This window comes from Rhodococcus sp. PvP016 (assembly GCF_017832185.1).
Taxonomy (GTDB): domain Bacteria; phylum Actinomycetota; class Actinomycetes; order Mycobacteriales; family Mycobacteriaceae; genus Rhodococcoides.
In genome coordinates this window covers 4,212,672-4,441,820 of the sequence record NZ_JAFIBH010000001.1, presented here as the reverse complement: position 1 = coordinate 4,441,820, position 229,149 = coordinate 4,212,672, and the positions used below count along the sequence as shown (strand labels likewise).

General features: G+C 66.7%; 223 protein-coding genes, 2 pseudogenes and 2 riboswitches (2 of these 227 running past the window's edge). Of the genes and pseudogenes, 124 read left to right on the top strand and 101 right to left on the bottom strand.

All coding sequences use genetic code 11. The features are described from left to right. The 5 genes from kynU to JOE30_RS20800 form a co-directional block, all read left to right on the top strand. Nucleotides 1-836, top strand: partial view of a kynureninase gene (gene kynU, locus JOE30_RS20820; protein ID WP_204868834.1) — the 3' portion only. 376 nt of this gene lie to the left of the window's left edge; 836 of the gene's 1,212 nt are visible here — the last part of the coding sequence; the start codon falls outside the window, past its left edge; it ends in the stop codon at nt 834-836. Nucleotides 837-923: 87 nt separating this feature from the next. Beyond that, entirely contained in the window at nt 924-1,556 is a 633-nt protein-coding gene (locus JOE30_RS20815) for a response regulator transcription factor (protein ID WP_204870621.1), read from the top strand. Continuing rightward, nucleotides 1,553-2,755 (top strand): ATP-binding protein, encoded by a 1,203-nt coding sequence (locus tag JOE30_RS21755; protein WP_204868833.1) that lies wholly within the window; start codon nt 1,553-1,555, stop codon nt 2,753-2,755. Before JOE30_RS20815 ends, JOE30_RS21755 begins: the two co-directional genes overlap by 4 nt. Further along, entirely contained in the window at nt 2,752-3,771 is a 1,020-nt protein-coding gene (locus JOE30_RS20805; protein WP_204868832.1) for a hypothetical protein, read from the top strand. The genes JOE30_RS21755 and JOE30_RS20805 overlap by 4 nt, the downstream gene beginning before the upstream one ends. A gap of 41 nt (nt 3,772-3,812) precedes the next feature. Continuing rightward, the gene (locus JOE30_RS20800; RefSeq protein WP_204868831.1) at nt 3,813-5,333 is read left to right on the top strand and encodes an alkaline phosphatase; all 1,521 of its coding nucleotides are present in this window, start codon (nt 3,813-3,815) and stop codon (nt 5,331-5,333) included. A gap of 8 nt (nt 5,334-5,341) precedes the next feature. Here the strand turns inward: JOE30_RS20800 and JOE30_RS20795 are convergent, their stop codons facing one another. The 3 genes from JOE30_RS20795 to JOE30_RS20785 are packed head-to-tail and all read right to left on the bottom strand — an operon-like array spanning nt 5,342 to nt 8,282. Then, entirely contained in the window at nt 5,342-5,641 is a 300-nt protein-coding gene (locus JOE30_RS20795) for a hypothetical protein (RefSeq protein ID WP_204868830.1), read from the bottom strand. Continuing rightward, on the bottom strand, nt 5,638-6,972 hold the full coding sequence (locus JOE30_RS20790; protein ID WP_307806275.1) for an acyclic terpene utilization AtuA family protein: 1,335 nt from the start codon (nt 6,970-6,972) through the stop codon (nt 5,638-5,640). The genes JOE30_RS20795 and JOE30_RS20790 overlap by 4 nt, the downstream gene beginning before the upstream one ends. After that, nucleotides 6,969-8,282 carry a CitMHS family transporter gene (locus JOE30_RS20785; RefSeq protein ID WP_204868829.1) on the bottom strand — a complete coding sequence of 438 codons (1,314 nt, stop codon included), beginning with the start codon at nt 8,280-8,282 and terminating at the stop codon, nt 6,969-6,971. Before JOE30_RS20785 ends, JOE30_RS20790 begins: the two co-directional genes overlap by 4 nt. Nucleotides 8,283-8,384: 102 nt before the next feature. On the opposite strand from JOE30_RS20785, the gene JOE30_RS20780 reads away from it, so the two are divergent. Then, the gene (locus JOE30_RS20780) at nt 8,385-9,266 is read left to right on the top strand and encodes a LysR family transcriptional regulator (RefSeq protein ID WP_307806274.1); all 882 of its coding nucleotides are present in this window, start codon (nt 8,385-8,387) and stop codon (nt 9,264-9,266) included. Here the strand turns inward: JOE30_RS20780 and JOE30_RS20775 are convergent, their stop codons facing one another. Further along, nucleotides 9,267-9,959, bottom strand: coding sequence for a tellurium resistance protein (locus JOE30_RS20775; protein WP_204868828.1), 693 nt, complete (start codon nt 9,957-9,959; stop codon nt 9,267-9,269). A gap of 241 nt (nt 9,960-10,200) precedes the next feature. On the opposite strand from JOE30_RS20775, the gene JOE30_RS20770 reads away from it, so the two are divergent. The 7 genes from JOE30_RS20770 to JOE30_RS20740 all read left to right on the top strand — a co-directional run bounded on the left by JOE30_RS20770 (nt 10,201) and on the right by JOE30_RS20740 (nt 15,985). Then, a complete protein-coding gene (locus tag JOE30_RS20770; protein ID WP_056442946.1) occupies nt 10,201-10,650 on the top strand; it encodes an Hsp20/alpha crystallin family protein in 450 nt (149 codons plus the stop codon). Between the two features lie 54 nt (nt 10,651-10,704). Beyond that, nucleotides 10,705-11,853, top strand: coding sequence for a sensor histidine kinase (locus JOE30_RS21750; RefSeq protein ID WP_204868827.1), 1,149 nt, complete (start codon nt 10,705-10,707; stop codon nt 11,851-11,853). Continuing rightward, nucleotides 11,850-12,506, top strand: a complete 657-nt coding sequence (locus JOE30_RS20760) for a response regulator transcription factor (protein WP_204868826.1) — start codon at nt 11,850-11,852, stop codon at nt 12,504-12,506. Before JOE30_RS21750 ends, JOE30_RS20760 begins: the two co-directional genes overlap by 4 nt. 112 nt (nt 12,507-12,618) lie before the next feature. Beyond that, nucleotides 12,619-13,521 (top strand): ABC transporter ATP-binding protein, encoded by a 903-nt coding sequence (locus JOE30_RS20755; protein ID WP_204868825.1) that lies wholly within the window; start codon nt 12,619-12,621, stop codon nt 13,519-13,521. After that, a complete protein-coding gene (locus JOE30_RS20750; protein WP_307806273.1) occupies nt 13,518-14,294 on the top strand; it encodes an ABC transporter permease in 777 nt (258 codons plus the stop codon). Before JOE30_RS20755 ends, JOE30_RS20750 begins: the two co-directional genes overlap by 4 nt. After that, nucleotides 14,291-15,064: an ABC transporter permease gene (locus tag JOE30_RS20745; protein ID WP_204868824.1), complete on the top strand. Its 774-nt coding sequence runs from the start codon at nt 14,291-14,293 to the stop codon at nt 15,062-15,064. Before JOE30_RS20750 ends, JOE30_RS20745 begins: the two co-directional genes overlap by 4 nt. Nucleotides 15,065-15,109: 45 nt before the next feature. Continuing rightward, nucleotides 15,110-15,985, top strand: a complete 876-nt coding sequence (locus tag JOE30_RS20740) for a hypothetical protein (RefSeq protein ID WP_204868823.1) — start codon at nt 15,110-15,112, stop codon at nt 15,983-15,985. Nucleotide 15,986: 1 nt separating this feature from the next. Here JOE30_RS20740 and JOE30_RS20735 read toward each other — a convergent pair whose 3' ends face one another. Continuing rightward, nucleotides 15,987-16,979 carry a sugar-binding transcriptional regulator gene (locus JOE30_RS20735; RefSeq protein ID WP_239532444.1) on the bottom strand — a complete coding sequence of 331 codons (993 nt, stop codon included), beginning with the start codon at nt 16,977-16,979 and terminating at the stop codon, nt 15,987-15,989. A gap of 191 nt (nt 16,980-17,170) precedes the next feature. Here JOE30_RS20735 and JOE30_RS20730 point away from each other — a divergent pair, with 191 nt between their 5' ends. The 5 genes from JOE30_RS20730 to JOE30_RS20710 all read left to right on the top strand — a co-directional run bounded on the left by JOE30_RS20730 (nt 17,171) and on the right by JOE30_RS20710 (nt 23,310). Next, the gene (locus tag JOE30_RS20730; protein WP_204870611.1) at nt 17,171-17,971 is read left to right on the top strand and encodes an MIP/aquaporin family protein; all 801 of its coding nucleotides are present in this window, start codon (nt 17,171-17,173) and stop codon (nt 17,969-17,971) included. Between the two features lie 31 nt (nt 17,972-18,002). Then, nucleotides 18,003-19,514, top strand: a complete 1,512-nt coding sequence (gene glpK / locus JOE30_RS20725) for a glycerol kinase GlpK (protein WP_027504786.1) — start codon at nt 18,003-18,005, stop codon at nt 19,512-19,514. Beyond that, a complete protein-coding gene (locus JOE30_RS20720; RefSeq protein ID WP_204868822.1) occupies nt 19,511-21,220 on the top strand; it encodes a glycerol-3-phosphate dehydrogenase/oxidase in 1,710 nt (569 codons plus the stop codon). The genes glpK and JOE30_RS20720 overlap by 4 nt, the downstream gene beginning before the upstream one ends. A gap of 73 nt (nt 21,221-21,293) precedes the next feature. After that, nucleotides 21,294-22,652, top strand: coding sequence for a TrkH family potassium uptake protein (locus JOE30_RS20715; RefSeq protein WP_204870610.1), 1,359 nt, complete (start codon nt 21,294-21,296; stop codon nt 22,650-22,652). Beyond that, on the top strand, nt 22,645-23,310 hold the full coding sequence (locus tag JOE30_RS20710; RefSeq protein WP_204868821.1) for a TrkA family potassium uptake protein: 666 nt from the start codon (nt 22,645-22,647) through the stop codon (nt 23,308-23,310). Before JOE30_RS20715 ends, JOE30_RS20710 begins: the two co-directional genes overlap by 8 nt. Nucleotides 23,311-23,314: 4 nt before the next feature. Here the strand turns inward: JOE30_RS20710 and JOE30_RS20705 are convergent, their stop codons facing one another. Continuing rightward, the gene (locus JOE30_RS20705; protein WP_204868820.1) at nt 23,315-24,118 is read right to left on the bottom strand and encodes a formate/nitrite transporter family protein; all 804 of its coding nucleotides are present in this window, start codon (nt 24,116-24,118) and stop codon (nt 23,315-23,317) included. A gap of 39 nt (nt 24,119-24,157) precedes the next feature. Then, nucleotides 24,158-24,301 (bottom strand): hypothetical protein, encoded by a 144-nt coding sequence (locus JOE30_RS20700; RefSeq protein ID WP_197027742.1) that lies wholly within the window; start codon nt 24,299-24,301, stop codon nt 24,158-24,160. 140 nt (nt 24,302-24,441) lie between these two features. Between JOE30_RS20700 and JOE30_RS20695 the strand changes: the two genes are divergently transcribed. From JOE30_RS20695 to fbaA, 13 genes are all read left to right on the top strand, one after another. Beyond that, nucleotides 24,442-24,726 (top strand): hypothetical protein, encoded by a 285-nt coding sequence (locus tag JOE30_RS20695; protein ID WP_204868819.1) that lies wholly within the window; start codon nt 24,442-24,444, stop codon nt 24,724-24,726. Further along, on the top strand, nt 24,713-25,666 hold the full coding sequence (locus JOE30_RS20690; RefSeq protein ID WP_204868818.1) for a hypothetical protein: 954 nt from the start codon (nt 24,713-24,715) through the stop codon (nt 25,664-25,666). Before JOE30_RS20695 ends, JOE30_RS20690 begins: the two co-directional genes overlap by 14 nt. Then, a complete protein-coding gene (locus JOE30_RS20685; protein WP_204868817.1) occupies nt 25,663-26,091 on the top strand; it encodes a hypothetical protein in 429 nt (142 codons plus the stop codon). The genes JOE30_RS20690 and JOE30_RS20685 overlap by 4 nt, the downstream gene beginning before the upstream one ends. 117 nt (nt 26,092-26,208) lie before the next feature. Continuing rightward, nucleotides 26,209-26,613: a hypothetical protein gene (locus tag JOE30_RS20680; RefSeq protein ID WP_204868816.1), complete on the top strand. Its 405-nt coding sequence runs from the start codon at nt 26,209-26,211 to the stop codon at nt 26,611-26,613. A gap of 128 nt (nt 26,614-26,741) precedes the next feature. Further along, nucleotides 26,742-27,071: a TfoX/Sxy family protein gene (locus JOE30_RS20675; protein ID WP_204868815.1), complete on the top strand. Its 330-nt coding sequence runs from the start codon at nt 26,742-26,744 to the stop codon at nt 27,069-27,071. Nucleotides 27,072-27,435: 364 nt separating this feature from the next. Continuing rightward, nucleotides 27,436-28,479 carry a glycerophosphodiester phosphodiesterase family protein gene (locus JOE30_RS20670; protein WP_371831689.1) on the top strand — a complete coding sequence of 348 codons (1,044 nt, stop codon included), beginning with the start codon at nt 27,436-27,438 and terminating at the stop codon, nt 28,477-28,479. 132 nt (nt 28,480-28,611) lie between these two features. After that, a complete protein-coding gene (locus tag JOE30_RS20665) occupies nt 28,612-29,610 on the top strand; it encodes a substrate-binding domain-containing protein (protein WP_027504793.1) in 999 nt (332 codons plus the stop codon). 8 nt (nt 29,611-29,618) lie between these two features. Continuing rightward, the gene (locus JOE30_RS20660) at nt 29,619-30,614 is read left to right on the top strand and encodes an ABC transporter permease (RefSeq protein WP_204868814.1); all 996 of its coding nucleotides are present in this window, start codon (nt 29,619-29,621) and stop codon (nt 30,612-30,614) included. After that, nucleotides 30,611-31,393 (top strand): ATP-binding cassette domain-containing protein, encoded by a 783-nt coding sequence (locus JOE30_RS20655; RefSeq protein WP_027504795.1) that lies wholly within the window; start codon nt 30,611-30,613, stop codon nt 31,391-31,393. The genes JOE30_RS20660 and JOE30_RS20655 overlap by 4 nt, the downstream gene beginning before the upstream one ends. Beyond that, nucleotides 31,393-32,289 (top strand): PfkB family carbohydrate kinase, encoded by an 897-nt coding sequence (locus JOE30_RS20650; protein ID WP_204868813.1) that lies wholly within the window; start codon nt 31,393-31,395, stop codon nt 32,287-32,289. Before JOE30_RS20655 ends, JOE30_RS20650 begins: the two co-directional genes overlap by 1 nt. Before the next feature lie 5 nt (nt 32,290-32,294). Next, a complete protein-coding gene (locus tag JOE30_RS20645; protein ID WP_204868812.1) occupies nt 32,295-32,942 on the top strand; it encodes a nucleoside/nucleotide kinase family protein in 648 nt (215 codons plus the stop codon). Nucleotides 32,943-32,969: 27 nt separating this feature from the next. Next, nucleotides 32,970-33,974 (top strand): LacI family DNA-binding transcriptional regulator, encoded by a 1,005-nt coding sequence (locus JOE30_RS20640; RefSeq protein WP_204868811.1) that lies wholly within the window; start codon nt 32,970-32,972, stop codon nt 33,972-33,974. Nucleotides 33,975-34,018: 44 nt separating this feature from the next. Next, a complete protein-coding gene (fbaA, locus tag JOE30_RS20635) occupies nt 34,019-35,041 on the top strand; it encodes a class II fructose-bisphosphate aldolase (protein ID WP_204868810.1) in 1,023 nt (340 codons plus the stop codon). Nucleotides 35,042-35,059: 18 nt separating this feature from the next. Here fbaA and JOE30_RS20630 read toward each other — a convergent pair whose 3' ends face one another. Beyond that, nucleotides 35,060-36,031 (bottom strand): alpha/beta hydrolase, encoded by a 972-nt coding sequence (locus JOE30_RS20630; RefSeq protein ID WP_204868809.1) that lies wholly within the window; start codon nt 36,029-36,031, stop codon nt 35,060-35,062. Between the two features lie 80 nt (nt 36,032-36,111). Then, nucleotides 36,112-36,795, bottom strand: coding sequence for a FadR/GntR family transcriptional regulator (locus tag JOE30_RS20625; RefSeq protein ID WP_204868808.1), 684 nt, complete (start codon nt 36,793-36,795; stop codon nt 36,112-36,114). A gap of 70 nt (nt 36,796-36,865) precedes the next feature. Here JOE30_RS20625 and JOE30_RS20620 point away from each other — a divergent pair, with 70 nt between their 5' ends. Genes JOE30_RS20620 through JOE30_RS20610 form a run of 3 tightly spaced genes read left to right on the top strand, consistent with a single transcriptional unit; the run spans nt 36,866 to nt 39,668 of the window. Next, nucleotides 36,866-37,606, top strand: coding sequence for a (Fe-S)-binding protein (locus JOE30_RS20620; protein WP_204868807.1), 741 nt, complete (start codon nt 36,866-36,868; stop codon nt 37,604-37,606). Further along, nucleotides 37,603-39,069 carry a LutB/LldF family L-lactate oxidation iron-sulfur protein gene (locus JOE30_RS20615; RefSeq protein ID WP_204868806.1) on the top strand — a complete coding sequence of 489 codons (1,467 nt, stop codon included), beginning with the start codon at nt 37,603-37,605 and terminating at the stop codon, nt 39,067-39,069. The genes JOE30_RS20620 and JOE30_RS20615 overlap by 4 nt, the downstream gene beginning before the upstream one ends. Further along, on the top strand, nt 39,066-39,668 hold the full coding sequence (locus JOE30_RS20610) for a lactate utilization protein C (RefSeq protein ID WP_204868805.1): 603 nt from the start codon (nt 39,066-39,068) through the stop codon (nt 39,666-39,668). The genes JOE30_RS20615 and JOE30_RS20610 overlap by 4 nt, the downstream gene beginning before the upstream one ends. Before the next feature lie 184 nt (nt 39,669-39,852). Here JOE30_RS20610 and JOE30_RS20605 read toward each other — a convergent pair whose 3' ends face one another. Together JOE30_RS20605 and JOE30_RS20600 are read right to left on the bottom strand one after the other, a co-directional pair. Continuing rightward, nucleotides 39,853-40,620 carry a DUF4352 domain-containing protein gene (locus JOE30_RS20605; RefSeq protein ID WP_204868804.1) on the bottom strand — a complete coding sequence of 256 codons (768 nt, stop codon included), beginning with the start codon at nt 40,618-40,620 and terminating at the stop codon, nt 39,853-39,855. Nucleotides 40,621-41,170: 550 nt separating this feature from the next. Further along, nucleotides 41,171-41,788, bottom strand: coding sequence for a DUF2510 domain-containing protein (locus tag JOE30_RS20600; protein WP_204868803.1), 618 nt, complete (start codon nt 41,786-41,788; stop codon nt 41,171-41,173). A 403-nt stretch (nt 41,789-42,191) separates the two neighbouring features. Here JOE30_RS20600 and JOE30_RS20595 point away from each other — a divergent pair, with 403 nt between their 5' ends. Next, nucleotides 42,192-42,626: a hypothetical protein gene (locus JOE30_RS20595; protein ID WP_204868802.1), complete on the top strand. Its 435-nt coding sequence runs from the start codon at nt 42,192-42,194 to the stop codon at nt 42,624-42,626. A 273-nt stretch (nt 42,627-42,899) separates the two neighbouring features. Continuing rightward, nucleotides 42,900-43,352: a hypothetical protein gene (locus JOE30_RS20590; protein ID WP_204868801.1), complete on the top strand. Its 453-nt coding sequence runs from the start codon at nt 42,900-42,902 to the stop codon at nt 43,350-43,352. Between the two features lie 159 nt (nt 43,353-43,511). Here the strand turns inward: JOE30_RS20590 and JOE30_RS20585 are convergent, their stop codons facing one another. The 5 genes from JOE30_RS20585 to JOE30_RS20565 all read right to left on the bottom strand — a co-directional run bounded on the left by JOE30_RS20585 (nt 43,512) and on the right by JOE30_RS20565 (nt 47,664). Beyond that, nucleotides 43,512-44,735, bottom strand: a complete 1,224-nt coding sequence (locus JOE30_RS20585; RefSeq protein ID WP_307806272.1) for a type II toxin-antitoxin system HipA family toxin — start codon at nt 44,733-44,735, stop codon at nt 43,512-43,514. Then, entirely contained in the window at nt 44,732-44,989 is a 258-nt protein-coding gene (locus tag JOE30_RS20580) for a helix-turn-helix domain-containing protein (RefSeq protein ID WP_204868800.1), read from the bottom strand. Before JOE30_RS20580 ends, JOE30_RS20585 begins: the two co-directional genes overlap by 4 nt. Nucleotides 44,990-45,137: 148 nt before the next feature. Next, nucleotides 45,138-45,785, bottom strand: a complete 648-nt coding sequence (locus tag JOE30_RS20575) for a hypothetical protein (RefSeq protein ID WP_204868799.1) — start codon at nt 45,783-45,785, stop codon at nt 45,138-45,140. Nucleotides 45,786-45,891: 106 nt separating this feature from the next. Next, nucleotides 45,892-47,045, bottom strand: a protein-coding gene (locus JOE30_RS20570; RefSeq protein ID WP_204868580.1) for an IS3 family transposase whose coding sequence is annotated in 2 segments (ribosomal slippage) — nt 45,892-46,757 and nt 46,757-47,045 — 1,155 coding nt in all. Because the reading frame shifts where the segments join, the coding sequence is not laid out codon by codon here. Nucleotides 47,046-47,091: 46 nt separating this feature from the next. Continuing rightward, nucleotides 47,092-47,664: a hypothetical protein gene (locus JOE30_RS20565; RefSeq protein WP_204868798.1), complete on the bottom strand. Its 573-nt coding sequence runs from the start codon at nt 47,662-47,664 to the stop codon at nt 47,092-47,094. 96 nt (nt 47,665-47,760) lie between these two features. Here JOE30_RS20565 and JOE30_RS20560 point away from each other — a divergent pair, with 96 nt between their 5' ends. The 5 genes from JOE30_RS20560 to JOE30_RS20545 are packed head-to-tail and all read left to right on the top strand — an operon-like array spanning nt 47,761 to nt 51,358. Further along, nucleotides 47,761-48,321, top strand: a complete 561-nt coding sequence (locus JOE30_RS20560) for an AMP-binding protein (RefSeq protein WP_204868797.1) — start codon at nt 47,761-47,763, stop codon at nt 48,319-48,321. Then, nucleotides 48,318-48,866: an enoyl-CoA hydratase-related protein gene (locus tag JOE30_RS21435; RefSeq protein WP_307806271.1), complete on the top strand. Its 549-nt coding sequence runs from the start codon at nt 48,318-48,320 to the stop codon at nt 48,864-48,866. Before JOE30_RS20560 ends, JOE30_RS21435 begins: the two co-directional genes overlap by 4 nt. After that, nucleotides 48,845-49,081 carry a hypothetical protein gene (locus tag JOE30_RS21745; protein ID WP_307806270.1) on the top strand — a complete coding sequence of 79 codons (237 nt, stop codon included), beginning with the start codon at nt 48,845-48,847 and terminating at the stop codon, nt 49,079-49,081. Before JOE30_RS21435 ends, JOE30_RS21745 begins: the two co-directional genes overlap by 22 nt. Then, nucleotides 49,078-50,289, top strand: a complete 1,212-nt coding sequence (locus tag JOE30_RS20550) for an acyl-CoA dehydrogenase family protein (protein ID WP_307806269.1) — start codon at nt 49,078-49,080, stop codon at nt 50,287-50,289. The genes JOE30_RS21745 and JOE30_RS20550 overlap by 4 nt, the downstream gene beginning before the upstream one ends. Nucleotides 50,290-50,296: 7 nt before the next feature. After that, entirely contained in the window at nt 50,297-51,358 is a 1,062-nt protein-coding gene (locus JOE30_RS20545; protein WP_204868796.1) for an acyl-CoA dehydrogenase family protein, read from the top strand. 38 nt (nt 51,359-51,396) lie between these two features. Here the strand turns inward: JOE30_RS20545 and JOE30_RS20540 are convergent, their stop codons facing one another. Continuing rightward, the gene (locus JOE30_RS20540; RefSeq protein WP_204868795.1) at nt 51,397-52,044 is read right to left on the bottom strand and encodes a response regulator transcription factor; all 648 of its coding nucleotides are present in this window, start codon (nt 52,042-52,044) and stop codon (nt 51,397-51,399) included. Between the two features lie 56 nt (nt 52,045-52,100). Beyond that, nucleotides 52,101-52,195: riboswitch (TPP riboswitch) on the top strand. Here JOE30_RS20540 and JOE30_RS20535 point away from each other — a divergent pair. The 4 genes from JOE30_RS20535 to JOE30_RS20515 all read left to right on the top strand — a co-directional run bounded on the left by JOE30_RS20535 (nt 52,186) and on the right by JOE30_RS20515 (nt 59,341). Continuing rightward, a complete protein-coding gene (locus tag JOE30_RS20535) occupies nt 52,186-52,959 on the top strand; it encodes a 3-oxoacyl-ACP reductase (protein WP_204868794.1) in 774 nt (257 codons plus the stop codon). Its footprint overlaps the riboswitch before it by 10 nt. 811 nt (nt 52,960-53,770) lie before the next feature. Further along, nucleotides 53,771-55,813, top strand: a complete 2,043-nt coding sequence (locus tag JOE30_RS20525; RefSeq protein WP_204868793.1) for a class I SAM-dependent DNA methyltransferase — start codon at nt 53,771-53,773, stop codon at nt 55,811-55,813. Beyond that, complete coding sequence (locus JOE30_RS20520; protein WP_204868792.1) at nt 55,810-56,898, top strand: hypothetical protein; 1,089 nt, start codon at nt 55,810-55,812, stop codon at nt 56,896-56,898. The genes JOE30_RS20525 and JOE30_RS20520 overlap by 4 nt, the downstream gene beginning before the upstream one ends. A 358-nt stretch (nt 56,899-57,256) precedes the next feature. Then, complete coding sequence (locus tag JOE30_RS20515) at nt 57,257-59,341, top strand: AIPR family protein (protein WP_204868791.1); 2,085 nt, start codon at nt 57,257-57,259, stop codon at nt 59,339-59,341. Between the two features lie 1,145 nt (nt 59,342-60,486). Here the strand turns inward: JOE30_RS20515 and JOE30_RS20510 are convergent. From JOE30_RS20510 to JOE30_RS20485, 6 genes are all read right to left on the bottom strand, one after another. Beyond that, a complete protein-coding gene (locus JOE30_RS20510) occupies nt 60,487-61,146 on the bottom strand; it encodes an ABC transporter ATP-binding protein (protein WP_204870605.1) in 660 nt (219 codons plus the stop codon). A 92-nt stretch (nt 61,147-61,238) separates the two neighbouring features. Further along, nucleotides 61,239-61,961 carry an excalibur calcium-binding domain-containing protein gene (locus JOE30_RS21740; protein ID WP_307806268.1) on the bottom strand — a complete coding sequence of 241 codons (723 nt, stop codon included), beginning with the start codon at nt 61,959-61,961 and terminating at the stop codon, nt 61,239-61,241. A gap of 188 nt (nt 61,962-62,149) precedes the next feature. After that, on the bottom strand, nt 62,150-63,235 hold the full coding sequence (locus JOE30_RS20500; RefSeq protein WP_239532440.1) for an ABC transporter ATP-binding protein: 1,086 nt from the start codon (nt 63,233-63,235) through the stop codon (nt 62,150-62,152). 8 nt (nt 63,236-63,243) lie between these two features. Continuing rightward, nucleotides 63,244-63,729 (bottom strand): ABC transporter substrate-binding protein, encoded by a 486-nt coding sequence (locus JOE30_RS20495; RefSeq protein ID WP_371831733.1) that lies wholly within the window; start codon nt 63,727-63,729, stop codon nt 63,244-63,246. A gap of 182 nt (nt 63,730-63,911) precedes the next feature. Further along, nucleotides 63,912-64,250, bottom strand: a complete 339-nt coding sequence (locus tag JOE30_RS20490) for a DUF2834 domain-containing protein (protein ID WP_204868790.1) — start codon at nt 64,248-64,250, stop codon at nt 63,912-63,914. 21 nt (nt 64,251-64,271) lie between these two features. Next, nucleotides 64,272-64,955, bottom strand: coding sequence for a TetR family transcriptional regulator (locus tag JOE30_RS20485; RefSeq protein ID WP_307806267.1), 684 nt, complete (start codon nt 64,953-64,955; stop codon nt 64,272-64,274). A 31-nt stretch (nt 64,956-64,986) separates the two neighbouring features. On the opposite strand from JOE30_RS20485, the gene JOE30_RS20480 reads away from it, so the two are divergent. Continuing rightward, nucleotides 64,987-66,576, top strand: a complete 1,590-nt coding sequence (locus tag JOE30_RS20480; RefSeq protein WP_307806266.1) for an MFS transporter — start codon at nt 64,987-64,989, stop codon at nt 66,574-66,576. Between the two features lie 81 nt (nt 66,577-66,657). Next, entirely contained in the window at nt 66,658-66,966 is a 309-nt protein-coding gene (locus JOE30_RS20475) for a hypothetical protein (RefSeq protein ID WP_204868787.1), read from the top strand. A 125-nt stretch (nt 66,967-67,091) separates the two neighbouring features. On the opposite strand, the gene JOE30_RS21735 is transcribed toward JOE30_RS20475, so the two are convergent. From JOE30_RS21735 to JOE30_RS20440, 7 genes are read right to left on the bottom strand one after another with little or no spacing between them, the layout of a single operon-like run. Further along, on the bottom strand, nt 67,092-67,778 hold the full coding sequence (locus JOE30_RS21735) for a hypothetical protein (RefSeq protein ID WP_307806265.1): 687 nt from the start codon (nt 67,776-67,778) through the stop codon (nt 67,092-67,094). A gap of 9 nt (nt 67,779-67,787) precedes the next feature. After that, complete coding sequence (locus JOE30_RS20465; RefSeq protein WP_204868786.1) at nt 67,788-69,068, bottom strand: competence/damage-inducible protein A; 1,281 nt, start codon at nt 69,066-69,068, stop codon at nt 67,788-67,790. A gap of 24 nt (nt 69,069-69,092) precedes the next feature. After that, nucleotides 69,093-70,385, bottom strand: a complete 1,293-nt coding sequence (locus tag JOE30_RS20460; RefSeq protein ID WP_204868785.1) for an MFS transporter — start codon at nt 70,383-70,385, stop codon at nt 69,093-69,095. Nucleotides 70,386-70,440: 55 nt separating this feature from the next. After that, on the bottom strand, nt 70,441-71,835 hold the full coding sequence (gene hydA / locus JOE30_RS20455) for a dihydropyrimidinase (RefSeq protein WP_204868784.1): 1,395 nt from the start codon (nt 71,833-71,835) through the stop codon (nt 70,441-70,443). Next, nucleotides 71,832-72,218 (bottom strand): gamma-glutamylcyclotransferase, encoded by a 387-nt coding sequence (locus tag JOE30_RS20450; RefSeq protein WP_204868783.1) that lies wholly within the window; start codon nt 72,216-72,218, stop codon nt 71,832-71,834. Before JOE30_RS20450 ends, hydA (JOE30_RS20455) begins: the two co-directional genes overlap by 4 nt. 6 nt (nt 72,219-72,224) lie before the next feature. After that, nucleotides 72,225-73,379, bottom strand: a complete 1,155-nt coding sequence (locus JOE30_RS20445; RefSeq protein ID WP_307806263.1) for an FAD-dependent oxidoreductase — start codon at nt 73,377-73,379, stop codon at nt 72,225-72,227. Continuing rightward, nucleotides 73,369-74,331, bottom strand: a complete 963-nt coding sequence (locus JOE30_RS20440; protein ID WP_204868782.1) for a dihydrodipicolinate synthase family protein — start codon at nt 74,329-74,331, stop codon at nt 73,369-73,371. Before JOE30_RS20440 ends, JOE30_RS20445 begins: the two co-directional genes overlap by 11 nt. 169 nt (nt 74,332-74,500) lie before the next feature. Between JOE30_RS20440 and JOE30_RS20435 the strand changes: the two genes are divergently transcribed. The 5 genes from JOE30_RS20435 (at nt 74,501) to JOE30_RS20415 (ending at nt 78,265) form a co-directional block, all read left to right on the top strand. Continuing rightward, nucleotides 74,501-75,514 carry a LacI family DNA-binding transcriptional regulator gene (locus JOE30_RS20435; protein ID WP_204868781.1) on the top strand — a complete coding sequence of 338 codons (1,014 nt, stop codon included), beginning with the start codon at nt 74,501-74,503 and terminating at the stop codon, nt 75,512-75,514. A gap of 169 nt (nt 75,515-75,683) precedes the next feature. Continuing rightward, the gene (locus JOE30_RS20430; RefSeq protein WP_204868780.1) at nt 75,684-76,544 is read left to right on the top strand and encodes an ABC transporter substrate-binding protein; all 861 of its coding nucleotides are present in this window, start codon (nt 75,684-75,686) and stop codon (nt 76,542-76,544) included. Nucleotides 76,545-76,555: 11 nt separating this feature from the next. Continuing rightward, nucleotides 76,556-77,296 (top strand): amino acid ABC transporter permease, encoded by a 741-nt coding sequence (locus JOE30_RS20425; protein WP_027504852.1) that lies wholly within the window; start codon nt 76,556-76,558, stop codon nt 77,294-77,296. A gap of 26 nt (nt 77,297-77,322) precedes the next feature. After that, nucleotides 77,323-78,072 (top strand): amino acid ABC transporter ATP-binding protein, encoded by a 750-nt coding sequence (locus JOE30_RS20420; RefSeq protein ID WP_204870600.1) that lies wholly within the window; start codon nt 77,323-77,325, stop codon nt 78,070-78,072. Nucleotides 78,073-78,133: 61 nt separating this feature from the next. Continuing rightward, entirely contained in the window at nt 78,134-78,265 is a 132-nt protein-coding gene (locus JOE30_RS20415) for a type II toxin-antitoxin system Phd/YefM family antitoxin (RefSeq protein WP_204868779.1), read from the top strand. Nucleotides 78,266-78,270: 5 nt separating this feature from the next. On the opposite strand, the gene JOE30_RS20410 is transcribed toward JOE30_RS20415, so the two are convergent. Next, a protein-coding gene (locus tag JOE30_RS20410) for an IS3 family transposase (RefSeq protein ID WP_204868580.1) occupies nt 78,271-79,424 on the bottom strand; the annotation gives its coding sequence in 2 pieces (ribosomal slippage) (nt 78,271-79,136 and nt 79,136-79,424; 1,155 coding nt in all). 197 nt (nt 79,425-79,621) lie between these two features. Here JOE30_RS20410 and JOE30_RS21425 point away from each other — a divergent pair. The 5 genes from JOE30_RS21425 to JOE30_RS20385 all read left to right on the top strand — a co-directional run bounded on the left by JOE30_RS21425 (nt 79,622) and on the right by JOE30_RS20385 (nt 84,881). After that, nucleotides 79,622-79,771, top strand: coding sequence for a hypothetical protein (locus tag JOE30_RS21425; protein ID WP_239532438.1), 150 nt, complete (start codon nt 79,622-79,624; stop codon nt 79,769-79,771). Nucleotides 79,772-80,034: 263 nt separating this feature from the next. Beyond that, the gene (locus JOE30_RS20400; protein ID WP_204868778.1) at nt 80,035-81,336 is read left to right on the top strand and encodes a plasmid pRiA4b ORF-3 family protein; all 1,302 of its coding nucleotides are present in this window, start codon (nt 80,035-80,037) and stop codon (nt 81,334-81,336) included. A 178-nt stretch (nt 81,337-81,514) separates the two neighbouring features. Further along, nucleotides 81,515-83,749 (top strand): NADP-dependent isocitrate dehydrogenase, encoded by a 2,235-nt coding sequence (locus JOE30_RS20395; RefSeq protein ID WP_204868777.1) that lies wholly within the window; start codon nt 81,515-81,517, stop codon nt 83,747-83,749. A gap of 205 nt (nt 83,750-83,954) precedes the next feature. Beyond that, nucleotides 83,955-84,281 carry a DUF4440 domain-containing protein gene (locus JOE30_RS20390; RefSeq protein WP_204868776.1) on the top strand — a complete coding sequence of 109 codons (327 nt, stop codon included), beginning with the start codon at nt 83,955-83,957 and terminating at the stop codon, nt 84,279-84,281. A gap of 93 nt (nt 84,282-84,374) precedes the next feature. Beyond that, on the top strand, nt 84,375-84,881 hold the full coding sequence (locus JOE30_RS20385) for a hypothetical protein (protein WP_239532436.1): 507 nt from the start codon (nt 84,375-84,377) through the stop codon (nt 84,879-84,881). Here JOE30_RS20385 and JOE30_RS20380 read toward each other — a convergent pair. The 5 genes from JOE30_RS20380 to JOE30_RS20360 form a co-directional block, all read right to left on the bottom strand. Beyond that, nucleotides 84,868-86,775, bottom strand: coding sequence for a DEAD/DEAH box helicase (locus JOE30_RS20380; protein WP_239532435.1), 1,908 nt, complete (start codon nt 86,773-86,775; stop codon nt 84,868-84,870). The two genes, JOE30_RS20385 and JOE30_RS20380, sit on opposite strands and share 14 nt — an antisense overlap. A gap of 198 nt (nt 86,776-86,973) precedes the next feature. Then, nucleotides 86,974-88,344, bottom strand: a complete 1,371-nt coding sequence (locus tag JOE30_RS20375; protein WP_204868775.1) for a PQQ-binding-like beta-propeller repeat protein — start codon at nt 88,342-88,344, stop codon at nt 86,974-86,976. Continuing rightward, nucleotides 88,344-89,555: a hypothetical protein gene (locus JOE30_RS20370; protein WP_204868774.1), complete on the bottom strand. Its 1,212-nt coding sequence runs from the start codon at nt 89,553-89,555 to the stop codon at nt 88,344-88,346. Before JOE30_RS20370 ends, JOE30_RS20375 begins: the two co-directional genes overlap by 1 nt. Before the next feature lie 88 nt (nt 89,556-89,643). Next, nucleotides 89,644-91,269 carry a long-chain fatty acid--CoA ligase gene (locus tag JOE30_RS20365; protein ID WP_204868773.1) on the bottom strand — a complete coding sequence of 542 codons (1,626 nt, stop codon included), beginning with the start codon at nt 91,267-91,269 and terminating at the stop codon, nt 89,644-89,646. A gap of 87 nt (nt 91,270-91,356) precedes the next feature. After that, a complete protein-coding gene (locus JOE30_RS20360; protein WP_204868772.1) occupies nt 91,357-92,163 on the bottom strand; it encodes an acyl-CoA thioesterase II in 807 nt (268 codons plus the stop codon). A 258-nt stretch (nt 92,164-92,421) separates the two neighbouring features. Between JOE30_RS20360 and chvE the strand changes: the two genes are divergently transcribed. From chvE to JOE30_RS20340, 4 genes are all read left to right on the top strand, one after another. Beyond that, on the top strand, nt 92,422-93,558 hold the full coding sequence (gene chvE, locus JOE30_RS20355; protein ID WP_204868771.1) for a multiple monosaccharide ABC transporter substrate-binding protein: 1,137 nt from the start codon (nt 92,422-92,424) through the stop codon (nt 93,556-93,558). Nucleotides 93,559-93,566: 8 nt separating this feature from the next. Continuing rightward, on the top strand, nt 93,567-95,105 hold the full coding sequence (mmsA, locus tag JOE30_RS20350) for a multiple monosaccharide ABC transporter ATP-binding protein (protein ID WP_204868770.1): 1,539 nt from the start codon (nt 93,567-93,569) through the stop codon (nt 95,103-95,105). Then, complete coding sequence (gene mmsB, locus JOE30_RS20345; RefSeq protein WP_204868769.1) at nt 95,102-96,436, top strand: multiple monosaccharide ABC transporter permease; 1,335 nt, start codon at nt 95,102-95,104, stop codon at nt 96,434-96,436. The genes mmsA and mmsB overlap by 4 nt, the downstream gene beginning before the upstream one ends. An 85-nt stretch (nt 96,437-96,521) precedes the next feature. Further along, nucleotides 96,522-97,508 (top strand): LacI family DNA-binding transcriptional regulator, encoded by a 987-nt coding sequence (locus JOE30_RS20340; RefSeq protein WP_239532434.1) that lies wholly within the window; start codon nt 96,522-96,524, stop codon nt 97,506-97,508. On the opposite strand, the gene JOE30_RS20335 is transcribed toward JOE30_RS20340, so the two are convergent. From JOE30_RS20335 to JOE30_RS20300, 8 genes are all read right to left on the bottom strand, one after another. Further along, nucleotides 97,474-97,914 carry a hypothetical protein gene (locus JOE30_RS20335; protein WP_204868767.1) on the bottom strand — a complete coding sequence of 147 codons (441 nt, stop codon included), beginning with the start codon at nt 97,912-97,914 and terminating at the stop codon, nt 97,474-97,476. The two genes, JOE30_RS20340 and JOE30_RS20335, sit on opposite strands and share 35 nt — an antisense overlap. A 19-nt stretch (nt 97,915-97,933) precedes the next feature. Further along, complete coding sequence (locus JOE30_RS20330; RefSeq protein ID WP_204870597.1) at nt 97,934-98,356, bottom strand: hypothetical protein; 423 nt, start codon at nt 98,354-98,356, stop codon at nt 97,934-97,936. 1,057 nt (nt 98,357-99,413) lie between these two features. After that, on the bottom strand, nt 99,414-100,229 hold the full coding sequence (locus JOE30_RS20325) for a CoA ester lyase (protein ID WP_204868766.1): 816 nt from the start codon (nt 100,227-100,229) through the stop codon (nt 99,414-99,416). Further along, nucleotides 100,226-101,389 carry an acyl-CoA dehydrogenase family protein gene (locus JOE30_RS20320; RefSeq protein ID WP_204868765.1) on the bottom strand — a complete coding sequence of 388 codons (1,164 nt, stop codon included), beginning with the start codon at nt 101,387-101,389 and terminating at the stop codon, nt 100,226-100,228. The genes JOE30_RS20325 and JOE30_RS20320 overlap by 4 nt, the downstream gene beginning before the upstream one ends. A 26-nt stretch (nt 101,390-101,415) precedes the next feature. Further along, nucleotides 101,416-102,786 (bottom strand): MmgE/PrpD family protein, encoded by a 1,371-nt coding sequence (locus tag JOE30_RS20315; protein WP_204868764.1) that lies wholly within the window; start codon nt 102,784-102,786, stop codon nt 101,416-101,418. Continuing rightward, nucleotides 102,783-103,997, bottom strand: coding sequence for a CaiB/BaiF CoA-transferase family protein (locus tag JOE30_RS20310; protein WP_204868763.1), 1,215 nt, complete (start codon nt 103,995-103,997; stop codon nt 102,783-102,785). Before JOE30_RS20310 ends, JOE30_RS20315 begins: the two co-directional genes overlap by 4 nt. Next, nucleotides 103,994-104,545, bottom strand: a complete 552-nt coding sequence (locus JOE30_RS20305; protein ID WP_027504875.1) for a MaoC family dehydratase — start codon at nt 104,543-104,545, stop codon at nt 103,994-103,996. The genes JOE30_RS20310 and JOE30_RS20305 overlap by 4 nt, the downstream gene beginning before the upstream one ends. Nucleotides 104,546-104,681: 136 nt before the next feature. Further along, complete coding sequence (locus tag JOE30_RS20300) at nt 104,682-105,416, bottom strand: FadR/GntR family transcriptional regulator (protein WP_027504876.1); 735 nt, start codon at nt 105,414-105,416, stop codon at nt 104,682-104,684. 369 nt (nt 105,417-105,785) lie between these two features. Here JOE30_RS20300 and JOE30_RS20295 point away from each other — a divergent pair, with 369 nt between their 5' ends. From JOE30_RS20295 to JOE30_RS20285, 3 genes are read left to right on the top strand one after another with little or no spacing between them, the layout of a single operon-like run. Further along, nucleotides 105,786-107,867 (top strand): hydantoinase/oxoprolinase family protein, encoded by a 2,082-nt coding sequence (locus JOE30_RS20295; protein ID WP_204868761.1) that lies wholly within the window; start codon nt 105,786-105,788, stop codon nt 107,865-107,867. Next, complete coding sequence (locus tag JOE30_RS20290; protein ID WP_204868760.1) at nt 107,864-109,681, top strand: hydantoinase B/oxoprolinase family protein; 1,818 nt, start codon at nt 107,864-107,866, stop codon at nt 109,679-109,681. Before JOE30_RS20295 ends, JOE30_RS20290 begins: the two co-directional genes overlap by 4 nt. Then, nucleotides 109,627-110,949 (top strand): amidase, encoded by a 1,323-nt coding sequence (locus tag JOE30_RS20285; RefSeq protein ID WP_307806262.1) that lies wholly within the window; start codon nt 109,627-109,629, stop codon nt 110,947-110,949. The genes JOE30_RS20290 and JOE30_RS20285 overlap by 55 nt, the downstream gene beginning before the upstream one ends. Nucleotides 110,950-111,001: 52 nt before the next feature. On the opposite strand, the gene JOE30_RS20280 is transcribed toward JOE30_RS20285, so the two are convergent. Further along, nucleotides 111,002-111,757: a helix-turn-helix domain-containing protein gene (locus JOE30_RS20280; RefSeq protein ID WP_307806261.1), complete on the bottom strand. Its 756-nt coding sequence runs from the start codon at nt 111,755-111,757 to the stop codon at nt 111,002-111,004. Between the two features lie 5 nt (nt 111,758-111,762). Next, nucleotides 111,763-113,253, bottom strand: a complete 1,491-nt coding sequence (locus tag JOE30_RS20275; RefSeq protein ID WP_204868759.1) for an APC family permease — start codon at nt 113,251-113,253, stop codon at nt 111,763-111,765. Nucleotides 113,254-113,569: 316 nt separating this feature from the next. On the opposite strand from JOE30_RS20275, the gene JOE30_RS20270 reads away from it, so the two are divergent. Genes JOE30_RS20270 through JOE30_RS20235 form a run of 8 tightly spaced genes read left to right on the top strand, consistent with a single transcriptional unit; the run spans nt 113,570 to nt 119,943 of the window. After that, on the top strand, nt 113,570-114,151 hold the full coding sequence (locus JOE30_RS20270; protein WP_204868758.1) for a MauE/DoxX family redox-associated membrane protein: 582 nt from the start codon (nt 113,570-113,572) through the stop codon (nt 114,149-114,151). 18 nt (nt 114,152-114,169) lie between these two features. After that, nucleotides 114,170-114,784: a redoxin domain-containing protein gene (locus JOE30_RS20265; RefSeq protein WP_204868757.1), complete on the top strand. Its 615-nt coding sequence runs from the start codon at nt 114,170-114,172 to the stop codon at nt 114,782-114,784. 32 nt (nt 114,785-114,816) lie between these two features. Continuing rightward, nucleotides 114,817-115,518, top strand: coding sequence for a methylamine dehydrogenase light chain (locus JOE30_RS20260; protein ID WP_204868756.1), 702 nt, complete (start codon nt 114,817-114,819; stop codon nt 115,516-115,518). Then, nucleotides 115,512-116,831 carry a hypothetical protein gene (locus tag JOE30_RS20255; RefSeq protein ID WP_371831732.1) on the top strand — a complete coding sequence of 440 codons (1,320 nt, stop codon included), beginning with the start codon at nt 115,512-115,514 and terminating at the stop codon, nt 116,829-116,831. The genes JOE30_RS20260 and JOE30_RS20255 overlap by 7 nt, the downstream gene beginning before the upstream one ends. Nucleotides 116,832-116,851: 20 nt before the next feature. After that, the gene (locus tag JOE30_RS20250; RefSeq protein WP_204870592.1) at nt 116,852-118,414 is read left to right on the top strand and encodes a multicopper oxidase family protein; all 1,563 of its coding nucleotides are present in this window, start codon (nt 116,852-116,854) and stop codon (nt 118,412-118,414) included. 11 nt (nt 118,415-118,425) lie between these two features. Continuing rightward, complete coding sequence (locus tag JOE30_RS20245) at nt 118,426-118,773, top strand: plastocyanin/azurin family copper-binding protein (protein ID WP_204868754.1); 348 nt, start codon at nt 118,426-118,428, stop codon at nt 118,771-118,773. Then, nucleotides 118,770-119,075 (top strand): biphenyl 2,3-dioxygenase, encoded by a 306-nt coding sequence (locus tag JOE30_RS20240; protein WP_204868753.1) that lies wholly within the window; start codon nt 118,770-118,772, stop codon nt 119,073-119,075. Before JOE30_RS20245 ends, JOE30_RS20240 begins: the two co-directional genes overlap by 4 nt. A 31-nt stretch (nt 119,076-119,106) precedes the next feature. Further along, on the top strand, nt 119,107-119,943 hold the full coding sequence (locus JOE30_RS20235) for a methylamine utilization protein (protein ID WP_204868752.1): 837 nt from the start codon (nt 119,107-119,109) through the stop codon (nt 119,941-119,943). A gap of 45 nt (nt 119,944-119,988) precedes the next feature. On the opposite strand, the gene JOE30_RS20230 is transcribed toward JOE30_RS20235, so the two are convergent. From JOE30_RS20230 to JOE30_RS20195, 8 genes are all read right to left on the bottom strand, one after another. Further along, nucleotides 119,989-120,453, bottom strand: a complete 465-nt coding sequence (locus tag JOE30_RS20230; RefSeq protein WP_204868751.1) for a hypothetical protein — start codon at nt 120,451-120,453, stop codon at nt 119,989-119,991. A gap of 119 nt (nt 120,454-120,572) precedes the next feature. Next, the gene (locus JOE30_RS20225; RefSeq protein WP_204868750.1) at nt 120,573-120,998 is read right to left on the bottom strand and encodes a DUF4262 domain-containing protein; all 426 of its coding nucleotides are present in this window, start codon (nt 120,996-120,998) and stop codon (nt 120,573-120,575) included. A 202-nt stretch (nt 120,999-121,200) separates the two neighbouring features. Next, nucleotides 121,201-121,962 carry an HpcH/HpaI aldolase/citrate lyase family protein gene (locus tag JOE30_RS20220; protein WP_204868749.1) on the bottom strand — a complete coding sequence of 254 codons (762 nt, stop codon included), beginning with the start codon at nt 121,960-121,962 and terminating at the stop codon, nt 121,201-121,203. A 10-nt stretch (nt 121,963-121,972) separates the two neighbouring features. Next, nucleotides 121,973-122,935 (bottom strand): aldo/keto reductase, encoded by a 963-nt coding sequence (locus JOE30_RS20215; protein ID WP_239532432.1) that lies wholly within the window; start codon nt 122,933-122,935, stop codon nt 121,973-121,975. Continuing rightward, nucleotides 122,932-123,765 (bottom strand): ATP-binding cassette domain-containing protein, encoded by an 834-nt coding sequence (locus tag JOE30_RS20210; RefSeq protein WP_204868748.1) that lies wholly within the window; start codon nt 123,763-123,765, stop codon nt 122,932-122,934. The genes JOE30_RS20215 and JOE30_RS20210 overlap by 4 nt, the downstream gene beginning before the upstream one ends. Next, nucleotides 123,762-124,589 carry an ABC transporter ATP-binding protein gene (locus JOE30_RS20205; RefSeq protein ID WP_204868747.1) on the bottom strand — a complete coding sequence of 276 codons (828 nt, stop codon included), beginning with the start codon at nt 124,587-124,589 and terminating at the stop codon, nt 123,762-123,764. The genes JOE30_RS20210 and JOE30_RS20205 overlap by 4 nt, the downstream gene beginning before the upstream one ends. 1 nt (nt 124,590) lies before the next feature. After that, nucleotides 124,591-125,532, bottom strand: a complete 942-nt coding sequence (locus JOE30_RS20200) for an ABC transporter permease (protein ID WP_204868746.1) — start codon at nt 125,530-125,532, stop codon at nt 124,591-124,593. After that, nucleotides 125,533-126,567 carry an ABC transporter permease gene (locus JOE30_RS20195; RefSeq protein ID WP_239532431.1) on the bottom strand — a complete coding sequence of 345 codons (1,035 nt, stop codon included), beginning with the start codon at nt 126,565-126,567 and terminating at the stop codon, nt 125,533-125,535. It abuts the gene before it with no gap. Nucleotides 126,568-126,809: 242 nt separating this feature from the next. Between JOE30_RS20195 and JOE30_RS20190 the strand changes: the two genes are divergently transcribed. The 5 genes from JOE30_RS20190 (at nt 126,810) to JOE30_RS20170 (ending at nt 133,273) form a co-directional block, all read left to right on the top strand. Continuing rightward, nucleotides 126,810-128,387, top strand: a complete 1,578-nt coding sequence (locus JOE30_RS20190; RefSeq protein ID WP_204868745.1) for an ABC transporter substrate-binding protein — start codon at nt 126,810-126,812, stop codon at nt 128,385-128,387. 14 nt (nt 128,388-128,401) lie between these two features. After that, complete coding sequence (locus JOE30_RS20185; protein WP_307806260.1) at nt 128,402-129,583, top strand: exo-alpha-sialidase; 1,182 nt, start codon at nt 128,402-128,404, stop codon at nt 129,581-129,583. Then, entirely contained in the window at nt 129,571-130,254 is a 684-nt protein-coding gene (locus JOE30_RS20180) for an SDR family NAD(P)-dependent oxidoreductase (RefSeq protein WP_204868743.1), read from the top strand. The genes JOE30_RS20185 and JOE30_RS20180 overlap by 13 nt, the downstream gene beginning before the upstream one ends. Before the next feature lie 76 nt (nt 130,255-130,330). Continuing rightward, on the top strand, nt 130,331-132,496 hold the full coding sequence (gene pdxA, locus JOE30_RS20175; RefSeq protein ID WP_204868742.1) for a 4-hydroxythreonine-4-phosphate dehydrogenase PdxA: 2,166 nt from the start codon (nt 130,331-130,333) through the stop codon (nt 132,494-132,496). A gap of 9 nt (nt 132,497-132,505) precedes the next feature. After that, a complete protein-coding gene (locus tag JOE30_RS20170; RefSeq protein WP_204868741.1) occupies nt 132,506-133,273 on the top strand; it encodes a DeoR/GlpR family DNA-binding transcription regulator in 768 nt (255 codons plus the stop codon). 83 nt (nt 133,274-133,356) lie between these two features. Here the strand turns inward: JOE30_RS20170 and JOE30_RS20165 are convergent, their stop codons facing one another. From JOE30_RS20165 to JOE30_RS20145, 5 genes are all read right to left on the bottom strand, one after another. Beyond that, nucleotides 133,357-133,605 (bottom strand): LuxR C-terminal-related transcriptional regulator, encoded by a 249-nt coding sequence (locus JOE30_RS20165; protein WP_239532430.1) that lies wholly within the window; start codon nt 133,603-133,605, stop codon nt 133,357-133,359. Between the two features lie 281 nt (nt 133,606-133,886). Then, on the bottom strand, nt 133,887-135,326 hold the full coding sequence (locus JOE30_RS20160; protein ID WP_204868739.1) for a GntP family permease: 1,440 nt from the start codon (nt 135,324-135,326) through the stop codon (nt 133,887-133,889). 28 nt (nt 135,327-135,354) lie between these two features. Further along, nucleotides 135,355-135,987, bottom strand: a complete 633-nt coding sequence (locus tag JOE30_RS20155) for a bifunctional 4-hydroxy-2-oxoglutarate aldolase/2-dehydro-3-deoxy-phosphogluconate aldolase (RefSeq protein WP_204868738.1) — start codon at nt 135,985-135,987, stop codon at nt 135,355-135,357. Beyond that, nucleotides 135,984-137,594 (bottom strand): amidohydrolase family protein, encoded by a 1,611-nt coding sequence (locus JOE30_RS20150; protein WP_204868737.1) that lies wholly within the window; start codon nt 137,592-137,594, stop codon nt 135,984-135,986. Before JOE30_RS20150 ends, JOE30_RS20155 begins: the two co-directional genes overlap by 4 nt. Before the next feature lie 2 nt (nt 137,595-137,596). Then, on the bottom strand, nt 137,597-138,868 hold the full coding sequence (locus JOE30_RS20145) for an alanine racemase (RefSeq protein WP_204868736.1): 1,272 nt from the start codon (nt 138,866-138,868) through the stop codon (nt 137,597-137,599). A gap of 127 nt (nt 138,869-138,995) precedes the next feature. Here JOE30_RS20145 and JOE30_RS20140 point away from each other — a divergent pair, with 127 nt between their 5' ends. The 5 genes from JOE30_RS20140 to JOE30_RS20120 are packed head-to-tail and all read left to right on the top strand — an operon-like array spanning nt 138,996 to nt 143,250. Then, nucleotides 138,996-140,012: a sugar kinase gene (locus JOE30_RS20140; RefSeq protein WP_307806259.1), complete on the top strand. Its 1,017-nt coding sequence runs from the start codon at nt 138,996-138,998 to the stop codon at nt 140,010-140,012. Continuing rightward, the gene (locus tag JOE30_RS20135; RefSeq protein ID WP_204868735.1) at nt 140,009-140,773 is read left to right on the top strand and encodes an IclR family transcriptional regulator; all 765 of its coding nucleotides are present in this window, start codon (nt 140,009-140,011) and stop codon (nt 140,771-140,773) included. Before JOE30_RS20140 ends, JOE30_RS20135 begins: the two co-directional genes overlap by 4 nt. After that, nucleotides 140,770-141,171, top strand: a complete 402-nt coding sequence (locus JOE30_RS20130; protein WP_027504901.1) for a RidA family protein — start codon at nt 140,770-140,772, stop codon at nt 141,169-141,171. Before JOE30_RS20135 ends, JOE30_RS20130 begins: the two co-directional genes overlap by 4 nt. 33 nt (nt 141,172-141,204) lie before the next feature. After that, on the top strand, nt 141,205-142,548 hold the full coding sequence (locus JOE30_RS20125) for a DUF2254 domain-containing protein (RefSeq protein WP_204868734.1): 1,344 nt from the start codon (nt 141,205-141,207) through the stop codon (nt 142,546-142,548). 21 nt (nt 142,549-142,569) lie between these two features. Then, the gene (locus JOE30_RS20120) at nt 142,570-143,250 is read left to right on the top strand and encodes a DUF998 domain-containing protein (RefSeq protein ID WP_204868733.1); all 681 of its coding nucleotides are present in this window, start codon (nt 142,570-142,572) and stop codon (nt 143,248-143,250) included. Here the strand turns inward: JOE30_RS20120 and JOE30_RS20115 are convergent. The 3 genes from JOE30_RS20115 to JOE30_RS20105 all read right to left on the bottom strand — a co-directional run bounded on the left by JOE30_RS20115 (nt 143,212) and on the right by JOE30_RS20105 (nt 146,441). Then, nucleotides 143,212-144,792, bottom strand: coding sequence for an alpha/beta hydrolase (locus tag JOE30_RS20115; protein WP_204870587.1), 1,581 nt, complete (start codon nt 144,790-144,792; stop codon nt 143,212-143,214). The two genes, JOE30_RS20120 and JOE30_RS20115, sit on opposite strands and share 39 nt — an antisense overlap. A gap of 117 nt (nt 144,793-144,909) precedes the next feature. Continuing rightward, a complete protein-coding gene (locus tag JOE30_RS20110) occupies nt 144,910-145,359 on the bottom strand; it encodes an SRPBCC family protein (protein ID WP_051613146.1) in 450 nt (149 codons plus the stop codon). 41 nt (nt 145,360-145,400) lie between these two features. After that, nucleotides 145,401-146,441, bottom strand: a complete 1,041-nt coding sequence (locus JOE30_RS20105) for a ferredoxin--NADP reductase (RefSeq protein ID WP_307806257.1) — start codon at nt 146,439-146,441, stop codon at nt 145,401-145,403. Between the two features lie 113 nt (nt 146,442-146,554). Here JOE30_RS20105 and JOE30_RS20100 point away from each other — a divergent pair, with 113 nt between their 5' ends. Genes JOE30_RS20100 through JOE30_RS20075 form a run of 6 tightly spaced genes read left to right on the top strand, consistent with a single transcriptional unit; the run spans nt 146,555 to nt 152,678 of the window. Continuing rightward, on the top strand, nt 146,555-147,517 hold the full coding sequence (locus tag JOE30_RS20100; protein ID WP_204868732.1) for an alpha/beta hydrolase: 963 nt from the start codon (nt 146,555-146,557) through the stop codon (nt 147,515-147,517). After that, on the top strand, nt 147,517-148,386 hold the full coding sequence (locus JOE30_RS20095) for an SDR family NAD(P)-dependent oxidoreductase (RefSeq protein WP_204868731.1): 870 nt from the start codon (nt 147,517-147,519) through the stop codon (nt 148,384-148,386). The genes JOE30_RS20100 and JOE30_RS20095 overlap by 1 nt, the downstream gene beginning before the upstream one ends. 2 nt (nt 148,387-148,388) lie before the next feature. Then, nucleotides 148,389-149,309: a ferritin-like domain-containing protein gene (locus tag JOE30_RS20090; protein WP_204868730.1), complete on the top strand. Its 921-nt coding sequence runs from the start codon at nt 148,389-148,391 to the stop codon at nt 149,307-149,309. Continuing rightward, nucleotides 149,306-150,799: an NAD(P)/FAD-dependent oxidoreductase gene (locus JOE30_RS20085; protein ID WP_204868729.1), complete on the top strand. Its 1,494-nt coding sequence runs from the start codon at nt 149,306-149,308 to the stop codon at nt 150,797-150,799. Before JOE30_RS20090 ends, JOE30_RS20085 begins: the two co-directional genes overlap by 4 nt. A gap of 44 nt (nt 150,800-150,843) precedes the next feature. After that, nucleotides 150,844-151,602: a MerR family transcriptional regulator gene (locus JOE30_RS20080; protein WP_204868728.1), complete on the top strand. Its 759-nt coding sequence runs from the start codon at nt 150,844-150,846 to the stop codon at nt 151,600-151,602. A gap of 35 nt (nt 151,603-151,637) precedes the next feature. Beyond that, nucleotides 151,638-152,678, top strand: a complete 1,041-nt coding sequence (locus JOE30_RS20075; protein ID WP_204868727.1) for an SMP-30/gluconolactonase/LRE family protein — start codon at nt 151,638-151,640, stop codon at nt 152,676-152,678. Nucleotides 152,679-152,762: 84 nt separating this feature from the next. Here JOE30_RS20075 and JOE30_RS20070 read toward each other — a convergent pair whose 3' ends face one another. Next, nucleotides 152,763-153,083 (bottom strand): hypothetical protein, encoded by a 321-nt coding sequence (locus JOE30_RS20070; RefSeq protein WP_204868726.1) that lies wholly within the window; start codon nt 153,081-153,083, stop codon nt 152,763-152,765. A gap of 26 nt (nt 153,084-153,109) precedes the next feature. Next, a complete protein-coding gene (locus JOE30_RS20065) occupies nt 153,110-153,562 on the bottom strand; it encodes a DUF3558 family protein (protein WP_204868725.1) in 453 nt (150 codons plus the stop codon). Between the two features lie 251 nt (nt 153,563-153,813). Between JOE30_RS20065 and JOE30_RS20060 the strand changes: the two genes are divergently transcribed. Then, the gene (locus tag JOE30_RS20060) at nt 153,814-154,248 is read left to right on the top strand and encodes a hypothetical protein (RefSeq protein ID WP_204868724.1); all 435 of its coding nucleotides are present in this window, start codon (nt 153,814-153,816) and stop codon (nt 154,246-154,248) included. Between the two features lies 1 nt (nt 154,249). Here JOE30_RS20060 and JOE30_RS20055 read toward each other — a convergent pair whose 3' ends face one another. Beyond that, the gene (locus JOE30_RS20055) at nt 154,250-154,903 is read right to left on the bottom strand and encodes an NUDIX domain-containing protein (protein ID WP_204868723.1); all 654 of its coding nucleotides are present in this window, start codon (nt 154,901-154,903) and stop codon (nt 154,250-154,252) included. A gap of 60 nt (nt 154,904-154,963) precedes the next feature. On the opposite strand from JOE30_RS20055, the gene JOE30_RS20050 reads away from it, so the two are divergent. Both JOE30_RS20050 and JOE30_RS20045 read left to right on the top strand, forming a co-directional pair. After that, nucleotides 154,964-155,887: an ADP-ribosylglycohydrolase family protein gene (locus JOE30_RS20050; protein WP_204868722.1), complete on the top strand. Its 924-nt coding sequence runs from the start codon at nt 154,964-154,966 to the stop codon at nt 155,885-155,887. Beyond that, nucleotides 155,884-156,393: an O-acetyl-ADP-ribose deacetylase gene (locus JOE30_RS20045; protein ID WP_056448287.1), complete on the top strand. Its 510-nt coding sequence runs from the start codon at nt 155,884-155,886 to the stop codon at nt 156,391-156,393. The genes JOE30_RS20050 and JOE30_RS20045 overlap by 4 nt, the downstream gene beginning before the upstream one ends. A 4-nt stretch (nt 156,394-156,397) precedes the next feature. On the opposite strand, the gene JOE30_RS20040 is transcribed toward JOE30_RS20045, so the two are convergent. The 4 genes from JOE30_RS20040 to gabT form a co-directional block, all read right to left on the bottom strand. Continuing rightward, nucleotides 156,398-156,823 carry a DoxX family membrane protein gene (locus JOE30_RS20040; protein ID WP_204868721.1) on the bottom strand — a complete coding sequence of 142 codons (426 nt, stop codon included), beginning with the start codon at nt 156,821-156,823 and terminating at the stop codon, nt 156,398-156,400. A 10-nt stretch (nt 156,824-156,833) separates the two neighbouring features. Further along, nucleotides 156,834-157,031 (bottom strand): hypothetical protein, encoded by a 198-nt coding sequence (locus tag JOE30_RS20035; protein ID WP_204868720.1) that lies wholly within the window; start codon nt 157,029-157,031, stop codon nt 156,834-156,836. 135 nt (nt 157,032-157,166) lie between these two features. Next, complete coding sequence (locus tag JOE30_RS20030) at nt 157,167-158,621, bottom strand: NAD-dependent succinate-semialdehyde dehydrogenase (protein WP_204868719.1); 1,455 nt, start codon at nt 158,619-158,621, stop codon at nt 157,167-157,169. Next, complete coding sequence (gabT, locus tag JOE30_RS20025; protein WP_204868718.1) at nt 158,618-159,964, bottom strand: 4-aminobutyrate--2-oxoglutarate transaminase; 1,347 nt, start codon at nt 159,962-159,964, stop codon at nt 158,618-158,620. The genes JOE30_RS20030 and gabT overlap by 4 nt, the downstream gene beginning before the upstream one ends. A gap of 372 nt (nt 159,965-160,336) precedes the next feature. Between gabT and JOE30_RS20020 the strand changes: the two genes are divergently transcribed. The 3 genes from JOE30_RS20020 (at nt 160,337) to JOE30_RS20010 (ending at nt 163,030) form a co-directional block, all read left to right on the top strand. Then, nucleotides 160,337-161,857 (top strand): PucR family transcriptional regulator, encoded by a 1,521-nt coding sequence (locus tag JOE30_RS20020; RefSeq protein ID WP_204868717.1) that lies wholly within the window; start codon nt 160,337-160,339, stop codon nt 161,855-161,857. A gap of 181 nt (nt 161,858-162,038) precedes the next feature. Then, the gene (locus tag JOE30_RS20015) at nt 162,039-162,512 is read left to right on the top strand and encodes an OsmC family protein (RefSeq protein ID WP_204868716.1); all 474 of its coding nucleotides are present in this window, start codon (nt 162,039-162,041) and stop codon (nt 162,510-162,512) included. A 134-nt stretch (nt 162,513-162,646) separates the two neighbouring features. After that, nucleotides 162,647-163,030 (top strand): SRPBCC family protein, encoded by a 384-nt coding sequence (locus tag JOE30_RS20010; RefSeq protein WP_204868715.1) that lies wholly within the window; start codon nt 162,647-162,649, stop codon nt 163,028-163,030. A 19-nt stretch (nt 163,031-163,049) separates the two neighbouring features. On the opposite strand, the gene JOE30_RS20005 is transcribed toward JOE30_RS20010, so the two are convergent. Continuing rightward, nucleotides 163,050-163,760: an alpha/beta fold hydrolase gene (locus JOE30_RS20005; protein ID WP_204868714.1), complete on the bottom strand. Its 711-nt coding sequence runs from the start codon at nt 163,758-163,760 to the stop codon at nt 163,050-163,052. A 161-nt stretch (nt 163,761-163,921) separates the two neighbouring features. On the opposite strand from JOE30_RS20005, the gene JOE30_RS20000 reads away from it, so the two are divergent. Next, nucleotides 163,922-164,128, top strand: coding sequence for a hypothetical protein (locus tag JOE30_RS20000; RefSeq protein WP_204868713.1), 207 nt, complete (start codon nt 163,922-163,924; stop codon nt 164,126-164,128). 122 nt (nt 164,129-164,250) lie between these two features. Here the strand turns inward: JOE30_RS20000 and JOE30_RS19995 are convergent, their stop codons facing one another. The 3 genes from JOE30_RS19995 to JOE30_RS19985 are packed head-to-tail and all read right to left on the bottom strand — an operon-like array spanning nt 164,251 to nt 168,247. Continuing rightward, nucleotides 164,251-164,901 (bottom strand): DedA family protein, encoded by a 651-nt coding sequence (locus JOE30_RS19995; protein WP_204868712.1) that lies wholly within the window; start codon nt 164,899-164,901, stop codon nt 164,251-164,253. Between the two features lie 20 nt (nt 164,902-164,921). Next, entirely contained in the window at nt 164,922-167,195 is a 2,274-nt protein-coding gene (locus JOE30_RS19990; RefSeq protein WP_204868711.1) for an excinuclease ABC subunit UvrA, read from the bottom strand. 32 nt (nt 167,196-167,227) lie between these two features. Beyond that, nucleotides 167,228-168,247 (bottom strand): GTP pyrophosphokinase family protein, encoded by a 1,020-nt coding sequence (locus tag JOE30_RS19985; protein WP_204868710.1) that lies wholly within the window; start codon nt 168,245-168,247, stop codon nt 167,228-167,230. An 87-nt stretch (nt 168,248-168,334) separates the two neighbouring features. Here JOE30_RS19985 and JOE30_RS19980 point away from each other — a divergent pair, with 87 nt between their 5' ends. Beyond that, on the top strand, nt 168,335-168,763 hold the full coding sequence (locus tag JOE30_RS19980; protein WP_204870585.1) for a hypothetical protein: 429 nt from the start codon (nt 168,335-168,337) through the stop codon (nt 168,761-168,763). On the opposite strand, the gene JOE30_RS19975 is transcribed toward JOE30_RS19980, so the two are convergent. From JOE30_RS19975 to JOE30_RS19965, 3 genes are all read right to left on the bottom strand, one after another. Further along, nucleotides 168,760-170,121, bottom strand: coding sequence for a dicarboxylate/amino acid:cation symporter (locus JOE30_RS19975; RefSeq protein ID WP_204868709.1), 1,362 nt, complete (start codon nt 170,119-170,121; stop codon nt 168,760-168,762). The two genes, JOE30_RS19980 and JOE30_RS19975, sit on opposite strands and share 4 nt — an antisense overlap. A 187-nt stretch (nt 170,122-170,308) precedes the next feature. Then, on the bottom strand, nt 170,309-170,620 hold the full coding sequence (locus JOE30_RS19970) for an AzlD domain-containing protein (RefSeq protein ID WP_204868708.1): 312 nt from the start codon (nt 170,618-170,620) through the stop codon (nt 170,309-170,311). Further along, a complete protein-coding gene (locus JOE30_RS19965; RefSeq protein WP_204868707.1) occupies nt 170,617-171,330 on the bottom strand; it encodes an AzlC family ABC transporter permease in 714 nt (237 codons plus the stop codon). Before JOE30_RS19965 ends, JOE30_RS19970 begins: the two co-directional genes overlap by 4 nt. Before the next feature lie 83 nt (nt 171,331-171,413). Between JOE30_RS19965 and JOE30_RS19960 the strand changes: the two genes are divergently transcribed. Then, entirely contained in the window at nt 171,414-171,968 is a 555-nt protein-coding gene (locus JOE30_RS19960) for a helix-turn-helix domain-containing protein (RefSeq protein WP_056448549.1), read from the top strand. Here the strand turns inward: JOE30_RS19960 and JOE30_RS19955 are convergent. From JOE30_RS19955 to JOE30_RS19945, 3 genes are read right to left on the bottom strand one after another with little or no spacing between them, the layout of a single operon-like run. Further along, nucleotides 171,952-172,902, bottom strand: a complete 951-nt coding sequence (locus JOE30_RS19955) for an asparaginase (RefSeq protein WP_204868706.1) — start codon at nt 172,900-172,902, stop codon at nt 171,952-171,954. The genes JOE30_RS19960 and JOE30_RS19955 overlap by 17 nt on opposite strands. Then, nucleotides 172,899-174,362: an amino acid permease gene (locus tag JOE30_RS19950; RefSeq protein WP_204868705.1), complete on the bottom strand. Its 1,464-nt coding sequence runs from the start codon at nt 174,360-174,362 to the stop codon at nt 172,899-172,901. Before JOE30_RS19950 ends, JOE30_RS19955 begins: the two co-directional genes overlap by 4 nt. Before the next feature lie 7 nt (nt 174,363-174,369). Beyond that, nucleotides 174,370-175,767, bottom strand: coding sequence for an aspartate ammonia-lyase (locus JOE30_RS19945; RefSeq protein ID WP_204868704.1), 1,398 nt, complete (start codon nt 175,765-175,767; stop codon nt 174,370-174,372). A gap of 156 nt (nt 175,768-175,923) precedes the next feature. Between JOE30_RS19945 and recC the strand changes: the two genes are divergently transcribed. The 5 genes from recC to JOE30_RS19920 all read left to right on the top strand — a co-directional run bounded on the left by recC (nt 175,924) and on the right by JOE30_RS19920 (nt 187,117). Further along, complete coding sequence (gene recC, locus JOE30_RS19940) at nt 175,924-179,259, top strand: exodeoxyribonuclease V subunit gamma (protein ID WP_204868703.1); 3,336 nt, start codon at nt 175,924-175,926, stop codon at nt 179,257-179,259. A 25-nt stretch (nt 179,260-179,284) separates the two neighbouring features. Next, nucleotides 179,285-182,599: a UvrD-helicase domain-containing protein gene (locus JOE30_RS19935; RefSeq protein ID WP_204868702.1), complete on the top strand. Its 3,315-nt coding sequence runs from the start codon at nt 179,285-179,287 to the stop codon at nt 182,597-182,599. Then, nucleotides 182,596-184,473, top strand: a complete 1,878-nt coding sequence (recD, locus tag JOE30_RS19930) for an exodeoxyribonuclease V subunit alpha (RefSeq protein WP_204868701.1) — start codon at nt 182,596-182,598, stop codon at nt 184,471-184,473. Before JOE30_RS19935 ends, recD begins: the two co-directional genes overlap by 4 nt. Before the next feature lie 200 nt (nt 184,474-184,673). Continuing rightward, nucleotides 184,674-186,122, top strand: coding sequence for a hypothetical protein (locus JOE30_RS19925; RefSeq protein ID WP_204868700.1), 1,449 nt, complete (start codon nt 184,674-184,676; stop codon nt 186,120-186,122). 59 nt (nt 186,123-186,181) lie between these two features. Further along, nucleotides 186,182-187,117, top strand: coding sequence for a hypothetical protein (locus tag JOE30_RS19920; RefSeq protein ID WP_204868699.1), 936 nt, complete (start codon nt 186,182-186,184; stop codon nt 187,115-187,117). Nucleotides 187,118-187,121: 4 nt separating this feature from the next. Here the strand turns inward: JOE30_RS19920 and JOE30_RS19915 are convergent, their stop codons facing one another. The 3 genes from JOE30_RS19915 to JOE30_RS19905 form a co-directional block, all read right to left on the bottom strand. Beyond that, entirely contained in the window at nt 187,122-188,579 is a 1,458-nt protein-coding gene (locus tag JOE30_RS19915) for a DUF2079 domain-containing protein (protein WP_307806256.1), read from the bottom strand. Between the two features lie 72 nt (nt 188,580-188,651). After that, the gene (locus JOE30_RS19910; protein ID WP_204868698.1) at nt 188,652-189,455 is read right to left on the bottom strand and encodes an ABC transporter permease; all 804 of its coding nucleotides are present in this window, start codon (nt 189,453-189,455) and stop codon (nt 188,652-188,654) included. Then, nucleotides 189,452-190,459, bottom strand: a complete 1,008-nt coding sequence (locus JOE30_RS19905) for an ATP-binding cassette domain-containing protein (RefSeq protein WP_204868697.1) — start codon at nt 190,457-190,459, stop codon at nt 189,452-189,454. Before JOE30_RS19905 ends, JOE30_RS19910 begins: the two co-directional genes overlap by 4 nt. Before the next feature lie 189 nt (nt 190,460-190,648). Here JOE30_RS19905 and JOE30_RS19900 point away from each other — a divergent pair, with 189 nt between their 5' ends. After that, entirely contained in the window at nt 190,649-191,830 is a 1,182-nt protein-coding gene (locus tag JOE30_RS19900; protein WP_307806255.1) for an FAD-dependent oxidoreductase, read from the top strand. A 41-nt stretch (nt 191,831-191,871) separates the two neighbouring features. Here JOE30_RS19900 and malQ read toward each other — a convergent pair whose 3' ends face one another. Next, the gene (gene malQ, locus JOE30_RS19895; protein ID WP_204868695.1) at nt 191,872-193,971 is read right to left on the bottom strand and encodes a 4-alpha-glucanotransferase; all 2,100 of its coding nucleotides are present in this window, start codon (nt 193,969-193,971) and stop codon (nt 191,872-191,874) included. 109 nt (nt 193,972-194,080) lie between these two features. Here malQ and JOE30_RS19890 point away from each other — a divergent pair, with 109 nt between their 5' ends. From JOE30_RS19890 to JOE30_RS19880, 4 genes are all read left to right on the top strand, one after another. Beyond that, nucleotides 194,081-195,181 (top strand): hypothetical protein, encoded by a 1,101-nt coding sequence (locus JOE30_RS19890; RefSeq protein ID WP_204868694.1) that lies wholly within the window; start codon nt 194,081-194,083, stop codon nt 195,179-195,181. 107 nt (nt 195,182-195,288) lie between these two features. After that, entirely contained in the window at nt 195,289-196,677 is a 1,389-nt protein-coding gene (locus JOE30_RS19885; protein ID WP_204868693.1) for an OFA family MFS transporter, read from the top strand. After that, entirely contained in the window at nt 196,674-196,799 is a 126-nt protein-coding gene (locus tag JOE30_RS21570) for a hypothetical protein (protein WP_261778144.1), read from the top strand. The genes JOE30_RS19885 and JOE30_RS21570 overlap by 4 nt, the downstream gene beginning before the upstream one ends. Before the next feature lie 52 nt (nt 196,800-196,851). Beyond that, entirely contained in the window at nt 196,852-197,556 is a 705-nt protein-coding gene (locus tag JOE30_RS19880; protein ID WP_204868692.1) for a YqjF family protein, read from the top strand. Here the strand turns inward: JOE30_RS19880 and JOE30_RS19875 are convergent. From JOE30_RS19875 to JOE30_RS19830, 10 genes are all read right to left on the bottom strand, one after another. After that, complete coding sequence (locus tag JOE30_RS19875; RefSeq protein ID WP_204868691.1) at nt 197,553-198,767, bottom strand: SfnB family sulfur acquisition oxidoreductase; 1,215 nt, start codon at nt 198,765-198,767, stop codon at nt 197,553-197,555. The two genes, JOE30_RS19880 and JOE30_RS19875, sit on opposite strands and share 4 nt — an antisense overlap. Next, entirely contained in the window at nt 198,764-199,945 is a 1,182-nt protein-coding gene (locus tag JOE30_RS19870; protein WP_307806254.1) for an LLM class flavin-dependent oxidoreductase, read from the bottom strand. The genes JOE30_RS19875 and JOE30_RS19870 overlap by 4 nt, the downstream gene beginning before the upstream one ends. 65 nt (nt 199,946-200,010) lie before the next feature. Further along, the gene (locus JOE30_RS19865) at nt 200,011-201,156 is read right to left on the bottom strand and encodes an alkaline phosphatase family protein (RefSeq protein ID WP_204868690.1); all 1,146 of its coding nucleotides are present in this window, start codon (nt 201,154-201,156) and stop codon (nt 200,011-200,013) included. Between the two features lie 31 nt (nt 201,157-201,187). After that, nucleotides 201,188-202,558 carry a hypothetical protein gene (locus JOE30_RS19860; RefSeq protein WP_204868689.1) on the bottom strand — a complete coding sequence of 457 codons (1,371 nt, stop codon included), beginning with the start codon at nt 202,556-202,558 and terminating at the stop codon, nt 201,188-201,190. A 47-nt stretch (nt 202,559-202,605) separates the two neighbouring features. Next, nucleotides 202,606-202,899 carry a GNAT family N-acetyltransferase gene (locus tag JOE30_RS19855; RefSeq protein ID WP_204868688.1) on the bottom strand — a complete coding sequence of 98 codons (294 nt, stop codon included), beginning with the start codon at nt 202,897-202,899 and terminating at the stop codon, nt 202,606-202,608. A gap of 9 nt (nt 202,900-202,908) precedes the next feature. Continuing rightward, nucleotides 202,909-203,655: an ABC transporter ATP-binding protein gene (locus tag JOE30_RS19850; protein ID WP_204868687.1), complete on the bottom strand. Its 747-nt coding sequence runs from the start codon at nt 203,653-203,655 to the stop codon at nt 202,909-202,911. Continuing rightward, the gene (locus JOE30_RS19845; protein ID WP_204868686.1) at nt 203,652-204,446 is read right to left on the bottom strand and encodes an ABC transporter permease; all 795 of its coding nucleotides are present in this window, start codon (nt 204,444-204,446) and stop codon (nt 203,652-203,654) included. The genes JOE30_RS19850 and JOE30_RS19845 overlap by 4 nt, the downstream gene beginning before the upstream one ends. Next, the gene (locus tag JOE30_RS19840) at nt 204,424-205,458 is read right to left on the bottom strand and encodes an ABC transporter substrate-binding protein (protein ID WP_204868685.1); all 1,035 of its coding nucleotides are present in this window, start codon (nt 205,456-205,458) and stop codon (nt 204,424-204,426) included. Before JOE30_RS19840 ends, JOE30_RS19845 begins: the two co-directional genes overlap by 23 nt. Next, nucleotides 205,455-206,207: a TenA family protein gene (locus JOE30_RS19835; RefSeq protein ID WP_204868684.1), complete on the bottom strand. Its 753-nt coding sequence runs from the start codon at nt 206,205-206,207 to the stop codon at nt 205,455-205,457. Before JOE30_RS19835 ends, JOE30_RS19840 begins: the two co-directional genes overlap by 4 nt. Then, a riboswitch (TPP riboswitch) is annotated at nt 206,201-206,296 on the bottom strand. It overlaps the preceding gene by 7 nt. 29 nt (nt 206,297-206,325) lie before the next feature. Further along, the gene (locus tag JOE30_RS19830) at nt 206,326-207,723 is read right to left on the bottom strand and encodes a sugar porter family MFS transporter (RefSeq protein WP_027504958.1); all 1,398 of its coding nucleotides are present in this window, start codon (nt 207,721-207,723) and stop codon (nt 206,326-206,328) included. Between the two features lie 162 nt (nt 207,724-207,885). Between JOE30_RS19830 and JOE30_RS19825 the strand changes: the two genes are divergently transcribed. After that, on the top strand, nt 207,886-208,275 hold the full coding sequence (locus JOE30_RS19825) for an SRPBCC family protein (RefSeq protein ID WP_204868677.1): 390 nt from the start codon (nt 207,886-207,888) through the stop codon (nt 208,273-208,275). 46 nt (nt 208,276-208,321) lie between these two features. After that, entirely contained in the window at nt 208,322-208,672 is a 351-nt protein-coding gene (locus JOE30_RS19820) for a hypothetical protein (protein ID WP_204868683.1), read from the top strand. Between the two features lie 155 nt (nt 208,673-208,827). Here JOE30_RS19820 and JOE30_RS19815 read toward each other — a convergent pair whose 3' ends face one another. The 3 genes and pseudogenes from JOE30_RS19815 to JOE30_RS21860 all read right to left on the bottom strand — a co-directional run. Further along, nucleotides 208,828-210,282 carry a hypothetical protein gene (locus tag JOE30_RS19815; RefSeq protein WP_204868682.1) on the bottom strand — a complete coding sequence of 485 codons (1,455 nt, stop codon included), beginning with the start codon at nt 210,280-210,282 and terminating at the stop codon, nt 208,828-208,830. 248 nt (nt 210,283-210,530) lie between these two features. Further along, the gene (locus JOE30_RS21420; RefSeq protein ID WP_239532429.1) at nt 210,531-211,097 is read right to left on the bottom strand and encodes a hypothetical protein; all 567 of its coding nucleotides are present in this window, start codon (nt 211,095-211,097) and stop codon (nt 210,531-210,533) included. Nucleotides 211,098-211,328: 231 nt separating this feature from the next. Continuing rightward, nucleotides 211,329-211,562: pseudogene (locus tag JOE30_RS21860) on the bottom strand (DUF2510 domain-containing protein); the annotation flags it as partial. A gap of 73 nt (nt 211,563-211,635) precedes the next feature. Between JOE30_RS21860 and JOE30_RS19805 the strand changes: the two are divergent. From JOE30_RS19805 to JOE30_RS19785, 5 genes are all read left to right on the top strand, one after another. Further along, nucleotides 211,636-212,115 (top strand): hypothetical protein, encoded by a 480-nt coding sequence (locus JOE30_RS19805; protein WP_204868680.1) that lies wholly within the window; start codon nt 211,636-211,638, stop codon nt 212,113-212,115. A 60-nt stretch (nt 212,116-212,175) separates the two neighbouring features. Further along, the gene (locus tag JOE30_RS19800; RefSeq protein ID WP_204868679.1) at nt 212,176-212,511 is read left to right on the top strand and encodes a hypothetical protein; all 336 of its coding nucleotides are present in this window, start codon (nt 212,176-212,178) and stop codon (nt 212,509-212,511) included. A gap of 13 nt (nt 212,512-212,524) precedes the next feature. Further along, nucleotides 212,525-213,142 (top strand): DUF6308 family protein, encoded by a 618-nt coding sequence (locus tag JOE30_RS19795; protein WP_204868678.1) that lies wholly within the window; start codon nt 212,525-212,527, stop codon nt 213,140-213,142. A 505-nt stretch (nt 213,143-213,647) separates the two neighbouring features. Beyond that, nucleotides 213,648-214,037 (top strand): SRPBCC family protein, encoded by a 390-nt coding sequence (locus JOE30_RS19790; protein WP_204868677.1) that lies wholly within the window; start codon nt 213,648-213,650, stop codon nt 214,035-214,037. 24 nt (nt 214,038-214,061) lie between these two features. Further along, nucleotides 214,062-215,609: a carboxylesterase/lipase family protein gene (locus JOE30_RS19785; RefSeq protein WP_204868676.1), complete on the top strand. Its 1,548-nt coding sequence runs from the start codon at nt 214,062-214,064 to the stop codon at nt 215,607-215,609. A 6-nt stretch (nt 215,610-215,615) separates the two neighbouring features. Here the strand turns inward: JOE30_RS19785 and JOE30_RS19780 are convergent, their stop codons facing one another. Beyond that, nucleotides 215,616-215,915, bottom strand: coding sequence for a DUF1540 domain-containing protein (locus JOE30_RS19780; RefSeq protein ID WP_027504961.1), 300 nt, complete (start codon nt 215,913-215,915; stop codon nt 215,616-215,618). A gap of 167 nt (nt 215,916-216,082) precedes the next feature. Between JOE30_RS19780 and JOE30_RS19775 the strand changes: the two genes are divergently transcribed. From JOE30_RS19775 to JOE30_RS19755, 5 genes are all read left to right on the top strand, one after another. Then, on the top strand, nt 216,083-217,057 hold the full coding sequence (locus JOE30_RS19775) for an LppP/LprE family lipoprotein (RefSeq protein WP_204868675.1): 975 nt from the start codon (nt 216,083-216,085) through the stop codon (nt 217,055-217,057). A gap of 74 nt (nt 217,058-217,131) precedes the next feature. Next, nucleotides 217,132-217,968, top strand: coding sequence for a nitrilase-related carbon-nitrogen hydrolase (locus tag JOE30_RS19770; RefSeq protein WP_204868674.1), 837 nt, complete (start codon nt 217,132-217,134; stop codon nt 217,966-217,968). After that, nucleotides 217,965-219,383 carry a dihydropyrimidinase gene (gene hydA / locus JOE30_RS19765; protein ID WP_204868673.1) on the top strand — a complete coding sequence of 473 codons (1,419 nt, stop codon included), beginning with the start codon at nt 217,965-217,967 and terminating at the stop codon, nt 219,381-219,383. The genes JOE30_RS19770 and hydA (JOE30_RS19765) overlap by 4 nt, the downstream gene beginning before the upstream one ends. 3 nt (nt 219,384-219,386) lie before the next feature. Further along, complete coding sequence (locus JOE30_RS19760) at nt 219,387-220,430, top strand: TIGR03842 family LLM class F420-dependent oxidoreductase (RefSeq protein ID WP_204868672.1); 1,044 nt, start codon at nt 219,387-219,389, stop codon at nt 220,428-220,430. 12 nt (nt 220,431-220,442) lie between these two features. Further along, nucleotides 220,443-221,753 carry an aspartate aminotransferase family protein gene (locus tag JOE30_RS19755; RefSeq protein WP_204868671.1) on the top strand — a complete coding sequence of 437 codons (1,311 nt, stop codon included), beginning with the start codon at nt 220,443-220,445 and terminating at the stop codon, nt 221,751-221,753. Here JOE30_RS19755 and JOE30_RS19750 read toward each other — a convergent pair. Next, nucleotides 221,750-223,123, bottom strand: coding sequence for an FAD-binding oxidoreductase (locus JOE30_RS19750; RefSeq protein WP_204868670.1), 1,374 nt, complete (start codon nt 223,121-223,123; stop codon nt 221,750-221,752). The two genes, JOE30_RS19755 and JOE30_RS19750, sit on opposite strands and share 4 nt — an antisense overlap. A 271-nt stretch (nt 223,124-223,394) precedes the next feature. Between JOE30_RS19750 and JOE30_RS19745 the strand changes: the two genes are divergently transcribed. Beyond that, a complete protein-coding gene (locus JOE30_RS19745; protein ID WP_239532428.1) occupies nt 223,395-223,775 on the top strand; it encodes a hypothetical protein in 381 nt (126 codons plus the stop codon). A gap of 3 nt (nt 223,776-223,778) precedes the next feature. Here JOE30_RS19745 and JOE30_RS19740 read toward each other — a convergent pair whose 3' ends face one another. Continuing rightward, the gene (locus tag JOE30_RS19740) at nt 223,779-224,414 is read right to left on the bottom strand and encodes a Type 1 glutamine amidotransferase-like domain-containing protein (protein ID WP_204868669.1); all 636 of its coding nucleotides are present in this window, start codon (nt 224,412-224,414) and stop codon (nt 223,779-223,781) included. Between the two features lie 60 nt (nt 224,415-224,474). On the opposite strand from JOE30_RS19740, the pseudogene dhaL reads away from it, so the two are divergent. After that, a pseudogene (dhaL, locus tag JOE30_RS21855) lies at nt 224,475-226,129 on the top strand (dihydroxyacetone kinase subunit DhaL). 16 nt (nt 226,130-226,145) lie between these two features. Here the strand turns inward: dhaL and JOE30_RS19730 are convergent. Next, complete coding sequence (locus JOE30_RS19730) at nt 226,146-226,565, bottom strand: HIT family protein (protein ID WP_204868668.1); 420 nt, start codon at nt 226,563-226,565, stop codon at nt 226,146-226,148. Next, nucleotides 226,562-227,356, bottom strand: a complete 795-nt coding sequence (locus JOE30_RS19725; RefSeq protein WP_204868667.1) for an NAD-dependent deacylase — start codon at nt 227,354-227,356, stop codon at nt 226,562-226,564. The genes JOE30_RS19730 and JOE30_RS19725 overlap by 4 nt, the downstream gene beginning before the upstream one ends. 246 nt (nt 227,357-227,602) lie before the next feature. On the opposite strand from JOE30_RS19725, the gene JOE30_RS19720 reads away from it, so the two are divergent. The 3 genes in view from JOE30_RS19720 to JOE30_RS19710 are tightly spaced (each overlapping or abutting the next) and all read left to right on the top strand, a layout consistent with a single transcriptional unit that may run on beyond the window. Further along, nucleotides 227,603-228,727 (top strand): NAD(P) transhydrogenase subunit alpha, encoded by a 1,125-nt coding sequence (locus tag JOE30_RS19720; protein WP_239533126.1) that lies wholly within the window; start codon nt 227,603-227,605, stop codon nt 228,725-228,727. Then, complete coding sequence (locus JOE30_RS19715; protein ID WP_056448442.1) at nt 228,727-229,068, top strand: NAD(P) transhydrogenase subunit alpha; 342 nt, start codon at nt 228,727-228,729, stop codon at nt 229,066-229,068. The genes JOE30_RS19720 and JOE30_RS19715 overlap by 1 nt, the downstream gene beginning before the upstream one ends. Next, nucleotides 229,068-229,149 carry the 5' portion of an NAD(P)(+) transhydrogenase (Re/Si-specific) subunit beta gene (locus tag JOE30_RS19710; RefSeq protein WP_204868665.1) on the top strand. The gene runs 1,361 nt beyond the window's last position, so only the first 82 of its 1,443 coding nucleotides appear in the window; the start codon lies at nt 229,068-229,070; its stop codon lies off the right edge, out of view. Before JOE30_RS19715 ends, JOE30_RS19710 begins: the two co-directional genes overlap by 1 nt.

Sequence of the window (229,149 nt, the reverse complement as noted above, 5' to 3'; positions counted from 1 at the left end):
CCGATCGCTACGTCCTCGAGTCCATCGCGTCCGAACTCGGCCTGACGTTGGTGTGGATCGACTCGGACCGGCGGTCGGGGGTACGTACTGCGGACATCGCCGACGTCGTCAGCGAGCGAACGGCTTTCGTGCTCGTCAGTCATGTCGCCTACCGCTCGGGCTTCCTCGCGGACGCACCCGCGGCCGCCCGCGTCGCGCACGATGTCGGCGCTCTGCTGGTGCTCGACCTGTCGCACTCGGTGGGATCCGTGCCGCTCCGTCTCGACGAGTGGGGCGTCGATCTCGCCGTCGGCTGCACCTACAAGTACCTGAACGGTGGTCCCGGCTCGCCCGCGTTCGCGTACGTCCGAGCGGAGCATCTGCCCGAGTTCCGGCAGCCCGTGTGGGGATGGATGGGCCGCGCCGACGCCTTCGCCATGGAGCAGGGATACGTGCCGGCCGAGGGCGTGCGACGCGTCATCAGCGGCACCCCGCCGGTGCTCGGCATGATCGCGATGCAGGACACGCTCGACATGATCGGCGAGGTCGGCATGGAGGCGATCCGCGCGAAGTCGGTCGCTCTCACCGAGTACGCGCTGGAGCTGGTGCGCTCGGACCTGGTGCCACTGGGTGTGGAGATCGCCTCGCCGGAGAACGCGGACGAGCGCGGGGGGCACGTGACGCTCGATCACCCCGATTTCCGCGAGGTGACGGCGCGGCTGTGGACGCGCGGCGTCATCCCCGACTTCCGGGCCCCGAGCGGCATCAGGCTCGGCCTGAGCCCGCTGAGCACCAGCTTCGAGGAGGTGCGCATCGGTGTTCTCGCGATCGCCGAGGAGTTGCGGGGCCGGACCTGACAGCGCAACGAGACCGTTCCTGTGGTTATGCTCTGACGCCGAGTAGCTGAGGGGGGTCAGGTGGCGGACGAGCGCGCGCGTATCGGAATGGTCGACGATCACGAGCTGACCATTCGGGGGTTGCGGGACTCCCTCGCCGATCATCCCGACCTCGACTTCGTCGCGAGCGCCCCCACGGTCGCCGAACTGTTCGACGCGACCACGGACCTCGATCTGGTCATCCTCGACCTGCGACTGCGCGATGGGTCGTCGCCGGTGGCCAACGTCGAAGCGATCCGAGCCCGCGGTCTCGACGTGCTGGTTCTCACCTCGGGCGAGGATCCGTTCTTGGTGCGCTCCGCGGCCCGTGCCGGTGTGCTCGGTGTGGTGCGCAAGTCCCAGCCGATCGACGCGGTGGTGGACGCCGTGCGAAGTGCAGCCCGGGGCGAGATGGTGCCCACCATCGACTGGGCGGCGGCCATCGACGGGGATCCCGACCTCGCCGCGGTGGATCTCAGTCCGCAGCATCGACGGCTCCTCACGCTCTACGCGGCCGGTGAGACCGCCACACGGGTCGCATCGACCATGGGTATCTCACCCGAGACGGTGAACGACTATCTCGGCCGGATCCGGCTCAAGTACGCCGACGCCGGCAGGCCCGCCCCGACCAAGACCGATCTGTACAAGCGGGCGCTGGAGGACGGGTGGTTGCCGTTTCCTCGTCGACGTAGGAAGTCGTGACGGCGGCGGCAGTGATCTCGGGGACTGCGCACCGCGACGAGAGCGCGGCGGACAAGATCGCGACCCTGTTCGGCAGATTCATCGGTACCGGGTACCTCTTCTATGCGGTGGTGTCGATACCGCTCATTCGGGACGTCGCCACGGTCACGGAAGCGTGGTGGACTCCGGTCGCCCTCGTGGCGTTCTTCGGGCCGGGTCTGGCTCTTCTCGTCGCCTCGTTCAGCACTGCCCAGCGGTACGTGCTGCCGATGGCCGCGGCCTGTGCCTTCTCGTATCTCCTGGGACTTGCGACGTGGCCCTTCGGATGGACGGGAGCCGAGCTTCCCGATGCCAAGTCGACATGGTTCGCAGCGTTCCCCGCGTTGTCCACACTCGGCGCGGCTGTCTCCATGCGTCCTCGGTGGGTGTTCGCCCAGTTGATCGTGGTCACACTGGCTGTCCAGACCATCAACTTCCATGTGCGAGAATCGCCGGACAGGAGTCCCTTTCTCGCTGACGTCGCGTTCGCGTTCAGTTTCAGTCTCACCTTCGTCGCGGCGTCCGTGATGGCGTCCCGGACCGGCCGTATCCTCGACGAGACTCGGCTGGCAACGTACGCACGCGCCGCCGGAGCGGCGGCGATGCTGGCGCGGACCGTCGAGCGCAGGCGGTTCGACGGGCTCATCCACGACAACGTGATGTCGACCCTGCTCTCGGCGTCGAGGGGCCCCATGAGTCGGGAACTCGTCGCCCAAGCGGTCGGCACACTGGCCGAACTCGATGCGCTCCGAGACAGCGATTCGGGTGTCACCGTCTTCGATGTCGATCAGGCGGTCGCGCATCTTCGCGCGGCGGCCGGCGCAGTGGACCCCTCCGCACGTCTCGAGGTGGTCGGAGAAGTCGCGAACGCGAGGGTGTTGTCGGCCGAGCCGATCCGCACCATGGGTGCGGCGCTGAGCGAGGCTCTGCGGAACAGCGTCCGGCACGCAGGCCCACACTCGTCTCGAGCGGTGACGGTCACGGTGTCGTCGACCGAGCTGACATCGATCGTCGCGGACGACGGGTCCGGGTTCGATCCTGACCACATTCCCGCCAACCGTCTCGGCGTCCGGGTCAGCATCCTCGATCGCATGCGGCGACTGCCCGGCGGTTCCGCAACCGTTCGGTCAGCAGCCGGGTCCGGCACCGTTGTCGAACTCCGATGGACGTTCGACGGATGACGACGGTCCGAGAAGACGACGGTGTCACCACGTTGCTGGGGTTTCGGAGCCCGGCAGCGTGGGTGGTGGTCGTCGTCAACGTGCTCGGCGTGATCGTCTCGACAGCCTGGACCCTCGACGGCATCAGGCAGCCCGCGGTGGTGGCAGTCGCGCTCGTTCTGCATGCGGCATCCGTCGTCCTGTTGGTGCGGGTGCCGGGTGATCCCCTGCCTTTCCGTACGACGGCCTTCATCACGCTGTACGGCCCGCTGGCCTCCGCGCTCGTGTTGTTCGTCTTGCCGGTCCCCATCGACAATCCGCTGCAGCCGTGGCCCACCACCGCCGCGGTCGGTGTCTACACGTTCCTCTGTGTCCGTGGTCGAACTCCGTGGGCGTGGGCGGGTCTGGTCGCGATCTTCGCTGTCACCATCACGTGGTCGACGCTCACCGGCCAGGGTCCGCTCACCGGTTTCCTCATCGTGTTGCCGAACGTCGCTCTGGTGCTCATGGGGAGTTTCTTCGCGTATGCGCTTCGCACCCCGGTGGCCGACATCTTTCGGTTGCGCCTCGCGGGCACACGGCAAGCGGCGGACCAGGCTGCCTCCCGAGCCGTTCTCGACGAGCGTGATGCGCAGCTGACCCGGCTCGACGTGCTCGCGCGACCTTTGCTGTCGCGCATCGCTTCGGGTGAACCGCTCAGCGACGAGGAGCGGATTCGGTGTCAGCTCCTGGAGCACCACTTGCGCGACAGCGTCCGAGCGAAAGGCCTCGACATCGACGAGGTGCACAGTGCCGCACGGGAGGCTCGGAGTCGGGGCGTCGACGTGCTTCTCTTCGACGACCGAGGCGAGACCGACACCACCGTCCACCGCGACATCGTCGCCGCAGTGATCGATGCTCTGCACGGCTCGGCGTCATCGGTGACCGTGCGGCTGCGACCGGGTGACCAGGACGTCGCCGCATCGATCGTCGTGACGACCGCGGACGGTGTGGAGCACTGGGAGTTCGACCGATCGGGCACCCGGCTGTCCTCCTGAGAGTCACGCCCCGTTCAAGTCCGTGCGGCACGGTGCGGAGCATGCAGATGTCGCGACGCTCCCTGTTTCGCTACGCCGCGCTCGGTGCCGCGGCCACCCCGTTGCTCGCCTGCAGTACCGGGCCCACCCTGGTGCGGGCGCGTCCGTCGCTGACCCACGGCGTCGCCAGCGGTGACGTCCGGGCCGACGGTGCGCTCGTCTGGGCCCGGTCGGACACGCCCGCGACGATGGTCGTCGACACGTCGGCCACCGACGCGTTCTCCTCCGTCACGACGACGCGGGGACCTCTCCTCACACCACAGTCCGACGGCACCGGCGTGCTGCGCCTCACGGGTCTGCCGGCGGGACAGCGAGTGCACTACCGCGTGACACTGGAGAGCGAGGACGGTGCCACGTCGGAGCCCGTCACCGGGGTGTTCTCCACGGCTCCCGACAGCCCGTCGAACATTCGCCTCCTGTGGGGCGGTGACACGGCGGGCCAGGGCTACGGGATCAATCCGGACATCGGCGGCATGACCATCTTCGGAGCGATGGCCGATCGGGAACCGGACCTGTTCCTGCACAGCGGCGACGTCATCTATGCCGACGGTCCGCTCGAGGAGAGTGTCACGTTGCCCGACGGCCGGGTGTGGCGGAACACGATGTCCGAGGCCAAGTCCAAGGTCGCGGAGACCCTCGACGAGTACCGCGGGCAGTACGCGTACAACCTCACCGACGACAACTACCGGCGCTTCAATTCCTCGGTCGCGCAGGTGGTGCAGTGGGACGATCACGAGACCGTCAACAACTGGTATCCCGGTGAGATTCTCGATCTGGAGCAGTACACCGTGAAAGATGTGAACCTGTTGTCGCAGCGGGCCTTGCAGGCATTTCACGAGTGGCTCCCCGTCGCTCCCGCCGAGGCCGTCGACGGGCGGGTGTACCGGAAGATCGCCTACGGTCCACTGCTCGACGTCTTCGTCCTGGACATGCGGAGCTACAAGGACGCGAACAGTGCCAACACCGCCCCGACCGGGGAGATTCTCGGAGATACGCAGCGACGGTGGCTGATCGACGAGCTGTCGCGCTCGACCGCCACGTGGAAGATCATCGCCAACGACCTTCCGCTGGGACTCGTGGTGCCGGACGGGAAGACGGCGCAGGAGGGTGTCGGCAACGGTGATCCCGGTGCCCCGCTCGGTCGGGAGACCGACATCGCGCAGGTACTCACCGCGATCGACCGGAACGACGTCACCGGCACCGTGTGGCTCACCGCGGACGTGCATTACACGGCGGCGCATCGGTATTCGCCCGAGCGCGCGGCCTATCAGGAGTTCCGCGAATTCTGGGAGTTCGTCAGCGGGCCTCTCAACGCGGGTGCCTTCGGGCCGAACGACCTCGACCCAACCTTCGGCCCGGAGGCGGTGTTCGTGCACGCGCCGCCGGAGCCGAACGCCTCACCGCTCGACGCTTTCCAGCACTTCGGGGAGGTGCTGATCGACAAGGACTCACGGTCGCTGACGGTGAACCTGTGCGACGGCACCGGGGCGGTTCTCTTCACGCAAGTGCTGCCCGCGCCCTGACCGCGCAGTCAGATCTCCAGGCCCAACAGGTGGTAGCTCAACGCCTTGCCGTGCCCGTCCAGCTCCGCCGATCCGGTGACCCCACCGCCCAGTTGGCCGGGCAGCTCGAAGACGAGGGCCGAGACGCTGTCCAGTGCCGTGCGCCGCGGCGCTCGGGTGGTGCGGTCGCCGTAGTGCGCGACCACCACCTCGAGGGTGAGCTCACGTTCGAGCGTCTCGAAGGCCTTTCGGCTCCGCGCGAAGACCGAGAGGATGAGGGTGTCGCCCTTGTCCCCGGTGCGAACATCGGCCAGGTCGTCGACGATCATCGGGTGCCCTCCATCAGGTGAACCTCGGTGTGCACCAGGTGCCGTGGAAGCGATGTCGATCGGATGCACAGGACTTCCGCATGAGACCGTCGTGCACCGCCCCCACCGGCAGGACCGTTGGTGTACAGACTCTCCACCTCCCACCCGACCACGTCGGCATCCTCCCGTGTCCCCGCCCGCCCGGTGACGCGGAGCCGCACCTCGGTCGGTGCGGTATCGGAGGCGAGGCCGCGGAAAGCCGCTCCGGCACCGATCAATTCGACGGTCACACCGTCGGGGTCGAGTCCGTGGACATCGGCGAGGCGCTGCGTGACGATGTCCGCGGCAAGTCGGGCGCGCTCGTACGCGCGAGGTCCCGCGTAGCTGATCTGACCCTCGCCGATCCACCCGTCGAGGAACCCGAGCGTCACCTTGAGCTCGTCCGGTCGGGAGCGACCGGTGGCGCCGGTGAGGGACACCCTGTCGGGGCCGACCTGCTCGAAGACCACCGCCCCGAAGTCGGCCGTGACGTCGGGTGTGAGGTACGCGGTGGGGTCGCCGACCTCGTACAGCAGCTGCTCGGTGGCCGTGCGCGTGGTGAGGGTCCCGCCCGTGCCGTCCACCTTGCCGAAGACGGCGTCCGCGTCGGCGGACACGTCCGCGTACGGGAAGCCGAGGTCGGCCATGCCGGGAACCGGTTTGGTGACGGGGTCGGCGTAGTAGCCGCCCGTGAGTTGACCGGCGCACTCGAGCAGGTGCCCCACTGCGGTCGCGGCACCGAGGGTGCGGGCGTCGTCGAGGTCCCAGCCGAACTCGTGGACGAGCGGCGCGACGTACAGCGACGGGTCGGCGAGTCTGCCCGTCACGACGATGTCGGCACCGGCGCTCAGTGCCGGAAGCACGGCGTCCGCTCCGATGTACGCGTTGGCGGACACCAACTTCTCGGGATGAGCGGAGAGGGCCTTGCCGGTCTCCCACACGAGGGGATCGAGAGTGCGAACGGCGTCGAGGACGTCGTCGCCCGTCACGGCGGCGACCCGAGCCCGCTCGCCGACGATTTCTGCGATGCGCCGCGCCGCTGCAAGGGGATGTGCTGCACCACCGTTGGTGATCACGGTGGTTCCGCGGCGAAGCGCGTGCGGCAAGACAGCTCTGATGCGGGCGAGCAGGAGGGGGTCGTACCCGGCGTCGGGATCGGCGAGCCGTCGCGCGTTGCCCGCGGCGACGGTGCGTTCCCCGAGGCACTCGAAGACGAGGTAGTCGAGGTCGCCGCGATCGGCGAGGGTCACGGCCGGGTCGATGCGATCGCCGGAGAAGCCGGAACCGGCGCCGAGGCGAATGGTTCGAGTCACAGCGAGATCGCTCCTGTCAGCAGGGCCATGGCGGTCATGACGAGGGTGGTGCCGAACGCCCACCCGAAGATGAAGCGCTGGTGCTTGCCCAGTTCCACCTTCGTCATGCCGATCAGCACGAACGTCGCTGCGGTCAGCGGACTGAGCGGGAAGCCGGTGGTCATCTGGCCGAGGATGGCGGCGCGGCCGGTCTCCATCGGGTCGCCGCCGAACGAGGCCGTGGTCTCGGCGAGAACCGGCAGCACACCGAAGTAGTAGGCGTCGGGCGTGAAGACCAGGCTCAGCGGCATCGACGTGATCGCGGTGATGACGGGGATGGAGGAACCGAAGGAGTCGGGGATCCAGGACACGAAGGTTTCCGCCATCGCGGTGATCATGCCGGTGCCGTTGAGGACTCCGGTGAGCACGCCCGCAGCGAGGATCATGACGACCACCATCGTGACATTGCCGCCGTGCTTGGCGAACAGTTCCTGCTGCGCCGACCACCTCGGCTTGTTGACCAGGACGGCCAGGGCGAAGGCGATGGCGAACGCCACCTGCAGCGGGGCCAGCTGGAACAGGAGGATGACCAGCAGCACCAGCGTCAGCACCACGTTGAAGGCCATGACGGCCGGGTGAACGGTGGTACGCACCGGCAGGTCGTCGACATGGGGTGTACCGGGACCGGCATTCACGGGCGTGACGGTCTCCGTCAGAGCGCCGATCCGCTTGCTCTCCATGCGGCCGATCATGAACGCCGAGAACAGCACCCACACGATACCCGCAGCCATGGCCGGGATGACGGGCGTGAAGATGTCGGCGCTCGTCGCGTCGAGGGCCGCCATGGCGCGCACCGTCGGGCCGCCCCACGGGATGATGTTCATGATGCCGGCGGACAGGGCGATGATGCCCGTGAGCGCGAGCGGACGCATGCCGATGCGCTGATAGATCGGCAGCATCGCGGAGACCATGATGAGGAAGGTCGAGGTGCCGTCGCCGTCGAGGGCGACCATGAGAGTGAGCACGGCGGTGCCGACGGCGATCTTGGTCGGGCTGCCTCCGGCCCACCGCACGACGCGACGGATGGCGGGGTCGAAGAGCCCCTGGTCGACCATCAGGCTGAAGTACAACACGGCGAACGCGATCATGATCGCGACCGGCGCGACCTTGATCAGTCCCTCCGCGATCATGTCGCCCAGGTCGGCGCCGAAGCCGCCGATCAGCGCGAAACCGATGGGCACCAGCACGAGTGCGACCAACACCGACACCCGGCGGGTGAATGTCAGGGCCAGAAACGTGATGATGGTGGCGAAGCCGAGCGCGGCAACCATGTGACCTCCTTCAAGGACTTCGTCACATGTTGCTCACATCACAATTGCAAGTCCAATATCAATTGCGGATGCATTGATGGCGGCCATGCATAGACTCGGCGGGTGAACCTCAATCTGGGGATGACGCACCTTCGCTGCATCGTCGCGATCGCCGATCACGAGAGCTTCACGGCGGCGGCCTCGGCGCTCGGCATGGTGCAGTCCTCGCTCAGCAGATCCGTCGCGGAGGCGGAGCGCCGACTGGACGTCACGCTGTTCGAGCGCACGACGCGCAGGGTCGTCGTGACACCCGACGGTGTCGCCGTCACGCAGTACGCCCGGAAGATGGTGCAGGACTTCGACGAGGGGCTCGCGCAGATCGGTCGTTTCGTCACCGGTGATCGCGGCACCGTGTCGGTCGCATGCCTGCCGTCGCTCGCCGCCACGTTCCTTCCGGCTTATGTGGTGCAGTTCCGCCGCGACTACCCGGACGTCCTGCTCGAGATCCGTGACGGGCTGCGCCAGGAAGCGCTGACGGACCTGCTGACCGGCACCGTGGACATGGCGCTCGTCTCGGCACCGACGACCGAACCCGGACTGGTCCACCGAACCCTCACCACGGACTCGTTCCACTGTGCCTTCGCCGCCGGCCACCCCTTCGACGGCCGGGAGCGCATCGAGTGGGCGGAACTGGCCGGCGAGCCGTTCATCGCGTTCGGGTCGCAGAGCAGTATCGCCGGACCCGTCGCCCGCGCGCTCGACGACGCCGACGTCCGCACGGGCCCGGTGATGCACGCGCAGAACGTCGGAGCGGTCGCCGGGCTGGTCGCGGCGGGTCTCGGTGTCACCGCCGTCCCGCAACTCGTTCTGCCGATGATGGAGTTCGCGGGGCTGCGTCACGCCCCGTTGTCGCCGACCGTCGAGCGGACCATCTCGCTCGTGCGGGTCGAGGGCCGACACGAGACGGCGAGCGTGAAGAATTTCGTGCGCTGCCTGACAGGCTGACTACTTGCGCCCGGCCGCCCAGCGCATGCCCCAGCCGTACTTCTTGTCCAGGTCCGCCTGGCTGCCCTGGATGTACTCGACCTCGCGCGTGACCGTGATGCCCTGACCGGTGTTCTGGATCAGCGCGATCGAGCAGATGCGGGCGGAGTTGTTGTCGGAGTCCAGACGTACCTCCACCTGCGGGCCACTGGTGGGGAACAGCGTGACGACGCCGTCGACCGCGGCCCAGTTCGGGGCGCCGTCGTAGATCATCGCGAAGATGAGGATCCGCTTGAAGGCGTCGGGCCGCGCGAGGTTGATGTGCATGTTCTCGCCGCCCGTGACGGATCCGGAGCGGTCGTCGCCGTCGAGCTGGATGAACGGTGCGCTCACGAGGGCACCGAAGCTCTTGCCCAGCGCCTGGATGACGCCCTTCGACCCGTCGGCCAGCTCGTACAGGCAGCCGAGATCGAGGTCGACCCCGCCGGTGCCGTACGACGCCGCGGCGAGCTTGGCGAGGAAGCCCTTCTTCTTCGGCTCGGGTGCGGCTGCGCCCTGCGACCAATTGAGATTGACGCGCATCGCGCCCTGGCTCTCGCCCTTCTTGGCCAGATTCACCGTCGGTGCGGCCTTCGACAGCGTCACCTTGCTCAGATTGACGCCGCCCGCTGCCGGGGCGGGGGTGGACGGCCTTTTGGTGTAGTCGATCGCCATGGATGAGAGGCCTTTCTTCCGGAAACGGCGGTGTCCGTTTCGCGCACTTCCCTCAGCGTAGTCGCCGTGAGCGACCCGCACCTACCGTCCACCAGTCCTGCACTGCGAGAGCGACTTCGGTCGAAAAAAATCTCGGAAAGTACTTGGCACTCTCGGATCGCGAGTGCTAAATTCGGTGTCACGCACAGAGGAGCCGAGCATGACGGGCTCGGTGTCCACGAGATACAGGAGGTGTGTTGCTGTGCTTCGCTTCGATCCTTTCCGTGACCTCGACGCCGTGACCTCGAGCTTGCTGGGAGCCGGGTCGGGCACCGACCGTTCGCCGCGGTTCATGCCGATGGATCTGTACAAGGTCGACGACCATTACGTCCTCGACGCGGACCTCCCCGGTGTGGATCCGGGCTCGATCGACCTCGACGTCGACCGTGGAACCCTCACGGTGACGGCCCACCGTTCGGCGCCGAGCGGCGACTCCCGGCAGTGGCTCACCTCGGAGCGCTTCACGGGCACCTACCGTCGCCAGCTCGCGCTGGGTGACGGCATCGACACCGAGCGCATCACCGCGTCGTACGACAACGGTGTTCTCTCCGTGCACATCCCGCTGTCGGAGCGTGCCGCCCCGCGCAAGATCAGCATCGCGCAGTCCGAGAACACCGGCGGACAGACGACACTGGAGGCCTCGGCGTCCTGAGCACTCGACGCTGACGAACGCCGTGCACCTCGGTAGGGGCGCACGGCGTTCGTCGTGAGTGCCCATGTCGTGGTGTCGAGACCGATGGCGACGGAGACGACATCCGGACGACGACGGCGCGCGACCGACATCGCGATCGCCGCGGCGGTGTTCGCCTACAACCTGCCGGTTCAGGGCACATCGAGTCCCCTCGAGCTGATCGTGCCGGTGGGGCTGTGTCTGCCGTTCGTGTGGCGTCGTCGCCATCCTGTCGGCTCTTTCGCCGTCGTGATCGCCGCAGCTCACCTGCAGGTACTCCTCGGCCTCGGGCCCCTGGTGGCGGACGTGATGGTGGTGTTCTCCCTGTTCGCCGTCGCGTCCGCTCGCGCCTGGCAGATCTCGCTACCGGCGGCAGTCGTCGCTGCCGGGTGGACTCTTCTCGTGACGCTGCCGGACCGAGAGGCGAACGACCTGTCGCCGGGAGACGTCGGACTGTTCGTCGCAACCATGGCCGTCGCGTGGCTCATCGGCACGTTGGCCCGAACCCGGCGCCTGTACGTGCAGTCTCTGGAGGAGCGTGCGGCGCAGGCCGAGCGCGAGCGCGAGACCGGCACCCGCATGGCCGTTCTGGGTGAGCGCACCCGCATCGCACGAGAACTGCACGACGTCGTCTCGCACAGTCTCAGTGCGATCGTGCTGCTGTCGGAGGGTGCGGCATCGATCGCCCACGCGGATCCGGACCGTGCGGCTGAGGCGATGCGCTCGGTGCGCGACACCAGCCGCGGTGCGATGAGTGAGATGCGGTCCATGCTGACCGTGCTGAGATCCGACGACGACCCCGTCGGCCCGCAACCGGGTCTCGATCGAATCGACGCGCTGCTCGACGAGTCACGCGCCGTGGGCATCCCGGTCGTACGGGTGGACGAGGGGACACCGCGCGAGCTCGGTGCGGGTGCCGCCGCGGCCGTCTACCGTGTGATCCAGGAAGCACTCACCAACGTCCGAAAGCACGCCGGCGAGGTGCACGAGGTTCGTGTGTCGCTGTGCTGGAACGACGACGGAGTCGACATTCGCGTGGTGGACGACGGGAAGAGCGGAACCGGAACCGGGGGACTCGGATTGATCGGGATGCGCGAACGAGTCGAGGCTCAGGGAGGGGACCTCGAGGTCGGACCCACGGACTCCGGGTTCGGCGTCCACGCGCGTCTGCCGGTGCCGAGGTGACCATGCGTGTCGTCCTCGTCGACGACCAGGCACTCGTCCGGACGGGCCTGCGCATGGTTCTGCAGTCCCGAGGAGTCGAGGTGGTCGGCGAGGCGTCGAACGGTCAGGAAGCCCTGGAGGTCGCACGCTCGGCGAACCCGGACGTCGTCCTGATGGACGTGCGCATGCCCGTCATGGACGGTGTCGCCGCCACGCGTGCACTCTGCCAGGATCCCCGGTCTCCGAAAGTGTTGATACTGAGCACGTTCGACCTCGACGAGTACGCCTTCGAGGCGCTGCGATGCGGTGCGACCGGCTTCCTGCTCAAGGACGGCCCGGTCGACGAACTCGTCGCCGCGCTCGGCCACGTCCGGGACGGCGACGCGGTCGTGGCACCGTCGACCACGCGGCGCCTGGTGGAACACGTGACTCGAGGGTCGGCGCCGTCGTTCACCAGGTCGGCCGATCTCGAGAAGTTGACCGCGCGGGAGACCGAGGTGCTCTACGCGATCGCCTCAGGGCTGTCCAACGCCGAGATCGGCGCGTCGCTCGAGGTTTCCGAGGTGACCGTCAAGGCACACGTGGGACGGATCCTCGCCAAACTCGGGTTGCGCGATCGGACGCAGGCGGTGATCGTCGCGTACGAGGCCGGCATGATGCAGCGCCCCCGCTGATGCCACGCCCTGGCCGATGCACTGTCCGGCCTGATCTCCTACTCAGGTATACCTCCGAATATCCGTCCCCGGACTGACGATTTTCGCGCCCACCGTCGGCAGAGTGTGGGTCATGGACATCGTCAACACACAGGGCCTCGGCAAGCGGTACGGATCGACCACCGTCGTCGACGACCTGAACCTGCGGATTCCCGAGGGTTGCGTCTACGGCTTCCTCGGGCCCAACGGTTCGGGTAAGTCGACGACGATGAAGATGTTGTTGTCGCTGGTGACGCCCTCGTCGGGTCAGATATCACTCTTCGGCCGCCCTCTCACGCGGGAGACGCGACGCGACCAGCTCGCGCAGGTCGGTTCGTTGATCGAGGCACCGCCGGGATACGGGCACCTGACGGGTGGGGAGAACCTGCGCGTCGTCCAGCGCAGTCTCGGACTGCGCGCGGACCAGATCGACCGGGCTGTCCGGACGGTGCGCTTGCAGGACCAGCTCGACAAGAAGGTCCGCAACTACTCCCTGGGCATGAAGCAACGCCTCGGTATCGCCATGGCGCTCGCACGCGAACCGCGCCTGCTGGTCCTCGACGAACCGACGAACGGACTGGACCCCGCAGGAATCGAGGAGATCCGTGAGCTCCTGCGTCATCTGGCGTCGCACGGAGTGACTGTCATGGTGTCGAGTCATCTACTCGGTGAGATCGACCGGACCGCCGACGTACTCGGGATTCTCAGTGGCGGGCGCATGATCTTCCAGGGATCGCGTTCCGATCTGACGAGCGCGGCCACACCGGACGTGCTGATCGACACCGTCGACCCGGATCGCGCCGGAGCGGTTCTGCGAGAGAAGCTTCCGGCCCGTGTCGACGGCCACACCGTTCGGGTGGCGGGTATCGACGATCGCACGACGGCGCGTGTCGTGGAGGATCTGGTCGGGGCGGGTGCCGGCGTGTACGGCGTGCGCCGTGACGAGCAGTCCCTCGAGGACGTCTTCATGAACCTGACGAGCGGGGGGCGGCTGTGACCACGACACTGTCACCGTCGACGTCGTCCGGCACGTCGTCCGTGCGCAACGAGTTGGCGAAGTACCGCCACCTGCGCCTGGGCGTCGTCGCCGCCGCGCTCGCGCTGGGAATCACCGCACTGACGATGGTGGGCATGCTGGGCGGCGCCCCGCAGGGTGAGGGGGAACCGCTGACATGGGGCCTTCCCCTCGCAGGCCTGTCGCTGGCACTACCCCTCGCGTCCCCCCTGCTCATCGCGGTGATCGCCAGCCGCGCAGTGGAGATCGAGCATCAGGGGAACGGGTGGTTGCTGGCGCGGACGTCGGGTGTGACGCCCGGGCGACTGTGCCGCGCCAAGTTCTGGTGCACGGCGGTGCACGTGGTCATCGCGACCTCCCTCGGAAGCATCGGCGCTCTCGCGCTCGGAGTTCTCGGCGGCATCTTGGACACACTGCCCGCCGGACTGTGGCTCGGTCAGACCGTGTGCGCTCTCGTCGTCGCGCTGGCGGTGCTGGCCCTGCAGGTGCTGGTCTCGGCGCGCTTCGACAATCAACTCGTCGCACTGGGGATCGGCATCGTCGGCACCGTCGTCGCGCTGTGCTCGTTCGGGCTGCCCGTGTGGGCGGCGCACCTGACCCCGTGGGGGTACTGGTCGCTCATCGCGTCCGCGGACTACCAGGGCGACGCGGTGGTCACGCTTACGCCGTCCTACGGCAGCGTCGCCGTCCTCGCGGTACTCGCATCGGTGGTGTTCACACTTGCCACTCGTCGGCTCGACCGGCAGGAGGGATGAAGATCATCCGCTATGCAGAGATTCTGGGGGCAGAAGTGCTCAAGCTCAAGCGTTCTCAGGTGTGGGCGGTGGTGGTCGTCCTCCCACTCGTCATGGCGGCACTCGGCGTCGTGAACACCGCGGCGTCCGGCGCCGGTCTCGAGGACGGCTGGAACACGTTGTGGCTCCGGACCACCGTCTTCTTCGGACTCTTCCCCCTCGCGCTCGGAGTCGCCGTGCTGGCATCGCTGGTGTGGCGACCGGAACACCGAGGTGGCAACTGGAACGCGCTGATGGCGAGTGCGACACCGACTGGACGCATCGTGGTGGCCAAGACCGTCGCGGTGGCAGCGCTCGGAATGGCGATGTTGGCAGTGGAACTGGTGGCCGTCGTGATTCTCGGCAAGCTGGTGTTCGGGCTGCCGGGCATGCTGCCGACGCAGTACGTCGCGGTCGGTGCACTGACCGCGATCGCCGTGATCCCACTCGCTGCACTGCAGTCGACGTTGTCGATGACGATGCGGTCCTTCGCCGCTCCCATCGCGGTGGCGATGGTGGGTGCAGGTGTCGCCGTCGTCGCGATGACGGCCGAGTGGCACGCTGCCGTGTTCGTGTTTCCCTACGCCGTGACCACGCGGGCGAGTCAGCTCGCGTCGGGTGCCTTCGGTGACCCCGGGGCGCTGACGACCGGCGCAGCCACCGCAGTGGTCACTGCCGCCGTTCTGCTCACGGGGGTCGTGGTGGCGGCCACGACCCGATTGCTCGATCGCCGCGACGTGCACACGCGATGAAGGAGGCGGTGTACCTCGCGGGCGAGTCATCAGTAGGTTCGACCCATGACCGACTCCACGGCAGCCGCCCATGCCCGCGCCGCGTACCGCACGTTCGAGCCCTTCCACATCTCGGCGTACTTCAATCCCGAACTCGGAGCGGCGGGCCGGGACACCGGTCTCGACGGACACGCCTGGTACGTGGGTTCGCGCGCAGAGCCGATGGGGCCGTGTGCCGCCGGGGTGGTCGCCGCCGCGTTCTACAGCTTCAACACCACGCTGATCGAGCGCTCCTGGCCCGCGGCGATCGCCGCCGGCCTCGACACCGTGGCTCGGCGCCGATGGGACGCGCTGGACACTGTCCTCGGGAATGCGCTGGGTGAGTCGGTGTCCGACCCGGGCCTCACGTCGCTCGCCGATCGACTGCACGGCATCGGCGACACGCTCACCTTCGCCGGCCGCCCGCTGTCTGCGGCGTGGCACCAGTCCTCTGCGCCGGACGTCCCGCACCTGCAGTTGTGGCACGCCATCGCGGTTCTGCGGGAATGGCGCGGCGACGGCCACCTCGCGGCTCTCCTCGACGCAGACCTCGATCCGACGGAGGCCGGTGTCTTCCACGAGGCCCAGCACCCCGAGCCCGGTGCTCGTCGGGTGCTCGGGCGCCGCATCACCCAGCTGACGCGCGAGTGGTCGGACGAGCAGTGGGACTCGGCGGCCGAGCGTCTCGTCGCGCGCGGTCTCGTCACGACGGCCGACGGCGTCGAGACCCTGACGGACGACGGTGTCGCACTCGACCGCCACATCGAGGACCGCACCGATGCGATGGCTGCCGCCGCGTGGCGCGGTGTCGACGATGCGGAGGAGCTCATCTCCTCCGCGCGCCCCTACGTCAAGGCCGTCATCTCCGCGGGCATCCTGCCGGGAACGAAGAAGAAGAGCTGACCTACGCCTGCAGCAGGGTCGCCGCGCTGAGGTCGTCGATCACGAGGTCGGTGACGATCTTTCCGGCGAGCGCCGCCCGCAGCGCGGTGAGCTTGTACTCGCCGGCAACGATGCACACGCGTCGCGGCACGGCTTTGAGTCGGTCGAGGCGTGGGCCGCTTGCACGTTCGTTCAGCGCGATGCGGTCGTAGCTGCCGTCGGAGCGGAGGAAGACGGTGGCGATGTCACCGACGACGCCGTCCCGGTCGAGTTCCTCGAGATCCGACTTCTCCAGGTAGCCCGCACTGTAGACGTGGCTCGGCACGGCGCCGCCGTGAACGCCGATGCTGAACACGGCGAGGTCCATGCGCTCCTGGAGATCCAGAACGCGCTTGATGCTGCGTTCGCGCCAGAGCATCTGCCGTGTCTCCGGGTAGTCGAAGAACGCGGGCACCGGAAAGCCCTGGGGCAGTGCGCCGTACGCGTCCGCGACGGTACGCACGATGTCCGTCGCGTAGGAGACCCCGGTGGTGCGTGTGTTGGCGGCGCCGTTGAGCTGCACGACGTGGGAGTTATGCGTGCGCTTCGGCGCGAGGTGCCGGCTGACGGCACTCACCGTCGTTCCCCACGCGACGCCCATGACCATGTCGGAGGCGAAGAACGTCGTCAGCAGACGGCCCGCGAACATGGCGACTCGGTCCAGGCGATCGACGTCGCTCACCGTTTCCGGAACAGGCACGACGTGGGCGCGGACGCCGTACCGATCGGCGAAGGCGCGCTCGAGCCCGGGCGCCTGGCCCAGGGCGGTGCTGATCTTGATCTCCACGAGGCCCGAGGTGCGGGCAAAGGTGATGAGCCGCGACACCGTGCTGCGGGAGACCCCCATCTCGCGGCCTATCGCGGCCATCGTCAGATCCTGGAAGTAGTAGAGCCGCGCCGCCTGCACCGCGTCGATCGTGCGCGGATCCGTCGCGTCGGGGAGTAGGTGTTCCCCGTACATCTGCAGCTCCGACATGAGCTAACGCTAAACCACATCGGCACCGCCGCGGTATCGCGATCCGGTCCGAGTTGCACATATGTGCACATGGTTTGCGACAACGTGCATGTCACCTAGCATGGCTTTCAGTTGCTCTGTATGGCCTGGATCACAAACATGAAGGAGATGGCGTGACGGACAAACGCGCGAAGTGGGGGCTGCCCGCAGAGATGGCGGCCGAGTTCGCGGGAACGATGATTCTGATTCTGTTCGGTGCCGGCGTCGTGGCGCAGGTGGTCTCCGGCGGTGAGTCCGGAAGCCTCGGTGACCACGACTCGATCGCCTGGGCCTGGGGCCTGGGCGTCATGTTCGGTGTCTTCGTCGCCGGCCGCGCTACCGGTGCGCACCTCAATCCGGCTGTGACGCTGTCGTTCGCGTTGTTCCGCGGCTTCTCGTGGTCGAAGGTCGCGCCCTACGTTCTCGCGCAGACCCTCGGTGCCTTCGTCGCCGCGCTGCTGGTGCGGTGGAACTACAACGACATGCTGAACGCGATCGATCCCGAGCACACCACCGCGACGCAGACGATCTTCTCGACGCTCCCCGGCAACGGCACGCTGCCCGTCAGCCTCGGTTCCGCGCTCATCGACCAGATCATCGGCACTGCGATTCTGCTGTTCCTCATCGTCGCCGTGACCGACACGCGGAACAGCCCGCCGCTGGCCAACATGGCGCCGCTGATCATCGGCCTCATCGTCGTGGCCATCGGCTTCGCGTGGGGCACCAATGCCGGCTACGCGATCAACCCGGCCCGTGACTTCGGACCCCGCCTGGCGTCGTTCATCACGGGATACGGTGGGGCATGGCGAGATCAGTACGGGAGCCTCTACTTCTGGGTGCCGATCGTCGGTCCCATCATCGGCGGTCCGATCGGCGTGCTGCTCTACGACAACCTGGTGGGCCGGTTCCTGCCGGCCGATCCCGACGGCGACGACGAGCAAGAGCCCAGCCGTCTGCCCGAGAAGTCCGCATGATCGTCCACTCCACTACCCAGGGGAACCACTGATGACCGAAACCCGTTACGTCGCAGCGATCGATCAGGGCACCACCTCGACCCGGTGCATGATCTTCGATCACAAGGGCACCGTGGTCGCCGCCGATCAGCGCGAGCACAAGCAGATCTTCCCGCAGGCCGGGTGGGTCGAGCACGACGCTGTGGAGATCTGGAACAACGTCCGTAGCGTCTCCGCCGGCGCCCTCGCCGCGGCCGACCTGACCCCGTCGGACATCGCGGCCGTGGGCATCACCAACCAGCGCGAGACCGCGCTGGTGTGGGAGCGCGCCACCGGCAAGCCCGTCTACAACGCCATCGTCTGGCAGGACACTCGCACCGACCGCATCGTCACCAAGCTCGGCGGCGGCGACGCCACCAAGTACACCGCGAAGACCGGTCTGCCGCTCGCGACCTACTTCTCGGGCCCCAAGGTCAAGTGGATCCTCGACAACGTCGAGGGCGCGCAGGAGAAGGCCGACGCCGGCGAGCTGTGCTTCGGCAACATGGACACCTGGGTCCTGTGGAACATGACGGGCGGTGTCGACGGCGGTCTGCACTACACCGATCCCACCAATGCCTCACGCACGCTGCTGATGGATCTCGACACCCTGTCCTGGGACGAGAGCATCTGTGCGGACATGGGCATCCCGATGTCCATGCTCCCTGAGATCCGCAGCTCCTCCGAGGTGTACGGCAACGTCCGCGAGCGCGGTTCGCTCAGCGGTGTTCCCATCGCCGGCATTCTCGGCGACCAACAGGCCGCCACATTCGGTCAGGCGTGCCTGTCGCCCGGTGAGGCGAAGAACACCTATGGCACAGGCAACTTCGTGCTGTTGAACACAGGCACCGACAAGGTGATGAGCAAGAACGGACTGCTCACCACGGTCTGCTACAAGATCGGCGATCAGCCGACGGTGTACGCCCTCGAGGGTTCCATCGCCGTCACCGGATCGCTCGTGCAGTGGCTGCGCGACAACCTCGGAATGATCTCCACCGCAGCGGATATCGAGACCGACGCCCGCTCCGTCGACGACAACGGCGGCGCCTACTTCGTGCCCGCGTTCTCCGGTCTGTTCGCCCCGCACTGGCGCTCGGATGCCCGCGGCGCCATCGTCGGACTCACTCGTTTCGTCAACAAGGGCCACCTGGCACGGGCCGTGCTCGAGGCCACCGCCTACCAGACGCGCGAGGTCATCGAGGCCATGAACGCCGATTCGGGCGTCGACCTCGAGGTGCTCAAGGTCGACGGCGGTATGGTGGTGAACGAGCTGCTGATGCAGTTCCAGTCCGACATTCTGAACGTGGATGTCGTCCGGCCGGTAGTCGCCGAGACCACCGCGCTGGGTGCGGCGTACGCAGCGGGCCTGGCCGTCGGTTTCTGGGCGAGCGAGGACGAGATCCGCGAGAACTGGGCCGAGGACAAGACGTGGACACCGTCCATGGATGACGCGGAGCGAGACAAGCTCTACGCCGGTTGGAAGAAAGCCGTCACACGAACACTCGATTGGGTCGATGCCGAATGAATTCCACCACAACAGCTCTCAGCCCCGAAGCGCGTAAGGAAGCACTCCGACGTCTCGCCACCGAGGAGATGGACGTCCTCGTCATCGGCGGCGGTGTCGTCGGAACGGGCGCCGCGTTGGACGCGGTCACCCGTGGTCTGAAGGTCGGCCTCGTCGAGGCGCGTGACTATGCCGCCGGGACGTCCAGCCGGTCCAGCAAGCTGTTCCACGGTGGCCTGCGCTACCTCGAGCAGTTCAACTTCGCGCTGGTCTTCGAGGCGCTCAAGGAGCGGTCCCTGGTCCTCAACGACCTGTGCCCGCACCTCGCACGCCCCGTGCCGTTCATCTACCCGCTCGAGAAGCTGATCGACCGGCCGTACGTCGGCCTCGGTATCGGTGTCTACGACGTGATGGGCGCAGGCCGCGGAGTGCCCTCGCACCACAAGCACCTGGGCAAGAAGAAGACGCTGGAGTCCTTCCCGTCGGGCAAGCGCTCCGCCATCCGCGGTGCCGTGCGCTTCTACGAGGGCCAGGTCGACGACGCCCGCCACACCATGATGATCGCCCGCACCGCGGCGGCCTACGGAGCGTTGTGCGCCAACAGCACTCGCGTCACGGGCTTCCTGCGTGAGGACGACCGTGTCATCGGCGTCGTCGCGACGGACCTCGAGTCGGGGGAGTCGTTCGAGATCCACGCCAAGCAGGTCATCAACGCTGCCGGTGTGTGGACCGACGAGATCCAGGAGATGGTCGGCGGCCGCGGGCAGTTCCAGGTTCGCGCGTCCAAGGGCGTGCACCTCGTGGTGCCCCGCAACCGCATCAACAGCTCGACGGGCATCATCACCCGCACCGAGAAGTCGCTGCTGTTCGTGATCCCGTGGGGGAGCCACTGGATCATCGGCACCACCGACACCGACTGGAAGCTCGACCTGGCGCATCCCGCGGCCAGCAAGAGCGACATCGACTACATCCTCGGGCACGTCAACAAGCTGCTGCAGGATCCGCTCGATCACAAGGACGTCGTCGGTGTCTATGCCGGTCTGCGTCCGTTGCTGTACGGCGAGTCCGACTCCACCAGCACGCTGTCACGCGAGCATGCCGTCTCCAGCCCCGTGCGTGGCCTCACCGTCATCGCCGGCGGCAAGTACACGACGTACCGGGTCATGGCGAAGGATGCGGTCGACTCCGCGGTGCACAACATGGAGCGCAAGGTTCCGGAGTGCGTCACCGAGAAGATCCCGCTCGTCGGTGCCGACGGCTACTTCGGCGCCTGGAACTCACGGCAGCTCGCGGCTGAGCGCGCCGGGATGCGTGTCGGTCGGATGGAGCACCTGCTCGGGCGCTACGGCACCCTGGTCGGTGAGATCCTCGAGCTGATCGATCAGAACCCGGAGCTCGGCAAGCCCCTGGAGAATGCACCGGACTACCTCAAGGCAGAGGCCGTCTACGCCGCGAGCCACGAGGGTGCGCAGCACCTCGACGACATCCTGACGCGGCGCATCCGCGTGTCGATCGAGTTGGCCGATCGCGGCGAAGCCGCCGCAGCAGAGGTCGCCGGACTGGTCGCACCCATCCTCGGGTGGGACGAGCAGCACGTGTCCGACGAGATCGAGCACTACCGCAAGCGCGTTGCGGCAGAGCGTGAATCGCAGGCGCAGCCGGACGACGAGACCGCCGATGCCGCACGGCTCGGCGCTCCCGACGTGCGCGTGGGAGTCGGCGGCTGAGAGCCGCCGCGCGCACCCGCTGCAGTCTGCAGCGGGTGCGCGCACCCGCTGCAGTAACGTGCCTCCGGTGACGATGAGCTCGAGCCCGGCACCTCGTCGGGCCGCGAAGGCCGTGCTGACCCCGCTGCGCCTGGTGGCGCTGGGTTTCGCCGCCGCCATCGCAGCGGGGACCCTTCTCCTGTTGCTGCCCGCGGCAACTCAGGTCGACAAGAGCACGGACGTGCTGGGCGCCCTGTTCACCGCCACATCGGCGATGTGTCTGACCGGATTGATCGTGGTGGACACTCCCACGCACTGGTCCGGCGCTGGTCAAGGCGTCATTCTCGCGCTCATCCAGATCGGTGGGTTCGGCATCATGACGATGGCCTCGCTGGTGGGTCTCGTCCTCGCCGATCGCATCGGTCTTCGCGGACGCCTCAATGCGGCGGCCGAGCTCCGCACCTCCGGACTCGGCGACGTGCGCAGCGTCGTGGTGGGTGTCGTGCGTACCAGCCTCCTCATCGAGACGGCGGTCGCGGCGTGTCTCGCGGGCCGTTTCGCCGTCGGTTACGACGAGCCGCTCGGACGGGCCGTGTGGCTCGGCATCTTCCACTCCGTGTCCGCGTTCAACAACGCCGGCTTCGCCTTGTTCAGCGACAACATGATCAGCTTCGCCACCGATCCGTGGATCTGTGTGCCGCTCCTGGTCGCCGTGGTCCTGGGCGGCATCGGCTTCCCGGTGCTCTTCGAAGTCGCCCGGCATGTTCGGGGACGCACTCGTCGACGATGGACGTTGCACACGCGGCTGACGGTCACGGTCACAGCGGCACTGCTCGTGCTCGGCCCGGCATTGGTACTCGTACTGGAATGGTCGAACACGCTCGCTGAGCGCGGAGTCGGCGGCAAGCTACTGGTGGCCGCGTTCCAGGGCATCATGCCGCGGACCGCCGGTTTCAACAGCATCGACTACGCGGACGCCGACAACGCGACTCTGCTCGTCACCGACGTGCTGATGTTCATCGGCGGCGGTAGTGGCGGTACCGCGGGCGGCATCAAGGTCACCACCTTCGCCATTCTGCTGTTCGTCATCATCGCCGAGGTGCGCGGCGACCGCTCGGTCACGGTCTTCGACCGACGCATCGACTCGAGGGTGCAGCGTCAGTCGTTGACCGTCGCCCTGGTCGGCGTCGCGCTGGTGATGGTGCCGGTCGTGGTGCTTCTCGCCGCGACCCCGTTCGACCTGGACGTGCTGTTGTTCGAGGTGGTGTCCGCCTTCGCTACCGTGGGACTCTCGACAGGCATCACCGCGCAGCTGCCGGGGTGGGGGCAACTGATACTCGTCGTCCTCATGTACCTGGGCCGCATCGGCTCCATCACGCTGGTGAGTGCGCTCGCGGCGCGCGAACGCGATCGGCGATACACCTTCCCCACAGAGAGGCCGTTCATTGGCTAAGAAGCCGTCATCCGACGTCGTCGTGGTCCTCGGCCTCGGGCGCTTCGGCAAGTCCCTGGCTCTCGAACTGATGGCGCAGGGTGCCGAGGTGCTCGGCATCGATTCGGACGAGGCCGTCGTGCAGCGAGTGTCCGATCGCCTCACCCATGCCGCAGTCGCGGACACCACCGACGAGGAGGCGCTGCGGCAATTGTCGGTGCACGAATACGATCGCGCGGTCGTGGGTATCGGATCCGATCTCGAGGCGAGCCTGCTCACTGCCTCTGCCCTGATCAACCTGTCGGTGGGCAACGTGTGGGCCAAGGCGATCAGCAATGCGCACGCGAAGATCCTGACGCAGATCGGTGTCAGCCATGTCGTGCGGCCGGAACACGACATGGGTAAGCGCGTCGCCCATCTGGTGCGTGGACGGATGATGGACTACATCGAGTTCGACGACGGATTCGCGATGGTCAAGACGACGCCCGCGCGGTTCCTCGTCGGCCATCGGCTCGGGGACACTGCTGTGCGGGCCAAGTACAAGGTCACCGTCGTGGCTGTGAAGAGGCCGGGCGAAGGATTCACCTATGCCACGGCCGACACCGTGATCGCGGAGGACGACATGGTGATCGTCTCCGGTCAGGTGCGCGACACCGAGCGCTTCAGCGAGCTCACCTGACGGTTCACGACCGGCGTTCCTCCTTCACCAACTCCTTCGTACGCACCAGCCGAAGAACCGTCACCAGCATCACGCCACCGATGATGTTGAAACCGACCGTGTAGCCGAACCACTCGATCCACTGCCGGTAGTCCACTTCGGCGCCGGCGTGGATTGCGCCGAAGATCAACAGCGAGTCCAAGATCGAGTGGAACAGCTGCAAACCCGCCAGCAGGAAGCCGGCCGCCATGGCCGCGATGATGCGGGCGACGTCCGACGTGGTTCCCTGCTGCATCCTGGTCAGCAGCGTCATGGTGCTGCCGCCGAGAATCGCCAGACAGATCGACTGCGTGTTCAGGGGTGCGTCGACGAAGTGATGTGCCGATTCGGACAACACCATGAGCCACTGCGGGAACGCTTGCGCAACAAGCCACATCACTCCCCATCCGCCGACGAGATTCGCGAGCAGCGTGCCGACCCAGAGTTTCGCGAGTTGGGCGGGGGTGCCGTCGCGGGACACCACGGCAGCGACCGGCATGAGGAAGTCCTCGGTGAAGAGCTCGCTGTGCGCGAGATAGATTGCGACGAGCCCGATCCCGAACGCCAGTCCGGCGAGGAGATGGCTGTCCGTCTCGTCGAGAACAGCAAGGTAGGCCATCACGCCGAGGGCCACTTCGAGACCGCCGAACAGGCCTGTGACGATCACGGCGCGGACGGTGCGGTGCAGACGCTCGGCACCCTCGGTGACGACCGCGTCGAAGCTCTCTTCCAGTTCCTCTTCGACGGGGCCGTCGTTGTCACCGTCGTTGCGGCGCGCTTCTTCGCTCATCTCTCGGTGTACCCCGCATGGCGAGTCGCTATCGGGTGGTCAGCGCTTCTTCTTGTTCACCGCTGCGGAGGCGTCGTCGGCAGCGATGTTTCCCGCGGCCTTCGTCTTCTTGTCCAGCCGCTTTTCCTTCAGCGACTTACCCGATTTCTGTGTCATCGAGTTGCGCGGAGACTTGTCAGCCATGGTGTCAGCCCCTTGATCAAGGGAACCAGATGGCTCCGATACGGCGAACACTACGCCTGATGCGGCGTGAACAGCGCAAACGTCGACAGTGGAACGGGTTGAGCGACTGACGCGTCTTTTCCGGCGAGGGGGTGGGAACGATGTTCGTCGTCGCTGATGTGGGGGCCATGCGGGCCGCGAGCCGAGCGGTTCTCGGCGAGGCGGAGCAGATCGGTGTGGTGCGGCGAGGTGTGAGCACGCTACCTGGTGCATCGACCGCAGCGGCACTTGCGCGTGCCGAAGAGCGAGCGGTCTCGGCACTGAACGATCTCGTCGCGGATTTCTCCGCGACAGCGCATTCGCTCGATGTCGCTGCCGTCGGGTACGCCGAGGCGGACTCGGTCAACGCCGCACGGTTCGAGGGGTTCTGGCATGGAGGTCGCTGAGCTCGCGCCGCGCCGCGAGGTGGTGGCGTCCTGGGATCCCGACGCCGTCCGGATCGACGCAGCGTGGATCGGTGACGGCGCCTCGGCCCTGGAATCTCGGGCGGCGGCCATCGACATCAGCCGTGTCGATCTGCGTGAGGCGTGGCAGGGTGCGGCCGGCGATGCTGCGGTAGGTCGTCTCGGACGCGATCTTGCTGCAGCGCAACGCCGATCGGTTCAGCTGCGAGTGCTGGAGCGTGCAGTTCGCGATGGTGCTTCTGCCATCGCCGTCGCTCGCGAAGCGCTTCTCGACGCTGTCGCCGTGGCCGAGGCGGACGGGTGCCTCGTCGCTCCGGACTGGTCGGTGGTCAGCAACGGTGTCTCCCACACGGGGGTCATCGCGGCGCATGTACGGGCGCTGATCGATGCGGACGAGTCGGCTGCCCGGTCCATCGACGACGCGTCCGCTGCACTTCTCCACGGCGAACCACGCCACCTCGTCCCCCTTGCCATCGGCCTGGCCTGGGCGGTGGAGGCGGCCGTGCACGCGATGATCGCGGCCGGTGTGCTGTCCGTCGGAGCGATGGCCTTCGCGCTGGTCGACCGGTTCGGCATGGATGCGTGGGATGCGATCCACGACGCGCTGCCGGACAGCTTCTTCCAGGATGCCGGGCCGGTCGATGCGGCGGGCGTGGACGAAGTGTTGAACGATCTGACGGAGCCGGGTCGGCGCGGTGTCAACCGACAAGTGGAGTCGGAAGAGGACGTACGAGCCGTATTCGACGAACTCACTGAGCAGGGTAGGGCGGTCGGAACAGGTGACAGTGTCAAAATTATCGAGCGATACGAATTGCCGGACGGTACGGGAATCCAGTTGCGAGTCGACAGCAAGTCTGGTGGATCGGTGGTCGACATCGTGAAGCCGGAAGGTACTCAAGTGATCAAGGTGCATGTGCGATGAATGTCGAAGAGGGCCTGGAGTTTCGACTGCTCGACGAACTCGATGACGACTGGATGCCGCTGTGGGGTTTTGTGGCCATGGTTTCCGGGTTCCGGGGATGGAACACCACGATCGACACCGTTGCCGGCGTCATTCGTTGGTTCGCCGAGTCCGGGTTGATGACGTTCGGAGCGCTGGCGAACAACGACGTCGGGTGGGAAGAGTGGAACGTAGACATCGACGAGTCGATGCGCCGGATCGCAGAGGGACACGGGACCAGTCAGGGCTACCTGCAAGCTACGAAACGTGAAGACCTGGTCTGGTGCGAAGTGTTTCGTGCGAACATCACAGAAAAAGGTGAGCGACGCCTTGCGGAGCTCGAGGCGCAGGGCATGACGTGGGACAACACGATCGGTCAGTTCGAGACCCGTAGCGGACTGCTGTGAGATCCGGTGCAGAAGTAGTCGCTGAGCGAACAGTTCTGCACCGCATCGGCAGTCGGTTGATCGCGGACGTTCGCCCCCGCATTGTGTGTGTGGACGAATGATCAAGGCGGATGTGCGATGAACGACGAACAACTCGAATTCAACCTCTTGGTCCAATTGGACGACGACTGGATCAAGTTCTGGGAGTTCATGTACTACACGATCCAGTCCAGGGGGCAGTCGACGACAGCCGAGCAGACAGCAACTGTCATCAGGTCGCTCGTCGAGTCGGGGTTGATGACACTCGGCGCCCTCGCATCGAACGACGTCGGGTGGGAGGAATGGGACGTCGCTCTGGACGAGGCCATGCGCCGCATCGCGGAGGGGCATGCAGGTGAGGTCGGCTACCTGTCTGCGCCGGATCGAACGGCACTGACGATTTCCGAGGTTGTTCGGGCGTGCATCACCGAGAAGGGCGAGTGGCGCCTCGCCGAACTCGAAGCGCGCGGGTTCACGTTCGAAGGTCCCAGCGGGCTCGTGTGAGATCCGGTGCAAAAATCGTCGCTAGGTGAACATTTCTGCACCGCATTCGTATCGACGGTGCGCTCACCCGCGCATTCCGCGGCTCCGCGCACCTTCCGGCGCGCCGGGACGCGCCGTAGAGTTCCCGCATGGCTCGTGACGCTGACCTCGAGGACCGGGTTCGTGCTGCGCTGTCCGCCAGGTCCACCGTGACCGAGAAGGCGATGTTCGGCGGCCTCGCGTTCATGGTCGACGGGAAGATGGTCGTGTCCGTCGGAAACGGCGGCGGCGCCTTGCTGGTCCGGGTACCGCGCGAACGCGACGACGACTACATCGGACGCCCGGGAGCTCGCCGCGCCCAGATGGGCGCGGGCAGGTCGATGGGACCGGGGTGGATCTCGGTGGACGCGGCAGCTCTGGAATCCGACGACGACCTGCAGGTCTGGCTCGATGCCGCAACCTCGGCCGGTACTCCCTGACTGGGGGAACCGACGTTCTACCGCGGCAAGTACTCGATGAACTCCCGCGCCACCCGGGTCGAATAGCCGCACAAATCGTGTGCAGTAATCCGCGGACAGCGCGGATCACTGCACACGATCACCGCGTCGGCAGGTAAACCGCCAACTCGAACGAGTCCCGCACCACCCGCCGCTCACCAATCCGGCCGCCCTGGCCTGCACCACCTCGATGCCGTCACGCTCGTACTGCCACAACGACTCCGGTACCAGTCACATACTCATGACGTTGCGGAGCAGTCGACACCCGCCCGGCAGCTCACCTTCGACCCGTCGTGGTGCACTCTGATCCATCGCGCGTTCACTTTCCCGTCCTAGCGTGGGCATCATGGCGATGCGACGAGTGCTGCTGACCGTCTCGATGTGCATGGCGTTGGCGGCCTGCTCCGCGCAGGAGACCGAGACCGCGCAGCCGCTCGACGGCTTCGACCTGCAGGCCCACCGCGGTGGCCTCGGGCTCGTCACCGAGAGCACGCTCGCCTCGTTCACCAACGCCCTCGAGCTCGGCGTCACCACCCTCGAGATGGACACCCAGATCACCGAGGACGGCATCGCCGTCGTCACGCACGATCGGAAGGTGCCGGACGCGAAGTGCCGCGACACCCGGCCCGCGACCGACGGTGATCCCGAGTTTCCCTACGTCGGGAAATATGTGAACACGCTGACGCTGGCGCAGGTGCGAACACTGAATTGCGGTGTGGCGCAACTCGACGGCTACCCCGATCAGCGGGTGGCGACCGATGCCGGCATCCCCACTCTCGACGAGGTACTCGCGTTGGTGAACTCGTACGAGTCCACGGTGCAGCTGAACATCGAGACCAAGGTGGAGGCGGCGGCGCCCACGGAGACGGCGCCTCGTGATCAGTTCGCCAACGTGGTGCTCGCCTCGGTGCGGGCAGCGGGACTGCTCGACCGGACCACCATCCAGAGTTTCGACTGGGGCGCTCTCCTCGCGGTGCAGAAGATCGACCCGTCGATGCGTCTGGTGGCGCTCACGGAGCCCGACTTCCTCGAGGTCGGTGAGCCGGGTGCCTCCCCGTGGTTGGGCGGCCTCGACATCGACGAGTTCGGCGGCGATCCGGTGGCGGCGGTGCAGTCGTTCGGCGCCCACGCCCTCTCGCCCGTGCAGGGCAGCCCGCAGAAGGGAACCGTGGGAGACGCGGACTTCGAGTTCTACGTGACGCCGCAGATGGTGGCGTCAGCGCATGCCGCCGGGATCCGCGTCGTGCCGTGGACGGTGGACGATCCCGCGACGATGGCGGCCCTGATGGACATGGGTGTCGACGGCATCATCACCGACTACCCCGACCGTCTGCGCGAGGTGATGGGGGAGCGAGGGATGGCGCTGCCGGAGCCCGCCGGGGTGCGTTGAGCCGGGTTTGTCCGGTTCGAGAATTGGTCGGGACGACTTTCGCGAAAACGCATGCGCAAGCGCTTTCCTTCCCCATAAGCTCCCGCCATCACGCGATGCGGTCGGCGTCGCAATGGGGACAAGGGAGTCCACATGTTCGAAAATCGCAGCAGAAGCACGCTCGCTCTCGGCACCTTCCTGATGGCCGGTTCGCTGGCTCTCGGCCTCACCGCGTGCGGCGGCTCCAGCTCCGACAGCGTCAAGGTCGGTCTGATCACGAAGACCGACTCCAACCCGTACTTCGTCAAGCTGCGCGAGGCGGCTCAGGCCCAGGCCGACAAGGACGGCGCCGAGCTCGTCGCTCTGGCCGGAGCCTTCGACGGCGACAACGAGGGCCAGGTCTCCGCGATCGAGAACATGGTCGGACAGGGCGTCAAGGGCATCCTGATCACCCCGAACAGCTCGACCGGCGTGCTCGACGCCATCCAGAACGCTCGCGACGCCGGCGTCGTGGTCATCGCACTCGACACCGCGACCGACCCCGAGGACGCGGTCGACGCCACCTTCGCGACCGACAACAAGGCGGCCGGCGTCAGCCAGGGCAAGTGGGTCAAGGCAGCGCTCGGCTCCACGGCGCCGCAGGTCGTCATGCTCGACGGCACTGCGGGCGGCACCGTCGATTCCTTCCGTCACGAGGGCTTTCTCGAGGGCATGGGCCTGACGGACAGTTCACCGGAGATCGTCGGCCAGGAGAACACCAACGGCGACCAGACCAAGGCGCAGACCGCGATGGAGAACCTCATCCAGCGCGCACCGCAGACCAACGCGCTCTACACCATCAACGAGCCGGCCGCCGCAGGCGCCTACCAGGCAATTCAGTCCGCGGGCAAGGCAGCACAGGTCACGATCGGATCCATCGACGGCAGCTGCACCGGTGTCGCCGACGTCAAGTCCGGCAAGATCGGCGCGACCGTGATGCAGTTCCCCGCCAAGATGGCCGAGCAGGGCGTGCAGGCAGTCGTGGCCTTCGCCAAGGACGGCACCAAGCCGAGCGGCTTCAACGACACCGGCTCGCAGCTCATCACCGACAAGCCCGTCGACGGCCTCGAGTCCCAGGACACCACCTGGGCCGAAGCGAACTGCTGGGGCTGAGTCACTCCATGAGCACTGCCGCACCCGCGACAGCGCCGCAGTCGGTACCGAGCCGGTTCACCGCGAGCAACATTCTGCGTGAACCGCTGCTCGGGCCGGTGGTGGCGTTGATCCTCGCGATCATCGTCTTCAGCGCGCTCTCGGACTCGTTCCTGAATCCGCAGAACGTGTCGCTGATCCTGCAACAGTCCGTCGTCGTCGGAATCCTCGCCGTCGGACAGACTCTCATCATCCTCACGTCGGGCATCGACCTCTCGATCGGCGCCGTCGCCGTGTTCGGCACCATCGTCATGGCGCAGAGCGCGGGGGCTAACGGTCCGGTCGTCGCACTCGGATCGACGCTGCTGGTGTGCGTGGCGTTCGGAGCGATCAACGGCGGCCTCGTGACCGTGCTGCGGTTGCCGCCGTTCATCGTCACGCTCGGCACGTTCACCGCGATCCAGGCAGCCACGCGGCTGCTCGCGGGTTCCGAGACGTACCGCGTCGAAGAGGGCCCGCTCACGTTCCTCGGAACATCCTTCAAGATAGGGACTTTCGCGACGACGTACGGTGTGGTCGCGATGCTGCTGGTCTACATCGTCATGTGGTACGCGTTGTCGCAGACGTCCTGGGGCAAGCACATCTACGCCGTCGGCGGTAACCCGCAGGCATCGGATCTGTCGGGTATCAAGTCCGGCCGGGTGCTGTTCTCCGTCTACATCGTCACGGGCGTCATCGCAGCCATCGCAGCGTGGGCAGCGCTGGGACGCATCCCGAACGCGGATCCGAATGCGTATCAGAACGCCAACCTCGAGACCATCACCGCAGTGGTCATCGGCGGCACGAGCCTCTTCGGTGGCCGCGGCGGCGTCGTCGGAACTCTGGTCGGCACGCTGATCGTGGGTGTGCTGCGCAACGGACTCACCCAGGCCGGTGTCGACAGTCTCTACCAGAACATCGCGACCGGCATCCTCGTGATCGTCGCGGTGGCTGTCGATCAGTTCGCACGCAGGAGGTCACAGTGAGTACCGCACCTGTTCTCGAAGCGCGTGGCCTGGTCAAGAGGTACGGCAACGTCACCGCCATCAACGGAGCGGACTTCGAGCTCCGGGCGGGCGAGGTGCTCGCGGTCATCGGCGACAACGGTGCCGGAAAGTCCAGTCTCATCAAGGCATTGGCCGGCGCGGTGGTCCCGGATTCGGGTGAGATCTTGATGAACGGTGAGGTCCAGTCGTTCCGTAACACGCGTGATGCGCGGGCTGCAGGTATCGAGACCGTCTATCAGGACCTCGCGGTGATCCCTGCGCTCGACATCGCGTCCAATCTGTACCTTGGTCGCGAGATCAAGCGGAAGGGCGTGATGGGCAGCCTCTTCCGACGCCTCGACATGCCGAGGATGCGGGAGGAGGCGTCGCAGCACCTCGCCGACCTGAAGATCGGCATCAAGTCCGTGAACCAGGCGGTGGAGACGTTGTCCGGTGGACAGCGTCAGGGTGTCGCCGTCGCCCGCGCCGCGGCATTCGGTCGCGGCGTCATCATCATGGACGAGCCCACTGCTGCACTGGGCGTGCGGGAATCGGGCATGGTGATCGACCTGATCCGGTCGATCCGTGATCGCGGCATTCCCGTGGTGCTCATCTCGCACGACATGCCGCACGTGTTCGAGGTGGCCGATCGCATTCACATCCACCGGTTGGGGCAGCGCGCCGGCGTCGTCGATCCGAAGCAACGGACGATGTCCGAGGTGGTGGCTCTGATGACCGGTGCGACCGAACCCACCGAGTCGGAACGCGCTGGGCTGTAATGACGTCGACCTCGCTCGGCGTCTTCGTGGGCCTGGCGACACTCGATGTGATTCACCGGATCCAGGCACCACCGGCGGTCAACGAGAAGATCACGTCGACGGATCAGTTCGTCGCGGCGGGGGGTCCGGCAGCGAATGCTGCCGTCACCTTCGCCGCGCTGGGCGGTCGCGCGATCCTGGTGACGGCGCTCGGCGACGATCCTGTCGCCGGGCTCGTGCGTGCGGATCTCGACCGGTACGGCGTCGAGGTGATCGATGCTGCGGCGGGCACGGCAAGGCCCGTACCCGTCTCGGCGGTGTCGGTCGTCGAGTCCACGGGTGATCGATCGGTGGTGTCGCTCGACGCGGTCGCGTCCGAGGTGGCGCCGCCGACCGATCTGGACGCGGTGATCGCCGAGGCCGACGTCGTCCTGATCGACGGCCATCACCCCCGGATGGCGCGCGCAGCGGCCGAGAGTGCCGCTGCCCACGGTATCCGGGCGGTGGTCGACGCCGGTCGGTGGAAGCCGGTCATGGCCGAACTCGCTCCGCTTGTCTCGGACATGGTGTGCTCGGCGGACTTCCGCATGCCCGGGACCGACGGCTCGGACGCCACCGCCGCGGCACTGGTCGCGGCCGGCGTTCCCACCGTCGTCACGACGCACGGGGGCGCGCCGATCACGTGGTGGAGCGGCGGGTCGTCCGGATCGGTGACCGTCCCGGCAGTGACGGCGGTTGATACATTGGGCGCCGGAGATGTGTTCCACGGGGCTTACTCGTATTTCACGACACGAGCCGAGAGCGGCATGAACGAACGCCTCGATCGATCGGCCCGGGTGGCCGCACTTCGCTGTTCCGTGGTGGGACCTCGGTCCTGGCTGCGTGAACTTCCTTCCGACCAGACCCGAAAGCGGTGACCGTCATGAGCGGCCAGAGTGTGCAGGATGCGTCCTTCGACGAGCTGGTCGAATGGGCCCGCGCACTGGCGGTTCCGGGGCAGCGCCGCATCCTCGGCCTCACCGGAGCTCCCGGAGCCGGCAAGTCGACCGTCGCCGCCGATCTGGTGGATGCACTCGGGCCGGATCTTGCTGTGCTGGCGCCGATGGACGGGTTCCACCTCGCGAACGAGGTGCTCATCGACCTCGGTCGTCTCGACCGCAAGGGGGCGCACGACACGTTCGACGACGACGGCTATGCCCGTCTGATCGAGGCCGTACGCGGGCAGGGACCGGACGGGCCCATCGTGTACGCGCCGCGGTTCCGCCGCGAGATCGAGGAGTCGATCGGCTCGGCCATCCCGGTGTTGCCGTCGGTACCCCTCGTGGTGACCGAAGGCAACTACCTGTTGATGGAGATCGACGCGTGGCCTCGTGCTCACGCGCAGATCGACGAGGTGTGGTTCCTGGCTCCCGACACGGACGTTCGGCACCACCGGTTGGTCCTGCGCCACGAGGCGTACGGGAAGACGCCGGAGGAGGCAGCGTTCTGGGCTCTCGGATCCGACGAACGCAACGCCGAGCTCATCACGTCGACAGCCGAGCGTGCCGATCGAGTGCTGCGTCTTCGATGATCACGTCCTCTCGGCGACCGGCCTGACATGGCGACCATGGACGACGTCGCTCGTCGGGCAGGCGTGTCGGTGTCGACGGTCTCGCACGTCCTCAACGGCACTCGGAAGGTGAACGAGTCGACGCGGGAGCGCGTCGAGACCGCGATCACCGAGATCGGCTACCGCCGCAACGTCGTCGCCCGATCCCTCGCGGCCGGTCGGACTCACACCGTCGGACTGTCGATCTCGGCGTTCACCAACCCCTACTTCGGCAGCCTCGTGCACACCATCGAGGCAATGCTGTCGGACGCGGGCCTGGTCATGTTCCTCGGTGACTCGCACGACGACGTCGCCTCGGAACGTCGGGTGGTCGATTCGCTGCTCGATCGCCAGGTCGACGGCATCATCGTCGCGCCGGCGGCAGGCGCCGAGCGGAACACCATTCCGGCGATCACCGCGACCGGCACCCCGCTCGTCCTCATCGACCGTGCGCTCGACGTGGCGTGTGACCAGGTGGGTCCCGAGAACGAGGAGTCCGCTCGACACTTGACCGAGCACCTACTCGAGCTCGGACACCGGCGTATCGCGGTGGTGCGCGGAATCGACGGCATCTCGTCGTCGGTCGAGCGCTACGCGGGATACGAACGGGCGCTGCGGGACCGCGGGCTGGAGATCGACCCGGATCTGGTTCTGGACGGCGCGTCCAGCGTCGACGTGGCGGAGCGCGAGGTGCTCGCCGTGATGTCTCGGTCGCCGCGACCCACCGCCATCGTCACCATGAACAACTCGATGACGATCGGTTCGCTGAAAGCGCTGCGAGGTCTGGGCCTGTCGATACCCGGCGACGTCGCGCTGGTCTGTTACGACGATTTCGAGTGGTCCGATCTCTTCGAACCCCGTCTCACCGCGTCCGCGCAGGACGTCGTGACGCTCGGCAGCACGGCGGTGGACATGTTGTTGGAGCGCATCGGCGGATACACCGGCGAACCGCGACGCATCCACGTCCCCACCACTTTTCACCATCGCAACTCGTGCGGCTGCACCCCGGCCTGAACGACCCGACAGCCTGATTCACCCTCACCAGGACAGGACCCACCATGCCGATCGCAACTCCCGACCAGTACGTGGCGATGCTCGACCGCGCCAAGGAGGGCGGGTTCGCCTACCCGTCGATCAACGTCACCAGTTCGCAGACACTCAACGCCGCCCTGCAGGGTTTCGCCGAGGCGGAGAGCGACGGCATCATCCAGGTGTCGGTGGGGACGGCACTGTACTTGTCGGGCAACAAGGTTCAGAACCGGTTCTCCGGGTCGAAGGCGCTGGCGCTGTACGCGCACGAGGTCGCACAGCATTATTCCGTCTCGATTGCTCTGCACACCGATCATTGCCCCGCGGAGAACCTGGACGACTGGGTCCGTCCGTTGCTGGCCGACTCGATCGAGCGTCGGAGCCGAGGATTGGATCCGCTGTACCAGTCGCACATGTGGGACGGATCGGCCGTTCCGCTCGACGAGAACCTCGCCATCGCCCGTCAGTTGTTGGACGAGTCGGTCAAAGCCAACACGCTCCTCGAGATCGAGGTCGGTGTGATCGGCGGCGAGGAGGACGGCGTCTCCGCCGAGATCGACGACAAGCTGTACTCGACGGTCGACGACGCCCGTGCCACCATTGCTGCCCTGGGCGCGGGGGAGCGCGGCCGCTACCTGACGGCGCTGACCTTCGGCAACGTCCACGGCGTCTACAACCCCGACTCCGTCCATCTGCGCCCCGAGATCCTCGAGGAGATACAGACCGTCCTCGGCGCCGAGTCGGGCAAGAACAAGCCGTTCGACCTGGTGTTCCACGGTGGGTCCGGATCGAGCGCCGAGGACATCGCGTCCGCCGTGCGCAGCGGTGTGGTCAAGATGAACATCGACACCGACACCCAGTACGCCTTCACGCGGTCTCTCGCCGGTCACATGATCAGCAAGTACGACCAGGTGCTCAAAGTCGACGGTGCGTACGGCAACAAGAAGGCCTACGACCCCCGCTCGTGGGGCAAGCCCGCCGAGAACGCCATGGCCGCACGGGTGGTCGAGGCGACGGAGATGCTGGGGTCGGCCGGCCGCGCGATGCGGTGACCGTACGTACCCGCCGAATCAGGATGTCGGCAGATGGGTGTGGAGGAACGCGATCTCGTCGACGATGAGCTCCGGGTAGGCCTGACCGCCGGGGTAGACGTCGAAGTGGCCGCCCGGGTAGTCCCGACCCGCTGCGCCCATGCGGGCAGCGAGTTCGCGTGCAGCCGCTGGGGGAGTGATGTTGTCCTGTCGGCCCGTGGCGATGAAGGTGGGCGCTCGCCCTGCCTGAGCGACGACGTTCGGAGAGTAGAACGGGATCTGGAGCGCGGTGCGGGCCGTGGCACGGTTGTCGAACGACTCACCGAGTACCGTCCGATAGCCCTGCAGTGCGCCAGGTTCCGGAAGCAGGCCCAGGGTTCCCGGCTCGGCAGCGATCGGGATGTAGATCGGTTCGCGGCCCACGACCGAGCCGGCGAGATCGCCGGTTCCCACGGCGGTCAGCTGTGCCAACGCCGGTACGGGAATGGTGGACACCGTGGCGATCCCGTTGACATGGGGCGCCTGAGCGACGACTGCACGCACGCCGGGAATGTTCTCTGATCCGATGGAGAGAACATGCCCACCGGACAGTGATGTCCCCCAGAGACCGATCTGGGTGCCGTCGACGCCGGGGAGTGAGCGAGCCGCCCCCACCGCGGCGCGCCAGTCTTCGAGCTGGGAGTCGATGTCGATCAGATTGCGCGGTTGCCCTGCGCTGCTTCCCCAGTAGCGGTAATCGAAGGTCACCACGTCGTAGCCCGCAGCGACGAACTCGGGGGCGACCTCGGGAAGGATCTTGTCCTGCGTGCTGCCCAGACCGAGAGCCATGACAAGCACAGGTCGCGGCGACGCGCTCGGCTCCGCGTACCGCGTGGCCGAGACGCTGGTCCCCTCGACCGGAAAGGTGAATGTCGTGACGGTGGGATCGGCGGTGGCTGCCGGGGCGCTCAGAACCGTCGAGGCGGCGAGCGACGCCAGAATGACCGATGTTCCGAGGAGACGAGTTCGCATGGCGAAAGTCAACAGGAGGCGGCCACGCCGATGAGCGCGATAGATGGATGTTGTGACGGCGCACAGCGCCGCGCTCTGACTCAGTCGAGGCTCATCAACCCGTAGAACCCCTCGATGTGCTCGCGCGCCAGGGTGGCGGCCTTCGCGCCGTGGCCTCGGCGCAACGCGTCGACGATGCCGCGGTGCTCGCACCGAAGGTTCACGGCGACGGCCGACCAGTCGTCGAGCATCGGCACCGCGTCCATGACGTAGCCGTGGATGGAGTCGCGGAGCGAGGTCATCATCGCCTCGATCAAGACATTGCCGGCCAGCCCTGCGAAACGAACATGGAGCTCGGCGTCGAGGCGGTGGAACTGATCGGGTTCCAGGCTCTGGTCGTCCATTCGGTCCAGTAGCTCGTCGATGGCGGTGAGGTCGGGGGTGCGCGCCGCTGCTTCCCGCAACGCCCACGACTCGAGCAGCACGCGCGTCTGCACCACGTCGGCGATGGGCAGGAACTGGGTGGCCATGTGCAGGCGCAGTGCCGAGCCGATGGACGTGGCCGGGTCCGCCACCACGATTGCTCCCGCGTCGGGGCCGGACCCGACCGACGTCTTCACGACGCCCATCGCCTCGAGGACGCGGATGGCCTCGCGAACCGAGCTGCGGCCGACGCCGAGTTCTTCGGCGAGTGCGCGCTCGGCCGGCAGCCGGTCGCCGACGCGGAGTCGGGCCGCCGCCAGGTCCTGTTCGATGCGGTGGAGAACCACCTCGTGTGCACGCATTGTCGGAGAATAGCTGGTGTGGTCCGACCACAGGGGTTACTGTGGTCAGACCACACGCTCTGGAGGCTCCATGCGGATCGCCCTGTTCGCCACCTGTCTGGCGGACGCACTCTTCCCCGAGTCAGCGAAAGCGACTGTCTCACTCCTCGAACGTCTCGGCCACACCGTCGTCTTCCCGTCGGATCAGACATGCTGCGGCCAGATGCACGTCAACACCGGCTACCTCAAGGAGGCTGCGCCACTGGTGCGTCACCACGTCGAGGTCTTCGAGCGCGCCACGTGGGACGTCGCGGTGGCACCCTCGGGTTCGTGCGTCGGATCGGTGCGGCACCAGCATGCGATGGTCGCCCGCCGCGCCGGTGACGAGGACCTGGCCACGCGCGCCGAGGACATCGCCGGACGCACCTACGAGCTGTCCGAACTTCTCGTCGACGTCCTCGGCGTCACCGACGTCGGCGCCTACTACCCGCACCGCGTCACCTACCACCCCACCTGCCATTCGCTGAGAATGCTGCGCGTCGGCGACAAGCCCCTCGAACTGCTGCGCAACGTACGCGGGATGACGTTGGTCGAGCTGCCCGGGGCCGAGTCGTGCTGCGGCTTCGGCGGCACGTTCGCGCTGAAAAATTCGGAGACCTCGACGGCAATGTTGTCGGACAAGATGGCCAACGTGCTGTCCACCGGGGCCGAGGTGTGCAGCGCCGGGGACTCGTCGTGCCTGATGCACATCGGCGGCGGACTGTCCCGACTGCGCACCGGCGTGAAGACCGTGCACCTGGCCGAGATCCTGGCATCGACGGAGGCAGCATGACCACGTTTCTAGGCTCGCCCGGTATCGGCAACATTCGAGGGGAGGAGAGCTTCCCGAAGGCTGCGAAGCGCGCATTGCAGGACACGCAGATGCGGCGCAACGTCGGTGCCGCCACCAAGACCATTCGGGAGAAACGGCTGAGTGCCGTTGCAGAGTGCGATGATTGGGAGGAACTGCGCCTTGCCGGTAGTGCCCTCAAGACCGACGTGATGTCGCGGCTGCCCGAGCTTCTCGAACAGCTCGAAGCCAATGTCACCGCCCGCGGCGGAGTGGTGCACTGGGCACGCGACGCCGACGAGGCCAACCGAATCATCACGGATCTGGTCAAGGCCACGGGCAGCGACGAGGTGGTCAAGGTGAAATCCATGGCCACCCAGGAGACCGGCCTCAACGAGTACCTCGAGGCGGAGGGGATCGCCGCGATCGAGACGGACCTCGCCGAGCTCATCGTCCAGCTGGGTGACGACAAGCCCAGCCACATCCTGGTTCCCGCAATCCACCGGAACCGCGCGGAGATTCGCGAGATCTTCCTCCGCCGCATGCCCGGTGTCGACGCTGCCATCACCGACGAGCCGCGCGAACTGGCCATGGCCGCGAGGGAACATCTGCGACGGAAATTCCTGTCGGCGAAGGTGGCGATCAGCGGCGCCAACTTCGGTGTCGCGGAAACGGGGACGCTCGCCGTCGTCGAGTCCGAGGGCAACGGGCGGATGTGTCTGACGCTGCCCGACACCCTCATCACGCTGATGGGCATCGAGAAGCTGGTACCGACCTTCGCGGACCTCGAAGTGTTCATGCAGCTGCTTCCTCGCTCGTCCACGGCCGAGCGGATGAACCCGTACACCTCGATGTGGACCGGAGTGCACGAAGGCGACGGTCCCCAGAACTTCCACCTGGTGCTCATCGACAACGGCAGAACCAACGTGCTCGCCGACGAGGTGGGTCGCGCAGCGCTGCACTGCATTCGGTGCAGCGCGTGCCTGAACGTCTGTCCTGTGTACGAGCGGACCGGCGGCCACGCATACGGCTCCGTGTACCCGGGGCCGATCGGTGCGATCCTGTCGCCGCAGCTCACGGGAACGGCGGGTCACGACGACCCCAATGCGTCACTGCCGTATGCGTCGTCGCTGTGCGGGGCGTGTTTCGATGCGTGCCCGGTGCGTATCAACATCCCGGAGATTCTGGTGCACCTTCGGGCGGAGCAGGTCGACTCCGAACGCGGCGGCATCCCCGGCGCGCAGGAGATCGCGATGCGGGCGGCAGGGTGGGCGATGAACTCGCCGAAGCGATTCGGGATGGCCGAGAAGGCTGCGGGAGTCGGACGCCTGCTGGCCGGGAAGAAGGGGCATATCGAGTCGCTCCCGTTCCCCGGGTCGTTGTGGACCACGAGCCGCGACATGCCGGCGCCACCGAAGGAGACGTTCCGCCAGTGGTGGGCTCGAACACATGAGGACGACGCATGAGTGCCAAGGCGGAAATTATGCGACGCATCCGATCGGCCACCGAGGGTGGTGCGACGGGTGTCGAGGTTCCGCGCGACTACGACCGGGCTGCGCTGGTGGGTGCCGGTGATGTGGAACGGTTCGCCGAGACGGTCGACGACTACCGGGCGCAGGTGTATCGGGTAGTGGAGTCGGAGATCGCTGTGACGATCCGTGGCCTGCTGGCCGACGATGCGCGCGCGGTGATCCCTGCGGACGTGCCGCCCGCGTGGGTCGAAGGAATTGCGACCGTGCCCGACGACGGCCTGTCGTTGGAGGAACTCGATGCCGTCGACGCTGTCATCACCGGCTGCAGGGTGGGCATCGCGGCGACGGGGACGATCGTGCTCGATGCGGGCGAAGCGCAGGGGCGACGAGCGTTGACGCTGGTGCCCGATCACCACATCTGCATCGTCAGGGCGGAGCAGGTGGTGGACACGGTGCCGCAGGCGTTCGCGGTGCTCGATGCGTCGCGGCCGCTGACGTTCATCAGTGGGCCCAGTGCGACCAGTGACATCGAGCTGAACAGGGTGGAGGGTGTCCACGGGCCTCGGCGGTTGGATGTGCTGATTGTTGGGTGACTACGTGCCGAATTGGTGTTCCACGCGAACACCAAGTGAGCGATCAGTGGAGTCGACGAAGCGCAAACGTCGAGTTGCTAGCCGACCTAGACGAAAGGGGCCGCGCACCAATTTGGGCGCGGTGGCGCGCCCGTTCGCCCGCCCTCATGGTCAGGACGGGCGAACGGTCACTGTTGTCTTCACATCATCGCTGATTGACCCAGCCAATGCGGTCTGAGGAGAACGAGAATGTCTTCTCGAACAGGACAACATACTGGCCGGCCGGGGCCCCAACGGGGACGTCGAAGCAGACATTTCCGGTCGCCGTACCACCTGGCGCGGTCTCCCCGGACTCAAGCAAGTTTATATCCGCAGCGTACGTCGAACTCTTGATGGTTCCCGCAGGATCTAGCAATGACCAGTCGAAAGTTCCGAAGCTCTGGTTCTCTCCCGTGTTGTTCACAATCGTGACCAGCGAACAGAGATTCTCGCCGAGAACTGACGACACTTCTTCCAACGGAGCAGCAGTGGTGACCACGCCATCTTGATCGACAGTCTCGCCTGCGTTCGCACCCAGGTCGTCGTCGGTCTTGCCCGGCCAGGTGATTCCGTTATCAGGTGGCGGTGCCGCCTCACTTTCCGGTGCTTCTTCACTTCCGGTCGCTGCTTCGGATCCGGTGCTCGCCGAGTCGTTCCCTCCGCTGGCTGAACCTGGATTATCGTCGCCTCCGCCGCCAAAAGCCGCGGCCAGGATCAGTAAAACGACGATTCCGAGGACAATCCACGGCCATTTGCGCTTCTTCTTTTGGGGCGGTCCATACCCTGCGCCCTGTTGGGGGTACTGGCCCTGTGGGTACTGGCCCTGTGGGTACTGGCCTTGCGGATGCTGCTGTCCAAAGTTTTGCGATCCCCCTTGCCCGTACTGATTCGGATCGCCGCCGGGCTGATTGTGTGGATATTGCTGGTCTGGCACGCTCGGCCCCTTGAGTCGAAGTACCAGCAGATTGTGCCCCCGACACCACGTCACCGCTGGAGATGTGATGGTCTGCCCATGATTCCGGACAGGTCTGTGAACATACCGGACGGTGGGGACGGGTATGAGAGAATCGAGACCAAGTGCTGGACGGCGAGGTCATCTCCGGCTCGGCACCCTTCGCTTCCCGCTTCCGCGTTGAGCACGCCATAGGGAGGCGTGGAAAATCCAGTCCCGGCCTGTCAACCGGATGAGTGCCGGGGTGTCCAAGGCCGTACCTTTGCGCAAATCCAGAAGCGTGTTGGCCACCTGCGAGTCGCTAGACGCTAGCCAAGGCTCGCGTATAAGGCCACCCAAAATGGTGTCCATCTCGATGTTCGGCATGCGTCGAGATGATTCGAACGGCCAGCTGCGTTCATTGCGAGCTGCATGTACGAATCTACTCATACGCGCCTACAGTCGCGCATCGCGCACGTGATTTCGCATCGACCCAGTTCTCCGGGCGAAACGATGAGGTTCAGGTACCGGACACCGAGGTGCGCTGTCGTTTCTATGGAGCACCAAGGCCGTAGGTGTACTCGCCCGAGGACCAGTTCATTGTCGCATTGTATTTGTACCCACTCATGGTTCCGTCACCGTTGTCCTCATTAGCGGCGAAACATTCGAATACTGTCGTTGTTTCGGTCAAGTCATCAGTGGACCCACCGCTGACGGGCGAGCAGGACACCGACAGGATAGGCCCGTCTAAAAGGCCTTTGTTGACGTGACCCTCGGCCATCTGCTTCACGCTGGTTTCGATACCGGAAACGGAAAGCGTTCGCGAAAGACGTTCGGCGGAATCCTTGCGCTCCTGCTCGGCTTGAATGTCGGAGATCCGCTTCGCTTCGCGTTGATCGGCTTCCTCACGGGCCTGCTGCGCTGCTTGCTCCTGCTGGCGGACGTTCGAGTCGTGATTGAATTTGGCTGCTGCACCGGCACCGACCAGAACAAGCACGACAACGGCGACGGCAAGTATCAGCTTCTTGCCCGGTTTACGATTCCGGTGGCCGACCGATGGCCTCGACGCCTCAGGGGCCGGGATGTTGAGCCACTGCTGGCCATCCCAGTACTGCTGCCCGCCGTCCGGGGTGGGATACCAGCCGGGCTGACCGCTGTGCGGTTCACTCATCGTTGCTGCCGTTCTCGTTGCAGGACCTACGGCGATCAATCGACGATGCCGAAGTACTCCGTCTGTGAACTCTCGGCCCGCCGCAGGAGGCCGGGTCTTCGATCGTAACGGACCAACTCGGCTGTTACGTGCGTCCGGTACAAATCGGGTTGCTTCGTTGTCGGGGTCATGCGATGTGGCAGCAACCGTTCATCTCCATCGGGGTGGAGGGCCCGAACCGGGCGATGGATGCGAGCACGACTGGCGACCTTTCTCGGCTCCATTGTTATGGGATGTTTACGAGTATCAGCAGTCATCGTTGTTACGGTCCGTGGGGACGCATACCCGAACGGAAGGTCGGTTCATGGCGACACCAGGGAGCAGTGCTTCACGGAGATGGGCGGCGCGAGGAGCGGTAGTTGCCATGGCCGCAGCGGTTGCCGTCGGAACGACGATGGGAACGGCGTCGGCAGACCATCAGGACTTCACGATGTTCCCCGGCCAGACGTTCACGCTCGGGGAGTTCAACGGCATCGAGTGTGCGGGGCAACTGACGTCGAATGCTCGCACTCCGCACGATCGACCTGGTACGGCCGTGGTGACGACAGCGTGGGTCGCGTACTTCAGCACCCCGTGTTCGGTAATCGCGCAGGTGAACTGGCACAACCTCGACACGAACGAGCGCGGTACGGTGTCCAGCCGGGTGACCACTACCGGCCGCGGGCCCCTTCCGCCCCCGATCACGACGGGCAATCAGATCGCAGTCGACACCAAGCCTGGCCGTGTCGTTCTCAGCGTCACGACCGAGTCGCTGCACTTCGTTGCCGGCCCGTCTGTCGAGGTGCGGGTTCCCGCGTGACCGTGTCCTGTTCGTGGAGCAGCAACGGTGAGAAAGGTGCTCATGTCGACTCGTTCTCTAGTGGCCGTTCTGATCGCGAGCGCAGCGATCCTGACTGTCGGTGGCTGCACCATCGGAAGTGACACGACTGCATCGGTGGGGACGTCCACCAGGGCCTCGTCGGCGGCGTCCACACCGTCGACGACTCCCGCAACAGAGCCGATGGGCGAGTCCACCTCGCAGCAGACCCCGCCCACCGGGGATGCAGAGCAGGCTGGGGGAGCCCAGCCAGGCATGACGCTCGGGCCCGACGGGAATCTGTATCCGGCGCGGCCTGGTTCAGACGAAGTCGCAGTCGATCCGGAACCGTTCGCCAACGTCGGCGCGGATGGGGACGGCTACTTCTTCACGTCGCCGACGGGGAATATCGCCTGCGCGATCTATCGCGCTCCGTCCTCGGCGGGGCCGGTGGGTTGTCAGGCGGTCACCAGCGTTGCGCCAGTGGACGGCCCGGTGTGCAGCAACGCGGACAACGACAAGTACGCCGTCCGCATCGAAGCGGCAGGCGCCGTTCACACCTGCACCACGCAGGGGATCTACACGGCCTCCGATGCTGCCGTGCTGCAGTACGGCGAGACCCTCACCGTCGGTGACGTAACGTGCGTCTCGCGAGAGGATGGGATCTCCTGTCTGCTGGCCGGGAGCAATGCAGTGCTCCTGTCGCGTGGTGCGAATCTGACGTACTGACCGAGCGGTCCAGCTTGCGCACATAGACGCACCCTGTGCCCTCCGTGTAGGAGCCGAGTGAAGGTCGACGCGCCGCGCCCTCGGGCCACTCGCCGCGACGGCGCGGATCGACCAGTGAGACTTGGCGATACGTTCCGTGACCCACCATCGCCACATGGTTCACCGTGTCAGCTCGACACAACGCTCCTCCAGGAAGGCTTGTAATCGCGCCGTCGTCATGTCGTCGAAGCCGACGGATCCCACGTCGCCGGCGGCAGCTCGAACACCGGCACAGACGTCGTCCACCACGCGGACCACCGCCTTTCGAGGAAGTGCATGACGTGCCGAGCTGTCGAGGACGTGGTCGCGCGTCCACCTGTTGTTGCGGCCGTAGAACGTCAGAGCCATGGGGTCGTTCCACGACATGTAGGGCTGGGTGCAGAGTAGGTCGTAGGCCGGAGTCACACTCCACAATCCGTGCTTGCTCTGATGAATCGAATAGTTCTTGCCGTGCAGGTCACCATTGCCGATGACATATGAATAGACGGTGAGTCGGACCAGTTCGAGCGCCGCTTGGCGCGCGGAACCCCCGCCTCGTTCTACGGTTGCTGCCAGTGAGGCGAGCACTGTCTCGGTCTTCATGCGGTACTTTGACGAGGGATACAGCCCGTTGATCTGGCACGCATCTTCCTGAGCCAGCCTCCGGCCACCATCTCGGTCGAAACGCTCGACGAGAAGGCCCGAGACCCCCTTGTCGTCTGTGATCACGTGACGCCGAGGTATGACGAGTCCGCAGGTTTCTGCCACCGACATGAAAAAATTCTCGTTCTCCACCAGGCGCGGGAAACGGTTGGGTGGAGCCAGTTTGAGAATCGCTGCGCCTCGCGTCGTCGTCACCGGCGACGAGTACATCTCAGCCGATACCTTGCCCTGAACTCCGGGCAGGCCTGCCACGTCGACGTCCATCGACTGTGGGCCGGCCACGCTGTCGAACAACGCACGCAAACTCGGCATCGGCGCGTCCGGGTCGAACGCGGGCGCGGATGCCTCGGGTTCGAGTCCCTCGGGGATCACCCGCACATCGCCGATCGTGTCCGCCCCGACTGCCAAGAGGATGGTCAGGTGGTCATCCTCCGATGTCTTGGTTCCGGCGACCACACCGGACAGGCGCACCCCTTCGGGAAGCAGTCCGGCGAAGAACGGCGGCACACTTCCTGCCGTGGCTGTCGTACTGCCCGCTCCCATCGGTAGAGACCAGGCGACGGGCTGGGCGCCGGGGCTGATGTAGTCATCGGCGTACTCGAAGCGGACAGTGTCGCCCGACCTGGTCAAACTGCCTGCACGGATATCTCCCTTGTAGACGTCGGCGTCATCGACCTGGCGCAGACCGAGCCGAGTGCTCACTCGCGATCCGGTTCGACGACGATGCCGGCGCGGGTGATGAGCGACAGATCGCACCCCAACGCGTCTGCAACGGCGCGAACGCCGTCGAGTTGCGACGTCTCTTTGCCGCCCTCGATCGATTGCACAGTGGATCGGCCGACCCCGGCCAGTAAAGCCAGCTCGGCCTGCGTCATTCCCAGCTCGTGACGGCGCGCGGTGAAGGACCGCGCCAGGCGGCTGGCCTGAGTGCGGCGTGACTTCCGAGGGAGGGCCATTGGCATCCAATGCTTGCGTCAAGGGTCTTAATCAAGATTCTATGCCATCCCACCGGCTGCGAGGCTGCAACGCTCTACAACGCAAGCTTAAGCAACCCGCACTACCCGCCGTCCGAATCCAGACTTCCTTAAGCCTGCGTACACAAGCTCAGATGCCTGGCGCCGAGCCATCTCTTGCCCTGCGACTGATGACGAGCATCGCGACCGACGTCGCCGCGAGCATGCAGATGCCGGCCACCGCCATTGCGAACTGGTCGGGCGATGTGTTGATCACGACGTCGTCGGAGTCGTAACCCGCTGAATAGACCGTGTAGGGGAGCGAGAACAGCGACAAGGCGGGGATACCGATTGCCACCGTCGTCGCGGTCGATGATGCTGCAGCGCTGAGGATCAGATATCCAGCGGCGGATGACGTGACGACGGTCGAGAGTGCGGATGGAAGTAGTCCGTCTGCGACGAAATACAGGGCGGCCAAGACGCCCACAATAATCAGCGGAAGCAACACCGATCGACGAAGGACGGTGAAGAGCAGGCCGACCCCGAATCCTGCGATGGCCAGCAACCAACTCCATTCCTGGAAGTCGCCGTCGACCCCGACGAGTGAACTCGCGCTCAGGGCGAGACCGGCAGCGAGGACCGTGCCTGTTCTACCGGGGGCGACGAGTGCGCAGACGAGCACGACGAGCGTCGTCGCTCCGGCACACGCGAACCAGATCCAGTGGCGGCTCCTGTCCACCGACGACATCATGATGATCAGCGCAGCGGCAACGGGTAGAACGATTCCGACGGCGACCATGCGGCCCGGCGGTGCCGGAGTTGGTGCGTGAACAGGTGCCCTGCGGAGCATCACCGCAGCCAGCGGGGACTGCCCCCACTTCGGTTGACGCGTGGGGTTGATCGGATCAGGCCGCGTGTGCGGCCCTTTTGATTGTCTCAAACTCGATCGGGGTGAGCTTGCCGAGGCGTCGCTGGCGGCGCTTGCGGTGGTAGGTCCTCTCGATCCAGGTCACGATCGCCAGGCGTAGCTGCTCGCGGGTGGACCACCGTTGCCGGTCGAGGACGTTCTTCTGTAGTAGCGCGAAGAACGATTCCATCGCAGCGTTGTCACCGCATGCCCCGACACGGCCCATGGATCCTCGTAACGCATTGTGCGACAGCGTATGTACGAACTTTCGCGATCGGAATTGGCTACCCCGGTCGGAGTGGACGATGGTCCCGGTCGGACCGCGTTGCGCGACCGCGTTGTCGAGCGCGGACACCGCCAACGAGGCCTTCATTCGAGAGTCGATCGAGTAGCCGACGATCCTGTTGGACCACACGTCCTTGATCGCGCAGAGATAGAGCTTGCCCTCGTCGGTGCGGTGCTCGGTGATGTCGGTCAGCCACAACTCGTCTGCAGCCTCTGCGGTGAATCGGCGGTCGACGAGGTCGTCGTGAACTGGAGGGCCAGCTTTCCTGATCAGCCCGCGCTTCTTCGAGAACACAGACCAGATGCGTTCTTGCGAGCACAACCGGGCGACCCGGTTCTCGCCGGCGGTGATGCCGCGATCGGGCAGCTCGTCGGCGATGAACCGGTACCCGAACGCGGGATCGTCCGCGTGAATGGAACGGGCCGCGTGGATCAGGTGCGCATCGTCCCAGTCACGTTGCGTCACTGGTGCTTTTTTCCATTTGTAGAACGCTTGGGTGGAGAACCCGAGCACCCGGCAGGTCACCGTGACGGGCACTCCGTCGGCGGCAAGGTCGAGGACCAGCGGGTAGATCATTTTGGGTTGACGTCCCGAGAGAGGTAGCCGACGGCGCGGCGCATCACCTCCGCTTCCTGCTCGAGCATCTTGATGCGCTTGCGGGCTTCCCGCAGCTCGACGGACTCGCTGCTCGTCGGCGATCCGTCAGCGGGGGTGATCCCGTCGTCGCGGTCGGCGATCTTGAGCCAGCGGTGCAGGCAGCCTTCGGAGATTCCGAAGTCCTTCGCGATCTGGCGCAGCGGAGCCTCGCCCTTGCGTGCGACGGCGATGACGTCGCGGCGGAACTCCTCGGGGAATGCTTTCGGCATGGGAAACATCCTTCCACCGTGAGGAGCGATCCTCACAGATCAGATGTCAACCGAACCGGGGGCAGTCCCGCGCTACAGCAGTGAGGATTGCGAGCACGATGCACACGACCACGCGCAGTGTGGCGGGTCCGGCGTCGGACGGATCATTGGCAGTCCATCCGAAGTCCGACTGCGGCCTCACCAACCTGTCGAGTGGCAAGCCTGCGTTCGCTGCCACGATCCACCCGAACACGGCGGCGATCAATCCCCGTGACGACGGGGACAAGGACACAGTGCAGGCGAAGAGAATGCCGGTGGTGATCGAACCAGCCCATGCTGCCGGCGCATTGCCTACCGGCGCGACATTCACACCGGCGGACACGACGAGAGTAGTAGACATCAGCCCAGCGACCGCTCGGCGGGATAGGCGAGGAAGAACGGTTGTCACAGCAAGAGCGGCAGACAGCGCGGTGACGAGAATGGCGTTGACGACGGTGGCGAGTGCCGTGGGCGACGCCGCAGCGTCGATCAGAGAAGCGAAGGGGGAGTAGGCACTGACTGCGTAGCCGGCAGTGAGGCCGCCCAGTAAGGCGAGGGCGATGTGCGGCCCGCGGAACGTGATCTGACCGTTGTCACCCATGCACGCATTCCATCACGCACGCGTCTCAGACGTGATCGAGGACGACATCGACCACACACGCGGTCGATAACGAATCCGGCCGACGGGAGTGACCCGATGAACGTCGACCGGACCGATCGGTCGTCCGAGTTCGACGAGATCCTGTGGCGCGGACCCGACACGTTCCTGGGGTATCTCGACGCCTCGTTGAACGACGCCGCGTTCACCGAGGACGGATTCTTCCGCACGGGTGACTTGGGGCGTTTCGACGATGACGGTTACCTCCACATCGTCGGACGCATCAAGGACATCATCAACCGGTCCGGGGAGAAGATCAGCGCGTCCTCGGTGGAATCCGTGCTCTCCCAACATCCGGACGTGTCCGAGGTAGCGATCGTCGCCGGTCCCGACCCGGTGACGGGGGAGCGAGGCTGTGCTTTCGTCGTCCCCGAGGTCGGTAGGAGCATCGATCTCGCCGAGGTCCAGACCTTCCTCGAGTCCCATCGGATCGCGCGCCAGAAGTTTCCCGAGAGCGTCTTCGTCGTGGATTCACTGCCGAGAACGCCCAGCGGAAAGATCCGGAAGTTCGCACTGCGGGAGTGGACGCGCGACCGGTCGGAGCTCCCTCGTCACATGGCCGGCATCACCATCGCTGCGTCGTTCGAGGTGGACCGGTGACCCCGAACATCGTTGTCAGCCATCCGGAGTCCGGCATCGCCCTCGTCGAACTCTCTCGCGGCAAAGTCAACGCCCTCGACGGCGCGACATACAGGGAGCTGGCCGACGTGTTCGACGCGCTCTCGAACCGGGACGACACCACGGTCGTGGTGCTGACCGGCAAGGGCAAGAACTTCTGTGGTGGAAATGATCTGCACGAGTTCCAGAGCATGTCCGCGGAGAACGGTGACCGACGGATGCGAGAGATTCGGCGTGGGTTCTTCTCCATCCTGGATTGCGCCGTGCCCGTGGTCGCCGCCGTCAACGGGGCCGCCCTGGGGAGTGGCGTGGGCCTGACCGCCGTGTGCGATGTCGTCGTCGCCTCCGACAGTGCAATATTCGGCCTTCCGGAAATGACTGTCGGAGTCCTGGGAGGTGGGCGCTTCGCCGCACGCATGCTGCCGCAACAGGCAGTGCGGCGACTGTTCTTCACGGCGGAGCCGGTGGGCGCGGAGACCGGCGTGATTGGGGTGCTCCCATCGAAGTGGTTCCGGAATCGGAACTGATGGCCGTGGCGATGATGCGAGCACGGTCGATCGCAGCCAAGAACCGATACGCCGTGACGCTCGCCAAGCAGTCCCTGAACGGGTGCGAATCTCTCGATCTGAAGAGGGGCTACGAGCTGGAGCAGAGCTTCACCGTCCGGCTGGCGGACGACCCGCATGCCAAGGCCGCGGTCACTGCCCGCATCGAGCAACTTGCCCGGAAGGATCGATCGTGACGACGGACGTGCAGTACGAACAGTCGACTCTCGACCACTTCGGTCGGGACTGTGTCGCGTGGCTCGAGGCCCGGGTTCCGCGCAGATCGAGCGGTGCCGATGCCGAGCGGAGCTACGCGATCTTCCACAACCACGACGCCGCAGAGGAGCGTGCGCTCATCGATGCTGCCCGTCGATGGCAGGCAGAGCGGGTGGATGCGGGGTTCGGCGCCATCACGTGGGATCCGGTGTGGGGCGGACCCGGCCTGTCGGCGAGTCATGAGCGAATCTACGTCGAGCACGAACTCGAGTTCGCAGTGCCCGATCGTCATGAGATCGTGCTGGTCACAGTCGATCTGGTGGCGCCGACCGTCCACCTCCTCGGGAACGAGAATCAGAGGCAGCAATTCGTGCAGCCGTTCCTGCGCGCCGATCTGCTGTGCTGTCAGTTGTTCTCGGAACCGGGGGCAGGGTCGGATCTGGCGGGGTTGACCACCCGAGCGCGGCGTGACGGTGACTCGTGGATCATCGATGGTCAGAAAGTGTGGAGCTCGGGTGCACTTTTCGCGGAGTGGGGACTGCTGATCGCGCGAACCGATTCCGTGGCCCCCAAGCATCGCGGAATGACGGCTTTCCTGGTCCCCATGGACTCGGACGGTATCGACATCCGACCTATCCGACAGATGTCCGGTGGCTCCACGTTCAACGAGGTGTTCCTGGACGGCGTCGTCCTTCCGGACTCGTTGCGGCTCGGCGATGTCGGCGACGGGTGGAACGTCGCACTGACGACGTTGGGTTTCGAACGCAACTCCAGCGCCGGCATCGTCGATGCCGGAGGTAACGTGCGCGACCTGGCTCGACTCGTGCGGCAGGTCGGTGTGCACGACGACCCACTGACACGGCAGCGCGTGGCCGACGTCGCCGTCTACGAGCGCGCATCCGCGCTTCTCGTCGCCCGGTACGCCGAGCGACGCGAGGATGGCGCCGCTCCTGGTGTCGAGGGGTCGATCGGCAAGATCGTCTGGACCCAGAACCTGACCCGTATCGGAGAAGCAGCGGCACACGTGCTCGGTCCGCGCCTCGCGGCGGACACGGGAGAAGCCGACACGTTCGCCTGGTCGGAGCATCTCCTCGGAGCACCCGGCTACCGCATAGCCGGGGGATCCGACGAGATCCAACGGAACATCATCGGAGAACGAGGGCTCGGCCTACCGCGGGAACCGAGGTGAGCACGACATGACCATGGAATGGACCGTCGAGCAACGCGACATCATGGATGCGGTTCGGGGCGCGCTGTCCGATGCGGCCGACGGCGACTCCTGGCGTGCGCTGACGACGATGGGTTGCACCGAGATCGGTGTTCCGGAACAGTACGGCGGCGCCGGAGGAACGCTCAAAGACCTGTGCGCGGTCGCTCTCGAACTGGGTAGGGCACTCGATCCCGGCCCGTTCTTCGCGTCTGCAGTCTTGGCCGGATTGCTCCTGTCCGAACTGGCCCCCGCGCCTGACGACCCGATGGGCATCACGCTCGCCCGACTGGCGACGGGATCCACACGTGTAGCTGTGGCTGGAAACCAGGGTGCACGTGATGGAGTCGTCTGGTCGGACGATGACGAAGGCGTGGTGCTCAGCGGGCACACTCATTTCGTCATGGGCGGGATGGACGCTGACACCGTGCTGGTCATTGCGACGTCCGACACGGGTCGCCTCGTGGCGACAGTCGATGCGACCGACAACGGTGTCGAGCGGACGGCGATGACCACGTTGGATCTGACGAGACCTATGGCGTCAGTGACGTTCGACGGTGTTCGCCCGACCGAGTGGGTTCCCGTGGAGGGAACCGGGGCGGTCGACCGAGCCACGGCTGCGATGTGGACCGTACTGGCAGCTGAACAGGTAGGCAGCGCTCGCGCCTGTCTGGACATGTCCGTCGCCTATGCCAAGACCAGAAAGCAGTTCGGCCGGCCGATCGGTTCTTTTCAGGCAATCAAGCATCGGCTCGTCGATATGTCCATTGCCGTCGAGTCGGCTGAAGCGGCTGTTCTGGACGCAGCGAACGCGGCGGTGGACCGCGACGAGGCCTCGATGTTCACGGCCGTGTCCATCGCACGGGTGTTGGCATCGCGAGCGGCGTCGTTCGCCGCAGAGGAATCCATACAGGTTCACGGTGGTATCGGATTCACGTGGGAGCACCAGCTGCATCACTATTTCCGACGCGCGAAGAGCGTCGAGATGCTGTTCGGATCCACGGACTCCCATCTCGACCGCATTGCTGAGGCAGTGCTGGATCCGGCGTGAATGACAGGTTGCAGGAGCTGAGGATCCGCGTGTGCTCGCTACTCGATCAACCCAGCTCGGAATGCGGCCAACGCCGCTTCGACTCGGTTGGACACCTGGAGCTTGTGGTTCACCGCAGAGAGGTGCGACTTGACCGTCGTCTCCGACATGAACAGGCGCCGTGCGATATCTGGATTCGACGCACCGGTGGCCATGACCGACAGCACTTCTCGCTCTCGTTCGGTAAGCGCATCCAGCAGTGTTGTACGCCGCGGTGCACGAGTAGACGCGACGATCCGCCGGAGTGACTCCTCGGAGAACAGAGTATTGCCGGCAGCGACGGCGCGGATCGACTGGTGGAACGTCTCGGGTGCCTCCGACTTGCTGAGGAAGCTGTGGGCTCCGGCCTTGATGGCCTGGACCACTAAGTCGTCCACGTCCATCGCCGTCATCGCGACGACCTTTGGTGGGTGTGCCGATGCCATCAACGCTCGGGTGGCGTCGAGTCCGTCCACTCGGCGCATCTTCAAGTCCATCAGGACGACGTCGGGCCGATGAGCGGCGACTGCGGCGGGTACCTCGTCACCGTCCGAGACCGATCCGACCACCACGATGTCCGTGGTGGCGGCGAAGATGTCCGCCACGCCGCGACGAACGAATGCGTCGTCGTCCACGACGAGAACGGTGATGACCGCATCGGAGTCCATGATGGGTCGACCGTATCGGGTCACGCCGACACACCACAGCGGATAGGTGTTCTATGGAGTCGGACACGGGGTGCCGAACCGAACCGGCTGAGAACACACCCGTCGAACCTGACCAGGTCATGCTGGCGAAGGGATGTCGAGATGCGCACTGTGCCGCTGGCCGAACAGATCGTGCTCGTGACGGGCGGTGCTCGCGGACTGGGTGCTGCGATCGCGCGAGCGTTCCTGCAGCAAGGTTCCCGCGTCGTGGTCAACTACCACCGCAGTGCAGCCGCAGCCGATGCTCTGGCATCCGAGTTCGGTCCTGACCGCGTTGTCGCGGTGCAGGCCGATGTCACGGACCGGCACCAGGTCGACGCGCTGTTCGACAGCGCTCGTGAGCATTTCGGGTCGACTGTCACCACCGTCGTCAACAACGCTCTGATCGACTTCTCGTTCAACGGCGACGACCGTGCCAAGGCCGACGAGATCGAGTGGTCGGCGTTCGACTCGCAGTTCCGCGGCAGCGTTGCCGGCGCTCTGCACACCACGCAGGCAGCTGTACCGGGCATGCGTGAGGCGGGATTCGGGCGGATCACCACGATCGGCACCAACCTCGTGCAGAACCCCGTCGTTCCGTACCACGACTACACGGCGGCGAAGGCTGCTCTGTTGGCGCTAACGAGGACCTTCTCGGCGGATCTCGGACCTGACGGCATCACCGTCAACATGGTGTCCGGTGGTCTGCTGCGGACCACCGATGCCAGCTCCGCGACCCCACCTGCGGTATTCGACATGATCGCCGAGAGCACCCCGCTGCGCCGGGTGACGACGCCGGCCGAGTTCGCGGATACCGTGCTGTTCTTCGCGTCTTCGTGGTCGAGAGCGGTGACGGGGCAGAACCTGGTCGTCGACGGCGGATTGGTGAAGGACTGACGCGTCAGGAGTACCAGGGGAGCCAGGCTGTCACGATGAACTCGCCACCCATGGCGGTCCACCGCACCCACCCGCCGGCGTTGTAGGTCTGTGATGTTACCGGACGGTGAGGACGCGCAAGCGAGAATCCAGGCTAAGTGCTTGACGTCGAGACAACGGGAGTCGATCCCGCCCTGGACCTGACGGTCGATGCGCCGCGCCGCCAGGATGCGGTCGTCGACCTCGGGGGCCGTGCAGGTCGGCATAGTGTGCCGGCCTCAGGATCTGTCTCGCAGACCGGACTCGACCTTGGCGGCGCAACGGTCGATCCAAGTCTTGACGCATTTGGGGGAGACGCCCATGGCGGAGGGAATGTGCGCCTGCGGCCACCCCTGCTGGTGACGGGCCACGATCAGCGAACTGCCGTGGACGGTGGTGCCGGCGTTGCGGCGGGACTCCCTACTTCAAGCCGACACGCCCGCTACCAACGTCATGGCCGGGTACATCTAGCGCGCTGATGCCGCGCGGGCGATCGATGCATGTCTCGTACCAGCACTGCGCGTTGACCGCGCGCAGTGACCGTTCTGTCTCGAAGTCGAACGGAGTGGATCCCTGAGCCTTTTGCAGAAGCAGCGGCTGCGCTCACCCCAAGCAGGCTGTTCTTGGAACGATGTGACTCAACGGCGGTGATGTCGGTGGCGTCTGGCAACCTGACACGTGATCGCTTCGCGCTGGGCCGAAAGGATCATTGAGACGGGCCGATCGAGCGGCTTGTGGGAACAGTGAAGCCCATGGAACACTTGTGCGATCGACCGCCAACGTAAGGATGTTCGTGAGCGAAGATTTAGTGTCCCATTCCGCGAGGCGGCTGGGCCGGTTCGGCTACCTCTCCCTGGGTAGCACAACACTCGCGCAGCTGAAGAAGAGCCGTTACGTACGCTCAAATCTGGCAGCCGACGAGGAGCGTAGGAAGCCGGATGGGATAGTGTTTCTGCCACTCGGCGGTATCAAAGCCGTAGTTGAGGTAAAACAACCAAAAGAACTGACCCCCGCCAAGGTGGCAGCGGTAGTCGCCCAGTACGCGCCCATCGCCAGAGCTGTGTGCAACCTCTTGATTATCACGGACGGTAGAAAAACGCTCTGGTACAACCCGTACACCCAAAACCCGGCGCTTGACGAAGACGGTAATGCTGTAAGCTATCATTTCGATGTATCTCGTCTCAACGAACAAACACTAAGCCCTGAAGACGAGGCGAAGGTTGTCACGCTAATTGAAAAGTCGGATTACAGCCTCAACTCGCAAAACGACAACTTCCAACAATTAAGAGTGATAGATCCGAGTAGTCTGGCGAAGACCGTTTGGCAAAAGATTTGGGTGAATACGGGCAAAGAGCCAGAGAAATGCCTCTATAATGTTGTCGAAATTCTTGTCTTCAAATTTCTGAGCGACATAGGTGTGCTGCAGGGCAATAATTCTTTTAGGAAGATCGTCCAACTCCTGGCCTCAGATGGTTCCGGCGAAGCTCTTAACCATTACGGAAGCATCAGTCGGAAAAAAATTGCAACGTTATTCCCATCGGGAGACGACGGAACCACGGTAATCAATGGAACGATATTCGTCAACGAACAAGGTGCACCCAATTTAGCACAAGCTGGACTCTTCGGGGAAGTGATTCGTGCTTTTCAAGATTTTGACGACCAATTCGGTTCGTTAAGGTACATAGATCGGCAATTCAAGACTCGCCTGTACGAGTCTTTTCTCCGGCAGCAAGCAGGCATTCGATCGCTAGGTCAGTATTTTACGCCGCGCAATGTTGTGCAGGCGATGGTCCGAATGTCTGACGCCAGCAGGCTTACCAGTGGACAAAGCGTATGTGATCCATTCTGCGGAGTGGGCGGGTTTCTCCTTGAGGCCATTTCGGAAAATGACAATCTTCTCCGTCAGTTTAGACCAGAGAACGGTCGAATTCGTCCAAGAATTGAAATTCGCGGATACGACAAAGGTACGGACGAGAAGGACGACGAGCGGACGATCATCCTGGCCAAAGCCAACATGTTGGTTTATCTTTCAGACTTGTTGACCGAATATAATTCGGACCAATATCTAAAGGAGTTTGCGGATCATGCCTTCAATTCGGTATTCCACCTCATTCGCTCAAACCTCGGGTCGTTCGAGCGCGTTGACACGGACGAACAGTACGATTTAATATTGACCAACCCTCCCTATGTGACCAGTGGTTCCAAAAGTATAAAGAACGCCATCGATGAGGCAAACCTTGGTAGCTACTATGTGCAGAGCGGACGCGGCACGGAAGCACTGGCTATGCAGTGGATAATTAGCCATCTGAAGCCGGGTGGGGAGAGCTTCGTTGTTGTGCCCGATGGTCTACTGAACCAGACGTCGATGCTTGCATACATTAAGTCGGAATGCGACGTTTTGTGTGTGGTTGCATTACCTAGTCGCACATTTTACTCAACGCCAAAAAAGACCTATATTCTAGGGCTGCGAAAGAAACGCGACTATACCGTGCAGAGTCACGGGGTCTTTACCTATCTGGTGTCAGAGATTGGTGAGTCAAGGGATACTCGTCGGGTCCCTATCGACGCGAACGATCTGCTGTCGATGTATGGGGCTTTTCGCTTTTTTCGAGTAGAACCGAAGGAGTACAGCTCTAGCGACCCACGCTTCAAACTGATCGAGTGGGCCCAGTTTGACGAAGACACCAACTGGCTTGTCGATCGACGATGGTCGCACGAAGAAAAGGTTGCTCTCGGGATTGTGGAAGAAATATTCGAGGTTGACGCCGAGACCTTCCGGAGCCTGGTTGGTGCCGCCAAAGAGGCGCTTGGCACTCTTTTGGAGGAAATTGAGTGACTGCGTATCGAGACGTGATGATTGGGGACCTTTTCGAACCGGTAGGTGGCAGTCCGAAGTTCGTAAGAGACTACATCGAGACAAACCGAGGTGATAACCCCGTCTACTCGGCTTCGCTAACTGGTCCATTTGGGTATGTCAAGGAGTTCGAATATGAAGGAAACTATCTAACGTGGGTTATGAACGGCTACGGAGGACGTGTTCAGGAAATCGGCGGCAGATTTGCGCTGACGCGAGACCGTGGAATTTTCATCCCGAAAAGCGGTATCGAAATTCCCGATCTGACGTATCTCAGGTTTGCTATGGAGCCGCAGTTGATGGCGGCAGCAGTGGGCCGGCGTGTCGATGGGCGACGAAATGAGTACACGAAGATTTACCGTGACACCGTACGCGACGTCAGTCTGAGATTGCTCGTCGACGAGCGTGGCCACATTGATCATGAAGCCATGGCTGTTAGGGGAGCGAAGTTGAGGCGGGTCGAACGTGCGCAGGCGCTTGTGCACGCGACACGCGCTCCCCTCGCGGACGTAAATATTGCATTTAAGGTTACTCCACCATATACAACCGTGAATCTGTCCGACTCGAAAGTGTTCGATCTGTCAATTGGCAATCGTGTTCTTCGCAGCGAATTCTCGGAGTCTGGGATTCCGGTGTACAGCGCGAACGTTATCGTTCCTTTCGGAAAAGTTTCAGCGAGTAATTTGACCAACTTCGATCACCCGTCTTTGTTGTGGGGGATTGACGGGCCGTTTGTTTGGAATTTGATCCCAGCAGGCGTTGAGTTTGCAACAACGGATCACTGTGGCAGACTCTTAGTTCTCGACAACCAGTATTCGCCCGACTACATTTACAGTTATCTCATGGCGACGCGGGGCGGACACGGATTCGACAGGGTGTATAGAGCTAGCTTGAGAAACATCAAATCGAATGTCACAGTTCCGATTCCATTGGATAATGACGGAAAGGTGTCGGTTGTGCGGCAACGAGACCTCGCCTCAAAATACCAGCAAAGTCAACGTATACGGCAATCGGCGCTGACCGCGCTCGATGATGTCTTGAAGGCAAGGATGGCCGCAGAGAGTTAAAATATTATTTCGCGAACCAGTCTGGTCCGCGTTAGCTTAGACCTTAATTTTACCTGTCTGTGCCGCGTCGGTCGTCCGCGTTTTGACGCTGCGCTTCATCCGGTGTTGTTGATAAGACAGGTACACTGAAACGGCGGAACAACCTGCCGACCGATCGCACAATATGTAAGCGTCTACGCTTGACTTCGCGGACTCGCATGATGCGCGGCAACGGCAACAAGACGCGACTAGAAAATGCAAAATGCTTGTAGGAATTGATGTATAGTTTACAGCTACCACTATCGGCACTTTCGGCACCGCCTCTGCCGGTGAGGTTTCTGATCGTGGCATTTATTTCCATCAAATACCTGGGAGCGGAATGATACCGACGTTGCAAGTCCGGCAGGTTATCAATAGGCTCGCGGAGAGATATGCTGCCCACATCGACCTATCTGATGTAGCGCACCGCAGCCAGTCGGATCAGGATCAAGTATTTCGAACTCGCGCTCTGACAGCACTGGTATTGCAAGATCTCACTGATTGCTCGGCAGCTACGGCAGCTGCAGGGGTGATCGATGGTTTCGATGATCATGGCATTGATGGAATAGGCGTAATCGAAAGCGTCCCGCAAATATGGATTCTGCAGACCAAGTGGAGTGACCGCCGAACAGCCACAATGAATCAGGCTGCTGCATTGAAGCTTGAAAGAGGTATTGTCAAGATTCTAGACGGAGAGTACGAAGACTTCGGGCCGAAAATGAGGAGTCACATAGAATCTCTTGATCGGGCAATTGGCAGCGCGGGCGTACGTATATCTATAGTAACTGTCCTCCTGGGCGATCACGCTCCTTCTGGTTTGGTGCTGTCGGACCTGGAACGAATCAAGTCGAGCTTAAATGATCCCGAACCTATTGCAGACTTGATGAATGTTTCGTTTCCCGAAATTTATAGTATTGTGAAGTCCGGCGTCGCACAACCTAAGATCGCCCTAGCCGCGACGCTTCTGAATTACGGAAAGATTGAGGATCCATATCGTGCCTATTATGGGACAATGACAGCAAGTGACGTCCATCAGTGGTACGAGCAATATGGCGAGAAGTTATTTGATTTGAACATCAGGCGTTCCCTAGGCCTCACCGAGGTCAATCATCAACTTGGTGTCACCCTAGTTAATCAACCTGGGAATTTCTGGTACTTCAATAATGGAGTAACGGTTCTATGCGACTCAATTACCAAGTCCGCCCGTGGCTCCAGCCAGACATACGGCGAGTTCACTTTGGAAAGCGCTAGCGTGGTTAATGGTGCGCAAACTGTCAAGTCCATCTTCGAAGCGGTCAGGACGAGCGCTAGTACCGGAGAAAATGCACAGGTGTGGGTGCGTTTGATCTCGCTAGAAGGCGCCCCCGAGGATTTTGCGAAAATGGTGACGGAAGCGACGAATACGCAAAATCAAGTTGAAGCTAGGGATTTTGTCGCGCTGGACGGTTTGCAAACTCGTCTGCGAGACGATTTTGCGATGACGTTGGGGAAGACGTACGTTGTGAAACGTGGCGAGGTTGACCCGGATAGAGAAAACGGATGCTCTGTCGTGGATGCGGCGCGGGCTTTAGCTTGCGCGCATCCCGACGCGTCTTACGCTGCGCGTGCCAAAAGCGACAACGTAACCCTGTGGGAAACGGGATCCGGCGGCACCTATAAAGTCCTATTTGGCACCGGTGTTGATGCACAGCGTGTGTGGTCTCTGGTGAGAATAATGTGGACAACGTTCGACAACCTTGCAGCGGAGCTTGGTGAGCGAAATGGTCGGGGTCTAAAAATTGCAGAGAATTCGGACTACCTCTGCGTCCATATACTGTTGAAATGTATAGACTCAACAAGAGTCGCTGACCCAGATTTCGACCTGTCGGCGGTACAATCCGCGTCGGGCGAACTGGTCACATCAATAGTCGATTGGTTGACGCACTACGTCGATAGTCTTTATGGTGAGGGTAGCTTTGTGCCGTCTACGTTCAGAGACCCGCAGAGATGTGTCGAACTATCCCGGCGGGTTATCAGTTCAATCGGATCCAAAGAAGAGGTTCCCCTACTTCCCGTGCAGTATCGTCCTCAGGTGCCAAAAGGACGGGGCCCGCGAAGGTCCAACGCAGTTACAGTGATCTTCGATCAGAATGCCGTGAAGCCCGGCACCGTCCTGAACTTCGTAGCCGGTAATAGTGCTGAGAAATCGGCCCTTGCCTCTTGGCTGGCCGAGGATCGGCGCAGGGGGAGGGCGACCTGGACTAGTTCGCGCGCTACACCTCTATTGTGGGAAGCTGACGGTAAGAAATACTCGCCAAGTGGTTTGACAAAAAGGATGCTTGACGCAGTTGGCTTCGCGACTAAGGCGGTTCAAGGAACCAGCAGGTGGGTCGTCGGGTCTGAAGGCAATCTCGTAGACATCGCAAACCGTTTGCGTGACAATTGACTCGAAATGAATGTGAGCAAAGTTATCTTACGACTGGCACACTAAGCATGTTTTAGTAGTGCCCGCACCCAGCATATTCAAATTGTGCGTGATACGCACAGTCTGTGTAGGTTGCGCTAATAGGTCTGCAATTAGGATTCGAAAGTGGGAGTGACCTATTGTCGCTACGACGGATATCAGTGTGACTGTCGAGGTGATTATAGTCCATGTGTGACCCTATCTAGGGTGCAATAGTGGCGGTTGATCGAAAGCGTTATCTGGCCAGGCACTGGAACCGTACCGTGAAAGTGGCCGTCACTCGCTGTCCGACTGACTTAAGTATGAGAAATACACTAATCGCTCGGGTCGACTCTGAATGCCATTTTAGCAACGCCATTTTGCGGCTCGGCGCTAGCGTTTACAAGCTAAGAAATCTGCTCTAGCGCGTCGGGGTCCTGCATAGGCCATGGTTCGCTGTGAAAATATCTCACTAGCAGACTGACACCTTTTGGTTCGTAATCTGTTAAGTCCAAGACAGTGTCAAGCTTGTATTTGGCAACTAGGGCGACTAGCTGCTCTCCGACGCGGTCCCTCATTGCAAGTAGCGATACCGCAAGCATCTCGGGATCGGTCGTGGTTGCGTTCGAGTACTTATCGTACATTGTCGCGAATTGAATGCATGCGGCTTCGATTGTACGAATGGATTCTCGGGCCGTTTTGCTAGCCGGTCTATACTTCTGGTTTGTGCAGTAATCGCGAATTGCTTGCACCGATTCTCTTGCATACTGCCAATTTTCGCGCTGCGGGTCATCGAAAATCACTCGACGCGCCTCCAAATAACCGACCACCTGCTGGCAGATCTGGCGGTCGCTTTCAATGAGTGTGGTTGCTACGGAGCCGCCCGCTCCGGTCGCTGATATAGAGAATCCGAACCCTGTTAGCACTCGAGAGTATCGAGCATCGTTGAATTTAGTCATTCGATTATTGAATCACATATATCGGTCCAAGAGAAGCGCATGGTGCCCGTCGGCCTCGCCCATAGAGATCGCACAAGGTTTGCAACCTGAAGTAACTCAGGTTGTTAACGGCAGATCCGATGACTTCCGACCCGAGGTGATTAATGACGTACGACCTTGATTCCCGCCCCGCGCGCCTGAAGTGCTGATTCAGTCCGCCTGCGTCGTAGCCCCCAATAGATCCCTCACCGTGTTGGCAACGCTGATGAACTCCGGCTTCTCCATCGTCGCGCCGTACTCCCGTTGCGCCGGGAGGTCCACGTCGAGGATGTCGACGATCCGCCCCGGCCTCGGGCTCATGACCACCACCCGGTTGGCGAGGTAGACGGCCTCGGCGACTGAGTGGGTGACCAGCATGACCGTCGTTCCGGTCTCCCGCCAGATGCGGTGCAGCTCGACGTTCATCTTTTCGCGGGTGAGTGCGTCGAGGGCGCCGAAAGGCTCGTCCATCAGCAGTACCTCGGGCTCGTGCAGCAGTGCCCGGCACAGGGAGACGCGTTGCTGCATGCCACCGGACAGTTCGTGGGGGAGTGCTCCCTCGAAGCCCGTCAGTCCGGTCATTTCGATCAGCTGGTCGGCCTTCGCTGCGGCAGCCTTCTTGTTCATGCCGCGCATCTCGCCTTGGAGCAGGATGTTCTTGCGGACAGTTCGCCACTCCAGGAGCGCGGCGCGCTGGAAGACGTATCCGATATTGCGCTGCGGTCCCTTCACCTCGCGGCCGGCCAATTCGACCGAGCCGCGGGAGGCGCCGGTCAGACCGGCGACGACCTTGAGCAGTGTGGACTTGCCGCAGCCGGACGGGCCGGCGATGGAGACGAACTCCGCCTAGCCGACTTCGGAATCGTCGTAAACCATTGCACGGTAGATGACACAGCACCGAAAAGCGCCCAGGAGCTACGTCATCATGATTCCTCGCAAGCCACGCCGTCTCGGTTGCGGTCCAGCTCCAAGCGGTAGCCCGGCTGCCCTGCATAAATGGGCGCAGCGCCCGCAGTGCGAACGGCGGTACAGTTCGCGTAGTAGGCGGCTGATGGTGCCTCTGGGATGTCGACTGGTGCCGGCGGCACGTATTCCGGCTCGGTCTCAGCAACCGGCGGTGGCGTGTAGATGGGCACCGGCGTAGTGGTCGTCAATGGCGGAACGAACCGGGTCGGTGGGACAGTCGCCGTCGGTGGGGCAGTGGTGGTCGGCTTGGCAGTCGTGGTGGGCGCGACGGTGGTCGTTGGTGTTGGTGTCGGTGCTGCCGAAGTGGTTGTCGGCGAAGTCCGCGGTGTCGACGACACGGTGACCGTGACCACACGCTCCGAGTCGGTCTCTGTTTGGTTAGGCGGGGGCGCAGAGAGCCCCGCAGCGATGAGCGCGGGAAGGATAGCTAGAGCGGGCGCGATCCAGAATTTTCTACGTTTCTGATCCTTCACTTTCAGGTACAGGATGCCCGCAAAGATGCACACTGCGCCAAGCGCGATGAACTCGAGGGCGACGCCGTCGATGAATCCGCCGAGCAAGAAGATGATGCCAAATCCGATTGCAACGACGGCGAAGAACCTGCCATACAGCGGTCGTTTCGGGTTGCTTGCCGGCGTAGGTGGATCGACCGGGAGTGGGTACGGAAAATCTGAGCTCACGGAGTGTTCCTGGTCTGCAGTCGGGAGGCGACGATGCCGATTATGACTTCGTTGACAGGTTGACTGACGTTACAAGTAGGTTTGACAACCAATCCGTCGGAAGGTGATGCACTGACGCACGGATCTGGTTTACATTCTGCTCGGCTGAGGCTGGACCGCCAGGAAGAGGCCTAAGCGGGTTCGAGGGCCTATGCAGGCGGAATACATCGTGTCAAGGTTGCTGCACGATGCAGTGTGACTGACGCACCTCCATCACGCTGTTGTGGAGGACGTGGATTTGGGCCTCGAACACTCGTCAGTCTTCGATCTCGTTCTGTGATCTCGGTGTGGGGGTCCGAGGTCATTGGTTGGTCGGTCCGGGCTTGCTCGAAATGACGCTTGGCGGTTGAGAAACGACGGTGCAGACCAGAACGACCGATGGCCTCGCCGACGATAATGTCTAGGAGACCACCGATCCGCGGGATCAGTCCGCCCCCGTCGTAGCCCCCAACAGATCCCTCACCGTGTTGGCAACGCTGATGAACTCCGGCTTCTCCATCGTCGCGCCGTACTCCCGTTGCGCCGGGAGGTCCACGTCGAGGATGTCGACGATCCGCCCCGGCCTCGGGCTCATGACCACCACCCGGTTGGCGAGGTAGACGGCCTCGGCGACTGAGTGGGTGACCAGCATGACCGTCGTTCCGGTCTCCCGCCAGATGCGGTGCAGTTCGACGTTCATCTTGTCGCGGGTGAGGGCGTCGAGGGCGCCGAAAGGGCTCGTCCATCAGCAGTACCTCGGGCTCGTGCAGCAGTGCCCGGCAGAGGGAGACGCGTTGCTGCATGCCGCCGGACAGTTCGTGGGGGAGTGCTCCCTCGAAGCCCGTCAGTCCGGTCATTTCGATCAGCTGGTCGGCCTTCGCTGCGGCAGCCTTCTTGTTCATGCCGCGCATCTCGCCTTGGAGCAGGATGTTCTTGCGGACAGTTCGCCACTCCAGGAGCGCGGCGCGCTGGAAGACGTATCCGATATTGCGCTGCGGTCCCTTCACCTCGCGGCCGGCCAATTCGACCGAGCCGCGGGAGGCGCCGGTCAGACCGGCGACGACCTTGAGCAGTGTGGACTTGCCGCAGCCGGACGGGCCGGCGATGGAGACGAACTCGCCCTTACCGACCTTGACGTCGACGTCGGACAGTGCGGTGACGTCGCCACGCTTGGACGAAAACTGGACGGTGAGATTGTCGACCGAGACGGCGGTGTCGGTCACGGTGGTGGGCCGTTCGTGGGTGATGGCGCTCATGTCGTCGCTCATTCCTTGCTGGAGGTGAAGGACGAGTCCCAGTACTTCGACGGCTCGGCCCCGACCTCGGTCAGACCGGCGTCACCGAGGATGTAGATGGTGTTGGTCCAGTCCTCCTCGGCATTGACGCCCGGTGCCTGGCCCTCGGTGTTCGCAGTGGTGAGCAGCGGGATGGTCTCCTGCCACTGCTGCAGCAGCACCGACTCCGGAGGGGTCTGCGGGTCCTTGCCCACCATGGCCTTGACGGCCTCTTCCGGGTTGGCGATGGCAGCCTCGAACGACTCGGCGGCGGCGTCGACCATGGCCCGCGCCAGCTCCGGGGAGCGCTCGATCGTCGAGGTGTTGGCGATGAGGCCGTTGCTGAAGAAGTTCAGGCCCTCGTCGGAGTAGCGGAGGTAGCGCATCTCGCGGCCCGACTTGTTCGCGATGTTCGGTCCCTGGTCGTGCGCGAAGCCGATGAGGCCGTCGACCTGGCCGGACAGCATCGCGGCGATCTTGCCCGCGGAGTCGAGGCTCTGCTGCTGGTAGGAGATCAGTCGTCACGGCCGCCTCGGCAATAACGGATACCCGTCGGTGCAGGCGTCGATACGTGGGTCGTTGGTGTCGTCTGTTGAGGACAAGTTTCTACGCGGAATGCTGTGCAGCGGGGGCACGGTCTTCCCGCGCGGGAACCCCGTCAGGTCGCCAGTCGCAACGCCCGAGCCCGTGCAGCGAGGAAGAAGGGGATCGCGGTGCCGATCCCCACGGTGAAGGTCATGAACAGCGTTGCCCACCACCATCGGCGGATCCCGAGTCGACCCGACTCCGGCAGCGCCCACGCGTGGAACGCGACGACGACGAGAATCAGATCGACCATCGCGAACTTTCCGGGCACCGTCGACCAGATCTTGCCGACGAAGAAGTCTGCCACCGAGCGAGTGCCGTGCTCTCGGACGTAGGGGATCGCGATGGCGTTTTGAGCGACGCCGGCCACTGCGGCAATAGCTATCAGGCGGCGTTCCTCGGACACGGTCACGGGGCTCCTTCTACCGGGTGATCACCGTTCTACCCGCGGCTCCGCCAATCTCCGGACCGCCTCGCCGACGACGAGACGATGCCGCGCGATCTCGTCGTCGTCCCACCGCCGATGGGCTCGCTGGTCGAGGTCCGGTGTGGTGAACCAGCTGAACAGCACACCGAAAATCAACGTCATCAAATCGGTTGCACTCCAATGGGAGTCGACGTATCCGTCGCTCTGAGCCTGCTCGACCTCGCGAACACGCTCACTCATCACCTCGGCGTGTTCGCTCGCGGGGAGATGGCCCTGCAACTGCGCCCAGAGCAGCATCCGATGCTCGTCCTTTTCACTCGCGAGGCGGGTGAAGGCATCCATGGAGTACCCGGGTAGATCGCGTGGGGTGAAGTGCACGGACTCGACGAACCGCCGGAAACCGTGGTCCAGTACCGCGCCGAACAGCCGCTCCTTGTCGCCGTAGTACGCGTACAGGCGCTCTTTGCTGGCGCGAGACGCCAGTGCGATCCGGTCGACGCGAGCGCCGGCGAGGCCGTGCTCGGCGAACTCGCGGCGTGCGGCATCGAGGATTCGTTCACGCGTGTCAGAGGCGGCGGGGGAGATGGGGGTGTCCGACTTCACAGGCCGAATCCTACGCCAACCAACTAGTTCGTTTGACCGTGTCGGACCGCGACGGTACATTTTCGAATCGTCGAACAGACATTCCACCGCTTACCTTTCCCAGGACCGAGGCACGCCCGTGACCAGCACGCCCAACATCGTGTCGTCAGAGAACGACGCCAACCCGAACTACGAGCGGCGTTGGCTCGTGCTGTGCATCGTCGCCATCACGCAGCTGACGATCGTGCTGGACGCGACCATCGTCAACATCGCTCTGCCGCAGGCGCAGGAAGACCTGGGCATCAGCGACAGCAGCCGCGCGTGGGTCATCACCGCCTACGCGCTCGCGTTCGGTGCGTTGCTGCTGCTCGGTGGCCGCATCGCCGACTACTGGGGCCGCAAGCGGTCCTTCCTCGTCGGCATGGCGGGATTCGCGATCGCCTCGGCCATCGGTGGCCTGGCGCAGGAGGGCTACCAGCTCTTCATCGCCCGCGCCGGCCAGGGCGTCTTCGCCGCCCTGCTCGCCCCCGCTGCGCTGGCCATCCTGACCACCACGTTCACCGACGAGAAGGAACGAGCCAAGGCGTTCGGTGTCTTCGGTGCCATCGCCGGTGGTGGCGCTGCCGTAGGCCTGCTGCTCGGCGGCGTGCTCACCGAGTACGCCAACTGGCGCTGGTGCCTGCTGGTCAATGTTCCCGTCGCGATCTTCGCGGCCGCCGCCGCCATCCCGTTGGTCAAGGAGAGCAAGGCTGAGGGCGACACGCGGTACGACGTTCCCGGCGCGATCCTGGTAGCCCTCGGGCTCGGCTCGCTGGTGTACGGCTTCACCGAGGCCGAGAACGGGTGGTCCAACCTCTCGACCCTCAGCTTCATCGCGCTGGGAATTGTTCTACTGGCCGCGTTCGTCGTCGTCGAGTCCCGGTCTGCCAATCCGCTTCTGCCGCTGGGTGTCCTGCTGGATCGAGACCGTGGGTCCGCCTACCTCGGTTCGGCCATCATCGGTGCCGCCCTTCTCGGCGGCACCCTGTACCTGACCTTCTACTTCCAGATCGTGCTCGGATTCAGCCCCGTCGTGGCCGGAGTCGCCTCCCTCCCCATGACCGGCGGCATCATGATCACCGCCGCCGCAGCGTCCGCATTGATGCCTCGCGTGGGACCGAAGCCATTGATGGCTGCCGGGCCCGTCATTTCGGCCATCGGTCTGGTCCTGCTCACCCAGATCGGCGTCGACACCTCGTACTGGACGCACGTGCTTCCCGGAGTGGTGCTCCTCGGGCTCGGGTTGGGTCTGCTCATGGTGCCGATGCAGAACGTGGCCCTCATCGGGGTCGCCGATCACGACGCCGGCGCTGCCAGCGCACTGGTCAACGCGGCACTGCAGATCGGTGGCGCCTTGGGAACCGCCGTCTTCACCACGATCTACACGTCCGCCAAGTCGTCCTACCTGTCGTCGAACACCGCGCCCGTGCCGCCCGCCGGAGTGCCCCCGGAGGCACTGGCGTCGCAGACGCTGCCGTCAGATTCCGAGCTCGCTGCCCTGCCGGAACCGATCCGCAACTTCATCAACTCCACGATCGACTACATGTTCTCCGCGGAGGTCTCCGGATACGCGCACGCGTTCGCGGCAGCGGCGATCATGGTCATCCTGATCACGCCGATCGTGCTGGTGTTGGTTCGTGCCCGCAAGACCGACCTGCCGGCCGGCGACACCCCGGTTCACATGGGCTAACTCGAGCCGTTCCTACTGTCGAGGTACGACCGCTGCGGCGCAGAGAAACCGCGCACGGCGTGACGCCGGTTAAGGTGCTGCGTGCGCATTCTCATTCTGTGGGGCGCCCTTGCGGGCGTCGTGATCGGCTTGGTGTTCCTGGGCGTCGAGGGGTTCGCACTTTATCGTGATCAGAGCGAGGTGATCTACGACGGCGCCTACGTGCCGTTGCGCGGTGTCGAGATGACGAGGAGCTACTCGACCACCCTGACGCTCGACCACGCCGGCTCTGGATGGTGGAACGCGCTTCCGGTTCCCTGGTGGAGTTATCCGGTGATCGGGGGAGCAGCCGGGGCCCTGGCGTCCGCTGCGGCTGGGTGGCGGGGACTGCGCATCACAGGACGTGGATGAAGGTCGCCGTAGCGACAGGACCTCGCGACAACCACGTTTCCCCCTCTGAGAACTCCTCTAACGGAGCCTGGCTCCGCCCACCTGTTCGAAACACGTGACCCCGAGCACGATGTGATTGCAGGACGTCATGCCTGCCCGGGTAGCTCGTCCGCGAAGTCGAACGAACACCCGAGCCGATCGGCGGCCTCCACACCACCGGCATCACGCACCCAGGCAACGCACGCGCCGGCCGCGAGAGCGAGGTCGCGGCTGAATAGGTACCCGTCGGTGCAGTCGTCGAAATGCCCGTCGTGGTGCCATCTGTCGAGAACCAGTCGCTGCACCGAATGGTCGGCAAAGCGAAGTGTGTGGAGGATGCGCCGTGAGCGGCGCACCATCACTACCCCGTCATCGAGGCGGTGAAGCTGCGCGGTGATGAGCTCGATGTCGTCGAGCTCATCGTCGGGGATGTCGGTGTTCGGTCCGAGATCGATGACGAGCCCGGCGGGTTCGTCCTGCATCGACTCGACGAGCCATGCGGTCATCGCGTCCCACTGGTCGACCTCGAGCAGGACGCCCGTCGGCGTTTCGAGACTGATCAGCAAAGCTGCGGCATCGATCTCTGCGGCCCACACTTGCGTGGGCCCGTCGTCGTGGAAGAACACCCGACCGGTGTCGTCGACAACGGCTGGGTGTTGGGTGAACGGCGACATGTCAGATGTAGCGTCTACGTGGTGGGTGTGGATGGACCAGTCGCTCATGTCCTCGTCAGTGACCACGACATAGCGCGTGAGCAGATCATCCGACGCGAACTGCCAGCGCGGGAGCGTCATCTCCGGCACTTAGGCGTCGCCCAGTGCGTCCGCGAGCATGTGCATCGCGACGGTGACCGAGAGCGCCCGCACACTCGTGCGATCGCCGGGGAGCTTCAGAGTTCGCGTGACGGTCGGTCTACCCGCGATAGCGATGCCGAAGCACACGGTTCCGACCGGCTTGCTCTCCGTACCGCCGCCCGGTCCCGCGACGCCGCTGGTCGAGACGGCGACATCGGCGCCGACGCGATGCAGTGCTCCTTCGGCCATGCGAGCCGCCACGGGTTCACTCACGGCGCCGTGCTCCTCGATCATGGCTGCTGGGACGTCGAGTGAGCCGATCTTCACCTCGTTGGCGTACGACACCACACCGCCGACCACGTAGGCCGACGAGCCTGCCCGATCGGTGAGCCGTGCGGCAATCATGCCGCCGGTGCACGATTCCGCCGTCGCGATGCGGCGGCCACCGGATCGATCTGCCACGATGTCATCGATGGTGGAACCGTCGGTCGAGAACAGCTGCGCGCCATGATGTTCCTCGATGAGTGCCAGCACGCCGGAGTAGGCGCCGGCCGCGGAATCCTCGTAGCGGGTGACCATCTCGAGTTCGCCGCGCGACAGGCAGGTGGTGATCGCCAGATCGCCGAACCCGGCAATCGAACTCTCTGCGGTGCGCAAGGTCGCGGCGAGGTCGGCCTCCGACAATCCGTAGGCCCGGATGGTGTCCTCGGTGACGGCTGTTCTCCGTGCGAGCACCGCGGCGACGGGTGCGCTCTCTATCGCTTCCGGCCACATCGACTGCAGTTCGGAGGGCGGGCCCGGAAGGATGAGGACCGTGGGCAGCGTCCCCGAGTCGTCGGCCATCGCCACGCCCGGTGCCGTGCCCGTCGGCGGGATGGACTGTGCTCCTGCAGGAACCATCGCCTGCTTGCGTACGCCGGCTCGCAGTGGTTCGGAGTCGGCGACGCTGCCGAGCCGACTGCGCCAGCGCTCGACGATGGCCGTGATGCGGCCTTCGAGTTCGATGTCGAGGTGCAGCTCCCGGCCGTACAGCGCGGCGACGGTCTCGACGGTGAGGTCGTCCGCAGTCGGGCCGAGGCCTCCAGTCGTGATGATGAGGTCGACGTGCTGGTCGGCGAGGAACTGAACCTGGGCCGTCAGATCGGCCGGCCGGTCACCGCACACCGTCAGGTGGGCGACGTCGACTCCCATCTGAAGGAGTTGCCGAGCCACCCAGGGACCGTTGCGGTCGCTGACCCGCCCGGCCAGAACCTCGCTACCCGTGACCACCACACCCGCGCGCACTGCCATGGTTCGACACTACGGCGGCCGCGGTCAGCCCCTATCGGGGGCCATGACGCCCGAGTCGCTCAACTGCACGGGCCCGATGCCCTTATTCAGCGCCCAGAGCAGGAGCGCGCACCCCAGCCCGGACAGGACGAGGCCCGTCCCGAACATCGCGGCGTAACCGAAGGCTTGGCCGACCACGCCTGCAGCGAGTCCGGCGATGCCCTGCGAGAAGACGACGGCGCACGCGATAAGGGTGTAATCGGTTCCGGCGTAGACGCGTTCGGAGGCGTCCATCATGAGGGCGAACAGCACGACGGTCGCGGCGCCGCCGAAGACGTGCTCGCTGACGCTGGCGGTCACCACAAGGGCGATCCCGCCGATGTCGAGTGCCGCGGCGACGTAGAGGCCGAGCGCCAGGGTTTGCGTGATGCCGGCGACGAGCAGGGCGCGCCGTCGACCGAACCGCGTCGCGTACCACGCACCGAGGGCGGCACCGGCGAGCGCAGCGCCCGAGGCGACACCGCCCTCGAGGAGCGCGATCTGACCCAGCGAGAGTCCGAGGTCGGAGAGGAACGGACCGACGAGGGCCGACCCCATCGAGTTGCCGAACTTGTACGCGGCGATCAGGCCGATGAACGCCAGGACACCCGGTCGGCGCAGACGGACCCACCACGTTCCGGCGAGGCGGACTGCGGTCGTCGACTCCGCCGGTCGCACATCTGCCCTGTCGAGTTGAGTCCGGAGCAGGAGGACCGGGATCGTGGACGCGACGATCAACACGGCCATCGCGACGAACAAGGCTCGCCATCCCGCGAACGAGAACAGCCACAGCAGAACGCCGCCGCCGACGATCATGCCGATGCGGTACGCCCCGAGTTGGATCCCGTTTCCCACACCTCGGTCGCGTGCGTCGAGTAGCCGGACGGCGAGCCCGTCGGTGACGACGTCCTGCGTCGCGGACAGAACGTTCACGACGGCGACTCCGACGAACAGCCATTGCAGGCCGGAGGTGAGGTCGAGGCAGGCCAGAATCAACGCCACTGCCGCCGCGCCGAGTTGGACGGAGAGGAGCCACCGTCGTCGACTTCCGTACCTGTCGACATACGGTGCCCACAGGAACTTCAGCGCCCATGGCGCGAACAGCACTCCGCTCGCGCTGATCGCGACCAGGGAGTATCCGGACCGCCGCAACACCACCGGCAGGGCCTGGGTGAAGAAGCCGAAGGGCAACCCCTGCGCGAAGTAGAGCGCGCTGAGCAAGGCGAACGTGCCGCCGACGATGCCGGAACGGGGGACGCGTGCTTTGTCGGTCGTCGACACGGTGGAAGTCTGGCGCATTCACCGGCGTCCTGCTTCCTCACCCCACTGCGCCGGGAACATCGAGACCGGGAAGTCAGACCTGCGTCCGCCGCCCGCCTTCGAAGTCGAGCGGGGCGGCCTGCAGGTGCCGACCCCTCGGCGTCCCGTCGACAAGCTCCCCGTCCTGGACCACGATTTTCCCTCCGACTAGCACGGTGACCGGCTTCCCTCGAAGCGTCATCCCTTGATACGGCGTGTAGTCGGTGGCCATGTGGAGCGCGTCGACGTCGACGGTCCATTCGACGTCCGGGTCCCACAGTGCGATGTCCGCGTCGGCGCAGGGCATCAGCGTCCCCTTGCGAGGGAAGAGCCCGTTGGTCTTGGCCGGATTCGTCGAGGTGAGCTCGACGAACCTGCTGGCGGTCAGGTTCGAGTCACGCACGTAGCGCGAGAAGATGACCGGCAGCCTGGTCTCCACTCCCGGTAGCCCGTTGGGCATGTGGCGGACATCGTGGCTGTGGACCTCCTTCTGCGCTGTGTCGTAGCAGCAGTGGTCGGATCCGATGGTGGTGATGTGGCCGGTGAACAGGTGCTGTCCCAGTTCCTCGACTGCGTCGGCCGACCTGAGTGGTGGGCAGCACACGAACCGTTCGGGGTTCTCACCGCCGTAGGCGCTGTCGTCCAGGATCAGGTGGTGCGCCACCGACTCCGTGAAGGCGACGAGTCCGCGGGTGCGCGCGTCCGCCACCAGCTCGACTGCCGCCGCCGTGGACTGGTGCACGAAGTAGACGGGCGCGTCCTGAGACTCCGCGATCGCCAGAATGGCGGCAACGGCTGCCGTCTCGGCTATCTCGGGTCGCGTCACCGACATGTGGGCAGCGTCGATACCCGCTGTGGCGGCCGCAGTCGTCTGGGAATCCGTGACGATGGCGTCCGACTCGCAGTGGATGATGACCATCCCACCCAGATCGCGAGTGGTCTGCATGGTCTTGAGAATGGTGTGCTCGTTCGCCATGGTCTCGCCGGCGTAGGTCGTGAACATCTTCACGGTGCGAATGCCGTCCTGCGCCATCGTGGCCAACTGGTCCGCGGTCGTGTCGTCCCAGTCGACGACGCACGCGTGCAGCGCCGAGTCGCACAGGCCGTCGGTCGCCTTCTGCCGCTGTTGCTCCGCGGCATCGAGCGGGGACTGACCGGGCCGGGGGATCGCGAAATCGACGATCGTCGTGGTGCCGCCGAACACGGCAGCCGTCGTGCACTCGCGGTACGAGTCGAGCGACGTGAACTCGCCCGACGTGAAACCGACGTGGCAGTGCGGGTCGACGCCTCCAGGCATCACCAGCTTCCCGGTGGCGTCGACGACCTCCGCTGCCGGGTCCACGTCGGCGCCGGGAGCGAGAACGGCGACGACCCTGCCGTCGTCGATCAGGAGATCGGCTGGCCCTTGCCAATTCGACTCGACGAGGGTTCCTCCTCTGATCACCTTCATCGCAGCGTCGCCCGGTATGCGAGCCACCCGCCGAGCTCACTGATGTCGGTGACATCCGAGCGGTCGAGCGCCTCACGGCGCATGCGCATCGAGAGGGATCCACCCCCGTCGGCGAGCTCGATGACGCCGAGCTCCAATTCCTCGGGTTCGCGAGGAAGAAGCTCTTCTCGGAGGACGTCGTACTCCACCTCGTACAGCTCACCGGGTACGGCGTGGCCACCGGAGGACACGGGGTGCAGTCCGGGGAATTCGTCTCGTAGGGAGAAGAACTGGTACTTCGGTGCGGTCACCGCCGGGCCGAGCAGTCGCGCCCGGTGAAGGGCGTCGTTGAGCGTTCCTCCGGACATCGCCTGTCCGTTGACGAACATCGTGACCAGTGCCATGGGTGCCTACCTTCCGTGTTCTGCGAACGAGGTGAGTCGAGCTGGTGAGAACTCGCTGACGTCGATGTCCGGCACTCGTCCGTGCACCATCGAGGTGAGCAGTTGCGCCCAGAGCGGCGCGAAGGTGAACGAGTAGGTGCCGCCGGCGACGTAGAACCCCGGTGCGCCGTCGACGGCGCCGATGACCGGCATCTCGTCGGGCGTCGTCAGTACCGGGCCGGTCCACGTGTCGACGAGGGGGAGCGCCGCGAGGGAGGGGAGCAGTCGCTCGACCTGTGCGAGATTCCCGGTAGTGCTCTCGGGCAGGGACGACGCAGCGTCGGTGTCGTGGAACGTGCCGGCCGGCCATCCACCGCCGAGCACGAGGCGACCCCGCCTATCCTGCTTGATCGACATGCCTTCTCCGACGTGCTGCACGAGGACGTCGAGGGTGTGCGGGGTTGCGGCGAGTGCGTGCATCTGCAGTGACGTCGGCCGAAGGTCCAACGAGATGCCGGCCATCGACGCGATACCGGCCATCCACGGACCGGCGACGTCGATCACGGTGGGTGCGACCCACGTGGAGTCGGGAGTGGTCACCGTCCACAGGTCGCCGACTCGTTCCACACCCGTGACGGGAGAGTGTGACCGCAGGACGGCACCCTCGGCCTCGGCCTGACGCAGAGTTGCGGGCCCCGCGAGGTCAGGCTCCGCGAATCCGTCGAGGGGACACCAGGTCGCGGCTTCGACGCTGGGTCCCAGCGCCGGCAGCGCCCGGCGTGCCTCGGATCCGGTCAGCACCTCCGTGGGAATTCCCGCAGTGCGTTCCCAGTCGTGTTTGGTCTCGAGTGCCTGTACCTGGTCGTCCGTCTCGGCGACCATGTATCCACCGCAGCGGTTGAGGCCGAGACCGGGAACGCTGTCGGCAAGGTCGTCCCACAGCGAGCTGGTGCGGTGCTGCAGCGGGAGGAGACGTCGGACATCCACGGCCGCACCCTGGCCGGGACGTCGAGTGTGAATCGTCTGGATGTGGAGGTTGCCCGCGGTTGTCCCGGAGCCACCGGTGTTGGGTGCGGATCGGTCGAGCACGACGACGCGAGCGCCGGACCTCGTCAGTGCCAGGGCCGTCGCAGCGCCGACGATGCCGGCTCCGACGACGACCACGTCGAAGTCAGACTGCACTGCCCACTCCTGCCGTCCGGGATGCCTCGGCGATTCCCGAGTCCTCGACGATCCGCGCCAGGTGGTCCAGCGTCGTCGGGTCCGTCACAGGCAACAGCGGTTCGCGCACGCTGCCGCCGGGCTGTCCGAGAAGGTTCATGACGGCCTTGAGCTGGGGAATCGGAGAGGCGTAGACGCCGCTGTAGTCGGGATTGATCAGACGTCCGGACAGCGCGCGATACCTGTCGGCCCAGGACCGCGCGGCGACCGCGTCGCGCGCAGCGACGGCACGGTAGAACGGCACGGCGAAGGGTGCGCCCACTCCGCCGCCGTCGATGTTCCCGTCGCCACCCAGGTCCAGCAACGCTGCGAGTCCGCGGTGGTGAAGGAAGCTGCCGAAGACTCGGACCGTGCCGGCCACCGCTTCGACGGTGTCGAGCATGGAGAGCCAGTTGCCGGTGCTGTCCTTGACGGCCACCACGTTGTCGAGGGCTGCGAGCTCGGTGAACAGCCCGGGCAGAGTGCCCATGTCGACAGCGACTCCACGCGGCCAGTTGTAGACCATGAACGGCAATGCCGTTGCGGTGCTAACAGATCGGTAGAAGGCGAGCAGTTCGTCCTTCGACGGGTGAACGTAGGGCGGAGGTGTGGCCAGCACGCCGTCGGCGCCTGACGACTCGGCATGCCGCGCGAGTGCTGCGGAGTCGCGTGCGGTGTAGGCGCTGACGCCGATGACGACGGGGAAGCGTCCGCGGACCGCGTCGATGGCGACCTCGGCGACGGTGCGCCGCTCCGCGTCGTTCTGGCTGAACCACTCGCCGGTGCTGCCGTTGACGAGAACGCCATCCACCTCGTGGTCGGCGTACAGGTTCATGAGAGAGGCCAGGGCATCCGTGTCGACCGCGCCGCCGGCGGTGAACGGGGTGGGTGCTGCGGGCCAGTAGCCGGACCAGGCGACGTCATCGCGGTTCATGAATACCTTTCGTGCGGCGTGGAAGCCGGACTGGGTCGATTCGATGGGATCGATTGCATAGACTGCCGTCGGTGAAGACACATCGTCAAGCCGGAAACGCACTTGTAACGAGCGAGGCTCGGCGTGGGAGAGTCTGTGCACGATCGGCGACGAGGGGAGGTGAGGGTCGATGACGGTCACTCTGGCTGACGTGGCTGCTGCCGCGGGTATCTCGCGCAGCACGGCTTCCCGGGCGTTGAGCGGGTCGACGCTGATCTCGGCCGATACCCGACGGACCGTCGAGGAGGCGGCCCGAACACTGGGGTACCGGCCCAACAGGGCCGCGAGTGCGCTGCGCTCCAACAAGTCGCATCTCGTCGGTCTTGTGATGAACAACCTCCTCAACGCGACGTTCCACACCGTGGCCGAAGTTGTCCACAAGAGGTGCTCGGACAACGGCTTTCAGGTTCTGCTGTGCATCACCGATGCGGACCCGGCCCGCGAGCGAGATGTGCTCGCGATGCTGGGAGACCACGGAGTCGATGGAACCATCGTCATCGGGAGTGGGCGTAGCGCAGTCGAATCCAACGCGCTGCTATCCCAGGGCCGGGCTGTTGTCAACGTGATCAGGTCTGTCCGGGGGAGCGCCGCACCCACCGTCCTCGCCGACGACCTGGACGGTGCGCGCGATGCGACGGCGCATCTCCTCGACCTCGGTCACCGACGCATCGGCTACATCGGCGGTCTCGAAGACGCTACCTCCGGCAGGGAGCGGTTCGAGGGCTACCGCTCGGCACTGGCGGACCATGGCATCGAGATCGACCCGTCGTTGGTCAGGAAGGGGCCGTTCACCACCGAATTCGGTGTTGCAGCAGTCGATTCGCTGCTCGACGAACCGTCAGGCATGACTGCGCTCTATGCGGCGAACCACGAGGCCGTGTTCGGGATTCTGCCCACGCTCGTCGGACGAGGCGTGTCGGTGCCCAGCGACCTGTCGCTGATCTGCCATGAGGACATGCCGTGGCTCTCGTTGTGGCACCCGGCCGTGACCGTCGTCGACAACGGTGCCTCACAGCTCGCCAACGTCGCGATGGATCTCCTGTTCCAGCAGATGAGCGAGCCGTCGAAGCCGGACGGCCGCACGTACCGGATCGGCGCCCGATTGGTCGAGCGCGCGTCGTGTGCGCCTGTCGTGAACTCGTGATTCACGAGGGCCGACGTTAACTTTCGTTGAAACACGTGTCGTCCGTGTTAACCACGTTGACGCGTCCGCAGGCACTCTGCGATGGTTCATGCAATCGATCCCATCGAGGTCGACCATCCCGATCCAGACAGTCGCTGCGGACCGCAGTCGACACCGAAAGGTCTCTCCTATGCGCACGCTCATCGGAATTGCCGCTGCCGGCGTCCTGACCCTCGGCCTCGTCGGGTGCGGCTCCTCGTCGGAGCAGGATGCCGCGCCGACGGACTGCACGCCGACTCTCGGCGCAGCCGATCTCGCCGAGGAGGGCTCGCTGACCATGGCCACGAATGCCACCCTCCCGCCCATGCAGTACGTCGACGCCGACGGAGACGTGATCGGCATGCGCGTCGACCTCGGCAAAGAGATCGCCAAGCGGCTCTGCCTGACGCCGAAGTTCGTCAACATCGAGTTCGAGGCCCAGATCCCCGGTGTGCAGAGTGGTCGGTGGGACATGATCGACACCGGCATGTTCTACACACCCGAGCGCGCCGAGACCATCGATCTGGTGCCGTACGAGGTTCAGGCAGTGTCCATCTCGGTTCCGTCGGGCAATCCCGAGGGCATCAGCACGGTGGAAGACCTCGCCGGCAAGACGGTCGGTGTGGAAGCGCCCGGATACGAATTCGACACTCTCACCGCGCTGTCCGAACAGTTCGCGACGGAGGGCAAGGCGCCGCTGACCGTGCAGACATTCAAGACGAATGCCGATGCGTACCAGGCGCTCTCGGCGGGACAGCTCGACGGAACGTCGATCGTCGAGTCGGTCACCTCGTTCTACCAGGAGGACGGCCGCTTCGAGACCGCCATCGGTGGCATCAACGAGGCGCCCCTCGCCATGGGCTTCGCGAAGGGCAGCAAGTCCGCCGGTGAGGTCGCTCGCGTCCTGTCCGAGATGCGCGAGGACGGCTATCTGCCGGACCTGTTCGAGCAGTACGACGTCAGCGGGTACGAGGGTGACATCGCCGTCAGCACCGGCCCGCTCGAGAGCTGAGAGGCTCCGACATGTGGTCGTGGGACGCGTTCTTCTCCATCCTCACCAGTACACAGTTGCTGGAGGGAGCCTGGGTGACCATCTGGCTCACCGTGGTCAGCATGATCCTGGGGCTCGTGCTGGCGGTGGTCGTCGCGGTCGCCCGGTCGTCGAAGTTCCTGCCGTTTCGCGCGGTATCGGGGTTCTATGTCTGGCTGATGCGCGGGACCCCGCTGCTCGTGCAACTCGTCATCATCTACACCGGGCTGCCCCAGGTCGGCATCAAGCTCGGCGTCATCGAGGCGGCGCTGCTCGGACTGGTGCTGAACGAGGCCGCCTACCTGTCCGAGATCGTGCGATCCGGACTGCTGTCCGTTCCCACGGGGCAGACGGAAGCGGCACGAGCGCTGGGGATGTCGCCGACCAAGGTGTTCCGCGTCGTCGTGCTGCCCCAGGCGCTGCGCGTCATGATCCCTCCGCTCGGCAACAGCTTCAACGGCCTGCTGAAGACGACGACGCTGGTCTCGGTGATCTCAGTCCAGGAGTTGTTGCGCCGCACGCAGTTCCTGGTCCAGGTGAACTTCAGGGTGCTCGAGGGGCTGTGCGCAGCAGCGCTCTACTTCCTCCTGCTCACCACGCTCTGGGGTCTGATCCAGAAGCGCCTGGAAGTACGAGCCGGACGTGGATACGACAGGAACTACCGTCGCAAAGGGAGAACCGACATGGCAGCGCTCGACGACAGTGTCATCGACGCGGAGGCGGTGAACCGATGACCGATCAGGCGATCGAGAACCTGACGATGATCGACGTTCAGGGCATGACCAAGGCGTTCAGCGATCTCGTGGTGCTCGACGGCATCGACTTCCGCGTCGCCAAGGGCGAGGTGGTGCTTCTCCTCGGGCCGTCGGGAAGCGGGAAGAGCACGTTGCTCCGCACACTCAACTGCCTCGAGACGATCGAGTCGGGGACGGTCCGGGTGTGCGGGGAACTGATGGGGTTCTCCGACGACGGCAAGCGGACACCGCTGTCCGAGGCGAACATCGCCCGGCAGCGCCATTACACGGGGATGGTGTTCCAGAACTTCAACCTGTTCCCGATGATGACGGCACTGGACAACGTCGCCGCCGGCCCACGTCACGTGCTCGGAACACCCAAAGACAAGGCGCGAGCGCAAGCTCAGGAGTTGCTCACGCTCGTCGGACTCGGTGACAAGAGTGAGAACTACCCGTCGCAACTCTCGGGCGGTCAGCAGCAGCGGGTGGCGATCGCGCGAGCGCTGGCAATGAAGCCCGAGGTCATGCTGTTCGACGAGCCGACCTCGGCGCTGGATCCCGAGATGGTCAAGGAGGTTCTCGACGTCATGCTGCGACTGCGCGACGAGGGGATGACCATGGTCGTGGTGAGTCACGAGATGGGGTTCGCGCGAGCGGCTGCCGATCGCGTGGTCTTCATGAGCGACGGGCGCATCGTCGAGGATGCGGCGCCGAGTGAATTCTTCGACAATCCGCGCAACGAACGCACGAAGCAGTTTTTGAGTCGAATGCTGTGACGGCTGCCTGGTGACATAGCAATCGATCAATTTCTGTAGGTAGAAGGTCCTACCCTGTGTCATGGACACCGTCGGCTCGAGAGAACTCCGGCAGCACGCTTCCGACTACGTCGAGCGGGCCGAAGCCGGTGAGACGCTCTTGATCACGGTGTCGGGAGGGACTGCCCCCACTTCGGTTGACGCGTGGGGTTGATCGGATCAGGCCGCGTGTGCGGCCCTTTTGATTGTCTCAAACTCGATCGGGGTGAGCTTGCCGAGGCGTCGCTGGCGGCGCTTGCGGTGGTAGGTCCTCTCGATCCAGGTCACGATCGCCAGGCGTAGCTGCTCGCGGGTGGACCACCGTTGCCGGTCGAGGACGTTCTTCTGTAGTAGCGCGAAGAACGATTCCATCGCAGCGTTGTCACCGCATGCCCCGACACGGCCCATGGATCCTCGTAACGCATTGTGCGACAGCGTATGTACGAACTTTCGCGATCGGAATTGGCTACCCCGGTCGGAGTGGACGATGGTCCCGGTCGGACCGCGTTGCGCGACCGCGTTGTCGAGCGCGGACACCGCCAACGAGGCCTTCATTCGAGAGTCGATCGAGTAGCCGACGATCCTGTTGGACCACACGTCCTTGATCGCGCAGAGATAGAGCTTGCCCTCGTCGGTGCGGTGCTCGGTGATGTCGGTCAGCCACAACTCGTCTGCAGCCTCTGCGGTGAATCGGCGGTCGACGAGGTCGTCGTGAACTGGAGGGCCAGCTTTCCTGATCAGCCCGCGCTTCTTCGAGAACACAGACCAGATGCGTTCTTGCGAGCACAACCGGGCGACCCGGTTCTCGCCGGCGGTGATGCCGCGATCGGGCAGCTCGTCGGCGATGAACCGGTACCCGAACGCGGGATCGTCCGCGTGAATGGAACGGGCCGCGTGGATCAGGTGCGCATCGTCCCAGTCACGTTGCGTCACTGGTGCTTTTTTCCATTTGTAGAACGCTTGGGTGGAGAACCCGAGCACCCGGCAGGTCACCGTGACGGGCACTCCGTCGGCGGCAAGGTCGAGGACCAGCGGGTAGATCATTTTGGGTTGACGTCCCGAGAGAGGTAGCCGACGGCGCGGCGCATCACCTCCGCTTCCTGCTCGAGCATCTTGATGCGCTTGCGGGCTTCCCGCAGCTCGACGGACTCGCTGCTCGTCGGCGATCCGTCAGCGGGGGTGATCCCGTCGTCGCGGTCGGCGATCTTGAGCCAGCGGTGCAGGCAGCCTTCGGAGATTCCGAAGTCCTTCGCGATCTGGCGCAGCGGAGCCTCGCCCTTGCGTGCGACGGCGATGACGTCGCGGCGGAACTCCTCGGGGAATGCTTTCGGCATGGGAAACATCCTTCCACCGTGAGGAGCGATCCTCACAGATCAGATGTCAACCGAACCGGGGGCAGTCCCGGACGTCCCGCAGCAGTGCTCGGTAAGCAGTGGACTCGCTACTCCGATATCGAGGACGTCTTCGACACCCTGACAGACCACACGTTGGCTGATGATCTCGGCGAGAAGAACGACACGGTTCAGGATCCATGGACTCGCTGAGAACGATTCTCGACACGAGCGTCGTCATCGGAGATCGATTCGGCGAGATCGACGGCGAACTCACGATCAGTGCGATCACTTTGGCCGAGCTGACTTCGGAGTACTCGTCGCCTCCGATCCGCAGGCGCGCGGTCTGAGGTTGTAGCGGTTGATCGCCGTGGAACGCCGGTTCGAACCCCTCGTCGTCGATGCCCCGAGTGGCGGGCAGCTACGGCAATCTCGTCTCGGTGGTGCGCTCGACCGGCCGGCGTCCCCGAGCACACGCTCTCGATCTCATGATCGCAGCGACCGCGCATGCGCACGGTGCACGGCTTCTCACGCGAAACCCGTCGGACTTGCAGGGAGTCGAACATCTCGTACAGATCGAGACCCCGCGCGGCGCGAACTACGATCGATCGGCATGATGGCCGCCTACACGATGCGTGTGACACTCGACGACGTCCGACCCACGGTGTGGCGACGGGTGAGGATTCGTGGAGATGCGCTCCTCCCGGATCTGCATCACCTGATTCAGGACGCCATGGGGTGGGAGAACCGGCACCTGTTCATGTTCTTTACCGGAAGTGACATCCGAACGGCAGACCGGCGCTACGTGTCGGCGGAGTTTCTGGACGACTACGACGATGAGTCGGTGATGCAGGCGGACGATGTTCGCGTCGATCATCTGCTCCAGCAAACGGGTGACAGCATCGGGTACGAGTACGACTTCGGCGACGGGTGGGGACACCGGCTCGTCGTCGACGCAGTCGAGGCGGACGGTGGGGATCTGTTGCCGGAGTGCGTCGGAGGAAGACGAGCGTGCCCGCCCGAGGACAGCGGCGGGCCGCACGGGTTCGAGGAGATTCTCCGTGTGCGCGCCGACGTGGACGACCCTGAACACGAGCACATTGCCGAATGGCTCGGGCAGTACGACCGTGAACACTTCGCCGTGGCCGACGCCACTGCTCGAATCCACGCACGCCGACGCCGTGCGGACGCTGCGGACCGCGTCGTCGCCCACTTTCCTGCTGTTCGATCAGTGTTGACCCATGCAGAGCTGGAGTACCACCAGCGGTTGAGTGCGATGATCGAGAAACTCGAGCCGCAGTGCGACGAGGTGGATCCGCTCGTCGCAACGGCCGCGATGGACAAGCTGACGTGGATGCTGCACGCGATCGGCGAGAGCGGACTCACGCTGACGGGTGCGGGCTACCTGCCGCCGAAGGTTGTCGTTGCGATGCGGGACGAACTGACGTGGTCGATGCGATGGCTGGGAACCTCGACCCGAGAGATCGACAACCCTGAAGCGCGCCGGCTTCGTCACGCCGTGACATCGTCGGGGCTCGCGCGAGTCCGTGCGGGGCGCCTCGTTCTGACCAAGGACGGTGGACGGCTCGTCCACGACCCCGTCGGGCTCTGGAACCACGTAGCGCGACGTCTCCCGGTCGGCCGCGAGGAGTACGAGCGTGATGCCGGAGTTCTTCTGCTCGTGGCAGTCGCGGCGAAAGCTGCTGTGCCACAGCGCACCATGATGATCTGGGAAAGCATGAAACTTGCGGGGTGGCAGGTGCCCCCGAGCCAGCGAAACAGCCTTCAGTACATCGCGCGGCCGACGCTGGACATCCTCGAGCTGATCGGTGTGGTGCCGCCCTACTTCGGTGAAGACGATGCCGTCGCCCAGCCGTGGTCGTCGGGCTTCGCTTTGCAGTGCCTCACGCGGTGAATGATGTTACCCGTCAGTAGCTTCAGTCCCCTCCTCCCTTGCTGGTCAGCTATGCCGCAGCGCACAGCGAGCCGGTCCTACCGGGGTCGCCACAACACAGCCCTGCACGACTAAAGTTGTCTCCGAGCCCACAAGGACAGACGACGTCGAGCAGACGGAAAACGAGGCAAGACCTGCAATGACTGAGAAAAAGCCGACCATCATCTACACCCTGACCGACGAGGCGCCCATGCTGGCGACTCACGCGTTCCTGCCGGTCATCCGCACTTTCGCCAGCGCAGCCGGGATCGAGGTGGAGTCGAGCGACATCTCCGTTGCCAGTCGCATCCTCGCCGAGTTCCCCGACTACCTGGACGAGGGCCAGCGGGTTCCGGACAACTTGGCCGAGCTCGGCAAGCTGACCCAGCTGCCCGAGACCAACATCATCAAGCTCCCCAACATCAGTGCCTCGGTACCGCAGCTCAACGCCGCGATCAAGGAACTGCAGGACAAGGGCTACAAGATCCCCGACTTCCCGGGCAACCCGAAGACGGACGAGGAGCGGGAGATCCGCGACCGCTACACCAAGTGCCTCGGTAGCGCCGTCAACCCCGTCCTCCGTGAGGGCAACTCGGACCGTCGCGCGCCGAAGGCCGTCAAGGAGTATGCGCGCAAGCACCCGCACAGCATGGCTCCCTGGTCGCCGGCGTCCCGCACGCATGTCGCGCACATGCGCGAGGGCGATTTCTACCACGGTGAGAAGTCGATGACCGTCCAGGGCGACCGCGAGGTCAAGATGGAGCTCGAGACGAAGAGCGGCAAGACCGTCGTCCTGAAGCCGAAGGTCTCGCTGACCGACGGCGACGTCATCGACAGCATGTTTATGAGCGCCAAGGCGCTGGACAAGTTCTACGAAGAGCAGATGCAGGACGCCTACGAGACCGGCGTCATGTTCTCCCTGCACGTCAAGGCCACGATGATGCGGGTCTCGCACCCCATCGTCTTCGGTCACGCGGTGCGCGTCTTCTACAAGGACGCCTTCGCCAAGCACAACGAGCTGTTCGAAGAGCTCGGCGTCAACGTCAACAACGGCCTCTCCGATCTCTACAGCAAGATCGACACCCTCCCGGCGTCGAAGCGCGACGAGATCGTCGAGGATCTGCACAAGTGCCACGAGCATCGGCCCGAGCTGGCCATGGTCGACTCGGCACGCGGAATCTCGAACTTCCACTCGCCCAGCGACGTCATCGTCGACGCTTCCATGCCCGCGATGATTCGCGCCGGCGGCAAGATGTGGGGAGCCGACGGTCGTCCCAAGGACACCAAGGCCGTCAACCCGGAGTCGACCTTCTCCCGCATCTACCAGGAGATGGTGAACTTCTGTAAGACGAACGGCCAGTTCGACCCGACGACCATGGGCACCGTTCCCAACGTCGGTCTCATGGCGCAGAAGGCCGAGGAGTACGGCTCGCACGACAAGACCTTCGAGATCGAAGAGGACGCCGTCGCGAACATCGTCGACCTGGCGACCGGCGAGGTCATGCTCACGCAGAACGTGGAGAAGGGCGACATCTGGCGCCTCTGCATCGTCAAGGACGCGCCGATCCAGGACTGGGTCAAGCTCGCCGTGAACCGTGCGCGCGACTCCGGGATGCCGGTGCTCTTCTGGCTCGACCCGTACCGCCCCCACGAGAACGAGCTGATCAAGAAGGTGCGCACGTACCTGAAGGATCACGACACCGAGGGCCTCGACATCCAGATCATGTCGCAGGTCCGCGCGATGCGGTACACGCTCGAGCGCGTCGTCCGCGGCCTGGACACCATCTCCGCGACCGGCAACATCCTCCGCGATTACCTCACGGACCTGTTCCCGATCCTCGAGCTCGGCACCAGCGCCAAGATGCTGTCCATCGTTCCCCTGATGGCCGGCGGCGGACTGTACGAGACGGGTGCCGGCGGTTCCGCGCCGAAGCACGTCAAGCAGCTCATCGAGGAGAACCACCTCCGCTGGGACTCGCTCGGCGAGTTCCTCGCGCTGGCCGTCAGCCTCGAGGACCTGGGCAAGAAGACCGGCGGCAAGGCGAACGTTCTGGGTAAGGCCCTCGACGCCGCGACCGGCAAGCTGCTCGAGGAGAACAAGGGCCCGTCTCGCACCACCGGCGAGCTGGACAACCGCGGCAGCCAGTTCTACCTCGCCAAATTCTGGGCGCAGGAGCTGGCGAACCAGACCGAGGACGAGGAGCTGGCGAAGCACTTCGTGCCGCTCGCCAAGACGCTGGCCGATCAGGAAGAGGCCATCGTCAAGGAGCTCGGCGACGCGCAGGGTGAGCCCGTCGACATCGGCGGGTACTACTACCCGGATCCCGAGAAGGCGACCTCGATCATGCGTCCGAGCAAGACGTTCAACGATGCGTTGGAGTCTGCGACCAAGTAGTTCTCGATTTCTGGCCCATGCACGCGCGTCGTGCATGGGCCAGAGTTGTCTGTGGACTCTGGACCCCGGAATCCGGGGTCCGGATTCCACGATCAGGAGTGCGTCCGCTGGCGGCGACGTGTTGCTGCTGATGGTGGACTATTGCCCCCGGAGTCCGGGGTCGATAGTCCACGATCAGGAGGTGAGAGACATGTCGATCGAGCACGTGATCGGTCTCGAGAAGGCGCTGCTCGACCCGAGCACGCGGGCATCGGCGCAGGACCTGGAGGAACTGCTCGACCCGCAGTTCGAGGAGATCGGTGCATCTGGCCGGGTGTGGGCGCGGGCCGAGATGATCGAGGCGCTCCTTCGCGAGCGCGATGAGGAACCGATCGTGGCTGTGGGTTTTGTGGGGCGGGAGATCGCCACCGACGTCGTGCTGGTCACCTACGAGACCGTGCATGCGGGCGTGCGGGCGCGGCGAAGCTCGTTGTGGCGCTCGTCGAATGGTGCGTGGCGGCTGGTGTTCCATCAGGGGACCGTCGCGCACTGAGGTCCGTGAGACGACTCATGAGCGGACGTCACGACTTCGTCACGTTTACAGAACGGTGGGTCTTTTTCGTGCCGGCGCCGTCAGAGTAGGTGCATGAACAACACCGCGCGTCGAGCAGCCATGGCACTGATGGTGTCGATCCCCCTCCTGCTGGGGGTGGGGGCGGGGACAGCGACGGCTGCGCCGCAGACGTCGATCCTGCAGGTACCCGTCGTGACGGGATTCGAGGTCGGGCCGGTCAGCGTGCCGGGTGGCCTGATTCAGACCACCCCGATCAAGGCGACCGTCGGCGAGAAGCCCGGCTCGGTGCGCTTCGCAGCCGCGGACGTGAAGCCGTACTACTACCAGTACAACTATCGGTGGATGACCGTGCAGTGGCGCAATCTGACAACAGGCGCGGCAGGCGCCGTGGATCTACGGCATTGGGACGCAGTCGATCTCGAAGCGGCCGGCGACGTGTATGCGCGCGACCTGCCCTTGGAGGCCGTTGTGGACACCGGTCCGGGTCAGGTCGCGGTGGTCGTCACCCAGAGCCGGCAGTTCCCGGCTCCGGTGTCCCTGACATTGTTCCCCGGGCTCGGTCTGGTCACCGTTCCCTGACGAGCCCTGTCGGCGCTCGGTCGGCGCGGGCAGCCAGGAATGCCTCGGGATCGATCAGGTCCGATTGTCCGACAATAGATCCCAGATCGGCGATGCGCTCGACCCCGGTCAGCACCATCTCCTCCTCGACGGTCCCCTCGGCGTAGCCGTAGTAGCAGGTGGACGTCGTGTGGTTGTGGTCCTTGTCGATGCGGTTCGCTCGACCCTCGATCTGGCGAATGTCGATGGGTGTCCAGCGCGGGTCGTGAATCAGCGTCACGCGCGGTGCGAGAGTGGACGTCGTGCCCTCGGGGAGCAGTAACTCGTTGGTGTGCAGGTTGATCGCGCTCGTGGTCGTGGACACGATGACCGTCGCATCACCGGTCTGGAACCGCCGGATCGCGGCCTCCTGCTCAGGGCTGCTCATGCTGCCGTCGACGACAGCCACCGCGAGGCCGCTCTCGCGAAGAGTCTCGGCCAGGGCTGCCACCGACTCGCGGTAGAACATCGAGACGAAGACCTGATTGCCGGCCTTGACCCAGGCACGTACCTGCTCCGCCGACGCCTCGATCCGGAGGTACGAGCACTTCTGGCGGAACCGCAGTGTCGCAGCCCGAGTGCTGGGGTTCTTCTGCAACACCCGTTTCCCGCCGGACGTCTTCCACATCGGCAGCCCGACCTCCTTGCGGTAGTCGACCCACGCCGAGTTGTAGAGACGCTTCTGCGCAGCCGTCAGCTCCTGGCCGAGCGGCTCCCGCGGGGTGAGCGGAGAGGGTCGGGAGATCGACCAGGGCACGGCGCCGCCGGACAACCATCCGTGCACGGTCTCGATGTCGCGCGCGCGGCGTTCGGCGTTCTCCGGCTCCCACCGCCACGTCGCCAGGCCCGTCGACGCCTTTCCGGCCTTGATGGCGAACCCGGACTCCTCGAGGAATTGCGCCCACTTCACGGTGAGGGCGTAGCCGAGAGAGTCGTCATCGCCGACGATCTCGGTTCCTCGCGCCTGCTCGATGGCGCGCGCCATGTAGGCGAAGTGCAGTGGTTGATAACCGGGCGTGGCAGACATCCACACGACCGACCGAGCGGCCTCCTGGTAGCGCCACAGAATCTGCGACTGCTGGGACTCGATGTTCATCAGCGCATGGCACTCGTCGGCGATGACGACGTCGATCTCGAACCGGAGTTCACCGAGCGCGATGGTCCGCTTGTTCTGTGTCCGTTTGCGTTTCCCCAGATCGGTCTCGGGTGGCACCGAGAGCAGCTTCTTCGTCGACTGGTACGTGATGAGGAGCCACCGTTTGCGATCGGACGGCTCGACGTCGGCCTCACTGTCCGCGATGGTGCGCCGCCACCCCGGCAGCGCACCCTTCGGTGCGACGACCAGCACGGTGCCGATCTCGGCAGCCGACATCTGCCGCACCGCTTCGCAGACGGACAGAGTCTTGCCGAGGCCCGTCGAATCCATCTGCGCGAAGTACGGGAACCCCTCGTCGAGGGCGGTGAGCTGGCGGCGCACCGACTCGAGCTGCGTCTCCCGCGGCTGCATCGACCGGGGCCGGACGGTCTCCGGTCGCCACGTCTCGTTCGCGTCGTCCTCGAGCCACCGCTGCAGGCTGTACGGGGTGGACTCGTACGGCTGCAGGTACTCGGGCAAGTCGGTGCCGTAGTACGCGAACACTCGTGGGCCGGGGTACCAGCGCGCGCCCGCAGCGCTCGCTGCGGAGCGATCCTCGAACGGGACGTCGAGTACCCAGACGCGCTCGCCGGCGTCGGGCACGCGGAGGTCGGGTGCTGCGCTCTTCTTTGCAGGTGCGCGGCGCTTGGTCGGCTTCTTCGTGGCGGCGAACTTGCGGGCGGCGCTGCTCTGACCGGCCTTCACGGTGCGGGATGTGGTGGAGCGTCTACGGGGTGGCATCGGGAACAGTCTCTCCGATCGGAACTGATCGACACGACAAGGGTCGTCGCCGGAGCGGGATCCTGTGCCGCGGGAACCGGGCACTGCAGAGAGTGGCACCGACGTCCGACACCGTCGATAAGGTTGGATAGGACCGCGCCATATCCAACCTTGTGGCCATAAGGTTGGATATGGCCGTATCGCTACCGGCGAGCCGCGTCAGCTCGGGAGAGGGACCAGACTGACGATCGTCGCACCGGACTGCAGGATCTGAGCGCCGCCCCCTCCACCGACCATCGATTCGGGGCTGAGACGCTTTCCCTCCCTGAAGTTCTCCAGAGGCGCGGTCCAGACCTCGTCGCCCGAGTGCAGATCGACGGCCACGAGATCGCTTTCGCGCACTGCGATCATCATGTCGCCGTCCGTTCCGACTGGGGAGAACGATTCTGTTTCCCACAGCTGTTCACCGGTGTTCATGTCGAGTCCGATCATGGACCGCTCGCCGGACAGGACACCGACATCACCGATCACCGACTGCAACGCGCCGTACGTGCTTGCTTCGTTGTATTCGTCTGCGGGACGATCGATGATGAGTTGTTGGCTGCTCCAACGCTTCTCGCCGGTCCTCCGGTCGTAGGCGGTGTCTCCGAGAACGAAGGGCACGGATGTGTCCGTCGGCTCGTCGATGGTCAAGTAGGTCGACACGTCGCGCGTCGACTGAGCAAGAATTTCTCCTGTGCGCGAGTAAGCGATACCGCCGAGTGGCTCGTAGGAATCGCAGTCCAGCCGAGACCCGACGGAGACATCGCCGAGTGTTCGATAGCTGCCGGAGAGGCAATCGTCGAGGACGTCGGAGGCCCAGATCTGATCACCGGTCTCGGGATCGAACGTCGAGAAGCCGCCACCGACGTCGAAGTGCCCGGTCCCGTCGGCGACCGTGAGCTGATCCGCATACTGGTCCTCCCAGCCGGCCCACGCCTGCAGAGGAGCTGTCCAGTCGGCGGACAGATCGTCCACCGTTCCGCGATGCACGGTGACGTCCGCGTCTTCCAAGTTGCCACTGGTCGTATAGACGTGTCCGTCCGAGACGGTCATGGCGAAGGTGTCCGACGTGTCCCCGTGGTCCGTGGACTCACCGGTCGCGAGATCGAAGGTGCGGAGGGTGGGATCTTCGGCGTAACTCGGTGTGATGCAGACCAACCGATCATCGATGGGCTGTTCCGCACACGACTGCAGATCCGTCGCCGGTACCGACCACTCGAGTGCGCCCGACGCGGTGTCGATCGACATCAGTCGCGCCTCCGTCGAGGGTCCTTCCGAGTCCACGACGGCGGCGATAGTCAGGAGGTGGTCGTCGATTCGGATCGACCCCGCGGCGTAGGGATACATCGATCCTGCTCGTGGGTCGGCGAAGCGGGCGCCGTCGAGTCCGCTGTCCGCCGCGTCCAGAGTCCACGCAACCCCCGGTGCCGAGGCCGACGCGTCGGTGATGCGCTTGACCGTCGTGGTCCGGTCCTGAGTGACCACCACGACGGCAGCGGCGACAGAGACGGCGGCGACGGTTCCCGCGATGATCAGGCGTGTGTGCATCACTGGGAGATCAACTCCGGGGTGCGGGCGATGCGTTCTAGTTCAGCCGGGTCCCAGGGGTTCTCGGTGACCAGGGTCACGCCCAATCCTGACACCGTGGGAATCGACACCACCGTTCCAACTCTGACCGGTATTGGACCGAGCCCCTGGGGGTCTTCCCGAAGCTGTTCCGAGGGCACCGGGCTCCCGACGGTGACGGTCAGTCGGCCGGCAGCGCTGTTCACGACCTGACACAGTGCGCCGCCGCCGTAAACGCTAGAGCGCAGTGCTCCCAGCGGAGGTGTGGGAGCAAGGTTCCCCGTGTCGGCGCGGGCGAGTGCGTCACTCAGAGACGCGACGACCGGTGCGGTGAATTCTTCTGCGACGCCCTCGGTTCCTGGATAGGAGCTGCATTCGGCGATGTTTCCCGGTGTGTCGGGCGGTGCAGGTGTCGACGTCACGAACGCCGGGTCGGTCGCGATGCGGACGAGTTCGGGCATCGAGAACGGAAGTTGGTCCTCGCCACCGGTCGCTGACGCGTAAGCACTGATCTGCGATCCGTCGGTGCGATACGCGGTGGCGCTCCGGGTCGATGTCCGAGCGCCGTCGACTTCCTGCCACGTGTCCTGTCTGTCGACCACAGTGCCGTCGCTCATCGACTCTCGGCTGTCCAGAACCCCGGCGACACAGGGCGGCACACCGTTGGTCTGCTGCGCGACACCGATGCTGATGAACCCGGAACGATCACCCCGAGTGACATCGGCCAGTGCCGACGTACTGTCGAACTGGTCCTCCTCTGGGAGGTTCTCGTACACCGGTATCGGATCGAAGTACGGGAGCATGCCCTGAGTGAACGTGATGTCGGCAGGGAGCGCGCGGACGAGTGCCTGCGACATGAGGTGCGCTTTCGGCCCGGTGAACCACGGCGCATCGGGATTGTCGTATGTCGACTCGCCGAATCCCATCACTCCGAAGTAGGAGCTCTCCACAGGTGGATCCACCGTGTCGCAACCCGGAATGGTGGTGGGATAGGCGACCTCGGGTGTCACGACGTCGTACTCGGGCGGCGGGGGAGGAGGTGTGGTCTCGACCGGAGTCACCGGCTGCACCGTCAGCTCCGGTTCCTCCGGCGGGGTTGTCACACCGGCGACGACGATCCCGAGCGCGATGATGGACACGACGACGAACGTGGACATCAGCGCGTCGTGGCGTGGCGTTGTCTTCTCGTCCATGGCTCGCTTCTCGTCGGCTGTGTGACGGACGCCCATTCATACCATTCGGAATGTTCAGGTGTCCGTCCACGAGTCGAGCACGGTCCCCTCAGCCGACCTCGACAACCTCCAACGCACCGTCCGCATGCGACCCGCGCAGCCGCTTCTTGTCGAACTTGCCGACACTCGTCTTCGGCACCTCGTCGATGAAGGTCCAGCGTTCCGGCAACTGCCAGTGCGCAACTCGGCCGTCGAGGAAGTCGCGGAGCTCCTCGGCGGTCACGGTCTGACCCTCGCGCACGACGACCGCGACGAGTGGTCGCTCGTCCCACTTCTCGTCGGGCACACCGATGACCGCGGCCTCGCGCACAGCGGAATGCTCCATGACGTGGTTCTCGAGCTCGACGGACGAGATCCATTCGCCACCGGACTTGATGATGTCCTTCGACCGGTCGGTCAGCGTCAGGTATCCGCCTTCGGAGATGGTGCCGACATCTCCGGTCCGCAGCCACCCGTCGTCGAACTTGTCGGACGCGTCGCTGCGGTAGTAGCTGCCCGTGATCCACGGCCCGCGCACCTCGAGTTCGCCGACGTGCGTGCCGTCCCAGGGCATCACGGCACCGGAGTCGTCGACCAGCCGCGCCCGCACCGCGGAGACGAAACGCCCCTGGGTGCAGCGCAAGTCGAACTCGTCCTCGGGAGACAGTCCGACGTCCGGGCGCCCGGAGGTGCCGAGCGGCGACGTCTCCGTCATGCCCCACGCCTGGGAGATGGGAACGCCGTACTTCTCGTGGAACGCGCGCATCAGGCTCGGCGGGCAGGCGCTGCCGCCCACGGTGACGTCGCGCAGGCTCGACAGATCTGCCGGGTGGTCCTCGAGGTGGGCAAGCAGGGCCTGCCAGATGGTGGGGACGGCGGCGGCCGCCGTGGGTCGCAGGGTCGTCATCATCTCCGCGAGCGGCGCCGGCTGCAGGAAGCGATCCGGCATGATGAGCGACGCCCCCACCATCAGCGCGGCGTACGGCAGTCCCCAGGACATGGCGTGGAACATCGGCACGATGGCCAGCACGGTGTCCGACTGCGCGAGCGCCATGGCGTCGGTCATGCAGACCTGCATCGAGTGCAACCAGATCGAACGGTGCGAGTAGACGACGCCCTTCGGGTCGCCGGTCGTGCCCGAGGTGTAACACATTGCTGCAGCGGATCGTTCGTCGAGCTCGGGCCAGTCGTACTCGTCGGGGTGGCCGGCGAGCACGTCCTCGTAGCCCAGCACCTCGATGTGGTCCGGTGCCTGCACCTGTGCGGGGTCGGCGCCCACGACGACGAGGTGCCGCACGGTCGTCATGGTCGGGAGGAGCGGCGTCAGCAGGGGGAGCAGGCTGGCGTCGGCGATGATGACGCTGTCCTCGGCGTGGTCGACGATGTAGGTGAGCTGCTCGGGGAACAAGCGGATGTTCAAGGTGTGCAGCACGGCGCCCATGGCAGGTACGGCCATGTAGGCCTCCATGTGCTGCGAGTTGTTCCACATGAAGGTGGCGACGCGCTGGTCCCCGTCGATCCCGAGCGCTCGAAGACCGTGGGCGAGTTTGGCGGCGCGTCGACCGAGCTCGGCGAACGTGATGGTCGACGGACCCGCCTCGCTCCACGTGGTGATCGTCGCCGATGCGTGCATCGACGTGCCGTATCGAACGAGCTGGCCGATGGACAACGGGGTGTCCTGCATGGTGCTCTTCATGACTCTCCTGCCGGTCGATCCGCGAGGCGCACGACCTACGTGCCCTGTGTCACATTGTGCACACTGCGGCTCGGCAGGGACCCGATATCAGTCCTTGTAGTAGACGACCTGGTGTCCGGTGGCGAGGAGAGTGCCGCTCGTGCTCCACAGCTCGGCGGTCTGATCGAAGTAGCCCTGATGGAATCGTCGTGCGTGCGCGGTCCCGAGGACGTACCCGTCGGACTGCGCCGTCAGATCCTCCGCCGTCGCGAAGAAGTGGACGGTGAGTGAGATGGTTCCGGCGGCGACGTACTTCCCGCGACGCTGGAAGACCCGCGGGTAGAAGATGTCGCTCATCGACGTCAGGGACGCGAAGTCCATCGGTCGCGGGGGAGAGTCGCGGACCCACAGCGTCGCAACGGAATCGGCGGACTCCGTCTCGGTCAGGGCGCCGGCGGTGAACCGCATCTCGTAGTTGTTCGCCCAGGCGATGAACTCGGGGAAGTCGACCGTGTCGACGTCTGCGGGGTCGGGCATCGCGGGCGGCGACGACTCGAGGGCGTCCCAGGTGGTGCGGCGCGTGCCGAAGACCGCGGTCGCGGTGGTGGCGACTGTGCCGTTCTGGCTGAGTTCCAGGTACCAGTGTTGGTTGCTGCGATTCGTTCGGACGGCGCGAGTGGAGATCTCGAACTCACCCTCGGCGATCGGCCCCGCGAAGTTCACGGTCAGCGTCACCGGGTCGCCCAGCCGATCGGGATGCAGCTCGACGGCTCGGACCAGAGTCGCGGCGGTGAGCCCGCCGAACGGCCCGACCATGTTGTTGTACGGCGCGGAGGTCCGGCCGCGGTAGCGACCGTCGCCCAGAGTCTCGAGGGTGAGGCCGTCATCGAAGGCGTGCGATCCGGGATGCGTCATGAGCCGTCCTGATTCGGTAGTTGTATGCGTCGGAGCATAACGGTGCGCCTGATCGGGGGCGATGACAACACAGACTGACTGACGTCAACTGTTAGCGCTAACAAGACGCAAAGTCCAGTTCGGAAGACTGGTTGACATCGTTGATGTTATCGCTCACACTCGTCCGGGCGGTGTGATGCACACCACTCGACAGCATGATCCGCAGCACGGCACATCGAAGGCCGTCCCTGCCGACCAGCCACCACCCGAGGAGACACGATGAAGTTCCGACACCTACCGGTGGCTGCGGCCGCGGTGGCGATAGCGATCACGGTGACCGCGTGCGGGTCCAGCACGAAGACCGCTGACGTCGCCCCCTCGGCGGGAGGCGACACGGCCGGCGCCCTGATCGGCGTCACGATGCCGACGAAGTCGTCCGCCCGGTGGATCGCCGACGGCGACAACCTCAAGAGCGCGCTGGAGTCGAAGGGCTACAAGGTCGATCTCCAGTACGCGGAGAACGACATCCCCACCCAGGTCAACCAGATCGAGAACCAGATCACCCAGGGCGCGAAGCTGCTGATCGTGGCGTCCGTGGACGGTACCGCCATCACCACGCAGCTGCAGGAAGCCAAGGACAACGGCATCGGCGTCATCGCGTACGACCGCCTCATCCGCAATTCTCCGAACGTCGACTACTACGCGACCTTCGACAACTACAAGGTCGGCGTCGACCAGGCCACCTCGCTGCTGGCCGGTCTCGGGTTGAAGAACGAGGACGGCACCGACAAGGCCGATGCCCCCGCCGGCCCGTTCAACATCGAGGTCTTCGCCGGTTCGCCGGACGACAACAACGCCACCTTCTTCTTCGACGGTGCCATGGAGACCCTGAAGCCGTACCTGGACAAGGGAACCCTGAAGATCGGCAGCGGTGAGTCCGACTTCGAGACGGCCGCAACCCTTCGTTGGGACCCGGCCACCGCGCAGAAGCGCATGGAGGACCTGCTGACCAAGACGTATTCGTCGGGCCAGAAGGTGCAGGGTGTCCTGTCTCCGTACGACGGCTTGTCGATCGGAATCCTGTCCGCGCTCAAGAGCAACGGCTACGGAACCGCCGGTCAGCCGTACCCGATCGTGACCGGTCAGGACGCCGAGGTTCCGTCGGTCAAGTCGATCATCGCCGGTGAGCAGTACGCCACCATCTACAAGGACACCCGCGAATTGGCGGCGGTCACCATTCAGATGGCGCAGGCAGTCCTCGAGGGCCAGACCCCCGAGACCAACAACACGACCGATTACGACAACGGCGAGAAGGTCGTTCCCGCCTACCTGCTGCAGCCCGAGATCGTCTACAAGGACAACTACGAGAAGCTTCTCGTCGAGGGCGGCTACTACACCCAGGATCAATTGAAGTGAGTTCGGTGATGACGAGCCAGATCTTGGAGATGCGCGGGATCACCAAGACGTTCCCGGGTGTGAAAGCGCTGCAGGATGTCACGCTGACAGTGGAGCGTGGCGAGATCCACGCGATCTGCGGCGAGAACGGCGCGGGAAAGTCCACGCTCATGAAGGTCCTGTCGGGCGTGTATCCCCATGACACGTTCGACGGTGACATCGTGTTCGACGGCGAGTCCTGCGAGTTCTCCGACATCCGGAGCAGTGAGTCCAAGGGCATCGTCATCATTCACCAGGAGCTCGCGCTTAGTCCGTACCTGTCCATCGCCGAGAACATCTTCCTCGGTAACGAACGGTCGAAGCGCGGGTTCATCGACTGGAACCGCACCAATTCCGAGGCCGCAGCCCTACTGAATCGGGTAGGGCTGCGGGAGAACCCGGTCACCGTGGTCAACGACCTCGGTGTCGGCAAGCAGCAACTGGTCGAGATCGCGAAGGCACTGTCCAAGGACGTGACGCTGCTGATTCTCGACGAACCGACCGCAGCACTGAACGATTCGGATTCCACCCACCTCCTCGAATTGCTGCGCGGTCTGCGGGACGAGGGCATCACGTGCGTGATCATCTCGCACAAGCTCAACGAGATCGCGGCCATCGCCGACCGGACCACGATCATCCGGGACGGCCGGACCATCGAGACACTGGACATGCGTAACCCGGACGTCACCGAGGATCGCATCATCTCGCTCATGGTCGGCCGCGATCTCGAACACCGCTTCCCGCCGCACGAATCGACGGTGGGTGAGGAGGTGCTGCGAATCGAGGACTGGACCGTGCACAGCCCCACCCAGCACGGCCGCATGGTCGTGGACAAGGCGAACCTCACGCTGCGCCGCGGCGAGATCGTCGGCCTCGCCGGGCTGATGGGTGCCGGCCGTACGGAGTTGGCCATGAGCGTCTTCGGGCGCAGCTACGGCACGGACATCTCCGGACGGCTGTACAAGTACGGCAAAGAGATTCACGTCAAGTCCGTCGCCGACGCGATCGAGCACGGCCTCGCGTACGCGACCGAGGATCGCAAGCGCTACGGCCTCAACCTGATCGACGACATCAAGCGCAACATCTCCACCGCGGCCCTGGACAAGTTGGTCGCTCACGGATTCGTCGACGACAACCACGAGTACGAGGTTGCCGAAGGTTTCCGCAAGAGCATGAACATCAAGGCCCCGAACGTGTCGGCCGTCGTCGGCAAGCTTTCCGGTGGCAACCAACAGAAGGTCGTGTTGAGCAAGTGGATCTTCAGTGATCCTGACGTGCTCATCCTGGACGAGCCGACGCGAGGGATCGACGTCGGCGCCAAGTTCGAAATCTATTCGATCATCAACAGCCTCGCCGATGCAGGAAAGGCCGTTCTCGTGATCTCGTCCGAGCTGCCCGAACTGCTGGGGCTGTGCGACCGCATCTACGCGCTGTCCGCCGGCCGCATCACCGGTGAGGTGACTCGGGAGGACGCGACGCAGGAATCCCTCATGCATCTCATGACCCGTGGAACAGGAGTACTTCGATGAATCAGCTGTCGACCGTCCGGGGGCTGCTCACGCGAAACCTCCGCCAGAGCGGGATCTTCATCGCGTTCGCGTTGATCATCCTGTTGTTCACCGTCCTCACCGGCGGTCAACTCCTGGTGCCGCAGAACATCAGCAACATGGTGGTCCAGAACTCGTACATTCTGATCCTGGCCATCGGCATGGTCGTGATCATCATCGCCGGTCACATCGATCTGTCCGTGGGATCGGTGGTCGCGGCCACCGGTGCCATCGCCGGCGTTCTCATGGTTCAACAGAACGTGCCATGGCCACTCGCGGTGCTGATCACGTTGATCGTGGGCGGGCTGATCGGAGCCTGGCAGGGCTACTGGGTCGCGTACTTCGGCATCCCCGCGTTCATCGTGACTCTGGCGGGCATGCTCGTCTTCCGCGCGGTCACTCTGATCGTGCTCGGCAACCAGGGCATCGGGCCGTTCCCCGGTCCGGTGCGGACCCTGTCCAACGGCTTCCTCCCGGGCTTCCTGGGCAACGTCGGCCTCGGACCTCTCGGCGGCGCCGACATCTTCACCCTGCTGGTCGCCATCGCCGCCATCGGCGGAATCGTGTTCAGCCAGTGGCGGACTCGAACCGGGCGTCAGAAGTTCGGCCAGGTCGTCGACGCGCTGCCGCTGTTCCTGGCCAAGGTCACCTTCGCCGGACTTCTCGTGCTGGCGATCGCCGTGCAGCTGGCGCGTTTCAAGAACCTGCCGTACGTGTTGATCCTCCTCGCGGTACTGGTGATGGGGTACTCGACGCTGGCGGGCAAGACTGTCTTCGGTCGGCACGTCTACGCCATCGGCGGCAACATCCACGCCGCGTCGCTGTCCGGTATCAAGGTCAAGCCGGTCACGTTCTGGCTGTTCGTGAACATGGGCGTCCTGTCGGCCCTGGCGGGAATCATCTTCGCCGGCCGCCTGAACCAGGCCGGACCCACTGCAGGCAACGGGTTCGAACTCGACGCCATCGCGGCCGCGTTCATCGGTGGCGCAGCAGTGCAGGGCGGTGTGGGGCGCATCGTCGGCGCACTCACCGGCGGTCTGATCATCGCCGTCATCAACAGCGGAATGTCGCTCATCGGATCACCCAGCGAGCGAGTCCAGTTGGTCAAGGGCCTCGTGCTTCTCGCGGCAGTCGCCTTCGACATCTGGACGAAGCGTCGAGCCGCGAGCGGACGCGGGGGTGGACCCGACAAGGCCGAGAAACCGGCACCGTCCAATTACATGGGTCTCCCGGTTCCGGCCGAGATGTTGGGTGGTTCCACCGACACGAAAGCTGCCCCCGCAGCCACCGCGTCGCCGCCCGTGTCGAGGTAGGTCGGCGCCGCGGGGCCGAACCTGCGATCCTGGACGACGGACGAGTGAACTGGGGGGGACTGTGACGCCGATTCGAGGGCCCGCCATGACGGACGTGGCCAAGCTTGCCGGGGTATCCCACCAGACCGTCTCACGGGTGATCAACGGTCACCCCCATGTCACCGACGCGACCAGGGCGCGGGTCACGCAGGCCATCACCCAGCTGGGCTATCGGCCCAACACCGCGGCTCGGGCTCTGGTCACCGGAAGCAACCGCACCATCGGCATCGTCGCGACGGGAGTTGCTCTGCACGGTCCGGTCTCGACGCTCTACAGCGTCGAGCGTGCCGCCCGGCAGGCCGGCTACTCGGTGTTGGTGGGAGTTCCGACCTCGCTGGAGGAGGACGCCATCAACGCGTGCGTTCGGAGTCTGCACAAGCAGGGCGTCGACGGGGTCGTCGTGGTCGCGCCGCTGCGTACCGACAACGGCGACATCGCGGGGCTGGCCGGCGAACTGCCGCTCGTCGCGGTCGAGGGATCACCCGCCGGGGATCTCGCGGTGGTGTCCGTCGACCAGGTCCTCGGAGCGAGGGACGCCACGTCGCATCTGCTTGAACTCGGGCACCGGGAAGTCTGGCACGTCGCAGGACCTCTGGGGTGGTACGAGGCCGCCGACCGGGTGATCGGGTGGAGATCGGTTCACGAGGAGCGGGGTATCGATCCGCCGCCGATGATGAACGGGGACTGGACCGCACGGTCGGGCTACGCCGCCGGTACCGTCCTGGCGCAGATCAAGGGTGTCACCGCAGTGTTCGCGGGAAACGACTCCATGGCGCTCGGAGTGCTGCGTGCACTCGACGCCCACGGTCTGCGGGTTCCCGAGGACATCAGCCTGGTCGGTTTCGACGATGTCCCCGATGCCGAGTTCTACTCACCGCCGCTCACCACGATCCGCCAGGAGTTCAGCGAGGTGGGCGTCCGGAGTGTCGAGATCCTGCTCGAGCAGATCGAGTCCGGTAAGTCGAGCACCCGACGTTTCAGCATCGCCCCCAGCCTGGTCACGCGAGCGAGCACGGCGACTCCGGGCGGGTGAGATGTCGGGCTGGGGTACGACGACTGATCCGCGCCCGCACCAGCCATCCGCGCGCGGCGCAACCCTCGCGGGTGACCGGAAGTCGAGCGGATCGGAGTCGGCGCGGTATCAGCCCTCCGTCTGCCCCCCGGATCGACGCCAGGTGACCGCGCAGATCTGCCGTCCCATCGGCCGTGAGTCCGAGTGCCTCGCCGTGATCCGCGGCCGCCGCCTCGAAGATGACGACCAGGGGCACGTTTTTGCCCAGCAGCGTCGTCCGCTTAACTTCGTCGACCAGACACGGTGAGGTCTCGAGTCCTCGACCACGCGCTTCGTACCGGATGGCGAGGGCGAGCAGTGACGGGTCCATCTCCTTCAACGGCACGTCACGCAGTGCGCGGGTGAGGTCGTCGGACGTCGATGTCATGGGTCCTCTCGTGGGACTGTCAGGAGGTGCGGGGGAGTTCGTCGACGAACTCGTACGAGCAGCCCAGCGCACTGCGCTCGTCGGTCACGCCGTTCTGCCGGAACCACGCGACGCACGCGTTGGCGATGAGCTGGGTGTCACGGCTGAACAAGTAACCGTCCGTGCAGTCGTCGAAGTGGTCGTCGTGATGCCAGTGATCCAGGACCAGACCGTCGACGCCGTGGTCGGCGAGTCGTAGCCGCTGCAGAACGGATCGCGAACGACGAACCAGGCACACACCGTCGTCGAGGACGTGGATCTGCGCATTGACGACGTCCCCCTCGGCCTCGGCCTCGGGGTCGTAGTCGCTGGGTCCCAGTTCGATGATCAGACCCGCGGGTTGATCGAACAGCGATTCTCGCAACCATGCTGCCGTGCTGTCGGATTCGTCGACGCGTAGCACGTGACCGAGGCCGTCCGTGATGTTCTCCAGCAGGCCACCATGGGGTATGGGAGCGATCCAGGCGTCGATGGCATTGCCCGTTCTGCGGAGGTTCGCGGTGCCGTCGTCGGTCATCCAGGCGGGGCCCTGGAAGAACTGCTCGACGCCGGACATGCCGTCCCCGTCGGTGTAGTTCGCGTACCAGCTGTCGAGGTCGACGTCCGGATCGGTGACGACGATGCATCTGGTGCCGTCGACGCGGAGGGCATACTGCCACTGCGGGATTGCAGTCGGCCGCTTGTCGACGCGCGGACGAGAGTGCTCCCGTTTCCACACCGCGGTCTCGACCGTCCTGATGCGGGTGATGGACCACGCGTTGCTGATGGCATGGAGAGATTTGGCGGTGAGCTGGCAGGCCGAGGAGACATCGCGGTCGCGCCTCGACACGATGATGTGCCGACGCCCGTTGTCGGCGACGACGACATCCGCGCGTTCCCTGCACCGGAAGTAGTCGGACAACTCCACGTCGTCGTCGAGGTCGTCGTACGGTTCGATCTCGATGACGACGGTGTACCGCGTGCCCTCACTGGCCGGCAGTCGGCGAGTGCGGGGGAGGCGACTGTCGGCCATGTGCGGGCTGGTGGACCAGAGGTCCGATCGGCTCGTCTCGACGCCGAGGACGGTCCACGCCTCTGCGAGCCTGCGAACGGCATGGAGAGCGGCCTGTCCGGAGATCCACCACCCGCTGCCGGGTACGTCGAGGACGACGCGTGCATGACCGAGTGGTGACCGGTCGATCCTGGCCGCGTCGTCACCGACCTGGTGCAGCAGCTGGAGGTACTCGTCCGGTTCGATCTGGTCGAAGGGCCGATCGATCTCGACGGCGACGGTGAATCCGGGATTGCCGGCGGGGATACCGCCCAAGCCGCGACTGTCGTGGTCCATGGGGTTCTCGATTCTGTGCGAACAACGAGCTCGACGTCGGAGAACCGAGCGTCGCCGGCAGGAATCATCCGTCTGCCTACTCACTGTGTACAGCAGGGCACCGACATGTTTCGGGCCCGAACCCACTCGCCCTCTACGCGCGCTCCATCACCCGCCGTGCACGCTTCGCGACTGCTTCGTCGATGAGGTGGCCGTCCTGGTCGACCCCGGCCCCACCGGACTCGAGGGCCGAGAGCACGGCGCGTGCTCGGGTGACGTCCTCGGGCGTGGGTTCGAACACCGTGCGCGCCGCCGGGACCTGGGCGGGGTGAATGCACGCGCGGCCCACGAAGCCGAGACGCGACAGCGACTGCGTGTCCGCGGTGAACGCGTCGAGGTCGCGGAAATTGCGGGACACGGCCCCCAGCGGGGGGAGGAGGCCCGCGGCGGCGCTGGCCGCGACCACCTGTGACCGCGCGAACAGCAGCGCGCTGGGGTCCGATTCGCCGTCGATACCGAGGTCGACGGCGAGATCGGCCTCACCGATCTGCAGGAAGCGCACACGGGGTCCTCGCGCGATGGCGAGCGCGTCGAACAGCGCCGCACCCGTCTCGAGCAACGGCGACACCGCGGCGTGCGGACACACGTCGGCGAGTACCCGATCGGCGATCGCGATCTCGTCGGGTGACCCCACCTTGGGGAGCCAGACCCCGGTCAGCCGGGGATGCGCCACCGCGCGAATGTCGGCCTCCTGCAGCGGGCCCGGGTTGACACGCACCCACACCTCGACGTCACCGGGCTCGCACGCAGCGACCCAGGAGGCGACCTCCGCGCGTGCGGAGTCCTTGTCCCGCAGTGCGACTGCATCCTCGAGATCGAGCACGACGGCGTCCGCACCCGAGGCGAGCGCCTTGTCGAAGCGGGCCGGCATGTCGCCGGGGACGTAGAGGTAGGTGAGTGCCCCACTCACCCGATCACGCTCGTTCCCGCGACCAACGACTTCGCGATGACGGTGCGCATGATGTCGTTGGTTCCCTCGCCGATGGCCATGAGTGGCGCGTCGCGGTAGAGACGCTCGACGACGAACTCGGTCGAGTAGCCGTAGCCGCCGTGAATGCGCATGGCCTCGAGGCTGGCGGTGATGGCGGCCTCCGACGCGAAGTACTTGGCCATGCCCGCCTCCATGTCGACGCGCTTGCCCGAATCTGCCTGCGATGCAGCCCAGTAGGTCATGAGTCGGGCCGCCTGCAGCTGCGTGGCGATGTCGGCGATCTTCAACTGGATCGCCTGGAACTCGGCGATGGGCTGCCCGAAGGCGGTGCGCTCCTTCGCGTACTGCAGCGCGGCGTCGTAGGCCGCCTGCGCGATTCCCACACTGCGACCCGCGATGTTGAGTCGACCGATCTCGAGTCCAGACAACGCCTGCTGCAGTCCACGGCCCTCGACGCCGCCGAGGAGTGCGTCGACCGGCACCCGAACGTTGTCGAAGCTGATCTCACACGACTCGGTGCCCTTGTAACCGAGCTTGCCCATGTCACGCTGGACCTCGAAACCCTCACTGGTGGTGTCGATGAGCAGCAGGCTCATGCCCTTGTGGGGAGGGGTGGCGGAGGTGTCGGTCTTCACCAGCACGGGCAGGACGTTCGCATGCCGCGCGTTGGTGATCCACGTCTTCGCGCCGTTCACGACGTAGTGGTCGCCGTCGCGCTTGGCGGTGGTCTTGATGCCCTGCAGGTCCGTGCCCGCACCTGGCTCGGTGAGGCCGACGCCGGTGCGCCACTCACCCGTGGCCAGCTTCGGGAGGAGAGACTGCTTCTGCTCGTCCGTGCCGTGCTTGGCGATCATCCAGCACGAGAGGTTGTGGCTGCCGACGATGCCGGCAATGCCCATCCATCCACGCGCCAACTCCTCGTAGACGAGAGTGAAGGAGACCTTGTCGAGTTCGAGGCCGCCGTACTCCTCCGGCGTCGTGATCCCGAACAGGCCCATTGCCTTCATGTGGTCGACGATCTCCGTGGGGTAGCGGCCGGTCTTCTCCCATTCGTTCGCGACCGGGACGATCTCCTTGTCCACGAAGGTGCGCAATGCCTTACGGAACGCCGTCTGCTGTTCGTCGTACGTGAAATCCATGGTGGTGTCCTTCTTCCAGGCGAGGGTCAGGGGGCGGGCGCGATGGCCGCGGCGAGATCGAGCACGGCGGAGAGGTCGTGTTCGTCGGCGAGTCCGAGAACGCGATCGGCGAGTTCGTCCGCACGAGCGTCGTGGCCGCAGTTGCCGAGAAACTTCTCCCGCAGTGCCGCGTCGTCGAGTGGGAATGCGGCACTGCCGCGACTTCCGCCGACGTCTCCCACGAGCACACGGCCGTCGGCGAGGGTGATGGTGGCGTGTCCGGGAGCGGCGGCCGCGGGCCCGTCGGTGGGACGTTCGACGACGCGGACCGTGCGCGCCGTCGTCAGCACGTCGGCTCGGGCGATCGACGCGTCGGTGTAGGTGGAGACGTCGACTGCCCCGTCGCGCAGCAACGCGGCCACGCTCCACGGCAGATCGAACTTGCCGTCGTACGTGCTGCGCGGGGAGGCGACGCCCGTGTTGGGTCCGCACACGAACGGGGTGGAGTCCGGGTGGACCAGCACTTCGATGTCACGGATGTCGTCGACGTGGACGTCGTGGCCCGCGACAGCGGCGGACACCGCGTCGAGGGTGACGTGCATCAGCTGGCAACTGGGGTAGGGCTTGATGCCGATACCGGTTGTTTCCCAGCGTGTCCCGAGGTCCTCGGTCAGAACGGTGAGGTCGACGGGCCGATCGGTGAGAGCCGCATAGATGCCCCGTCGCCCTTCCAACACGGAGCCCGGTCCGGTGGCGCCGGCGGCTGCGAGGCGGGTGGCCAGGATGCCGTTGAAGCTGGCCGTGCCGGGGTGCAGCGCTTTCGTGTCGGCATCGGTGTCGAGGAACTCGAGGAGACCGGAGCTCGACGATCCAGCGATGCCGAGCGCATGGACCAGAGTCTCACTGTCGAACTTCCCGAGCCGCCCGGCGACGACGGCCGCGGCGAACGGGCCCACCGCCGCGGTCGCGTGGATCCCCCGAGCGTGGAACCCGTGGGGACTGACAGCGCCCAGTCGGCAGGCCGTCTCGAGGCCGAGTGTCGCGGCTGTGAGTACCTCGGCACCGGTGGCGTGGGTCTGCTGGCCGACGGCGAAGGCTGCCGGCAGGGTGACGGCGGTGGCGTGGACGAGCGCCCCGGCGTGCGTGTCGTCGAAGTCGAGCGCGTGCACCAGAACGCCGGTGGCCAGGGCGGCGGCCGGCGCGGACAGGGCGCGGGTTCCCGTCAACGGGCGGGCCTCGGGAGGACCGCCCAGACCGTCGGCGACGGTCCATGCGGCGCGTCCGTGGCCCAGACGCTGCGCGGCCACCGCGGTACCCACCGAATCGAGCAGGTGACGAGCGGTCGCGTGCCGTACGGCCGGCGGCACATCGTCAAGGGTCACTCCCGTCGCCCACTCGGACAGCACTGTGGAGGTCACGCGTGTGCCTCGGCCGTCACCTCGCCGAAGGCGCCGCTACGGCGCAGGCTGGCGATGGTCTCCTCGTCGTAGCCGAGGTCGGCCACGATCTCTTCGAGGTTCTCCCCGCGCTGCGGTGCACGTCGGTATTCGGGACGCTGCGGCCCGAAGTTGACGGGGGAGGCGAGTTGGCGCACCGTGTCGTACACCGGGTGCTCGGTCTCGACGATGAGATTGCGTGCGAGCGTGTGGGGTTCGGTGAGCGCGTGCGCCACGTCGTTGATCGGTCCGGACGGAACGCCTGCCGGGCCCAGCAGCGACAACCAATGTGCGACGGTGTCGGTGGCGAACACGTCCTCCAACATCGGCAGCAGAACGTCCTTGTTCTGCCCCCGCAGGGAAAAGCTCGCGAAGCGAGGATCGGCACCGAGATCGGGTCGGCCGATGGCGACGACGAGCCGTTCCCAGAACTTCTCCTTGGCGCAGCCGACGATGAGCCAGCCGTCCGTGGCCTCGAAGGCCTGGAACGGGACCAGCGACGGGTGGGCCGAATTCTTGGTTCGCACCGGCTCGAAACCCGCGTTGAGATGCCACGTCGCGGGATACGTCAACAGCGACATCGCGGTGTCGTACAGCGACACGTCGCAGTCCCCGCCGACACCGTCGCGCCGCGCGGCGTGCAGACCGGAGAGCAGGCTGATCGCGGCGACGAACCCGCCCGAGTAGTCCACCAGCGAGAGACCGGATTTGGTGGGTGGGCCGTCGGGATCACCGGTGACGCTCATCCAGCCCGCGAGTCCCTGCAGGATGTAGTCGTAGCCGGGTTCCTTCGCGCGCGGACCGGTCATACCGAACCCGGTCAGGCTGCAGCAGACGATGGCGGGGTTGAGGTGCTTGAGGTCGTCGTACGTGATGCCGATCTTGGCGGGAACGTCACCGCGCAGGTTCGAATAGACTGCGTCGCTGGACTTCACGAGGTCCTCGAAGACGGAGCGCCCGGCGGGTGTGGAGAGATCGAGCGACAGACTGCGTTTGTTGCGGTTGAACGTCTCGAAGAAGAGCGAGTCCTCGCCCTCGTTGAACGGCGGCACGTACCGGCCGACGTCACCGCCGACGTTGGGGTCCTCGATCTTGATGACGTCGGCACCGAGGTCGGCGAGGTGAAGACTGCCGAACGGGCCTGCGCCGTACTGTTCCAGCGAGATGATGCGGACATCCTCGAGTGGTTTCATCGTGCGTCGCCTTTCGTGTCGGACGGCAGCTGCAGCGGACCGCTCTGCGCCTCCGGGAAGTAGTTCTGGCCGATGCCGCTCTCTCGCGTCGCCACCATGACGGAGCGTTTCCACGAGATGACCTCCACGCCATCCTGATTGAGGCCACGGGTGATCATCGAGACGATGCCGGCATAGGGGCGGGACTCGGAGAGTCGCAGGCCCGTGCAGATGCTCTCTGCGTACAGCGTGTCGCCCTCGTACACGGGGTGAGACATCTTGATGTCGGTGAACGCGAGATTGGAGATCGCGTTCTGGCTCATGTCGAGTACGGAGATGCCGAGAATCACCGCAACCGTGAAGCCCGAGTTCACGATGACGCGCCCCTCGGTGATCGGGTTCTGCGCCGCGAGATGTGCGTTGAAGTGATTCTGGTTCGTGTTCATCGACAGCAGCGTGATCCACGTGTTGTCGGCCTGCGAGACGGTGCGTCCCAGAGGGTGCTGGTAGACGTCACCCACCACGTAATCCTCGAAGAAGCGCCCTAGAACGGCCGGATGGACTGCCACGGTGTCTCCCTGTGTCGGTCGGCGAAGCCTGCACCTGAACCATAAACATCAGATGATTAGACCGTCAAGGGGGAGTTCTGACCGGATCTGCGAGATCTGATGCGGTCAATTCTCACGAAAGAGCAGATGTTTGGTGCTACTGAGTGCGCAGCTTGTCCATCTGTCGGTAGGAGCCGCCCAGATGGTCGAGGTGGCGACGCATCATGTCCATCGCGGACATCGAGTCGCCCGCGGCGACGACGTCGAGAATCGCCCGATGGTCGTGGTCGACGCACTGCCAGAAGCCCTCCGGCGCGTGATCACGACCGAAACGCTTCGACAGCACCCGGAACACCGGTGCCGTGATGAGTTCGAGCAGGGGATTCTGCGCAGCGCGCAGCAGGACGAGGTGGAACTCCTGGTTCTTGACGAAGGTCTCCGGCCCCTGGGCGTCGGTGGGATCGAAGATCGAGGCGCGCAGTTGATCGAGGTGGTCCTCGGTGCGGCGGAAGGCGGCCATGCCCGCTGCGGGCACCTCCATGAGGTTGCGCACCTCCATCAACTGGTCGACGGTCACGGCATCGGCGGTGGTCATGAGCGCGACGCCGGTCTCGAGATGCTCGCTGATGTGTCCGACGCTGGGAACGGCCACGAAGCTGCCGCCCGTGACGCCGCGCGTGGTGAGGATCAGGTTCTGGCTCGCCAACGACCGGAGGGCCTCGCGGATGGTGCTGCGGCCGACGCCGAACTCCGCCGTCAGTTCCGTGTCGCTGGGGAGGCGCTCGCCCGGTTGCAGTTCGCCGGACAGGATGCGGTCGCGCAGTCGTGTCGCGAGTGCCGCGTAGGCCGGCGTGCTCTTGGCGCTCGGATCGGCGGTCGAGGATTCGGGCACTGAGGCGGGCCTCTCGGTCGGTCGCCCGGCTCGTGACGATGGGCGATCACGTGGGGGCGACGGTGGCGGAACAGCATGAGCGTAGCGCGAGCGACTGCAGTGAGCAGTGGCATCGAAAGATCGCTTTCCTTGGTGATACATCGGCTGTTTAGGGCGTGGAAAGCCACCGAAGTGGGTCGGGGGGCGCGCAACAAGGCTTCACGTGTTCGAAACATCAGAGGTATTGCTTTCGGCGACGGGGTGGCGCACTATGACTCGAGTCACCTTCGCAGGGTGCACAGAGCCCGCACGGACTCCCGGACTGCAGCGACGCGTCCCGGTCGTCCCACCCCTGCTCCCCACGTGAGAGCCGACAGAATTGGATGGCACATGAAACGAATCGGAGTCGACGTCGGTGGCACCTTCACCGACCTCGTGTTGTGGGACGACGACGGCACCGTGGTGGTGCACAAGACGCCGTCGACCAACCACGATCCCTCGATCGGCACGATGGACGGCATCGCTGTCCTGGCCGAGCGGGCGGGAATCGACCCGGCCGAGATCGACATGTTCTTCCACGGCACGACGGTGGCCACCAACATCGTCCTCGAGCACAACGGGTGCGACGTCGGAATGATCACCACCGAGGGTTTCCGCGACCTCCTGCACATTGCACGCAAGAAGCGACCTCTGAACTACTCCAACTACCAGGATCTGCCGTGGCAGAAGTGGCAACTGGTCCCACGGCGGAACCGGCGCGTGGTTCCGGAGCGTATCGACGCCTCCGGCGCCGTCCTGACACCACTGGACGAAGATGCTGTGCGGGAACAGGTTCGACTCCTACGTGAGCGAGGGGTCGACGCCATTGCCGTCGCCTTCCTGCACTCGTACCGAAACCCGACCCACGAGCAGCGGGTCAAGGCCATCATCGCCGAGGAGTTCCCCGGCGTCTTCGTGTCGCTGTCCAGCGAGGTCGCCCCGCAGTACCGCGAGTACGAGCGCTTCTCCACCGCCGCACTCAACGCGTTCATCGGGCCGAAGACGTCGCAGTACATCGAGAACCTCGCCCAGAAGGCGAGCGCGGCACAGGTCGGGGAGGACGTGCACCTCATGACCTCCGCCGGCGGACTGGTCACCTCCCGGAGCGCCAGCGAGATCCCCGTGTCACTGCTGACCAGCGGTGTGGTCGCCGGCCTACTCGGCGGCTGCGCCATCGGCAAGGCGTCGGGCTTCCCCAGCGTCATCACCCTCGACGTCGGCGGCACCTCGGCGGACGTGGGAGTGGCGCCCGACGGCGCACTGCGGATGAAGCACCTTCTGGACACCCGCATCGGTGATTACCACGCGATGGTGCCGATGGCGGAGGTCGACACCATCGGCGCCGGCGGTGGTTCCATCGCGGTGGTCGACGACGGCGGCATGTTCCGCGTCGGACCGCGCAGCGCCGGTGCCGTTCCCGGACCTGCCTGCTACGGCCACGGCGGTACCGAGCCGACCTCGACCGACGCGATGGTCATGATGGGGTGGCTGCGCGAGAACAGTTTCCTGTCCGGCACCATGCGGGTGCAGCCCGAGCTTGCCCGCACCGCCATCCAGACCCACATCGCCGACAAGCTCGACGCGCCGCTCGACGAGGCGGCCATGGGCATCTTCAAGATCCTCGCGCACTCCATGACGGAGGCCATCAGCCTGCACTCGGTGCGCAAGGGGTACGACCCCCGCGACTTCTCCCTCATCGCGGAAGGTGGTGCGGGGCCGCTGTTCGCGTGGCAGATCGCCGATCAGCTCGGTATCCCGCGCGTCATCGTGCCCGGCCACCCCGGCATCACGTCGGCGGTCGGTCTGCTCACCACCGACATCCGTTACGAGGAGCCCACCACGGTGTGGACCTCGTCGGCCGACCCGGACATCGAGCTGCTGCGTCAACAGGTCGAGCGGCTCTCCGAGCAGGCAGTGGCCCAGTTGCGGGCGGACGGGGTCGCGCCGGAGAACATCTCGCTCGAGCGCAGCGTCGACTGCCGCTACGTGGGCCAGGGGTACGAGCTCCGCGTGCAGGCACCCGACGGCGAGATCGACGACGTCTGGGTGAAGACGACGGCCGAGGCCTTCCACGAGGCGCACGGGCGTACGTACTCCCAGCGCTTCGACGACAAGCCCGTGCAGCTGATCAACGTCCGCGTCACGGGCGTCGGTGCGGTGCCTCACGTGCGCATCGCCGACATCGAGAAGGGCACCGCCGACGCGTCCGCCGCGATCAAGACCACGGCCCGCGCGCTCTTCTGGAAGGACGACACCGCGAAGCCCGAATGGGTCGAGACCCCGGTCTTCGAACGATCGCTCCTGCTGGCAGGCAACACGTTCGATGGACCCGCCATCGTCGAGCAGTTCGACTCGACCACCATCGTCGGAATGAATCAGCACGCCACCGTCGACGCCGTCGGCCACATCATCATCGAGAGGAACCTCGCATGAGCAAGACGCTGATGCCCACCACCGGAGTCTCGTTGGCGGGTGACTCCACGCGCACGTGGAACGACGTGGAGGTCGATCCGATCACGCTCCGGGTGATCGGCGGTGCTCTGCAGTCGATGGCCAAGGAGATGGCTCAGGTGCTCTACCGGATGGCGTATTCGAGCCTCATCCGCGAGTCGGAGGACCTCGGCGCCGGCATCTTCGACATCAACGGGCGTGAGCTGTGCGAGTCGGATTCCACACCGATGCACTGTGGTTCGATTCCCGCGTACATCCGGGGTGTCAACCGCAGGCTCGCGGGAACGTACGAGCCGGGTGACGTGATCCTGCACAACCATCCGTACCACGGCGCCGCGCACTCGCCGGACTACGGCGTCATCATCCCGATCTTCTGGCAGGGCGAACACATCGGCTTCGCTGGCTGCACCGGCCACGTCTCCGACGTGGGCGGCAACTTCCCCGGACTGTGCATGGACGTCGTCGACGTGTGGGCCGAGGGCAAGCTCATGGACTCGATGAAGATCTACCAGGCGGGCGTCCGCAACGACTACCTCATCCAGCACATTCTCGACAACGTCCGCACTCCCGAGCAGAACCGCGGCGACCTCGAGGCCCTCATCGCGTGCTCGCGGATCGGCGAGAAGCGCTTCACGGAGTTGCTCGAGAAGTACGGTCTCGACACCGTCATGAGTGCGGGCGAACGGTGGATGGACTACTCGGAGTCCATGCTGCGCGCCAAGATCCGCGAGATTCCCGACGGCAGCTACGAGGCACCGATCGGGTACCTCGACGACGACGGCAAGAACCGCGACGAGCCGCTGAAGGTGGCCGTGCGCGTGCAGGTCGAGGGGGAGGACATCCTGATCGACCTCACCGGCTCGAACAGTCAGGTCCCCACCGCGTTCAACGTCCCCTTCGAGGGGTCGGTGCTCCCGGTCGCGGTCTCGGCCATCCGCACCATCCTGTTGGACGAGGACCTCACCGAGGACTTCGTTCCGCAGAACGACGGTTGCTTCCGACCCGTCAAGGCGTACGCCCCCGAGGGCACCATCTTCAATCCGGACTTCCCGGCATCGTGCTTCGCGCGGTTCTCTCAGGTGAACCGGGTGTTCGACTCGATCAATCTGGCTCTCGCACCGGTTCTTCCAGATCATGCGATCGCAGGGTCGTCCGCGGCGCTGTGCGCCATCGCGTACTCGGGAATCGCGCCCGACGGCGAGTCGTACTGGGTGTACATCGAGATCAACGAGGGGTCGTACGGCGGCCGCAACGGCAAGGACGGCATGGACGCCGTCGACGCGCTGATGGCCAACACCCGTAACAACCCCATCGAGGAGCTCGAGCTCAACCACGCCATGCGGGCGCTGCGATACGAGTTGCGAGACGAGGCACCGGCTCCCGGCAAGTGGCGTGGCGGTATCGGCAGCGTGCGCAAGTGGTTGATGGAGACCGACACGTTCCTGGGCTCCGAGGCGGACAACCGCTCGGATCCGCCGGCGGGAGCTCTCGGTGGGCACCAGGGCGTCTCGGGTGCGTTCACTCGTAACGCCGGGACCGACCGCGAGGAGGTGCTGTACTCGAAGGTGACCCAGGAGACGATCCGTGCCGGGGAGACCCTGGAGATCAAACTCCCGTCCGGTGGCGGCTTCGGCGACCCCTTCGAGCGGGACCCGTTCCAGGTGTTGAGCGACGTCTGGGACGAGTACCTTACCGAGGAGGACGCGCGACGCGATTACGGTGTGGTCGTGAACACCGCATCGTGGACTGTCGACGAGGACGCGACGGCGGAGCTGCGAGCGCGGAGCGTAGCCTGACCGAGAGTGGGGGACAGGCCGGTGAGACACCGGACCTGTCCCCGCTCGCTCTCGACCGTCGGTTGGGGAGCGTCATCCGGTGGATCGATGCACCCCCGGCCGGCGAGGGGCCCCTCGCGGGGAAGACCGTCGGGGTCAAGGACAACATCGACGTCGCCGGCATCGAGACCACCTGTGCCTCGGCCTACTTCACCGACCACCGGGCGGACCACGACGCTGACGTGGTGACACGCCTGCGTGCGGCCGGCGCTCGGGTGACCGCGAAGCTGAACATGGCCGAGTTCGCCGTCGGCGTGACGTCGCAGAACTCGGCTGCGGGGCCGTCCCGCAACCCGTGGGACCTCGGCCGGGTTCCGGGTGGCTCCAGCGGAGGCTCCGGTATCGCCGTCGCGGCGGGAATCGTGGATGCTGCGCTGGGTACCGACACCGGCGGTTCGGTCCGACTGCCCGCCGCTGCGTGCGGTGTCACCGGCCTGCGTCCGAGTCGAGGGTCGATCAGCACGGCCGGTGTTCACCCGGTCAGCGAGGAGTTCGACACGGTGGGCCCGATGGCGCGCACGGTCGGGGAGGTGGCCGCCCTGTTCGACGCACTGTCCTCCCGCTCGACCGAGAACGTCACGGGCACGGTTCGTGTCGGAGTGCCGGACGTGTTCATCTCCGCCGACGTGGACGAGGGTGTGGCCCGTACCGTCCGAGACGCCGTGAGCCTGTTCGCCGGGCTGGACGTGACCATCGTTCCCGTGTCGCTGCCCTTCGCAGCCGACGCCCAGGACATCGTCTACACGATCGTCTACAGCGATCTCGCGCGTCACCATCGAGCGCGGCTGCGCACGCGACCGTCCCTGTTCCAGGCGGCGACCAGGGAACGAATCATGCTGGGGCTCGGCATCACCGACGAGGATCGTGCCGCGGCGCACGAGGCGGGCGAGCGGTTCCGAGCCCTGCTGCGTCCGGTCCTCGAGGACGTCGACCTGGTGCTGACCCCGACGATGCCCGTGGACGTGCCGCCCCTCGCCGGCGGCGACGACGTGGTCGTCCTGTCTCGACGGATGGGTCAGTTCACCTATCCGTGGTCGTTGCACGACGGGCCGACTCTCGCGCTGCCGGTGGGGTTTCACCCCCTGTCGGGTATGCCGGTCGGTGCTCAGCTCACCGCTGCGCGAGGTCGAGAGGGCGTGCTCTTCGAGGCCGGGATGCGGTACCAGGCCGCGACCGACTGGCACGAGCGACGCCCACCTGGACGAACTGCGGCGACGTACGGGGACTGACCCGCTGATCCGTGCACGACTTTGTGACTCGCCTCGTTCGGAACGAGGCCGATCACAGAAGCCCCCGAAGCTCGCGCGCTCCTGCCCGGAGGAAGTCGACCAGCGTCGTGCTCTCCCGCGAGAACCTGCCGGAACCGCCTTGCAGGCAGAGGCCACCCACGACCTCGGAACCCTGTTCCGCTCGGACCGGAACAGCGAGTGCTGCTCTGCCGATCCGTGATTCGTCGTCCTCGAAGGACAACTCCGTCGCGAGGACTGTTGTCAGTTCGGTCCGCAGCTCGTCGGCGTCGACGATCGTGTGCGCGGTGATGGACGTCAGCGACACTATGGGTCTCGGATGGTAGGCGAGCATCAGTTTGCCGATGGCGTGGGCGTGCGGATTGCGCGCGATGGTCGTCGCCGGGACCGACTCGTGGTCGGGGTCGGTGTCGGCCATGCGCAGCGAACCGTCGCGGAACGATGCGGCGTAGAGCCCGTGTCTGGTCTCGGCCCGCATCCCGTCCAGCACGTCCTTCACGGACCGAGGGGGTGTGGAGCTCGAGGCCGCATAGGCGAGCTCCGATGTACGACGCCCGAGAGCGAATCCCGAGAGGTCCGGTACCCGGACGAGGAACCCGTCGGCGACGAGGACGTTCAGGATGCGGTACGCGGTGGCGGGTGGGACCCGGGTGTGGGCGGCAATCTGTTTCGCCGTCGCTCCCGGGCCGAGATGAGCGACGGCCTCGAGCATGGACAGCGCTTTCTGCACGGCCTTCGGTTGCTGCCCACCGAAGGTCGTGTGCTCGCGTGCGTCCTGATGCCGGGTCACCACTGCTACCGCCCGTGACGAGGAGCGCGCAGAACGGGGCGGCCGTCGGCGTCTGCCGCGAGATCGGCGGATCCCGGGAGAAGATCGGCCGTTCCGACACTGTCGAAGACCCCGAGAGCGCGGAGGCTGGCCGGCCGCACACGTGCCAGCACGGCGTACCACACGGTTCCGGAGCCCCCGAGGACGACGAACCAGGCCAGGTAGAAGCCACTGTCGGCGGTGTCGAGGACGACGAACAGCAGGAGGCACGACCCCGCGCCGGCCGCCGCCCAGCCGCACAGCCGTGTCCAGAGGGTGTGTTCACCGATGCGAGAGAGGAATCGCAGCGCCGCCAACGCCACCATCGTGTAACCCAGAGTCAGTGCGAACTCGACGATCACGTCGTATCTGCTCGTGGTGTCGTCGGGATCGTGCCAGGCGGCACCGATCAGCGACGCGCCGACGAAGGTGATCACTGCGGCGTGGGGGGTGCGTAGGCGTCCGACATGCCGGAGCGCGCCGGGAATGATGCGTTCGATGCTCATCGAGAACAGCAGCCGGGATCCCGCCTGAGCGAAGCCGAGTGTCGAGGCGATCCACGACGAACAGACTCCGACGTTCACGGCGACCACCAGCGGGGTGGACGCGCCGGAGTCGACCCCGCCGAAGTAGGCGTTCAGCAGTGTTCCCGCATGGCCGGTCATCCCTGCCCACCCCGCGAAGACGTAGAGCACGCCGACGAGGAGCGGGGAGACGATCACGGTGCGGGACACCGTCCGCAGCGGTGTTCGGGCCTCCGGACCGAAGAAGGCGGCGCTCTCGAAACCGGCCAGGCTCAGGACGGTCTGCATCGCCAGGAAGAGAGCGAAGCCGACCGGCGCGGACGTCGGTGTCGTCTCGGCGGCCACGGTGACCGGTGCCTGCAGAAGGAGGACGACGATCACTGCGAGCGTGCACAGTTCGACGACGAGAATGGTGCGCGTCGCGAAGCGAACGCCGCGCAGGGCGATCGAACCGACGAGAACCGCGACCACGATGCTGGCGACGAACGTGTGGCCACCACCGAGTCCCGCACCCGCGACGTCGGCGACGCGCATCAGGTTGTCACCGGCATTGGACAGGACGGAGATCGACACTCCGAGGTACCCGACGAGCAGTGCGGCCGCGGTCGTCAACGTCGCGCGCCGGCCCAGACCGTGGGCGACGAAGCTGTACAGGGAGCCGGACGCGGCCAGGCGAACGGTGAACTGCCTGATGCAGAGCGCCACGAGTGTCATGACGGCCGTGGCGCCGATGATGGCGAGCAGTCCGCCCGGGCCGGCGCCCACCGTCGACATCCACAGTGCGATGAACACCATGCAGGTCGCCGGCGCCATCGTCGACAGCGACTGACCCAGCAGATCGAACTGCGTCAACTGCTTGCGACCCAGTGCGCTCAGAGGCGAGTACACAGGATGAGAAGGCTGCGGTGCAGCAGCAGCCTGATCGAGAGCGGCGCGGAGCGAGCTCGTGGTCATACGCCTCCTCGGGCGAGTCGATCGCGGAGAGACCGCACTGTACGACGTGGCCGTTTCCTGGATGTTTCGGTTGTGACGGCCGCGTGCCGGCCAAGTGAGAACGTGCGCGCAACGTGTCCTCCCGGTGGTGTCCTGCGCGTGGCTCGGGCCACACCTGTTCGCTGTGCGAGCCTCTGACCAGTGCTTCGGCTGGCTTCGCTGTGTCAGATGGGCCCACGGAGGTCGTAACGTCCGTGCAGCGATCCCGACCCATCCGCCGTCGATAGTTCTCCCCAGCCGACCCGCACGGGCGGCGACGACGAACGGGAGGGCCGCGATGCTGTGGGCCGCGATATCGAGCCTCGTGGGCGGGATTCTCCTCGTCGCGGGTGTTCCGAAGCTGAACGACGGCGGTAGAACGGTGCGTGCGGTGCGCGGATTCCGACTACTCCCCGAAGCGCTCGTGTCGCCCGTGGGCCGTGCGCTCCCGGCCGTCGAGGTGATCGTGGGTGCCGCGCTGGTGTTCGGGGTGGCCCCGCTCGTGAGCGGATCAGCGGCGATCGTGCTGTTCGCGTCCTTCGCCGTCGGCCTGACCGTCAACCTCCTGCGCGGGCGACGGGATCTCGACTGTGGCTGCTTCGCCTTCGCCGCAGGCACCGACGAGATCCCCCACATCGGCTGGTGGCACGTTGCCCGCGCGGCGATGTTGACCCTGCTCTCGGCCGCTGTCGTTCTCGCGCCGACGGTGACCACCGTCGATCGGATCGCCGGCACCGGCATCGGCCTCTTCGTCGTCGCGACGGCCTGCGTGGCCGTGTACGCGCGCTCCGTCATGTCGTTCGGCCGCCGACCGATCGACGACTACCTCACCAACGCGGCCATCGAGTACCGCGCCGGCTCCTCCATCAGTCGCTACTGATTCACGAAAGGGACGTCGATGACCGTCTTTCTCCTCACCATGGTTCTCGTCCTCACGGTTGCCGTCGGGATTCTTCTGCTCATGATCCTCGGGCTCGCTCGCGAGATCGGGCGCGTGCAGGTACGACTCGGACCACTGGGCGCCCGCATGATGGACACCGGGCCGAAGATCGAACAGGTCGGACCGACCTTCCATGGACTGACCGACCACGTCGGCCGCGCGGTGAGCGTCGGTGGGCACCGTGATCGGCCGCAGCTGCTGCTCTTCACCGCGCCGGGCTGCTCGACGTGCAAGTCGCTGCTGCCCGGTATGAAGTCCATGGCCAAGGGAGAGGGCGACCTCGACATCGTCATGATCTCGGACGGCACACCCGAGGAGCACGCGCAGTTCCTCGCCGGTGCGGGTCTCGGTGACGAGTTGAGCTACGTCGACGGGCGGGACGTCGGTATCGCCTACCAGGTGGGCACCACACCGTTCGGAGTCATGCTCGATCAGCACGGCAAGATCAAGGCCAAGGGCCTCTGCAACCACATGGCCCAGGTCGAGAGTCTGCTCAACGCACTGGAATCGGACACTCCCTCCCTGCAACACCTCCACACTCGCGCCGCCACACAGCGTGCCGGCGTGGCCTGACCTGTTCGCCCCACAGCACGAGCGGAGAGCACATGGATCACCAGTCCCACCCCCACGGATCACACTCGGACGGAGCCACCGAGCAGCGCTACCCCGTCGACGAGGACACCGTCGCCGAGCAGGCGGAATGGATGGCCGGCCGCGGCGGCAGTTTCGCCAGTAGGTCGGGACGCAAACTCTCGGAGCGGGTCTCACGTCGATCGATGATCTCGCGTATCGGCCGGTGGACTCTCGGCGCCTCGGGCGTCGCCGTCGTCAGCTCGTTGCCGGTGTCGCGCGCCTACGCCCAGGAGACACCGGCCGCGCCTGCACCGGAGCCGCAGGTGCCCGAGTACACCGGGTCCAACCCCGCCGAATGCGACTACTGGCGGTGGTGCAGCATGGACGGAACATCCTGTGCCGCATGTGAAGGCGGTGGTCTCACGACCTGCGCACCGGGTTCCAAGCCGGGCGCCGAGTTCTGGGTCGGGTGCTGTACCAATCCTGCGGACGGCAAGACCTATCTCATCGCGTACTACGACTGCTGCGGTGCTCCCAGCTGTTCCAACGCCTTCTGTGGTGAACCCGACATGCAGGCCACCATGTACAACCCGGTCAGTGGCAGCTACGACCAGGAGATCATCTGGTGCGTCTCCGACGAGTCGCAGGCGTACACCTGCACGATGGCTCCCATCGTCGGCGCCGACTGCCAGGCTCGTCCGGCGGCGCGTCCGAAGGTGGGTGCAGGATCGTGACGCGCACACGCCGGACGTCGGTCGTGGTCGCGGCGCCCCTGGTCGCCCTGCTCGCCCTCACCTCGTGCAGCTCGTCGAGTGACGACACCGGCGACGACGCGGCATCGTCCACCGAGGTGACGTACCCGAGCGTCGACTTCACGGCACCGGGGGAGGGCATCGGGCTGGGCACCGAGGATCAGGAGATCACCGGAGAGATTCCGGAACCACTGCACGTCGGAGAGATCACGCCCATCGGAGCGAACCAGATTCTCGGCGTCGAGGGCACCTTCGGCAAGTTGGAGACGACCGTCAACGCGATCGATCCCGCGACAGGGGACATCACGACGCGCGTGACCGTCGGTCCCGGCATCTGGGACCCTGTGGTCCACGGGTTCGTCGGCGAGACACCCAGCGACCCGGCTGTTCTCGCGGCCGAGGTCTGGCGACCTCGAGGATCCAGAGGTGCTGCGGACTTCGTCGTGAGCACGTATTCGGGGAACCTGCTCGAGCCGAAAGAGGCAGTGCTGCCGGATGTGGCGCGCGTGCATTCGCGGGAAGGGTCCAATGCCGTCACATCCGACGGAAAGTACTTCGTCAGTTGGGACGACGGGCTGTACGGGATCCGGGTGGTCGACCTCGAGTCCGGATCGGAGAGCGGAGCGATCCGCATCGTCGGCTGTGGTCCGTTCACGTGGATGGTCGGCCATGACCTGTACAGCGTGTGCGAGGACAGCCGAGAACTGTTGCACGTCAACATCGGTGACGACGGCGTTCCGACGGAGGTGGGACGCGCGAAGGTGTTGCCGGACGACTTCGTCAGTACTCGCAAGACGACGTTCGCGGCCGACGCATCGAAAGCACTGCTGCTCAGCGAGAACGGCGACGTCTTCGTGATCGACGTCTCGAAGGGTCTCCCGACCGAGCCGATCACTCCGATCGGCAACGCAGGTGACGATTCCGGTCGCTTCTCGGAGAACGTCATCAACAACGACGCCACCCGGCTCGCGGTCACGTACACCGACAGCATCATTCATCCGGATTCGGCGCGCGGTGGTTCCGTCGCCAAGGTGGTTCTGTTCGATGCGGCGAATCTGGCCCCGGTGCGGTCCTACAGCCTGGCGGACATCGGCATCGAGAGTTTCACGTCGATGGCGTACAGCGTCGACGGCGCCACCTTCTACATTCTCGGGGACGGAGCGGAAGTCGACGGTGAGGCGCCGCAGAAGCTGGTCGGGTTCGACGCCGCCACCGGGAATCAGGTCTCGTCCGTCGACCTCGACGGTAATGTCACTCCGGTCACCAGTCTGCTCACACCCGAGGTGCTGGAGTGACTCGTCCGGCCACCCGGTCGATGCTCGGTCGCCGACGTTTTCTGTCACTCGCGGCGGCCGGCGCCGGGGTGGCGGGACTCGGTGCTCTCGGTGTCGCCGGGTGCAGTTCCTCGTCGGGAGCTGCATCCGGTGCCTCCGAGAAGCTGGACTACATCAAGCCCGGAGATCCCGAGATCGCCGCGGCGGAGCGTGCTCGCCGATCGACAGGGCGAACGGTGACCTATGCGTTGGCTGCAGGCCCCGCGACTGTGGATCTCGGCGGGCGCCTCGTGGACACGTGGTCGTACGGCGTCGGTGCGGTGGCACCGGAACTACGGATGTCCGCCGGGGACACGTTGTCGGCCTCGGTCACCAACGGGGTGTCGGCCGATACCAGCATCCACTGGCACGGCATCCGCATTCGCAACGACATGGACGGTGTGCCCCCGGTGACGCAACCGGCGATCGCGTCCGGGACGACGTTCGACTACTCGTTCATCGCTCCGGACCCCGGTACCTACTGGTATCACTCCCACTCCGGGCTCCAGGCCGATCGTGGACTGTTCGGTGCACTGGTCGTGGAGGATCCCGACGACGCGACCGGGGTCGACGTCGACGCGGTCCTCGTCATCGACGACTGGGTGGACGGTATGGGGACCACTCCCGACGCGGTCATGGCCGCACTGAACCCGGCGCTGAGCGGGGGCCACGCGGGGCACGGCGGCGCAGCGATGCCGGCGCCGGTCGGCGCCGACGAGGCCGCGATCGCCACGGCGATGACCACCGCGGGACACGGTGACTCGGCGGTGCTGGGCGGAATGACCCAACACATCGCGTATCCGATGCACCTGATCAACGGCCGACCGCCGAACGACCCCGCCGTCATCGAGGCCGCGCCGGGAGCACGTGTGCGGCTGCGTCTGATCAACGCCGGGGCGGAGACGCCCTACCGATTCGCTGTGGCGGGCCATCGACTCACCGTGGTGGCCGTGGACGGCTTCGACGTGGTGCCGACGGAGACCGATTGCGTTCTCGTCGGCATGGCTCAGCGCTACGACGTCGTGGTGACGCTGGCATCGGGTGCATGGCCCGTCGTCGCGGCCGTGGAGGGACGGCCGGGATATGCATCGACGATCCTGCGCAGCACTGACGCTGCGCCACTGTCGAATCCGGACGTGGGCGGATCGATCCCCGAGCTGTCCGGGCAGTTGGTGCTCGAGAGCGACCTGCGTCCGTCCGAGAAGGTGTTGCTCGCGGACCGTACCCCCGATCGCGAGTACCAGGTCGACCTGCTGCAGGCCGGCGACCGTTACGTGTGGGCGATGGCCGGAGCGGACGCCGGGAAGCTGGTCATGAGACAAGGCGAGCGTATTCGCATCACGATGAACAACACGTCCACCATGTGGCATCCCATGCACACCCACGGTCACACCTTCGCGGTACCGGATTACGGCGGCCTGCGACGAGACACGGTGAATGTCCTGCCGGGAACCTCCCTGGCGATCGACTTCGACGCCGACAACCCCGGAGAGTGGATGTTTCATTGCCACAACGCTTATCACTTCGAAGCCGGAATGACGGCAAACCTGATGTACGTCCGATGAGAGGCGCGACCATGAAGAAGACACTGGCAGTTCTCGCGACACTGACCACTCTGTCCGCGCTGACCGCCTGCGGCAGTGGAGGCGACAGCGGAGGCGGTGATGCACCCGCCGCCACGGTGACGGTGGAGAACATGAGCTACAACCCGGCGTCGGTGACCATCTCGAAAGGGGAGACCGTCGAATGGGTGTTCGCCGACAACGGACTTCCGCACGACGTCGTCGAGGACGACAGCGAAATGTTCGAGAGCGACCTCCTGACGGAAGGGTCGTACTCCTACACCTTCGACGAGGCGGGCACGTTCACCTACCACTGCACGCCGCACCCGATGATGCTCGGAACGGTGGTCGTCGAGGAGTGAGGCTGCTCCTCGCGATCGTCATGGTGCTGGCCGTCGGCTGCTCGTCGGAACCTGATGTCGACGCGGCGGTGATCATCAGCAACATCCGTTTCGAGCCGAGCGAGGTGAGCGTCCCGGTCGGCGGGACCGTCGAGTGGACGTTCGACGACGGCGGCCTCCTCCACGAGGTGCACGCCGACGGTGTGTTCGACAGTGGTGTCAATGGGGACAACACCTTCCGCTTCACCTTCGACGAGCCCGGGGACGTCGACTACCAGTGCTCCATCCATCCCCACATGACCGGAACGATCCACGTCGGGTGACGTGGACGCCACCATTCCAGGAGGAGGACCGATGACCACCATCATCGACCACACAGCGTTGCATCAGGACATGCCCCAGATACGGCCCACGCTGCAGAACGCGGTAGGGCTGCGTACGCGAGCCACCCTCACGGCCGCGTCCGCCGCCGTGGGCGCGGGTGCCGCTCTGGCACTGGCGCCGTCGATCACCGTGGGAACGACCGGAGCCGTGGTCGGTGCCGCTGCGGTGACCGCGCTCGCCGCCAACTGGTCCACCTGCGGCATGTCGGTGGCCGGCGTCGTCGTCGCGCCGAAACAGCCGGGACGGACCGGATCCTCCACACCAGTGCGGCGACTGGCCTGGCACGCTCTGGGATCGACGGTGACCGCCGTGCTCACGGGTCTCGCCGTGGGCGCTCTCGGGCACCTCGCGCTGGGAACGGTGCCCGTCGGCGTCCTGCTCGCCGTGTGGGCCGTCTCGGCACTGCTGTACGGCCTGCACGAACTCGGGGTGATGAGAATGCCGACTCCGATGCGCCGCCGCCAGCTGCCGCGTCACCTGCGCCGCAGTATGGAACCGTGGAAGGTGTCCCTGCTGTTCGGAGCGATCATCGGCCCCGGATTCCTGATCTACATCCGCTCGAGTGCGTATTACCTGATGGTGCTGGGAGTCGCTGCTCTCGGTTCGCCGTGGTTGGGAGCTGCGCTCTTCGTCGGTGTGTCTCTGGGGCGGTGCATGCCGAGTGCGCTGGCCATCCTGCACACCCGCCGCGGCGGCTCCATGCCCGGCTTCCTGTCACTCATGTGCCTGGTCGACCGGCGCGTGCAGGCGCTCACCGGTGCAGCGTTGGTCGGCCTCGCCGTCTTCGCCGGAGTGGTGCTGCTCTGACTCCGCGGCTCTCGGGCACGGCCTCTCGGCCGTGCCCGAGAGCGGTCAGCTGAGCGTCATGTACGGCGTCCACACCGTGAACGAGTGACCCATCGAGGAACAGTTCAGCGATCCCTTGAAGCCGATGTAGCAGGTGGCCCCGCCGTAGCTGAGCGAGCCACCGAGGGGAGTGCTCCCGGCACGTCCACGCGGTCCACCGATCCCGAAGGTCGGGTGAGCCGGGAACCACGGCACGTCGATCGCCACGTCGTAGACCACGGGAGCGAAGGGGACCTGGGTGAGGTACTCCCCGCCCGGGAGATCGCAACCCACGACCCCCGCCGGTGTGATGGAACAGTTGGCGGCGCCGGTGGAGAAGTACGCGACATCGCCCTGCAGGAAGGCCGCCGGGTCGACCGGCACCGGTGCGGGGTAGTCGACCGCGGACGCGGTGCCGGCACCGACGACGGACATCGTCGCGGCGGTGATGCCGACGAACGCGGCTCCGGCGAGCTTCGTGAGCGAGCGCATGAGGATCCTCTCGGGTGGTCTGGTGTCCACAGTGTGTCTGCATCTCCGGGCGACTCGTTACTCGGCCGAATGGTTTGTGACCATTTCGTTGTTCTTGCGCGCCGGGCAGGCCGGGACCGTCACACCCACCCCACGCCCATCAGCGGCTGGTGGTGGACGCAGATGGAGTACTCCTCCTCCCACGGGAAGTGGCCGTCGACGTCGGGCCACACCAGTTGCAGCGCAGTGAAGTCCGAGTACAGCGCACCGGTGACCACCATGTCCGAGGTGTTCACGGCCTGAATGACCACGATGTCCGGTTCCTCACCGGTCGCGCTATGGATCATGATCCCGGACGAGAGCGCGAGACCGGCGACCATCTGCGACGCCATGTCGTGCAGCAGGCTCCCCGACAAATGGAACGGCAGTCCGTAGACGATCAGTTCGGGCAACGCCCTGCTGGTGAGACCCGTCGTGTACGCGACGTCGGGTACCTCGTGATCCGACCCCGCCACGGCAGTCACCGCCCACCCGTGGCGCGCGATCTTCCTCTTGATGTCCGGCACTGAGACGCACCCTCTGCACATAGTTTCCCCCCGGAAGTCGATGCGGAGGAGGAAGGTAACGCGGTGGTACGACAGGTGGTGCTGCTCTGGTCGTGGTGTTCCACTCGAGGGTCCTGCGCGCGGGATCCCGCCGACAGAGCTCGCGAGTGGAACGCCGCGCCCACTGTGCGCTCCTCTCGGCGCGGGTCGCGCCAAGTAACCCCTACCCCAGCGCCGCCTTCAGGTGCCCCTCGGACACGGCCTTGAGGTGGGTGAGGTCGGAGGCCACGGTCGCGAAGGTGTAGCCCTGCGCCAGGCGCTTCGCCGCGACCTCGCCGGACGGGGTGTGGATGCCGGCCGCGATACCTGCAGCGGCGGCTGCCTCCTGCACACGCACGAGGGCGGCGTCGAACACGTCGTCCACGGAGCTGTCCGAGGGGGAGGCGCCACCGACGGCGATGCGCAGGTCCGACGGTCCGACGTACACGCCGTCGAGTCCGGGCACGGCGCAGATGGCCTCGACGTTCTCGAGGCCGTCGGGTGTCTCGATCATCGCGAGCACCACGACACCGTCGTTCGCGTCGGCGGGCAGCGGGCCGACGCGTAGCTGCGAGCGCATCGGGCCGTACGAGCGCACGCCGGCGGGTGGGTAGCGCACGTAGGAGACGGCACGGGCCGCGTCCTCGGCGGTGTCGATAAGCGGCACGATGACGCCGCGCGCACCGGCGTCGAGCGCCTTCCCGATGTAGGTCTGGTCGTTGGACTCGACCCGCACCAGTCCGGCCGGGCCCTGCGCCGCGTCGATGGCGGTGAGTCCGCGCAGCATCCCGTCGTAGCCGATGAGGCCGTGCTGCAGATCGAGGCAGATGTAGTCCCACCCGACGTGGGCGAGCCACTCGGTGGAGACGGGGGAGTCGATGACGGACCAGTAGCCCAGTGCCCGTTCACGGGAACGGATGCGACGGGCGAAATCGGCGGCAGACATGAAGGGTTTCCTATCGGTTGTAGGCAGGCATCGGACCGCGCAGTGCCGCACCGACTTCGTCGCACGCGGCGACGACGTCGTCGGAGAGCGGACCGCGGCCCAGTGCGTCGATGTTGGCCTGCAGGTGGCTGGTCTTGGAGCCGCCCAACAGGATCGGCCCGGTGAGGGGCTTCGATCGGAGCCAGCGGAGGGCGAGCTCGGTGAGCGGCATGCCGGCGTCCGACGCCACCGCGGACAAGCGCGTGATCGCGTCGAAGATCTGGGTGTTCCAGTACCGCTCGCGGTACATCTCGGCCAGGCGCGAATCGCCGAACCGTCCCTCGCCGGGCGCTTCGTCGAACGAGTGCTTGCCGGTGAGGAGCCCGCCGCCCAGCGGGTTGTAGACCATCGTGGTGATGCCGCTGACGGTGGCGAACTCGGCGTACTCCTCCTCGATGCGGCGGGCCAGGAGGTTGTAGAGCTGCTGCGCGACGACGGGCCTCGGCGCACCCACCTCGTCGCACACGCGGTTCACCTCGGCGATCTGCCAGGCAGCGAAGTTCGAGACGCCCAGTGCGCCCACCTTGCCCTCGGCCACGAGCTTCGCGACGGTCCCGAGGGTGTCCTCGAGCGACGACGCGCGGTCGGGCTGGTGCAGGTAGAAGAGGTCGACGTGGTCGGTGCCGAGCCGGCGCAGGCTGGCCTCGAGTCCGAGCCGCAGCCCCTCGGGCGACAGGGGCGAGTGGCCGTCGGCGTCACCGAGGAACATACCGCCCTTGGTCGCGAGGGTGACCTCGTCGCGTCGACCGGCGAGCAACTGGGCGAGGATGCGCTCGGACTCGCCGCCCGCGTACCCGTTGGCGGTGTCGATGTGGGTGATGCCGGCGTCGAGTGCGGTGTCGAGCAGCGCCCGCGACCCCTCGAGGTCGACGGTGTCGCCGAAGGTCATGGTGCCCAGCACCATCGAGCCGAAAAGCGGGGAGCCGAACATCATGCGGGAACTCCAGAGGTAGGGGCCGGTCGACCTGACAGAACGTAGCGCGGCTTGACGCCCTCCATCGTGGAGGGGTCGAGCGCCGCGGCGCGCAGTGCCGCCGTGTACGGGTGCTGGGGGTTCGTCAGAACGTCTGTGGTGGGGCCGCTCTCGACCACGCCGCCCTTGCGCATGACGACCACGTTGTCGCTGATCTCCCGCACCACCCCGAGGTTGTGCGAGATGAAGACGTACGTGATGCCGGTGTCGTGCTGGATGGTGCGCAGCAGATCGAGCACCTGGGCCTGCACCGACACGTCGAGCGCACTGGTGGCCTCGTCGCACACGAGGATCTCGGGTTCGGACGCCAGGGCGCGCGCGATGCCGATGCGTTGACGCTGACCCCCAGAGAACTCACCGGGACGGCGGTGCAGGGACGACGCCGGTAGCTGTACCTGGTCGATCAGCTCGGCGGCACGTCGGGCCCGGTCCGCCTTGGAGCGAACACCTTTGAGGCGCAGCGGCTCACCGACGATGTCGACGGCCGTGAGATGCGGATCCAGCGAACCGTACGGGTCCTGGAAGACCATCTGCACGCGCGAGCGGAAGGGCTTGAGCGCCCGCTCCTTCATCCCGGCGATGTCGACACCGTCGACGAGGATTCGTCCCGACGTCGGTGTCAGCAGCCGGACGATCGACTTGGCGATGGTCGACTTCCCGCAGCCGGACTCGCCGACGATCGCGAGCGTTTCGCCCTTGTCGACGCTGAAGCTGACGCCGTCGACGGCGCGAAAGGTGCCGGTGGCGACGGGGTACTCGACGACGAGGTCGTCGACGGTCAACAGGCTCATGCCGGGACTCCTTGATCGGCGGGTGCGCCCGACCAGGTGCCCAGCTGGGGGACCGCGTCGAGAAGCTTCTTGGTGTAGGCATTCTGGGGATTGCGGACCATCGACTGCGCGTCGCCGCTCTCGACGAACCGGCCCGATTTCATGACGTGGATCCGGTCGGACATGAGCCGGGCCACACCCAGATCGTGGGTGATGAGCAGCATGCCGATGCCGGTGCGCTCCTGAAGCTCGAGCATGAGATCCAGGATGCTGGCCTGGACGGTGACGTCGAGTGCGCTGGTGGGCTCGTCGGCGACGATGAGGTCGGGATCGGCAGCCAAGGCGCATGCGATGAGGACACGCTGCAACATGCCGCCCGACAACTGGTGCGGGTACCTGTTCAGCTGGTCCGCCGGGTTGACGATGTGGACCTGATCGAGCAGCTCGACGGCGCGGGTGGTCTGCGCCGACTTGCCGCGAACGCCGCTGTGGTGGATGGCCTCTCGCAGCTGCGACCCCACCGTGTGGACGGGGGAGAGGGCCGTCATCGGGTCCTGGGGAATGAGGGCGATGTCCGCGCCCCGGATCTTCCGCAGCGCTTTGTCGTCGCCGAGGATGTCGGTTCCCTTCCAGCGTGCGCGGCCGGAGAGGACGGCCAGATCATCGGGCAGCAGCCCGAGGACTCCCATCGCGGTGGTCGACTTACCAGAGCCGGATTCGCCGATGATGCAGACGGTCTCACCCGGCGCGATGTCGAAGGAGACCCCGTCGACGGCGCGGACGATGCCGTTGTCGGTGACCAGCTCGATCTGCAGTTCGTCGACGGTGAGCAGTGACTCGGTCATGTCAGGCCTTCTTTCCCGAGATGGCGAAGCGTCCCAGCAGAGCTTTGAGGCCCGTGCCGGCGGGACGGTCGCGCAGACCGTCACCGAGGAGGTTGACGCCGATGACGAGGAGCACGATGACGAGGCCCGGCAGGGTGACCAGCCACCACGACGTCGTGATGTAGTCCTGGCCGTCGGAGATGATGCGGCCCCACGTGGCGAACGGTCGCTGCGGTCCGGCGCCCAGGTAGCTCAGCGCGGACTCGAGGAGTACCGCCTGGGCGAGCAGGAGCAGCACCACCAGCGAGGTCTGCTTGATGACGTTCGGGATGATGTGGCGCGTGAGGATGGCGACCTTGCCGAGGCCGAGTACCCGCGACGCGGCGACGTAGGGCTTCTCTCGCTCCACGAGCACCAGAGAGCGTGTCAGACGGGCGATCTCGGGCCACTGCGCGATCGCGATGACGAACGTGATGACCGGGATGGACGGCCCGAAGAGGGCGACGACGAGGAGCAGCATCATGAGCAGCGGGAGGGACAGCTGCGCCTCGAGCAACCGGCTGATGACGGTGTCGACCCAGCCGCCGAAGTAGCCGGCCATGGAGCCGAGAGTCAGGCCGATGAGGCCGGAGACCAGCACGGCGAGGATGCCGACGAGCAGGGAGACCTGGCCGCCGTAGAGAACGCGGGCGAGCAGGTCGCGTCCGAGCTGATCGGTTCCGAACAGGTGGCCGTCGGTGAGCGGTGCGAGACGGCGGGCACCGAGATCGGTGGCGTCCGGATCCTGCAGCGGCAGTACGCGAGCGAACGCGACGGGGAGGATCACGACGAGTGCGCAGACGCTGCCCACCCAGATCTTCAGTCGGCTGTCGCGGGCGCGTCGGGTGGAGCCTGCCTTGGCGATGTCCTTCGCGGTGACCGCCGACGGGCGCTCCGCCTGCGGGGGCTCGAGTGTTGTTGTCATCTAGGACGTTCCCTTCCCCAGGCGGACGCGGGGGTCCAGAAGCGGGTAGCAGAGGTCGACGAGGAGCTGGACGAGGACGGCGAGCACCGCGGTGACGAGCACGGTGGCCTGGATGAGGGGGTAGTCGCGGGTCTCGAGCGCGCGGACGACGAGCGATCCGACACCGGGCCAGGCGAACACGACCTCGACCACCACGACACCGTTGAGCATCGACGCGAAGCGTGTGCCGAGGGCAGTGAGAACGGGGATGGACGAATTGCGCAGGGCGTAGCGCCAGATGAGCTTCCGCTCCGAGACCCCGCGAGCGCGAGCGACCGTCGCGTACTGGGACCCGAAGGCGCCGACCATCTCCCGACGCACCATGCGGGAGATCAGGGCGATCTGCAGGATGGCGACGGTGACCATGGGAAGGACGAGCGACGACCATGTGGCGAAGCCGGCGGCAGGGAAGATGGGGATCACCACGGCGAAGATGGTGATGAGCATCAGGCCCGTCCAGAAGTCGGGCATCGACTGTCCTGCAATCGTGACGACGTTGGCGCCCAGTTCGCGGCGGGTGTCCGCGCGGCGCGCCATCCAGACACCGAGCGGGATGGCGAGCAGTGTCGTCAGTCCGATCGAGGCGACTGTGAGCGTCAGTGTGTAGGGGAGGCGATCGAGCACCACGTCGAATGCCGGCGCCTGGAACGAGTACGACGTTCCGAGGTCGAGCTGCAGCAGTCCCTGCAGGTACTTCAGGTACTGCGTGATGATCGACTGGTCCAGTCCCATGCTCTGCCGGATCCGCTCGATGTCCTCGCTGGAGGCCAGCGGGCCCGCCATCGCGTAGGCGGGATCGCCGGGTGCGAGACGGATCAGCACGAACACCGTGGTGAGCGTCAGGAAGATCGCGAGCGCGCTCTGACCGAGCCGCTTGACGATGTAGCGCGCAGTGCCCGCGGACTTCGACTTCGTCTTCGCGGTTTCGGCGGCCGGCGCATCGGCGGGCGTGATCATGCCGGCGGTCACCGGGTCACCGTCCGTCGGACCGCGCATGTGTTCGTGGTGTGCATCGAACGACCTTTCGGGAGATGCCTCTGCGCTGGCTGGTCACGAGCGCGGGCTTCGATGTAACTCAGCTCACAATGGCATCTGTGCGCGAATCACGCAAGTAGCAATTCGTAGTTGCGTGTTGTGTGCAGACCTGCGTACAGTCCAGATGTGCTTGCGGTCACAGTGCAGCTTCGCTCCTGACCCGCAGCCCCTCATGACGCTCGAAGTTCGAAGAGAGGTCGACGATGACCAGATCGCCGTTCAACCAGCAGTTCTCCCGCCGCAATCTCCTGCGCGGCGGGATGCTGCTCGGTGGTGGCGTTGTGTTGGGCGCGGGTGCCAGTGCGTGCGCCACACCTACCGGCACACCCGGCCCCACCACGGTGAGCCTGGCGCTCAACCGGTCGTTGGTGAGCCTGGACAACAAGCTCAACCAGTTCGACGCCGCCCTCACGGTGCAGCGCGGCGTGCGGCAGGCCCTCACCGAGATCGACGCGAATCTGAAGCCGCAGCTCGTCCTCGCCGACCGCTTCGATCTGGTCGAGCCCACCCGCTGGTTCGTCCACCTGCGGCAGGGTGCCGTGTACTCCGACGGCTCGCCCGTGCAGGTGCAGGACGTCGCCACGGCCATCCGGATGTACAGCGAGGTCGACGGATCGTTCGTCGGCGGCTTCTTCCCCGAGTGGCCGACGGTCGAGCAGATGGACGACACCAGCTTCTCGCTGCTGACCACCAAGCCCGTCCCCGTGCTCGACTACCTGATGTCGAACATCCTCATCACGCCGGCCGCGGACAACAAGCCCGAGGAACTGCAGACCGGGCTCGGCTCCGGCCCGTACGTCGTGACGTCGTCCGACCGCGGTACGGGCAACTACACGCTCGAGCGCAACACGAAGTACTGGGGTCCTGCGCCGAACATCGAGACGGTCCGCGTGCGCTTCGTTCCCGAGGAGTCCTCGCGCGTCGTCACGCTGCGCAGCGGTGAGGTGGACGTCATCGACTCCATCACGCCCGACGCGGCGGATCAGCTCGAAGGCTTGTCGAACGTGGTGGTGGACCGGGTCGACGGGGTGCGGCTCAATCAGCTGTTCTACAACTTCCGCAAGCCCGCCGACCATCCGCTCGCCGATGCTCGGGTGCGCCGCGCGCTGACGTACGCCATCAACGGTCCGGCGCTGATCGACCAGGTCATGCAGGGCTCGGCGACCGCGTCCAAGGGCGTCATCCCCGCGATCCTCGACGGCGCCATCGAGACCGGGGAGTACACGTACGACCCGGCACGGGCGCGCGGCGAGCTCGACGCGCTCGGCATCTCCGATCTGGAACTCAAGATCATCTGGGAATCCGGCGAGTTCGCGGCCGACACCGACATCATGGAGTCGGTCGTGCAGATGTTCTCGGCGATCGGCGTCCGCACCACGTTGCAGCAGTTCGAGCCGGGCGGCGACATCATGCAGTGGCGTCAGGGCAAGGCGGGCGACTGGGACATCCTGGGCAACGGATTCCCGAGTCCGACCGGACTCGCGATCACCATCATGCAGGGCATGTACGCCGGCACCCCGGAGAAGGAGCAGACCCGAGACACCTACCACGGGTACATGTTCCCCGAGATCGCCGCGGCCATCGCACGTGCGTCCGAGGAAGTCGACGAGACCCGCCGAACCCAGCTCCTCGCCGACGCGCAGCGCCAGATCTGGGACACCGTGCCCTGTCTGTGGTCGTTCGTTCCCAAGTCGGTGATGGCGCGTCGCGAACGCATCCAGGACGTGACCCTGCGCCCCACCAACTCCTACAACCTGTCCGCCGCGACACTCGTCAGTTGATCGAGGAGATCCCCGTGACCACCACCCTGAATGCCGACGGCATCGTCCGCCCCACCGCCGAGCCCGGGCGCCGTGATGCGCTGTTGACCCCGCCCGAGGTGCAGAACCACGCGGCCAATCTGGCTGTGCTGCCCGACGGTTCACTGGCGTGCGTCTGGTTCGCCGGAACGCAGGAAGGCGTTCCGGACATCAGCGTGTGGTTCTCGCGGCGTGACGGCGACGAGTGGTCGCAGCCGATCCGGCTGTCGGACGACGGGACGCGGTCGGAGCAGAATCCCGTGCTCAACGTGCGTGAGTCCGGCGAGATCTGGTTGCTGTGGACCTCGCAGCACGCCGGCAACCAGGACACCGCACGGGTGCTGCGGCGGATCTCGCCCGACGGCGGGCGCACCTGGGGCGAGACCGACGTGCTGATCCCGGAGACCGAGGCCGGTGGCGTGTTCGTGCGCCAGCCCATGGTCACGCTGCCCTCCGGCCGGATCCTGTTGCCTGTCTTCCACTGCGTCCGTATCGAAGGCCGCAAGTGGGTGGGCGACCGCGACTACTCCGGCGTCATGGTGTCGGACGACGACGGCGTCACCTGGCGCGAGGTGGTCGTTCCCGACAGCATCGGGTGCGTCCACATGAACATCGGCCGTCTGTCCGACGGTCAGCTCGTCGCCCTCTACCGCAGCCGCTGGGCGGACCACGTCTACCGTTCCGTCTCCGACGACGACGGTGACACGTGGAGCGCTCCCGTCCCCACCGAGCTGCCCAACAACAATTCGTCGGTGCAGTTCGTCGTGCTGGCCGACGACCGACTCGCCCTGGTGTACAACGAGTCCAGTCGTGAGGACGCCACGGCGCGCAGACTGTCGCTGTACGACGAGATCGACGATCACGGCATCGCGGAGAAGCAGGAGACGGTGGAGGAGGACTCGCCTCTGGACGACGGCGACCCGCGGCACGCCTTCTGGGGCGCACCCCGAGCGCCGATGGCCCTGGCGATCTCATCCGACCGCGGTGTCACGTGGCCGGTGCGCCGGAACCTCGAGGAGGGCGACGGGTACTGCCTGTCGAACAACTCCCGCGATGGACTGAACCGCGAGTTCTCGTACCCGTCCATCGTGGCCGACGGCCGGACGCTGCACGTGGCCTTCACGCGATTCCGTCAGGCCATCGAGTACTGCGAGGTGCAGCCGGAGTGGCTCTCGTGAAGCACGCTGTCGTCACGGGCGTCAGCTCGGGAATCGGGGCTGCCACAGCACTCTCGCTTCTCGACGACGGGTGGCGTGTCACCGGGCTGAGTCGTCGGCAACCGGAGATCGAGCACGAGAACCTGACATGGGTCGAGGCCGACCTGGGTGATCTGGACTCGGTGGCCTCGATCGCATCGGGCCTGTCCGCGGTCAACGCCGTGGTTCACGCTGCGGGGCTGCAGCGTTCGGCTCCGCTCGGGTCCCTGAACGTCGACGACCTCCGCGAGATGTGGCAGGTCCATGTCGCCGCGGCCGAGGTTCTGGTGAACGGCGTGGTCGACACTCTGGAACCCGGTGCTCGCGTCGTCCTCGTCGGAAGTCGCACCATGACCGGCAATGCCGGCAAGAGCCAGTACGTCGCCACGAAGTCCGCGCTGACGGGCATGGCACGGTCGTGGGCCATGGAACTGGTGTCCCGCGGCATCACCGTCAACGTCGTTGCGCCCGGACCCACGGACACCGCAATGCTGGGGGATCCGTCGCGCTCGCATACTCCGCCCAAGCTCCCGCCCCTCGGTGCCTTCATCGACCCGTCGGAGGTCGCGGGGCTCATCGGTTTCCTGCTCGGCCCTCTCGGTCGGAACATCACCGGCCAGGCGATCGTGCAGTGCGCGGGAGCGTCGTTGTGAATTGGCTGCGCGAAACACGCAATTCGACTACAGTGAAATGCGTGGTTCGCGCAACCGAACGGAAGGCGGTACGAGGATGACCTCACTCGTCGTACTGGCCGACGATCTCTCTGGCGCCGCCGAGGTCGCCGGGGTGTTCCTCGACCGCACGTCCGATGTGTCTCTGACCCTCGACGCCGTGATCGGTTCCGCCGCAGTATCCGTCGTGGATCTCGACACCCGGGCGCTGGCCGCCGAGCAGGCGGAACTCCTGGTGTCGTCCGCGCTGCGATCCGTACCCGCGGGTGCGCGAGTTCTGGCGAAGATCGACTCGCTCCTGCGCGGGAACGTCGCTGCCACGGTGCGCGCACTGTCGGCCCGCGGACCGGTGGTCGTCGCGGGCGGACTGCCACTGCTGGACCGTGTCGTGCGTGGGGGCGTGCTCCACGTCGACGGCGTGCCGCTGGCCGACACCGACCTCTGGCACGCCGAGTCCGGAACACCCCCGCAATCGTTGCCGCACATGCTCGGTGCCCCGCTCGTCACCATCGACGCGCTCTCGGCCGCGACCGGGGTCGTCGTGTGCGACATCGAGTCCGACGCCGATCTCGACGCGGTGGTGGCGGTAGTGGCCGACCGCCCCGACGTGACCCTGGTGGGCACCTCGGCGCTCGCCGCGGCTGTCGCTCGGGGTCTCGGTGGTACTGCGACGCCTCACTCCGTCTCGCGTACGGGTGATCCCGTGCTCGTCGTCGTGGGCACCGCCTCCTCGATCGCCGTCGAGCAGGTTCGTCGTCTCGCCGAGGACGGCGTGCGACCGCTGCCCGTGGATGCGGGTGATGTGCTTGCCGGCCTCGCCGACGCACGCGTGCTCTCCTCCGCCCTGTGCGACGGCTCCGTCGCGCTCACCGTGACCGGGTCCGTGGACGTGGCGCGTACCCGCGACCTGTCCGTCGCCCTGGCCGAATACGTCCGAGCCGGCACCGACGGACTGTCGGTCGACCTCGCCCTCACCGGCGGTGAGACGGCACGCGCCGTCATCACCGCGCTCGGCATCAGCACACTCCGACCGCTCGGTCACGTGCACTACGGCGCTGTCGTGTCCGTCGACCCGCGGGGCCGACGCATCGTCACGCGGCCGGGCAGTTTCGGAGACCGAGACAGCCTGTCCGCCATCCACTCCCACCTCACCGGCGGCTCGCCGGACACCACGCTCCGACCGAAGGACACAGCCATGACATCGACCGATCTCCAGACCCTCGACCTGCCCGTCGTGGCCCTGACGATGGGCGACGGCGCGGGCATCGGCCCCGAGGTCATCGTTCCCGCCGTGCTCGACGCCAAGGTGGCGGGGTGGTGCAAGCCCGTCGTCATCGGTGACGCAGCGCGTCTGCGACTCGCGGCCGACGTGCTGGGTGTGCAGTGCGACATCGTCTCGATCGAGCGCATCGCCGATGCCGAGTTCACCATCGGGCGTATCAACGTCATCGACCTCGGGTTGCTGCCCGCGGATCTCGCCTGGGGCGAGCTGTCCGCCGTGGCGGGACACGCGGCCTACGAATACATCCGTGTCGCAGCCGAACTCGCCGTGGCGGGCGACGTCCAGGCGATCTGCACCGCACCGCTCAACAAGGAGGCGTTGCACGCCGCCGGACACATCTTCCCGGGCCACACCGAGCTGCTCGCTCACCTAACCGGTACCGAGGAGGTGTCGATGATGCTCTCGACGCCCAAGCTCAAGGTCATCCACGTGACCACCCACATCGGACTGCTCGACGCCGTCGCGAAGATCGAGCCGGGACTCGTCGAGCGCACGGTCCGCCGCGGGTACGAGGCTCTGGTGCGATCGGGGAACAGCAACCCGAAGATCGGCCTGTGCGGCATCAACCCGCATGCCGGCGAGAACGGGCTGTTCGGGTACGGCGAGGAGGATCAGAAGATCGTCCCGGCCGTCGAGAAGCTGCAGGCCGACGGAATCGACGCGGTCGGACCGCTGCCTGCGGACACCGCCTTCTTCCTCGCGGGTCGTGGTGACTACGACCTCATCGTCGCGATGTACCACGACCAGGGCCACGGACCGGTCAAGGTTCTCGGCATCGAGGCCGGCGTGAACATCACCGTGGGACTCCCCGTCATCCGTACCTCCGTGGATCACGGCACCGCATTCGACATCGCGGGCAAGGGCATCGCCGAGGCCGGCAGCATGGTGGAAGCGCTGCGACAGGCCGCCGAACTGGCGACCAGCACCGCCGACGTCGGCTAGGTTTCGGGTATGGCGCTCAGGGAGTCACAGGCGCGGCGCGCGGAAATCGTTCGACTGGCCAAGACGAGTGGTCTGGCGAGTGTGGAAGACCTGTCCGTGCAGTTCGGCGTGACGGCCTCGACCATTCGACGGGACCTGTCGCAGTTGACCGCCGAGGGTCTCCTCGCACGCACGTACGGCGGCGCGATCGCGCTCGACCCGCACCCCGAGTCGTCGCTCCGCCAGCGTGCTGTCGAGGGCTTCGACGCCAAGCGCTCGATCGCGAAGTGGGCTGCGGGAGAGGTGCACCCGGGTGAGACGGTGCTTCTCGATGCCGGCACGACCGTCGGGGCCATGGGGGAGTACCTCCGCGACTCCACGGGACTGACGGTCATCGCCGCCGGTCTCACCGCGCTCGAAGCGCTGGCGGATGCCGACGACGTTCGCGTGGAGTGTCTGGGAGGCACTTTGCGTCACCTGTCGCAGGGCTTCGTCGGACCGCTCGCCGAGGCGTCGTTGGCACGGGTGTCGTTCGACCGCGCCTTCCTCGGTGCCGACGCGGTGACCGCCGACCGCGGCATCTGCGAGGCCGAGCTGGAGCAGACGCGGCTCAAGGAATTGATGATCGAGCGCGCCGGCACGGTCTACGTGCTCGCGCACGCGGCGAAGCTGGGTCAGCGCCCGTTCCACGCCTGGGCGCCACTCCCCGAGGGCGTCACTCTCGTCACCGACGCCGGCGCGACCGAGGAGCAGGTGCAGCCCTTCCGCGACGCCGGGGTCACGGTCGTCGTCGTCTGAGCGGCGGAGTTTCTGCTCCTCTCGGCGCCCTGTCGCGCGGGATCCCGCCGACAGGTGGCGTGAGCGGAGTGAAAGCGCCAGGCCTATAGCTCGTCCAACCTCACGTGCCCGTCCTGCAGTGCTCGGGCGACCAGTGCAGCCTTCGACCCTGCCGACCGCCCGACGGCCTCGTACTTCTCGCGAATGCGCGCGATGTGGGTGTTGACCGTGGCGGGGGAGATGAAGAGCGACCGTGCGACGGTGCCCTTCGAGTCGCTGATGATCCACGCCCGCAGGACCTCCACCTCCCGCACGCTGAGGGCCGGTCTCACGATGTCGTCGTCGGTCATCATTGCCTGCATCTGTATCGGTCCCCCTGCTCGGCGCAGCAGCTACTGCGCTGCTGTTCTCAGAGACCGTACGTTTTGTTCCAGGCAGATCGGTAGCCACGACTTCGGGGGACCCCGATGTCGGGGGCACGCTTCGCAGAGCTCACCATCTGCGGGCTGTGACAGGTCCATGCAATCAGGCGACGGGCGACTCCACTGTCCGTCGCGCAGACGACAGTCAGTACTCGATGCCGCGATGTCGTCGCATCCAGTCGGAACACACGTCACGAATGCGGGCACTGCGGTCAGCTCACGATCGCGAACAACACCCCTGCCACGGCGAAGCTGACGACCGACAGCACGGTCTCCAACACCGTCCACGTCTGCAGCGTCTGCTTGACGGTGAGGTTGAAGAACTTGGCGATGATCCAGAACCCGCCGTCGTTCACGTGGCTCAGGATGATGGACCCGGCAGCGATGGCCATGGCGATGAGCGCGACCGACATCTGCGAGTAGTCCTGCGCCGCGACGAGCGGTCCGACGATGCCACCGGTCGTGACGATGGCGACGGTGGCCGAACCCTGGGCGATACGCAGCGCACAGCTGATGATGTACGCGAGCACGATGATCGGCAGTCCTGCGGCGGACATGGTGTCCGCGAGTGCGGTACCGATGCCGGTGGCCGAGATGACCTTGCCGAAGAACGCGCCCGCTCCGACGACGAGGAGCAGCATGCCGACCGGGCGGAGCGATTCGCCGGTGAGAGTGGACAACTCCTGCACCGTCGAACCACGGCGGATGCCCAGGACGTAGAACGCGATGAGCACCGCGATGAGCAGAGCGACCGCGGGGGTGCCGAAGAACGTGAGGACCTGGAGCAGGTTGCCCTCGTCGAGCAGGATGGTGCCGAACGTGGCGCCGAGGATGAGCACCAGGGGCACGGCGATGATGGCGCCGATGGTCGCGACGGACGGGGGAGTGGTGACCACGGGCCGCTTCGTCCCGACGGCGGTGCCGCCCGACGTGTGCGGTCCGTTGTCGTCGGCATCGTTGACGAAGTCCTCGGGCACCTCGACGATGATGCGCTTGCCGATGTAGCTGCCCCACACGAGACCTGCCGCGATGAAACCGGGGATGCCGCAGATGAAGCCCATGAGGATGAGCCAGCCCAGGTTGACCTCGAGCAGGCCGCCCAGCGCGACGGGGCCGGGGTGCGGAGGCAGGAACGCGTGCGTCATCGACAGGCCGGCGAGCATGGGCAGCGCGTACAGCACCAACGACTTTCCGCCCTGTCTCGCCGCGACGTAGACGAGCGGGGCGAGAACGAAGATGCCGATGTCGAAGAAGACGGGGATGCCGAAGATGAGGCCGAGCAGACCCATCGCGATGGGGGCGCCGCGATCACCGAAGACGCCGAGGAGCTTCGCGGTGAGTGCCTGCGCACCACCGGACCTCTCGAGGATGGCGCCGAGAACAGTGCCCAGTCCGATGATGACGGCGATGTGGCCGAGGATGCCGCCGAAACCCGTCTCGAGAATCGAGTCGCCGCTCTTGATGGCGGTTCCCACGATCTCCGACACCGGAAGTCCGGCTGCGACGGCGAGTCCCAGGCCGACGATGAGGAGGGCGATGAACGGTTCGAGTTTGACCTTGATGATGACGACGAGCAGGACCGCGATCGCGATACCGCACAGAACGAGGAGTCCGGGAGTGGACGTCCTCAACCAGTCGACGACGGAACCCATGAGGTTGCCTTTCGAGGTATGTGGAGAGTCAGCGGGAGAGTGAGTGGACGAACGAGGTGGCGCGAGCGGTGATGTCGTCCCAGAGCCCCGCCGCGACCGTGGCTGGTGGAACGACGTCGGTGCCCGCGGTGACGGCGACGGCGCCGCGGGCGAGATAGTCGGCGGCATTGTCGACATTGACACCGCCGGACGGAACAAGGGGGACGTCGGGGAACGGTCCGCGAAGATCACCGAAGTAGCTGGGACCGAACAGCTTCGCGGGGAACACCTTCACCGCGGCGGCACCCAGATCGAGCGCCGCCATGATCTCGGTGGGGGTGAGTGCTCCCATCAAGACGGGGACGTCCCGTTCGTGAGCGACCGCGGCGACATCGGGACGAAGACCGGGAGTGACGAGGAAGCGTGCGCCCGCGTCGATCGCGGCGCGAGCCTGATCACCCGTCATCACGGTGCCGGCACCCATCACGGCACCGGACGACGACGCGGCGCGCAGGCAGTCCAGCACGTTGGGTGTGGTGAAGGTCAGTTCGACGGCGCGCAGTCCGCCGGCGACGAGGGCGTCGGCCAACGCGGCGGGGTCGGGGATGGACGGGGCGCGGACCACGACGAGCGCGCGGTCTTCCATGATCGTGGCGAGTGCGTCGTCGAATCGGGTCGTCATGAGGTTCTTCCGTAGGAGGTGCGGCGGAGGGAGCGCCCGGCGAGTGTCCCGGTGGGGACGCCGTCGTGCACGGCGAAGGAGCCGTTCACGAGAACGTGCGCGATGCCGACGGCCTGCTGCTTGGGGTGGTCGAAGGTGGCGGTGTCCCGGACGGTGGCCGGATCGAACACCACGAGATCCGCCGCGTAGCCCTCGCGGACGAGGCCACGGTCGATGAGACCGAGTCGTGCACTGGGCCGACCCGTGAGGTGATGGACGCAGTCCTCCAGTGACATCAGGCCCTCGTCCCGCACGTAGTGGCCGAGGTAGCGGGGGAACGTCCCCCAGGCTCGCGGATGGGGACGCTCGCCCACCAGAATGGCGTCGCTGCCACCCATGTGGTGGGGATGCACCATGATGGCGCGCACGTTCTCCTCGTGCCCGACGTGTTGCAGGATGGTGGTGCTCAACGCATCTCGCTGCAGCACGTCGAAGAACACGTCGACGGGTGCGCGGCCCTCCTCGGTCGCGATGTCGAGGACGGTCTTCCCGACGTAGCGGTCGAGATCCGCGTTCGCGACGCCGCTGAGCTGGATCGTCTCCCATTCCACCGTTACGCCGTGGCAGCCGTCCGAGCCGTAGCGGTTCACGTCGTCGGTGATGCGGCGCCGCACGTCGGGATCGTCGAGACGGCCCAGCGCCGCGTCGGGTCCGCCGGACATCGCCCAGCTAGGCAGCAGCGCGGACAGGGTGGTGGCGCCGGGCAGGTAGGGATAGGTGTCGAGCGTGATGTCGCACCCGTCGGCGATCGCGGCGTCGACCATGTCGAGGAATTCGCCGGCACGGCCCTTGTTCTCGCCGAAGTTCATGGTGGCGTGGGTCAGGTGCAGGGCGCAGCCGGTCTCACAGGATAGCTCGATCATCTCCCGGTATGCGCCGAGAGCGTTCTTGCCGTAGGAGCGAGTGTGCGGAGCGTAGAAGCCGCCGAACTCGGCGACGACCTCGCACAGCGCGCGCAGTTCGCCCGTGTCGGCATACATCCCGGGTGTGTAGGTCAGTCCGCTCGACATGCCGACTGCGCCCTCGGACATGCCTTGTGCCACCAGCTCTCGCATGTGGTCGACCTCGGCGGCGGTAGCGGGACGTTGATCCGCCCCGACGGCCAGATAGCGCAGCGTTCCCTGCGGCACCAGGTACGCGGCGTTCGGGGTGATGCCCCGGTCGAGCCGGTCCAGATACTCGGCGACCGAGCGCCACGTGATGTCGAGATCGGTGGGATTGCCGTTCCACCCGGAGATCTGACGGCGGATCACCGCGAGCGTCTCGTCGGAGACGGGTGCGTAGGAGAGGCCGTCCTGACCCAGCACCTCGGTGGTGACGCCCTGGGTGATCTTCGGAACGTGTCCGGGTGCGGTCAGCAGGCCGAGGTCGGAGTGGGCGTGCATGTCGATGAAGCCCGGTGCGACGACGTGGCCCCGTGGCACGTCGACGACGGTCTGCGCGTCGGCGACAGTGCCCGGTGCCGCGACCCGCGTGATGCGTCCGTCGTCGACGAGAACGTCGGCGCGGACTCGGTCGGATCCGGTGCCGTCGACGACGTCACCGCCGCGAAAGAGGATGTCCGTCATGATCAGAAGAAGGTGTGGACGAGGTCGACGATGCGCGGGTTCGCCGCGTCGGCGTCGTCGACGACCGGAAGCATGCGCCATTTGTCGAACGCCGTGCAGGGATGTGACAGGCCGAGCCGTGCGACCGTCCCGACGGGAACGTCTTCGCGGGCCGTGCCCGGAGTGCGGAGGAAGGCGTGCTGATCGTTGAGCGCCGAGATGTGGTGCCCGGCCTCCGCGTCCCGGCCGCCGATGCGCTGCGGTGTCGGCAGCCCCTCGTCGAACGGGAAGTCGCGCTTGCCCGCATCGAGCAGTGCGAGTTCGGGTTCCGGACGCGACACCACCCGCGCCCAGCCGTGCATCGCGGAGGACAGGTGCTGCTCGCCGACGCGGGAGGCGATGAGCGGGGAGATGTCGGCGTAGAAGCCGTCGTCGTGCACCACGTAGGCGCCCGAGCGCAGCACGACGGCTGTGTCCTCGTCGACGACCGACGAGAGCCGCTCGACCACCAGGTCCTGGTAGGCGCTCCCACCCGCGGTGACGATCGCTCGTCCCTCGTACAGGCCGTCGGCGGCGAGACCGGCGTGCAGAGCGGCGACCTCGTCGAGGTAGGCGCGCACGGCGTCCAGTCCTGCGGGCGTGCGGTCGTGGGCCAGCGCGCCCTCGTATCCGCCGACTCCTGCGAGGGTGACCGACGGCGACGAGGAGATCGCGGCCGCGACGCGTCGTGCCTCGTCCACGCTGCGTGCCCCGGTGCGGCCGTGCGGCCCACCGAGTTCGACGATCACCGGGATCGGTCGTGTCACGGTGCCCAGGATCTCCGTCATGCGTGCCACGGTGTCGACACTGTCTGCCCAGCAGACGAACTCGACGTCGTCGTGAGCGTCGAGGTCCGCCGAGATCCAACGGAGCGTCACCGGGTCGATCAGGGCATTGGCGAGAAGGATGCTCTGCACGCCGAACGCGCGAGCTAGCTGCACCTGCCACCCGGTGGCCAAAGTGATACCCCAGCTGCCCGCCTCCAGTTGTTCCGCCCACAGCTGCGGCGCCATTGTCGTCTTGCCGTGCGGTGCCAGGCGCATGCCGGCCGCATCGGCCCAGCGCGCCATCACATCGATGTTCGACGTGAGGTGGCGGCGATCCAGCGTGACCACCGGCGTCGCGAAGTCGGCCAGCGTGGGCGCCGTCGCCAGATAGTCGCGCACTGTCAGACCCCACGCGGCGGGTGGGACGGACTTGTACTCGGGGCCGAGAGTGCGGTCGTGCAGCGCCTCGACGGCAGCCTTGTCGATCATCGAATCCTCCTGCGCCGGATGCGGCGCTGTAGCGTTGCGTATGTTGCAACGCTGATTGCAAACTGTGTTCGGTGTCGTTAGTCTGCAACGAACAGGGACAACTCGCAAGACATCGAAGGGAATTGATGTGAGATCACCCGGCGCGGCGACTTCACGGGTGGTGTGTGTCGGCGAGGGGCTCGTCGTCATGGTCGCGCAGCCCGGCCCCCTCGAACACTCGGACACGTTCGAGCGGTCGGCCGGGGGAGCCGAGGCCAACGTCGCGCGGGTCCTCGCCCAGTTGGACGTCGAGGCGTTCTGGCTCTCGCGCGTCGGTGACGACGGCTTCGGCCGCTACCTGACGGAGACGCTGCGCACGAGTGGGGTGGACACGTCGGCGGTGATCGTCGACGAGACCCGCACCACCGGCATGTACGTCAAGGAACGTGGTTCGGGCAGCGGTCACGCGTCGGACCTGCCCGCCGGGGAGAGTCGAATGACGTACTTCCGCAGCGGTTCCGCCGCCAGTGCGCTGTGTGTCGACGACATCGTCGGGGCAACTTCGATACTCGCGGCGGCCGACCTCGTCCACGTCAGCGGCATCACGCTCGCCCTGTCGGACACCGCGCGCGAGGCTGCGGCCGCGCTGGCGTCGTCGCCCGGTCTGCTGAGTTTCGACCTCAATCACCGTCCGCGGCTGTGGACCACCGGGAGCGCCGATGTCGTTCTCGGAGAACAGGTCCGGCGCAGCGACATCGCGCTGATGGGCGCTGACGAAGCGCACGCGGTGTTCGGCACCGGAGACCCCGATGCGCTGCGTGTTCTGTTCCCCGAGCCGCGCCGCCTCGTGATCAAGAACGACGCCCACGTGGTCGTGGGATTCGACGGCGCCGAGCGTGTCGATGTCCCGGCCCTGCGGTTGTCGGTGGTCGAGAAGATCGGTGCGGGAGACGCGTTCGCCGGTGGATACCTGGCCGGCGTCCTCCGCGGCGACGACCAACAGCGTGCGATCAGGCTGGGGCACCTGTGCGCCGCCGGCGCCCTCACCGCGCACGGCGACGCGGCCCATCTCCTTCCGCTGCACCGTCTCGACACACTGGTGACATCCTCGGACGAGGAGTGGTCGCGCATCGACTACGACGCCGAGAGGGGAATCGCCGTATGAGTCAGAGTGTGTCCCGCGCGCTCAGGTTGCTCCGCGTGCTGGCCGACGGGCCGCGATCGTTGGACGAGTTGGCCGCCCACCTCGACGTGCACAAGACCACGGTGCTGCGTCTGCTGCGCGCAATGGAGGCGGAGCGCTTCGTCCAGCACGACCACGAACATCGCTACCGGCTCGGGTCGACGCTTTTCGAGCTCTCCAACCGGTCGCTGGAGCAGCGGGACATCCGGACGCTGGCGCGGCCTTACCTCGCGACACTGAACGCGGAGACCAAGCAGACGATCCACCTCGCCACCTACGAGTCCGGGGAGGCCGTCTACATCGACAAGTTCGACGCGACGCAGAGCGTGCGGATGTACTCCCGTGTCGGGCGCCCGGCACCGTTGCACTGCACTGCCGTCGGAAAGATCCTGATCTCCGGGCTGCCCGTCGACGAGCAGGTCCGCGTCGCCCATCGCATCGAGTACACCCGCTTCACCGACCGCACCATCGATTCGCCCGAGCGCTATCTCGAGGAGCTGGCCCTCGTGACCCGTCAGGGGTACGCGGAGGACCACGAGGAACACGAGTCGTTCGTCAACTGCATCGGCGTACCGGTGCGGGACGGAACCGGCTCGATAGTCGCCGCGGTGTCGATGTCCGTGCCCGACATGCTGCTCGACCACGCCCGCGTTCTCGGCACCCTGCCGCAGGTGCGCGCGGTGGCCGAGACCATCTCCGCCGAACTCGGTTGGAGTCCGACCCCGACGAAGGAACACGCATGACCGACAAGATCGCCGTCCTCACGACCGATGCGCCTGCACCCGCCCACACCTTCTCGCAGGGCGTGCGCAAGGGCCCGTTCGTTCAGGTGTCCGGGCAGGGACCCGTCGACCCGGCGACCAACGAATACCTCTACCCCGGCGACGTCGCGGCGCAGACCACGCGGACACTGACCAACGTCAAGGCCATCGTCGAGGCGAGCGGTGCGACCTTCGACGACGTCGTGATGCTGCGGGTGTACCTGACGAAGCGTGAGGACTTCGCCGTCATGAACGAGGCATACGGTGCCTTCGTCCTCGAACACACGAAGGGTGATGTCCTGCCCAGTCGCACAACGGTGTTCACCGGGCTGCCGCGCGAGGAGATGCTCGTCGAGATCGACGCGATCGCCGTTGTCTGACACGTCGACCCACCGTCAGGGCACCATGAACCCATGAGACGACGGTGGGTACGGCTGCAGGGCACGTTCTGGTTCGTTCCCGCCGTGCTGGGCGTCGCTGCCGTCGTACTGGCTCAACTCCTGGTCGCTCTGGACCGATGGCTCCTCGATCAGGGCATCGGGATCGGTGGGTCGCTGCTCTATCACGTGGGCGCCAGTGGCAGCCGGGACATCCTCGGCGCCATCGGCGGGTCGATGCTCGGGGTGGCGGCGACGTCCTTCTCCATCACCATCTCGGTTCTCGCGACGGCCAGTTCGACCTACGGCCCGCGACTGGTGCGGAACTTCATGGCGGACCGCGGGAACCAGGTGGTGCTCGGCATCTTCGGAGCGACCTTCCTCTACGCACTGATGGTGCTGCGCTCGATCCGGTCGCTCGACTCGGACGGCGACGTCTTCGTGCCCGACATCGCGGTGAACGTCGCCGTGCTCCTCGCGGTGCTCGACGTGGGTGTCCTGGTGTACTTCATCCACCACATAGCCCAGTCGATCCAGGTGGCGACGCTGTCCTCGCGGGTGCGGGACGAACTCTCCGCAGCTGTCGACGAGCTCTACCCGACGGAGCCACCGGCCGACGCGGCGTCGGATTCCGACGTGACGCTGCCCGAGCACGTCGAGACGGTGCGGGCTCCGCGTTCCGGTGTCGTCGTCGACGTGGACGAGGATGCGGCGTTGTCCTCGGCCGCCGACGCCGACGCCGTCGTCGTGCTCCTCTGCAGGCCGGGCGAGCACGTGATCGAAGGAGACGCCATCGCGGAGTCGCGACGGTGGAGCGGATCCGCCTCCGCGTCGCACCTGCGCGAGATCGAGTCCGCGGTCGAGATCGGCGACGAGCGGACTCCGCAGCACGACATCGAGTTCGCCGTCGAGCAACTGGCCGAGATGGCGGTGCGGGCCCTGTCCTCGGGTACCAACGATCCGTACACGGCGCGCAACGCTCTCGACGATCTGTCCGTCGGGATGGTGACTCTCGTCGGCCGTCCGCCGCCGTGCGGTGCCCGGACCGACGATGCCGGAACGGTACGGATCGTTCTTCGTCGGGTGCCCGTGGTGGACCTGATCGACCACGCGCTCGGCGCGGTACGGATCTACGCGATGGCGAGCCCCATGGTGGTCGCCGCCGGTATCCGGATGGCGGAGCGGCTCGGTGCGGCAGCGACCGACACCGCGTCGATCGACCGCGTCCGGTACCACCTCGACCTCCTCGACGAGGCGTGCCGACGGGAGATGACGGATCCGGCCGGGCGGGATTCCTGCCTCGACCAGATCGACCGCGCGCGTGGGCGTCTCCGTACGGTCGCCGTGTCCGGCTCACCGTCAGGCACAGTGGAGTCGTAGATCCGCTGCCGAAAGGACCCTGTGCAGACCCGCCTCGCCTCTCTCGGGCTTCTCTCCATCCTGCTCGGCGCCGCGACGGTCGTCGTCCTCGATGTCGTCACCGCGCTCGGGTCGCCGTCGCATCTGCGCCGCACCATCAGCGAGTACGGGTTGGGCGCGCAGCAGTGGGTGTTCACGGCCGGGGTGCTGCTCCTCGCCGTCGGATCCGGCGCCGTGCTCGTCGCAGCCGTCCGGCAGTCGTTGCTGCGCGCGTCGTCGGTCGCCGCGGTGGCGATGACACTGTGGACGGTAGGACTCATCGCCGTGGTCGCGGTTCCCAAGCAGGACTGGAGCAACGACGCGACGCTCGGCCTCGGCGGGGCGGTGCACCGCGCGGGTGCGGCGGTCGCGTTCGTCAGCATCCCGGTGGCAGTGATCGCTCTCGCCGCACCGTGGATCCGGTCGAGCGAGTGGGCACGTCACGCCCGACGGACGTTCGTGCTGGGAGTGCTGTCCGTCGTGGCCATCGCACCCATCGGGTACGCGCTGTTCGTCGGCATGACCACCTCGACACCATGGTACCGCGTCGTGACGCTCGGACACGTCGAACGGATCCTCGTCGTCGTGGAGGTGATCGCGCTGATCTCGCTCGCGTGGTGGGTACGCGCGAGCACCCTCAGGGAGTCACCGCATCGCGTCGGTGACGCGGTCCACCAGCTCTGAGTCGTCGACGTTCAGAATGGGCGCCCACATGGAGGCCGCGTCGGCACCGTAGGCGTGACCGTGGCCTTCCGGCACCTCGGCAGCGAGCGCCATGTCGAGCGTCACCTGCCAGAAGGTGACCAGGGGGATCCACGTCATCCCCTTGTCGACGTCGACACCTCGCGGCTCCCGGAGCCAGTCCGGCTTACCGAACAGCAGGTCGAACGACCACCAGACGATCGGATCGCTGGGGTGCTGCCAGTAGACGATGCGCGGGCTCTCCCAGTCCACCAGGCCGGGTGCGTCGAGGTCCGACGGCCCCGCGGCGAAGCGGACGTTCTGTCCGCCGTAGACCACGGGCAGGATCTCGGGGCTGCCCGGATCTCGCGAGTCGGTGACGCGCGACCACTGCTCGGAGAAGTTGGGCGTCCCCACCCAGAGCGCGCCGTCGGTACGAGCCAGCATGTCCTGCACTCCGGAGAAGGCATCCTGGCCTCCGTACGACCCGAGTGACTCACCGAAGGTGAGAAGCTTCGGGCGGTTGTTCTCGGGACGGTCCTGCACACGCCGGTACACGGTCTCGAAGACGGCGCGGCCTGCGATGAGCGGGGTGTTGCGATCGGCGAGGAACGCCAACGGGCTCGGCAGATACGAGTACTGGATCGCGGCGATCGCCGTGTCGCCGCCGGCGAGGTACTCGAGTGCGGACGCGACGGACGCGTTGACCCACCCTCGACCGGTGGTCGTCGCGATCGCCAGGTACTCGCGGTCGAAGGCGCCCGTCCGATCCAGTTCGGCGACAAGTCGATCGGCGAGCGAGTCGACTGTGGCGCGGCCGAGGCCCAGCCCGTCGGCATCGACGGACTTGCGTCCCGCATAGACCCGGATCGGGGTGAGGGCGGGCCGGCCCGTCACCGAGGTGATCTCGTCCGACGTCGGGCCGCCCGCGACGAAGGTGCGCCCCTCGCGGCCCAGGGAGTCCCACGCCTCGTCCGACGCGGGCGAGCCCGACCGTTCGGGCGCCGACGGTCGCTCGACGCCCTCGGCGCTCCCGGTGTCGGCCGCGGCGGCGGACCCGTTGGAGATGCGTGAGATCCCGGTCGTGAGGAGCCCTTCGATCGCGACGACCAGCACCACACCGATGGCGACGACGGCGAGACCACGCGAGACGGGCGGCGGAAGAACACGACCGATCAGCGCGATGAGAAGGTCAGTGACGCGGCGGATTCCGCGCGCCAGCGTGATCACCAGAACGACGACGATCGCAGCGACGACGAAGACCCCGGCGTAGTCCCGCGACTGGCTCGGTTCGATGCCCACGAGTTCGCGAGAAATGTTCTGCCACCACGCCCCGAGGACGAGGAACAGCGGGAGGACGACGGCGGCGGCGGCGCCGATCGCGGACCAGCCCCACCGCCTCAGCCGTTCGGGCCACTCGCGAGTGAGCTCCATTCGCCGGACGCCCCACACGGCGACGACCCCGACGCCGTATCCGCACGCGACCGAGAGGCCCGTGGCGACGGCCTGGAGATACCACGGCCGGGGGAGAAGCGACGGGGACATCGACCAGCAGTAGAAGACCAGTCCGACGACGAGGCCGATCGGCTCGAAGCGGGAACACCACCGCCGTAATGCTGTGGCGATGCGTCCTCGCTGGTCCGTCCTGGTCACCGGGAGAGTCTAGGTGCTGCGCGGCGACTCCAACCGGGAGCGCAGGGTCCGATCGGTGACGGAGATCCCCTGGTTGATGAAGGGCTCGACCACCTTCGCGAGTGCCTTGCCCGTGAAGCCGCCGGGGAACTCGTAGCGGAACTCGACGTCCGCGACGCAGTGCCCGTCGTCCACAGGGGTGACCACCCAGCGAGAACTGGTCTCGAAACCCTTGACCGACGACAACGCGATGACGGAACCGTCGACCCACTCGACGATGTCCACCGTGGAGTGCAGCGCCTTGGGTCCGAGCTTCATCTCGGCGTCGAAGCGGTCACCGGTGCCGCGCGACACCGGTCCGACGGGGACGAACGAGGTGACGCCGAACATCCAGTCCGGCACGTTCTCGTACGAGGACAGGTAGTCGAAGGTCGCCGACGCCGGTGCGGCGATCTCGACGTGCTTGGTGATGACGGGCATGAAGTCTCCTCGTGCGGCTGTGGTGTCAGGGATTCGGTCGGTCAGTCGATGCGGATGGTGAGAGCGTTGGACACGGGCACCGACTGGCAGGCCAGGCGCACTCCCCGGTCGAACTCGTACTGATCCAGCGTGTCGTTGACGCGCATGTGCACGTCACCGCTGACGAGGGTGAACGCGCAGGCGCCGCAGTTGCCCTCGCGGCACACGAACGGGGCGTCGATTCCCTCGGCGAGCATGGCGTCGAGCAACACGGTGTCGGGTGCGCAGTGGAACGAGTGATCATCGCCCTCGACCTCCGCGGACACGGGAACGCCGGTGCCCGGGGACGTCTCGACGAGGACGGCGTCGAACGGGTCGGTGGTGATCGACGAGAACACCTCACGGTGGATGTTCTCGGGCGAGACACCCGCCGCGAGGAGCCCCTGCTGTGCGACCTCCATGAACGGCGTCGGGCCGCAGAGGTACGCGTCGGCGCCGGCGATACCGGAGACGACGTCGGTGAGACCGGTGGCAGTGGGCAGGCCCGACGCCGACTCGTGCCAGTGCCGCACCGTGAGGCGATCCGGATGCCGCTGCTGCAGATCGTCGAGTGTGGCGGCGAACATGACCGAACCCGGGTCTCTGTTCGCGTAGAACAACACGACCGGCCCGTCGTGCGACGCCAGCGCGGTCTTGAGGATGGACAGCACGGGCGTGATGCCGCTGCCGGCCGCGACGAGGACGAGCGGACGATCCCACCGCGCCGGAACGAAGGTGCCCGCGGGAGCCAGCGTCGTCAGTGCGGATCCTGCCGTCACGGTGTCGCACAACCAGGTGGATCCGAGGCCGCCCGCGGTGCGCTTGACGGAGATCGCGGGGCGCTCGCCGGTGTCGGGACTGCTCGACAACGAGTAGCACCGTGCGGCGGAACTGCCGTCGCTCAGAGGAATCTCGACCGTGAGGAACTGGCCCGGGCGATAGCGCAGGGCCTCGCCGTCAGCGGTGGACAGGACCAACGTCACCGCGTCCGCCGTCTCGCGGATCACCTCGTCGACCTGCAGTCGGAGCGTGCGGACGGCGATGTCCGCGGAGTCGATCGCCACGATGTCTTCCCCTCGTCGGCCGGGTGCGTCCGGCACTCCGGACTACACCGAAGATTGTTTCATTGAACTATAGGCCATTGACAAATGGCACAGTCGTACGTGACGCTTCCGGCATGATATCGACGCGTCCGATCCCCGAGCGAGGGTCCCTGCGGTCCCGCGCCGCGGCCCGAGCCACGCAGTCGACGTTGCGACCCGTCGCGTCCCGGTTGCCGTTCGGACGCGGCGGCGAACGCGTCGCCCGCGTCCTCGTCGAGGTCGCCATGCGCGCCTGCGGCGGAGTCGCACCCGGCACGGTCGTCCGCACCGTGCGCGAGGACGGTGTGGTCGGGGAGTGGGTCGAGGGTGGGGATGCTTCCGTGGACACTGCCGGCCCGATCCTCTATCTGCACGGCAGCGCGTACGCGATCTGTTCCGCACGGACGCACCGTGGCCTGGCGTCGCGGCTCTCCCGCGCGACGCAGCGTCCGGTCTTCGTTGTCGACTACCGACTCGCACCCGAGTTCCCCTTCCCCGCCGCGGCCGACGACGTCGAGCGGGCGTACCGCTGGCTGCTGGCGAGCGGCCACGCACCCGAGTCGGTCGTGGTGGCCGGTGATTCGGCGGGCGGTCACCTCGCGCTGGACCTGGTGCTGGACAACGCCCGACGATCGGCGCCCCAGCCGAGTGCGGTCCTCCTGTTCTCGCCGCTGATCGACCTGACCTTCACCCTCGCGCAGAACCGGGAGCGTGAGCGGCGCGACCCGATGATCTCCGCAGCGGCGGCACGGGCACTCACTTCGCTCTACACACGCGGCGAGGATCCCGACGGGCCGCGCCTGCGACTTGCGGTCGAGGCGGGAACGGCGTTGCCGCACTTCCTGGTTCAGGCCGGCGGTGCGGAGATGCTCGTCGCCGATGCCGAGCACCTGCAAGACCTGGTGGTCGACGCCGGTGGCACGTGCACGCTTGAGATCTGGCCCGACCAGATGCACGTGTTCCAGGCTCTGCCGCGCATCAGCCCGGAAGCGGACCGGGCACTCGCCCGCGCCGCGCATGCCCTGACAGCCCTCCATCGAACAGAGACGAGACACTGATGTTCTCTCGATCCAGACCACGCCTGACCCACGGGGCGGACGCCGTGGTCACCGGCGCCGGCAGTGGCATCGGCCGCGCCTTCGCACTCGAGATCGCCCGCCGCGGTGGCCGCGTCGTCTGCGCGGACATCTCGCTCGAACGCGCCGAGGAGACGGTGCGAATGCTCGATGGCCCCGGTTTCGCCGTCCAGTGCGACGTCGCCGTGCAGTCGCAGGTCGAGGATCTCGCGCTGTTCGCCGAACTCGAGTTCGGTGGCGCGCCGACGCTCGTGATCAACAACGCCGGTGTCGGCATCGGTGGCAAGCCGGTGGGCGCCATCGGATTCGAGGACTGGAACTGGGCACTCGGCATCAACCTGTGGGGAGTGGTCCACGGCTGCGAGACGTTCGTTCCGCTGCTCCGTACCGCGGGTCGCGGCGGCATCATCAACGTCGCTTCCGCGGCAGGATTCGCCGCGGCTCCGACGATGGGCCCGTACAACGTCGGCAAGGCGGGCGTCATGTCGTTGTCCGAGACTCTCGCGGCGGAACTCTCCGGGTCGGGTGTCCACGTGACGGTGCTGTGCCCGACCTTCGTCAAGACCAACGTCGCAGTCGACGGTCGCATCACCGAGCGCTCCACGGAACTCGCTCAGAAGTTGATGCGGTGGACCGGCTTCTCTCCCGAGCGCATCGCCGTCACCACGCTGAACGCGCACGACAGGAACCGCCTCTACGTCGTGCCCCAGCTCGACGCGAAAGCCGTCTGGCTGACGAAACGGCTCCTTCCCACCCTCTACACCCGCGGAGCAGGGCTGCTCGACCGCCTGCTTCCCGGCGAGCCCACCCCACAGTCCCTTCCCGCTGTTTCCGCCTCGACAGGAGTATGACGATGGCCTTCGACTTCGACGCCATGTTGGACAAGATCAAGGACCGCCAGTGGTCTCTCGCGGACATCGACTGGGACGCCCCCGGTGCCGAGATGATCCCGCCGGAGCAGCACGCCAAGCTCAAGCCGTTCCTGTCCGACCTCATGTGGATCGAGAACGTCGGTGCGCGCGGATTCGCCGCGATGGCACGCAAGGCTCCCACCGAGACACTGCGCGAGATCTACCGCTACTTCCACGCGGAGGAGCAGAAGCACGCGAATGCCGAACTGGCACTGATGCGCCGGTGGGGTATGCTCAAGAACGACGAGATCCCGCAGCCGAACGTCAACGTCAAGCTGATCATCGATTGGCTCGACAAGTACTCCGACCAGACGCCGCTCGCCGTGCTGGGCACCGTCATCCCGATGCTCGAGGTCGCGCTCGACGGTGCGCTGGTCAAGTTCATCGTCGACGAGATCGACGACCCGGTCTGCCAGGAAGTGTTCAAGCGCATCAACGCCGACGAGTCGCGGCACCTCGCCGTCGACTTCGAGGTCATCGATCTGCTGGGCCACGCGAAGATGCGCCGCATTCTCGTCGAGACGATCGGCGCCTGGATGCATCCGTCGCTCATCATCGGCACCCTGCGGTACATTCCGCTGCTGAACAAGATGCGCGACAACATCGTCGAGATGGGCGTCGACGAGGAGCGCCTCTACACCGCGATGAAGCGCTTCAAGAAGGTGGGCGAGCGCAGCGAGTTCCCGAAACGCCTGCCGATGTACCGCTTCATCAGCTGGCACGGCAGCGTCGTCATCAACCGGGATCACCCGTATCACAAATTCGCCGACTCGATGGTGACGCTGACGGCCAAGTACCCGAAGCGGTTGCTGCGCCCGCAGCCCACGTGGTCCAAGGAACTCACGTACGAGCCCGTCGCATGACCGAGATCCTCTCCACCGCCATCATCGGAGGCGGATTCGCCGGCATCGGTGCCGCGATCCGGCTGCAGCAACGGGGGATTCGCGACATCGCCGTCCTCGAACGCGGCACCCGTGCCGGTGGGACCTGGCGTGACAACACGTATCCCGGTGCAGCCTGCGATATTCCGTCCTGCCTGTACTCCTACAGCTTCGCGCCCAATCCGGACTGGTCGCACACCTACTCCGGGAGTGCGGAGATCCTGGGCTACATCGACTCGATGGTCGAGAAGTTCGAGCTGAGCCGCTACCTCCGGTTCGGTCACACCGTCGTGGACGTCACCTGGCACGAGTCCCGGTCGCTGTGGGAGATCTCGGTCCAGGATCGGGAACCCGTCCTCGCCCGCACCGTCGTGATGGCGTCGGGACCGTTGGCGAACGTCAGCCTGCCCAAGATCCGCGGCGTCGAGACCTTCGCGGGAGCGAAGATCCACAGTGCCCGGTGGGACCACGACTACGACTTCGCAGGCAAGAAGGTCGCCGTCGTCGGCACCGGAGCCAGCGGCGTGCAGATCGTTCCCGAGCTGGTGAAGGTCGCCGAGTCGGTCAAGGTCTTCCAGCGCACACCGGGATGGGTGCTGCCCCGCACCAACTTCCGCACCCGCGGTCTGACTCGCGAGATCTATCGTCGCGTGCCCTTCAGTCAGAGCGTCGCGCGCAAGGCCTGGTTCTGGGGCCACGAGTCGGTCGCCCTCGGTGTCGTCTGGAACTCGCCGCTCACCCGCGTGGTGGAGGGAGTGTCGAAGCTGCACCTGCGCCGTCAGGTTCCGGATCCGTGGTTGCGGCGCCAGCTCACACCGGAGTTCCGCGCCGGGTGCAAGCGCCTGCTGATGACCAGCAAGTACTACCCGGCACTGCAGAAGGACAACTGCACATTGGTCACCTGGCCGATCGCGAAGATCTCCGAGAAGGGGATTCGCACGGTCGAGGGCGTCGAGCACCAGTTCGACGCCATTGTCTTCGCCACCGGGTTCGACGTCTCCAAGACCGGGTCGCCGATTCCCATCACCGGGCGTGACGGGCGCGTCCTGGCCGACGAGTGGAGCCGCGGAGCGCACGCCTACAAGTCCATCGCGGTGTCCGGATACCCGAACATGTACTTCACGTTCGGGCCCAACTCCGGACCCGGCCACAGCTCCGCCCTGGTCTACATGGAGGCGCAGATCGACTACCTGGTCGACGCCATCGCCACCGCCGTGAACCAGAACTTCGTGCTCGACGTCCGCGCCTCGGTGCAGGCCGAGTACAACGCGGACCTGCAGCAGCGGCTGACGAAGACGACGTGGAACTCGGGGTGCTCGAGCTGGTACCTCACCGAGGACGGTTTCAACGCCACGATGTTCCCGGGCTTCGCCACGCAGTACGTCAAGCAGCTCGAGACGGTGCTGTTGCCGGACTACTCGGTGACGGCGGCATCGACGGCACCGGTCGACGAGGTCGTCGCCGTGGTGTGACCGAGCGTTAGTCTGGAGGTCCGGCCGAGTGGAGGAGTGAGTCGATGACCGAGTACCGCATCGACGAACTGGCTCATGCCGCGGGCACGACCTCGCGCAACGTCCGGGCCTACCGTGAACGTGGACTGCTCCCGCCCCCGCGCAAGCGGGGGCGGGTCGGCATCTACGACGACTCGCATCTTGCCCGGCTGAGACTGATCGACATCCTGCTCCAGCGTGGCTACACGACCACACACATCAGCGACTTCATCGACGGCTGGGAGAGCGGCAAGGACCTCACCGAGGTGCTCGGTCTGCAGCGCGCCCTCACCGAGCCGTGGTCGACGACCGGCGAGGGGCAGTCCGTCTCCGTCGACGAGGCACGGGAGATGCTCGGCGACCCCGACGGCGTCCAGCTGTCCAGGCTCGTGGAGTACGGACTCGCCCGCGTCGACGGTGACCGGTGCACATTCACCGATCCGAAGCTGTTGCAGGGCTTCACCTCCCTCGCGACCTACGGTTTCGGAATCCGCGAGGTCATGGACATCCATGAACGGCTGCATGCGGCCGTCGACGGAATGTCCAAGGACATGATCTCGACTGTGAAGAGTCACATCGTCGACCGCTACGGCGAGGGCTGGATCCCCGAGGGCGAGGACGTCCTCCGGGCCACCGAGATGTTGCAGATCATGCGCACTCTCGCAGTCGATTCCGTGCATTCGTTGCTCGGCCGCACGCTCGACCGCAACCTGCAGGAGCAGCTCGGCGAGTACCTCGAGGTCGCCATCGACAACACCTCTCGTTCGGACCGTCACACAGCCTGACCTCGCTTTTCGGACCAATGGGGCATGGTGGAGTCATGAACCGCACCGGACTGTCCGCCGCTGTCGCCCTCGCCGGCGCCACCGCCCTCGTTCTGACCAGTTGCTCGTCGTCGAGCGAGGAGGGGCAGGCGACGCCGGCGTCCTCCAGCGCTGCTGCATCGTCGTCGGCCACGTCCTCGTCGGCGGCAACGTCCTCCGCGGGTGCCGCCTCGAACGCCACCGTCTACACGTTGCCCGGAACCGGTGTGTTCCCCGAGGGCATCACCGCGGACGACGACACGTTTTACGTCTCGTCGACCTCGGACGGCGCCGTCTTCCGCGGGACTGTCGGCAACACCACCGTCGAACCGTTCCTCCCCGGTGGACAGGACGGTCGCACCGGCGCGGCGGGATTGGACGTCGACGGGGACGACGACGAGAACACCCTCGTCGTGGCGGGCGGCGCGACCGGCACCGTCTGGATCTACGACGCCGAGTCAGGCGCACTGCGCGGGAAGTTCACCAACGGACTCGGCCAGGACGCCACGTTCCTCAACGACGTGGTCATCGCCGACAACGGCGACGCCTTCATCACCGACTCTCGGAACCCCACGTTGTGGCGCATCCCGGCGAACGCCACCGGGGAGGGCCAGTTGGAGCCGTTCGTCGATTTCACCGGATCCCCGTTCGCGTACGGCGAGGGCTTCAACGCCAACGGCATTGTCGAGGCGGACGACGACAACGCGCTGGTGATCGTGCAGTCCAGCACCGGCAACCTGTACCGCGTGGCCCGCGACTCCAAGGCCGTCACGCAGGTGGACCTCGGCGGCGCGACACTCCAGAACGGAGACGGCATGGAGATGGAGGACGACACGCTCTACGTCGTCCGCAATCGCGACGGCCTCATCGCCACAGTCGATCTCGACGACGACGGCAACCGTGGGCGGGTGACCGGTGAGATCACCGACCCCAGCTTCGCCTACCCCACCACCGTCGCCGACGTCGACGATCAGCTGCTGGTGGTCAACAGCCAGTTCGACAAGCGTGGGGGCAGTCCGGTGGAGCCTTTCACTGTGGTCGGTGTGCCTGAGCGGTAGGGGTTGGGCTGGGGGTGTGCACTGATTGCGTGAGGTGCGCACCCCGTCCCGCCGGCGGAGCGGGGTGGAGGCAGTGCGGGTCGGTCAGCGCGGGCCGGTGTTGCCGATGCGGGACGTCGAGTCGTCCTCCGTCGCCTGGTACCCGCGACCCGCTTCGAGGAAGGCCTCGCGGAGGTTGGTGACGGCGGTGATGTGGGCCGCGAGCACCGAGCTCAGTGAACCCTCCGGGCCGTGAGTGAGGTCGGAGTATTTGCGTGCGAGCGCGATACCGGAGGGAAGGGTGCCGAAACCCGCCGCCCAGTTCGAGTCGCCAACCAATTTGACGAGGACGGCAAGCTCATCGATGAAGCGGTCGCAGGCTGAAGCGCACTGACTGGCTGCGCTGTCCGAAAGGTCGAGTGTCATAGCGTGCAGGCTTCCGTTCGGTCTGGTCACTTCGGCAGGTAAGGGTTGAAGGTGTTCGCGGCGAACAGCGCCAGCGCGCACGTGTCGTCATCGCCGACATGAGTGCCGACCATACGATCTGAGGTCACCATCACGGTTCCTCTGGCCCAGGCGAACACGACGTCGCACGGCGCTGTGCCGAGAGGGTCTGGACGGACGAGGGAGTAAGCCTCCTCTCGGCCCGCAATCGAGACAGGCGATCTGGTGACATAGCGACTGTCTTCGACGATCGCGTCCAGACCCGAGGTCGACGACGTGACGGACACGAAATGCGAATCTGCAGCCCACACGCAGGGGGCGAATCGGTCGTCGTTGCTCGTGCCCAGAAGTGAGTCGCTTACTTCCGCCGGATCAGCCCCCGCCGCCCGGATGGCCTCGTCGGGCACCACGGTGCAGGGGTCGAAGAGTTCCATCGCCGCGGGCTCGGCGGTGCCGCTCACGTCACCACACCCGGTGAGTGACGCGACGACCGCCGCGACAGCGAGTACCCCACAGTTCCTGCGCACACGTCGTTGGACGCACGCTCCACCCCGACGGTTCCGCGCTCCCACTGCGCACAACGGTGTCCCCACGGGCACATTCGACCATCCGGAACTGTTCTGTGTGCAGAAATGCGCGCCGGGAACCGAGCGGGTGGTTGCGGCGTCGAAGGCTGTACCGCGCCACGGCGGACGATCGGAAGGCCTTCACCATGCACTCGACCACTCTGCCGATTCCCTCGAGCGGAATCGGAAGTCTGACCAACGCAACACCATTGGCGGTGCTCCTCGCGTTCGCGACTCAGTGTGCGGTGGCGTGCGTCGCCGCGATCGCGGGGTTCGGCGCCGTTGTCGTCAGTGCCCTCGCTGCGTTCGCGAGTGCGGACGAGTCGCCCGGAGCGATGTTCGTGGGCTCACTCGCCGATGCGTGGGCGTTCGTTCTCCTCATCGCTGCGGTGGGGCACGGGGTGCTCGCGACGGTGATCGTGCAACGCCGACGTTCGGCACGCGTCGTCGTGACGGCAGTGGCCCTCGTGTGGGCGGTGGCGCTGGTGCACACCACGATGGTCTGGCCGTTGGTGGTGGTGCTGGCGGGTTCTGCGCTGGCGTGGTGGATCCCGACGTCACGGCACCGACTACCCAAGTGACCTACACGAGCAGTGCGGCAATGGACCCGGGGAACGTCTCGCCGGGTCTGCGTTCGTAGAGCTCGGCGGGTCGTCCGCCGGCAGCCGAGGTGGTGGCGCCCGTACCGACCAGCGCACCGATCACGTGGCGGCGGAAGGTGTCCTTGCGCAGCGGGCGGTCGAACACGGTCTCGTACAGGGTACGCAGATCGAGCAGCGTGAAGGTGGTCCCCAGCAGGTGCGACGGATCAGGACGGGTGAGGTAGCGGGACCGTAGGTCGTCCACGGCGGCGGACACCATGTCGGCATGGTCGAAGGCCATCGGTTCCACGGGCCGATCCGCCTCGACGGCCAGGAGGCCGGTGCCGGGAGGCAAGGACTCGGCGGGCGCCTCCGCGCAGTGCGCCATCGACAGCACCCATCCTCGGTCGTCGCGGTCGGGAGCGTCGAACATCCGGATCTGATGGAACTCGACGCCATCGATGCCGGCCTTCGTGCTCAATGCGCGCCTCGCCGCATCGGCGAGCGTCTCGCCCGAATGTAGGAAGGTGCCGGGAAGCGCAGCTCCCCAGGGTGATTCCACCGTCACCACGTTCAGCGTTCCGCCGTGGACGGTGAGAACGGCGACGTCGACAGCGACGGACGGTCGTGGGTACGACGTCAGATCGGAGGGCATGGGTTGCAGCTTAGCGCAGTGGTGCGTTATGTTTAGCGCACAAACGAGCAAAGGGATGACATGAAGCTGACCGACGAACAGAAGAATCGCGCCGAGGGCGTCCTGCTCGGCACCGCAGCCGGTGACGCGCTGGGTGCCGGATACGAGTTCGGCTACCCCACGCCCGAGACGGTGATCGACATGATCGGCGGCGGCACCTTCGACTGGGCGCCCGGCGAGTGGACGGACGACACGTCGATGGCCCTCTGCATCGCCGAGGCGCTGGCGGAGGGCCGGGGACTCGACGGCGTCGCGGCGAACTTCGTGGCCTGGATCGACACGAACCCCGCGGACGTCGGTATTCAGACGCGCACGGTGTTGTCCCGGCGCAGCAGGTCGGCCGCCGAGATGACCGCCGTCGCCGCGGGACTCTCCGGCAGGACGGGAGGCAACGGTTCGCTGATGAGAACTGCCCCGGTGGCGTTGGCGCATCTCGACGACTCGGATCAGCTCTCGGCCGCCGCTGCGCAGATCAGCGCCCTGACGCACAGTGATCCGCAGGCGGGGGAGGCATGCCAGATCTGGAGCGCCGGCATCCGGCACGCCGTCCTGCACGGCACCTACGACGGCATCTCGCTGTACCTCGACGCGGCGGAGCCGTCGATGCGCGACACCTGGGCGCCGTTGCTCGACGCCGCGGAGAAGGGGCGCCCGTCGGACTTCGACAGGAACGGGTGGGTGGTGCACGCGCTCCAGACGGCGTGGTCGGCCATCACGACCACGCAGGAGAACGAGGACCAGCTGACCGCGGCGCTGGAGGCGTGTGTCCGCGCGGGCGGCGACACCGACACCACCGCGGCGATCGCCGGCGGGTTGCTGGGCGCACGCTGGGGCGCCTCCGTGATTCCCGAGGCGTGGACCGCGATCCTGCACGGGTACCCCGGACGACGAGCCGCGGACCTCGCGGATCTGGGACGTCGCCTCGCAGAAGGAGCAGCAGCATGAGTGTCATCGATGTGGTCACCGGAGACATCACCACCGTGCGCGCGGACGTGATCGTCAATGCCGCCAACTCGACCCTCCTCGGTGGAGGCGGGGTGGACGGCGCCATCCACCGCGCAGGCGGACGAGAGATCCTCGACGCCTGCAAGATTCTGCGGGCGACGACTCTCCCGAACGGACTCGACACGGGTGCCGCCGTCGCGACGCCCGCAGGCCGCCTGCCGGCGAGGTGGGTCGTCCACACGGTGGGGCCGCGGTACTCGGCACGCGAGGACCGGTCGCCGATCCTGCGCGCCGCGTACGAGCGCTCCCTTCTCCTGGCTCACTCGCTCGGAGCATCCTCGATCGCGTTCCCGCTCATCTCGGGCGGTGCGTACGGATGGCCGGTGGAGCTGGCGGTCGCCGAACAGGTCCGCGCGGTGACGTCGGCGCCCGTGTCCGTGGATCTCGTGACCCTGGTGGCCTACTCGGCCGAGGTGCACCGCATGACGACGCGGGCCGTCGGCTGACCGGTCATCGCCGTTGTGCTCGCCACGCCGACCAGGCGCCGGTGGCCCACAGTGCCCAGATCACCAGCAGTGGTTGGAACAGCAACCGGATACCTCGTGCCCGATCGGTGTCCAGCCCGAAAGCGTCGGTGTGCGTGATGAACTGAGAGATGTTGCCCGGGAACACTGCGACGAAGAACAGCGCCACGATCCATCCCACCGCCACCCGGTACCGCGTCAGGGCGATGAGGGCCAGGCCCAGCACCACCTCGACGACACCCGATGCGACCACCACCAGATCGGTGTCGAGTGGTATCCACGTCGGTACCTGCGCGGCGAACTCCTGCCTGGCCCAGAACAGATGGCTCAGACCGGCGAACACGAGGAACGCACCGAGGACGAGCCGCCCGACGATACGAGGCACGGTCGCAGGGGCGGGGCGCGTGGTCATGCCTGCCACCCTACGAGCCGCCCCGCTGTCGGTCCGGTCGGCCGAGAACGCGGCCCAGCTCCTCGTGCGCATAGACCCTGTTCTCGCAGTAGACGGCGCCGCCGACGCACTCCTCGTCGTCGCAGTCGCAGAACCTGTACGGCTCCGCGTTCCAGCGGCTGCCGTACTGCGACCCCGGCTCCGCGACGAGTGCGGCGACCTCGCGCACCGTCCTCTGCTCGTTCCGTCTGCGTTGCCCCCGGCGATGTCCGCCCATGTCCGTCCCCCCGTTGTCGGTGGCGTCACGCTAGGGGAGGGGTACGACAGGTGCCGGCTGCTGTGGGATCCATCGGTGGAACCGGAACTACTGGAAAGCCACGTATTTCGTGTCGAGGTACTCGTCGATGCCCTCGGTGCCACCCTCACTGCCGAGACCGGACTGCTTGACTCCGCCGAACGGGGCCGCGACATCGGACACGACACCCCGGTTCACGCCCACCATGCCGCTCGCGATCTTGTCCGAGACGCGCAGTGCCCGGTCGAGATCGCGGGTGTAGATGTACGCGGCGAGGCCGTACTCGGTGTCGTTGGCGGCATCGACGGCGTCCTGCTCGGCCACGAAACTCGTGATGGCCGCAACGGGTCCGAAGATCTCCTCGCGCACGATGCGTGCGGACGCCGGAACCTCGTCGAGCACGGTGGGTTCGAAGAACCAGCCCGGGCCGTCGATGACGTGACCACCCGTGCGCACCCGGGCCCCGGCGGCGACCGCATCGTCGACGAGGGATCGGACGTTGTTGCGTTGCTTCTCGTTCACCAACGGCCCCACGTTCGTCCCGTCGCTCGAGCCGGGCCCGACGGTGAGCGCCGCGATCCGTGCGGTGAGCTTCTCCGTGAACTCCTCGCGGACGCTTTCGGCGACGATGAGCCGGTTGGCAGCCGTGCAGGCCTCTCCACCGTTGCGCATCTTCGCCGCCATGGCACCGTCGACGGCGGCATCGATGTCGGCATCGTCGAAGACCACGAACGGTGCGTTACCACCGAGTTCCATCGACGTACGCAGAACGTTGCGCGCCGACTGCTCGATGAGGATCTTGCCCACCCGAGTGGAACCCGTGAAGGTGACCTTGCGGAGTCGCTCGTCGGCGAGCAGGGGCTCGGTGACCGCGGGAGCGTTCGATGCGGGAAGTACCGACAGGACCCCGGCCGGCAGCCCGGCGCCCGCCATGATCTCGGCGAGCAGCAGCATCGTCAGCGGCGTGTCCTCGGCCGGCTTCACCAGCACCGTGCACCCGGCCGCCAGGGCGGGGCCGATCTTGCGGGTTCCCATGGCCAGCGGGAAGTTCCACGGAGTCACCGCGAGAACGGGACCCACCGGAACCTTCGTGACGAGGATGCGGCCCGCGCCGGACGGAGACTGCGTGTAGCGGCCCTGGATGCGCACCGCCTCCTCGCTGAACCAGCGGAGGAACTCGGCGCCGTACGTCACCTCGCCGCGGCTCTCGGGGAGGGCCTTGCCCATCTCGAGAGTCATGAGGAGCGCGAGATCCTCCGTGCGCTCGATCACCGCTTCCCACGCTGCGCGCAGGATCATCGACCGCGTCCGAGGTGCGGTCGTCGCCCACTCGTCCTGCACGGCGACGGCGCTGTCGAGCGCCCGCAGTGCGTCCTTCTCACCGGCATCGGCGACGCGGGCCAGGACGTCACCGGTGGCGGGATCGTGCACCGCGAACGTGCCGCCGTCCGCGGCGTCGACGAACGCGCCGTCGATCCACAGTCCGGTGGGGATGGACGCGAGCAGGGCAGCAGAGTCGGTCACTGTGCTGCCAGCGTTCGAACCGTGTTCTCCAGCACCGTCATCGCGTCGTCGAGAAGCTCGTCGCTGATCACGAGGGGAGGCAGCAACCGGATGACGTTGCCGTACGTCCCGCAGGTGAGCAGTACGACACCTTCCGCGAGAGCATGCGCCGCGATGGCCTTGGTGATGACGGGATCCGGGGTGTCGGTGCCTGGCTTGACGAGCTCGATGGCGAGCATCGCACCGCGTCCGCGGACGTCGCCGATCACGGAGGTCTCCTCGGCGAGGGCGCGCAGGCGAGGCACGGCGAGGGACTCGATGTGGCGGGCGCGTCCGGACAGGTCGAGAGCGGTCATGGTCTCGATGGCAGCGAGGGCAGCAGCGCAGGCCACCGGGTTGCCTCCGTACGTTCCGCCGAGCCCGCCCGCGTGGACGAGGTCGAGGAGATCTGCGCGTCCGGTGATGGCCGACAGCGGCATTCCGCCTGCCATACCCTTCGCCATCGTGATGATGTCGGGCACGATTCCCTCGTCGTCGCTCGCGAACCACGACCCGGTTCGACAGAACCCGGTCTGTACCTCGTCGGCGATGAACACGACGCCGTTCTTCCGCGCCCAGGTCTGCAGAGTCGGCAGGAATCCGGGTGCGGGAACGATGAAGCCGCCCTCGCCCTGGATGGGCTCGATGATGATGGCGGCCACCGCGTCGGCGCCGATCTGCTTCTCCATGCGGTCGATCGAGGCCAGTGCGGCCTGCTCACCTGTCAGCCCCGGCTGGTCGCGGTAGGGGTACGACATCGGCATCCGGTAGATCTCCGGTGCGAAGGGCCCGAAGTTCGCCTTGTACGGCATGGTCTTCGCCGTCAGCGCCATCGTCAGGTTCGTCCTGCCGTGGTACGCGTGATCGAAGGCCACGACGGCGTCGCGGCCGGTCGCCAGTCGCGCCACCTTGATCGCGTTCTCGACGGCTTCTGCGCCCGAATTGAACAGAACGCTGCGCTTCTCGTGGTCACCCGGGGTCAGCTGGGCGAGCTTCTCCGCGACGGCGATGTAGCCCTCGTACGGAGTCACCATGAAGCAGGTGTGCGTGAAGTGGCCGACCTGCTCCCGGACTGCCTCCACGACAGCGGGATCGGAGGCACCGACACTGGTGACGGCGATGCCGGCGCCGAGGTCGACCATCGAGTTGCCGTCCACGTCGACGATCACGCCGCCGTCTGCATCGGCCGCGTAGACGGGGACGCTGGAGCCGACGCCGGCCGCGACCGAGGCGCGCCGGCGGGCGGTGAGCTCCTGCGACCGGGGACCGGGGAGCTCGGTGACCAGTGCCCGCTTCTGCGGGAGGCGGTACGTGATGTCGTTCATGGGTTCCTTCGATGCGGTGAGTCGGTACGGCAGGTAGGTCGTGAGAGCCCTCGAGAAGATCGAGCGGCATCGGCCCCGGAGGAGACGGGAGTGACACCGACGATCTCCCCGGCGACCGGGTTGTTCACTTCGAGAGTTCGGGTGGCGAGCTGGCGACGAACTCGCCGTCGATGTTTGTGCGGAGCATGTCGTGCGACACGAAGTACCTCTCCGTCGAGGCGGCCGGGTGGTTCGATCAGTGTGCGCCTGACACGCCGGAACGGGCAGCGGACAAAAGGATGATTCCCGGGTGCTCGAGCACTCCGATTTGTCCACGGCGCCCACAGGGTGTTCTGTTGCAGCGGGAGCTCACCGCGTGGAGAGGGGTACATCGTGACCGTGTCGGTCCGCTGGGTTCTGGCCCAGAAGTCGCTCGCGCTCGAACTTCACGCCGGCGCGAACGGCCTGGACCGCGAGGTGTCGTTCGTTCACACCACCGAACTGTCGGAGCCATTCCGGTGGTTGTCCGGCGGCGAACTGCTGCTCACCACCGGACTCCGGCTGCCGGTCACGACGCGTGAACGCATGACCTATCTGGAAGGCCTCCACGACGCGGGGGTGGCCGCGGTGGGATTCGGCACGGGCCTCTCGTTCGCGGAGGTGCCGTCCGACTTCGTCGAGGCCGCGGACCGATTGGGTCTGCCCGTCCTGGAGATCCCTTTGCCCACACCGTTCGCGGCGGTGGTCACGCTGGTCATGAACAGGCTGGCCGAGCAGCAGTACGACGCCGTGGTCCGGGCGTCACGGGCGCAACCGCGGATGACCCGCGCCGTGGTCGCCGGGGGCGCCGCAGCGATCGTCCGCGAACTGTCGACGGCCACGTCGTCCGCCGTCGTGTTGCTCGACGACACCGGCAGGGTGCTCGAACAGCACCCACGCGGCGGCGGGTCCGGTGTGCTGGACGAGATCCGCACTCTCGCCGCCGAGCGCGGAACCGGGTCCAGCCGGGTCTCGAGGACCCCGGCGGGGATCTCGATCAGCGTGCAGCGCATCGCCATCGGCTCGGCCACGCACGGCCATGTGGCGGTGGTGGGGCCGGTGCTGGGGAACGTCGACCACATTCTCGTGGGCCACGCTGCGTCGCTGTTGGCGCTCGACTTCGAGAAGCCTGCGCGGGTGCAGTCGGCGCAGGACAAGCTCAACTCGGTGGCACTGAGCCTCGTGCTGTCCGATCTCGACGGCCTGGCACCGGTGTGGGCGCAGATCGATCTGGCCGCGGGGGCCGACGGCACCGTGCGCGCCGTGACCGTCGATGCCGACACGCCCTCGCGAGCCCAGCGTGTCGAGGGAGCGATGGCGACACACAGCGCCGCGGCGGGTCGTCAGCTGTTCGCTCGACGATGGTCGTCGCGGGTGACCCTCGTGGTGCGCGGAACGGACGATGCAGAGTTCGCGGCATCGACGATCGCCGGTCTGGACATCTCGGAACGTCGGCGGCTCCGGGTGGGACTCAGTGCGCCGCATCCCGTTCCGCAGCTCGCGCAGGCGGTGGAGGAGAGTCGGCTGGCGGCGTCGTCCGCCGCAGCCGGCGCCGATCCCGTGGAGTTCGGCTCGTTGGTGGGCGGCGTCCTGATGGCGCATGCCTCGACGCGCGAGGCCCTGGCGACCGTCGGTGAGGCGACCATCGCGCCCCTCGAGAAGTACGACGCCGCCAACGGAACCGACCTGGTGGCGTCTCTCCGTGCGTTCCTGGAGGCGAACGGCCACTGGGAGTCGGCAGCGTCCACTCTCGGGGTGCACCGACACACTCTGCGCAGCAGGGTCTCTCGCATCGAGGCAACGGTGTCGTGCTCCCTCGACGATGCTCGCGTGCGCGCCGAGCTGCTGCTCGCCCTCATCGCGCGCGGGACTTGACGCCGGCGGGGCTGCGGGGCGTACGAGATTCGCGTGTGGAGGCCGGGCACGCGCACCGCTGGACCGTCGGACACGTGCTCGCTGGCCGGTCAGCTCGGCGCGGTGCCGTGAGAGGACGGCCCGAGAATCTGGGTGATCGCAACCCTGGCCCGAGGGTGGGCGGTGCACGACCGTGGAGTCCATGACTTCCACCATTCGCACCTCCGTCGTTCCCTTCGTCGTGGAGGCGTCCGGTACCGGCGTCGCCCAGCACCTCGTCGTCGAGGGCACGGCAGGGCACGAGTTCGACGCCGACGCCTACCCGGCCTTCGGCGGCAAGGACGAGGCACCGAGCCCGCTGTTCTACGCACTCGGTGCGCTGACCTCGTGCAACCAGGTCACGGCCACTCTCGTCGCCAAGGATCTGGGCATCACGCTGGGGAAGTTCAGCTTCCGCGTGCAGGGTGACCTGGACACCACCGTCCTGGTGACGGGTGCCGAGGGCAACTCGAACTTCGACACCGTCACCGTCGAGGCGACCGTGGAGACCGACGCGACGGGTGACGCGTTCGGCCACTTCGTCTCGGAGGTCGAGCGTCGCTGCCCCGTGACGCAGCTGTTCGTGCGCAGCGGTGTGGGCTTCGTGAACACCTGGACGCGCGCCGACCTGGCCTGACGGGGCTCGCGAGCTTCCCCAGCGCCATGGCTTTCCCACCGCCGCGAGTACGTCGATAGTGTCGTCGGATCGTCGCGGATCACGACACTTCGGACGTACTCGCGGAGAGCCGGTGGCGTGGCTACGCTCGCGGGATGATCAGTCGACATGTGAGTGTGGTGATCGCGGCGCCGCCCGAGGCGGTGTACGACTACCTGGCCGATGTGGACAACCTGACCGCCTGGGCTGCCGGGCTCGCATCGGGCTTCACTCGCGACGGTGACGACCTGCTGGCCGAGTCACCCATGGGGACGGTCCGGGTGCGGTTCGTCCCGCGTAACGACTTCGGGGTGCTGGACCACGACGTGACGCTGCCCGCGGGCACCGTCGTCAACAACCCGCTGCGCGTGCTCGCTCACCCGGACGGCGCCGAGGTGGTGTTCACGGTCCGGCAACTGGGCATGACAGACGAGGAGTTCGAGCGGGACTGCGCCGCCGTCGCTGCCGACCTGGAATCCGTGCGCGCGGCCTTCGGCTGACCTCGCTCCGGCACATAGATCACCTGAGCACCTCGATGACAGCAGCGGGCTCGTCCGCCATCATCACGTGCCCGGCGTTCGGTATCTCGACGACTTCGACACCGGCCCGACGAAGCCGGCCGGACTGGGCGGGTTCTCCTGTCCTCGATCCGTACACCAGTGTTCGCGGCAGGTGGGACGCCAGCAGGATGTCGAGAACGGTCGTGTCCCGTGGCCCCACGCAGAGGCTGACAGCGCTGCGGTGAAGTGCGACCGGATCGGCCCGCCGCAGCGTCTCGGCCCACTCGGCGTCGGCCCGAGCGATGAGTGACGTCACCCCCTGTGTCGCGAAGTCCTCTTCCGACTGTCCCGCGATCTCGACACTCGCGTCGCCGTCGAAGGGGAGAAGGTTCGGCTCGAGGACGGTCAGTCGTCGTACGAGGTCGGGTCGTGCCCGCGACAGGACGATGGCGATGGATCCACCCATACTGTGTCCGACGACGTCGAGTCCGACGAGTCCGTGCTGATCGAGCATCCGGGCGACGGCGAGCGCGTGATCGTCCAGGGTGTAGCCGTCGGTCGGCACGTCGGCGCTGTTGCCGAAACCGAGCAGATCCGGGAGCAACCGCAGGCGGTCGTCCAGTCCCGCGGCCACGGTCCCGAAGGCAGCGACACCCGCCGACCCGAGACCGTGAAGGAACACGGTGGCTCGACGACGTTCGCCCGGCAACACCGCCGTGTGGAGGGTCATGACGCAGACGCTACCGGGTCTCGCTGATTCCGCGGAACGTCCGATTCGTCGTAAATGATGGTGCGGCCGGTGTTTTCAGCGCACTCTCAGGTCACGAGCCGTCGAGAAACGTACTGTCGACCGGGGTGCGCAGAGCGCGCATCGGTCGACAGGAGGACGTCATGGCAGGCATCGCCGACAAGTTCGACAAGGCATACGCGGACAAGTCCATCGAGGAACTGGCCGACGCGCCGGTCGCGGCTCTGAAGGGCGTCAGCGACGGCGACGCGGAGAAGTTGAAGGCCGCCTTCAACATCACCACGGTGCGCGATCTCGGCACCAACAAGTATTTCCTGTGGGCCCAGGCTGCGGCGACGCTCGCGCAGTAGGACCGTTCACACCCTCGCGAGTACGTCCGAACTGTCGTGATTGCGGGCCGCACAACGACAATATCGGCGTACTCGCGGGGGGTCGGGGGAGGCGGCGGTGCAGGGGCCGGTGCAGGGTGCGGTCAGGCGTCCGACCGCCGGCGTCGCCGGACGCGCTTGGTCACCAGCGCCACCACCGCCACCGCGATGAGCCCGATGACGACGTACTGGAACACCGAGGCGTAATCCTCGACGTAGTGCCAGTTCTCCCCGAGGAAGTAGCCCGCGAGCACGAAGATCGTGTTCCACAGGAGGCTGCCGAACGTCGTGTACAGGAGGAACTGCAGGACCGGCATCCCGGACACGCCTGCGGGAACCGAGATGCCGGATCGCACGAGCGGAATCATCCGGCCGAAGAACACAGCAGAGCGGCCGTGGCGCACGAACCACTCGTCGGCCTTGGTCAGATCGTCGGTGCTGACGAACGGCATCCTGTCCACGGCGGCGTACATCCGGTCGCGGCCCAGCTTCTTGCCCAGCCAGTAGAGGCCGAGAGCGCCGAGCACCGATCCGAGCGTGGTCCAGAACAGTGCGCTCGCGAGGGAGAAACCGCCCTGCGACGCGGTGAATCCCGCCAGCGGAAGGATGATCTCGCTGGGCAGCGGTGGGAAGAAGTTCTCGGCGGCCACGGCGATGCCGGCGCCCGGCCCGCCGATGCTCTCCATCAGGCTGACGGCCCAGCCTGCGATTCCACCCAGTTCCGTACTGGCGGCAGCGGTGACGGTGTCGCTCATGCCCGCACTTTACCGGGGGTTTACTCCGCCAGCGCTCGCGCGAGGTGGGTGCCGGTGTGCGTCCGGGCCAGAACCAGCTCGTCGACGGTGCCCGTGAACACCACCTCGCCGCCGTCGTGACCCCCGTCGGGACCGAGGTCCACGACCCAGTCGGCGGCCGCGACGACATCCATGTTGTGCTCGATCACGATGACCGATCGACCCTCGTCGACCATGCCGGACAGCAGTCCGACCAGGTTGTCCACGTCGGACGAGTGCAGTCCGGTGGTGGGCTCGTCGAGCACCAGGACCGGGGAGTTGCCCACCAGTTCCGTCGCGAGCTTGAGGCGTTGACGCTCGCCGCCGGACAGGGACGTCAGGTTCTGGCCCAGGGACAAGTAACCGAGACCGACATCACTGCACCGCCGGAGTACGTCGCGCACCTTCTTCACGGTGAAGAACTCGCGGGCCTCGTCGACGGACATGTCGAAGACGTCGGCGATCGAGACGCCGTCGACGGTGTGCTTGATCGCGCCGGAGCGGAAGCGTCGACCCTGGCAGGTCTCGCACGTACTCGACACCGGGTCGGTGAAGCCGAGATCGGTGAAGATCATGCCGGTGCCCTGACAGTCGGGGCAGGCTCCGTCCGAGTTCGGCGAGAACAGCGCTGCGGGCTGTCCCGTTCTCTTGGCGAAGTGTGCACGGATCGGATCGAGCAGTCCGGTGTAGGTGGCGGGGGAGGAGCGGCGCGAGCCCCGGATCGGAGCCTGGTCGATGACCACCGCGTCGGGCCGGACGTCGCGGAGGTGGCCGTGGATCAAACTCGACTTGCCCGAGCCCGCGACACCGGTGACGGCCACGAGAACGCCGAGCGGGATGTCCACCGACACGTTCTTCAGATTGTGGCTGTCGGCGTTCTCGATGCGCATCCACCCGTTCGGAGCGCGCGGGGTGCGCCGCGATCGACCGTCTCGACGCAGCGCCGTCCCGGTCCGCGTCTCGGACTGCCGCAGTTCGGACCAGGTGCCCTCGAAGACCACCGTGCCGCCGTGCTTTCCGGCGCCCGGGCCGATCTCGACGATGCGGTCGGCGATGGCCATCACCTCCGCGTCGTGTTCGACGACGAGCACGGTGTTCCCCTTGTCGCGCAACGCGATCAGCATGTCGTTCAGCCGGTGCACGTCGCGCGGGTGCAACCCCGTGGTGGGCTCGTCGAAGACGTACAGCATGTCGTTGAGGGTGGCGCCGAGGTGGCGCACCATCTTGATGCGCTGGGACTCGCCGCCCGACAGCGAGGACGTCGCACGATCGAGGCTCAGGTACCCGAGTCCGAGATCGACCAGTCGACGGAGCTGCGTCACCACCTCGCGGCGTGGACCGTCCAGGTCGCCGAGCACCCACGTGTCCATGATGTCGGCGAGGTCGGACACCTGCATCGCGAACGCGTCGGGGATCGAGAGCCCCTCGAGCGTCGCGGCGTGCACCGTCTCGTTGAGTCGAGTCCCCCTGCAGGAAGGGCACACTCCCCGCGTGACGATGCGGTCGTACGCCTCTTTGGACTTGCCCTTCAACGCGTCGGCATCCTTGGAGAGATAGCTGCGGCGAAAGCGGGAGAGCAGCCCCTCGTAGGTCTTGAACACGGCGTCCGGGTTGACCATCTCGACCTCGCCGGGCGACGCGTCGAAGAACAGGTGGCGCTCGCGCGGGGAGTACTGCTCGAGGGGAACGTCGAGATCGAACAGTCCCGAGTCCGCGTACAGCCGGTAGGGCCACTTGCCGGGCAGGAAGTCCGGGTGATTGACGGGGCCTTCGCGTAACGACTTCGATTGATCCACCAACTCGTCGATGTCGATGACCTTCGCCTCGCCCAACCCCTCGCACTCGGGACACATGCCGGCGGGATCGTTGAACGAGAACGCGTTGGCATAGCCGATGGACGGGGTGACTCCGCGCGACCACAGCATGCGGAGCCAGTCACCGATGTCGGTGATGGTGCCGACGGTGGAGCGAGGGCTGCCGAAGAGGCGCTTCTGGTCGACGATGACGACGGCCGACAGGTTCGTGATGAGGTCGGCGTCCGGCCGACCGTAGGACGGCAGGAAGGTCTGAGCGAACGCGCTGAACGTGGAGTTGATCTGCCGCTGCGCCTCCGCGGCGATCGTGTCGAACACGAGCGAGCTCTTGCCGGACCCCGATACGCCGGCGAACACGATGAGCGACCGTTTGGGGAGATCGATGTCGATGTCACGCAGGTTGTTCTCCCGCGCGCCGCGCACGGTGATGGTGGACAGAGCATCGTTCGGTGGCGTCGTCACGCCGTAGGGATACCAGACCGAGCGGACACCCGTCAGCCGGACTGGCCCTGCAACTTGCTCAGTCGGTAGCGCAGCTTGCCGGGGCGGTCCCGTTCGGTGGTGAGCGAGGAGGTGCGCGCGATGTGGGCCTCGCCGAAGCGGTCCAGCAGGAGGTCGTCCACCATGCGCACCTGACCGGGGCGGTACTGGTAGTCCATGGCCGCCGTCACGTACTCGACCCGTGCAGGGTCGAGTGCTTCCTCGAGCTCCGCGCCCGTGGTGATCCCGTTCGCGTTGACGAGTGTCAGCAGCCATTCGTAATGACCGCTCCGACTGGGGGTGTAATCGGGAAGGAGGTCGGTGACGATCGTGCGCAGCTGATCGGCCGTGAGCTGGAGGTCCATCCCGCGTGCGGCATCGGCCGCGCGGAGTTCCGCGATCTTCTCCTTGTGGTGCCGATCGGCCAGTTCGAACTGGGCGTCCGCGAGCTCGATCAGCCCTGCCGCGAGCGTGAACGCTCGGTCGATGGTGGGCGAACCCTGTGTGCGTGAGTTCTTGAACCGGATGTCGTGTTCGATCTCCGCCCAGGCATGCTGCAGCACGGTGCGGATCTGCACCTCGAAGCCGAGGCCGGTGAACTTCTCGCATCCCGCCGGGACGCGATCGCCGTCCGCACTGAGAATGAGGTGCCGTCCGGCGTAGCCGAACACGCCGGACTCCTGGGCGAGGGACGACTTGTCGATGGTCTTGAGCAGAACGAAGTGCTTCGAGATGGCGTCCGCGACGCGGTCGATGTCCGACGTCAGATACGTGATGACGCGGATGCCGACGAGGTCGGTGACCTCGGCGAGCGGATCGGTGAACTCGAGCGACCCGTCGGGACGCAACCGCGCGAACTTGCCGGCAGCAGACTCGACCGACTTGGTCCGGGCTTCCACGGCATCGACATCGATGTCGGCGTCGGACACGAACTTCTCCACCGCCGACGACAGGGCAGCCGTGGCCGCGATGAAGTGATCCCACCGCGCGCGGTACTCCTCGACGGAGTTGTGCATGGATGTCGTGCTGCGCATGGTGGGGATTCTGCCTCACCATGGTCCAATGCTCGCGTGACGCTCCGTAGCGGCCCCACCCGACCGGCCTCCGGCCTTCCCGCCCGCGTGGTCGACTGGGACACGACGCTCCTGATCCTGGTGTCGGCACTGATTCTGCTGGCCGCGTTGGTCCTCGGCGTCTGGAAGTTCCGCCAGATGGCGACGTCCGAGAACGGGCAGGCGCATCCGTACGTGGACATCGCCCACCGGGCGGCGTTGATGTACTCGTTCGCGACTCTGGTCCTGGTGCCGTTGGTGCACTTCGGTGCCTGGCCGACGTGGGTGAACCTGGTCGCGTCGGGGGCTGTGGTCTTCTTCTTCGTCGCCGCGATCGTCAGCTACGTGGTGCACGGGTTCCTGCGCGACACCGACAACCAGTTCGTCCGCCCGGTGCCGGGAACGCATGCCTTCATGTATGCGCTCGCGGCCACCGAGATCGGCGGACTACTGGTGTTGATCGTGGGCTTCGTGCGTGGCCCGCTGTTCGTGAGTTAGCGCGCGAGCTCCACGTCGTCGACGAACGGATCGCCGTTGCGCGGTGCGTCGAACCGCTCCTGATCGAGAATCCCTTCGCGCTTGGCGACGATGGCCGGGATCAACGCCTGGCCGGTGACGTTCACGGCTGTGCGACCCATGTCGACGATCGGCTCGACGGCGAGCAGCAGGCCGACACCGGCGAGCGGCAGGCCGAGCGTGGACAGCGTCAGGGTCAGCATGACCGTGGCACCGGTGGTGCCCGCCGTCGCCGCGGAACCGATCACGGAGACGACCACGATGAGCAGGTAGTCGGTGATCGTGAGGTCGACGCCGTAGAACTGGGCAACGAAGATCGCCGCGATGGCCGGGTAGATGGCCGCGCAGCCGTCCATCTTGGTGGTGGCACCCAGAGGCACCGCGAACGACGCGTACTCGCGGGGCACACCGAGATTGCGTTCGGTGACGCGCTGGGTGAGCGGCAGGGTGCCGATCGACGAGCGGGAGACGAAGCCGAGCTGCGTCGCGGGCCACACGCCGGAGTAGAAGTTGCGGATCGAGAGACCGTGCGCCCGAACGATGATGGGGTAGACGACGAAGAACACGATGGCCAGTCCGACGTACACCGACACCGTGAACACGCCCAGTGAACCGATCGCGTCCCAGCCGTACGTGGCGACGGCGTTGGCGATGAGCGCCGCCGTACCGATCGGGGCCAACCGGATGATCCACCACAGCACCTTCTGCACGATCGCGAGCAGAGAGGCGTTGAACGTCAGGAACGGCTCGGCAGCCTTGCCGACCTTCAGCGCGGCGATGCCGATGGCCGCCGCGACAACGAGCAGCTGCAGGATGTTGAAGTTCAGGGTGGTGCTCAGCGCACCCTCGGTCTCGCTGGTGCGGGCGCCGAGCGCGAGGAAGTTGTTGGGAACCAGGCCGGTGAGGAAGGACCACCACGAGCCGGAGCTCGCGGGCTCCTTCTCCAGTGCCGCGGACACGCCGGTGCGTGAACCGGGTTGCGCGACAAGCCCGATGATGATGCCGACGATCACGGCGATGAACGCTGTGATCGCGAACCAGAGCAGGGTCTGGCCTGCCAGGCGTGCCGCGTTGGTGACGGCGCGCAGGTTGGCGATGGAACTGACGATGGCCGTGAACACGAGGGGAACCACGGCGACGGTGAGCAGTTTGACGTAGCTCGATCCGATGGTCGACACCGTCTCGACGAGCCAGTTGGGGTTGCCGTCGGCGGCGTCGGGCATGGATCGGGCGACGAGGCCGATGACGACGCCGAGGATCAACCCGGCGACGATCTGGGGCCCGAACGACGTGAGCCAGTGCGGCAGTCGACGGGTGGGGGCAGCGCTGGGCGCGGACATGGTGGAGCCTTCCGAGAATGCGGGGCGGCCGAAGACACGACGGCCGAGAAAAGGATGCGGGGTGGACGACAGAGACCGGGAAATGCACGGTCTATCGACAGATGGCGCTGGCCTGCAGGCGAAGGTCGACGTAGCGACGCGAGGTCAGGAGCAAGGGCACTCGGACGATGCTACGCCCGTGCTCGGGTCAGCTGACGCCGAGCCAGCGCAGGCCCGCGGTGACCGCTGCTGCAGCGACGACCACGAGTACGAAAGGCGCTCTGCGCCAAGCGAGGACAGCGGCGACGAGGACCCCGGCGGGGAGTGCGAGGCCGGCGTCACGGGGAAACGCCGAGGTCGCGACAAGGGCGACGAACACCACGGCGACCGCGGTGGTCATCGACTTCTCGGCCGACACGGACAGTTCCCGGCGCCCGCGCAGCGCGATCCCGATCAGGCGGAGCGCGAACGTGCCGACCGCGAGTGCGGCGACACCCGCGAGAATGGCCGCAGTGCTCACGAGGCGTCGTTCCTGTGCACATGTCGGAGCACGAACGGCATGACGGCGATCAGAGCGAACACCACGGAAACGCCGGCGGGCACCACGACGCCCGCGGCGACGGCGACCACGGCGCCGACGCCCGCGGCGATGCGCGTCACACGATCGCGTAGGGAGGGCATCACGAGGGCGAGCAGGACGGCGGGGAAGGCGGCGTCGAGTCCGAGCGACTCCGCGCTCTCCACGCCGGCGCCGAGGCCCACACCAGCCAGCACGCCCAGATTCCACGCGAGGAAGAGGAACGCGCCGCAGAACCAGAACGAGAGGGTCCGGCCTCGCCTGGTGGTCGAGGCCATCGAGAAGGCGACCGACTCGTCGGTGACCAGATGGGCCCCGAGCAGTCGTGCGGCGGGTCGGTCACCGAGCAGAGGGGCGACCGAGAAGCTGAGCGGAAGCAGTCTGCCGTTGATGAGGAGCGCGCTCGACACCGCGGCCAGAACGCTGCCCCCGGCGGTCAGTACCCCGACGAACACGAACTGTGAGGCGCCCGCGAACACGGCGACCGACAGCAGGCAGGGGAGCCACCACGGCAGGTCGGACGCGACGGCGATCGCACCGAGCGAGGCACCGACCAGGGCGTCGGCCAGGCACACCACGGCGATGTCCCGCACCGCCACGTCGGGGTCGTCCCGGAGCGCGGGCCACAGGGGTGTTCGCCATATCGAACGCATGGTGCTCATAGTGAACGGCCACGGTACCGTTCGTCAAGGCGAACGAGCGGAGTGTGTGGTGAACATTGTGGCATCATGCAGTCATGTCCGACAGCGCACCCATCGCCGCGATCGCCGCGTCGCTCGTCCGGGAGCGTCGACGTACGGGCCTGTCTCTCGCCGAGGTGGCCCGTCGCGCGGGAATCGCGAAGTCGACCCTCTCCCAGCTCGAGTCGGGAACCGGCAATCCCAGCGTCGAGACACTGTGGGCTCTGAGCGTGACGCTGAACGTACCCTTCGCACGCCTGGTGGAACCGCCGCGGCAGGAGGTCCGCCTGGTGCGCCGCGGTGAGGGCCCGTCGATCGCGGCGGAGTCGTCGGACTACACCGCGACACTGCTGTCGTCGTGCCCACCGACCGCGCGCCGCGACCTGTATCTGCTCGCCGCCGAGGTGGGGACGCCGCGGCTGTCCGATCCGCACATGCACGGGGTGATCGAACACGTGGTGGTGTCGTCCGGCCGGGCGGTGTGCGGGCCGGTGGACGCGACCGAGGAGCTCGGACCGGGGGACTACCTGTCGTACCCCGGCGACGTGCCCCACGTGTTCGAGGCACTCGAGAACGGGACGACTGCGGTGATGGTCACCGAGCAGTACTGATCGAGGCCAGGTCCGCTGTGATCGGCAGGCGGTTGCTCAGCAACGCGCACAGCAGGATTCGTGCCTGGGCAGGACTGAGGTCGCCCGCGGACACCGCACCGGCACGTACCAGGTCTGCGCTCCCGCCGCCGCCGCCGTAGGTGGTGACGACACCGCCGGACGGCACCCGCGTCGACAGCATCACCGGGACACCGGCATCGGTGCACCGGCGCACGGCGTCCACGACGGCGGCGTTCGCGTTGCCCGCGCCCATCGCCTGCAGCACGATCCCGTCGGTACGCGCGGATCGCAGGGCGTCGATGACGAGTCCGTCGACACCCGGATAGAGCGCGACGACGTCGACCCGGATTCCGTCGATCGGACTGTCCGGCAGCGTCTCCCGCGCGGCCTGATGCACCGCCGACGTTCCGGAGTAGGCATCGAGCGCGGTCGTGTGCGATTTCTGTACCCCGCGGGCCCGGAGAACGCGCGGGCCGAAGGCGACGAGTACACCGAGGCCTCGCCGCTCGGGATCAGCGGCGACGCGGAGGGCCGACTCGACGTTGTGCGGGCCGTCGCCGTCGGCGTGATCCGCGGTGCGTTGGGCGCCGGTGATCACGACGGGGCGAACGTCGGTGTGAGAGAGGTCGATCAGCATCGCCGTCTCCTCGAGGGAATCGGTGCCGTGCAGGACGACGACACCGCGCACCGCGTCGTCACGCAGCGCCTCGGTGACAGCGCCGCGGACGGTGTCCATGTCGAGGAGCGACATCGCGGCACTGTCGACACACAGGACGTCGGTGACTCGGACCCGGACGCCCACGCGGAGTCCGGCGTCGACCAGGACGTCGTGGGCGTGACGGCCCGTGGTGCTGACACCATCGGGGCCGACGCGGCTGGCGATGGTTCCACCGGTGGTCAGGACGGCGACCGTCGGCAGTGCGGGTGAACTCATCGGGCGACCGTTCCCCCTCCCGCACGGGCGCGCTCGCGGGCGAGCTGCTCGATGCCCGGGCGCGCTGCGCGCCAGCCGATGACCAGCGCGGGAACGATGACCAGGAGGGAGGCGAGGGTCCAGGTGCCGATCGGGTAGTCGAAGCCCATCAGGACCAGGACGACCACCAGGAAGACGAGGGTGGCGATGCCGGTGTACGGGGCGCCGAACAACCGGAAGGACGGCCGCGCCACCACGCCCTCCTTCGACAGGTGCCAGAGCTTCAGCTGGCACAGCACGATCATGGCCCACGCGCTGACGATGCCGAGCGCCGCGAGATTCAGCACGATCTCGAAAGCCTGCTCGGGAACGACGGCGTTGAGCACCACTCCGAGCAGAGTAACCGCTGCCGTCAGCAGGATCCCGCCGTAGGGCACGCCGGCCTTGCTCATCTTCATCGCGAAGCGAGGCGCACTTCCCGCCGCGGCCATGGACCGCAGGATGCGCCCGGTCGAATACAGACCCGCGTTGAGGGAGGACAGGGCCGCGGTGAGAACGATGAGATTCATGGCCGTGTCGGCACCCTCGACCCCGATCGACCCGAAGAACGTGACGAACGGGCTCTCACCCGCGCGGTAGGCGGAGTAGGGCAACAGCAGCGACAGCAGCAGCACGGACCCGACGTAGAAGACGGCGATGCGGATGATGACAGTGTTGATCGCCTTCGGGATGACCTTCTCGGGGTTCGGTGTCTCGCCCGCGGCGGTGCCGACCAGCTCGATGGAGGCGTAGGCGAACACGACGCCCTGGATGATGACGACGGCGGGCAGCAGACCGTTGGGGATCAGACCGCCGTTGTCGGCGATCATCGACAAGCCCTGCTCCTGGTTCGGTGTCCCCTTCACGAGGAGGAAGAGCCCGATGCACAGGAATGCGACCAGGGCGAGCACCTTGATCAGGGCGAACCAGAATTCGAGTTCCCCGAACACTGTCACCGACACCAGGTTCAGGGACAGGACCAGCAGCAGGGCGGCGAGGGCGAAGACCCACTGCGGTACCGACGCGATCGGGTCCCAGTAGCGGCCGAAGAAGTTCATGTACAGCGCCACCGCGGTCACGTCGACGACGGCGGTCATCGACCAGTTCAGCCAGTAGAGCCATCCGGAGACGAACGCTGCCTTCTCGCCGAAGAATTCACGGGCGTAGGACACGAACGACCCGGATGTCGGACGATGCAGAACCAGTTCGCCGAGCGCCCGGAGGATGAGGAACGCGAAGAACCCGCACACCGCGTAGGCAATGACGAGTGCCGGGCCGGCCTGCGCGAGACGCCCACCCGCACCCATGAAGAGGCCGGTTCCGATGGCGCCGCCGATGGCGATCATCTGGACCTGCCGCGTCTTCAGGCCTTTGTGATAGCCGTCGTTCTCGGCGGCGTGGAGGGCGTCGTCGGCGCCGTGCTGATCGGTGGTCGTGGTCATCGGGTCCTCAGTTCTGGAGATTCGCGAGATGTTCGGGGCGGAGCAGTTCTTCGAGTCGTGTCGCTGTCAGGAGCCCGCGTTCGAGCACCAGCTCCGCGACTCCTCGTCCGCTCTCGAGCGCCTCCTTGGCGATCTCGGTAGCGGCCTGGTATCCGATGTGCGGGTTGAGTGCCGTGACCAGTCCGATGGAGTGCTCGACGCTGTCCCGCAGGTGGGCCTCGTGTGCGGTGATCCCCACGACGCACTTGTCCGCGAGTGTCCGGCAGGCCGCACCCAGGTGCGTCATGCCGGAGGTGAGCGACTCCATGATGATGGGCTCGAAGGCGTTGAGCTGCAGTTGACCTGCCTCGGCCGCCATGGTGATGGTGACGTCCTGGCCGATGACCTGGAAGGCCACCTGGTTCAGCACCTCGGGGATGACGGGGTTGACCTTGCCGGGCATGATCGACGACCCGGCCTGCACCGCCGGCAGGTCGATCTCGCCGAAGCCGGCGCGCGGTCCCGAGGAGAGGAGGCGGAGGTCGTTGCACACCTTCGACAACTTCACCGCGCACCTCTTGAGTACCCCCGAGAGGTGCACGAACTGGCCGACGTCCTGCGTCGCCTCCACGAGATCCGTCGCGCTCACGAGGGGGAGTGCGGTGATCTCGCGGAGGTGCCGGACCGCTGCCTCGCGGTAGCCGGGGGCGGCGTTGAGTCCGGTGCCGATCGCGGTGGCGCCGATGTTGATCTCGTGCACCAACAGTGACGCCTCCTCGAGGCGGGCGCGGTCCTCGTCGATCATGACGGCGAACGTGCCGAACTCCTGGCCCAGTGTCATCGGCACGGCGTCCTGCAACTGGGTCCTGCCCATCTTGACGACGGCGCGGAACTCCTCGGCCTTCGCGCGGAAGGCGTCCTGCAGGATGCGCATCGACTCGGACAGTTCGGCCACCGCGAGGATCGTCGCGATGTTGCAGGCGGTGGGATAGACGTCGTTGGTCGACTGGCCGAGGTTGACGTGCTCGTTGGGGTGCAGGTGCGTGTACTCGCCGGGCCGGTGGCCGAGAAGCACCAGCGCGCGGTTGGCGATGACCTCGTTGGCGTTCATGTTGGTCGACGTGCCGGCGCCGCCCTGGATCACGTCGACGACGAACTGGTCGTGCCACCGGCCGTCCAGGATCTCGCGGGCGGCCTGCAGGATGGCGTCGCCGCGCACCTGGTCGAGAAGGCCCAGTTCGATGTTGGCCGCCGCGGCCGCGTACTTCACGGCGGCGAGCGCGCGGATCAGCTTGGTGTTCGACGAGATCGGACGGCCGGTGATGGGGAAGTTCTCGGTGGCGCGCAGAGTGTGGATGCCCCACAGCACATCGGCGGGCACCTCGCGCTCTCCCAGCAGATCGTGCTCGGTACGGGTGGCGGCCACGGCGTTCTCCTTCGCTTGCTGTCAGGCTGTCTGACAGGTTGAGTGTGAATCACGGCACAGTGGATGTCAACGGTGACCTGTCGGAGCCGGGCGCTACGGTCGGGTCCACACCGGACCTCACGGTCGGTGGGACACCACGACGTTCCAGGAGGGCACGTGCTCGAGCTCCACCGCGCCGAACGCGCGAGCACGTTGGCCACCGGTCTCGCGACGCTGCTCGCCGAGCCCCTCGCGGACGCCTTCACCGCGGACGTCGTCGCGGTCCCGGCGAAGGGCGTGGAGCGGTGGCTGCAACAGCGGCTCTCCCTCTCGTTGGGGGCCGCGGGAGCGTCGGACGGCATCGCGGCGAACATCGACTTCCCGTCGCCCGGCCGCCTGGTAGACGACGTCCTGGCCGTGGTGACGGGGGTGGACGCCGACTCGGATCCGTGGGCCGCGGGCCCGTTGCTGTGGACCGTCCTGCGCGTGATCGACGAGTGTTCGACCGAACCCTGGTGCTCGGTTCTCTCCCGGAGCATCGGCGGTGCGGCGGCGGCGCCGGACGATCACCGCCGTGGTCGACGCTGGTCCACCGCCTCCCATGTGTCCGGGCTCTTCCGTTCGTATGCCGCGCAACGGCCCTCGATGATCGTGGACTGGGCGGCCGGTGCCGACACGGACGGCGCCGGTGCCCCGCTCGCGCCGGATCTCCTGTGGCAGGCGGAGTTGTGGCGCCGAGTGCGGGAGCACATCGGGGTGCCCGGCCCCGCGGAGAGACTGGACCCGGTCTGCGACGCCCTCGCCGCCGACGGGTCGATGCTCGACCTTCCTTCCCGCGTGTCCCTGTTCGGGGCGACCCGTCTCACCACCCTGCAGCGACGCGTGTTGCGGGCGGTGGCCGATCACCGCGACGTCCATCTGTGGCTGCCACACCCCAGCCCGATCTCGTGGGCCGCGACGTCCCGGCGTGCGGGTACCGGGTCGGTGCGGCGAGTTGACGCGCCGCCGGTGTCGACGGCGGGTCACCCACTGCTGGTGAGCCTCGGCCGCGACGTGCGCGAGTTGCAACCGCTCCTCGAACCGACAGCCGATGCGGACCGCCACCTCGCCGATCCGGAACGGCCCGACGCGCGGCCCGTCGAGGCGTCGACGACCGTCCTGCGCAGGATGCAGGACGACATCGTGGCCGACCGCGCCCCGGCCGCACCCCATGTACCGGGGATGGACGACAGCGTGCAGATCCACGCCTGCCACGGCCCCGCCCGGCAGGTCGACGTGCTGCGCGACACCCTGCTGCACCTGTTCCAGGACGATCCGACGCTCGAACCGCGCGACGTCCTGATCATGTGCCCGGACGTGGACACCTTCGCTCCGCTCGTGCGAGCAGCCTTCGGGAACGAGGGCGCGGTGGGTGATCCTTCGGCGCACCCGGCGCACGGCCTCCGCGTGCGTCTGGCGGATCGAGGACTCCGGCGCACCAATCCCGTGCTCGACGTGATCGCGGCGATGATCGAGATGGCAGGTGACCGCGTCACCGCGTCGCAGATGCTCGATCTCGCCGCGTCCGAGGCGGTGCGGACCCGGTTCCGCTTCTCCGACGACGATCTCGAGCGGCTCGCCGAGTGGACACGGGTGTCCGGTGCGCGCTGGGGCATCGATTCTGTGCAGCGAGAGTTGTTCGGCCTGGGCGACTTTCGGCAGAACACGTTCACCTCGGCCATGGACCGACTGCTGCTCGGTGCCGCTGCCGACGAGACCACGGGAGACTGGCTGGGCCTGGCTCTTCCCGTGGACGACGTCGACGGCAACGACATCGACCTCGCCGGTCGGTACGCAGAACTGGTCGACCGGGTGTCGGTCGTGTTGCGCGCTATGCGGGGCGAGCATCCGGTCCGGACGTGGCGCGCGAGCCTGATCCGAGCGATCGATCTGCTCACCGAGGTCGGGCCGGCCGACGTCCGACACCGGGTCGACGCGCTGCGGGAAGTGTCCGCCGCGCTGGAGCACGGTGACGACGTCACCCTGCAACTCGCCGACATCCGGTCGATGTTGCGCGTTCGCCTCGCCGGACGCCCGACGCGATCGAACTTCCGCACCGGAGAACTGACGGTGTGCACCATGGTCCCGATGCGGTCGGTGCCGCACCGGGTCGTGGTGTTGCTCGGACTCGACGACGACGTCTTCCCGCGGGCCGGCCACCTCGACGGCGACGACGTCCTCGCGCGCGGTGCGCTGATCGGCGAGCGTGACATCCGGAGCGAGGACCGTCAGCTGCTGCTCGACGCCCTCATGTCGGCCGGGGACAAGCTGGTCCTGTTCCACACCGGTGCGAATCCGGTGTCGGGTGCTCACGAACCTCCGGCCATCCCGCTGTCCGAGGTCATCGAGGTGGTGGCGGCCACGGCGGGGGTCGAGAACAACTGCGCGGTCACGCGGCACCCGTTGCAGCCGTTCGATCCGTCGATCTTCGACGGCAGTGCTCCCGCCGGGTTCGACAGTGCCGCGCTCGCGGGCGCGGTGGCGGCGAGCGCTCCCTTCGTGCCGCGGCAGCCCTTCCTCGACGGTCCGCTCCCGGCGCGAGACTCCGCGGACGTGGCGTTGGCGGAGCTGGTGGCGTTCGTGCAGAGCCCCGTCACCGCGTTCGTGCGGCAGCGACTGAAGGTGGGTCTGTCGGGGCGGGACGACGACGTCGTCGACTCCCTCGCCGTGGAGCTGGACGCGTTGTCGGCCTGGGACATCGGAGAGCGCATGCTGTCGGCCCTCCTGACCGGTGTGAAACTGGCGGACTTCCGGGCCGCGGAGTGGCGCCGCGGAACTCTTCCGCCCTTTGCTCAGGGTGCGCGTCTGCTCGAGCAGATCGAGAACGACGTGGTGCCCATCGCCGACGCGGCGGCCGAGATCCACGTCGGGCCGCCGGAGAGTGTGGACGTCGTCGTGGATCTGGACGGGGGACGGCGACTCACGGGCACCGTCCCCGGGGTGCACGGCACCACCGTGGCGCGCACGTCCTATTCGAGGATGGCCCCGAAGCGGCGACTGGAGGCCTGGATCCACCTGCTGGCGGTCGCGGCGCAGAGTGACTCGGACGGGTGGACGGCGGTCACCACCGCGCGGGGTCGGTCCTCACGGCCCGTGTCGCGGTCGACCCTCACGACACCCGAGGACGCCCGCGCGGTTCTGGCAGAGCTGGCGGACCTGCGTGACCGCGGTCTGCGCGAGCCACTGCCCCTGGCGCTGAAGTCCGGGGAGGCGTACGCCACCAGAGTCGTTCGGGGAAGCAGCGAGGAGATGGCGCTCGCGGCGGCAGCCCAGCAGTTCTCGGATCGGTTCGGCGACGTCACGGAGCCGGCGGTAGTTCTGGTGCACGGAAGCGGAGTCGACTTCGGGCAGTGGACGGCGATTCCTCCGGCCGCCGACGAGGCGGCGTGGTCGGCCGACGGCACGCGCTTCGGTGTGCTCGCGCGGCGAGTGTGGCAGCCGTTGCTCACCCACGAAAGTATGGAGCAGCGATGAGCGCTCTCGAAGGTACGGAGCAGCGATGAGCACGTTCGATCTGACAGGGCCGCTCCCGCTGGGCACCACCGTGCTCGAGGCGAGCGCCGGCACGGGCAAGACCTACGCCATCGTGGGCCTCGCCGCCCGCTATGTCGCCGAGGGCGTCACCGACATCGCGGGCGTACTGCTGGTGACGTTCAGCAAGGGCGCGACGCGCGAGCTACGGGAACGCACGCGCGCACGCTTCGCCGAGGTGGCGGCCGCCCTGGCGGATCCGTCGGCGGCCCGCGCGGGCGGTGACGAGCTGATCGCGTTGCTCGCGGACGTCGACGACGACGAGGTGGTGCTGCGGCGCACTCGGCTGCTGACGGCGCTGTCGGAGTTCGACGCCGGGACGATCGCCACGACGCACAGCTTCTGTCAACGCATGCTGGACGGACTCGGGATCGCGGGCGAGCGGGAACCGGATGCGACCTTCGTCGAGTCTGTGGACCATCTCGTCGACGACGTGGTCGACGACCTGTATCTGCGTCGCTACAGCACTGAGGTCGGCTCGCCGCCACTGACCGTCGCGCAGGCGCGCACGGTGGCCAGGGCGGCGGTCTCGGATCGGCGGGCCGTGCTCAGTCCGGACGCTCCCGACGACACGGCGGCCGGTCAGCGGGTGGGGCTGGCCCGCGAGGCGCGGGAGGAGACCGAGCGCCGGAAGCGGCGGCTCGGGGTCCGCGACTTCGACGACCTGCTCGAACTCCTGCACGGCGTGCTGTCGGACGAGACGCACGGCCCTGCCGCGTGCGCGCGTGTCCGCGAGAAGTTCACGGTGGTGCTCGTCGACGAGTTCCAGGACACCGACCCGCTGCAGTGGTCCATCCTGCGGCGGGCGTTCCACGGGCATTGCACCCTGGTTCTCGTCGGTGATCCCAAGCAGGCCATCTACGCGTTCCGCGGCGCCGAGGTGCTCAGCTACCTCGATGCGGTAGCGGTGGCGGACCGGCACCTGGCACTCACCACCAACTGGCGTAGCGACGCGGCCGTCATCGGCTCACTCGCGCACCTGTACGAGGGTGCCGCACTGGGACATCCCGACATCGTCGTCACTCCGGTGACGGCATCGCATCGGGAACCTCGGCTGCTGGCGGCCGCGACGCGGGACCCGCTGCCTCCCGTGCGTCTCCGCGTGTTCGGTCGAACGGGCTCCGGTCCGCTGAACAACAAGGGTCTCCCGGCTGCCGAGAAGGTCCGGCTGCGTATCGCCGACGACGTCGCTCGGGACATCGTCGCGCTTCTCGACGGCGACGCCACGCTGACGGTCGGCGGTGTGTCGCCGCGCCCTGTCGCCCCCGGAGACATCGCCGTGCTCGTCCGGTCGGGCAGGCAGGCCGAACAGGTGCGATCCGCTCTCGAGCGCGCCGGCGTGCCGTCCGTGCTGTACAGCGGCTCGTCGGTGTTCGCCACCGAGTCCGCGGTGCACTGGCTCGAACTCCTGCAGGCACTGGAGCAGCCGCACCGCGCCGACGTCGTGCGGCGCGCCGCGCTCACACCGTTGCTCGGATGGTCGGCTCGCAGCCTCGACGAGGGTGGCGACGCCGCGACCTCCGCACTGAGTGCGCGCTGCCGCGAGTGGTCCGCGCTCGTCACGGGGGTGGGCTTCGCGGCGATGGTCGAGAATCTCACCGGATCCACCGAGCTCCAGAAACGCCTGCTGGCAACCGAATCCGGTGAACGCGATCTGACGGACCTGCGGCACGTCGCGCAACTCGTCCAGCGCGAGTCGCTCGAGGGCGGCCACGGGGTGACCTCGTTGACCCGCTGGCTGGCCGACCGGATCCAGGACCCCACGAGCGGCGCTGTGGCCGACCGCAGTCGACGGCTCGACAGCGATGCCGAGGCCGTGCAGGTGGCCACGGTGCACGCGATGAAGGGATTGGAGTTCCCGGTCGTGTACGTCCCGTTCGCGTGGGGTGCCGCCGGATCGTTCGATCCGGACACCCTGCTCTTCCACGACGACGAGGGTGCGCGTGTGCGGGACGTCGGTGGGCCCACCACTCCGGGGTACCGCGAACGCAAGCAGCGCCACGACGAGGAGGCGGCGGGCGAGGAGATGCGCCTCCTCTACGTCGCCCTGACCCGCGCGCAGTGCCGTCTGGTGCTGTGGTGGGCACCGACGGCGATCACGGCGGCGTCCCCGTTGCATCGACTGCTCTTCGGCAGAGTGCCCGGCATCGCGGAACCGGAGTCGACGGTGCGCCTGCAGGACGATGCCTCCGCGGCGGCGACCCTGCAGTCGCGCTGCGGCAGCGCGATCGTCGTCGAGGCGGTGCAGGACGTGACGGTGGTGGCCCGGCCCGCGCGGACGTCCGAGAGAAGCGGCGGCGCACTGGCCGTCGCGCACTTCGGCCGGAGGCTGGACACCGCCTGGCGGCGAACGTCCTACTCTGCGCTGACCGCGGGCGCGCACGATCAGCCGGTGGAGGTCGTCGAGTCCGAGGACCCGATACTCGGCGACGAACCGGTGGAGGACCCGTTCGCGGCAGGTGTGGGCGCGGGGGCCCCCTCGCTCATGAACGGTCTGCCCGCGGGAGCAGCGTTCGGCACCCTGGTGCACGAGATTCTCGAGTACGTCGACACCTCGGTCGACGATCTACCTGCCGAGGTGCAGCGCCGGTGTGTCGAGGCCGTGTCGGCACACGGTGCCGACATCGACGCGGATCATCTCTCGCGGGCGCTGACGGCCGTCCTGCGCACGCCCCTGGACTTCGGCGCGGCGGGCACCGGCACGCTCGCCGAGGTTCACCCGTCGAACAGGCTCGCCGAGATGGACTTCGAGATCCCGTTGTCGGGCGGTGACCACGCCGCGACGGCACACGTGACCGTGCACGCCGTCGCCGATCTCGTGGCGGACCACCTCGCATCGGACGACGTGCTCGCGGCCTATCCGCAGCGGATGCGCCGGCTCGACGACCGGACGCTCCGGGGCTACCTCACCGGCAGTGTCGACACGGTCCTGCGTGTCGGGTCGTCCGACGATTCCCGCTACGTGGTGGTGGACTACAAGACCAATCGCATCAGAAGTGGCGACCTCACCGTCGACGACTTCACGATCGAGGACATGGCCGGCGAGATGATGGAGTCGCACTATCCGCTGCAGGCACTGCTCTATTCCGTTGCGCTGCATCGCTATCTGCGGTGGCGTCGACCGGGGTACGACCCCCGGGTGCACCTCGGCGGAGTGCAGTACCACTTCGTCCGCGGCATGATCGGCCCGGATACTCCGCCCGGGCGCGGGGTCTTCTCCTGGGCGCCGTCCCCCGATCTCGTGACGGGGCTGTCCGATCTGCTCGCAGGAGTCCGGTCGTGACCGCGGCGTACCCGGGCGCTGTCGCGCAGCGCGGCAAGGGAGTGCTGCGCGCGTTCAACGACGTCGGCGTCCTCACCGCGGCCGACGTGCACGTCGCCCTCCGACTCGGCGCGCTCGGGGGAGAACGGGATGAACTGGCGCTGTTCGCCGTGGCACTCGCCGTGCGCGCGGTGCGCGTCGGCTCCGTGTGCCTCGACCTGACCCGCCTGCGCGACGTCACGGCCGATGACGGGGTCGACACGGACGCTCTGCCGTGGCCGGACGACGCGGCGATCGTGGCCGCCCTCCGGGCGAGCCCACTCGTGCTGGGCGGGGAGAACGGTCCGCTGCGACCGGTGCTCGTGGTGGACACCGCGGACGGCCCGTTGCTCTACCTGCAGCGGTACTACCTGCAGGAGAAAGTGATCCGGGACGTGCTGGCGGCGCGCGCACTCGACGCGCCGGCCGTCGACGTGGAGGCGGTGCGGCGGGGACTGACCACCTACTTCCCGAGCGCGGAGGTGCCCGACAGGCAGCGCATCGCGGCGGCACTCGCAGCGACCGGATGGACCACCGTCATCGCGGGCGGCCCCGGAACGGGCAAGACGCACACGGTCGCTCGTATTCTCGCTCTGCTCACCGCCGTGCACGGCCCCGGTCTACGGATCGGGCTCGCCGCGCCGACCGGGAAAGCGGCTGCGCGACTGCAGGAGTCGGTGGCCGAGCAGGCACCGGAACTGGGACTGCGAGACGACATCCCGGCGATGACGGTGCATCGGCTGCTGGGCTGGCAGCCCGGCAGCCGCAGTCGGTTCCGCCACGACGCACACAACAGGCTCCCGTACGACGTGGTCGTCGTCGACGAGACGTCCATGGTGTCGTCCACACTGATGAGCCGACTCATGGAGGCGGTCCGCGCCGACACCAGGCTCGTACTGGTCGGCGATCCCGACCAGCTGACCTCGGTGGACGCGGGCGCGGTGTTGGCCGATCTGGTCGCGCGGCCGGTGACGGCGGCGTTGCCGGAGGTGGTCACCGCCCTGGTGGGCGCCGACCTCGGGTCCGTCCCGGCGGCGGGGGACTCGTCGGAGAAGAGCCTCTCGACGGGCGAGGTGCGCCGACTCGCCGCGGGCACCGTGCGACTGAGCCGCGGGCGTCGGTTCGGCGGTGTCATCGCCGATCTCGCCGTCGCTGTGCGTGACGGCGACGAGGACGAGGTGGTGCGCCTGCTGAACTCGGGCGATCCCGCCCTCGAGTTCGGTCCGCGGTCCGACGTGTCGTCGCTCGAACGCGATGTGGTCTCGACCGCCCGGGCCGTGACCGCGGCCGCCGCGTCCGGTGATGCGGCCGCGGCCCTCGCTGCTCTCGAGCGGCACCGCCTGTTGTGCGCGCACCGTGAGGGCCCCTCCGGTGTGGATCACTGGGCACGGTGGGCGATGGACCGCGTGGGCGCCGACACCTCGACCTTCCTCGACGCCGCACAGTGGTATCTCGGGCAACCGCTCCTGGTGACGACGAACGACCACGACAACCGTATCTACAACGGCGACACCGGCGTGGTCGTCGACGACGGACACGGCGGCGTGGTCGCCGCGTTCGCGCGCGGGTCGACCCCGTTCCTCGTTCATCCCAGCAGGCTGTCGGCCGTGCAGACGGTGTACGCCATGACGATTCACCGCAGTCAGGGAAGCCAGTACGACACCGTCTCGGTGGTCATCCCGGACGAGACGTCGTCGCTGTTGACGAGGGAACTGCTGTACACGGCCATCACGCGCGCCCGCCGCACCGTGCGGATCATCGGCAGCGAGGAGTCGGTGCGCGCCGGTGTGCGTCGCCGGGTGTTGCGGGCCAGCGGACTGCGCCGCGATTCACCGGTGCCTTTCGGTCACTCCTGATCCACCGCGCGCGGCGTCCTGTGGCAGTCGGTTGTCCGAGCACTGCCCGCACGTCGTGCGTGTGCGCTATATTCTCCTCGACTGCGGTCGGGGGACCGTTACAGGCGGTGAAAACAGGACGGGGGACAGGGTATGAGGAGTGGTCACCACCTGCCCGTCGTCCGGTCCACCTCGGTACCGAGCCGCGACGAGCTCGCCTAGTGTCCACATTCCTCACCCCGGGCGTCGAACACGAACCGCGTCCGCACCGCCGCGGGTTGTTCGGCTCGCACTCCGGGACCACCGAGAGCGAGGATCGGCGAGTCCTGTCCGGCGCTCTCCCCGTCCGACACCGCATCGTGATCGCCGACATCGGTCTCGGTGAGAACCTCGGCAGCGATGCGCTCGCCGGGATGTCCGCTGCGGTCGGTGAGCGTCGGCCGGGGGGCGTGATCGCCTGGGATCTGGCCGGTGAGGCCACCGGGCACGGTGCCGCCGCGCAGATCGCCGAGGACATCGAGGCCCTGGTGGCGCCTGAGTGCGATCCGCGAGCACTGTCCCACTACGTCGACACCCGACCCGAAGGGCACGATGCTCTCGGAGCGGATGCGTCGCTGCAGGACCGGCGCGCCGTCGAGGACGTCCTGACCGTCCTGACGCACCACCGGCAGACCGTCGTCGTGCACGCCCGCAGCGACGAGCCGTACTTCGCCACGATGATCGACGACGCGGATTCGATCGTCGTCCCGATTCCCCATTCCGAGGCTGCTGCACTGCGCGTCGTGGCACTGATGGACTCGCTCCGCGGCAGTGGCCGCGACACGTGGTCGGATCGCATCGTCGTCGTCAAACATGATGCGGTGCATCCCGGTTCACGGTCCGGTTCCACGGACCTGCGGCGCATGCTCGGGGATGCGGGCGTCCGCACCGTGCTCGACGTGCCGTCCACGTCGGACTCCGATGCGGACGTTCGTCGTGCCTGGTCGCACGTCGCCGCCGTCGTGATGCGGACGCGGGGGCCGGTTCGCCCGATCGTTCCCGACGCACACCCGGGTCTGCACGCCGACGATCGCTCACCCTCCTTCGACAGCACGACGGCGACACTGCGCGCGCGCTCCGCCGACGCCCGGCCGAGTCGTCGCAGCGGGCGACTTCCCGCCTTCGCCGCACTCGGTGCCCTTCTCGTCGCTGGAGGGCTCGGCACCGCCGTCATGATGCAGCGCGCCCCCGCGGACTCCGCACCGGTTCCGGTCGCCGCCGCCGGTGTCGGTGTCGGTGCGGACACAGCCGACCGGCCCGCGTCGGCGGCGCCGCCGATCGACCCGGCCCGCGCGAGTGGTCCCGCCGTGATCGTGAGCTACGACGATCTGTACTACCGCGATCGTGACGCCGCAGCGGCCGCTGCGCTCTGGGATCTGTCGGACACGGCCGGTGTGGACGCCACGGTGGCCGATCTGCAGCGATCCATCGACGCGGTGGACCCGGCGATACGGCACCGCATCGACGTGGCGCCCACGTCCGACCCACTCGTGTTCGACGCCGTCCTCACCCTCACGGTTCCGGACGGGCGGGAGTTCCGGTACGACCAGCAGTTCACGGTGCGGGAGGACGACGACGGCTTCGCCATCGTTCGCAAGATCGACTGCACCGGCGTCTGTCCCACGCCCTGACCCGCATGAGACAGATACGCCCTGACCCGCCTGCCGCCACGACTCGAGAGAGACACACGATGACGCACCGCGCGCCCGTACGCCGCCGACGCACTGTGGGATCCGGTCTCGCCGCGAGTGCGATGGCCGTGGGTGCCTGGGGGCTGGTGACCTGCGCGTCCGTCCTCGTCGCTCCCGCGGCGTCCGCTGCCCCGACATCGGTGAACGACGAGCCGAACACGGCGGCGGAGAAGGTCGCCGAGAGCAGGCGTCGCGACGAGTTGTCGCAGAAGGAGCGTGCGGCAGAGGACGCGGAACGCGAACGCCAGGAGAAGGAGGCGAAGCAGGCGGCCGACGACCTCGCGGCGCAGGAAGCCGACGAGCGGAGGGAGCGGCGAGAGGACCAGGCCGCCGCCGTGCAGAACGGGACCGCGCCCGCGCCGGCGCCGTTCGTCTTCCAGCTCCCGCCGCTCCCGTTCGAGATCCCCGGCGTCACGCCGCCCGCCCCGGCGGTCACGGCACCCGAGCCGGTCGCGCCGCCGGTGGACACGGCACCGCCTTCTCCCGCGACGCCGCCCGCTCCGGTGGTGGACGACATTGCCGACGTCGTCGAGGTCGAGGAGGCTCCCGAGCCGACGCCGGCCGTCACGGCACCTGCCGCGCCGGCGCCGGTTCCCGAGCCGGAGCCCGCACCGTCGCGCCCCGACCCGGCACCGGGTCCCGGCCCCGCGCCGCTTCCCGCCACTCCCCAGGTGCAGTCCGGTGGTCATGGGCCGCACACCGGCCCCGATCCGGATCGCGACCCGATCGATCCTCCGTCGCCCCCTCCCGGTGACGACGACGAGCCCCGTCAGCCGTCGCCGAGAGCCGCGACGATGAGCAACCCGGCTCCGCCGTCGGTGAGCAACCCGGCTCCGCCGTCGGCGAGCGACACCGCGCCGCAGTCGGTGCAGTCCGGAGAAGGTCGGCACGCGGCACCCGACCCGGGCTGGACGAATCCCGTTCCCGGGCGCTGACCCGTCACCGACGCAGGACGAGGATGCCGTTCACGTCGGAGACGACCGAGTAACCGTGTGCGAGGGCTGCACTGATCGCCGTGTTGTCGCCCGACTCGTCCTTGGGCCACCCGGCGGGCCGGCCGATGTTCACGACGATCCACTCCGGTGTCGTGGAATCGGTCTCCCGCTGCGGGAACACCGAGACGGGATGATCGGACACGAATTGCGGGACCAGGTTGTTGGAGGCCGACACTCGGTCCCCTGACGGGATGGACGCCGATACGGCTCTCGCGGTGGTCACCTGCGGGTCGACGCGCCACCCGTCGGCGTCGGCGAGCCGAGCCAGCGGCTGGAAGGGCAGCGCGACCAGAGCGACGGCGGCGACAGCGGCGAGCACCACCCTCTGCGCACGCGGTGACAGGTGCATGTCGCGCCGACCGCGGATGAGTGCATCGATCAACGCGGCGAACAGGATCGGCATGAGGATCGCGTTGTAATGGAAGATCGGTTTCCAGAAGTTGGTGTTGTCGCTGAGGAACCTCCATGCCACGGTGGGTACCGCCACCAGCGTCAACGGTGACCGCAGCGCTGCGAAGCCGGTGACGGCCAACAGCAGCAGCACCGTCGCAGCGCGCGAGTCTCCACTGACGAGACCGTGTGTGGTGTCGGCGATGCCCTCACCGAGGGGCGGGAGTTTCGAACCCTGACCGTAGGCGTCGTCGGCGCTGAGCAGCGGTATGAGCACCGTGATGGTCAGCACGATCCACGCCGCGCCCCACGCGGCCGTCGCCAGGCCCAGAATCCGTGTGCGACCCGTGGTCCACCAGGCGACGAGGGCGCCGATCACGATGACGGTGAGCCCCATGTCCTCCTTGACGAAGACGAGCGGGAGCGTCCACGCCACCGCGGCACGCCAGTGCCCCTGGCCGAGCGCCGCCATGGCGAAGGCCAGCATCGGGACGCCGAAGGCGATCTCGTGGAAGTCGAAGTTCAGTGCCGACTGCAGGCCCCACGACAGTCCGTAGCCGAGGGCCACCACGATGCCCGCGACGGTGCCGAGGCTGCGGCACGCCCACCGGGAGAGGGGCACGACGCCCACGGCGAAGAGGACGCCCTGCGCGACGAGCAGGGTCTCGGGGACAGGGGCGAGTCGGTAGAAGGGCGCGAGCAGCGCGGTGATCGGAGAGAAGTGATCACCGAGCGTGTTGTAGCCCGTACCCAGCAGATCGGACGTCGGCGCGTCGAGGCGTGCGTACGAGGCGACCTGCTGCACGAAGATGCCGAGGTCGAAACCGGAGGTGCGCAGTTGACGCTGACCGACGACGGAGAGTGCGCTGTAGAGCGGGGCGAGCAGGAGGAAAGCGATCGCCGGGACGGCGATGTCGGCGCGTCGGACCCGACGCAGCATCTCGCGCTGGCGGCGCGCCCCGCCGGACGGGGCGGCCGCCGCAGTCTCCGTAGGAGGTCTGGTTGCCGTCACAGGAGATAATTTCTACACGAACTTCGTGTGATCAGGCTGTGAAAGCGAGGTGCGGCAGCACCGGCTCAGGCGTCAGCGGCTCACCGCCTTGGTGTAGCGGTGGATGGCGAACGGAACGAAGACGATCAGGATGAGGATCGACCATCCCACCGTCGCGAGCACCGGGTGTTGGAGTGGCCAGGCGTCCGGAGGCGGCATCGTCGGGTTCGTGTTCCCGAACAGCACCCGGCTGGCCTGCGTGATCGCGGAGACAGGGTTCCACTCGGCGATGGGTTGCAGGATTCCGGGCAGATCCTGACTCTGCACGAACGTGTTGGCGATGAACGTCAGCGGGAAGATGACGATGAAGCTGGCGTTGTTGAACACCTCGGGCGTCCGGATCCACAGACCGATCACCGCCATCACCCAGGACAGTGCGTAGGCGAAGAGCAGCAGCAGCCCGAATCCTGCCACGGCTTCCCAGAACGACGACCGGATGCGCCAGCCGACCAGCAGACCGGTCAGGGACATCACGACCAGGCTGATGACGTTGATGACGATGTCGCTGCTGGTCCGTCCGACGAGCACCGCGGACGGAGCCATGGGCAGGGAGCGGAAGCGGTCGATGATGCCCTTCTGCATGTCCTCTGCGAGCCCGAGGCCGGTCCACGTGGACCCGAAGATGACGGTCTGCGCGAAGATGCCGGCGATGAGGAACTCGCGATAGGACATGCCGGGGATCTCGATGGCCGACCCGAAGATGTACGCGAAGACCAGGACGAACATGATCGGTGACAGCAGCGTGAAGACGATGAGGTCGGGGACGCGCTTGATCTTGATGAGGTTGCGTCGGGCGATGGTCGCGCCGTCGCTCAGCGCTGTGGCGGGTGAGTTCATCGGGCCGTCTCCTGTCCGCTGGGCTGCTGGTCCGCCGCCTCGGGTCTGGTGGACGACTGGCCGGTGAGAGTGAGGAAGACGTCGTCGAGGCTGGGCTTGCCCAGCGAGGCGTCGGCAGGGGTGACGCCGTTCTCGCGGAGCAGGACCAGCGCGTCGACGAACGTGGTGGTCCCGTCGTCCGCGCCGACGGTGAGCCGCCGGGACGCGGCGTCGGGGGTGACCTGCCCCGGTGCGAAACGCTCCATGACGCCCTGCGCCGTCGTCAGATCACCGTCCGTGTCGAAGGCGAACTCCAGCCTGGCCCCGCCCACCCGCGATTTCAGTTCGTCGGCGGTGCCGCGCTCGATGACGCGACCACGATCGATCACCGCGATCTCGTCGGCCAACTGGTCCGCTTCCTCGAGGTACTGGGTGGTGAGGAGCAGGGTCGTTCCGCCCTGTACCAGTTCCTCGATCACCGACCACAGCTCGAGGCGGGCACGAGGATCGAGCCCGGTGGTGGGCTCGTCGAGGAAGAGGACCGGCGGATCGGCGACGAGGGCGCCCGCCAGGTCCAAGCGTCGGCGCATCCCGCCCGAGTAGCCCTTGACCGGCCGGTCGGCCGCCTCGACGAGGTCGAACCGTTCGAGCAGTTCACGAGCGCGATCACGGCTGCGCTTCTTCCCGAGGTGGTAGAGCCGACCGACCATGTCGAGGTTCTCGAAGCCCGTCAGATACTCGTCCACCGCGGAGTACTGACCCGATACGCCGATGCGTGAGCGGAGTTCCGCCGCGTCGGCCACGACGTCGAGGCCCGCCACCCGGGCGGTGCCGGCGTCGGCCCGCAGCAGTGTGGTGAGCACGCGGATGGTGGTGGTCTTCCCGGCTCCGTTGGGCCCGAGCAGTGCCATGACCGTGCCCTCCGGCACCTCGAGATCGAGGCCGTCGAGTGCGTCGACGCCCCCGTACCGTTTGACCAGGCCGACCGCGCTGATGGCGGTGGCACCCGAACTGCGTGAGGCCATGAGACTTCCCTTCCGGACGTGACACGACGATGCGCCCGTCGGGTGTGACTCGGCCGAGCGTCGGAACTCATCACAGCACGCAGGTACGACACAGTCGGGTTTCCACGGAGTCCGCATCGGCTACTCACTATGCAGGTGACGCGCGGACCGTCTCGGTCGGCGCGCACGGCTCATGAAGAGGGGTACAACGTGTCCGAGTACGACTACGTCATCGTCGGCGGAGGAATGGTGGCCGACAACGCCGCCAAGGGGATCCGCGAGCACGACGAGAAGGGCACCATCCTCGTCGTCGGCTCCGACGTCGACGGTCCCTACACCCGCCCCGCGCTGAGCAAGAAGCTGTGGACCGACGCGGAGTTCACCACCGACGAGGTGCCGTTGGGCACCGAGGAGACGGGCGCGACGCTGGTGCTGTCGACGACGGTCACGTCGATCGATCGCGATGCCCGCACGGTGACCACCGACAAGGGGGACACGCACCACTACGGATCACTGTTGCTGGCGACCGGGGCGACCCCGACGACGCTGGACCTGCGTCCGTCCGAGCGCGTCGTCTACTTCCGCACGTTCGCGGACTACCGGCGCCTGCGGGCACTGGCGACGGAGGGAACCCACATCGTCGTGGTGGGCGGTGGGTACATCGGCACCGAGATCGCCGCGGCGCTCGCGCAGAACAAGGTCACCGTCACTCTGGTGAGCAGTGACGACGTGGTGGGCGGTCACATGTTCCCCGCGGACCTCGCATCGGTGTTCCAGCAGGACTTCGAGGATCACGGCGTCACGGTCCGCACCGGTGTCAAGGTCGAATCCGGTGCGCAGCAAGGTAATGCGGTGTCACTGACCCTGAGCGACGGTTCCACGATCGATGCCGACGCGGTGGTCTTCGGGCTCGGCGTGACGCCGAACACCGACCTCGCGGAGCAGTCGGGGCTCGACGTCGACAACGGCATCGTGGTCGACGAGTTCCTGCGCACGGCGGACGAGCACGTCTACGCCGCGGGCGACGTCGCCAACTACCCCGACGCGATCCTGGGCCGTCGACGCATCGAACACGTGGACAACGCCAACAGCATGGGAAAGACGGTCGGCAAGATCATGGCCGGCTCCACCGAGCCGTACACGTACACGCCGTACTTCTACTCCGACGTGTTCGACAACGGCTACCAGGCAGTCGGCACGATGAGCACCGACCTCAGGACGGTCGAGGACTGGAAGACGCCCGGCAAGGAGGGTGTCGTGTACTACCTCGACGACGACTCCGTGCTCCGGGGTGTGCTGATGTGGAACGTGTGGGAAGGGCTCGACACCGCGCGCGAGATGCTGAAGAGCGGCGAGAAGCGCGACGACGAGTCCCTGCTCGGCGCGATCTGACGAACACCCTCACCCCGCCGTGTCGGCGGGGTGAGGGTGTCTCAGTTCTGCACCAAGGGGTCCGCGCGCCGCAGGTCCTCCACCGAGACCGCGCGGCCCGCGGCGTCGGCGAGGGGAACGCGCCAGTTCCGGTACTGGGTCTCGTCGGTTCCCGGCTGGTTCTGGATGCGGTGCTCGCCGACCATGTCCACCAGTGCCACTCCGATGAGCAGCGACGGACTGCGCTGGATCAACCGGTACAGCGCCGCGACCGTCTCCCCGGTGGACGCGCCGTCCGCGAGCAGGCCACGCTCGCGCGCGAGGTCCAGCACGGACTCACGCTGTTCCTCGTCCTGCGCACGCTCCTCGTCGACGGCCCTCTCGAGCAGGCCGAGCCGCGATCGCAGATCGATGTGCTCACCCGCCAGGTACCCGGCGGTGGGCGGCAGGTCGTGGGTGGTCACCGAGGTCAGGCACAGCTCGCGGTACTTCTCCGGGGCGATGGGGCCGTCGTCGTCCCGCTCGAACCACAGGATGGACGTGCCCAACACGCCCCGCTCGGCCAGGTAGTCCTGGACGACGGGTTCGAAGACGCCGAGGTCCTCACCGATGACCACGGCGCCGGCCAGTTCCGCCTCGAGCGCGAGGATGCCGATGAGGGCCTCGTGGTCGTACGTGACATACGTGCCGCCCGCGGGACTCTCGGCATCGGTGGGGATCCACCAGAGCCGGAACAGTCCGAGGATGTGGTCGACCCGCAGCCCGCCCGCGTGCTTGAGCACGGTGCGCAGCATGTCGCGGTACGGCGCGTACCCGAGTTCGGCCAGCCGATCGGGCCGCCAGGGTGGCTGGTTCCACTGCTGCCCTTGCTGATTGAAGTCGTCCGGGGGAGCGCCGACGGTGACGCCCTCGGCCAGTGCGGAACCCAGGGACCAGGCGTCGGCGCCCGAGAGCTGTACTCCCACAGCCAGATCGTGGACGACGCCGATGGCCATCCCGGCCCGGTGCGCGGTGGCCTGGGCCTCGGCCAGCTGCTCGTCGCAGATCCACTGGAGCCAGCTGAAGAACTCGATGCGGTGCGCGAGCTTGGCCTGCTGTCGCTGGACCCACGGCGTGCCGGGGGCGGCGGCCTTCGTCTGCCACCGCGGGTCGTCGGGCGACAGCTTCTCCGTCAACGCGCACCACGTGGCGAAGTTGTGCAGACCCACGCCCTCCGCGGCGCGGAACTCGTCGAACGCGGCCTGGCGGGACGCGCTCCGCGGGACGAGGAAGATCGCTTCGAGCGCACGGAGTTTCGCGCGCAGAGACTTGTCCCTGTCCAGATCGTCCGTGCGACCGTCGGCGCGGTGCAGTCGGCGCGCGGTGTCGCGGATGCGTGCGTACCTGTCGCGCGGCAACATGGCCGTCTCGCGAATGTTCTCGACACGGATGTAGAGCGGATTGAAGAACCGACGGGTGGTCGGCAGGTAGGGCGAGGCCTCGATCGGTGGCCGCGGCGCCGCGGCGTGCAACGGATTGACCAGGACGTAGTCAGCTCCGTGCTCGCCGCCCAGGATCGCCGCCATGTCGGCCAGATCGGCCAGATCGCCGATGCCCCACGACTGTGCGGACCGGATGGAGTAGAGCTGCGCCAGCACGCCCCAGCGTTGACGGTCGGACAGTGCCTCGGCGGTGGACAGACGGGCCGGCGTGACGACCAGCGTGCACGACGCCTCGAGACCGTCGGCCCCCTCCGCGCGCAGCGTGTGCCATCCGAGGGGGAGATCGACCGGGACGGCGAACGTGGCTCGGCCGACGAGGGCGCCGTCGATCTCGCGGGGGTCGACCCAGACATCCTGCTGCGCCGCCTCGCGCGTGCCGCCGTCCTCGAGCTCGACGGTGACCGTCACGGACGTCCCGTGCGGTACGTGGACGGGAACGTGGTGGTCCTTGCCGGACGTGACCACGACGACCGCCGGGACGGTGCGCCGCCAGGGCGCCTCGTCGTGATCGACGATCGCCGTCTCGATGTCGTCGTCGGTGTCGACGGGCACGTCGAGAGCTGTCAGGACCGAGCGGAGGGTGGATTCACCGACGTCGCGGCGGGCCTTGTCCCACCCCTCGTACGACGTGGCGACGCCGTGGAGCCCGGCGAGGTGGCGTAGTCGTTCGATGTTCGTCACGCTTCGATGGTAGTGCCGCGCGGGGGTGGCCGCGGACGTGAGAACCGTGTCCCGACTCGATCTGGAACACTGGTGGCACCTGCAGAATCGGTGGGGGAGGTGGAGAACGGTGACGAGTGACCCCGCGGACATGCGTGCCCGCCGAGCGGACACCGTGCGGACCATCGCCGAGTCGACGCGCGTCGAGTCCGACCGGGCCGGACGCGCTCACGAGCCGCTGTCCGACCGCGCCGCGCTGCTCATCGCACTGGGTCGTCTCGACGAGGAGACGCGCGGCATCGCGCTCGCGCGCCTGCGCGCCGGCCGGAAGTTCCCCGCACTGGGCGGGTTCGGCACCCTGCGGCTCGTCACGGAGGAGCTGCACTGGATCGACGGTCGCACGGCCGGACTGCGCACCGGGCCCACGCGCCTGGCTCTGCTGCAACGGCACGTGTTGCTCGAACGTCGACTGGGGTCGTACCGCACGCGGTTCGTGATGAGTTCCGGTCACTACGCGTCGGGTGTCCGCGCGATCCGCCGGGAGCGGCGCGAGGGCATCCACCTCGACGTCGACCAGCGCACCGCCCTCTTCGAGGCGTTGCGGCACACGCCGACCCCGCTGGGTGTCGGACCCGGCCCACTCTCGCGAGCCCGAGGGATCCTCGGCGGCGCCGCGGCGGAGCGCCTCGACACGCTGCACGCGCGGGGCGCCGACGTCGTCCGCACCCTCGCGGGCACGGACGCGGACCGGTTCGCCGACCGCTACGACACCCTGCTGTTCCTCGCCGGGATGTACCACGACCGGATCCTCTCCTCGCGGATCTGGCGCTCGGACCTGTTCGCGGTGGCGCGGGCGCAGCTCGACCCGGGAACCGAACTGGTGCAGATCGCGGTGGACGTGGTCGCACTGGCCCAGTTGGACGCGGAACTCACCGCGGCCTTCGAGGCGCAGGGGGACACGGTGGACGAGGAGGGTCGGCGTGAGGTGCTCGTGCGCCGAGCCGATCTCATCCCGGTGTGGGACCAGGTGATCGACCGGGTCGCGGCGTTGTCACGCGTGGTCGACGAGATCGCGGTGGCGGAGATCGAGCACCGGAGCCTGGACGCCGTGCAGCGCACCGTGGGCCTCGACCAGCGCATCGACGATCTCATCTCCCGGTCTGGTACGCGGGAGATCTCGGCCGACAACACCCATTCGGTGTCCGATCAGATCTCGCGGGACACGCTCTGACGTGCGCCCGTGCCTTCGTCCTGTTTGGAACGAGTCGGATCGGTGAAAGCACGGTAGTACGCGGTCGACCTCTGAGCGCGTGACCCGCGCCGGAAGGAACGACCTCCATGCCAGCAGTACTCGAACGCGCCCGTATCGTCGCGCCACCGGGATGGAGCCGCTGGCTCATTCCGCCGGCCGCCCTCGCGATCCATCTCGCGATCGGCCAGGCCTACGCGTGGAGCGTGTTCAAGGCCGCGATCTCCTCCGACACCGCCATGGGACTGAGCGGGACGATGACCGCGATCCCGTTCCAGCTGGCCATCGTCATGCTCGGTCTGTCCGCAGCCGTGCTCGGGACCAAGGTGGAGACGCACGGTCCGCGGTGGGCCATGACGATGTCGCTTCTCTTCTTCTGCTCCGGGCTGCTCATCTCCGCCCTCGGCATGAGTCTCGGCCAGTTCTGGTTGGTGATCGTCGGATACGGACTCGTCGGTGGCATCGGCCTCGGCATCGGGTACATCTCCCCGGTCTCCACGCTGATCAAGTGGTTCCCCGATCGCCCGGGTATGGCGACGGGTATCGCGATCATGGGCTTCGGCGGCGGCGCCCTGGTGGCCTCGCCCCTGACCACCAAGCTCCTGTCCGCGTACGGCGGCAACACCGACGCCTCGATCGCCACGACGTTCCTCACGCTCGGCCTCGGCTACGCCGTCTTCATGGCGCTCGGTGTCGTGTTGATCCGCGTCCCCGCCGACGACTGGAAGCCGGCCGGGTGGACGCCGCCGCAGACCCCGGCGGGTCAGCACACCGCCCGCGTGTCCGCGGCGAACGCCGTCAAGACCCCGCAGTTCTGGTTGCTGTGGATCGTGTTGTGCTTCAACGTCACCGCCGGCATCGGCATCCTCGAGCGGGCTGCGGGCATCTACACCGACTTCTTTCCCGACCCCACGGCCCCGGAATCCGTGGTGGCCGCGGCCGCAGGCTTCGTCGCGTTCCTCTCGCTGACGAACATGCTCGGCCGATTCGTGTGGTCGTCGGTGTCCGACCTGGTGGGTCGCAAGAACATCTACCGCCTCTACCTCGGCGTGGGCGCGCTTCTCTACCTGTACATCTCGCTCTTCACAAACACGAACAAGGTGCTGTTCCTCGTCAGTGCGATGGTCATCCTGTCGTTCTACGGTGCAGGCTTCGCCACGGCGCCCGCCTACCTGCGTGATCTGTTCGGTACCTACCAGGTCGGTGCCATCCACGGCCGACTGTTGACGGCCTGGTCGGTCGCGGGCGTGCTCGGACCACTGATCGTCAACGCGATCGCCGACCTCGGCGAGGAGGGAACCACCGGACGGTACGTTCCCGCGTTCGTGACGATGATCGTCCTGCTGTCCGTCGGCTTCATCGCGAACGAACTGATCAAGCCCGTGGATCCGAAGTACTCGGAGCCGGACCCGCAGGCGACGACGCCGGGCACCGCGACCGACGAGGGTACGAACGACAAGAACGAGGCGACGGTATGAGCGAGACGAAGCAGGGCGCGCGAGTGCCCGTCGTGGTGGTGTCCTGGCTGTGGGTCGGTGTGCCGTTCGCCTGGGGTGTCTACGAGTTGGTCCTCAAGGCCAAGAACCTGTTCGGTGCGTGACCGGAGCGTCGAACTCTGGCCTCGCCCACCCGTTCTCCCCCGTCCAGTGGTCATGGACCAGCGGTGGGAACGCCTCGTGTTCCTGCACTGGCGTGTCGCCCCGGAGGTCGTCGCGCCGTTGCTGCCTCGCGGCATCGCGCCCGACACGATGGACGGGTACACCTATGTCGGACTGATCGGCTTCGAGATGGTGGGGGCAGGGTTGGGGTACGGGCGACCGGTGCCGCGACTCGGAACCTTCGGCGAGATCAACGTGCGGCTCTACAGCCGAGACGGTGACGGTCGCCGAGGGGTCGTGTTCCGTTCTCTCGACGCCACCCGTGCCGCGGTGGTGCTGGCCACGAACGCGGCGGGGGTGCCGTATCGCTGGTCGCACATCGACATCGTCGACGACGGCGGTCCTCGGAACCGGGTCGTCGGCTACCGCTCTCGACGACTGGCACCGCCGCACCGTGGTGCGACGACGGATTTCACCGTGTCCCCCGGCGACACCGACATGTCCGACGATCCATTGTCGGTCTTCCTCACCGCTCGGTGGGGGATGCACACCTCCGTTGCGGGCCGACCCGTCTTCGTTCCCAACACCCACCGCCGGTGGCCGCTGCGCGCGGCGACCCTGGTGCGCTGCGACGACCAGCTCATGGCCGCGGCGGGTGTGGGGGACCTGGCCTCCCGTCCGCCGGACTCCGTGCTGTACTCCGACGGAGTCCGGACGCAGTTCGGGCGTCCCTACGCCGCGACACCGGTGCGCGACTAGATCAGTCCGTGGCGCGGCGGGTGCGCCCCGGTGAGGGCGTACCGGCCGACGTGCTGGGTCTTCCATCGCACAGGATCGTGGAGCGTGTGGGTCCGCGCGTCGCGCCACAGTCTGTCCAGGCGCAGAGAGGCTGCGGCACTGCGGGTTCCGCCCGCGTCGAACAGCGCCGTGGTGGCGTCGAGGGCGGCACGCGCCGAGGCGACCTTGGCCGTTGCCGTGGCGATGGAGGCCGCGGCGGCACTGTCCGGTGTGAGCTCGCGCTCGGCGACGTCGATCGCGTCGCCGGCCTCGCGCACGAGCGCCTCGGCGCCGCGCACTCCGATCTCCACCTCGCCGAACTGCTGCAGCAGCAACGGATCCCGGTCGGCAGTCGCCACGTCGGCGTCCACCGGAGGGCGAGCGACGACCACGACGTCGCGAGCGGTGTCGACGGCGGCGCGGGCGATGCCGGCATCGATGGCGGCGTGCAACAGCTGAGCGCGCGCCCCGTAGGTGGTGGCGTCGTCGAAGAGCGCGGAGTACGGGACGAGGGAGTCGGCGGGCACCACGACGTCCGTCAGGGTCACGGTGCCGCTGGCCGTCGTCCGCTGCCCGAGCCCGTCCCAGTCGTCCTCGACGAGCACCCCGGGTGCATTCGCCGGGATGTAGGCCAGGACCTTTCGGTTCTGATCGCCGGTATCGGCGAGGATCCCGCGCACCACCAGCCAGTGCGCGAAGAGCGCGCCCGTCGAGTAGTACTTGGTGCCGTTCAGCGACGAGGTGCCGTCCGGACGGGACGTCACCGTGGTCCGGTCGACCGCGATGGAGGGTGTGCCGCGCTCGCTCTGGGCGTTGGCGAAGCGGCGACCGGCGAGGGCCTCCGCGAAGAAGCGTCGCTGTTGCTCCGTCGATCCCTGTCGCCGCAGCGCATCGAGAAAGGTCATGTGGCTCTGCGGTATCTGCGCGATGCTGGCGTCCCCGCGAGCGAGTGAGAGGAACACCGAGGCGAGGGTGCGCGCCGAGACCGGCCTGCCGCCGAACTCCGCGGGCACGGTGATGCCCAGCAGTCCCGACGCGGACAGCAGGTCCAGTTCCGGGCCGGGCAGCCGTCGATCGCGGTCACGCTCGATCGCGGACGGGGCGAACTTCGCCCCGAGCGCGGCGGCGACGGCCGGCGCAGCGTCGTCGTCGAGCACCGGCGGCCGCGTTCTCGCAGCGGGTTCGGTGGTCATCGAGCGGGGAGGAAGGGGGTGTGGCCGGTGGCGCGCGCCGCGGCACTTCCGGAGAACAGTCCGCGGCTGCGCAGCTGGGGAATGACACCCTCGCCGAACCAGTACAGCTCCTCGAGGTGCGGGTAACCGGAGAGAACGAACTCGTCGATGCCGATGGCCGCGTACTCCGCGATGCGATCGGCCACCTCGGTGTGACTTCCGACGAGGGCCGTCCCGGCTCCGCCGCGCACCAGGCCGACACCGGCCCACAGGTTGGGGGAGATCTCGAGTGCGCGCGGGTCCTTCCAGGAACCGGTCCTGCGGCTCTCCTCGTGCAGGGCGAGCATCGCGCGCTGGCCCACCGACTCGCTCCGCGCCAGGTTGGACTGCGCCGTCGCGACGGCGTCCTCACCCAGTGCTTCGACGAGCGCGCCCGCCTGCTTCCAGGCCTCTTCGGACGTGTCGCGGGTGATCACGTGCAGGCGGATGCCGAAACGCACGGTGCGTCCGCGCTCGGCCGCGAGCCCGCGGATCCACTCGATCTTCTTCGCCACGGCCGCGGTCGGCTCGCCCCACGTGAGATAGACGTCGGAGTGGTCCGCCGCCACCGGGCCCGCAGCGGGGGACGATCCGCCGAAGTACAGCGGAGGTGTGGGGTCGGGGAGGAACGGCAGCGACGCGTCCTCGACCTGGATGTGCGTGCCCTGGTGCGTAACCGACTCGCCGCGCCAGAGGCCGCGCACGACGGTGAGGAACTCGTCCGTGCGGGCGTACCGCTCGTCCTTGGACAGGTGATCGCCGTACTGGCGCTGCTCGTGCGCCTCGCCCCCGGTGACGACGTTGAGCAGGAGTCGGCCGGGCGCATGGTTGCTGAACGTCGCCGACATCTGCGCCGCGAGGGTCGGGCTGATCAGACCCGGTCGGAAGGCGATGAGGAACGCGAGCTTCTCGGTCTCACGGGCGAGCATCGCCGTCGTGAGCCACGCGTCCTCGCACCACGCCCCGGCAGGGGTGAGTGCACCGGTGAAGCCGAACTCCTCGGCCGCGCGGCCGATGGACGACAGGTACCCGATGCTCGCGCGACGATCTCCGCCCGCGGCGCCGACTCGCGTGCCGTGTCCGCCGCCGACGATCGACCTGCTGTCGCCGTAGGTGGGGAGGAACCAGTGCAGCGCGAGAGAAGAGTTGTCGGTGGTCACTCGTCCCACCGTAGGACCGTCGCGGCGCCCTGCGAAGTGTTGGAATCAGGGCGATTCTGGGCGCGTCAGCTTCGTGCCACGAGCAGGGGAACGGTCATCTCGACGTCGGTCAGGGAGCCGTGATGGCCGGGCAGCGCCGACTGGTTCGGTTCGGCCCCGCGGCGGATCAGGGCGCCGTCGCCGAGAGCCAGAGCCAGGACGTCACCGATGCACGCCGCGACCTCGGGGCGCACCGACGGCCCGAACCAGCCCCGGGAGACCGCATCGTCGCGGCCCACCACCAGGTGGTCCGGACCCAGGGTCTCCCGCCAGGCATCGAGCACCGTGGCAGCGGCGCCCGCGTCGGCGAAGACGTGTCGTGCGCGGGGTTCGCCGCAGATCATCCGGACGTCGGCGGTGAGCGCGGGCGTCGCGTCGATGTCCACCCGCGTGCCGATCTGCACCATCCCGTGATCGGCAGTGACGATCAGTGCTGCGTCGGAGGGCAACTCGCCGAGGATGCCGGCGACGATGGTGTCGACCTGTGTCAGTTCGTGGCGCCACGCGTCGGAGTCCGGCCCGCGCACGTGGCCGGTGAGGTCGAGTTCGGACCAGTACGAGTAGACGAGTGACCGCTCTCCGCGCCGCAGCGCGCGCGAGGTCTCGGCGACGAGGTCGCCCGCGGACACCGACGCCGAGAAGTCCCCGCCGCGCAGCACGGCGCGGGTGAGCCCGGACTCGCGCTGATAGGACGGCGCGATGCGGGTGACGGACACCCCGTCCGCCGCGGCGCGCTCGAACACGGTGTCGCGCGGTTGGAACTGCTCCGGAACGAGCTCGGCGAGCAGATCTACGCGGGGTCCCTGACCGTGCAACCGCCAGTGCAGCGGATTCATCGGGCGGTCGAAGCCGGGCACGGCGGTGAGGTAGCCGACGATGCCGTGCTCCCCGGGCGTGCGGCCGGTGCCCAGTGACGCCAACGACGTCGCGGTGGTGGACGGGAACGTGGCGGTGACGACCCGCTCGGTGAGCGAGGAGAGTGTCGGCGCTGCCGAGGCGTGCGCCGACAACTGTCGAGCCCCGAGACCGTCGACCAGCAGTACGCAGACCCGCCGGACCCCGGACAACCCCAGCCCGACGGTGTCGGACTCACCGGGTACGCCGAGAGCGCCGAGCACGGACGGCAGGAGATCGGACAGGCTGTCGCCGCCGTAGCGCGGAGTGGTCACCACACGTCGAAGGCTATCGGCAGCACCCTTCTCGTCAGTCGAAGAGGCTGTCACCGGTACCGCCGGCGAGGTCGGTCCCGAACAGGTCGAGCTGGGATCCGGACGACCGCGTCGGGCCGTCGACGCGGTCCGCGGCCAGACGCCGGTGCGCGGAGGTCAGGAGCGCGGAGGTGGTGCGCCAGACCCGCGCATCCAGACCGGCCGACGCGGCGACTCGCGGATCGGTGTCGTCCAGCGTGCGATCGAGGGCGGAGAGCTCGCACTCGCGCGCCACGTCCAGGAAGCGGACGACGCGCGTGCGATCGTGTCCGCACGCGTTCAGCACCTCCTCGACGTCGATGTCGGCGCCGCGCTCCCACACCGCCTCGGCGATCGCGCGCAGTGCCTCGGGAATCACCGGACCGCCGTGCTCGTCCGTCCCGGCACCCGCGTCGTACTCGGGCGTCGGTTCACCGAACGCGTCGAGATAGGGCCGCGCGCCGAGCCCGGCCCGGAGATGCTCGGCGGCCTCGCCGGCGAACTTCTCCATGACGGCCAGCATGTCGGCCACGTGCTGCGGGACGAACGGCACCACCGTGACGTCGATGGTGGCGACGACGCGGTCCTCGTCCAGCAGCACCTTGACGTGCGGCCACCGGCGATTGACCTCGTTGACGACCGACAACGCGCGCGCCTCGTCGGTGACGCCGGCCGCGAGAGGCGCGAGGATCTGCACGAACGGCGCCTCCGGGGTGGGGCACAGATAGAGCCAGGCCGGCCCCAGACGGAACGGGTAGTCGCCGTCCTCGTCGGGGTGCGGCACGAACCCCAGGATGTGCAGGAGCGTCTGCTCGATGATCTCGAGGCGGGCCGCCGGGCCGGACGTGCGGACCGGCCGCAGCGGGTCGAACGGGACAGGGTCGGACGGCGGCGCGTCCTCGTGGTCCGTGGACGATGCGCCGAACCGGTCCTCGATCACGGGGCCGGACAGGTCACCGTCCAGCTCGAGGAACGACGGGTGCGGGACACCCCACACCGAGTGCAGGACGCGGACAGCGGCGTCGGCGAGCTGGTCGGCGTAGCGCCGCGGGCGATCGACGAACCAGTTCACCGGCTCGTCCTCGCGCCGCGCGGTGTGCGGGGGCGTCGGCGGGGCGAACCCGAACTGCTCGAGCAGTGCGCGCCCCTCGGACGTCCACCTGCGGTGCTCGGCGAGGTATTCGTCCGCCAGCACCTCGCACCGGACCGTCTCGTCGTCCCATCCGTAGAACTGCAGGCACGGCGGCACCGGATCGGAGCTCGCGTGCGGGCACGCGAGCACCAGCGAGTGTCCCGCCGGCATCCCGTCGAGGTGATCGGCGAGCAGGGTGCGGAACCGGCTCCAGGCGGCCTCGGGCGAGAGGTCGACGCTGTTCAGGTCGTTCATGGGGCGACCGTAACGCGGCCCACCGACACGGTGTCGCGAGTCCCGGCTCACACGGTGAGGTCGGCGTATTCCTCGTGCGTCTCGACGAAGTGATGCACGTAGGAGCACGACGGGACGATCTTCAGCCCCGCGGCGCGTGTGTCGTCGAGTGCGTGACGCACCAGGACGGCCGCGAGTCCGCGGCCGCGGAACTCGGGGAGCGTCACGGTGTGGTCGAAGTCCCGAACCGTCGGATCGGTCTGCCGGTACTCGGCGTAGCCGGCGACCTCCGCACCGACGAGGATCTCGAAACGCTGACGATCGGGATGGTGCTCCACGCGGGTGCTGTCTGTGTCTGCCATGGACCGAACCTACTCGCCCGTGCCGGGACGAGGGCCCGTGCTTCCGAGGGCGTCCAGCAGTGCGCGTTCGTACGTCGCGAACTCCCGCGTGGTGGCGGTCTCGGCGCGTCGTGGCCGCGGCAGGTCGATGCTCACGTCGGCGACCACCCGTGCGGGCCGCGGCGACAGCACGACGACCCGGTCCGACACCTGCACCGCCTCCCGGATGTCGTGGGTGATCATCAGGACCGTCCAGCGGTACCGCTGCCACACCTCCTGCAACCAGTCCTGCATGGCCGTCCTGGTCAGCGAGTCGAGAGCGCCGAACGGCTCGTCCAGCAGCAGGACGTCGCGCCCCTGCACGACGGTCCGGAGCAGTGCGGCCCGCTGCCGCATCCCGCCGGACAGCGACGAGGGGCGCGCGTCCTCGAAGCCGTCGAGGCCGAAGATCGGGAACAGGTCGCGGGCACGGTTCCGCGCCTGCGCCTTCGGAACCCCCTGCACCTCCAGCCCCAGTGCGGTGTTCGCGAGAACCGAACGCCACGGGAACAACAGATCCTTCTGCGGCATGTACGCGCAGCGCGGTGTCACCACGGTGCCGCTGTCCGCGGCGTCGAGACCGGCGAGGAGGGTGAACAGCGTGCTCTTGCCGCAGCCGCTCGGGCCGACGATCGACACGAACTGTCCTGCCTCGACGACGAGGTCTATCCCGTCCAGTACCGGTGTGCCCGGGTAGGACTTGCGCACCGAGGTCAGCTCCAGAACCGGATCCGTCATCGCGTTCCCTCCTTCGCCGCGAGCGCCCACGGCGCGAGAAGCCGCTCGGCCACGAACGTGAGGAGGAAGAGTGCGATGCTGCACACCGCCGTGACCACGACCGCGGCCAGGACGAGATCGGTGCGGAACGCGTTCTTCTGCTGTGCCATGTAGATGCCCAGACCCGACGTGGCGCCGACGTACTCGGAGAAGACGGCACCGACGACGGCGTAGGTGATCCCGATGCGGAGCGCGGTGAAGAAGCGCGGCAGCGCGGACGGGAGCCGGACGTACCGGAACTGTTGTCGCCGTGACGCTCCCATGCTGCGCAGCAGTGCGTCGGACTCCTTGTCCGCGGAGGCGAATCCCTCGATCAGGCCGAGGGTCATCGGGAAGAACGTCACCAGCGCGATCACCAGGAGCTTGGGGAGGATGCCGAATCCGAACCAGATGATCATCAGGGGAGCGACGGCGATGACCGGCAGTGTCTGCGACACCACGAGCAGGGGAACGACGGCGCGGCGCAGCCACGGCGAGAAGTCCACGGCCGTGGCGATGATCCACGAGATCGTCAGGGAGACGGCGAAACCGAGCAGAGTGACCTGAACGGTGGACGATGCGTGACCCGCGATGACGGCACGGTTCGTCCAGCCCTGATCGACGACGCGGACGGGGGAGGGGAGTACGCGCGGCGAGATGCCGCTGACGACCACGTACACCTGCCAGGCCGCCACGAGGCCCGCCGCGAGCAGCAGTGCCGGCGCGTACCGCCCCACCCGTCCGCCGCGCTCAGCCCTGATCGAGGTACTCATCGGTGAAGTAGGTCGACCAGTCGGGCTCGGTGGTCAGCGGTGCACCGTCGGGCCCGGCCAGGACACCGGCGTCGAACAAGAACTTCGAGTACCCGGACCATCGCTCCAGGGTCTGCGTCCCGACGCGGCCGTTCTCGTCGAGCATGTAGTCCTTCGCCAGCATGCGCTGACTCTCGACGACCAGGTCCTCGTCGGGAAAGGCTCCCGGGTTGGCGTCGATCAGATCGCGCGCGCCCGCGTCGGGATCGTCGGCGGCCTTCTGGTAACCCTTCTGCAAGGCCTGCACGAACTGTCGCGCCTGTTCGGGGTGCTCGGCCATCCACTCGTCACCGCCGTCGACGACGATCGCGTACGAGTCGGGGAAGCCGAAGTCGGTGTAGTCGAAGTACGTCATCGGGGTTCCGGCCCGCTCGGCCTCGAGACCCTCCCACGCTAAGTAAGAGACGGTGAAGTCCGCGGTACCGGAGTAGACCGCCTCGTACGCGGACGTCCCGAGCACCACGGTCTCGAAATCGCCGGTGCCACCGTCGTTCTCGATCACCTTGCGGAGGGTGGCCTCCTCGCCCGCATCGCCGAATCCGGCGTAGGTCCGCCCGTCCAGGTCGCGGGGGCTCCGGATGTCCTGCCGGTCGGCACGGACGCCGATCCCGGTGGCCCAGTGCTGCAGCGGCGCCATCACCGAGGTCACCTTCGCACCGGCGGCGCGGGCGTAGGTGGCGGAGCTGTGGAAGCTGATGCCGAATTCGGCGTTGCCGGAATCGATCAGCGTGTCGGGGGACGTCGAGTTGTACGGCAGGATCTCGACGTTCAGCCCGGCGTCCGCGAAGTAGCCCTCCTGCTGGGCGACGAACAGGCCCGTGTGGTTCGTGTTGGGTGTCCAGTCGAGCGCGAAGCGGATCGTGTTCGCGTCGGAGGCATCGGACGTGCCGCAGCCCGCGAGACCGGCGGCGGCGACGAGCGACACGGTGAGCAGAGCCGCGATGCGCCCGACCCTCGTGCGCCGCGCCCTCATGCGACCGGCCCCGTCGCAGGCCAGGGCACGGTGTTCAGGGCGGTGTCCCAGAACAGCAGTTCGTAGCGCATCGCCACGACGAACGCGTCACTCATCCGCTGTCGTTCGGCCGGGCCGGCCACCTCGGCAGCCGCGTCGACGAACTCGCGGGCGCGCGCGGCGGAGGTCTGGAAGTCCTCGGCGTCGTACGTCGTGACCCACCGGGCGTACGGGTGGTCCGGATCGGCGCCCAGCACCGCGCGGGCCGAGGCCGCGAGTCCGCGGCCGACCTCGGCGTAGATCCAGAAACAGGGGAGCGCGGCCGCGGCGCCGACGGCGTAGGTGTCGGTCGCCGCCGTCGCCGTGAGGAACGAGACGTACCCGAGGCACGCCTGGCTGTGCTCGACCGGTGTCTCCGACGGACCGCCGAGTGCGACGTCGGCGAGAAGGCTGGTGTGCAACGACTTCTCGACCGTCGCGGCCGTGGCCGCCGACGTGGCCCAGAACGCTCCGGCCTCCGGATCGACGGCGCGCGAGGACAGGATGGCCAGGGCCTTCGCGTATCCCTCGAGGTAGAGGCCGTCCTGCTCGATGTACGTCCGGAACGACGTGATCGGCAGGGTGCCGTCACCGAGTCGGGTGAGAAACTCGAGGTCGTCGATCCGGGCCCGCAGGCCTGCCGTGCGGTCCCAGAGGAGGTCGGTGAAGCGTGTGAGGTCGGCTGCGTCCGTGGTGGAGGCAGCGTCGACCGCATGGTCGTACGGCGTCATGGCCGTGACATCCCTTCGTCAGAATTACCTGCATCAGGTTCTCGGGTGTGGTCTCAGCCTCGCGACGCGAAGCACCCCGTGTCAGAACTCGCCGACCATAGCACCGGCGGGTGTGCGGCTACTTCATGTCCTCCAGTTCCATGCCCTTGGTCTCGGGGATCTTGGACTTCACGAAGAAGAACGACAGGGCGGCGAAGAGTGCGAAGCCGCCGTAGACGATGGAGAGTCCGACCATCTCGGTGAGCGACGGGAACAGCAGCGAGATGACGAAGTTGGCCACCCAGTTCGCAGCCGTACCGATACCGAGAGCCATGGCGCGCATACGGTTCGGGAACATCTCGCCGAGCAGGACCCACATGATCGGTCCCCACGTCGACGCGAAGAAGATGACGAACAGGTTCGCGCCGATCAGCGCCACGACGCCCCAGGGATCGGGCAGGGAGACCTCGTCACCGGTGCCGATCTGCTGGGAGAACGCGATCGCCGCCATGAGGAGACCGACGAACATGCCGATGGAGCCGGCCATGAGCAGATTGCGCCGACCTACCCGGTCGACGAAGAGAATGGCCACGAACGTCATGGCCACGTTGATCACGGAGGTGATGACCGACGTGGTGAAGGACTGACTCTCGGTGAAGCCCACGGACTTCCACAGCGTGGTGGAGTAGTAGAAGATCGCGTTGATACCGACGAACTGCTGCAGGACGGCCATGATGATGCCGACCCACACCAACGGCTGCAGACCGAAGCGCGGACCGCGGATATCGGCGAACGACGAGCGCTGTTCCTTGCGCAGTGTCAGGCGGATCTCGTGGATGCGCTCGTTCGGGTGCTTCTCACCGGTGATGTTCGCGAGAATCTGCGCGGCCTCCTCGTCGAGGTGCTTGCCCACGAGGTAGCGCGGTGACTCGGGAATGAGCAGTGCGAGCACGCCGTAGACGACAGCCGGAATCACGCCGACGATGAACATCCATCGCCACGCCTCGAGGCCGAGCCACAGGTCGTTGGACGCACCGTCCGCACGATCCGCCAGCACGGCGTCCGAGAGCAGTGCGGCGAAGATGCCGATCGTGATGGCCAGCTGCTGCAGCGACGCGAGGCTGCCGCGCATCCGGGCCGGCGAGATCTCCGCGATGTACGCGGGGGCGATGACCGACGCGATGCCGATGCCGAGACCGCCGAGCACACGCCACAGCATCAGGTCGGGAACGCTGAAGGCAAGCCCCGAACCGACCGACGAGATGATGAAGAGGGCGGATCCGAGCAGCATCACCTTCTTGCGTCCCCACCGGTCGGCCAGTCCGCCGGCGAACCAGGCGCCCGCCGCGCACCCGAGCAGGGCGATCGCGACGGTGAAGCCGGTGAGGAACTCGCCGAGGGCGAATCTGCCCTGGATGGAGTCGACGGCGCCGTTGATGACGGAACTGTCGAAACCGAAGAGGAAGCCGCCGACGGCGGCCGCAATGGTCACGCCGATGACTTTGGCCGTGTGATTGGCCGATGCCTGTGTGGTCATCCTTGTCGCCGCCTACATGTCGGCCACCGGCCACTGACGGTCGATGGCGAAGATAGTGAAGTCAGTTTCGGACACTACGCCCGGCCATTGCGCAGCGGAACTGAACCCGGGCGTTCGACCGTCGTCGGGTTGACCCCGGGTCCCGTGGTGAATCCCGTGCGCATGAAGAAGACTCTGCGGCGGCGTGGTGACGCGTCGGTGGCCGTCGCGTGGGAGCGGTACATGGACATCTCGCTGTGGCCGACGTGGGCGCCGCAGATCCTCGGTGTCGAGGCGTCTACTCCTCGTCTCGCGGCAGGGACGACGGGCACCGTGCGCGGACCGCTGGGGATTCGGGTGTCGTTCGAGGTCTTGTCCGTGGACGAGTCCGCTCGGATCTGGTCCTGGCGGGCATGGATAGGCGCCCGGAGCGCCGGACTGACCCTGGAGCACGGCGTCGACGAGGCTCGGACCGGCTCGCAGACCTGGCTTGTCGTGGACGGTCTGGCGCCGATCGTTCTCGCGTACTCGCCGGCGGCCCTCTTCGCCCTCGGCCGACTCGTCTCGGCGTGACGACAATGCCGTTCGCGGTGCCGGACTCCCTGTAACGTAGGTCCTCGTGGGGGCAACCGAGGGCAGCCATGTGCGCGCCGAGCGTGTCCCGTACCCGACGACCTCGACTCCCGATCCCTGGGACGAGCCGAACCGCGTGGGTGTCGCTGAGCAGAACGACGCCAACCGGATCGGAGAGCCCCTGCCGGGTCTCGGTGTGGCCCCGACGACCGTGGCGGCGCCGACAGCCGACCCGATCGGGCCGGTCCAGGCCTCTCAGCCGGTGAGTGCACCGGCACCGGTTGCGCCGCAGCCGGTTCAGGACGCGCTGGCCACGGCTCCCGAGCCGGTCCGCCAGGCCGTCGACGACGCACAGCGTGCGCTGGGCGATCTCATTCCGGGGCTCCTGGGAGCCTGATCACGACCCGTTCCGCCACCACAGCCCCGCAGCATTCGTGCTGCGGGGCTGTGGTGTTTCGATACCGACGACCGTTCGCGTGTATCCCATCACTCGCACGCCTGAGGTGCGGGTGTCGCGGTCAGCTTTGCGCCCAATCGTGCTGAGCGCGACCGTTACCCGGGTAGAGTCCCCATCCAATCGAGGTAGCCGCCCAGGTCCACGTCACCGAAGTTCGATGTCCAGACATCCAGCGCGGCGTCCTGGAGTTGCCCGTTGATTTCACCCCTGAGTTCACCGAGGGCGTAGTCCTTGAACACGCCCTTGGACCGATCCATGGCGTATGCGACGTTCTTGGCGGCGACGATGGTGCGCTCGTCTTCGACTCCATACCGCTCGCGATGACCTGTGTAGATGTCGTTGTACAGTCGAATGGAGTGGGCGGCAAGGGCCGCCTTGCGGCGGTACGCGGTGGGACTCTTCCACTCCGCTTTCTGGACGACGCTCGCAGCGAGAAGCACGTGAGCGCGGCCCATCCGGTAGTTCTCGTCGAGGGTGTCGTCCTGAGCAACGGACAGGAGAGCGCTCGCGTCTCGCTCGGCCTGTGCTGTGTCACCCAGGTAGAACAGCGCGCGTATCTGCATCGCACGAATGTAGAAGTAGAACCACGGTTGATTCGCCTGCGCTTCCGGGAAAGTGGCGCAGACTCGATCGGCGAGCGAGACCAGCGCCCGCCACGAGTCCTTGTGGCCAGAAATGAGTTCGAACACCGAGTAATACGCAAACCGTAGAGAGTATTTTTCGTATTCGGTCGAGTCGCCGATCAGCTGACGCCCCGTGTCGGCCCATAGTCGTGCGCCTCTGAAATCATTCAGTTGGACCGAGGAATCCGCAATGCTGCTGATGTCGTGGAGCCGGAACGAAAGCGGTACTTCGTTGGGCAAGTTGTAGACGAACGATGCGACGTCGCGTCTACGTCGGTGATCGCCTGAGTCTCGAAGAAGATCGGCCACGTCGGACAGGACCGAATAGAACTCCTCGGGTTTGTCCAGATCGTCGAGTGTGTGGGTGCGCAACCATGATTCGAGAGCGCGTGCTGCTGCGGGCCTGTCACCTGCCGTGTGCTCGTACACCATCCTGGCGAGCATCGGGTCAGGCCCATCGGGTGCCGAAGCGGACGAAACGCTGCGGACCTCGTCGATCGACAGCGATGCACGCGTCGAGGTGCCGGCGCTCGGCCGGGCGAACACCTCGACCCGGTCTTCGGCAGTGTCGTTCGATGGTAACGATGCGGCCTGGACGTCGAACCCGATCACGATGAGGTCACCCGGGCCGTGTGATCCACTCCTCCACAACATGGCTCCGTGGCGCGTCGGCGTCCACTCTGGATGTCGCCGGGTCGCGCGATCGGACCCGCTGACGACGGTCCAGTGCAGCGAACCGGCGACGAACAGCAGCCAGTAGGGCAGGTGCACTCCCACTATTGCGGGTCCTGACGGCGCCGACTCCAGATAGCGAACGGCAACGGTCAACGACAGAACATCGCCCGACGCCTCGGAGTAGCTCGTGATCTCGAACGGTTCGGCGTGCCCGGAATGGCCGGCCGCCGCTGGATGGTGTGGAGTCGACACGCGGTGATGATCTCTCAATCGAAACTGGCACCGCACGCCGGACACGAATGTTCATCCGATCGGATGACAGCGCGACCGAACCTTGTCGACTGACCTCTCGACGTTCCGAGGTGTTTCGCATGAGACGAGTCGGGGACTTGCGCGCAATCAGTTCACCCGACACACCGGACGACGGCAGCGAACCCGTGGTGACTGGGAAACTGCGGGGCTTTGGTGTTTCGGTACCGACGACCGTTCGCTTGGTCCCATCACTCGCACGCCTGCTCCAGGTAGTAGTCGACGTCCGCGTACGGCGAGGTTCGGCTGGTCGTGTCGACGTAAACGACTGGGTCCAGTCGTTTTGGTAGGACGGGGAGTTTGTCCAACTCGAGAATGAGGTCTACGAAGTCGGGACCGACCGTGATGTTCGGGACGTCGTCGAGCACAGTCCCGGGAGCTGAGCCATCACCGAAATCTGTAAGCTCCCAGCCATTGTCACCACGAAAGACTGTGTATGCGTGAGTTTCCGGACGGTCCAAGTTGATGATGAAAGCGTAGCCCAGACCTACTGAGAAGGGCGCCTCCGATGTGCCAACATTCGTCGGCGGGGGCGGTAGTGGACCGGAGAACTCCAGCTTCAGTAGCAGCTGGTTCTCGTCAAGCAATTCTGCCGTGCCTCCCTTGGCCAGCACCGACGGCGGAACACTGTTGACGGTCGCCCCCTTGCTCAAAGGCTCTGACGTCGACTGGATCCGACAACTCAGAACAGAGGGCAGGGCGCTGGTGTCCATAGCGTCACGTGAGTCTCGGACGGACACCACGACGACGCCGATCACGACGAGAGCCACCAAAGCCGCCGCCCCCGCGATCCACCACGTGCGCGCCGGCCGTTCGGGTCGAGCAGTGGGCACGACGTGGGGATCTACGGAACGGGCGTCGGAGTGTGCCCCTGATGCCTGGGGAGCGCCGGTGTTTTCGACGCCCGGCCGAGGTGTCGGGACGGACGTGGGTGGTTTGCGCAAGCCCATCGACTGCCGGCCGGGAGTCGTCGGTGTAGCCGGCGCGGTGGTCTCCGGAGGGTTGACTCGATCGGTCCATCTTTGGCCGTCCCACCAGCGAAACCGTGGCGACTGCGGAAACTGCGGCGCCTGTGGATCCGGGTCCGGGTACCAGCCGGCGGGGGGCGACCCATTCGAAAATGTCACAGCTCGACCGTATCGCCCACCCGGGGGCCCACCGACGCGTAACTCAGGAAATAGATCGCAGCGGTAGCGGCCTCGCGGAGGGATCCAGTGTCGCATCACGGACGCGCGTCCGGTGGCCACCGCACAACACCAGCAGTAACGCTGAGCTCGTTCACTCGATACAACGATCGTGAGTGATGAACGCGGTGTAGGTCGTAAGAGGATCGGCGCCCGAACCGTGGTTGTTGTCGTAGGTGCAGCACTCGTGCTGCTGCTCGCCGGAATCGGCGTCGCTTCACTTCTCGATGACGGTGGTTCAGATGATTCGCTTGCAGGGGGATCGGCCTATGAAGCTTGCGTCGAGGACGCTGCATCACATTTGAACTCGGTCACGGGCATTTCGATGGAACAGGCCCGACTACAGGCATCGACCAGTCCGAATTGCGGTCCCATGGCCCCGAGCCCGGTGGTGGTTCCAACGACGCAGTCGGTGAGGGACGAGTTGTATCCCGACGGTTTCGACGAATCTCGCTACACGAAGCTCTTCGCAGAACTCTGCAAAACGACGTACAACGACATACCGAAGTGGCGTGCGCTCAACGCGTTGGAGAAGAACTACACACCGGAGCAAGCCGAGTTGCTGTACGAAGACGCGCTTCGTACCTGCTGAACTCAGCTCCGCATCGCGTGCACCCCGGTAGATGTCGGTTGCCTGTGACAGCCTCCCGAAATGGTCGACCGACGTGCAGCACCCCCTCCCCGGACCCTGGTGCGGGAGGTGCTCGGTGGGCAGGTCGAGAACGGGGCCCACGCTGTGCTGCTCGGGTGCTTCGTCGACGTGGCCGTGAAGCGGAACGAGCAGTCAGGGTTGTGGGCGCGTGGGCTCTTCGTCGACGACACCGGTGCGGTCCAGTTCTGGCTTTTCCCGCGCGCTTTCATGCGCACCGACCGTAAGTGCCTCGACGGTGCGACACAGGTGGTCGTGAACGCCCGCGTGTCGGTCTCGGACTCCCTGACTGCGCTGTTGGTCAACCAAGTTTCGCGTTCCGAGTCCGCGCACGCCTGACAGACTTCGTGCCATGAGCGTCACACTTCCACCTCCTCTCACGGCCGCCACCGACGATGATGCGGTGGCGCTCTTGCATCAGTACTACGGCAGCACTTACCTCGACAGCGGGTGCTACACCGGCGCGTACTTCGACAGTTGGGCACCGCAGAATCGGGTGGCCGACGCCGACCGCTTCACCGCCGACGATCTGGTTGCGATCACGTTCTTGTCGGTCGACGTCGATGCGCGCGCAGCACGCGAACTGCTCGTCACCCGAGCCGCACGATTGACCGAGCTGCTGGAAGCTGTCGGACCCGACCGAGACCTCGTCGACGAAACACACGAAGTGGCATCTCTCCGACGTCTGGAAACGGAGTTGCGCAGCATCAACGATGTCGGCGCCACCAAAGCGACAAAGCTGATGGCCCGCAAACGGCCCCGTCTGGTGCCGATCTACGACTCCGTCGTCACTCGCGTCCTGAACACGGTCAAGGTTCACCGAGATCCGGTGAGAGAAGCCCTCCGCGCCGATGGCGGTGCGCTGCACACTCGACTGCTGACGATCCGAGATGCTGCAGGATTGCCCGACGAGATCAGTGCGCTGCGCGTTCTCGACGTCGTCACCTGGATGTGGGGCAAGTCGATGTGAGCTCTGGAGGCGCCGCGGAGACAAGCCGCCTATGTGGCGATCGGTGGACGAGAGTGTCTTAAGAACGTACTGCTCTTAATCGGGGCACAGATAGTCCATTGCCGACTGTGACGCCCGGGCGACGCCGTCTGCAACGTCCTGCGAGAGACCTGCCTGCAGAAAGCCGGGAGTGCCGTAGTCCAGGGGGAAGACTGGTTCTCTTTGGTCAACCTGATACTGAACCAAACCGCACATCGTCAGCCCGTTGTACACCGTGGCCGCAGCACTGATAGGAGTTCCGCCGACCGCGGCACTCCATTCCGCGCACGTCTCTTCGTTGCCTTGTCGGCAAGGTAACGCTGCGCTATCGCCATGCCGGCAGGCTCCTACTAGGCCTCGATCAGCCTGCTTTGCCACACAGCTTCGGTAAGTGTCGTCTGCTTCGGACCTACGCCGGGCGTGAGAACTGCGGAGCGGCGACCTGTCGGCAGTTTGAGCAGCGCCGGAACGGTGAATCCCGCCGTTCGTGAAGAAGACTCTGCGGCGGCGTGGTGACGCGTCGGTGGCCGTCGCGTGGGAGCGGTACATGGACATCTCGCTGTGGCCGACGTGGGCGCCGCAGATCCTCGGTGTCGAGGCGTCTACTCCTCGTCTCGCGGCAGGGACGACGGGCACCGTGCGCGGACCGCTGGGGATTCGGGTGTCGTTCGAGGTCTTGTCCGTGGACGAGTCCGCTCGGATCTGGTCCTGGCGGGCATGGATAGGCGCCCGGAGCGCCGGACTGACCCTGGAGCACGGCGTCGACGAGGCTCGGACCGGCTCGCAGACCTGGCTTGTCGTGGACGGTCTGGCGCCGATCGTTCTCGCGTACTCGCCGGCGGCCCTCTTCGCCCTCGGCCGACTCGTCTCGGCGTAGGTCGCAGCCGGTAGCGTCGACGACGTGCCTGACGTAACCCGGACCAGCCTCGTGATCGCGACGAGGGACGGCGAAGTACGTGGCCACGGCCGCGGTGACGTCGTCAGTTGGAAGGGCATTCCCTACGCGGCTCCGCCTGTCGGCCCGCTCCGATTCCGCGCGCCGCGACCGCCCGAGCCGTGGACCGGGATTCTCGACGGAGCGAGTTTCGGGGCGATGGCGCCCCAGGGGCGCGACGGTCCGGTGCCGATGGATCCGTCCATCCCCATCGACGAGGACTGCCTGACGCTCAACGTCTGGGCTCCCACGCCCGACGGGGTGCGCCGCCCGGTCATGGTGTGGCTCCACGGCGGGGCGTATGTCCTGGGTTCCTCGGCGCAGCGGATCTACAACGGCCGCAACCTCTCTCACCTCGGTGATGTCGTCGTGGTGACCGTGAACTACCGCGTCGGGGCATTGGGGTGGCTGGACCTGTCGTCGTTCGGTACCGACGACGACATCTTCGAGACGAATATCGGTCTGCGCGACCAGATCTTCGCGTTGACGTGGGTACGCGAGAACATCGATGCATTCGGTGGGGACTCTGCGAACGTCACCGTGTTCGGGGAGTCGTCGGGTGGCGCGTCGGTGACGACGCTCATGACATCTCCCGCAGCGAAGGGCCTCTTCCACAAGGCCATCGCGCAGAGTGCCCCGGCCACGTCGGTCTACGGACCCGAGCGAGCGCGCGTCGCCGCGGAGCGCTTCCTCGAACTGGTGGACCTGACGCCGGAGAGGGCAGGGGAGTTGCGGACGATGCCGGTCCAGCGTCTGGTCGACGCAGCCGAGAAGCTGGTCTACGAGGTTCCCGAGAAGGTGCCCGGCACATTGGGATTCGCACCCGTCGTCGACGGTGACGTGGTGCCGCGGTATCCGGTGGCCGCGTTCCAGAAGGGCTTCGCGCACGACGTCCCGCTCATCATCGGGTCGAACCACGACGAGGCATCGGTGTTCCGCCTGATGAAGTCGCCGTTGATGCCCGTCACCTCGGACACGGTGAGCACGATGTTCGAGGCGATCGCCGTGGACCATCCCGACCTGTCGCCGGCTCGTATCGCCGACATCCTCTCGGCGTACCCGGATCTGCCGAAGAGTGCGGGCGCGCTGGCCCTCTCACGCGACGCGGGGTTCCGGATGCCGAGCCTGTGGATCGCGGAGGCTCACTGCCGACGAGCGCCGACGTTCGTCTACCGCTTCGATCACGCGACGCCCGTGCTGCGCGCGGCGCGTATCGGCGCCGGTCACGCCACCGAGTTGCCGTACGTCTTCGGCAATTTCGGGACCTTCGACCGGGACCCGACCTTCTGGCTGGGCGGGCGCAAGGCAGCGCAGCAGGTCTCCCGGCGAATTCAGCGACGCTGGGTGGCGTTCGCGTGGCACGGGGTCCCTGCTGCGCTGGACGGGTCGAAGCACTGGGCGCCCTACGACGAGCGCCGTCGCACTCTCGTCATCGACGGGCGTGATGCTCTGGTCGAGGATCCGGACCGTGAGCTACGCGAGATCTGGGGCGAGAAGGTGCTCGGCTTCAGCTGAGGTCCGTCAGGCCTTGCTGTAGGTGAGGCAGTTCGCGGTGTCCGACGACTCGCCGGCGCCGATGCGGACCGCTGCCGCGCTGCACTCGAGGTTGTCGTTGAACGAGCAGTCGACGCGCTGGCACGCGCCGACCTGAGTGGAGACGGTGTCGAGACCGCCCTTGGTGCTCAACGGAATGAACGTGCCGCAATCGGCCGTTCCGTTCGAGCCTCCGACATTGATGGCGAAGGCGTGGCATCCGTCGTGGTTGTACGAACAGGCGCTGACACTGCACTCACTGACGCGGGGCATTTCGAGGGAAGTCATGACGATGACGGTAATACTCGAAAAGCGTCTCCACCAGCAAGGTCAGGCTGACCTTGATATGGTCACCCTTTCTACAACAATGATGTTTCCTATTCTTTCGAGTAACGGATCGATGACGAATTGGCCGACGACGTAACGATCGGTCTGTTCGCTCGGATGGACCGATCATGAGACGAACACTTCTCGCGACCCTGGCCGCGACCGTGCTGTTCGCGAGCGGGTGCTCCGACTCCGGTCAGGATTCCGCGGCGCCGCCTCCTCCGCCCACTGCCACGACCTCGACGGCGGTGGTTCCGACACCGGGTGAGGAACCCGCGTCGACGGTCGCACCGGAACCGTCGCCCGCGTGCGTGGAGGACTCCGTCGTGGCAGCGGGCATCGACTCGCTGCCCCAGTTCTTCGGTAGCGGGTGGCGGCTCGTTCGACAGGGCGATCCCTGCGCGACGCTCTCGTGGGCGCTCGCCGCGCTCGACGGGGGTACGGGGTCGAGTCCGTGGACGGTGCTGTTCTTCCACGACGACACCTACCTCGGCACCGCCACCGCGTTGCCGTACTCGTTCACCGACGTCGACTCGCAGACCGACGACACGGTCACGGTGTCGTACGGGTGGCTCCGGGAGGGAGAGTCCACCGCGGAGCAGTCCGGCGGACCCGGGCTCGTCCGCTACACCTGGAACGGATCGTCCGTGGTCATGCTCGACGACCTGCCGCAGGAGGTCGTGGACGGCAACAGGCAGACCCCTGCTGATCCGTGCCTGGACGACTCGGTGGTCGGCGCCGCGATCGACTCTCTGCCCACCTTCTCCGGCAGTGCCTGGAGCCTGTACAGCGAGGGCGATCCCTGCGCCACGCTGGCCTGGGCGATGGCCGTCCCCGACGGCGCCACGGGCTCGAGCCCCACGACGGTCCTGTTCTTCCACGACGGCGCGTACCTCGGAACGGCGACGGCACGTCCGTACGCGTTCACGGACCTCGACCCGTACGCGCAGACCGACGACACCGTGACGATCTCGTACCGGTGGCTCGTCGGCGACGAGGCGACAGCGGAGGCCTCCGGCGGTCCTGCACTCGTCCGCTACCGGTGGAACGGATCCTCGGTGGACATGCTCGATCCGCTGCCCGCCGAGGTGGCGAACGGCTGATGTTCCACCGGTGGACGACCCGGCTGATCGGGTGCAGGATCACCGGTACGGGGCCGACGCGGAGGTGTCATGTCATGACTGTCGTTCGAGCAGCACTGGTTCAGACCACCTGGACCGGCGACAAGGAATCGATGATCCAGGCCCACGAGGTCTACGCCCGCGACGCAGCCGAGCAGGGCGCGCAGGTGATCTGTTTCCAGGAATTGTTCTACGGCCCGTATTTCTGCCAGGTGCAGGACGCGTCGTTCTACGAGTACGCCGAATCGGTTCCCGGTCCCACCGTCGAGCGTTTCCAGTCGCTCGCGAAGGAACTCGGCATGGTGATGGTGCTGCCGGTCTACGAGAAGGAGCAGCCCGGCATTCTGTACAACACCGCTGCCGTGGTGGACGCGGACGGCACATACCTGGGCAAGTACCGCAAGCACCACATTCCGCATCTGAACGGCTTCTGGGAGAAGTTCTACTTCCGCCCCGGCAATCTGGGCTGGCCGGTGTTCGACACCGCCGTCGGCAAAGTGGGGGTCTACATCTGTTACGACCGCCATTTCCCGGAGGGATGGCGCGCACTCGGACTGGCCGGGGCGGAGATCGTCTTCAATCCGTCCGCCACCTCCCGAGGGCTGTCGAACTACCTGTGGAAGCTCGAGCAACCGGCGTCGGCCGTGGCCAACGAGTACTACATCGGTGCGATCAATCGAGTGGGAGTCGAGGAGTTGGGCGACAACGACTTCTACGGTACGAGCTACTTCGTCGATCCCGAGGGCAAGTTCGTCGGGGAGGTCGCTTCCGACAGTGCGGCGGAGTTGATCGTGCGCGATCTGGATCTGTCGCTCATCGCGACCGTCCGCGATCGGTGGGCGTTCTACCGCGATCGCAGACCCGACGCCTACGGTCCCCTGGTGACACCGTGACCACGACCTTCGTCCACGGGGGCGTCGTCGTCTCGCCGACGGGGTCGCAGCCTCTGGACGTCCTGATCGACGGTGAGACGATCGTCGCTGTGCTGCAACCGGGTTCGACGCTGCTGGGCGCCGACCTCGCCTCGTCCAGCGACGTCGTCGTCGACGCGACCGGGAAGTACGTGATTCCGGGAGGGGTCGACGGCCACACCCACATGGAGATGCCGTTCGGCGGCACCTTCGCCTCCGACTCGTTCGAGACGGGGACGCGCGCCGCGGCGTGGGGCGGCACGACCACCATTGTCGACTTCGCCATCCAGAACCCGGGAATGCGCGTGCAGGACACCCTCGCCGCGTGGCACGACAAGGCCGCCGGTTCGTGCTCGATCGACTACGGATTCCACCAGATCATCGGTGACGTCGACAGCGACTCACTGAAGGCCATGAGCGAGTTGGTCTCCGAGGGGGTCACCAGCTTCAAACTGTTCATGGCCTATCCGGGTGTCTTCTACTCGGACGACGGGAAGATCCTGCGGGCGATGCAGACGGCTGCCGAGACCGGCGCTCTGCTGATGATGCACGCGGAGAACGGGATCGCCATCGACGTCCTGGTCGAGCAGTCGATCGCACGCGGTGACACGGCGCCGTACTTCCACGGCACCTCCCGGCCGTGGCAACTCGAGGAGGAAGCGACGCATCGCGCGATCATGCTGGCCGACGTGACGGGAGCGCCGCTCTACGTGGTGCACGTGTCGGCGAAACAGGCGCTCGAGCAGATCGCGACGGCGCGAGGCAAGGGCCGGAACGTCTTCGCCGAGACGTGTCCGCAGTACCTGTATCTCTCACTCGAGGAGCAACTCGGTGCGCCGGGCTTCGAGGGCGCGAAGTGGGTGTGCTCCACACCGCTCCGATCCCGTGCCGAGGGGCACCAGGACGAGCTGTGGCGGTACCTCCGCACAGGGGACGTCTCGACGGTCGGCACCGATCACTGTCCCTTCTGCCTGAAGGATCAGAAGGAGATGGGCATCGGCGACTTCTCCAAGATCCCCAACGGCATCGGCTCGGTCGAACATCGGATGGACCTGATGTACCAGGGCGTGGTGTCGGGGAAGATCACCCTCGAGAAGTGGGTGGAGGTGTGCTGCACGACGCCGGCGCGCATGTTCGGAATGTATCCGCGCAAGGGCATCGTGTCGCCCGGTGCCGACGCAGACCTGGTGATCTACGACCCGAACGGCCGCACCACCATCGGAGTCGAGACTCACCACATGAGAATGGACTACTCGGCCTACGAGGGCATGACCGTGGACGGCCACGTCGACACCGTGATCTCGCGCGGGACCATTGTGGTCGACCGCGGCGAATATCTCGGCCGCGCCGGGCACGGGCAATTCGTGCGCCGCGATCTCTCCCAGAATCTGGTGTGAGGGATGGACTTCGGAGTGGTGCTGCAATGCACACCGCCCAGTTCGCGGGTGGTCGAACTCGCTCGCATCGCCGAGACCCACGGTTTCTCCCACGTGTGGACCTTCGATTCGCACCTGCTGTGGCAGGAGCCCTACGTCATCCACGGCCAGATCCTGGCGAGCACCCGCAAGGTCGTCGTCGGACCGATGGTGACCAATCCGTCGACTCGTGACGTGACGGTCACCGCGTCCACCTTCGCGACCCTGAACGAGATGTACGGCAACCGCACCGTGTGCGGGATCGGGCGAGGTGACTCCGCGGTGCGCACGCTGGGTGGGAAGCCCACCACTATCGCGCGGCTCGCCGAGTCGGTGGAGATCATCCGTGAACTCGGCAACGGGCGGTCCGCCCGCATCGGCGAGACCACGGTGCGGTTGCCGTGGGCGTCGCGGTCCGAGCTCGAGGTGTGGATCGCCGGATACGGCCCGCGGGCGTTGGAACTCACCGGGCAGGTCGCCGACGGGTTCATCCTGCAACTGGCCGATCCCGACATCGTCGAGTGGACCGTGGCCACCGTCCGCGACGCCGCCGAGAAGGCGGGCCGCGACCCTGATGCGGTGACCATCTGCGTCGCCGCCCCCGCCTATGTCACGGACGGTTCCGAGGCCGCCGCCGCGCATGCCCGTGATCAGTGCCGGTGGTTCGGCGGCATGGTGGGAAACCATGTGGCCGACATCGTGTCCCGCTACGGAGCGACCTCCGGTGTCCCGGCCGCTCTCACGGAGTACATCGCCGGCCGCCAGGGGTACGACTACAACCAGCACGGCAGAGCCGGCAACACGCACGCCGACTTCGTGCCCGACGAGATCGTCGACCGGTTCTGCATCCTGGGCTCGCCCGAGCAGCACGTGGAACGCCTCCGGCGGCTCGAGTCGCTCGGTGTGGACCAGTTCGCGGTCTACCTCCAACACGATGCGAAGACCGCGACGTTGGACGCCTACGGCGAGTCGGTGCTTCCTGTCATGATGACGTCAGAGGTGGCGACGGAATCCGGAATCGCCCGATAACGGAGGTGGTACATGACCGACCATGTCTTCTATTCCTGGTCCGCCCAGGCAGAGCTGAACCCGGTCACCATCACCGGGGCGTCCGGGTCCTACTTCTGGGACGACCAGGGCAGGAAGTACCTCGACTTCTCCTCGCAGCTGGTCAACGTCAACATCGGGCACCAGCACCCCGACATCGTGGCGGCCATCGTCGAACAGGCCGGTGTGCTCACCACCATCTCCCCGACGGTCGCGAACGACAAGCGCAGCGAACTCGCCCGACTGATCGCGGAGCGCGCTCCCGGTGACCTGAACCGGGTCTTCTTCACGACGGGCGGGGCCGAGGCCGTCGAGCACGCCGTACGGTTCGCTCGCCAGCACACCGGGCGGACCAAGATGCTGGCCGCGTACCGGTCGTACCACGGCGGCACCGGTGTGGCCATCGGTCTGACGGGAGAGCCGCGCCGGTGGGGAACCGAGCCGACCAACGTCGACGTCGTCCGGTTCTTCGGGCCGTATCCCTATCGCTCACCGTGGAATACGAGCAGCCCGGAGGAGGAGACGGCCGCGGCGCTGGCCCACCTCGAGATGGTCATCACGCTGGAGGGACCGCAGAACATCGCGGGGCTCATTCTCGAGTCGGTGGTCGGCACCAACGGAGTGCTGGTCCCGCCGCCGGGGTATCTGGCCGGCGTCCGCGAACTCTGCACCCGCTACGGCATCGTGTACATCGCGGACGAGGTGATGGTGGGTTTCGGCCGGACCGGTCACTGGTTCGCGTGTCAGGCATGGGGCGTCGAGCCCGATCTCATCACGTTCGCGAAGGGTGTGAACTCCGGTTACGTCCCGCTCGGCGGAGTGGTGATCTCCGAGGAGATCGCGCAGCGGTACGACCACACGCCGTATCCCGGAGGCCTGACCTATTCGGGCCACGTGCTCGGCTGCGCCGCCGGTATCGCGTCGATCCAGGTGTTCGAGCGCGACGACATCCTGGGCCACGTCCGTGCCGTGGGAGAGGAGGTCCTCGGGCCGGGGCTCACCAAGCTGGGCGAGGCGCATCCGAGTGTCGGTGACGTGCGGGGCATGGGGTTCTTCTGGGCCGTCGAACTGATGACGGACAAGGGAACCCGAGAGCCGTTGACACCGTTCAACGCGACCGGCGCCGCCGCAGTTCCCATGGCGGCCGTCACGAAGGCTGCCAAGGAGCGCGGGCTGTGGCCGTTCGTGGCAGGCAATCGGCTGCAGATCGCGCCGCCGCTGATCACGACGGAGGAGGACATCCGCCGGGGACTCGAGATCCTCGACGAGGTCCTCGAGGTCGCCGACGGGTACACCCGGAACTAGAGCACGGCACCGGGATTCAGGATGCCCGCGGGATCGAGGGCGTGCTTGATGCGCCGGGTCAACTCCATGACGTCCTCGCCCACCTGATCGGGCAACCACGCCTTCTTGAGCCGGCCGACACCGTGTTCCCCGGTGATGGTGCCGCCCAACGAGATCGCGAGCGTCATGATCTCGCCGAACGCCTGGTGCGCACGCTCCTCCATGTCCGCGTCCTCGGGGTCGAACACGATCAGCGGGTGCGTGTTCCCGTCGCCTGCATGGGCGATGACGGCGACGACGACGCCGCGCGCATCGGCGATCTTCGCGATTCCCTGCACCAGGTCCGCGAGTGCGGGCAGCGGAACTCCGACGTCCTCGAGCAGAAGAGACCCGGTGCGCTCGACAGCGGGGATGGCGAAGCGCCGGGCCGCGGCGAACGCTTCGCCCTCGTCGGGATCGTCGGTCACGAACACCTCGTCGGCGCCGGCGGCCGTGCACGCCGCGGCCATGGTCTCGGTCTCCTCGGTGCGGTGTGCGCCGGGTGAGTCGGAGCGGGCGATGAGCATCGCTGCCGCCGTGCGATCGAGGCCCATCTTCATGGCGTCCTCCACGGCGTTGATCGACGTGGAGTCCATGAACTCGAGCATGGCGGGACGCAGCGAGCGGGTGATCGCCAGAATGGCGTCGGTCGCGTCGGACAGTCGGGTGAAGGTGGCCACGACCGTGCTCGCGGGTGGCTGAGCCGGAATCAATCGCAGCGTCACCTCGGTGATGATCCCGAGGACGCCCTCGCTGCCGACGAAGAGTTTGGTCAGTGACAGGCCGGCCGAGTCCTTCAGGCGCGGGCCGCCCAGGTTCACGACGGTGCCGTCGGCGAGGACCACCTCGAGACCGAGGATGTAGTCCGTGGTCACCCCGTACTTGACGCAGCACAGGCCACCGGCGTTGGTGGCGGCGTTGCCGCCGATCGAACACATCTCGAACGACGACGGATCCGGTGGGTACCACAGGCCGTGTTCGGCCGCAGCGGCCTTGACCTCGACGTTGAGAAGACCGGGCTGGACCACGGCCGTCCGCGTCACCGGGTCGACGGTGACGGCGCGCATCGCCTCGGTCGTCAGCACGATGCCGCCGTCGACGGCCGTCGCGCCGCCGGACAGACCCGATCCCGCGCCACGCGGCACCACCGGGACGGAATGCTCGGTCGCCCAGAGCATGACGGCGCGGACGTCGGCCGTGCTGGTGGCGCGCACGACGGCGAGGGGAGTGCCGGCGTTCGGATCACGGGCCCAGTCCTGGCGATAGCCGGCGGTGATGTCCGGATCGGTCACCACGATGGCGGCTCCGACCGCGTCTGTCAGGGACGTCACGAGATCGTCGATGATGCTCACCTTCCTCGACCGGCGGGTCCTGCGTCTCGACGCTACCCCCAGCCCCGCCCGTGACCTCGCCGGAATGGCGAGACACGGTGCAGGACAGCGAGATAGGTGGACGATCGGCATGGAGGTCGGCGTCCGACCGGTGTTCACATCAGTCACATGAGCAACTCTGTTACCAGATCGTGCCCCGATGGGGGCCGACAAGAGCACGTCGGAGGATTAGCGTCCGGATGACGGAGATCGGCACGTGGGCCGAGACCGAGGGGGCGAGAAGGAGGCACTCATGGCACCGTCGCACGACATCACACGGTCGGCATCTGCACCATCGACGACAGCGTCGCGCAGACCGGCGAAGAACACTCCGTTCGAGTGCGCGGCGGCGCTGTTCTCCTACGACTTCGTCTCCGGCGGCGTCGACTACGACACCCTCGAGTCGCTCCATCGCGGCGAGGTGACCGAGTGGACGTCGGCGCTACGCCGCTCGGGACTGTTCACCGACGCCGAGATGGACGCCCTGGCCGCCCAGTGGTCCGAACGTCCGGGCCTCCTGCTCGATGCGTTGCTCCGTGACGCCGACGAGATGACCGTGCGGCGATGCCGGCTCGCGTGGTCGGCGATGGATCGGCTCGCGCCGTTCCAGATGCCCATCGCGCACAGCGGCTGACAATCAGATCACCGCGGGGTCGCCGCCGTCGACGATGTACACCTGGTCGTCGGTGAGCGTGCGGTACGGCGTTCCCGCCGCGTCGCACGCCGCGGCCATCGCGGCCGACGCTCCGTCTGGATCCAGAGTGTCCGACGCCCAGTGCGGTACGAGCACGTCGTCGATGATCCCCAGGCCGGTCCACAGCACGTCCTCGCCCGTGGTCGGCTCCACCTCACCGGGCGGGTCGGCGTACTCCACGCCCCGCAGCGTCGGACCCGCGACGCAGGCTCCGGCACTGTATCCGCCGTACACGACGGCATCCTCCGCGAGCAGTCGAGCGATCGCCTCGTCGGCACCGGACGACGCCATCCTGCGCCGGAGCACGAAGGTGTTCCCCCCGCGGACCCACACGGCGGGGAAGGCGGCCAGGACGTCGTGCGCGGTGCTCGGCATCAACTCGCGCAGGTCGACCTCGACAGGAAGGAAACCCGCCGAGCGCAGAAGCGTGAACTCGCTGGTGACCGCGGACGCGCGCGCGGCGTCGGGCCAGGAGTCCGCCGCGTTGGCGATGACGGCGATGCGGCCGGGTGGTCCGGTGAGCTCGAGGAACCGATCACGGGCGAGCCCGAATCGGTAGGACGCGAGAAACAGGCGCATGGCGGGAGCGTAGGTCAGCACGCACGCCTCCGGTGTGCCGACGTGGTTAGTGTCGGGTGCATGTCGCTGCACAAGATGATCGATGATCCGTCCCGCGTCATCGTCGACGCCTGCCGCGCCGCCGCCCGGCGCAGCGCCGACCTCCGCTTCGTCGAACGGCCCGGATACTTCACGCGCCGCGAGCGCACGACGGACGGGCGTGTGGCCGTGATGTCGGGCGGTGGCTCCGGCCACGAACCGCTCCACTCCGGCTTCGTCGGCGCCGGGATGTTGGACGCGGCGGTGCCGGGGTCGGTGTTCACGAGCCCGAACGCGCTGCAGATCGGGCGGCGACGCGGGCGGTCGATGCCGGCGCCGGCGTGATCCACGTCGTCAAGAACTACACCGGCGATGTCATCAACTTCCGCATCGCGGCCGATCTGTGTGCCGCCGACGGCATCACGGTCGAGACGGTGCTCGTGGCCGACGACGTCGCGTCCGAGAGCGAGGACGGGCCGGGCCGACGCGGAACCGCAGCGACAGTGGCCGTCGAGAAGATCTGCGGCGCCGCCGCTGCCCGCGGCGACGACCTCGCCTTCGTCGCCGAGCTGGGGCGACGGGTCGCCGAGGGCGCTCGCAGCATGGCGGTGGCCTTCCGTCCGTGCACGGTGCCGGGTGCGTCGGCCCCGTCCTTCGAGCTCGGTGACGACGAGGTCGAACTCGGTGTCGGTATCCACGGCGAGCGCGGCACCGCGCGCGTCGCGACGCTCACCGCCACCGAGATCGCCGAGGCGCTGCTCGGACCCGTGGCCGACTCGCTGGGACTGTCCGGCGGCGAGGACGTCGTGCTCATCGTCAACGGACTCGGCGCGACCCATCCGCTCGAACTCGACATCGTCTTCGGCGCCGCACTGCGGTATCTGGACGGACGCGGCATCACCGTCCGCCGCACGCTCGTCGGGAGCTTCGTGACGGCGTTCGACATGGCGGGAGTCTCGCTGACCGCCGTCCGCTGCGACGACGAGATTCTCGGGCTGTGGGACGCCCCGACCGAGGCGCCCGCGTGGCCCCGCTCGCCCGCGCAGGACCTGCACGACGACGCGGTGGACGACACGGACGCGGCCGCGGCGTCGGAGCTGCCGGGCGGCGCGGCCGACCCGTTCGTCACCACCTGGGTCTCGTCGTTCGTCGAGCGTGTCCGGTCGTCGATCGACGAGCTCACCGACCTCGATCGCCGAGCCGGTGACGGCGACTTCGGCGTCAACATGCAGATCGGGCTGGCCGACTTCGCGGTGGACGAGAACGCTTCGCCCGCAGCGGTGTTCGAGATCCTCGCTCGCGGGTTCCTCGGCAATGCCGGCGGAACGTCCGGCGCTCTGTTCGGTGCGTTCTTCCACCGGGTCTCGGTCGCCCTCGACGGGGCCGGGGCGAGCACCGCGAGCGTTGCCGCGGGAGTGGCCGATGGGCTGGCCGCCATCACCGATCTCGGCGGCGCGCAGCCGGGAGACAAGACCATGGTGGACGCGCTGGACCCGGCTGCGCGGGCTCTGCGCGACGCCGGGTCGGTCGAGCTCTCGGCCGCCCTCGCCGAGGCGGCCGAGGCGGCGACACGCGGTGCCGAGTCCACGACGGACACCGTCGCCCAGCGTGGCCGCGCCAGCTACATCGGCGACGCGGCGCGCGGCGTCATCGATCCCGGCGCTCTCGTGGTCTCCTGGTTCTTCGCCGCCGCCTGAGCGGCCGCGTCGGACGTCAGGAGTCGAGTGCGGCCCGGATCGCCCGGGCGGTCGCCTCGGGCTCGCTCTGACGCCGCGTGATCATGCCGGCGACGAAGCGGATCCGATCGCCGTGATGGCGGGGCACGACGTGCAGGTGCGAGTGGAACACGGTCTGGAACGCCGCTCTCCCGTCGTTCATGGCGAGGTTGACCCCGTCCGCCGCCAGGGTGCTGCGGCGCATCGCGCCGGCCAGGGCCTGGCCGGCGGCGAAGACCTCCCCACCCACGGCCGGGTCGAGTGACTCGAGCCCCGACGAGTGCACCTTGGGAACCACCAGGGTGTGCCCGCGGGTGACGGGCCGGATGTCGAGGAACGCGAGCACCGAGTCGGTCTCGTGAACGATCGTCGCGGGGGCGCGGCGGGCGACGATGTCGCAGAACACGCACTCGGTCATCGCTGCTGCTCCGTGACGGCGGCGACGAGTGCGGGCAGGGAGCCGGCCGCGGTCGCCCGCCAGACGTGGTGGGTCATGTCGGAGACGGCGGTCTCGTCGGGGTTGATCTCGATGACGACGGCGCCCGCGCTGCGAGCCTGGGCCGGAAGCCCTGCGAAGGGGTAGACCACTCCGGACGTTCCCACGACCAGGACGACGTCGGCGGCCTCGACGGACGCGGCGACCGCCGCCCACTCCGCTTCCGGGAGCGGCTCGCCGAACCATACGACGCCGGGGCGGACCGGGCTGCCGCAGAGACCGCACGCGGGCGGCGCGATGCGTTCGGCACCGTCCTCCACATCGTCGACGGGACCCTCGAACGGCTCCTCGCAGATCGAGCACCGCACCGCGGCCAGCGTGCCGTGGACGTGCGCCAGCACGGTGGACCCGGCGCGCTCGTGCAGGTCGTCGACGTTCTGCGTGGCGATCTCGACGGTCTGCTGCGGTGCGGACCTCTGCCACTGCGCGAGGGCCACATGACCGGCGTTCGGGCTCGAGGCGGCGACGAGCTGCGCTCGGCGTCGGTACCAGGCCCACACCAGATCCGGATCGCGGACGAATGCGTCGGGGCTGGCCAACTCCTCCGGTGAGTACCGCTCCCACAGGCCGGTCTGCGCGTCGCGGAACGTGGGCACGCCCGACTGCGCGGACATCCCGGCGCCGGTGAGCACGGCCACGCGTGACGCGGACCGGACTGCGTCGAGCACAGGTGGCGGTACGTCGGACGCGCGATCGTCGCTGTCGGTGGTCATGACCCGAGTGTGCCAAGCCGCACCGACACAGTCCGTCCGATATGACCTGCGCCTCACATTCGACATCGACGCTCGGTACGTCTGTGTCGTGCGTTACCTTGCGGTGGGCCCACCCGGCCGACTCCAGGACCTCTCACGCGGGCGAACATGAGCCACCGTCGACGAGGTCGTTCTCGGAACCGACGACAGTCGGCGGCAGTACAGCTCCGCGGGACGCGGACGTGCCGCCATTCACAGGAAGTACAGCTGGTGGAAGATTCTCGAGAAGCAGGGACGCTGGTCGGCGTCGTGCGTGAGACGAACGAGGGGGAGCGCCGCGTGGCGCTGGTTCCCAAGGTGGTCGCCGCGCTGACGGGCAAGGGCGTGCGCGTGGTGGTGGAGGCAGGTGCCGGCCTCGGTGCGCTGATCCCCGATCAGCTGTACGTCGACGCCGGTGCGAGCATCGGCGATCCGTACAGCGCCGACGTGGTGGTCAAGGTCGCGCCGCCGTCCTCGGCCGAGGTGCGCAAGCTCCGCCGCGGATCGACGCTCATCGGCTTCCTCGCGCCGCGCAACGCGGACACGATCATTCCGGAGTTGACCGCCGCGGGCGTGCAGGCCTTCGCGGTGGAGGCGATTCCGCGTATCTCCCGCGCGCAGGTCATGGACGCATTGTCCTCGCAGGCCAACGTCGCCGGCTACAAGGCGGTGCTGCTCGCGGCGTCGGAATCGACGCGGTTCTTCCCGATGCTCACCACCGCGGCGGGCACGGTGAAGCCGGCGACGGTGCTGGTGCTCGGTGTGGGTGTGGCGGGGTTGCAGGCGTTGGCGACGGCGAAGCGTCTCGGTGGCCGCGCCACCGGGTACGACGTGCGTCCCGAGGTGGCGGATCAGGTGCGCTCGGTCGGTGCGCAGTGGCTGGATCTGGGGATCGACGCTGCCGGTGAGGGCGGGTATGCCCGTGAGCTCACCGAGGACGAGCGTGCCCAGCAGCAGGCGGCGCTGGAGAAGGCGATCTCGACGTTCGACGTCGTCATCACCACAGCTCTGGTGCCGGGTCGTCCGGCGCCGAAGTTGGTCACCGCGGCGGCGGCTGCCGGGATGAAGCCGGGCAGTGTGGTCGTCGACCTCGCGGGGGAGACCGGCGGCAACTGCGAGCTGACCGAGCCGGGTCGCACGGTGGTGAAGAACGACGTGATCATCGCCTCGCCGCTGAATCTGCCGGCGACGATGCCCGAGCACGCGAGTGAGCTGTACTCGAAGAACATCTCGGCCCTGATCGAGCTGATGCTCGACGATGCCGGTGCCCTCGCGCCCGATTTCACCGACGAGGTCCTCGCGAAGTCGTGCGTGACGCGCACGGCCGACACCACCGTGAAGGCGGATGCCTGATGTACACACCGTTGCTCGCGAACATCGCGATCCTGGTCCTGGCCGGGTTCGTCGGTTTCGCCGTCATCTCGAAGGTGCCGAACACGCTGCACACGCCGCTCATGTCGGGCACCAACGCCATCCACGGCATCGTCGTGCTCGGCGCCCTCATCGTGTTGGGCCGTCTGCCCGAGGACGCGCCATGGGGCGTGCGGATCATCGCGTTCGTCGCGTTGATCTTCGGCACGCTCAACGTCGTCGGTGGGTTCCTGGTCACCGACCGCATGCTCGGCATGTTCAAGGGCAAGAAGGCGCCCGCTGCTGTGTCGACCGCAACCGGCGAGAAGGGTGCTGATTCCTGATGAACAATCTCGTCAACATCCTCTACATCGTCGCGTTCGCGATGTTCATCTACGGTCTGATGGGTCTGACCGGTCCGAAGA

Bases quoted from the DNA above. Each gene is read 5' to 3' on its own strand.
- JOE30_RS20265 (WP_204868757.1), top strand. From the start codon at position 114,170: ATGACCGTCTTTCTCCTCACCATGGTTCTCGTCCTCACGGTTGCCGTC.
- JOE30_RS20395 (WP_204868777.1), top strand. From the start codon at position 81,515: ATGACTGAGAAAAAGCCGACCATCATCTACACCCTGACCGACGAGGCG.
- JOE30_RS20055 (WP_204868723.1), bottom strand. From the start codon at position 154,903: ATGCCCTCCGATCTGACGTCGTACCCACGACCGTCCGTCGCTGTCGAC.
- JOE30_RS21570 (WP_261778144.1), top strand. From the start codon at position 196,674: ATGAGCGAGACGAAGCAGGGCGCGCGAGTGCCCGTCGTGGTGGTGTCC.
- JOE30_RS21425 (WP_239532438.1), top strand. From the start codon at position 79,622: ATGGACTCGCTGAGAACGATTCTCGACACGAGCGTCGTCATCGGAGAT.
- JOE30_RS20100 (WP_204868732.1), top strand. From the start codon at position 146,555: ATGATATCGACGCGTCCGATCCCCGAGCGAGGGTCCCTGCGGTCCCGC.
- JOE30_RS20005 (WP_204868714.1), bottom strand. From the start codon at position 163,760: ATGACCCTCCACACGGCGGTGTTGCCGGGCGAACGTCGTCGAGCCACC.
- JOE30_RS20685 (WP_204868817.1), top strand. From the start codon at position 25,663: ATGAATGTCGAAGAGGGCCTGGAGTTTCGACTGCTCGACGAACTCGAT.
- JOE30_RS20260 (WP_204868756.1), top strand. From the start codon at position 114,817: ATGGATCACCAGTCCCACCCCCACGGATCACACTCGGACGGAGCCACC.
- JOE30_RS20435 (WP_204868781.1), top strand. From the start codon at position 74,501: ATGACGGTCACTCTGGCTGACGTGGCTGCTGCCGCGGGTATCTCGCGC.
- JOE30_RS20370 (WP_204868774.1), bottom strand. From the start codon at position 89,555: ATGGACGAGAAGACAACGCCACGCCACGACGCGCTGATGTCCACGTTC.
- JOE30_RS20215 (WP_239532432.1), bottom strand. From the start codon at position 122,935: ATGATGTTCGGCTCCCCGCTTTTCGGCTCGATGGTGCTGGGCACCATG.
- JOE30_RS20610 (WP_204868805.1), top strand. From the start codon at position 39,066: ATGAGTGCCAAGGCGGAAATTATGCGACGCATCCGATCGGCCACCGAG.
- JOE30_RS20715 (WP_204870610.1), top strand. From the start codon at position 21,294: ATGAGCTCGAGCCCGGCACCTCGTCGGGCCGCGAAGGCCGTGCTGACC.
- JOE30_RS20115 (WP_204870587.1), bottom strand. From the start codon at position 144,792: ATGTCCCCGTCGCTTCTCCCCCGGCCGTGGTATCTCCAGGCCGTCGCC.
- JOE30_RS20360 (WP_204868772.1), bottom strand. From the start codon at position 92,163: ATGACGCATCCCGGATCGCACGCCTTCGATGACGGCCTCACCCTCGAG.
- JOE30_RS20465 (WP_204868786.1), bottom strand. From the start codon at position 69,068: ATGGCAGTGCGCGCGGGTGTGGTGGTCACGGGTAGCGAGGTTCTGGCC.
- JOE30_RS20000 (WP_204868713.1), top strand. From the start codon at position 163,922: ATGGCAGGCATCGCCGACAAGTTCGACAAGGCATACGCGGACAAGTCC.
- JOE30_RS19770 (WP_204868674.1), top strand. From the start codon at position 217,132: ATGACTGTCGTTCGAGCAGCACTGGTTCAGACCACCTGGACCGGCGAC.
- JOE30_RS20200 (WP_204868746.1), bottom strand. From the start codon at position 125,532: ATGACAACAACACTCGAGCCCCCGCAGGCGGAGCGCCCGTCGGCGGTC.
- JOE30_RS20220 (WP_204868749.1), bottom strand. From the start codon at position 121,962: ATGTCTGCCGCCGATTTCGCCCGTCGCATCCGTTCCCGTGAACGGGCA.
- JOE30_RS20730 (WP_204870611.1), top strand. From the start codon at position 17,171: ATGGCGGCCGAGTTCGCGGGAACGATGATTCTGATTCTGTTCGGTGCC.
- JOE30_RS19975 (WP_204868709.1), bottom strand. From the start codon at position 170,121: ATGTCCGCGCCCAGCGCTGCCCCCACCCGTCGACTGCCGCACTGGCTC.
- JOE30_RS20155 (WP_204868738.1), bottom strand. From the start codon at position 135,987: ATGACGACCCGATTCGACGACGCACTCGCCACGATCATGGAAGACCGC.
- JOE30_RS20440 (WP_204868782.1), bottom strand. From the start codon at position 74,331: ATGAACCGCGATGACGTCGCCTGGTCCGGCTACTGGCCCGCAGCACCC.
- JOE30_RS20500 (WP_239532440.1), bottom strand. From the start codon at position 63,235: ATGAGCGCCATCACCCACGAACGGCCCACCACCGTGACCGACACCGCC.
- JOE30_RS19935 (WP_204868702.1), top strand. From the start codon at position 179,285: ATGAGCACGTTCGATCTGACAGGGCCGCTCCCGCTGGGCACCACCGTG.
- mmsA (WP_204868770.1), top strand. From the start codon at position 93,567: ATGACGAGCCAGATCTTGGAGATGCGCGGGATCACCAAGACGTTCCCG.
- JOE30_RS20165 (WP_239532430.1), bottom strand. From the start codon at position 133,605: ATGATGACCGACGACGACATCGTGAGACCGGCCCTCAGCGTGCGGGAG.
- JOE30_RS20625 (WP_204868808.1), bottom strand. From the start codon at position 36,795: ATGCGTGCACACGAGGTGGTTCTCCACCGCATCGAACAGGACCTGGCG.
- JOE30_RS20675 (WP_204868815.1), top strand. From the start codon at position 26,742: ATGGCTCGTGACGCTGACCTCGAGGACCGGGTTCGTGCTGCGCTGTCC.
- JOE30_RS19780 (WP_027504961.1), bottom strand. From the start codon at position 215,915: ATGACTTCCCTCGAAATGCCCCGCGTCAGTGAGTGCAGTGTCAGCGCC.
- JOE30_RS19850 (WP_204868687.1), bottom strand. From the start codon at position 203,655: ATGACGGATCCGGTTCTGGAGCTGACCTCGGTGCGCAAGTCCTACCCG.
- JOE30_RS20095 (WP_204868731.1), top strand. From the start codon at position 147,517: ATGTTCTCTCGATCCAGACCACGCCTGACCCACGGGGCGGACGCCGTG.
- JOE30_RS19795 (WP_204868678.1), top strand. From the start codon at position 212,525: ATGAGCGTCACACTTCCACCTCCTCTCACGGCCGCCACCGACGATGAT.
- JOE30_RS19830 (WP_027504958.1), bottom strand. From the start codon at position 207,723: ATGACCACACAGGCATCGGCCAATCACACGGCCAAAGTCATCGGCGTG.
- JOE30_RS20450 (WP_204868783.1), bottom strand. From the start codon at position 72,218: ATGGCACTGGTCACGATGTTCGTCAACGGACAGGCGATGTCCGGAGGA.
- JOE30_RS20815 (WP_204870621.1), top strand. From the start codon at position 924: ATGGTCGACGATCACGAGCTGACCATTCGGGGGTTGCGGGACTCCCTC.
- JOE30_RS20045 (WP_056448287.1), top strand. From the start codon at position 155,884: ATGAGTGTCATCGATGTGGTCACCGGAGACATCACCACCGTGCGCGCG.
- JOE30_RS20320 (WP_204868765.1), bottom strand. From the start codon at position 101,389: ATGGATTTCACGTACGACGAACAGCAGACGGCGTTCCGTAAGGCATTG.
- JOE30_RS19995 (WP_204868712.1), bottom strand. From the start codon at position 164,901: ATGAGCGACACCGTCACCGCTGCCGCCAGTACGGAACTGGGTGGAATC.
- fbaA (WP_204868810.1), top strand. From the start codon at position 34,019: ATGCCGATCGCAACTCCCGACCAGTACGTGGCGATGCTCGACCGCGCC.
- JOE30_RS20310 (WP_204868763.1), bottom strand. From the start codon at position 103,997: ATGAAACCACTCGAGGATGTCCGCATCATCTCGCTGGAACAGTACGGC.
- JOE30_RS20205 (WP_204868747.1), bottom strand. From the start codon at position 124,589: ATGACCGAGTCACTGCTCACCGTCGACGAACTGCAGATCGAGCTGGTC.
- JOE30_RS20135 (WP_204868735.1), top strand. From the start codon at position 140,009: ATGAGTCAGAGTGTGTCCCGCGCGCTCAGGTTGCTCCGCGTGCTGGCC.
- JOE30_RS20645 (WP_204868812.1), top strand. From the start codon at position 32,295: ATGAGCGGCCAGAGTGTGCAGGATGCGTCCTTCGACGAGCTGGTCGAA.
- JOE30_RS19880 (WP_204868692.1), top strand. From the start codon at position 196,852: ATGGACCAGCGGTGGGAACGCCTCGTGTTCCTGCACTGGCGTGTCGCC.
- JOE30_RS20590 (WP_204868801.1), top strand. From the start codon at position 42,900: ATGACGCTCGGGCCCGACGGGAATCTGTATCCGGCGCGGCCTGGTTCA.
- JOE30_RS20250 (WP_204870592.1), top strand. From the start codon at position 116,852: ATGCTCGGTCGCCGACGTTTTCTGTCACTCGCGGCGGCCGGCGCCGGG.
- JOE30_RS19860 (WP_204868689.1), bottom strand. From the start codon at position 202,558: ATGAACGACCTGAACAGCGTCGACCTCTCGCCCGAGGCCGCCTGGAGC.
- JOE30_RS20420 (WP_204870600.1), top strand. From the start codon at position 77,323: ATGATCGACGTTCAGGGCATGACCAAGGCGTTCAGCGATCTCGTGGTG.
- JOE30_RS19855 (WP_204868688.1), bottom strand. From the start codon at position 202,899: ATGGCAGACACAGACAGCACCCGCGTGGAGCACCATCCCGATCGTCAG.
- JOE30_RS20705 (WP_204868820.1), bottom strand. From the start codon at position 24,118: ATGAGCGAAGAAGCGCGCCGCAACGACGGTGACAACGACGGCCCCGTC.
- JOE30_RS20145 (WP_204868736.1), bottom strand. From the start codon at position 138,868: ATGATCGACAAGGCTGCCGTCGAGGCGCTGCACGACCGCACTCTCGGC.
- hydA (WP_204868784.1), bottom strand. From the start codon at position 71,835: ATGAAGGTGATCAGAGGAGGAACCCTCGTCGAGTCGAATTGGCAAGGG.
- JOE30_RS19755 (WP_204868671.1), top strand. From the start codon at position 220,443: ATGACCGACCATGTCTTCTATTCCTGGTCCGCCCAGGCAGAGCTGAAC.
- JOE30_RS19775 (WP_204868675.1), top strand. From the start codon at position 216,083: ATGAGACGAACACTTCTCGCGACCCTGGCCGCGACCGTGCTGTTCGCG.
- JOE30_RS20075 (WP_204868727.1), top strand. From the start codon at position 151,638: ATGAACCGCACCGGACTGTCCGCCGCTGTCGCCCTCGCCGGCGCCACC.
- JOE30_RS20775 (WP_204868828.1), bottom strand. From the start codon at position 9,959: ATGGCGATCGACTACACCAAAAGGCCGTCCACCCCCGCCCCGGCAGCG.
- JOE30_RS20805 (WP_204868832.1), top strand. From the start codon at position 2,752: ATGACGACGGTCCGAGAAGACGACGGTGTCACCACGTTGCTGGGGTTT.
- JOE30_RS20110 (WP_051613146.1), bottom strand. From the start codon at position 145,359: ATGCCCGTCATCACCAAGCACGTCGAGATCGCCGCACCGGCGTCGGCG.
- JOE30_RS20245 (WP_204868754.1), top strand. From the start codon at position 118,426: ATGAAGAAGACACTGGCAGTTCTCGCGACACTGACCACTCTGTCCGCG.
- JOE30_RS19905 (WP_204868697.1), bottom strand. From the start codon at position 190,459: ATGGCCTCACGCAGTTCGGGTGCCACCGCCATCAGCGCGGTCGGCCTG.
- JOE30_RS20425 (WP_027504852.1), top strand. From the start codon at position 76,556: ATGTGGTCGTGGGACGCGTTCTTCTCCATCCTCACCAGTACACAGTTG.
- JOE30_RS19740 (WP_204868669.1), bottom strand. From the start codon at position 224,414: ATGCGCCTGTTTCTCGCGTCCTACCGATTCGGGCTCGCCCGTGATCGG.
- JOE30_RS20650 (WP_204868813.1), top strand. From the start codon at position 31,393: ATGACGTCGACCTCGCTCGGCGTCTTCGTGGGCCTGGCGACACTCGAT.
- JOE30_RS20785 (WP_204868829.1), bottom strand. From the start codon at position 8,282: ATGGTTGCCGCGCTCGGCTTCGCCACCATCATCACGTTTCTGGCCCTG.
- JOE30_RS19730 (WP_204868668.1), bottom strand. From the start codon at position 226,565: ATGACCGAGTGCGTGTTCTGCGACATCGTCGCCCGCCGCGCCCCCGCG.
- JOE30_RS20275 (WP_204868759.1), bottom strand. From the start codon at position 113,253: ATGACCACGAGCTCGCTCCGCGCCGCTCTCGATCAGGCTGCTGCTGCA.
- JOE30_RS19715 (WP_056448442.1), top strand. From the start codon at position 228,727: ATGTACACACCGTTGCTCGCGAACATCGCGATCCTGGTCCTGGCCGGG.
- JOE30_RS20630 (WP_204868809.1), bottom strand. From the start codon at position 36,031: ATGCGAACTCGTCTCCTCGGAACATCGGTCATTCTGGCGTCGCTCGCC.
- JOE30_RS19760 (WP_204868672.1), top strand. From the start codon at position 219,387: ATGGACTTCGGAGTGGTGCTGCAATGCACACCGCCCAGTTCGCGGGTG.
- JOE30_RS20190 (WP_204868745.1), top strand. From the start codon at position 126,810: ATGACCAGATCGCCGTTCAACCAGCAGTTCTCCCGCCGCAATCTCCTG.
- JOE30_RS20540 (WP_204868795.1), bottom strand. From the start codon at position 52,044: ATGGACTCCGATGCGGTCATCACCGTTCTCGTCGTGGACGACGACGCA.
- JOE30_RS20700 (WP_197027742.1), bottom strand. From the start codon at position 24,301: ATGGCTGACAAGTCTCCGCGCAACTCGATGACACAGAAATCGGGTAAG.
- JOE30_RS20430 (WP_204868780.1), top strand. From the start codon at position 75,684: ATGCGCACGCTCATCGGAATTGCCGCTGCCGGCGTCCTGACCCTCGGC.
- pdxA (WP_204868742.1), top strand. From the start codon at position 130,331: ATGACCTCACTCGTCGTACTGGCCGACGATCTCTCTGGCGCCGCCGAG.
- JOE30_RS20800 (WP_204868831.1), top strand. From the start codon at position 3,813: ATGCAGATGTCGCGACGCTCCCTGTTTCGCTACGCCGCGCTCGGTGCC.
- JOE30_RS19725 (WP_204868667.1), bottom strand. From the start codon at position 227,356: ATGACCACCGACAGCGACGATCGCGCGTCCGACGTACCGCCACCTGTG.
- JOE30_RS20600 (WP_204868803.1), bottom strand. From the start codon at position 41,788: ATGAGTGAACCGCACAGCGGTCAGCCCGGCTGGTATCCCACCCCGGAC.
- JOE30_RS20340 (WP_239532434.1), top strand. From the start codon at position 96,522: ATGACGGACGTGGCCAAGCTTGCCGGGGTATCCCACCAGACCGTCTCA.
- JOE30_RS20560 (WP_204868797.1), top strand. From the start codon at position 47,761: ATGAACGTCGACCGGACCGATCGGTCGTCCGAGTTCGACGAGATCCTG.
- JOE30_RS19910 (WP_204868698.1), bottom strand. From the start codon at position 189,455: ATGAACTCACCCGCCACAGCGCTGAGCGACGGCGCGACCATCGCCCGA.
- JOE30_RS20595 (WP_204868802.1), top strand. From the start codon at position 42,192: ATGGCCGCAGCGGTTGCCGTCGGAACGACGATGGGAACGGCGTCGGCA.
- JOE30_RS19835 (WP_204868684.1), bottom strand. From the start codon at position 206,207: ATGACGCCGTACGACCATGCGGTCGACGCTGCCTCCACCACGGACGCA.
- JOE30_RS19745 (WP_239532428.1), top strand. From the start codon at position 223,395: ATGGCACCGTCGCACGACATCACACGGTCGGCATCTGCACCATCGACG.
- JOE30_RS20335 (WP_204868767.1), bottom strand. From the start codon at position 97,914: ATGACATCGACGTCCGACGACCTCACCCGCGCACTGCGTGACGTGCCG.
- JOE30_RS20295 (WP_204868761.1), top strand. From the start codon at position 105,786: ATGAAACGAATCGGAGTCGACGTCGGTGGCACCTTCACCGACCTCGTG.
- JOE30_RS20375 (WP_204868775.1), bottom strand. From the start codon at position 88,344: ATGCACACACGCCTGATCATCGCGGGAACCGTCGCCGCCGTCTCTGTC.
- JOE30_RS20665 (WP_027504793.1), top strand. From the start codon at position 28,612: ATGTTCGAAAATCGCAGCAGAAGCACGCTCGCTCTCGGCACCTTCCTG.
- JOE30_RS20125 (WP_204868734.1), top strand. From the start codon at position 141,205: ATGAGACGACGGTGGGTACGGCTGCAGGGCACGTTCTGGTTCGTTCCC.
- JOE30_RS20150 (WP_204868737.1), bottom strand. From the start codon at position 137,594: ATGACGGACATCCTCTTTCGCGGCGGTGACGTCGTCGACGGCACCGGA.
- JOE30_RS20130 (WP_027504901.1), top strand. From the start codon at position 140,770: ATGACCGACAAGATCGCCGTCCTCACGACCGATGCGCCTGCACCCGCC.
- JOE30_RS20740 (WP_204868823.1), top strand. From the start codon at position 15,110: ATGACCGACTCCACGGCAGCCGCCCATGCCCGCGCCGCGTACCGCACG.
- JOE30_RS20545 (WP_204868796.1), top strand. From the start codon at position 50,297: ATGACCATGGAATGGACCGTCGAGCAACGCGACATCATGGATGCGGTT.
- JOE30_RS20695 (WP_204868819.1), top strand. From the start codon at position 24,442: ATGTTCGTCGTCGCTGATGTGGGGGCCATGCGGGCCGCGAGCCGAGCG.
- JOE30_RS20745 (WP_204868824.1), top strand. From the start codon at position 14,291: ATGAAGATCATCCGCTATGCAGAGATTCTGGGGGCAGAAGTGCTCAAG.
- JOE30_RS20565 (WP_204868798.1), bottom strand. From the start codon at position 47,664: ATGGGTGACAACGGTCAGATCACGTTCCGCGGGCCGCACATCGCCCTC.
- JOE30_RS20080 (WP_204868728.1), top strand. From the start codon at position 150,844: ATGACCGAGTACCGCATCGACGAACTGGCTCATGCCGCGGGCACGACC.
- JOE30_RS20380 (WP_239532435.1), bottom strand. From the start codon at position 86,775: ATGCCACCCCGTAGACGCTCCACCACATCCCGCACCGTGAAGGCCGGT.
- JOE30_RS19960 (WP_056448549.1), top strand. From the start codon at position 171,414: ATGTCCGACAGCGCACCCATCGCCGCGATCGCCGCGTCGCTCGTCCGG.
- JOE30_RS20170 (WP_204868741.1), top strand. From the start codon at position 132,506: ATGGCGCTCAGGGAGTCACAGGCGCGGCGCGCGGAAATCGTTCGACTG.
- JOE30_RS19920 (WP_204868699.1), top strand. From the start codon at position 186,182: ATGACGCACCGCGCGCCCGTACGCCGCCGACGCACTGTGGGATCCGGT.
- JOE30_RS20400 (WP_204868778.1), top strand. From the start codon at position 80,035: ATGATGGCCGCCTACACGATGCGTGTGACACTCGACGACGTCCGACCC.
- JOE30_RS21735 (WP_307806265.1), bottom strand. From the start codon at position 67,778: ATGACGCTCCCGCGCTGGCAGTTCGCGTCGGATGATCTGCTCACGCGC.
- chvE (WP_204868771.1), top strand. From the start codon at position 92,422: ATGAAGTTCCGACACCTACCGGTGGCTGCGGCCGCGGTGGCGATAGCG.
- JOE30_RS19955 (WP_204868706.1), bottom strand. From the start codon at position 172,902: ATGAGTTCACCCGCACTGCCGACGGTCGCCGTCCTGACCACCGGTGGA.
- JOE30_RS20010 (WP_204868715.1), top strand. From the start codon at position 162,647: ATGATCAGTCGACATGTGAGTGTGGTGATCGCGGCGCCGCCCGAGGCG.
- mmsB (WP_204868769.1), top strand. From the start codon at position 95,102: ATGAATCAGCTGTCGACCGTCCGGGGGCTGCTCACGCGAAACCTCCGC.
- JOE30_RS20795 (WP_204868830.1), bottom strand. From the start codon at position 5,641: ATGATCGTCGACGACCTGGCCGATGTTCGCACCGGGGACAAGGGCGAC.
- JOE30_RS20415 (WP_204868779.1), top strand. From the start codon at position 78,134: ATGGACACCGTCGGCTCGAGAGAACTCCGGCAGCACGCTTCCGACTAC.
- JOE30_RS20230 (WP_204868751.1), bottom strand. From the start codon at position 120,453: ATGCGCTCGCTCACGAAGCTCGCCGGAGCCGCGTTCGTCGGCATCACC.
- JOE30_RS20210 (WP_204868748.1), bottom strand. From the start codon at position 123,765: ATGAGCCTGTTGACCGTCGACGACCTCGTCGTCGAGTACCCCGTCGCC.
- JOE30_RS20270 (WP_204868758.1), top strand. From the start codon at position 113,570: ATGCTGTGGGCCGCGATATCGAGCCTCGTGGGCGGGATTCTCCTCGTC.
- JOE30_RS20085 (WP_204868729.1), top strand. From the start codon at position 149,306: ATGACCGAGATCCTCTCCACCGCCATCATCGGAGGCGGATTCGCCGGC.
- gabT (WP_204868718.1), bottom strand. From the start codon at position 159,964: ATGAACGACATCACGTACCGCCTCCCGCAGAAGCGGGCACTGGTCACC.
- JOE30_RS19875 (WP_204868691.1), bottom strand. From the start codon at position 198,767: ATGACCACCGAACCCGCTGCGAGAACGCGGCCGCCGGTGCTCGACGAC.
- JOE30_RS20535 (WP_204868794.1), top strand. From the start codon at position 52,186: ATGCGCACTGTGCCGCTGGCCGAACAGATCGTGCTCGTGACGGGCGGT.
- JOE30_RS19840 (WP_204868685.1), bottom strand. From the start codon at position 205,458: ATGAGGGCGCGGCGCACGAGGGTCGGGCGCATCGCGGCTCTGCTCACC.
- JOE30_RS20460 (WP_204868785.1), bottom strand. From the start codon at position 70,385: ATGCGCCAGACTTCCACCGTGTCGACGACCGACAAAGCACGCGTCCCC.
- JOE30_RS19950 (WP_204868705.1), bottom strand. From the start codon at position 174,362: ATGACCACGACCACCGATCAGCACGGCGCCGACGACGCCCTCCACGCC.
- JOE30_RS20620 (WP_204868807.1), top strand. From the start codon at position 36,866: ATGCGGATCGCCCTGTTCGCCACCTGTCTGGCGGACGCACTCTTCCCC.
- JOE30_RS20720 (WP_204868822.1), top strand. From the start codon at position 19,511: ATGAATTCCACCACAACAGCTCTCAGCCCCGAAGCGCGTAAGGAAGCA.
- JOE30_RS19965 (WP_204868707.1), bottom strand. From the start codon at position 171,330: ATGCGTTCGATATGGCGAACACCCCTGTGGCCCGCGCTCCGGGACGAC.
- JOE30_RS20580 (WP_204868800.1), bottom strand. From the start codon at position 44,989: ATGGCCCTCCCTCGGAAGTCACGCCGCACTCAGGCCAGCCGCCTGGCG.
- JOE30_RS20755 (WP_204868825.1), top strand. From the start codon at position 12,619: ATGGACATCGTCAACACACAGGGCCTCGGCAAGCGGTACGGATCGACC.
- JOE30_RS19825 (WP_204868677.1), top strand. From the start codon at position 207,886: ATGAAGAAGACTCTGCGGCGGCGTGGTGACGCGTCGGTGGCCGTCGCG.
- JOE30_RS20015 (WP_204868716.1), top strand. From the start codon at position 162,039: ATGACTTCCACCATTCGCACCTCCGTCGTTCCCTTCGTCGTGGAGGCG.
- JOE30_RS20515 (WP_204868791.1), top strand. From the start codon at position 57,257: ATGATACCGACGTTGCAAGTCCGGCAGGTTATCAATAGGCTCGCGGAG.
- JOE30_RS20070 (WP_204868726.1), bottom strand. From the start codon at position 153,083: ATGACACTCGACCTTTCGGACAGCGCAGCCAGTCAGTGCGCTTCAGCC.
- JOE30_RS20640 (WP_204868811.1), top strand. From the start codon at position 32,970: ATGGCGACCATGGACGACGTCGCTCGTCGGGCAGGCGTGTCGGTGTCG.
- JOE30_RS20385 (WP_239532436.1), top strand. From the start codon at position 84,375: ATGAACAACACCGCGCGTCGAGCAGCCATGGCACTGATGGTGTCGATC.
- JOE30_RS20235 (WP_204868752.1), top strand. From the start codon at position 119,107: ATGACCACCATCATCGACCACACAGCGTTGCATCAGGACATGCCCCAG.
- JOE30_RS20050 (WP_204868722.1), top strand. From the start codon at position 154,964: ATGAAGCTGACCGACGAACAGAAGAATCGCGCCGAGGGCGTCCTGCTC.
- JOE30_RS20040 (WP_204868721.1), bottom strand. From the start codon at position 156,823: ATGACCACGCGCCCCGCCCCTGCGACCGTGCCTCGTATCGTCGGGCGG.
- JOE30_RS20160 (WP_204868739.1), bottom strand. From the start codon at position 135,326: ATGGGTTCCGTCGTCGACTGGTTGAGGACGTCCACTCCCGGACTCCTC.
- JOE30_RS20615 (WP_204868806.1), top strand. From the start codon at position 37,603: ATGACCACGTTTCTAGGCTCGCCCGGTATCGGCAACATTCGAGGGGAG.
- JOE30_RS19985 (WP_204868710.1), bottom strand. From the start codon at position 168,247: ATGCGCAGCACGACATCCATGCACAACTCCGTCGAGGAGTACCGCGCG.
- JOE30_RS20290 (WP_204868760.1), top strand. From the start codon at position 107,864: ATGAGCAAGACGCTGATGCCCACCACCGGAGTCTCGTTGGCGGGTGAC.
- JOE30_RS20680 (WP_204868816.1), top strand. From the start codon at position 26,209: ATGAACGACGAACAACTCGAATTCAACCTCTTGGTCCAATTGGACGAC.
- JOE30_RS20670 (WP_371831689.1), top strand. From the start codon at position 27,436: ATGGCGATGCGACGAGTGCTGCTGACCGTCTCGATGTGCATGGCGTTG.
- JOE30_RS19845 (WP_204868686.1), bottom strand. From the start codon at position 204,446: ATGAGTACCTCGATCAGGGCTGAGCGCGGCGGACGGGTGGGGCGGTAC.
- JOE30_RS20365 (WP_204868773.1), bottom strand. From the start codon at position 91,269: ATGAAGAGCACCATGCAGGACACCCCGTTGTCCATCGGCCAGCTCGTT.
- JOE30_RS20735 (WP_239532444.1), bottom strand. From the start codon at position 16,979: ATGTCGGAGCTGCAGATGTACGGGGAACACCTACTCCCCGACGCGACG.
- JOE30_RS20690 (WP_204868818.1), top strand. From the start codon at position 24,713: ATGGAGGTCGCTGAGCTCGCGCCGCGCCGCGAGGTGGTGGCGTCCTGG.
- JOE30_RS20060 (WP_204868724.1), top strand. From the start codon at position 153,814: ATGCACTCGACCACTCTGCCGATTCCCTCGAGCGGAATCGGAAGTCTG.
- JOE30_RS19885 (WP_204868693.1), top strand. From the start codon at position 195,289: ATGCCAGCAGTACTCGAACGCGCCCGTATCGTCGCGCCACCGGGATGG.
- JOE30_RS20660 (WP_204868814.1), top strand. From the start codon at position 29,619: ATGAGCACTGCCGCACCCGCGACAGCGCCGCAGTCGGTACCGAGCCGG.
- JOE30_RS20575 (WP_204868799.1), bottom strand. From the start codon at position 45,785: ATGGTCGCCGTCGGAATCGTTCTACCCGTTGCCGCTGCGCTGATCATC.
- JOE30_RS19800 (WP_204868679.1), top strand. From the start codon at position 212,176: ATGGTCGACCGACGTGCAGCACCCCCTCCCCGGACCCTGGTGCGGGAG.
- JOE30_RS20195 (WP_239532431.1), bottom strand. From the start codon at position 126,567: ATGCGCGGTCCGACGGACGGTGACCCGGTGACCGCCGGCATGATCACG.
- glpK (WP_027504786.1), top strand. From the start codon at position 18,003: ATGACCGAAACCCGTTACGTCGCAGCGATCGATCAGGGCACCACCTCG.
- JOE30_RS20090 (WP_204868730.1), top strand. From the start codon at position 148,389: ATGGCCTTCGACTTCGACGCCATGTTGGACAAGATCAAGGACCGCCAG.